Raw genomic sequence first — 176109 nt, 5'->3', positions numbered from 1 at the left:
TCGAGCATCGAAGCCTTACCGGCGATACTGGATGCGGTTGGCAACGACATTGAAGTGCATTTTGACGGAGGCATTCGCACCGGCCAGCAGATTTTAAAAGCCATCGCCTTGGGTGCCAAAAGCACCTACATCGGCCGGGCGTTTTTGTACGGTCTGGGGGCGGCGGGCGAACAGGGTGTGACGGATGTGCTGAACATTCTGCACAAGGAATTGGACATCTCGATGGCGCTGTGTGGCGAGCGGGATATTTTGAACGTCGGCAAACACAATCTGGTGAATCCGGACGTGTTCGATCGTTGAGTGGTTTTCCCTCTCCGGAGCGGAGAGGGAAAAGCGAGATGGATCAGTCCAAACGTTCCTCTAAAAAGGCGGTCAGTGCCTGCCACGAAGCGCGGTCGGCATCGAGGTCATAGTCGCCACTGCCATAGACGGTGAAAGAGTGGCGGGCACCACCGTGAATCTGGGCATTGTGTTCAACGCCAGCGGCCTGTAACGCATCGAGCAAAGCCGCAACGTCGCTCATGCCGGAAACCGGGTCGGCTGAGCCGTGTTGAATCAGAATGGGGGCGGCAACGTCGTTGTAGTCCTGGCCTTCGGGCAAACCCAGTCCGCCATGGAAGGAAACAAACCCTTCTGTTTCGGCCCCGGTGCGCGCCAGTTCCAGCACGCCCGCACCACCGAAGCAGTAACCGATGACGACGACGTTATCAGTGCCGCCGGGAATGTCATCCACGGCATCCAGCGCTGCGGTCAGACGACGCTGAAACGCGGCGCGGTCAGCGTACATTTCGCCAGAGCGCTGCTGGTTTTCCTGCATCGACGTCGGGCGATTGTCGCGGCCATAAACGTCAATGGCGAAGGCGGTGTAACCCAGGCTGGCGAGCATATCAGCGCGGCGTTCTTCGTAGTCGGTCAGACCATCCCAGTCGTGAATGATCAACACCGTGCCCCGGCTTTCGTCCAGGTTGCTGTTGTGGGCGACATAACCCTGATAGGCAGCACCATTGATGGTGTAGTCGTAGTGGCTGCCGGTGACCTCAGCACGGGCGCTGACGACAACGGCCATTGAGAGCGTAAAGACGGCAACGAGTAACTGCAGCGGTTTCATAAACTTCTCCTTGGGATGAAGTGGTCGAAACAATACGTACCATCGCGACGAGTGGATTAGGCTCGGCGCGCACTGCGGCAATCTTTATACTCCCTCATACAGTCTGAATGTTGAAGGTAGACCATGGCACTTTTACCTGCCGTCGAATTGCAAACCCGTCCGGAACCCACCGCCACGGTGATTTGGCTACATGGCCTGGGCGCCGATGGCCACGATTTCGAACCCATCGTACCCGAGCTGCAACTGGACGATCTGGCGGTGCGTTTCATCTTCCCGCACGCGCCGTCCATTCCGGTAACGGTCAACGGTGGCATGCACATGCCCGCCTGGTACGACATCACCGCCATCGATATTGATCGCACCATCGACACTGACCAACTGGAAGCCTCGGCCGATGCGGTCGATGCCTTTATCGCCCGCGAGCGGGAACGGGGCATCGACAGCCGACGCATCATCATCGCGGGTTTTTCTCAGGGCGGAGCGGTGGCTTATGAGGCGGCTTTGCGTCATCCGGAGCCGTTGGGCGGATTGATGACCTTGTCGACCTATTTCGCCACCGCCGAGACCAATCGCAGCAGTGATGCCAATAAAAACATTCCGGTGCTGGCCTGCCACGGCATGCTCGACCCGGTGGTGCCGGAAACCCTCGGCAGCAAGGCCGTTGAGATACTCAAGTCGCGCGGTTATTCGGTGGAGTACCACACCTACCCGATGCAGCACTCGGTCGATATGGCCGAAATTCGTGACATTGCGGCCTGGTTACATCAGCGGCTGACGACGCCGCTGGACTGAACCCTCTCAGCGCTGGCGCTGATACAGCACCATGGTTAACGGGCCGAAGATGGCGGTTAATACAGCGGGCGCCAGCAACGACAGAGCAATGCCGGACCAGCTTGGCTGACCGGCGAGAATGTCGCGCAACGCGGTCACCAGGTGCGCCACTGGATTCACGCCGATTGCGGCCTGCAACCAGTCGGGCATGGTGGCGGGATCGACGAAGATGTTGGACGCAAAGGTGACCGGCATCAGCACCGCCCAGCTCAGAGTCATCACCGCGCCGGGTGTGCGCAGCAGCAAACCGAGGGTGGTGAACACCCAGCCGCTGCCAAAGGCGAAGAGGTTCAGCAACACAATGGCCAGCACCACCGAGAACACCCCACCTTCCGGGCGATAGCCCAGCAACAGGCCGATGGCAAAGACGATCACCGACGAGCCGGTGTAGCGAATCACATCGCCCGCCATGGCGCCGACCAGCGGCGACGCCCGCCAGATCGGCATCGATTTAAACCGGTCGTAGATGCCTTTGCTGATGTCGGTGTTTAAGGTCACGCCGGTGTAGATGGTGGTAAACACCACCGTCTGCGCCAGAATGCCAGGCAGCAAGAACACCAGATATTCCTGCGGTGACCCGGCCAGTGCGCCGCCGAACAGAAAGGTGAACATCACCGTGAACATGATCGGTGTAATCAGCACATCGAACAGCTGTTCCGGGACGTGTTTGATTTTCAGCAAGGCGCGCCAAGCAAAGGTCGACAGGTTCGACAGCGTGCCGGGCAAGGGTGGCGCGCTCTGTTGCATCAGCCGGTGCAGGTCCGGCTGGATGGGACTGTTGGGTGCATCGATGGTGTTTTGATTCAACGACTCGCTCATGCGGACAAATCCTCTGTGGTTTCAGCCTCGGAAGGCTGGCCGGTCAGCGCCAGAAACACCTCATCGAGGCTGGGTTGGCCCAGTCCAAAACTGGCGAGCACAAACCCCTGATCCGTAAGGCCTTGCAGCATCTGGCTGGCCAACGCGGTGTCGGCGCAGGGCACACTCAGTGACGCCGGTTCGGTGTCGAAACTGACACTGGCCTGCAATTGCTGGCTGAGCCACTCGCCAGCGGCCGGGCGTTGGGATGCATCGGCTAAACGCACGCGCAAAATGCCCGAGCCCACGGTTTGTTTCAGTTCACTGCTGGTGCCTTCGGCGATGACCCGGCCGTGGTCGATCACTGCAATGCGTTCGGCTAACTGGTCGGCTTCTTCCAGGTATTGGGTGGTCAGCAACACGGTGGTGCCGGCCTCGGCCAGTGCGCGGACGATGTCCCAGACTTGGTTGCGCGAGCGCGGGTCCAGTCCGGTGGTGGGTTCATCGAGGAACAACAATTCCGGCGGCACGATCAGCGAGGCGGCGATATCGAGTCGGCGACGCATGCCTCCGGAATAGTGCTTCACTTCTTTGTCGGCGGCGTCCAGCAGATCGAAGCTGGCCAGCAATGTATCGGTGCGGGTTCGTCCCGCATCGCCTTTAAAACCCAGCAGACGCGCTAATAAACGCAGGTTTTCACGACCGCTGAGGTCTTCGTCCACCGACGCAAATTGGCCGGTCAGACTGATGCGCTGACGAATGGCCTGACTGTCTTTCAATAGGTCGAGCCCTAATACGCGGGCGTGACCAGCGTCCGGTTGCAGCAAGGTGGCGAGCATGCGCACCGTCGTTGTTTTGCCGGCACCGTTCGGCCCGAGCAGTCCGAAAACGCTGCCTCTTCTCACTTGCAGGTCCAATTCCTGCACCGCCGGGGTATTGCCAAAGTGTTTGCGCAGGCCTTTAACATCGATGGCCCAGTCGTCGGTAAGCATGGTCAGGCTCCTGTTGTTGCCGGTGTGGAACGCCAAGCGCTTACTGTAGGGGGTCGAAGTCGGTATCGCTAGCCTGGGCGTGCACCCAAACGGACAGTCATTGGCCGCATTTCAAAGGTCGCCCCGGGCGGCAGCCTTGCTATACTGGGGTTTTAGTCAGACAGCCTGGATTGTCGCTTACTCATGGATGCCGCTTCATCGGATAACCGTTTAACCCGGTTTCTGACGTTTCAAAAACCCCACCGAGTTTCCAAAGACCATTATTTGGAATTTGTCGCTATTCAGGTGTCGAGTCTGTTCTCGCTGGTCGTGCATCTGCTGTTAATTGGGGTGTATCACTCCTACCAGCTCTGGCCGATGATTGGCTTCAGCGCCATCAGCGCTTTGTTGTGGAGTGCGGCCATTGTCGCCAATGCGCGTGGTGAGCATCTGATGGCCCTGGTGCTGGGCTGTACCGAACTGTGCGGTTACTCCATTGCCGCGGTGTATTTTCTGGGCCTGGAATTCGGTTTTCAGTTTTATCTTTGGCCAACCACCTGTCTGGCCATCGTCAATTCAAGACTGCATGTACTCTGGGCGAGCCTGACGGGGTTTGCCTGCATCGTTCTATTTCTGACGTTGAATCTGGTGTTTCCCGAGCCGCGTTACGTCGGTGGCTTTACCCTCTGGGCACGCTGGTTGTACGGACTCAATGTGTTGCTGGCGGCAGCGCCGCTGATTTTGGCGGTGGTGATGATTCGTCGCCAGTTTGAGCGCCAGCGTCGCGATCTGGTCGAGCTGGCGACGCGGGATGAACTGACGCAACTCTATAACCGTCGTTACTTGCGTGAATTTCTGCATCCCTGGCGCGCTCAAGCACGCCGGACCGGGGCCTGCAGTGTGATTGCACTGGGCGATATCGATAACTTTAAACCGATCAATGATGAGCTGGGCCATGATGTGGGCGATGAGGTGTTGCGCGGTGTGGCGGCCTTTTTACTGGATCAGGTGCGCGAAGAAGATTTGGTATGCCGCTGGGGCGGTGAAGAGTTTGTCATTGTTTTTGCCAGCACCACGCTGGACCAGGCGCAGATGATTTTGCAGCGCCTGCATCAGTCCATGCCGCAGCAGCATTTTATGAAGCAAGACCGATCCGTGACCATCAGTTTTGGGGTGACGGATTTTAAACCGGAAGAAGATTTAAGCGATGCGCTGATGCGGGCGGATCAACTGCTGTATCGGGCCAAGGCGGCCGGCCGCAACCGGATTGAAATAGCGGCGGACGGCACTGCAACTTAAGCCCGATGACGGTTAGCCGGGTTGGCTTATTGCAAGCGGAAGAAGGAAACCGACTGCAATAGATCCTGGCTGAGCGCGTTCAGTGTTTCGGTGGAACCGAGCGAAACGCGGGCGCGTTTGGCGTTGTCTTCACTGATGCGGTTTACGTCGCTGACGGTTTCCGAAATGCCATTTAAGGTGGCCGCCTGCTCTTCGGCAGCGGCCGATGTCTGCAGCGTCCAGTCTTTAATCTGATCCACGGCCCCGACAAATTGCTCAATGATGCGACCGGCTTCGCCGACGGTATCGACCGTGGCCATCGATTTGGCGTGGCTGTCGCCGATCACCGTCACCGCTTCACGACTGCCGGTGCGTAACTCTTCCAGCGTCTGTTGAATTTCCTCGGTCGATTCCTGCGTACGATGCGCCAGTTTGCGCACCTCATCGGCCACCACTGCAAAACCACGACCCTGTTCGCCCGCGCGTGCCGCCTCGATGGCCGCGTTCAATGCCAGCAGGTTGGTCTGTTCGGCAATGGCCTGAATGGAGGTGATGATGGTGGTGATGTTTTCAGCCTGGCCGTCGAGCTTTTCAATCACACTGACCGATTGCTCAATCTCGGTGGCCAATGTCTGAATGGCGCTGATGGTGTGCTGCACCGTCTGAAAGCCACTGTCGGCGGCTTCTTTGGCGTCTTCGGACACCGACATCGATTGACTGGCAGCTTCCGATACCTGACCCGAAGCGGTGTGCAATTCATCAATGGCCGTGGCCAGTTCGTGCATTTTTTGCTGTTGGTTTTCGGCGTCGCGGAACCGGGTTTCGGTATCGGCCATGATGTCGTCGGCGGAGCGTTTCAGGTGTTCCGACAGTTCAATCACAGAACCGACGATGTCCGACAGCTTGGTGTTCATCTGGGACACGGCAAGCATCACTTCATCCACTTCATCGCCATCTTCACGCGCTTCGATGCGCTGGCTGAGATCGCCGCTGGCCAGACGCTGAGTCGCCTGCACGATGGATTTCAGGTCTCGTTTGATCTTGCGCAGGGTCCAGACGGCGGCCACCACCGCAATACCAATCAACACCGCCAAGGCCGCAATGAGCACGCGCACCGTGGCCTGCTGAGAAGCAATCAGTTTGGCCGAACGCAAGTCGACCAACTGGCTGTACTGGCTGGAGATCTGATTAATGACGGCATCGACTGGTGCCAGAGCTTCAGCCATGGCGGCTTTAATGGCGTTGCGCTCGTTCCAGGCGGCCTTGCCAAGCCAGGCGGTGGCGGCATTTTCTGAGGCGACTTCCAATTGATCCAGGCCGCTGTTGAATTGCGTCGCCAAGGCGCCCAGCGACTGGTCGGTCTGGCTCATCATCACCGAATCCCAGCTGCGAATCAGGTCGGGGCTTAATTGCTCAACGCTCTGACGCAACTGGGCTTCGGTGGCGTCCGCCGCATTGATGGCGGCCTGAAGTTCTTCTTCAGTAATGGCACTGGCGAAATACTGAGGCCCCAGTTCGGTGACCGTGTTGTATTGCTGATTCAGGGTCTCCCATCCCTGAGTCAGGTTCTCACTAAGTCGACGCAGCTGAGCATCCTTCTCGCTGTTGGAAATAACGGTATTGAAACTAGAGATGAAGAGAACGGCGAGCACCAGTAAGGCCAGGATGAGGGCCGAAACCAGTGCGCTTATCTTCAACGTCAGGGAGAGTTTTTTCATTCGTATGGGCTCAAAACAGTAGCGGCCGGTGAGTAGGTCATCGGCTTAGGCTGGGAATAGCTTGAATGCGAAAGCCGTGCCGTTGTGAACGGGTCCGTATCAGGAAGCGACACTTAGGCGTTTGGAAGCGACACCGCGAATAATGACTGTACAGCGCCCCATAACAGAGCGCCAGTATGTGAAGTGTGTCACTTATGGTGCAGGGCTGTCTGTGCGGGTTTTGTTAAAAGGCACGAAACTTGGGGTGACGATGAAACAAATGTTTCTCTAATGCAGTGAAATCGATCATTTGTTCACATTGTTAACAAACTGGCCTACCCCTTGCAGTGCATCGATCGCCATAACGACAACCGATGCTAATGAGGGGATCTACCATGAATAAGCGGACTTGGCTCAGCGGCCTGGCCGGCCTGATGGCTGCAGCCGGTGCCAGTGCAACCGACATTGATTTTGCGCTCGACTGGAAATTCGAAGGCCCAGCAGCGCCTTACCTGATGGCCATGGAACGTGGCTATTACGAAGATGAAGGACTCAACGTCAGCATCGATTCCGGCTCCGGCTCCCTGGAAGCCATTCCGCGCGTTGCCTCTGGGACTTACCAGCTGGGTTTCGCCGATGTGAACTCCCTGATTAAATTCCGCGACCAGAACAGCTCTGATGTTCCGGTCAAAGCGATCATGATGACCTACGATGCGCCGCCATTCGCCATCGTTGCGCGTCGCAGCCTGGGTGTGGAAACGCCGCAGGATCTGGAAGGTAAAACGCTGGGTGCTCCGGCCACCGATGGTGCCTATGCTCAGTGGCCGATTTTTGTGCAGGCGAACGATATTGATGCAGACAGTGTCACCATCGATAACGTCGGCTTCCCGGTGCGTGAACCGATGTTGGCGCAGGGCGATGTCGATGCCATCACCGGCTTTTCGTTCTCGTCCTACATTAACCTGAAATCCAAAGGCACACCGGAAGACGACATCGTGGTGATGCTGATGAGCGACTACGGTCTCGACCTGTACGGCAACGCCATCATCGTCAACCCGAGCTTTGCTGAGGAAAACCCGGAAGCGGTAGAAGCCTTTATCCGTGCCACCCTGCGCGGCTGGCGCGACACCATTGCTGATCCGGAAGCGGCGGTTCAGTACGTGCTGCAGCACAACACCGTTGCGCGTGAAGCGGTTGAGCTGGAACGTCTGCAAATGACCATCGCCGATAACATCCTGACCGACTACGTGTTGGAAAACGGCATGGGTGATATCGATGAAGACCGCATGGCCAGTGCCATCGATCAAATCGGTTTGACGTACGAGTACAGCAATAAGCCGAGCGTCGATGACATCTTCACCGACGAATTCCTGCCCGCCATGGAAGAGCGGATGGTTGCGCCCTAAGCGTTACCTCAAACCCCGGCCGCTGTGCCGGGGTTTTTGCTTGCAACACCTCGACAACAATACTCACCGTGTAAACACATAGGCCCATTATGAGTTTTATCGACATTCAATCGCTGCGTTTGGGTTACGGCGGTATGGACGATACCCAACTGGTGCTCGACGGCATCGACCTTAAGGTCGAAGAAGGTGACTTCGCTGCCATCGTCGGACCCAGTGGCTGCGGTAAATCGACCTTTATGAAATTGCTCTCCGGGTTGCTGATTCCCCAGGAAGGCAGTGTGATGCTGGATGGCGAACCCGTTAATGGGCCTCGTGCTCAGGTCGGCATGGCGTTTCAAAATGCCATCATGTTGCCTTGGCGCACCACCCTGGAAAATGTGCTGTTGCCGTTGGAAGTGGCACCGGCGACGAAAAAAGATTTTCGCAAACGCCGTGCGCAATATCGTCGTCGCGGTGAAGAATTACTGGCCGCTGTCGGCCTGAAAGGCATGGGTGACAAATACCCCTGGCAGTTGTCCGGCGGTATGCGTCAGCGGGCGTCGTTGTGTCGCGCGCTGATTCACGAGCCCAAATTGTTGTTACTCGACGAGCCTTTTGGCGCCCTCGATGCCTTTACCCGTGAAGAATTATGGAACGTGCTGCAAGCCTTGTGGCAGCAGCAGAAGTTTACCGTCGTGTTGGTGACGCACGATCTGACCGAAGCGGTTTATCTGTCGAATACCGTCTATGTGATGAGCGCCCGCCCGGGCAAAATCATCGTCAAACGCGATATCGATTTCGAGCGCCCGCGTACGCTGGACAGCCGCTATCAACCGGAATTTGTCAGCGCCGTACATGAGCTGCGTGAACACATTCGCAGCGCCCGCGCCGAAGATGGCAGCAGCAGTATTGGCTCTTTGCAGGAGGCGTCTTCATGAGCAGTGCAACGTCGAAACGATCTTGGGGTCAGCGTCTGTTTGGCTGGCTGGGCCGTGAAGAAGCGATGTCGTTCTGGGTAACGGTTGCCTTCTTCGTACTGTGGGAGCTGATCTGCCGTGTGAGCAACATTCCGGTGTATTTTCTGCCACCGCCTTCGGTGATTGTGCAAACCGGTATCGAGTTTCAGCGTGCCATTGTCGTTAATTCCATTCAGACCTTGTGGACCACCGCCGCAGGTTTCGGCCTGGCGGTGGTGTTCGGTTTGATTCTGGGCATTGCCATTGGTTGGTCGCGGCGTTTGTATCGCGGTTTGTATCCGCTGATGGTGGGCTTTAATTCCGTGCCGAAAGTGGCGCTGGTGCCCATTCTGGTACTCTGGTTTGGGATCGGTACGGTACCGGCCATTTTAACCGCTTTTTTGATTTCGTTTTTCCCCATTGTGGTCAACGTCGCCACTGGTTTAGCCACCACCGAACCGGAAATGGACGACGTCTTACGCGCCTTGGGGGCGTCGAAAATCGACCGCTTGTTAAAAGTCGGTTTGCCCGGCGCCATGCCGCATTTCTTTGGTTCATTGAAGGTGGCGATTACGCTGGCGTTCGTTGGTTCGGTGATTTCCGAAACCGTCGCCGCCAACTCCGGTCTCGGCCATATGATGTTGATGGCGCAGGCCAATTTCGAAGTGCCTTTGGTGTTCGCTGGCTTGCTGGCGCTAGCCTTTGAAGGGGTGGTGATGTACGCCATCTTCGTGCTCATTGAGCAGCGTATGACCGGCTGGGCGTTCCGCTCGCAACAGTAAAGAACCCTTCGGCGGGGGTGCATGCCCAGCCCCCGCCGTCTACACTGAAGCAAAACAGTGTTGACACCTTCTGCTATGAACAAACCTGTCGATTTTCGCGAGTTGGCCTGTCAGGAGTGCCGCTCTGCCGACTTGCTCGGTTTCGATTTTTCCATGGCGTTTCAGCCGATTGTTTGTACCCGCAAGAAAACAGTCTTCGGTTACGAAGCGCTGGTGCGCGGCCTGAACGGTGAATCAGCGGGCAGCATTATTGAGCGTGTCAGCGATGACAACCGCTACCGTTTTGACCAAGCCTGCCGCGTTAAAGCCATCACCTTGGCCGCGCAATTGGGGCTGGATGGCATTCTCAGTATCAATTTCTTACCCAATGCGGTATACCGGCCCGAGCTGTGCATTCGCACCACCTTGGAAGCGGCGCGGGAAAATGATTTCCCGATTGAGCGCATTCTGTTTGAAATAACCGAAGTGGAGCGGGTGGTGGATCAGAATCATCTGGTCAACATTTTGCAGCACTATCAGCACCAGGGTTTTAAAACGGCGCTGGACGATTATGGCGACGGTTATGCGGGCTTGAACTTGCTGGCCAAAGTACAGCCGGATATTGTGAAACTGGACATGGGGTTGGTGCGTGGTATTGAGCTGGATACCAAGCGCCAGATCATAGTGCGTTCCACTCACGCCATGTTGCAGGAACTGGGTTGTCGCACGCTGGCGGAAGGCGTGGAGACCGAAGCCGAATTTAATTTTTTGCGCGATCTGGGTATCGATTTGTTTCAGGGTTATTACTTTGCCCGCCCGGTCTTTGAAGCCTTGCCCGAGGTGGATTTTTCAAAGCTCAGCTGACGTTTTTCAACCCTAAAAAAAGCCCCCATAAAGGGGGCTTTAACGGTTGGAGGTTGGAGAGTCCGATTCTTATGGTTAACTCAATCAGGCGCCGATGACGCCGCCATCTTCGCGGTAAACCGCCACAATCGACGAGCGCGGTACGCCGTCACGGCCGGCATTAGGCCAGGCGTTACCCGGATGCTGAATGCCTACCAGAGCAACACGGTGGTCGTTGGAGAAGCTCAGACCGGTAATTTCACAGCCTTGCGGGCCGACCATAAAGCGGCGGATATGACCAGTGACCGGGTCGCCGCACAGCATCTGGTTATTGCCCTGACCGGCGAAGTCGCCTTCGTTGGAATAGTTGCCGTCGGTCTGAATCCACAGGCGACCGAAGTCGTCGAAACGCAGACCGTCGGGGCTGTTGAACATGTTCTCTTCGGTGATGTTGTCACTGCCGGCGTAGGCGCCGGATTTGACCGCCGGGTTACCGGCTACGGCGTACAGATCCCAGCCAAAACGGTCGGAGGTGTGATCGCGGTTTTCCGGCATCCAGCGCACGATTTGACCATAGTGGTTTTCCGCACGCGGGTTCGGGCCACCGACCGGCTGGTTGTCGTAAACGCCGCGGTTTTTATTGTTGGTCAGGGTGCAGAACACCATCGGTGATGACGGGTGGCAGGCTACCCATTCCGGACGATCCATGGTGGTGGCACCGACCAGGGTCGCCGCTGCACGGGCGCGAACCAGAACGTCGGCCTGATCGGCAAAGCCGTTGGCCTGATTCAGACCATTCACGCTATAACGCAGTTCAATCCATTGGCCGCTGCCGTCTTCGTTGAACTTGGCAACGTACAGATCACCCTCTTCGAGCAAACGCATATTGGCGGCGCGATCGTCGGGGTTGTAAGTGCCGCGTGAGACAAATTTGTAGATGAATTCGCCGCGCTCATCATCGCCCATATAGACCACAGCACGGCCATCGCTGTTGATGGTCATGGCCGCATTTTCGTGTTTGAAACGGCCCATGGCGGTGCGTTTTTTCGGCGTTGAGGTGGGATCGGTCGGATCGATTTCGACGATCCAGCCAAAGCGGTTCGGTTCGTTCGGTTCTTGCGCCAGGTTGAAGCGGCTTTCGTGCTGCCACCAGTTGTAGCCCGAGCCGTTTTCGCTCAGACCATACCGCTTATGGGCATCGCTCAGGTTGGTGCCTTCAGGCGCACCAAAATAACCGTTGAAGTTTTCTTCGCAGGTCATGTAAGTGCCCCAGGGCGTACGACCGGCGCCACAGTTGTTGAAGGTACCGAAGACGCGACGACCGGACGCATCGGCAGAGGTTTTCACATAATCGGTGCCAGCCACGGGACCGGTTAATTCGAATTCGGCATTACCGTGCAGGCGACGGTTGTAGTCGGAACCTTTTTTGTATTCCCAGTTGCCATTGCGCTTGCGCTGCAATTCGACGACGGTCACACCATGGGCGTTCAGGCCTTTCTGTACGTCTTCGGCGGTCTTGGCGGCTTCACCGTGGGTGTAGAAATATTCGTCGTTCAGGTACTCGTTGTTCACGGCGAGAACTGCGCGATCCGGGTCCATATTGCCGTTGCGGTCGGTCAGGTGGAACAGTTCCATGCCGTCGGTGTTGTCACCGAACTGGCCGGCTTGATCGTCAGCGGTGTTGTCGCGAGCGAAGTTCGGAGCGCCTTTCAGTACCGGGTCACCCCAGGACATCAGCACTTCATAACGGTAACCCGGCGGCAGAGAAATATCGTCGGCGGTGCTGGTGGGAATGTTGTCGAAGCTCATCAATGTGGTGGCTTCGGAAACGGCCATGGCCAGGGGCGCAACACCGCCCAGGAAGGCCGTGGCACCAGCAGCACTGCCTGCTTTGATCAGGTTACGGCGGCTGATGGCGTGGTCGATCAGTCGGTCGAATTCGACCGGCTTATTATTTTCATCATGCGGAGTGTGCATTGTCGAAGGTCCTGTATTTTTTTCGTTGGGATGGGCGAAGCGATAGCAATGCCGTAGTTTTGCCAAAGGCTGTGACAGTTGAATGACCAATCGATGACGCTTGTCTGTATGCTGGTCGACACTGATGAATCGAAGGAAAGGGAGCAGTACGTTGGCGAACCAGAAAATCGATGACTGGCCGTTGTTATTGGTAGGACCTCAGGTACGGCGATTGGACGCTCAGCAATTGGTGTTGTGGCTGGTGACCACTCAGCCACCGGTGGGTCGTGCTGAAGTGCACTGTGAGGGTGAGCCGGTTGCGCGGTTTGATTTGACCGATTGTTGCCAGTCGGTGCGGGTGGGTGAACATGCCTGGATCAATCTGATTTCGATGGAACTGGTGCAGGCGTTACCGGTCGATCAACGCTTTGGCTACGACCTCTGGCTGCAACAGGGCGAGGAGGAATACAACCTGGCTCAGTTGATGCCGGATTTGCTGTATGACGGTGAAGAACGGCCAACGGTGGTACGTCGTCCTCGTCTTGATTACTTGCTCCACGGTTCCTGTCGCAAACCGCATTACCCGTCCAAAGATGCACTGGCACGCGCCGATGATGTTCTGGCCGATACGCTGGATACGCCCGAACAACGGCCCGCCTTACTGATGCTGACCGGCGACCAAATATACGCCGACGATGTGGCAGGCCCCATGCTCAATGTGATTCATCAATTAATCGAAGCCTTAGGGTTGGTTGATGAGCATTGGCAAGGCGGATCACTGAGTAACAGTGCCGACTTGCACGGCAACACCGACTTTTATTATCGGCGTGCAGAATTGCTGCCGCGCGATAAAGACAATCGCAAATTATTGGAAGCGTTTTTTACCGGTGTGCGCAAACCGATTTTTACCGATGCCTCAGCGCGCAATCATCTGGTGAGCCTGGCGGAAATTCTCGCCATGTATGTATTGGTCTGGTCGCCACTAGCCTGGTCGAAACTGTCGTTGGAGGCCCCGGCAATCGACGATGAATTTGCGCAGGATTATCAGCGTGAGCGCGAGGCATTGGACGAATTCGTCGAGACGCTACCCGCCGTGCAACGGGCCTTGGCGCATCTGCCAACCTATATGATTTTTGACGATCATGACGTCACCGATGACTGGAACCTGACCCAGGCCTGGGAGGAAGCCGCTTACGGTCATCCGTTTGCGCGGCGCATTATTGGCAACGCCATCATTGGTTATCTGTTGTGCCAGGGGTGGGGTAACGCACCGCAGCGGATGGCGCCGTTGTTCGATGAGGCTGTGCCGGAATGCTTTGCCAATGGCGTGAGCATTGAACAGCGCGATCAGGCGCATAACACCTTGATTGACCGACTGTTGCAGTGGGAGCACTGGCATTACTGTCTGGATACCGAACCCAAGCTGGTGGTGCTCGATACCCGAACGCATCGCTGGCCTTCGGAAAAACGTCCGAGCCGGCCATCGGGCTTGCTCGACTGGGAAGCGTTGAGCGAATTGCAGCAGGAATTGATGAATCATGACTCGGTGGTGATGGTATCCGCCGCGCCGGTGTATGGCGTGAAGTTGATCGAAACCGTGCAGCGGGTGTTCACCTATTTTGGACAGGCGTTGATGGTGGATGCGGAAAACTGGATGGCGCATCGCGGGGCCGCCAACATTATGCTGAACATCTTTCGCCACCGTAAAACGCCGGGCCACTTTATGATTCTCAGTGGCGATGTGCATTATTCCTTTGTTTACGACGTGGTGTTACGTCGGCGCAAGCACAAACCGGTGATTACCCAGATCACCTGCAGCGGTCTGAAGAACGAGTTTCCCCATTCTCTGCTGCCCGGGTTTGACCGATTAAACCGCTGGCTCTATGGCCGGAAATCACCGCTGAACTGGCTGACCAAGCGGCGGCGTATGTCGATCCGCACGCGCTTGCCACAAGGGCAAAACGGCCGTGCTCTGGTCAATTGTTCCGCGCTGGGTCAGCTGTGGCTGGACGAGCAGGGCGCGGCGCGTGAGGTAAGCATTTTGTGCGCCGATGGCAGCACCGTGACGTTCGCGCCAACCTCCGATTAACTGTTTGTTTTTTAACGGTTTTCAAAAGGGGGGTGTGCAGCGGGGCTGAGCTCAGTTCTCCCGAGGTTGTGCACAGCCTTGTCCACGGCTTCTGTGGGTAACTTTGTGGTCTTTTCGCGCTCAAAAAAAAGCCCCGTTTTAACGGGGCTTTTCGTGTTGAACGTGACACTCAGCGGCGATAGTACATCAGCATTTCTGTGTCGAGACCGGCATCGTAGAGGCAGTAGAAACCGTCTTCACTCATGCCGAGGATGGTGCATTGGTAATCTTCTACTTCAACGGACGATAACGACTGGCCACAGCGATCCCGGCTTTGTCCGGATTCGCTGTCTTGCAGCAGCTGATTGCCGTTCTGGCGCCATTGGTAATCCAGCGTGTAGAGCTCGCATTGTTGCTGCTCATCGATTTGCACATAATGACCGCTGCCATCGGCGGATAAGGTTTCGGTGCCGTCGGGATACCACTGGCAGTCGCCGCCGAGGACAGAGGTTTGGTACTGACCGGGTTCGATTTGATAGTCCTCACTGGCGACTTTTTCAATCTTCCCGTTCATCACGGCTTCCCAGCCACGTTCGGTATAGGTTTCTCGATAGGTGTATTCGACCGGTAAATCGCTGAAGGCCAGCATCGACAAATAGCTGGCTTCACAGTCACCTTGAATGGGCAGTTCAAAGTACGGCATGGCATCGATCATGGCGTCGCCGAAACGCGGCATGTTGATCGCACCGGCGAGGGTGCCATTCCGATTCAGGGGTTCATCGGTGAGATCGTCGGCGGCTTGTGCGGCCGCTTCACCGGTGTAAGCCACCAGATGCGAACCTTTGATCGCCAGATAAATCGGTTGCGGCCAGAACGGCATCGGCACCGCCACCGGGTCACCATTGGTGGGGATTTGCGGAATGGGGTAGAACGCTGCGGCACTGGCGCGCAGGGTGTTCGCCAAGTTAACCGGATCGTCTGCGCTGGCACTGACCAGAGCAGAGCCGCTGAGGCCCGTCGGAGATTGAGGGTCGGGCTCGAGATTGAAAGCAGCCATACCCAGACCTTTAAAGCCAGGCAACACCCCGTTGATCATGCCGGCAAAGGACGGATTCAAGCCGTTGCGCAGTGCGGTCTGCATTTCCACCAGTTCCGGGCAGGTAAAACGGGCGTTGGAGAACTCGGTCCACAAGGCGGTAATGACGGGTGATAAGGCATTCAGGTCGATACCCGCGGCCACGGCAAAAATTTTGTCGCTGGCATCGGCGCTGTAGGCCGGCAGTGACCCGGGCAGTTTGGCCAGTTCGGTGGTCACGTTCTGGTTATTCATTTCCAGGATAAAGCGCAGGCTTTGCACGATGCGGTCGGCGCTGACATCCACGTCTTCAATGCCATACACCAGACGCGGAACGCTCTGCGCCAGGCCTTGCCATTCATCGGCGCAGTTGGCGCTGATTGAGGCATTCAGGTCAGCCATTTGGCTTGGCATCAGCGCTTGCAGGTCGCGGCCCATGAGGCTGGTGTGGGGGTGCAACAGCGCTTTGGACACTTCAGCCAGACTGACATAACCGCGCATCAGAGTATCGAAGTCATACTCTTTACCCAGAGAGTCCCAGGTGTCGCTATCGAGCAGCGATTCGTCCGCGTTGGCACGGCCGAACCGTTGCGCCAGACGCTCGTCGCTGTCGAACTCGTTGATCAGGGTGAGGGTAGCGATATCACCATCGAGACTTAACGCCAGGTTGATCTGGTTGTCGTCCTGAACCGGTGTCAAACGCCATTGCTGTACAGTAAGGCCAGCAATCTGGCGGGTTTTGGCGGTGGCTTCGAGGTCATTTGCTGCCTCTTCCCAGCGTTGCACAAAGGTTTGGGGGTCACTGACGACCATGCGCACGACCGGCATCAGACCATCGAGATAAAAGGCGTAGTAGTCGCCCACTTCAATGCCGTAATAGCTGGGTAAATCGACCTGGGTACTCATTTGAACCATAAAGTCTTCGTACATCCGGACCAACAGGGACATCCCCGGTGAGCCTTCCGCCAACCCATACAGCTCTTCCAACGGACCCTGATTGGCATTAAAAGGAGTGCCTTGATAAAGGGGATCGCCTTGCACGAAACGGTAGCTGTCCAGATCGGAATGGCCGGCGGTAAACCAAGCGGTTTCCGCAGGCGCACTGGCGAGCAACCGTTCCAAATCGGCATCGTCCGAGCCGAACAGACCAAAGAAATCAAACGACCAGGCCGGGGCGGCCGCCAACAAGATGCTTGCCATCAACAGACAGCGACGTATTCCTTTCATCCAAACAAACTCCGATAGCGGGGGGAGACGTCCCCTCCCAGTGGGTGAAGACTGCCGAGTGTAGCAGGATGACCTATGAAGGGTACTGCCGCGGCGGACAGGTACACGCCCCACGGTTGTGGTTATGATTTGATGGCTTTCGGCGGTACTCGCGCCGAACATGATTGAGATTTCTCGTGGCTGTTGCGTGAAGTGCCTGTGTCGATTCGCTCACCTATTGATTGGACGTAGCGACTGCGGCAAACTGCGCCGAGCGGTCGCGCTGCGGCCAGTTCCCACGTCAAAGAGGAGGCGTTTTTCATGAACCTGAACCTTGTAGAGCTTGCCCCAGTGGCAGGTTGAGGCTGAGCGCACTCCTTCTTCCTGTGGAGCCTTCGCTCCAGTTTTACCTGCCCTGAATCGGATCGGATGGATCCGGGCGACTGCGCCTGGGTTGTAACCTGTTCATGCCAGTTTGATGCTGGCACCGTGAAGGGAAACCCTCATGAATTCTGAGTTATTAACGCTGACCGATCTCGGCTGGCGACCGGTATTTCAACAACAACTGACCCTCGATGAACTGTCCAGTGGCCGACCGGCGCGAGTGACGGCCGTGCATCGTGATCGTCTGGAATGGCTCGATGAAACGGGCGCGCACAGCTGGATGATCAGCGGTGCCTTTCGGCACGCGGAGGCCGAAGATCGGCCGACCCTGGGTGACTGGCTCTGGCTCGATGCCGACACGGGTCAGCCGCTACGATTGCTGGAACGGCAGACGCTGCTGCGCCGCACGGCTTCGGGGACTGAGCCAAAGCCTCAGTTAATTGCGGCTAACCTTGATACTTTGTTGATCGTTGCCTCCTGCAACGCCGACTTTAATTTGTCGCGCCTGGAACGGTACCTGGCGTTAGCGCTGGATGCTGGCGTCGACCCGGTGATCGTGTTGACCAAGGCGGATTTGAGCCATGACGCCGACGCCTTGCGAGATCAGGCGCAATCGCTGCGCTCGGATTTGCCGGTGGTGTGCCTTGATGCCCGTCAGGACTGGGCGTCGGATGCCTTGTCTCCCTGGCTGATGCGCGGTCAGAGTCTGGCGCTGGTAGGCTCGTCCGGTGTTGGCAAAACGACGCTGACCAACAGCCTGATTGGTGAGGCCCGTTTTGCCACCGCCGCCATTCGCGAAGACGATGCTAAAGGCCGCCACACCACGACCCATCGGCAGATGGAACGCACGCCACTGGGCGCCTGGATCATGGATACGCCGGGCATGCGTGAATTGCGCCTGGGTGAAGCGAGTGACGGCGTCAGTGCGGTGTTCGATGACATCGAAGCGTTGGCGCAGCAATGTCGCTTCGGCGATTGCGCGCATCACGGCGACGCCGGCTGCGCGATCGAAGCCGCTGTGGCCTCGGGGGAACTGGATGCCAGACGCTTGCGTTCTTATCACAAACTGCAGCGCGAAACGGCGCAGGCCAGTGAAACCAACTGGCAACAGCGACGGCGTCATAAGGCCTTCAGCAAGATGGCTAAACGGGTGCAAAACGAGCAGCGAGCGAAAAAATCGGACTGACGGTGACGCCGGTTTTCGCCTGTCATTAGAAATTCACGCCCGGTCCTCATGCTGCTGTTGGGCCGGGCGCGATTCGGGGATTGGTGAAAAAACGAGCAATATCAGATAGTTGTCGAACAACGCTCAGAAAGCAGGTGAGAACGGCGCTGTTACGCGACTTTGGCCGCTTTTCGAAGCGCCAAAAAGTACTTTACATCCGATTCGGCTTCGCTAAAGTGAGCTTTGTAAAAGATTGTCGCAATACTTATAAGCAAGACCCGGTGAGACTTTGTAGTTCTCTGGAGAAGTTCCCTGAACAGGTTGCGCGTAAGTAAGACGTTATCTTTACCGGCAGCGACTTTCTGGAATTGCTCTGGCTCGAGCGCTGTCCGAAATACATCGCATCCTCTTTCCAGGAGAAAGCAATGTCTGTACAGACTGGCAAAGTAAAATGGTTTAACGAAACCAAAGGCTTCGGCTTTATTGAAGTGGAAGGCGGCAAAGACGTTTTCGTTCACTTCAGCGCCATCAAGGGTGACGGTTTCCGCACTCTGGCTGAAGGCCAAGCCGTTCAGTTCACCATCACTGAAGGTCAGAAAGGTCCTCAGGCCTCTGACGTCGAAGTCATCTAAACCGATTACCGGTTTACCCAATTTCATAAAAGGTCGCCATGGCGGCCTTTTTTTGTGGCTGCGTTTTTTGCATACACCGCTATGACTGGCATCACCTTACGCGCCAGACGCGCTTCACTGTGTGCTGAGTGGCCGGACCGGTCGCCGTAGTGTTAATGGCCGGTGCTGAGCGGACGTATATCACGCGAGGCGCTGTTGGAACCGCTGTCTGAATCCAGATCCAGGTGTTTTTCGATCCAGTTTTCCAAGCGTCGCAGCGCGCCCTGTTGTTGCTGAAAGAACAGATAGGCGCGCTGGCCATAGGTGTCGCGTAAATCCTGGCTTTGCAGCAAACCTAGCAGACGCTGGGTCAGTTCATGCGTTTGCTCGACCGTCACCAGGCTGTGTTCTTTGAGCATGGCATCGACGATGGATTGGAAGTTAAAAAAGCTCGGACCCAGCAGAATCGGTTTGGCCAACGCCGCCGGTTCAATAGGGTTGTGACCGCCGCCTTCGTTGAAGGTGTTGCCGATCACCGAGACGTGCGCCACGCCATAAAACAGCAGTAATTCCCCTAAGGTATCGCCCAGAAAAACAGCGTCATTTTTGCGCGGTTGCTCCGTGCGTGAGCGTCGGCTGTAGCGCCAGCGGTCGCGGTCGAGCAGGTCGGCGACGGCGTTAAAACGGTCGGGATGGCGGGGCACCAGAATCAGCAAAGCGTCGGGCAATTTGGCGCGGATATCGCGATGGACTTTCAGAAGCACTTCTTCTTCACCGCCATGCGTGCTGGCGGCCACCCAGACCGGCCGGCCCGACAGTTGCTGACGATAGGTGTCGATGCGGCTGTGCAATTCAGGGGTCAGCGGTAAATCGAATTTGATGGAACCGGTCACTTCAATGCGCTTGCTGTCGATGCCCAGTTCGCCAAAGCGTTCGGCGTCCGGTGCGTATTGAGCCGCCACACCATCGAGCTGACGCATCATGGGGCCGATCAGGGCGTTCAGGCGTTGATAACCCCGCAAGGAGCGTTGCGATAGCCGACCATTGGCCAACAGCACAGGGACGTTGGCTTGTTTACAGGCGTGCAGCAGATTGGGCCACAACTCGGTTTCGATGATCACCAAAGCTCGGGGTTGCAGGCGTTTGAGCAGGCGTCGTTGTACGTGGGGCAAATCCCAGGGTAAATAGGCGTGATGAACACGGTCGCCAAATTGCGCTTTCACGGTTTCTGAGCCGGTTGGTGTCATAGTTGTGACCAGAACCGGCATGTCCGGATGGCGTTCCAGCCAGCGTTCGATCAGGGGTTTGGCGGCAATGGTTTCGCCGACGCTGACCGAATGCACCCACAGCGCACCCGCAGGCACCTTGGGCCAGTGACCAAAGCGCTCGCCCAGACGTTTGCGGTAAGCCGGTAAGGTGCGGCCGCGCAACCAGACACGAACCAGCAACGCCGGTGTCACTAGATAGAACAGCAACGAATAGAGGTGGCGCGCTAACGTGCTCATGCCAGCCACTCGGCAAGAATGTTGTTCAAGTATAGAAAACCTTGGGGTGTAGTACGCAAGCGTCCGGCCTCGATGGTCAATAAATTTTGCTGCTGCAATTGGCTCAGGGTGGGTTCCAGTGTAGCGCGATCGAGCCCAGTGGCGACCTCAAAATGTGCCAATGGCATGCCCTCGACCAATCGCAGGCTGTTGATGAAATAATCGAATGGCCGGTCTTCAGCGCTGACCTTTTCTTCCTGGCGCAGCAGCAGTCGCGTCGGGTCCAGATAATCTTTCGGCAGTCGGGTTTTGCGCGTGCGGCGAATCTCGAACGGATCGGTCTGCGTGATTTTCCCGTGGGCACCGGGCCCCAAGCCTAAATAATCACCATAACCCCAGTAATTCAGATTGTGTTGGCAGGTTTTGCCATCGCGGGCGTAGGCGGAAACTTCATACTGAACGAAACCGGCGTCGCGCAGTCGTTGTTGGCCCGCTTCCTGGATGGCCCAGAGCGTATCGTCCACCGGCAGCTCGGGTGGGCGGCGGTAGAACTCGGTGTTGGGTTCGATGGTCAGTTGGTACCAGCTCAGATGCGTCGGTTTCAAAGCAATGGCGCGATCCAGGTCTGCCAGTGCCTCGGCTTCGCTTTGCTCGGGTAAGCCGTGCATCAGGTCGATATTGACGTTATCGAAGCCGGCCTGATGCGCACGTTCGATGGCGCGCACCGCCTGATCGGGATCGTGGATTCGGCCCAGCCGTTCCAGCTGATGCGCCTGAAAACTCTGCACACCGATCGACAGCCGGTTCACGCCCGCAGCGCGCAATCCGATAAAGCGGCTCTCATCAATGGTGCCGGGGTTGGCTTCCAGGGTGATTTCACAATCGTCAGCCAGACCGAGTTTTTGGCTCAGTGCCTCAAGAATCGCGCCGATGGTATCAGCGCTGAGCAGGCTTGGCGTGCCGCCGCCAAAGAACACCGAATGCACTGGGCGGCCCTGAGCCAAGGGTGCGTCCTGTTCCAGATCTTCAATCAGGCGCGCTAAATAGTCGGCTTCGGGAATGGCGCTTGGGTCCAGTGCGTGGGAATTAAAATCGCAGTAGGGGCATTTGCGCACGCACCAGGGCACGTGCACATAGACCGACAGTGGCGGCAAGGTCGCAGCCTGGGTCATAGACCAAAGCGTTCGCGCAGTAACGGCAACAAGGCATCGAGCGCCTGGCCGCGATGCGAGCGTTGGTTCTTGGTGGATTTGTCGAGTTCGGCGGCGGTCTTGCCCAGCTCGGGCACATAAAACACCGGATCGTAACCGAAACCGTCGCTGCCCGATGGCGTTTCCAGAATGCGGCCTTCCCAGCTGCGCTGCACGATCAGCGGGGTTGGGTCCGTCGCGTGGCGCATGACCGCCAGCACGCATTGAAAGCGAGCGGTGCGGTGTTCGGTAGCGACGCCGTCGAGTTCGCGCAACAGCCGTTCGATGTTGGCAGCGTCGCTTTTCTCGCCACCGGCGCGCAACGCATAACGCGCTGAATAAATGCCCGGCTTGCCGTTTAACGCATCCACTTCCAGGCCGGAATCGTCGGCGAGCGCGGGTCGACCGGTCGCAGCGGCCGCATGGCGGGCTTTAAGAATGGCGTTTTCGATAAAGCTCAGGCCGGTTTCGTCGGCGTCGGTGACACCCAGTTCGCCTTGCGGTTGGATGTCGATCGACAGAGGTTCCAGTAACTGACGGAATTCACGCAGCTTGCCCGCGTTACCCGAAGCCAGTACCCAGGCGCTCATGCGTCTTCCTCCCACATTTCTTTGCTGAAGCTGAATTCGTAGTCGCGCTCGCCCGGTATTTCGACAGTGATGTCGAACCAGAGCATTTCACGGTCGAGCAAGCGCACAATGCCCAGGTGATAGATGGCGTTTTGCTCACGCACCACATCCAGCTCAATGGTGCGTTGCTGGCCGAGCAGGTCGCGCACGTTCAGGCTGACCGTCGCTTCGACCGGCAAAGCCACACCGTCGTCCTGCTGCTGTAAGACCGACAGGTTAACGATGGCGCTGCGACCGGCGCGAGGCAGGTTGTATTGGCGTGCGATCTCCGGCTGCAGCATCGTTGAATTGAAGACGATGTAATGCAGTTCGTAGTCGCCATTGAAGACAACTTTTTGCTCCGCCGCAGCCGTGACCGCGAGCAGGCTGAGCAGGGCAGTGAAAAAAAGTGAGCGAATCATAGTGATCACCGGCTGATGTGGTAGAGCGCAATTTCACCGAGCAAGTTTGGCAGCATACGCATTTTCCAGTTGGCCTGGTGATTGCGATCCACCACCGCTCGGGTGCGAATTTTTATGCCGCGTTCACGGCACAGCACTTCGAAATCGCGAAAGGTAAAGAAGTGAATGTTGGGTGTTTCGTACCAGGCGTAAGGCAAGGATTCCGACACCGGCATACGGCCGCGAAAACCCAGATACGCCCGCGTTGTCCAATGACCAAAGTTCGGAAAGGTCACCACCGCCTGGCGGCCAATGCGCAGCATCTCTTCGACGATGCGATCGGGGGCGGTCGTTTGTTGCAACGACTGCGTCATGATGACGGTATCGAAACTCTGGTCGTCGAAATTGTCGAGGCCCGCATCAAGGTCCTGATGAATGACATCGACGCCACGCGCGACGCATTCGACAATGTTATCGGTATCGATTTCCAGGCCGTAACCGCGCACATTTTTATTGTCACGCAGCATCGCCAGCAAACCGCCATCACCACAACCCAGATCGAGCACCCGGCTGTTGGGTTCGATCCAGGGTTCGATAAAATCAAAATCGGGCCGTTCTATTTGACTCATGCCGGCGCTCCTTCGGTACTCAGTGAGGCCAGAAAACCGCTCAGCAATTTCACGTATTCGGGGATCGGGAACAGAAACGAATCGTGGCCCTGGTCGGCTTCGATTTCCAGATAACTGACGGGCTTTTTCGCGCGCACCAAGGCACGCACAATTTCTTCGCTGCGCGCGGGTGTGAAGCGCCAGTCGCTGCTGAAGGAGGTAACCAAAAAGCGACACTGGCTTTGTGACAGACAGCGCGCCAGATCGCCATCGTGGTCACCCGCCGGATCGTAATAATCGAGCGCCTTGGTCATCAGCAAATAGGTATTGGCATCGAAATTGTCGGAAAAATTCTCGCCTTGATAACGCAGATAGGATTCAACTTCGAAATCGACGTCGTAGCTGAAATGCAATTTCCCCTGGCGCAATTCGCGGCCGAATTTTTCACGCATGCCGCTTTCTGACAAATAAGTAATATGACCGAGCATCCGTGCCAGCATCAGTCCGCGTCGCGGTGAGGTATCGTGCTGGTAATAATGACCGTCGTGGAAATCCGGATCGCTGGTAATGGCCTGACGCGCTACTTCATTAAAGGCAATGTTCTGCGCCGATAATTTGGGTGCCGAAGCAATGACCGCACAGCCGCGCATCCGTTCGGGGTAGTCGATGGACCAACGCATCGCCTGCATGCCACCCAGGCTGCCGCCGATGACCGCCAGCCATTGCTGAATGCCCAGACGGTCGGCCAAACGCGCCTGACTTTTTACCCAATCGCGCACTGCCATAATCGGAAAGTCCGGGCCGTAACGGCGACCGGTTTCCGGGTCAATATCCGTGGGGCCGGTTGAGCCGTGGCAACCGCCCAGGTTATTCAGCGACACCACAAAATAACGATTGGTATCGATGGCTTTGCCCGGCCCGATGCACGCATCCCACCAGCCGGGTTTGCGGTCGTCCCGACTGTGAAAACCGGCGGCATGGTGATGACCCGACAGCGCATGGCAGATCAGAATGGCATTGGAACGTTCCGCATTGAGCGTGCCGTAGGTTTCATAAACCAGTTGGTAAGACGCCAAAGAACGACCGGAGCGCAGCGGCAACGGTTCGTCAAAAAAGGCGGTCTGGGGTTCGACCAGGCCGACACTGTCGGCCGGTATTTCTGTGGGCATGAAGCGATGTCCTGTTGGGCTCATTCGAGCCCGTTATTCAATCAATCGGCGCGGTCGGCGCACGGGCATGTCGTGATGATTTACAGGCCAATCACTGGCATGAAACCGCCGGTGGCATAAGCGATGCCATCTTTGCTGAGAATACCCGTCATCTGAAGGATTAAGCGGCCGAGAATAAAGTCACGCAGAACGATCAACACCAGGAAGGCGATGATGTACGACAAATCGAGCATGCCGATCTGCAGGTTCAAACGACGGAACGGGCCGACAAAAGGCTCCACCAGTTCCTGCAAGAAACTGAGCATTGGATTCTGCTGGCCCATGCTGATCCAGCTGCCAATGGCCACGATGATCATGCTCCATTGCAGAACCGTCATCAGTAGGCCGGCTAAGGCTAACAGAGCAAGCACAGCCATTGAGGTGATGTGCGGTACCGGGTTATTGCCATTGACCAGAATAATCAGCATCGCCAGCGCCAGCTGACCCAGCCAGACACACACCAGGGCGGCGATATCGAGACCGGCAAAACCGGGAATGATACGGCGCACTGGCAGCAAAAAGGGGTTGGTGATCTTCAGTACGGTCTGCGCCAGCGGATTGTAGGTATTGGCGCGGGCGACTTGCGCCAGAAAGCGGGCGATCAGGGCAATTAAAACAATACTGAAGGCGGTCTTCAGAATCAGCACAGCGATTTCGGATAGCACGGTGTCGGGCTCCTTTTATTCGGTCGTTGGCAACGAGTAAGGCTCAGTCTGCCAGTTCTTCGGATAATTCGATTGAGCGCACACGACAAGCTTGCATGGCTCGCTCCACCATCGCATCAAGGTCGTCAGCCTCAAAACTGCGGATGGCGCGTTCGGTGGTGCCATTGGGTGAGCACACTTTACGGCGCAGTTCGGCAGGCATTTCACCGGTTTCCTGCACCAGCTTGGCGGCTCCCAAGGCGGTCTGAACGATCAGTGCGCGGGCGCTGTCGGCGTCCAGACCTTGGTGTTCGGCGGCTTTTTGCATGGCTTCCATAAAGCGGAAAAAGTAAGCCGGAGCGCTGCCACTGGTGGCGGTCACGGCGTGTAATTCGTCTTCGTTATCGACCCATAGTGTCGCGCCAATACCATCGAAAATGTGTTGCACGGCAGTACGTTCATCGGCGCTGACTCGATCATTGGCGAACAGACCGGTGGCACCGGTCATCACCAGTGACGGTGTATTGGGCATGGTGCGCACGATGGCGAAATCTCCGCCCAGCCAGCGATTGATGCTGTGTTCGGTCACGCCAGCCGCAACGCTGACGACTAACGGACGACGCGCCTGAAACGCTGAAGCTAACGGCTCAATAACGGCTTTCAATGCCTGTGGCTTGACTGCCAGCACGAGGATGTCGCACGCGGCGACCAGCTCGGCCGGGTCGGCGGTGGCGATGAGACCTTTGCGTTCAAAATCGGCGCGCTTGGGTTCGTTGCGGTCGCAAATCTGAATGCGTTCGGCGGCAAAACCGCTGGCGAGCATGCCGTTAATGATGGCGCCTGCCATATTGCCTGCACCGAGAAAGCCGATGGTGGCTGATTGCATTCTGGTCTCCTTCATTGTGTTTGCGGCCGTGACGCGGATTGATGATCGATCCAGCGCCTTAGTGATCGTGGCTGTTACTCAGCATAGTGGCGTTGGCCAAAAATCGCGCTGCCGACCCGGACATGCGTGGCGCCACACTCGATGGCGACCTCGAAATCAGCGCTCATACCCATGGACAAAACGGTCGCATCGGGATGCTGTTGAATAAGGGTATCGCTGAGGCTTTTCAATTCTTTGAATTGGCGGCGCAGCTCGCTCTCGTTCAGATCCGCCGCGGTGATGGCCATGATGCCACCCAGACGCAGCCGAGGCAGTGCGCGGATCTGGTCGGCAAAGCTCGGCAGCGCTTCGGCAGCGATGCCCGCTTTGGCAGGATCCTGGCTGATGTTGATCTGAATGCAGACATTCAGCGGTGGCAAATGGTCCGGGCGCTGGTCGGCAAGACGCTGAGCGATTTTCAGGCGGTCGATGCTGTGTACCCAATCAAAGTGCTCCGCCACCGGCCGTGTTTTGTTTGACTGCAACGGGCCAATAAAATGCCAGACCGGCGCCGGACCTTGCCATTGCTGCACTTTGTCGACCGCTTCCTGAACGTAGTTTTCGCCCAGGTCGGTCACACCGGCGGCGACCGCAGCTTGCAGGTCGGTCAACGGCCAGGTTTTGCTGACCGCCACCAAGGTAACGTCGTCCGGTGATCGGCCGACCCGGTCACAGGCGGCCTGAATGCGTTTGTTGACGTTGGCCAAACGGTCGTTCAACGGGCTTTGCTCAGGGCTCAAGGTCGCACTCCGACAAGCAGGAACGGTGCTCGCAAAACATCGTTCTTCGGTTACACTGGCGTCGTTATCCGTTAGGGCTGGCAGCGCTTGCCACCGGCCTTGCAAAGCGCAACAGCATACCGGTTTTCGACTCGCCTGAGTATGATCTCTTGGTCCATCCGTTACTTTTGAAGGAAGCCAATACGCCCATGGATATGACTGAACTTCTGGCCTTCAGCGCCCAACAGAATGCATCCGACCTGCACTTGTCGGCGGGCCTGCCACCGATGATTCGGGTGGATGGGGAAATGCGTCGGGTGAATGGACCTGCGTTGTCGAATGCTGAAGTTCAGGCGCTGGTGCACAGCATTATGAAAGAGCAGCAGCGGGCAGAGTTTGAGCAGCGACTGGAAACTGATTTTTCGTTTGAAGTGCCGGGCGTGGCGCGTTTTCGGGTCAATGCGTTTAATCAGAACCGCGGCTGTGGCGCAGTGTTTCGGACCATTCCGTCTCGGGTTTTAAGCATGGCCGAGCTGGGTTTGGGGCCGGTATTTGAAAGCATTGCCAAGGTGCCGCGTGGCCTGGTGCTGGTCACCGGGCCGACCGGTTCGGGGAAGTCCACCACACTGGCAGCGTTGCTCGATTACATCAACGAGCACAAACACGATCACATTCTGACCATTGAAGATCCCATCGAGTTTGTTCACGAAGCCAAAAAATGCCTGGTGAACCAGCGCGAAGTGCACCGCGATACCCACAGCTTTTCCGATGCATTGCGTTCGGCGTTGCGTGAAGATCCTGACATTATTCTGGTCGGTGAGCTGCGCGATTTAGAAACCATTCGCTTAGCGCTGACGGCGGCCGAAACCGGCCATTTAGTGTTCGCCACCTTGCACACCACTTCGGCGGCCAAGAGCATCGACCGGGTGGTGGATGTGTTTCCCGGCGAAGAAAAGGCGATGGTGCGGTCAATGCTGTCGGAGTCGTTGCAGGCGGTGGTCTCTCAGACCTTATTGAAGAAAGTGGGCGGTGGCCGGGTGGCGGCGCATGAAATCATGATTGGTACGCCCGCCATTCGGAACTTGATTCGTGAAGATAAGGTGGCGCAGATGTACTCCGCCATTCAGACCGGATCACAGCAAGGTATGCAGACGCTGGATCAAAGCCTGACGCAATTGCTGCAAAGTGGTGTGATTGAGCGCGATGCGGCGATTGAGAAAGCCAAGCATCCAGAGAATTTTTAGGCGTCAGAGAAAGCTCAGTGCTGAGTGGCGGACGCGCGCATCTGTTTGAGATCGCGATAGTTGCGCAAACCGCCATACATCAATGTTTGGAATTTTTGCGCGGTCAGTTCGGTTTTTTCTTTGTAGTCGTTGATGTCGTAATCGCGGACCACTTCGCTTTCTGGCGCATAACCCGGTTGGCCGGTGCGCAGAATCAGACGGATCAGATGATTGCCGACTTCCTCGCGGATGGCTTTCACCAAATCCAGACCCGCATGTTCGGATTCCATCACCACATCAATTAACGCCATGGCCAGGTCGTCACCGAGCTGGCGCACAATATCGAGCGCTTCTTCGGCGCTGGCAGCGGTGTGAACAGTGAGCGGCTTATCTTCAAAGCGAAAACGGCGTAATGCCAGTCGAGTGACAGCATGCACTTCGGGTTCGTCATCGACGACAAGAACTTGCCAACTCTCGGAGGCTGGCGAGGTGTCTTCTTCATTTTCGTCGGCCAGCCAATCCACGGGCGTCATCAGCGTCACTCCTGTTCGCCGCGCTGGAACCACCTCCAGCGAGTACCGTGCCACTAAGATAGTCAAAAGCCGGTCGTTTGCAATTCTGAAACCGTTCTCATAGGCGCATATCTGTCCGCTATCGTGAAATTGTCGCTAAAAGCGGTGAATTGGCTGCGATTGGTGGTTAGGAATCGGCAACTGAAGCGGCTTGTGCACAGCGTGCGCAGAGCCCATGCACTTCCAGCTGCTGGCTGCCCATTTGGAAGCCAACCTGGCTGGCACTGGCTTTGAGTTCGGTCATCAGGGCGCGCTGCATACCCACTTCTTCGACCGCCTGGCATTGATCGCAAATCAGGAATTGGGGGATTTCGTGGTCGTGCTCACAGCTGATGTGCGAACAGGCGAGGAACTGGTTGGTGGTGGCCAGCTTGTGTGCCAGGCCCGCATCGACCAGGAAGTTCAACATCCGGTACACCGACATGGCGGCCGGGGCTTCGCCATAAGCGGCCTGATGATCGCTGATCAGGTCGTAAGCCGATTTGGGCCCGTCTGCCGCCAGTAAAAGGTCGAGCAGTCGCTCGCGCTTCGGCGTCAAACGTTCGCCCAGTTGTTGGCAGTGTGCACTGGCTTTATCCAGGATTGCCTGTTTTTGGTCAGTCATGGCACTCGGTCATCACGATGAGTGGCCTATGGTAACCAGTCGCGCCTGGGAAGCGAAGCGCAGGCTTAACCAGCCAGCCGGTTGGCCAGCAGTTCGCCAATGGCGTCGGCCTGGCGCTGGTTCAGCATGCCGACACGCAGCCGTCGATTCAGCACGTCCTCAGCGCGGCAGGCGCCTTCATAGTCCAAAGCCCAGCTGAGTTCGGCGTCAATGTAGGGCGCATCGTCCAGCAGGCGTTGCGCAGAACCCTGTGCAAGCACGGCAGCTGCGCGATCACCGTAAGCCTGCCAAAGGTGATCGGCGATGTCGGCGGGCAGTTCTTTTAACGCCTGCTCGGTGGCGGCTCGGTCGCCATTGGCGCCGGCTAAGTGCAGCGATTGGGTGCGGCATGGGCCAGCATTCAGGCCGCTTTCTTTCACGACGGCATCCATGCAGTCTTCTGCCATGCGGCGCCAGGTGGTCCACTTGCCACCGGTCAAGCTGGTCAGTCCTTGCTCGGTCACAATGACGTGATCGCGCGACAAGCCAGAGGTGCCGGCCGCGTCCGGATCACTGACCAGCGGACGCAGGCCAGAGAAGGTCGCACTGATATCGGATTCGCTGATGGTGTCATTCAGCAAGCCATTGAGGTGGCGCAGCAGGTAATCGATTTCGGCCTGGCTGGCTTGTGGACGATCACTGAGTTCGGCCGGATCATCGGTGGTGCCAACCAGGGTCTTACCCAGCCAAGGCAGCAGAAACAGCACCCGGCCATCTTCGGTTTCGGGAATCAGAATGCCGCGTCCATCAGGCAGCAGTTCACGGTCGATTAACAGGTGAATGCCGCTGGAGACCGTCATCATGGGTTTGGCATCGGGGTTGACCATTTGACGCAATTGGTCGGTCCAGGGGCCGGTGCAGTTCACCACCGCGCGTGCGCGCAGTTCGAAGTCATCACCACTGAGCTGGTCGCGGCAGCGGGCACCGGTGACGCGGTTATCGTCCAGAATCAGGTCGTCGACAGCGCAGTAATTCAGTGCCAGACCGCCTTGCTCGAGGGCTGTGCGGATCATGGCGATGCCAAACCGGGCATCATCAAACTGACCATCCTGGTAACTGACGCCGCCTTTGAGTGAGCTCGCGTCAATGGCCGGGCAGGCGCGTTTCAGTTCGTTTTTGCTTTCGATGCGTGAGCGACCGAGTCGTTGTGAACCGGCGAGCAGATCGTAAAGCCCAAGACCTGTGCGGTAGTAGGGCAATCCAATCCAGGATGTTACCGGGGTGATCAGGGTCAGCGGCCAGGCCAGATGTGGCGCCATGGCAAGCATGCGCTTACGCTCGGCCAGCGCTTCACGAACCAGCTGATATTTGCCGATGTCGAGCGTTTTGAAGGCCTGTTCCAGATACCGCACGCCACCGTGAATCAGCTTGGTGGAGCGACTGGATGTACCGGCCATGAAGTCCTGACGCTCAATCAGGGCGGCTTTCAGGCCGCGACTTTGGGCATCCAGCAACACCCCCGCCCCGCTGGCGCCGCCACCGATGATCAGTACATCGAGGTCGGCGTCGATCATGGCCTGCCGCTGTGCCTGGCGGTCCCAGGGTTGGTCCGCTTGGAGTGGGCGATGCATGGGCGCTCCTGTCATCAAAAGAGAGTGATGGCATAGTAGCGCTGATGTTCGTTATTAGTAAATAAATATTCGTTATTTTTCGTTTAGTGCGATATCGATCATTCCCGTCGGACGTGTGAGTGACTCAGCAGCACAGAAAAGACCGGAAAGGTACGGGTTTAAGGGGGCTTTGGGTGGGGAGACAGTCGGGATAACGCAGGCCTTATCCCGACTGTCCGCTTAGCGAAACAGACCACGGATAAACGACGTGATCTGTCGCTTAATGCCGCGCTTGGTACTGTTGACCTGACGGTTGATGCTGCGGCTGACTTCGCTCTTGGCCGCATCGGCCATCTCGCTGGCAAAACGGCTGGCGGCATTGCCACGCTTTTCCGGTTGCTCTGCGCTGGTGGCTGTGTTTTGCCCGGTGTTGATCGCTGTCTGAACCGGATCAGCCGGTTGTTGACTGTGGTTGTCGTTGCCTCCGTTGGGCGTGTTCTTGGGTTCCATAACTACTCCTCGATGACTGCTTGATTGAACACCATCGGCGTTCGTTGTCGATGTGGCATCAGTGCAAATGTGCCTTTGCCGCTTTACTGTGATTGCCGTTCGGATAGTGCTCCAGATAGGCGCTGGCCAGGGTGGTATCGCCACTTTCCTGGATCAGTACCTCGCACACTTCCCAGATGTTGTCGTCGTTGGCGGACGTCGGGTGTTCGGCGGCCAGTTGGTAGTGGTAGAGCGCGCGCTGGTATTCACCTTTAAAGAAATAGGCTGCGCCGATCTGGTCCTGGTAAAGCGCTGCGTCTTCCGTCGATGGGTTTTGATTGAGCTGTTGCTGATAGTGGACGATCACCTCGTCGTAGCGCTCTTGCACCATCAACTGACCACCGACGCGGAAGACATCATCACTGCCAGCCGGGTTTTCGCGGCCGACCAGGTTCTGGAACACGCGGGCGTAGTCCAGATCCTGGGTTTCACTGAACCAGTTGGTGTTGCCCGGGTTGGCTTCAATCTGAATGCCGATTTCTTCGGCCATTGTCTGCATCAGATCAAACCGCTTAGCGAGCACTGGGGCGCGTTCCAGATCGAGGCGATCGAAATCGCTGCCCGGTTCCAGCCGAGCTTCGTACTCCATCCATTCGCGCATGATTTTGAAGCCGATTTTGCTGCCGTATTTATCGTTGTAATGACGCATCCATGAATCTTCGGAATCGCGCAGCGGTACCATCACATAGAGCGGGAATTCACGGCCGTCGTAGTCGATGGTTTTGCCCAATTGTTCCGTCTTATACAACACATAAGGCGCTTCAGCGTCAGTGACTGGCACGGTGACAGACAAACCGTCTTCAGTGAAAAAAGCGTCGTTGTTAATCAGCATCTGGATAAAGGTCAGCATGTGTTTGATGACCTCCGGATTGCCGTCTGACGAGCAGATGCACAGTTCAAAAAGGAAGGGATCTGGCATCGCACGGTGTACCCGGTACAGCACCCGAGACAGATTGACGGTAACAAACCGTGTGTAGTTGAAACGGTGGTCCGGGGCAAACTGGACAATCTGTAATTCCGCTTCCTGCTTATTCTCGATGTCACTGATCGGTACATCGATGATGGGTATGGCCAGGCTGGGGTCGCCGATGGACTTCATCGATTGAATCGGATCGTCGGTCCATAACGGAGGGTGTAAATCAGTCAGCAGTGCGATCAGCTCGTCTGCGTCACACAGGTCGAGCTTGTCACGCCACGTCTCCAGCCGCTCATAGAGGTCTTCGTCCAGTTCGGTGTCTTTGCCATCGATTACCTCGTTCATGACCGAGATGCAGCGAATCAGGTCGTCACCAGGGGCAAGTTTGAGGCGGTGGAGAACGTTGTTTATCACCTCACTGGCGCCGAGCAGCTGTTTTGCTTGCGGCTCAGAAATACCGCCCAGTGGTAGGTAAAAGGCTTTAGCCGCGTGGTGAGTGGCTTTGGTCAGATAGTTATCGGACAGGGCTTCCTGGGCTTTGGCCAGGTGTTTGGGCGCGGCCTGTCGCTGATACCAGACCGCTGTTATGCCAATCGCCAGCAGGGCGAAACAGAGGTAAAAGAACCACATCATAATGACTTCATCTTTTCGTAGCGTTGGACTGAATCCCTGCAGTGAATCGGTGTTGGCACGGCAGGATAGTCGGCAGGGTTGCCTGATCTGACTTAGATTATCACTAAATGGATACTAAATAATAATTACAGATTTTGTGGTATTAAAATAATAACCTTTATATGGGAAGGGTGATTCGCACTTCGAAAAATAGGTTTATGCATCCGGTCGGTGTGCCAAGGTCGTCTTACTCAGGGAACAACGACACGATCTTGACCACTAAAGGAGTAAGTCCATGAAAAAACTGATGACCACCACTGTATTGGTAAGCTTGCTGGCACTGACGGCTAACGTTCTGGCCGAAAACCTGCCGGACAATGTCCCCGTTGATACTCACGACAGCACTCAAGGCTCCGTGCTGACCGATGACGACGGCATGACGCTCTACATCTTCACCCGTGATGACGCCAGCAAATCCAATTGCTACGGTGGTTGCGCCCAAAGCTGGCCGCCGTTTGAAGCCGGTCGTCGTGCCAAAGACAGCGGCATGTTCACGGTAATCGAACGGGATGACGATAGCCGCCAGTGGGCTTATGATGGTCAGCCCCTGTATTACTGGGTGAACGATGAAAGACCGGGAGACGTGACCGGACATGAAGTCGGTGGTTCCTGGTTCGTTGTCCAGATGGGCCGGTAAGTAAGGAAAGTCAGGTAAACAGCGTGAACACTCTGGTTTGCGTTCAAGGAGCAGCCCGGTCAATTCGCCGGGCTGAATTTTATCACCCATGGCCAACACAAAACGTCAGTGGGCGTTTGGCCGAAACAATCGAGATTGTTGTCGTGTCCGTATCTTCGTCCCTGGAGCAAACCGCCCCTAATGCCTCTGATTCGGCTTGGATGATGCGTGTGATGAACCGCGTCGCTCACCAGGATTATGCCGCCTTAAAGTCACTCTACGATGCAACGTCCAGTCGTTTGATGGGGGTGGCGAACCGGATTCTGAAAAACGAGCAGGAAGCGTGCGACGTGTTACAGGACGTCTACCTGAAAATCTGGCAACAGGCGGGCGATTACAGCGGCCGCGGCTCGGTGATGGGGTGGTTGACGGTGATGACCCGCAACGCAGCGCTGGATCGGTTGAAGAGTAATAAACGCAAACGCGAAGATTTATCGGAAGACCCGGGTGCCGACATTCTGGTCGAAATGCCGGCTTCGGAAAGCCACGATCTGGGGGTGCATCAATGCCTGGATCAACTGAACGAAAACGCGCGCGAAGCCATCGTTCTGTCCTATATCTATGGCTACAGCCATCAGGAATTACACGAGCGCTTGGCGCGACCTCTGGGCACCATTAAAGCCTGGATTCGTCGGGGTTTGCAGGAGCTGAAAAAATGTCTGGAAGCATGAAACGCGCTGCCCGTTACGATAACCCGGAATTGTGCGATCAACTGGCAGCGCAATACGTTGCTGGCGACATGACGCCGCGGGTTCGGCGCCGCACCGAACAACTGATGCGTCGCCATACGGCGTTGCGAACCGCCGTCGATTTCTGGTGTGCCAATCTCGAACCGTTACAGCAGTCCTATCCCGGGCAGGCTGTTCCTGCCGAGCTTTGGACGCGTATTGAACGTCGGGTCAAAGCCGATGTGAAACAGCAGCAAGGGCAATCATCGACATCGTTCTGGTCGCGCTTAACGGCCCAGTGGGACATCTGGCGCACCAGTGCGATCGGTGGCATGGCCACGGCTCTGGCGCTGGTGGTGACCTTAACGTTGGTGTTGGGGCAGCCGACGGAATTGCGCGCTGCCGACTATATGGCGCCGCTGAGCTGGCAGGGTGATGTAGCACTGGTGGTCAGTGGTTACAAAGGCCAGGACGGTGATGCACCCTGGATTTCAACCCAGTGGTCTGAACGCCTGGGTGCCCGGCCGGAAGGTGAGTTGCATCTTTGGGCCGATGGCGGTGTGGATCAGTCCTGGGTGTATCTGGGCAAGGTCACACCGGAGAACCGGCGTTGGCAACTCGATTCCGATGCCTGGCAGGCGGTAGCGAACAGCCGTAACCTGGCGGTCAGCACCTCAGCTGACAGCGTCAGTCTGGAAACAGCGGCGCTCGATGGTCCCTGCGTACAACTGACTAACTGGTAAGTACAAAAAAGGCCGGCAATTGCCGGCCTTTTGATTTAACAGCGACGTCTAATCCAGTCGCGGATTCAGGCGACTTTGGCTTTCTCGTCTTTGTGTTCCAGAGTATTGGAACCGCTGTTAATGGCGATGCTCTTCGGCTTCATAGCCTCCGGCACTTCTTTGACCAAGCTGACGGTCAGCAAGCCATTGCGCAATTCAGCACCTTTGACTTCCACGTGGTCCGCCAGGTTGAACTTACGCTCGAAGGAGCGGTAAGCAATGCCTTGGTGCAGGAAGCGACGCTGGTCGTTGCCTTCACTGCCGGCTTTCTTGCCGCGTACGCTCAGCACGCCGTTTTCCACCTGAATGTCCAACTCAGACTCTTCGAAACCCGCCACGGCCAAAGTGATGCCGTATTGGTTTTCGCCAGTCACTTCGATGTTGTACGGCGGGTAGCCGCCACCGCTGGACTGTTCGCCGCGCAGGGCAGAGTCGAGCAAAGACGCCATGCGGTCAAAGCCGATGGTGCTGCGGTACAGGGGGGTGAGATCGATCGTGGTCATGGTGTATATCCTCCATTGAGAAGCAATATAAATAAGTTGGCCCTTGTGGCCGTTGCCGGTGGACTCTCATCGAGACATCCGCTGGCAAAGCAGTAAATAGGGACAGTCCAACTCAGTGCAAAGGGGGATTGTTTGTAAAGATTTTGTTAGCGCGATTCGAGCAGTTGGGCGTAAGCGAGGGCCGCGGCGTCAGCTTGCGGATTGTGCGCCTGACGCTGCTGCTGGCGCGCGTGCTTAAGTAATTTGCCGAGATGACGACGATGCTCGGCATCGTCCGGGTTCCAAAACAGGGCCGGGTTAGCAATCGTTTTGGGCGCGCCGGAACGCACCCACAACCATTCATAAAGACGACCGTTCTCAGCGATCACGCCTTCATCCAAAACCCCAAGTATTGGCTGCAAAAACTGCCGCACCTGAAACAGGTTATTGGCCGGAGAAATCAGCCAATCGATATGGGCATCGGTGGTTTGAGCGTGCAGTTGTTGCACGATGCGGACGGTCACTTCATCGCCGACCCCGGCCAACACCAACAGATGTTTGCCGCTTGCCGGCAAAGCAACGTGTTCGGCTGGACAACAATGTAACTGGTAATTGCGCGCGCCATAGTGCTCTAAGCGCGCTGCCAGGTCGGTCATAATGCTGTCGATGCAATCGACGAAATGCACTTGCGGTGTGCGTTCGGTTTCCAGCAGTGCCATGCCGAGCCGGCCGTGATCGCAACACAGATCCCAAACGCTGTCGTAGTCATCGGCAATGACGTTGAACAGCGCCGTTAGGCGTTTACCCAGTCGGGTTTTCATCGTTGTGCGACTCTCTCAACGGCGCGTACTTCGGCTTCCAATTCGGCGACCCATTGGCGGCGGGCGGGTAACAGTTTCACCGCCAAGTAGTACAACGCCATGGCCAGTAACACCAGAGCACCGGTTACCCACCAGGCGTTGTGGCCGAGCAGCTCCAGCATTAAACCACCCAGGGCGGGCGCCAGCGAAAATCCAAAACTGCTGATGGCATTGGCACCAAAATAACTGCCGCGTAGATGATGCGGCGCCATGACATCGATCTGAATATTCAGGGTCGGAAACAGCACTGATTCACCCACGCTCATGATCAACGTGGCCAGTATCCAGGCGATGGCAAGCGGTTGCGGTAACCAGGCGTAAGCACTGAAACCAAGCGCGAATAACGCCAGGCTAAAATAGATGCGGTTGTGCAGTTGGACATTACGTAACAAAGCCAGCATCGGAAATTGAAAGATCAGAATGGTCGCGGCATTGACCATGACCAAGGTCGCATACAAACCCACCGCATCGCCTGGCCGCACCAAACCCAGGTACTGAACCAGAGTGGCTTCGAACTGGCCATAGCAGGTCATAATCAGGGTGTTGGCGATCACCAATAACTGAAACGCCTTGTCTTTTTTCAGCACAATCCAGGCTTTCGCCAAGCCCGCTGCGGCTTTTTGATCGTCACTGATGCGAGGCTGATGACGGCTGAAATAAGCCAATGCAAAACCGTATAAAACATAGGTCGTCATCACCAAACTGAACGTCGATTGTTGGGCGGTCAGGCCAAAATAAACCCCGCTTAACGGCCCGGCGGCGGCACCAATATTGAGAAAATAATAACGCAGATTAAAAGCCAGACCGCGAGTTTCCGGGTCACTGATTTCATCGGAAATCATCGCTTTCGACGGCGGCTCCAACAACGAGTAACCGGCACCGACCAACAGGATGCAGACAATATACACCGGTAACTGATGAGCCCACGCCAGGCTGCCGAACGCGAAGGCTGATGTCAGTGTGCCGGAAATCATCACCACCCGGCGGCCGAAGCGGTCGGACAAATTACCTACGACAAAACTCAATGAACTGCCGATGAAAGCCGCGCCACTCAAAATCAGCCCGATGACGAACACGGATAAGTCGAACTGGTCTTTGAGCAAGATGGCCATAAAGGGCCAGACCATGAAATAGGTCAGGCGGGTCAGAAAGGTGCCTCCGATCACCGTCCAGATCAGCGGTGAAAATTGCGATAAGCGATGGAACATCGGCAGGCCCATACTGCGACTGGGAAGGGGGCCGGATTATAGGGACGGAGAGTCAGGGTGTCACGGCGGTGGAGAAAGCCAAGGCGGTTCGTCGAGTGGGAATCGATCGATACCCGGTGCGAAAAGTGCTTCCGTTTCGGTTCGACAAAAGACACCGTTAAATCAATAACAAAATCAAACACTTAATGAAAACGGTACAAAATGTCTCAAAAATGTTTTGACAGCCCCAAAATTGTGCAATTACTATCCATTCATGAAATTTATTTCTTTTAACTGAAATATATTTCAAATCAAGGCGTAATCGACTACCTGTGCTGTTCAACGCCTGACGAATCTCAATGCACCTATAAAAATAAGGAGAGTGCTGATGAGTAAGTTGTCCATCCTCAAACGGGGTCTGTGTGGCCTGTCACTGACCCTCGCTGCCAGCCTGACGCTGGCTGAAGAAGCGCCCAGCTCGGGCCACGATCACGGACCCTTCCGCTGCGACCCGGGTGAAACCTTTTACATGAACGTCATGGTTTCCGGCGTCGAGTACTGGTTTCCGGTCTATGAAATGATGAAGCAAGCCGCCGAACAAATGGGTTGCGATACCGTTTACACCGGCACACCGGAATACGACGTCAACAAACAGCTGGCGTCGTTCGAGCAGATTCTGGCGCGCGATCCGGCCGGTATCTTGTTGCACCCGATGAACCCCGACCCCTTTATTGAACCGATCAACCGAGCGGCTGAAATGGGCATTCCGGTGGTGACCTTCGCGGCCGACTCACCGAACAGTGACCGGGTGTCGTTTATCACCTCCGACAACTATCAGGAAGGTCGCTACGCGGCGGACACCATTGCCGAAGCCATGGGTGGCGAAGGTGAGTACGCGGTGCTGGAAAACCCCGGTCAGGACAATCACGACCGTCGCATCTCGGCCTTTGTTGAACGCATGGAATCGAACTGGCCGAACATGGAACTGGTGGCTCGCGCGGCCAGTAACCAGGATCCGACCCGCGCCTACAATGCGGTGCTGACCATGGCACAAGCCAACCCGAATCTGGGTGCGGTCTTTATGCCCGAAGCCAACTCGGCACTCGGTGCGGCTCAGGCGGCGAAAGAACTGGACAGCGGCATCAAGGTGTTCAACGCCGACGTCAACGCCAAGATTCTGGACATGATCAAAGCGGGTGAAATCTTCGGTGCGGTCAACCCCAACCAGGGTATCCAGGGTTATATGGGCATGATGATGCTCTACCTGGCGGCGCATCCGGAACAGATCGATCCGATGAACGACTATCTGCGCAGCGGCTTCAACCCCATGGGTGTGCCCTTCGTCGATAACGGCTTCTCCATCGTCACCGCCGACAACGCCGACGACTTCTATTGGGGTGATTACCTCGAACGTCGTGGCACTCGCGGCATTAACGAGTAATGGGCGGAGGGGTCGGTCACTATGAAGGCCGATCCCGCAAGGATACATAGCACCGCAGGGACGCTGTTTTGAACAGAGGGGAGGATCGGTTTTGACACGCTTTGATGAAACCGTCTTGGAATTGATCGGCATCGAAAAAGCCTTTGGCGCTACCCGTGCACTGCGCGGTGTTAACTTCAGTTTGCGCAAAGGTGAAATTCATGCGCTGGCTGGCGAAAACGGCGCGGGTAAATCGACCTTGATGAAGATCATCGACGGCATTCACCAACCCGACGCCGGCGAGATTCGCGTGCACGGAAAAGCAACCCAAATTGCCGATCCATTAGCCGCCCAAAAAATGGGCATCGGTCTGGTGCATCAGGAAATTGCACTTTGCCCGGATGTGTCGGTCGCGGAAAATATTTCCATGCCGATGCTGAACGCCAGCAAACGCTGGTTTGTGAACTTTCGGGAAATACGACGCATCGCCCGTGACGCCATCAAACCCTTGGCGGATATCGACCCCGATGCACGCTTACACGAACTGAGTATTTCCAATCAGCAGTTGGTGGAAATTGCCAAAGCCTTAACCCTTAACTGCGACATTTTAATTTTCGATGAGCCGACCGCCGCGCTCACCGAAAGCGAAACCCAGGCGCTGTTCCGCATCATGCAGCAGCTGAAAGCCGAGGGCATCAGCATCATCTATATCAGCCATCGCATGGCGGAAATATTTGAGCAGTGCGATCGCATCACCGTACTGCGCGACGGCCAATACGTGTGCACCGAAAACATCGCCGATACCTCGCCCGACGCCATCGTCGGCAAGATGGTCGGCCGGGAACTGGGTGAACTCTACCCGCCGAAATTAAGCACGCTGCCAGAGTCCGGTGAGGTCCTGCTCGACGTGCAGAATTATTCCGATGATCGCCGCTTTAATGACGTCAGTTTCCGGGTGCATCGCGGAGAGATCTTTGGCATTGCTGGATTAATCGGCGCGGGTCGCAGCGAGGTGGTCAAGGCCATCTGCGGACTGCACAAACGCACCAGCGGCGAACTGACGTTTTTAGGGCGGCCTGCCGAGATTCGCAATTACCAGGACAGTGTCGCATTAGGCATTGTTTATCTGTCGGAAGACCGTAAGGAAAACGGCGTTTTTCTCGACTTGCCCATCGCCGGAAACATTGCCGCGCTCGATCTGGAGCAGGTGTCAAATTACGGCTTTATTAACCGTCGTCTGGAGCGCGAACAAGCGACCGAACTGGCGCAACGACTGAACCTGAAATACGGACGGCTTGAGCATCCGGTGTCGTCATTGAGTGGTGGTAACCAACAAAAAGTCGCCATTGCCAAAATGCTCTCAGTCAAACCACGGTTGGTGATTATGGACGAACCAACGCGCGGCATCGATGTCGGCGCCAAGTCCGAAATCCATCGGCTGACGCGTGAGCTTGCCAGTCAGGGCGTTGGCGTCATTGTGATTTCGTCGGAATTGCCTGAGATCGTCGGTCTGTGTGACCGCGTGATGGTGATGTGCGAAGGCCGCAATAACGGCATCGTCAGTGGGGATGCAATCAACGAAGACCGACTGATCCGATTGGCGTCTGGTATGGGACAAAACATCGAAAACAGCCCTGCAGAAACAACGACACAATTTCGTGTGCAACCGGCAACCTAACGCCGTGCAAAACAATAATAACCGGCAACACAGGAGCGTGGTTTTATGACCGCTAACACACCGAGTTTTTCACCCGATCCAACCAAGCGAGGATTGTTTGGCAACATCCGAAAAATGCGCGAACTGACCTTGATTCTGATCATCGTCGGCCTGTTCATCGTGATGAGTTTTGCTTCGCCCTATTTTCTGACCTGGGCCAATATGAAGGCGATGCTGCTGTCGTTTTCGACGGAAGGCATCGTCGTGGTCGGTATGACCATGTTACTGATTGTTGGCGGTATTGATTTATCGGTCGGCGCAGTGATGTGTCTGGCCATGGTGATGGCGGCCAAGCTGTTTGTGCTGGGTATGAATCCCTGGCTGGCAAGCCTGTCATCCATCGGCATTTGCAGCATCATCGGTCTGATCATGGGTAACTGTGTGACGCGCATCGGCATGCATCACTTTATTGTGACGCTGGCCTTTATGGGCATTGCCCGGGGCGCTTCGATGGTAATCACCCAAGGCACGCCGATCTCATTGTTTTCGCTGCCACCGGAATTCAAATTCGTTGGGCAGGGCACGCTTTGGGGTGTTCCGTTTTCAATCATTATTTTCTTTGTGGTGGTGATCATCGCCGATTATCTGCTGCGCAATGCCACGGCGTTCCGAAAAATATTTTACACCGGCAGTAACGAACGGGCGGCGGAATTCTCTGGCATTCGGACCAAGCGCATTAAAATAGGCGTGACCGTTTTAAGCTCAACGCTGTGCGGTTTGGCTGGCATTATTTATATGTCCAAATTTGGCGCGGCCACACCCAACTTCGGTGTCGGGCTGGAGCTGAATATCATCGCCGCAGCGGTGATTGGCGGCGCTTCTTTAAAGGGCGGTGAAGGCACGGTGTTCGGCGCCATTCTCGGCATCGCTTTGCTGTCGGTGGTTTCGAGCTCGCTCATTTTGCTGAACGTTTCGGTGTATTGGCAGGACCTGATCAAAGGTCTGATTCTGCTCGCCGCGGTGGCAATCGACCACATTCTGCACAACCGTTCGGTGCAACAAGGTTAAGGCGAAGGAGATGAAGGTGGATTACGACAAGGCGCGACTGTTCAGCCGGATATTGACGATGCACTTTATTGAGCAGCGCAATCAATCCGACATCTCAAAGTTGCTGGGGCTGTCGACCGCCAAGGTCAATCGCATCATTCGTCAGGCGCGCGATGAGGGTTATCTGGAAATCAGCATCAAGACGCCGTACCAGTCGTTGTTTGAACTGGAAAAAGCGCTCACCGATGCCAGTGGCATTCCCGAAGCGTTGGTCAGCCCGACCTATTCGGACGACCCGGATACTGTCGCTCGTACCGTCGGTGGTGCCGCCGCCGATTACCTGCTGCAACATCTGCGCGATGGCGATGTGTTGTGCATCAGTGGCGGTAAACAGATTACTGAAATTGTTCACGCGTTGAATCCGCAACGCCACTATGACGTCACCGTCGTGCCAGCGACCGGCGGTGTTCAGGGCAAGCATTACACCGATGTGAATCATCTGGCGATGGAGTTAGCCGAGCGTCTTGGCGGTCGCGCTTTGCAATTGCATGCGCCGTTGTTCGCCGACAGCGCAGCAGAACGCAACATGTTAATGGACATGCGCCAGACGCGCGAAGTGCTCGATAAAGCGCGCCATGCGGACATCGCCTTGCTCGGTATCGGTTCCATCGTGCCGCAGGATTCGAGCTACTTCGATCTGCGCTCGATGAGTCGCGCCGACCGCGATGCCTTGATTAAAGAAGGCGCGACGGGCGATTTATTCGCTCACTTATTCGACGTTGAAGGCCAATTGGTGGGCCATCAACACAATGAAAAACTGGTTGCGCTGACGCTCGCTGAGCTGCGCGATATTCCACTGTCGGTTGGGGTGGCTGCATCCGCCAGCAAGGTGAATCCGATTGTCGGGGCTTTGCGCGGTCGTTTTTTCAAAACGCTGATCAGCGACGAAGTCACCACCAAGGCCGTGCTTAAACGTTTGGAGAAAGGAGCCTGAATATGAAGATGAGAACGCTCGGAAGCACAGACATTCAAGCCTCAGTTGTCGGACTCGGCACCTGGGCGATGGGTGGCTGGATGTGGGGTGGTCATGACGATGACAACTCCATCGCCGCCATCCATGAATCGCTCGATCGCGGCATTAATCTGATCGACACCGCTCCCGCTTATGGCTTGGGTCGTTCCGAAGAACTGGTCGGTCGCGCCATTGAAGGCCGGCGCGATGAGGTGATCCTGGCGACCAAATGCGGTATGACCTGGCACGATGACAGCAAAGGCAATTTCTTCGTCGAGGAAGATGGACAGCCGATCAATCGTTACCTCGGTCCGGAATCGATTGAATACGAGCTGGAGCAAAGCTTGAAACGGCTGCGTACCGATTACATCGATTTATACATCACACACTGGCAAGACCCGACCACGCCGATCGAAGCAACCATGACCAAGTTGCTGGAGCTGAAAGCGGCCGGGAAAATTCGCGCCATCGGTATCAGTAACGCCAGCGAATCCGATCTCAATGAATACCTGAAATACGGTCCGGTCGATGCGATTCAGGAGTGTTACTCCGCCATCGATCGCGGCATTGAAACCACCTTGTTGCCGATCTGTAAAACGAACAACGTTTCCTGTTTAAGTTATTCCTCCATGGCGCTGGGATTGCTGAGCGGACGAATGACGCCAACGCGTCAGTTTGAAGGCGACGATCAGCGTAAAAGTAACCCCCGCTTCAGTGTTGAGAATCGTAAAAAGGTCGCCGACTTTTTTGCCGAGATCGAACCTCTGTGCAGTCAGTATCACACCACGCCCGGTCAGTTGATCATTGCCTGGACGTTGCAGCAGCCAGGCATCACCTACGCCTTGTGCGGAGCACGTAACCCATCGCAGGCATCGGAAAACGCTCGCGCGGGTGACGTTGAATTAAGCGCCGCCGACTGCGAGCACATCGACGCGGCCCGAGCCAGATACTTGTCGGATATCGACGGCTAGGACTCACGCCAATGGGCGCGGTGGCGCGCGCCCAATCGACCAAATGCAGATGAGATTAAGGTTATGAACGAGCATAGCAGGGCCGCGCTTTGGCAAAAATTAGCAGCCAGGGAAATGGCTGACGTCGTCGTTATTGGCGCCGGCATTAACGGCATCAGTGTGTATCGCGAACTGGCGTTACAGGGTGTTGATGTGGTGTTAATCGATCAGGGTGATTTTTGTGGCGCCGCCAGCGCTGCACCGTCGCGCATGATTCACGGCGGGTTGCGGTACCTGGAAACCGGCGAGACGGCGCTGGTGCGTGAATCCCTGGCCGAACGCAATGCCCTGCTGCATAACGCGCCACATTATGTGCGACCGCTGCCAACGACGATTCCGATTTTCTACTGGCTCGCCGGTGTCGGTTCGGCGCTTAGCCGTCTGTTCGGTCGCGAACCCGGACCGTCACGTCGCGGTGCTTTTATCATCAAAGCCGGGCTTTGGTTGTATGACTTCTATACCCGTCGCCGGCAAATTCTGCCGCGTCATAAATTCCGTTCGCGCTCGGCAACTTTGCAACGCTGGCCGGCGTTAAATAATCAGTTGGTGTGCAGCGCGACCTATTACGATGCCTGGATCAGTTATCCCGAACGTCTGGCGCTGGAAATGGTGCTCGATACCCAAGCCAGTGAGACGAATTCGCTGGCGATGAATTACGTTGCCTTGGCAAAAACCGAAGGCGATCAATTAACCCTGATCGACAAAATCAGTGGTGCACAAACCACGCTTAAACCGAAGGTGGTTATTAACGCCAGCGGCGCCTGGATTGATCACACCAACGAGGCGATGAACAGCGCCAGCGAATTTATCGGTGGCACCAAGGGCTCACATCTGATCGTTGCCAACGACGAACTGCGCGCGGCGACGGGCGACCATATGATTTTTTACGAAACCCCGGACGGTCGTGTCTGTATTTTATTTCCCTTTATGGATCAGGTGTTGGTGGGTTCCACCGACTTGCCGGTGGACTCGCCGGATGAGCCGTATTGCACGCCGGATGAAGAAAAATACATTCTCGAATCGTTGGCTTATGTGTTCCCCAACATTCGCATTGAGCCGCAACAAATTCTCTATCGCTTCAGTGGCATTCGCCCTTTACCGCGCAGCGATGCGGCGGTGACGGGACAGATCAGCCGCAATCATCAATGCCGAGAAAGTGCAGCAACCGAGCAAAGACCTTTTCCGATTTTGTCGATGGTCGGCGGCAAGTGGACCACCTTTCGCGCTTTCGGTGAACAGGTGGCTGACCGGGTTTTGCAGCACCTGAAACATGAGCGAACCGTCACCACCGACGAACTGGCCATTGGTGGTGGCCAGCGGTACCCGGGCGACAATCGGACCCGTCAAAATCTACTCAATGACTGGCAGGAACGTTACAACGAATCACCAGCGCGGCTGGCGCAATTGTTTGACCGTTATGGCACCCGCGCCGAAGCGGTGCTCGATTATCTTGCTGCGGGCAGCGATCAAGCGTTACGGGCATTGGATAATTACAGCGAGCGTGAGATTGGTTTTCTGATCGAATTTGAAGCCACGCAAACCTTGTTGGATCTGGTCTTGCGACGCACCGGTATTGGCATTGGTGGTCGCATTACGCCGGAGTTACTCGTCGAATTGCAGGCGTTATTAAACCGGCATTTGTCTCTGACTGAAGCCGAGGGCAACGCCATGCTGCAACACACCCGCGACCAGCTTCGCCGCCTGCATGGGCTGGCCGACTGGCAACTGAACCCCGCTGAGCGCAACTCGCGTTCGGCCTGACGCATCATAAGGAGTGCATCATGTTTAATACTCATAAGGTTCGGATGAACCGCTTACTGAATAACGGTAAATGCCTGGACGTCGCCATTGATCATGGCGTCTGCAATGAGCCGAGTTTTCTCAATGGTCTGAGTGATATGGCCGGTGTCGTCGATCAGTTAGTGGCGGCGAATCCCGATGCGATCCAGATGAATTATGGCCAGGCGGATTTGTTGCAAAACCGCAATGGCAAAGACAAACCCGCCTTGGTTTTACGCACCGATATGGGCAACCCTTACAACCCGGAACGTCACCGCAGCATGTGGGCGGTACTGCAAAACGAAGACGACCCGATCAACACAGCGCTGCAAATGGACGCGGCCTGTGTGGTGGTGAATCTCTTTATGCTGCCGGACGAGCCGGATCTGTTTCGTCAGTGTGTGAAGAACATTGGTAAGGTGCGCAATGCCTGTGACCGTGTCGGTATGCCGTTGATGATCGAGCCGTTGGTGATGCAGCCGCACGATGGACGGGGCGGCTATATGGTTGATGGCGATCGCGAGAAAATTGTCACCCTGGTGCGGCTGGCGCGTGAGATGGGCGCTGACATTATTAAAGCCGACCCGACCACTGAAGCTGAAGATTTTCATGAAGTGGTTGAAGCGGCGCGCTGCCCGGTGTTGGTTCGTGGCGGTGGTAAGGAAGACCTGGCGGCTGTTTTTGGCAAGGCTGAGCAACTGCTGAAGCAGGGCGCGCACGGCATGGTCTATGGTCGTAATATCTATCAGCATCCGGATCCGAGCCGGGTGGTGAAAGCTTTGATGGCGATGATTCATGACGGTGTAAGTGCGGATGTGGCTATGGGAGTTTATCAGCAGGGTTGAGTTCTCTGGCTATGGCCCGCCGCCGCTTTGAACAGGCCGGTTGGCGGCACGCCGTTAACCCATCCATGGGGGCTCGACCCTGGCCGTCCATGGCCAGGGACGTCCACCAACCGGCCTGTCCAAACCGACGGCTACCAGTTGTGGTTAAGTTGGTAAGATCGTAAAAAACAACAACAAGAAAGCGAGCACGTTATGGCAACCCAGACGCCTTTATTACTGGGCATCGATTGCGGCAATACCGTGGTAAAAGCCGCGCTGTTTGATTTGAACGGTCGTGAAATTGCGGTGCATGCGCAAAGCGTCGGCACCCAAAAACCGGCACCCGGTTTTACCGAAACCGATATGGACGAACATTGGCAACATTGTGTGAGTGCCATCGCCGGTGCCTTGGCGAAAGCCGGTGTCGGTGGTGGTGCCATTGCCGCCATCGGTGTCAGTGGTCACGGCAACGGCGTGTATCTGCTCGACCGTGACGGCCAGCCGCTCAAAGCCATTCAGTCGATGGATACGCGCGCCGAAGCCCTGGTTGCCAGTGGTGCTCTGGATGAAGCGGCGATTCTGCCGCTGAACCATCAAGGCATTTGGGCGGCGCAGACGCCGGTGTTGTTGCGCTGGTTGTGCCAGCATCAACCCGAACTCTATCAACGCATCGGCACTGCTTTTCTGTGCAAAGACTCCGTCGTGCATCGGCTCACCGGCGCGCGCTCCAGCGACTTCAGCGATATGAGCGGCTGCGGCCTGATCGATTTTGGCCGGGGCGGTTATTCCGACGAATTGCTCGCCGCCTATGGTCTGGACGACGCTCATGATTGGTTGCCACCGTTGCATCAATCGACCGAGGTGGTTGGTGAAGTCACCGCCGCCAGCGCTGAACTCACTGGCTTGGCTGCGGGCACGCCGGTCGTGGCTGGTTTGTTTGATGTGGTTGCCAGCGCGTTGGGCAGCGGTGTTGAACGCACCGGTCAGGCGTCGTTGATTGCCGGTACCTGGAGCATCAATCAGGTGATCGTCGAACAGCCGCCCAAACCCGGATCGGTGTTTATGGCCAGCACCTTCGATGCGACGCGTTTTTTAGCGATTGAATCCAGTGCCACCTCGACCGCCAATCTGGAGTGGTTTATCCGCGAATTCTGCGCCGACGAATGCCAACGCGCTCGCGATCGTGACGCCTCGGTTTATCAGATCATCGCCGAAGAACTCACCGACGTATCACTGCCCGCCGATCTGCCTCTGTTTCATCCTTATCTCTATGGCGCCGGCCAGGCGTTGCACGCGCGGGGTGGTTTTTACGGTGTGACCGGCTGGCACGATCGCAGCGCCATGCTCTATGCGTTGTTCGAAGGCGTGGTGTTCGGTCATCGCCAGCATCTCGATCGCCTGCGTGCCGCCGGTGTGTCGTTTGATTCGGTGCGTTTAACCGGCGGCGGTGCCCGCAGCGATTATTGGGCCCAGTTGTTTGCCGATGTGCTCGATGTCGAAATCGACACCGCCGACGGCAGCGAAACCGGCGCACTGGGCGCGGCCATCGCCGCAGGCGTCGGCGCCGGTTGCTTTGCCGACTACGCCGACGGCACGGCGCAGATGACACGACTGAGTGCTCACTATCAACCCTGCACTGATAAGCGCGAGTTTTTCGAGCGTCGTTATCAGTTCTTTTGCCAGTTACGTCGTGCCATGGAACCGCTGTGGCAGCAGATGGCGGAGTTTAATCAGGGTCTGAACTCCCCCGACTAATCCCTGACTACCCATGCTGAACCAGCCTGGAGCGTTGGTTCGGCTCAGTGCGGCCTGACATTTAAATTTGTAAAAACGATACAAAAAGTCTCAATATAAAATATATTAGCGATTAACAGTGAGAGCGGTGCAGAGCCGCCGAAACGATGCCGGTTCGCCGGTGGCAAGGAGGGTCAGATCATGACGCACAGAATTGTATTACCCCGACTGATGGAAACCGGCGCTGGTGCGGTGCAACAGGTACCGGCCTTGTTGCAGACGCTGGGCTGCAAAAAACCGCTGCTGATCACCGATCCGATCATGGTGCAGCTCGGCCACGCGGCGCGGCTGCAAGATATTCTGGCAACGGCCAACATCGCCAGCGATGTGTTTGCCGACACCATGGCTGAGCCGACCGAGGATTCTTTACTGCCTGCGGTCGAGCAAGTGAAAGCCGGAGATTTCGATGCGCTGATTGCACTCGGTGGCGGCTCCGCCATCGACAGCGCCAAGGCCATTGCCATTCTCGGCAAGCACGGCGGCCAGATGGCCGACTACAAAGTGCCACGCATCGTCGACGACGCCGGCCTGCCGGTGATCGCTATTCCAACCACCGCCGGTACCGGTTCGGAAGCAACGCGCGTCACCATCATTACCGATGCCAAAACCGATGAAAAAATGCTCTGCATGGGCCTGGGTTTTATGCCGGTCGCGGCGGTGATCGATTACGAACTGTCGATGACGGCGCCAGCACGAGTAACGGCCGATACCGGCATCGATGCGCTGACGCACGGCATTGAAGCTTACGTCAGTCAGAAGGCGAATCCGTTCAGCGATCAGCAGGCGCTCGCCGCCATTGAGTTGATCGCGCCGAACCTGCGTCGCGTTTATCACAACCCCGACGATAAGCCCGCACGCGAAGCCATGATGCTTGGCGCAACACTCGCCGGTGTCGCTTTTTCCAATGCCTCGGTCGCGCTGGTGCACGGCATGAGTCGGCCGATCGGCGCGCACTTTCACGTGCCGCACGGTTTGAGCAACGCCATGTTGTTACCGGCCATTACCGAGTGGTCCATTCCGGCGGCCGAGGCGCGCTACGCCACCTGTGCGCGCACCATGGGCATCGCCACAGCAAGCGACAGCGATGCCGCCGCCAACGCCCAATTATTGGTCGAATTAAAAGCGCTGAACGACGAATTAAAAGTGCCGACGCCAGCCGGTTTTGGCATTGAGGAGAGCGACTTTTTCGGCAAGTTGGAACTGATGGCCGGGCAGGCGCTGGCGTCCGGTTCGCCGGGCAACAATCCGCGCGTACCGACGGCCGACGAAATCGTCACGCTCTATCAAACAGTTTGGAATCAGTCTTAAGGAATTGTCATGAAAACCATCGAACACTTTATTAATAATCAGGGCGTCAGTGGCACCAGCGAACGCTACGCGGATGTGTACGACCCGGCCACAGGGCAGGTACAAGCCAGAGTGCAACTGGCCTCGGCTGACGATACTCGCCAGGCCATCGCGGCGGCCGACGCGGCTTTCCCCGCCTGGTCGACGGCGGCGGCGTTAACCCGCGCGCGGGTGCTGTTTCGCTTTAAAGCCTTGCTTGAAGAACACGAAGACGAACTGGCCGAACTGATCAGTCGCGAGCACGGCAAGGTGTTGTCGGATGCACGCGGTGAATTAACGCGCGGCAAGGAAGTGGTCGAGTTCGCCAGCGGTATGCCGCATGCCCAGAAAGGCGAATACAGCCGCAACGTCGGCACCGGTGTGGATACACACAGTCAGATGATGCCACTCGGTGTTTGCGTCGGTATTTCGCCGTTCAACTTCCCGGCCATGGTGCCAATGTGGATGTTCCCCATCGCGCTCGCCGCCGGTAATACCTTTGTGCTGAAACCCTCGGAGAAAGATCCGTCGGTTGCCTTGCGGCTGGCCGAATTGTTGCGCGAAGCCGGTTTGCCGGATGGCGTCTTCAATGTGGTCAATGGCGATAAAGAAGCTGTTGATACATTGCTGACTGATGAACGCGTTCAGGCGGTCAGCTTTGTCGGTTCCACGCCCATTGCCGAATACATTTATGAAACCGCGAGCCGTCATGGCAAACGTGCCCAGGCATTGGGCGGTGCGAAAAACCATCTGGTGGTGATGCCCGATGCCGATCTCGATGGCGCGGTCAGCGCGCTGATGGGCGCGGCTTATGGCGCGGCCGGTGAACGCTGCATGGCGATTTCCGTTGCCGTGGCGGTGACCGATGCTGTGGGTGATGCCTTGGTCGAAAAACTCAAACCACGCGTTGAGTCGCTGAAAGTCGGCGCCGGTTACGGCGTGAAAGACGAAAACGATATGGGCCCGCTGATCACCCGCGAGCATCGCGACAAGGTGCGTTCTTACGTCGACAACGGCGCCGAGCAGGGTGCGGCTTTGGTCGTCGATGGCCGCGATTTAACAGTCGCCGGACACGAAGACGGTTTCTTTATTGGCGGCTGTCTGTTCGACCACGTTCAACCGAACATGACCATCTACCGCGAAGAAATTTTCGGCCCGGTTTTGTGCGTGGTACGCGTGCCCGATTTTGACAGCGCGGTGCAACTGATCAACGCCCACGAATACGGTAATGGCACCGCGATTTTCACCCGCGATGGACAAGCCGCGCGCCGTTTCGGCGAGGAAGTGCAGGTCGGCATGATTGGCGTGAACGTGCCCATTCCGGTGCCCATGGCCTACCACTGCTTTGGCGGCTGGAAGCGTTCTCTGTTTGGTCCATTACACATGCACGGCCCGGATGGCGTACGTTTCTTCACGCGCATGAAAACCATCACCACACGCTGGCCCGACAGCGACGTCGCGGCACCGGCCGAGTTTGTGATGCCGACGATGAAGTAATTATTTTCGAGTGCGACGCAAGACGGCTTCGGCCAATGACTGCCTGTCTGAAAACCGCCTTTAGAGCGGAGCAGGGATGAGGTTTGGGCGCAGGGATGCGCCTTTATTTTTAATCTGAAAGGAGTTTTCTATGCCTGTAGTGACGGTTGCTCAATCGCCAGGCCGTACGCTGGAACAACGGCGTGAATTGGTTAAAAAAATCACCGATGCTTTCGTTACCAGCTATGGCATTGCACCGGAAGCGGTGACGATTTTTCTGCAAGATTATGACGACAGCCACTGGGGTAAAGCGGGGCAGTTGCATGTTGACACAAAAAATAACTGAACCAGGGTCGAGCTGACCGAAACCACGACGCCGCGTGTTATAGTGTCGGCTTCGAATTTACCGGCACGGAGCCCACCCCACCCATGACGCAACGCCGCGAAAAAGGCTCTTCCATCCTGCGTGTGCTCGACATCCTGAAAACCGTCAGCCTGGCCGAACGCGGTGCCTCGTTGCCGAGCCTGATCGACGAACTCGATATCCCCAAAGCCACGGTCCACCGTCTGGTGCAGCAGATGGAAGAAGCGGGCTTTTTGCAGATCAACCTCAAAGGCAATGTCGTGCCTGGACCGGCGATGCAGGAAGTGGCGCTCGGTGTGCTCAGCAGTAATGAGGTGAAAATTCAGCGCCAGGCCATCTTGCAGGGGCTGGCACGGGAGGTGGACGAAACCTGCGGTATTTCCATCCCCAACGGCACCGACATGTTGTATTACGACCGCGTGCAAGCCAACTGGCCGTTGCAGGTGCATTTGCCGGTGGGCAGCGAAGTGCCGATCGGGTGTACCGCCAGCGGTAAGCTGTATTTGTCACTGCTGCCAAAGGCCGCGCGTGAGCGGGTGATTCGCAATCTGCCGTTGGATAAGCGGGCGCGCAATACCATCACCGATCCGGCGGAACTGGCAACGGAACTCGAACGCATCCGGGCGCAAGGCTTCGGTACCGATAACGAAGAATTCATCGATGGCATGGTGGCGGTGTCGGTGCCGGTGCGTACCGGCGACGGTGAGCTGGTGGCCTGTTTGTTCGCTCACGGCCCGGTTATTCGCTGCTCGCTGGACGAATTAAAAAGCCACATTCCGGCCATGCAACGTGCGGCCAATGAGCTCGGTCAGGTGCTGGATGGCGTGAAAAACTGAAATATATTTCAATAATGAGATTATCTGTCTCATTATTTTGACTTTAGTGCAGGCTCCCGCTAGGTTGGTCGAAAAAACAACAACCTAGCGGAGCCTGCTTAATGACCTTCGCCCAACCGCTCGACCAACACCTTTCAGATGCCCCGCGCTGTGTGCTGCCGTGCGCCGATGTGATCGGCGAAAGCCCGATCTGGTGCGCCGAATCCGCCACTCTGGTGTGGGCTGATATCGAAAGCGATCGCATTCATCGTTTCCATCCCGGGAACGGCCAGCACAGCGTGCATCAGGTCGATATCGGCATCACCGCTCTGGTGCCGACCGATGCCGGTGGCTGGATCGCCGCCAGCCGCAGCGGCCTCTATCGGCTCGATGCCGATTTCAAAACCACCGCCTTTCTGCTCGATCCCTGCGCCAGCCAAACCGATGTTCGCCTCAACGATGCCGTTGCCGACCGTGCTGGTCGGTTGTGGACCGGCAGTCTGTGCGAGACCGATTTAGCCAGCGCCAAAGGCGCGCTGTATCGAGTGGATGCCGACCTGACTTGCACCACCGTCGATAAGGGTTTTGCTGTGGCTAACGGCATCGCCACCAGCCCGGATGGCACACGCCTCTATGCCGTCGATATGTTTCACCGCCAGGTGCGCTGCTACGACCTCAACCCGGTCAGCGGCGAACCCGGCCCGGCGCGCATCTTCGCCACCCTCGCCGAAGACGAAGGCAAACCCGACGGCCTGTGCTGCGACGATCAGGGCGGGCTTTGGGTGTGTCACTGGGGCGGTGGCTGTGTCAGCCGCTTTGAACCCGACGGCACGCTCAGCACGCGCATTCATGTGCCGGTTTCCCAGGTCACCCGCTGCACCTTCGGCGGGCCGGACTTGCGTGATCTGTTTCTGTGCACCGCCCACTTCGAACTCAGCGACGCCCAGCGCGCCCGCGAGCCCGACGCCGGCGGTCTGTTCCACATCCGGGTGCCCTGGAGCGGGCTGCCCGAATCTCTTTGTAGCGTCAGCGACGGGCAGGAGCCCGGCGCGGTTAAGGAGGTTGCCCGATTCTGAAGCCCAGCACGTTGTGACCGGACTGACCTCATAAAAAAACTCAGCCGGTTGACCGCTCATCACAGTGCGATCGGACGAACCGTGCGTCGTTCGATCGGTAAGGAGATCGCAATGAAAACAATAAGAAGGATGCTGTCGGCTGCGCTGTTGTCGCTGGCCGTCGTGCCGTTTGCCTTTGCTCTGAACGGGCCGGGGCTGGGCAATCTCAACTACAACGCGAACGAGTTGTACCAGCGCATTTCACTGGTCGATGGTTCGCTCGGTATTCCCGATAATTCCAACGACCCGGCGGCCGTGTTCGGTCTGAATCTGGGTTATATGTACAACGGTTATTTCATCGGCATGTTTGCGCCCGATCACGGCCATTCGTCCGGTGGCTGGCTGGTGCTGGATGTATCCGATCCGCGTAACCCGACGCAGGTGGCGCGCAAATACGATTCCACCTACAGCTTCGGCAACGCCTACAACGGCTACAGCAACGGCCAGCAGGATCCGCATTTTCTCGGTGAAACCGGTGACTTCCGCGAAAACCACGGCACCGGTTTTTCCATTCAAAACGGTCGTTATTACGTGGCCATTCCCACCGGCTATGGCGTGGAAATCTGGGATTTCACCGACATCGGTCCGGGCATCCCACCGACGCGCGTCACCGCCTTCGACATTCCTAACATTGCCGCTGGCGACTACACCAACACCTCCTGGCAACTGACCTGGCAGGCGCCGTATTTGTACGTCGCCAATGCCAATCAGGGCATTACGGTGATCGACACCAGCGACATCAACAATCTGGAAATCGTCAGCCGCACACCGATTTCGCTGCTCGGCGGTTTCCGCATCGGGCCGATTTTTGCGATGGGCAACCACATGGTGGTGTCGAGCATGGACACCAACGGCCGCGTTGCCAGCATCGACATCAGCGATCCGGGCCAGCCGCAATTGCTGGCGACCTACGCGCCCGGTCAGCGCTTCTACGCCGTCTGCTTTAACGGCTCACAGGTAATGTTCACCAACCGGGGTACACCCGCGTATATGCAGGTGGTCGATATCAGCGACCCGACGCAATTTGTCGAACTGAGCAAAAACGAACTGCGCATCGACGAAGCGCTGTATTGCGCCACTCAGGGCGACCGGTATTTCTCCGGTAACCAGGAAGACGTCAGCGTCATCGATATGAGCACCCCGGTCGACCCGATTTCGCTCGGCGCCGGGTCACTGAACGTCGGCGGTGGCAGCGACCACGGACAGGTATCGGTGTTCGGGAATCTGGTCTACGTCGGTAACGACCACGGTGGCGGCAATGGTTTTATCGTCCATCAGACGGCGGCCGATTCGACCGGCCCCAATGTCACTCAGGTGAGCCCGCGCGATGGCGCCACCAATCAGGGTTTAAAAAGCCGTATTGGTCTGGCGCTGGCTGACAATGCGTTGGTCAGCTCGCTCGATAACACGACCTTTATTGTGCGCGAGCAGGGCAGTACCGTGCCGCTGGCCGGTCAGTACAGCGGCCAGGGTGACATTGTGAACTTCACGCCCGATGCCGCCTTACAGGCCAACACCACCTATGAAGTCGTGGTGCCGGTCGGTGGCATTACCGACTGGTCCGGCAATACCACCGACGTGGCGTTCAGTTCCACCTTCACCACCGGCGACGGTTCCGGCTCAGCCGATTGCAGCGAGAACTGCCCGATTGGCGGCGGCACCGCCAGCGCCAGCACGACGCAAGCTGGTCACCCGGCCAGCGACGGTAACGACGGCGATTACAGCACGCGCTGGACCGCCAGCGATGGTTCGGTGCCGCAATGGTTCCAGGTCGATTACGGCACGCCGCACGAATTTTCCGGCGCGCAACTGACCTTCGAATTTGGCGGCGAGCAATACAACTACACCATCGACGTGTCCAGCGATGGCAGCAGTTGGACGCAGGTCGCCGACCGCACCAATAACCCGGAAACCACCATCCAGCAGACGCTGACCTTCACGCCGGTCACGGCGCAATACATGCGCGTGAATTTCACCTCGCTGCCGCCGGGTTCCTGGGCGGCGCTGTATGAATTCACGGCGCTGCAACCGGTGCAGGGCTGTAACGCGGTGGGCAATGAAGTCTGCTTTGTGAAGCTGATTGCCGATTCGGAAGTGAACGGCGAAGCCTGGACCTCGGTTGCCGAACTGACGGTGTTGGACAGTAATCTCAACGCCCTCTCGGTCGCCGATCTGGACCTGCACGATGTCGACAGCGAAGAGCTGGCGGGTGAAGACGGTTCGGCGTTCAACGCCATCGACAACAACCCGGCCACGTTCTGGCACACCGAGTGGCAGGCGGCCGAGCCGGTGCATCCGCATCACATTACTCTGAAATTAGCTGAAGGTCGGGAACTCGGTGGCATCGATTATCTGCCGCGTCAGGATTCTACTTCCAATGGACGCATCGCCAACTACCGCGTTGAAGTCAGCGCCGATGGCAACAGCTGGGCGCAGGTATCGAGTGGTACCTTCATCGACTCCGCCACTGAACAACGCGCCCTGTTCGATGAACTGATTCTGCCGTTGAGTGTCGAATTGCCCGCGCCCGGTGCGGTTGAAGCCGGTCAGCCGGTGCAGTTTTCAGCCAGCGGCGAAGGCGGCGACGGCACGCTGGAATACGCCTACGACTTTGGCGATGGCAACAGCCGCGGTTTCTCCACCGATGCCAACGCCAGCCACAGTTATGCCAACGCCGGTCACTATCCGGTGATCGTCACGGTGCGCGATGCAAGCAACGACACCGCCAACGCCAACCGTTTGCAGACCGTGCATCGCACCCTGACCGCGAACGCGCCAACACGGGCATCCAGCATTCAGCAGGCCAATGGCCGGATATATACCGCCAATACCGATGCCGGAACCGTGACGGCCATTAACGCCACAACTTTGCAGGTGGATTGGGAAACCAGCGTCGGTGAAAAACCGCGGACGTTGGCCATCGCCAATAACGGCGATGTCTGGGTAACCAACCAGGGCAGCGACAGCCTGAGCGTGCTCGATGGCAGCAGTGGCGCCGAGGTGAACACCGTCGACTTGCCGCGCGGTTCGCAGCCCTATGGTGTGGTGTTTAATCCGGCGGGTTCTGCGCTGTACGTCAGCCTGGAAGCCAGCGGCGAACTGCTGTCGCTCGATACCGGCACCGGCGCGCAACTCGACAGCCTGGATGTGGGCGCAACGCCGCGCGGTCTGGCGGTGTCGGCCGATGGTCAGAACATCTACGTGACGCGCTTTATATCGCCGGTGCAGCCGCAAGGCGAAGTGCGGCGGGTCAGTGCCTCTGGGTTGAATCTGGCCGAAGTGATCGTGTTGCAGAACGACACCACGACCGTCGATGGCGAAGACCGCTCTCAGGGTTATCCGAACTATCTGGCGTCGGTCACCCTCTCGCCCGATGGCGAACGCGCCTGGATCCCATCGCAGAAAGTGAATACCGGTCGCGGCACTTTCTTAAGCGGTGAAGCCCTGACGTTTGAGAGCACGGTGCGCACCATCGTCTCGCAAATCGATCTGGCGACGCACGACGAAGACTTCGCCGCCCAGTTCGATTTCAACGACGCCAACCTGGCGACCGACGCGGTGTTCACGCCGCTCGGTGACTATGTGTTCGTCGCGCTCCAGGCCAACAACAAGGTCGAGCTGCTCGACGCCTACGCCGGTTCCAGCCTGGGTCAGCTGATCACCGATCGCGCCCCAAAAGGTCTGGCGATCAGTGACGATGGCCGCCGACTCTACGTGCACAACTTTATGGGCCGCAGCGTGGAAGTGTTCGACACCGGGGGTCTGATCGACGGCACCAACTTCCTGGCGCCGTCGCTGGCGCTGGTCGATACCGTCGGCACCGAAGCGCTGTCGGCTCAAGTGCTCAACGGCAAGCGCATCTTCTACAACGCCGACGACACCCGCATGGCGCTCGATGGCTACATGACCTGCGCGTCCTGCCACATCGATGGCGATTCCGACGGCCGCGTCTGGGACTTCACCAATCGCGGTGAAGGCCTGCGCAATACTCGCAGCCTGATCGGCGCCGCTGGCACGCGCGATGGCAATGTGCACTGGACGGCGAACTTCGACGAAATCCACGATTTCGAAAACGATATTCGCAACGAGTTCGGCGGCAGCGGCTTCTTGTCGGCGGCCGACTTTGCCGCCACCTCCGATCCACTCGGTGCGGCCAAAGCCGGACTGAATGCAGACCTGGATGACCTGGCGGCTTACGTCACCTCGCTCGCAGAAACACCCGCGAGCCCGTACCGCAACAGCGATGGCAGTTTGACGGCCGACGGTGTGGCCGGCGAGGCGCTGTTCAACAGTTTGAATTGCGCCTCCTGCCACAGCGGTGACTACTTCACCGACGGCCAGCGCCACGATGTCGGCACCATCCAGACCAACTCCGGTCAGGGCAGCGGTCAGTCGTTGGCCGGTGTCGGTTTCGATACACCGTCACTGCTCGGTCTCTGGTTCAAAGCGCCGTACCTGCACAACGGTCAGGCCGCCACCTTGGAAGACGTGCTCGATTCCAGCAGCCACGGTGGCACGGCAACCCTGACCGCTCAGCAGCGTCAGCAATTGGCCTCATACCTTCTGCAACTGGAAGGCCCGGAGGCGTTGCTGACCGGTACCGGTCGGTTGCAATCGAAATCCAGCGGTCGCTGCGCCGATGTGGAAAGCGCCGGCAGTGCTGACGGGGATGATGTCTTGCTCTGGGGATGTCATGGCAATGCCAACCAACGCTGGCAAGCCACGCCAACCAGCGCGGGTTATCTGACGCTGACCGCCGAGCATTCCGGTAAATGTCTGGATGTGGATGGCAACTCCACCAGTGCAGGCGCCAACGTGCATCAGTGGACCTGCAACGGTGGCGATAACCAGCAGTGGTTGCCGGTCGATACCGGTGATGGCTACTTCCAGTTGCAGTCGCGTCGCAGCGGGCATTGCCTGGGCTTGCTGAACGATGGCACCGCCAATGGCGTGTCGCTGGAGCAGCAAGTCTGCTCGGCCAGTGATGGCCAGCGCTGGCGGCAAAACTGAGGCGAGCTGAGCCCGGTCAGTGTGTGGCCGGGCTCAGCCGTTCCACCGGTTCACGCTGCGCCACCAGTAACGGCCAGTCCGCTTCCGGATGTGCCAGTTGATGAGTGCGCAGCGCGAACGCCTCGGCGACATTCGCCGGGGTCAGACAGTCCTGCACCGGGCCGACCACCAGCGGTCGGCCCGCCTTCATGAGTAACACCCGATCGGCGTACTGCGCGGCTAAATTGATGTCGTGCACGATGGCCAACACACCGATTTTTTGCGCCGTTAATTGTTGCACCAATTGAAACACCTGATGCTGATGCGCCGGGTCCAGACTCGAGGTGCATTCATCCAAAAATAAGTAGCGATGTTCGGCCGTGGACGACAACAACTGGTGCAGCACGCGCGCCAGATGCACGCGCTGCATTTCGCCGCCGGACAGCGTCGGAAAGGAACGCTCAGCCAGATGTTCGGTGCCGGTCAGACGCAGTCGTTCCAGCGCCAGATGTTTTTCCACCGCCTTGCGTTTGCGGCCATAAGGCGTGCGCCCGAGCGCCACCACTTCCCAGGCCCGAAACGGAAAATGCAACGGACTCGACTGCGGCATCACAGCGCGCACCTTGGCCAGCTCGGCGCGGGAAAACTCGCTCAGCGGATGACCATCGAGTTCGATAGCACCGTCTTGCAACGGCCACTGCCCACTGAGGATTTTCAGCAAGGACGATTTACCCGCGCCGTTGGCGCCGAGCACAGCGAGCAACTCGCCCGGTTGCAGTTGCAGATCGATGCCGTCAACCAGAGTGCGCTTACCGACGCGCCAGGTTAATTGCCGGGCATTAATCATGGCTTTTTATTCATGGTTCAGTGCCCCGTCGTTCTGTCGCAGCAATAAATAAAGGAAAAAAGGCCCGCCGATCAGCGCGGTGATGATGCCAATGGGCAACTCCGCCGGTGCTACCACGAGGCGGGCCAGGATGTCGGCCCAGACAAGCAGGGCGGCACCGACGATACCGGACAGGGGAATCAATGCCCGGTGGTCGGGCCCAATGGAGAGCCGCACCAGGTGCGGCACCACCAAACCGACAAAGCCGATCATGCCGGCGACAGAGACGCCAGCGCCCACGGCCAGGGCAGTGAACACAAACACCAACCGGCGAATGCGATGCGGATCGATGCCCAGGTGTTCACACACCGATTCACCCATCAGCAACACATTCAGCGCCGGTGCCAGTAAGGGAAAGGCGATCAGCGATACCACTATCCAGGGCGCTGAGACCGCCAGATCGCGCCAGGTAACCGACGCCAGCGAGCCCATACTCCAGAAGGTGAAGGAGCGCAGCGCCGCGTCGTTGGCGAGAAAGGTCAGGATGCCCGACACCGCCCCGGCGAAAGCGGTGATGGCAACACCGGCGAGTATCAGGGTGGTGATCTGACCGCCGCCGGGCGTGCGCTTGGCGATCCAGTAAATGATCCAGGTAACCGCTAAGGCACCGCCGAACGCCGCCAGCGGCAACGCCAGAAAACCGAAGCTGGTCATCCAGCCGGCGAGCAGCGTATTGCCGAGCACAATCACCGCCAGCGCCGCCAGGGCCGCGCCGCTGGAAACACCGATCAAGCCCGGATCAGCCAGCGGGTTGCGAAACAGGCCCTGAATGGCGGCGCCGGCCATGGCCAGAGAGGCGCCGATCAGCATACCCATCAGCAAACGCGGCATACGGATATCGCTGAGCACAATCTGCACATGACGCGGCAATTCAATGGCGCTGCCCGGCCACCACTGCAAAGTCCATAAGCCCAATTGGTCCAGCGATACCGGCACCGCGCCAATGGCCAGCGCCATGACTACAGCCAGTGCCAGCAGGGCGCACATGGCCAGCGAAAACGGCGTGGTGTTCATGAAGCGTCGGCCATGCGCTCCGCGAGTTGTTGCAGTGACCAGCCCAAACGCGGGCCAAAGGTCAGCAGATCGATGTCATCCACGCTGTAGATATGGCCGTTTTCCGCCGCAGCGGTCAGACGCAGGGCCGGGTTGGCGGCCAGCGTCGCCAGATCGTTCTGGCTGTGAAACACCAGAATGGCATCCGGATTGGCTTCAATGGCGGCTTCCGGCGTCAGCGGCTTGTAGCCTCGAATATCGGCAAAGACATTGTTAAAGCCGGCAATCTGTAGCGCACCGTTGGCGAGCGTGCCAATACCGGCAACCTGGAAACCGCGCGAACCGCCATCCATAACAAACATAACGTTCAGTTCGCCGACGCGTTCGGCCAGCTGTTGCTGGGCACTGTGCACTTCATCCTCGACCTGATCGGCCAATTCAGCGCCAGCGTCACTGAGCCCCAGCGCAGTGCCGGTGGCGCGGATTTTATAAGTCAGGCCATCGAGTGTGGGTTCGTTTTCCAGGATGTCGATCTGCACGCCAGCGGCGATCAATTGCTCCAGCGTATCCGGCGGACCGGCATCTTCGGTGGTGATGATGCGCTCGGGTGCCAGCGATAAAATGCCCTCGGCCGACAGCGTGCGCATATAGCCGACGTCCGGCAGTTCAGTCGCTGCTTCAGGATAAATAGACGTGGTGTCGACGCCGACCAGGCGGTCTTCAGCGCCCAATGCATAAACGATTTCGGTGATCGAACCATCGATGGTGACCAAACGTTCGGCCTGCGCCAGGCCGGTCAAAGTGATGGCCGACAGGGCAAAAAGGGCGGTCTTCAAAGTCATGCAGTTACCTCAGTAGCGGTCAGTTCATCCAGCAGCGCGCGCCAGTCGGCACGTTCGGCATTACCTTCGTGGCGCTCGCCAAAGAACTGCACGATGGAGTTGCCCTGGGCATCGAAGGCTTCCAGTGACGTCACCTGACCATCGCTGGTCGGGCGGCGGATCACCCAGGCTGAATCGATCGCTTCGGTGCCCAGATGCAGGTTGAAACCCGGATCGAGAATGTTGAACCAGGGGCCGGTGCGCAGCAGTTTCTGCGGTACGGCGGTATGAATCTGCACAGCACCGGCGTTGCTGACAAAGGTCATCAGCGGAATGGCGCGGTCGCGGCAGGCGCTGATAACGGTTTCGCAAGCGCTGACATCGACGCGTTCGGCAAGCTCAGTACCGGCGGCTTCGAGTGCGCTCAGACGATCAGTTTCATGACGTTTCAGCAGGCCATGAAACTGGTGTACATCGGTAATCGCCAGCCACTCGGTACGGAATTTAGCGACGTCTTTTACCGCGCGACGTTCCAGGCTGGCAGCCGGTTCCAGCGCCGGGACATCGCTCAGTTGCGCACTGTATTCCGCGATCAGAGCGTTCCAGGCGTCGAGGTTGCTGGTGTCTTTGCGATAGATCTTGATCACCGCCGTACCGCTGGCATCGAACACCTGCAAGCTGTGGCGTTCATCTTCTTCAACCGCCACCACAAAGGCCCATTTGGAGAAGAACAAACGCTGGTCCTGTGCGCCGAGAAACAGCCCGGTCTGCTCGCCACCTTTCAGTTCGCCAAAGGCGCCGGTGGTTTCGTGCACGGCGTTATCGTTACGCACCAGCGCCATGACCGTGCCCAGCTTGGGCAGGTTGCTGGCCAGTTGGTGACCGCTGACTTCGAGCCAGGTCACGCCGTCGCCCAGACGGGTCAACAACAAATCAAGTTCGCTGACACCGAGCAGCTCGGCGGCATTGCGAATGCGCAGTTTGGGGTTGTCAGCCCTGAGCTTGGCCCAGGCCTGAGCCAGTTCAGCGTGAATCATGGTGTGCCTCTGACGGTTTGATGGTTAAGCCTTCCGTGAGAACAGCGATGCTTGTCATAATTTAAATAAAAACCATTCTCATTTAAAGGGATAAAGGAAATATGCTCGGTCAACACCAAGCGAGATAGCGTTAGCGCGCCATCGACTTCCTGGCCAAAGCGACCCAAGGTGGGTTTGGCATCAGCAGCCAGGCGAATGAGGGATGACCGGATTGGGACCGTTTAAGGGCCGCTGAAAAATGGGACGTTGCAGCGCCCCGGATCCGTAAAATTGAGTCGCTGGCCGAAGCTGCAGTGGCCGGCCAGATTCGGCCAAAACATTGAAAATGCAACTAATTCGCAATACCATCGCCTTCCTGCACATTCTCGATGCTCTGACTTTTTAAGAGAGCCCCATGACTGCGAATTCCACCTCGAACAACGCCAGCCGTTTGCACGGCGAATCCCTGACTGTGGGTTATGACGACGCCAACATTCTCGATGGCGTCGATTTCCAGGTGCCCGATGGCGAAGTGACCATTCTGGTCGGGCCGAACGGCAGCGGTAAGTCTACGCTGCTGAAAACGCTGGCGCGTATTCTGTCGCCGCGTTCCGGGCAGGTGATTCTCGATGGTGACGACATTCACCGCAGCAAAACACGTGAAGTCGCCAAGAAGCTCGGCCTGTTGCCGCAAGGGCCAATTGCGCCGGAAGGGCTGACGGTCCGCGAGTTGGTCGGTCAGGGCCGGTTTCCGCATCAGAGCTTGTTGCGTCAGTGGTCGAGCGACGACGAGCGCGCGGTGAACAGCGCCATGGAAACCGCGCGGGTGATGGAGTTTGCCGACCGGCCGGTCGATGGTTTGTCCGGTGGTCAGCGCCAGCGTTGCTGGATTGCCATGGTGCTGGCGCAGGAAACCGATCTGATTCTGCTCGATGAACCGACCACTTTTCTCGACCTGAAAGTCCAGGTCGATCTGATGGATATGCTGGTCCGCCTGGCGCACGACACCGGCCGCACGCTGGTGGTGGTGTTGCACGAACTGAATCTGGCGGCGGCTTATGCCGACCGGTTAGTCATGCTGCGCAGTGGCCGAATTGAGCAATCCGGTACGCCGGAAGCCATCTTTAACAGCGCCAATCTGAAGGCGGTGTTTGATCTCGACGCGCACGTGATTCGCGACCCGCATTCGCAACGCCTGCTCTGCGTGCCATCGTCTCTGGGCAGCATTGCTTCGACCGTTGAAGTTGGAGCCCGCATCGCATGACGGCCGCTGCCGTCGCTCCCACCGGATCGCGCCAACATCTGTGGCTGGGCTTGTCGGCCCTGCCGCTGTGCGTGTTGGCGGTTACCGTGCTGTTTGGCTGGCACGTTGCCGTGGGCGCTCGTTCGGTGCCGTTGGGCACGGTTTTTCAGGCGTTGCTGCATTTCGACCCCAGTCAGTTCGATCACATCATCGTGCGTCAGTTGCGCTTGCCGCGCGCCGTTATTGCGGTTCTGGTCGGCGCCAGTCTGGCGGTTGCCGGGGCCTTGTTGCAGGGCGTAACGCGCAACCCGCTGGCTGAGCCGCACATTCTGGGTTTGATGGCCGGTGCGTCGTTTGCCGTGGTTATGGTCATTGGCGTCTTTAACTGGCTGGGTGGTTTCTGGTTACCCTGGGTCGCCGCTGCCGGAGCTTTAATGGCAGCGCTGGTGGTGTGGCTGATTGCTCAATGGGCGCCCGGTGGCGCGACGCCGCTCACTTTGACGCTCGCGGGTGCGGCCATGACCGCCTTTCTCACCGCGCTGATTTCCGTGGCGCATCTGCTGAATCAGGATTCCTTTGAGCAACTGCGCGTCTGGCTGGTCGGCTCGCTGGCCGGTTCTGGCCGGGAACTGGTGTGGGTGGCGTTGCCGTGGCTGGGTTTTGCGCTGGCGCTGGCCATGTTACTGGCCAACAAGGTGACCATTCTGGCGATGGGCGACGAGGTTGCGCTGGGTCTGGGGGTGCGCACCGGCTGGTTAAAAATACAGGCGCTGGTTTGCGTGGTCGCGCTGACTGCAGGTTCGGTTGCCTTAGCGGGCCCGCTGGCCTTTGTTGGTTTGGTCATTCCCCACGCCGTGCGGCTGTTTTTTGGTTCGGATTACCGCTGGATCGTGCCGTATTCGGCGTTGATCGGCGCGGGTTATTTGCTGGGTGTCGACATCATCGCCCGGCTGATTCTGCGCCCGCAGGAAATCGCAACCGGCATTGTCACCGCCTTGGTCGGTGCGCCGCTGTTTATTCATCTGGTTCGGCAGCGAGCGCGCTGATGGCAAAAACGTCTCCCACGGCTTATTGGACGGTGCGTCTGGCGAATGAACGTCTGGCGCTGCGCTTACCGCGCCAACCGGTGCTGGCATCCGTCGGCCTGTTGCTGGCATTGCTGGCGTTACTGGCGCTGAGCCTGATGCTGGGCAGCTATTCCATGTCGCCAGCCGAAGTGTGGCAGGTACTCAAGGGGCTGCACGCCGAATCGGACCGCGCCATTGTGGTCTGGGAATTCCGCTTTCCGCGCACATTGGTGGCGGCGCTGGTGGGTGCCATGCTCGCCATGTCGGGTGCGGCGTTGCAAAACGTCACGCGCAATGGCCTGGCCGACCCGGCGTTAGTGGGCATTTCCCAGGGCGCGGGTCTGGCGGTGGTGACGTTGACCATTGTCTGGCCGCAACTGCCCGGCGCCTGGTACCCGTGGGCGGCCTTTTGCGGGTCGCTGATCGTTGCCGCGTTAATTCAGGGCTTAAGCTGGAACCGGCAGGGCGGCAGTTCCATTCGCTTTATTCTGATGGGCATTGGCATGGCGGCCTTTATTACCGCCATTACCTCGGCCTTGCTGACCTACGGCGATGTTCAGCGTGCGTTATCGGCGTTGGCCTGGCTCAGCGGCAGCTTGCACACCGCAGGCTGGCCGGATGTGCAGATGCTCGCCGTTTGGCTGGTGGTTTTGATGCCGCTGGCACTGGGGTTATCGCGCGCCATGGCCGCGTTGCAAATGGGCGAAGACACCGCTGTTGGTCTGGGCGTATCGGCCCGGCGCGTGCGTTATGCGCTGATCAGTGTGGCCGTGGCGCTTGCCGCCATTGCCACCGCCGTGGTGGGCCCGCTGGGGTTTGTCGGCTTAATTGCGCCGCACGCCGCGCGTCGTCTTGCCCGCTCTGGTGTGGGTTTGCATCTGTTGCTCACGGCGACGCTGGGTGCGTTTCTGGTTATGCTCGCTGACCTCCTTGGTCGTGTGCTGTTCGCCCCCATACAGATACCCGCGGGCTTGGTAACCGCCATTATTGGCGTGCCCTTCTTTGTGGTGTTGCTGCACCGGGCTCAGGCCAAAACGACCTTTTAGTCACCGCTTCAGGTGCAACGAATAACAGAGGTGTGCAGGTAGGAGTCATGACCGAATTTTGCGCGCAATACAGCCGTGATGTCGGTGAACCGCTGGCCGGAACGGCCACTCACGCCCAGTCGAACCTGTTGCTGAGCTGGCCCATCGGTCATTGGACGCGCACCTATCATCAGGCCAAAACGATGACGCCTGAGGTCTCGCAAGCGGTGCGCGAATTGGTTGAAAGTGGCCGCCGCATTAACCTCATTCACCGCGCCGACCAACCGCGCGGCGTGCATCGCGCCTACCGCATGCCCGAGTGCGAAGCCTTCGATATTCCCACCGACGAACTGCACGACTTCTTAACAGCACTGCAACAAGGCCGGCCATTGGATTCCTGGTATGCAGGCTCCGTTGAACAGCGAATCGTGCTGTGCTGCACCCACGGCGTTAAAGACAAATGCTGCGCCAAATTCGGCAACGCCAGCTTCAAAGCGCTCGACGAAGCCTCGCAAGACTACACCGGTGAATTTGAAATTTGGCAGAGCACGCATCTGGGCGGTTGCCGACTGGCCTCGGCCGCGCTGGTGTTTCCGGCGCTGCGCAAATACGGCCGCATTGAACCGGAACAGGCCATGGCGTTGCTCGATGCCGAGCGCCGCAATCAGCCATATTTACCCTGCTATCGCGGTGATGCAGCGCTGAGCCCGGCCCAGCAGATGGCCGATATTGAAGCGCGCAACCAATTGCAGCGTGTTGGCATTGAACCCACCCGGGTGAGCATTATTACCGAGCAGAGCCGCGATAACGGCGACCAGCATTTCGAGATGCAGTGGCAAACCAGCGACGCATCGGGAAACCTGAGCATAGAACTGAACCCCATCACCAGCGTTCGCTACGCCACCTGCGCCGACATCGACGCCGGCGAACCCCCCGTCGAACACCCCACCTGGCAACCGCAGGTTGTTGATCCTTCTCGCTGAGTGTTCGCACAGCGCACAGCGCCAAATCGGGCGTTCTGCCCATTCTTGAACATCGTTCATTTCCTAAAAGCGGACACATCCGCGCCACCTAATCTTGAACTCCATCACATTTAGCGTTAACCGTAGATCCGCTGCAGATTTCGCGTTACGACAAGTAAAACCCTTGGTGTGCCCTGTAACCGGCCCGGCGGTAGCGTGGTTATTGTGAAGAGTCTATTGGTGAAGACGTTCTTGGTTGCGGATAGGCGTTATCGCAAGCAGGATACGCGTTCTGAAAGGATTAACGTAGTTATCTTGATGCCCTATTAACGGTACAAAGCACCGTTGTTGCGACGTATATCCAGGTATAAACCGGGATATACGTATTGGGAGCGCTGATACACGGAATAGGCGTCCATTAGGACGGTTTCTCTGGAATTGATATGAGCAATATTAAGCTTTCAACCACTCCGGGATATGAGATTTCCACAGGAATGGAGCAAAACGATGTGGCAGCGTGAAGCCAAGTTTGCGCCTGAATAAGAGGCGTAAATGACAATGAATAAGCTGTTATGTGAAAGGAGAGTATGAGTGATTAAAAAGATTGCGATCGCCAATATTAAAGGGGTTGGTGATGGCACGAGAAACGGGCTATACGAATTTGATATTCTCAAAAATAAGCCTAGTATTTTGGTCGCGCCAAATGGATTCGGTAAAAGCTCCCTAGCTACTGCTTTTAAATCTCTTAAAAGTACAAAAATAGAACTTCATAAAGATGATTTTCATCGAGGCAGAGATGATTTAGATCCGAAAATAGAAATCTCATATTCAGATGATGATGGGAATGTAGTAGTAATTTCCGCTGATAATTCCAGCAACGAAATTAGCAATGCCTTTGACTATTTTGTCATTAATAGCCAAGTTTTCGCTAAAGCCAGAAAGAATAGAATTGGAGGCCATGTCATTGCCTCTGCTTCATTAGAGATACCCCCAATTATATTATCAGGCAGCATACCAGAAAAAACCTATTTCAATTACTCGGTAAGGAATCATAAGAAAAGAATTGGGCGGAATGGAAAAGTTCTACCCAATATCCAGGGAGTTTATAAGAATGGAAAATTTATAGCTGAACTAAACAATAATCTAATTTATCTTGATAGGGCTTCAGGCCAACGCGTCCAAGAAAGAGTAGATTCATTCATCCAAAGATTGAATGGCCAAACCGGATCTCGAGAAGATCTATTAGATTGGATTGATCAAAATGAGTTGCAATTCCTAGAGGGAACAAGAAACCTTTCAAATATCGCCGATGTATGCGATTCATTTGATTTGGGTTTCACAACTTCTGCCGAGAACTATTTGGCAGCGATTCAGATGGCGTCCGACTTCAATGAGAATTCAGATGTATTTAAGAAGGCAGTAAAAAGAACCATATATGATTTTGAAAAGTCCGCCTATGAAAGGTTGTTTGATGATTTTAACTCCAGCTGGATTGATTTTAAGCCAAAAGAAAAAGATGAAAAATTGGTTGTAGAATTGCCAAAGGTTCACCAGGTTTCAAATGGCCAGAGGGATGTGATGTGCTTTATAGCACTTCTTAAAAAAGCTGAGCTTAAGCTAACTAAAAAAAGAAGCATTCTGATAGTAGATGAGGTTTTCGATTATCTTGATGATGCCAACCTTATAGCTGTTCAATATTATGTTACTCAGCTGATAGCGAAGTTTAAGGAGGATGGAAAAATGCTTTACCCCATTATCCTTACACATCTAGACCCTGCATTCTTCCGAAACTATACATTCAGCAATCAAAAGGTTTTTTATCTTGAAAGGCGAGACGCAAAGATAAACCCCAATTTGAGGAAGTTGCTTTTAAATAGAGATGATCCTGCAATTAAGGATGATGTCTCCAAATATCATTTGCATTACGAGCCAGAGCCAATAGATATTCGGCCAGCATTTGAGGCTTTAGGCTTAAAGCCAACATGGGGAGATTCATCCATTTTTGAGCAGTATGTTTTTTCTGAGTTTGATAAATATGCCGCCGATGATACTGCTTACGACCCATTTGCCGTTTGTTGCGCATTACGCAAGAAGGTTGAGAAATACGCCTATGAAAAATTGAATAGTGATGAATTAAGGTCAGAATTTCTTGCCACACATAAAACACCAAATAAGTTAAGGCTTGCTGAGAGCAAAGGTGTTGTGGTTCCAGAGTCATTCTACTTGTTGGGTATAATTTATAACGATGGAATGCATTGGAAAAACAATGAGTCAGCTATATCTGGGAAGTTGGAAAATATTATCCTTAAAAAAATGATAAAGGAACTTCTGTGACCAATTCTATAGCCTCCGTATCACATAACAAGGCGTTGCTGTCGGACAAATTTTCCGCTGCGCTCCAAATTTGCCGCAGAGCGCGGCGTTATGTGCAGCCCATCCTGGTACATTGAAGGGATATTGAATGGAAGAGTCACTTAGAGTATTGGAAGTTGCTGGCTACTTAATCGCGACTGTAGCGCTTGTTTGGCTAATAAAAATAGTAATTACCCTAAAGTCTGCAATTGAATCTCAGAAATCAGTTATTGATTCATTAACGACACACGCTGATTATGTTGGTGGTTTACAGAGCACCGTTTCAAAGCTTTATGATCCAACAGAAATAGAAAAAATAATCGACGTAAAGGTACAGTCAGAAATTTTGGAGAGAGAAGCTTCATTCAATCGATCTGAGAAAAATTCGATAGATAGTTTTAATACCTTGCTATCATACGTATCTATTTCCACAGTGTATTTATCTGATATTTCTCTAGAGGCTATTTTAAAAGGGCTAAAGGGAAAATATGATGCAGACTTTCTAGCAAAATATGCTAGGCATTGCCGTCAAGAGGTTTTGAAGGTCAGGCACGAAGAACTAGAAAAATATGAAAAAACACATAACAAGTAAAGGCAGCATCGCCCTTCGGGCTGGACACGCTAACGCGCGCCGCTGCTTTAGGCGTTAGACTTCATTGGAGAACTCCGTGGCTAATGAAATGCTTGAGGCACTAACAGGAGGGATTGGAGCAGAGGTCGGAAAGCCTGTGAGGATGTCGTTTTTTGAGAAGGAAAGATTCATAAAACAGAATGAGGCATTTCAGCAATGTGCGGCTTGGCGCAAGCAGTTAATCCTCGATGCGGCCGCGCTTTCGATATTTAATCAGTTAGTAATTCTCCCATATCACGGTGCTACAAATTTTTATACTGACTCGAAGAAGTCAGGCATAAGTCGTATACGTATGGGAACTCAACACCTTGATCGTGAATTTGTTTTAACAGCTTCAAAAGTTACACGTCAATTCTTTGCAATAACACAGGAATTTCAGATCCACGTCGAAAACTTGCATATCTCAAATATCGCTGAGTTTGTTGAATTTTGGATAGAGCGTTCTAAAGAATATGGCTAAGTCACCCTACAAAGACAGAACGCTACTGCTTAAGGAAATTTCTTCCTTTACCACTCGGAACGGCAGTTTTTTTAAGCAAAATGCCAAGCGAATGAGCGATCTTTTTGAGATGTCGGTATATAACGATGCAGTGAAATTTTATCGACGAAAAAAGTATGCAATCCGTGCGAAAAATATTATGCGAGACGGCACTTTCAAATATAAACTGTCAACTTCCGGCCTGAATGAAAACTTTTCTTACTTTATTGCTGAGAAAATAAAATCTGGAAATATGGTTGATTGTGTTGAAATTCATCATAATATAAAAGTTCAATCCAGCCACGATCCACACATATATTTTTCAGCTGACGTATCTATTGCGAAAAAAGACGGCACCTCAACCGAAAAGCAGAAAAACAATAGATCACATAGTTATATTCCAAGCAAAAAATTGATTACATTTTTCGAAGTAAAGAATATGAACCCTTTTCCAGAGGTTCTTTTTAGCTTTTCCGGGATTATCTACGAGATTAAGCCCGAATTTCTTCTTGATCCAAGTGCTTTAGGCATCGATCTTGGAAGAAAACATCTTACTCCATGTTTGGTTTTTTCTGGAGCTGGTGGTCAGCACGTGGAATCAGTCTGCGAAAAACTTGGTGAAAGATACGGTTGCAATATAATTCGTGGTCTATATGCCAACAAAGGAAAAATATACTCATATGATAAGCTCAGAACATATGATGGTTAACAAGATCAGGCACGGCGACGTCTATTACATTGCTCCATTTCGTGGCCGCGCATGCTGGCGGCGTTAGCTTCTCTTGAGGCAGGTTCATGATTCTATACAAGTACATGTCCTTCGGTGCTGCTCGAAAGGTGATTGAAACCCTGTCACTAGGATTTTCATGTCTTGAAGATTTGAACGACCCTTTTGAATGCACAGCCTTTGGTTTTGAAGATAGCGATGAGTCTATAATCGCGAAAACCGCCACGGATGCTTGTAGAACCCGTTTCTCGAGGAAATACGGTGTTTTATCGTTGACTCGTCAGCCGTTAAACGCGCTTATGTGGTCGCATTATGGAGACTCTCATCAAGGAGTAGTTCTTGGGTTCGATTGCGATTTGACGGGCTTTTCAGACCCGCAAAGCAATGTGATTCCAAGCCAGTACGGAGAGATGATCTACTCGGCTACGAAGCCGCACAACGATCTCCCCATGATTGGCGAAGATGAGCTACTGAATATTGGTGGTAGGCTCCGCTTTGACTCGAGTGCCTTCAACCTAATGAAGAGAGCTTTTCTGTATAAGTCTCTCGAGTGGGCATACGAAGATGAAGTCCGTGTTGTAAAGAATATAGAGGATATCCCCTTCGGTTATCACACTGGTGGCGGTCGCTATCGTGAATGGAATAAGGTGACTGTCTCTGGTCGACCTCTATATTGCTTTGATGTGCCGGAGAACTCACTTAAGGAAATGTACTTGGGGCGGCATTTATATCGAAATGTTACCAAAGACGGCTCTGTTACTGATGAAGAGTTGAAAGGTGTGCTCCAGTCTTGGGGGAGAAAAGATATAAAGATAATGCAATGTGAACCTGATGTTCACTCATGGAAGCTCGTTGCAAAACCATTTATAAACAAAAGCTAACCAATGGCTGTTGGCGGACGCACCTACGCTGACTCTCCAGCACGCCGCAAAGCCAGGGCGTTATGTGTAAGAGGTAGGCAATGGACGGACCGTGGTCAGAAGGACCAAAAGAATTACTTCAGCACGCTGTAGATCATATTGCACATGACGATGATTTTGACAGACGGATCGCCATGATCAGCGTTGACAATGCGGTCGAACTCATGATCAAAACGTATCTCGGTCTACCTCGACGTAAAGGCAAAGGAGGTAAACCCTCTCGGAAGCAGCTTGAAGAGGCGAGCAACTCATTTCCTATTCTTCTAGATTTACTTGAAGAATTCGCAGGTGAAAAGCTTACCGGTGTTAGTCTTGATGAAATCGAGTGGTATCACAGAATTCGGAATCAGCTCTATCACTCTGGTAATGGAATAACTGTAGAAATTGCTAGGGTGCAAACCTATTTATCTTTGGCCAAAACGTTATTTCAAAACCTTTTTAACGTTGAGCTATCTCTGATTTCAGAGAGCCAGATCCAAAAGAAACTGGGTATATTTTTGGGTAAGTGGGGCATCTTCGAGCATGAGCTTATTGGTCGAGCTAAATCTTTGAATTTACCTGATCATAGGCCCGGGGCACTGATTTTCTATAAAGCCGAGCAACCTATCAAAGAACTCTGGCAGGAAACGAAGAATTTTAGAAATATTGCGGTCCATAAGCTGGAAGCCCTTGAGGCCAAGGACTTTGACCAACCAATTGCGAATATAGATAAGCTGCGAGAGATTGCCACGAACTATGTATAACAAGGCAATGAAATTCACTCCGGCCCTTTGGGCCTGCACCAGTTAACAGGACACCCATCATAGGAAATCGTTAAGATGGTGCTCTGTTAGTTCGACAAGGTCCCTAATAAATAATGGGCGTAAGTGATAATTAATAAGTCGTTCGAATAATAAGTGTCCCAAAAAATGGAGTAATGTGATTGTCTGAGATCGAGAAATATTCAGGGTATAAAGTTTGCCATGAATTTAAAGCCAATATTAAGTGCTTTCGCCTTCATGAATATAACGATGGAGACTTCAATGAACTTTTTCATGAGCATATTCCTAAGCACAGAATTAATAGCGGCAATGCAGCTGAGTTTATGAGGGCATTGGTCATTCGTCATTCTGCACTTGGAGATCCGGAGATACTTCGTACTTACCTTAATAAACGCGGACAAAATCCAAGTGCCATTGACTTCGGAAAGGCAGTTATTGAATACCCACAGCCAGGATTAATTAGAAAGTACTTCACAAGCGGTGGGATTACTGCATGGTATGATGAGGTCATTTCTAAATCAGCCTTTAGGCCGTCGGGTAGTTAAGGTAATGCTGACATGGCCCGGTACCCTCGTGCACATAGTGCATTGGACCGTGCTATACATGGTCGGTGTTGGCGGTGTTAGGCATACAACAAAGTACGATGTATGGACGAAATAGGGAAAGTCATAAGCCGATATGATGAAGGCTACGTAGGGCAAAGCTTGCGATCTCTCGATGACCTAAATAGGTTTACCGGAACTTTTGTCAGGGATGTGGCAGAGATTTACGACTGCATTACTAGGATGCGAAACATCGACCGTAATCCTACGGGATTCAACTTGGACGATGCTCCAATCTTGGGGTTACTAACCAGAATATGGAAGTTATTAAAAGAAATAGTAATCTATTACGAACAAGACAACGCGGAAATTATAAGTATATTGGAAAGGCCATTAATCGAAGCGGCGGTCACGGCGGAATATTTGTTAATTAGTGATTTAGTCGTAATTGAGGATTACAGAAAATGCTCCTACAAAGACCGATTGAGGATACTTCGTGAACTTACGGAAGGCTCTAATTTTTTTGAGACAAAGGCAGGTAAACGACTGCTTGCGTCTATACAGGAAAAAATGGATTTAGAGGGTTTTTCAGAAGAGGATTTCAAGGAACAAAAGAGAAATAACTGGAAGCTTCAGGGAAAGTCATTTTTCGATATATTCAAGGAAATTACCAACGAGAATTTGTACAAGTACACATATGGGATGATGTCAGAGTCTATACACGGATCATGGAACGAATCTATGGATTGGTGTCTCCAAAAGAATGACGACTCTACATTCTCTGTATATCCGTTCTATCATAAGGCTGATGTGAGATACATATGTCCCACACTCAAGTTTTGCAATGAGTCCTACAGACTCTGGCTAGAGAGAATTGATTGTTTGGATGACAATATGACGGTCGTCCTCGATTGGATCGAAAGAGTTAACACTAGGATATTTATAATATTTGATCAGAAATATGATGGTCCAAATGGCTAACAAAGCCAGTCATAGGTACCAAGAGAACAGCCAAATTAATAAGTTAACGGGACACCCACCGTAGCGGCTAACAAGGCGCTTGTGTAGAAAGGTAAAGGTGGGTGTCCAGTTAATTCAGCATTCAAAAACATAAAAAAGCATTGTAGTTTTTTCCGGGCATTCGGCCCTCCACCGGGCAGCCTTAACTGCGCTTCGCTCTATCAAGGCTTCCGCTGAATTCAGCGTTAGACACAGGGGATTTTCATGGAACAACAAACGCTCTGGATTATATCCGCAATTGGCGCCGGTACCCTTATAGGCGTTTTTCACAAAATGAAGGGAGGCTTCGGCCCTGTAAATCTGCGTGCAGTAGGTATAGTGCTCATAGCATTACTGGCCTCCATCATTTCCCTTGCTAAAGCTAACGATTTAAATGCGGCTCTTGGAATACTTGGTACTATTGCCGGTTATTTATTTGGTGCCAATAGCACTACTGAAAAGAGTGCGAACGGCACCGGGTCTAGCTTGGATGCTAGCGGCTCAGAATTTGGTGACAATGCTAAGTTAGCTGGTAGAGATATTAACGAAACGGTCAATAATATCCAAAGCAAAATAGATGATATAACTAAGATAATAGGCGAAGAAAATAGCAAGATTGATAGACTGGTGGAAAGTCACTCTTCGCCATCAGTCTACTATGAGTATCTTTTGAATACTGTATTTGAGAGGGGCACCAATAAGGTCTATGTCGTTATATCTAGAGTTTTAAAAAAGTGGTCTGTTGAGGGATGGTCCTTGGTTGGGATGACGAATTTATATGATCAATCAGATGCATTGGTCTTAGTTTTTCGTCGTGAAACTGACATTAAAAATGCGGGCGAAGTACAATATTTTGGAAGTTCAGAAAGTAAACCAGAATAGAGATTTCTAGCCCGTAGCTGTTGTTGGAAGCACCGCTTTTTCGCCGCAAGATATTAGCGTTAACGGGAAACCTATGATTGGAATATTGGCTGATATAAAGGCCAAGATACCGAATTTTCTCACGATATCGATACCCTGAGACAGTTAATTAACTAGACATCCACCGCAGCGAAAACAAGTCTTAAGCGACGACCTTGCAAAGCGTTTCGTCGTGAAATGAACGGTTAGTTCGCTCGGTGCTAACCTTAAGTATTTGGTTAGCGTCATTGTCAAACTATTGGCGTGGCAAATAACTGAAGAAGTGTTAGCTAGATAGCTATTTCAATAGATGGTCACTGCAAAATCAGTTAAATGAAATTCTTGTTATCCAAAGTGCCAAAAAAGCAGTTTCGACAGCCTTCTTTAGGAGCAAATGGTGATGGATGAAGATTTAGAAAAATCAGCTTATTCAGCAAAGTCGCTCTCAGAGCGTTTTGAAAAGAAAACTCGAGAAAAACTGCAACAGCAAGCAGCTGATCAAAGAAATACTGATATTTCATTAGAGCAAGTAGCATTACAAAAGAAGTCTAATGACATCGCTAATAATGCTTACCTAGAGGCACAGAAAGCGAATGCAGGTAGCATTAAAGCTTCCCGTAAAGCGACATGGTCCAATATTATTTCGTTTTTCTCTTTAATTGTTGCTATAGCGGCATTGGTTTATACCGTTTACATAAGCCAGTAAATATCAGTTGATTAGTTAGCGAGACGACCATCTCAATAGGTACCCACTAAAACAAGTGGCTAAGATGAGTGTCCGATTGACTTTCTCGGGTAGCTTTATAGTGCAAATTTTTTCTATTAATCGAACAACGCCATCCTAAAAAGGAGTGTCAATGGAAAACAGAGTTTATTATGGAGAATACTCCCTAAAACACTGGATCACACTTGTACTAAGAAGAAACATAATACTTCCAAAGTATCAACGATATTTTGTTTGGAATGAAAATAAAGTGAAGAACTTAATTGATGCATTTAGGAGCCAACAGTTTATACCGCCAGTTACAATTGGCGCATTTAACTCCAATGGTGAAAATAAAAACCTAATTCTAGATGGACAACAAAGAGTCACAAGCATTGTATTAGCACATTTAGATTTATTTCCTGATGTTCAAACCTACAGAAAAGCCGTCGAAAAGTTTGCCAATGATAATGACGACGATGACAACGACCCTTGCGATGATGATCAACTTGACAATATCCTAGAATGGAATGTTAGTCGTTTAACTGATAGGGGGAAGAGCAAAGAGGAAATATTAAATAATATTCCAAAGAATAACTATAAATATACCACCTTAAGTTTGAGTGATGAGTTTCTTGAGAACAACTTTTTAGGATTTTCATACCTTGTACCTAAAACGTCAGACGAGAACGAACAACAACGATATTACTCTTCAGTATTCAGGAACATAAATGTTCACGGCGAACCACTACTTCCCCAGGAAAGTAGGGCTTCATTATATTTCCTAGATCAAGATCTTGTTCAGCTGTTTTCCCCCGAATTCTCAAAAAAACTATTACTAAAATCATTCAACCACGAGACAAAATCCGATTTTTTGAGGTATTTATCGTTATTATCGCAGTACCATAAAAACGGAGATGAGAAAAAGGTGGCAAGAAGTTATAAACAACGAATGGAAAGTTACTACGAAGAGTACATTTACACTGCAATAAACAATGATGACTCAGCCATTTTTGGAAGGTTTACCGACATATTCAAAGATAAAGCTTATGAAGAAAAGCTAGCCCGCCTTGAGCAGGCCTTGAACGACTTAGGGTATTTTAAAACATATAATTCTATAATTGAGATCGATACATATCTCTTTGGGTTGATTTATTACATATTATTTTTAGGCAAAACTATAAGAGTCGACAGTCCAAATGAGATAATAGAAAAACTAGACATGAAAGTAGAGGATTTCAAAAACACAACATCCCATCAGAAGAACCCTAACAACCTGGGTCACCTTAGGAATCGAATTAAAGATTCAATATCAATTTATAGGTACTTGATAACCAATGAAAAAGAATAACTTCATCTTAACTCCAATCTCGGCCATGCTTGATGACGTAGCCTCGGCCACAATAGGCACAAGCAGCGGTATTGAGACGTTTCCTCTGTGCGATTATGTTATGCAATCAGTTTTTTTGAAGATGACGGGAGCACTAGAACAAAAGATGAAGGCTATTAGCTGGGAGATGGCGACCAATGACTATGAATACCGGTACGACAGGTACTATAAACATCCTCTAGGTGAATGTTCTAGTTATCAAGAAAAGAAGGAAATATACAAAGATCTAGTCGAACAAATTTGCAGGGTGAAAAACAAATATTACGATCCAACCTCAATTGATAAATTGCTAGTTTTAGAAAATACCACTAAGAAAATAGAAGGTTTATTTTCAGGTTCAAGCTTGATGATTTGGGCCCAGCGAAGCTTTAATGAGTATCGAGATATATGGGCGACTATAACCGAAAAGCACTTTATTCATGACGCATATAACTTGCTTACTAATGGTAGTAATTTGCCCAATCAAACGGATTCAGGAAAGTCGCTTGTCGACATATACAATAAGCATCTATATCGGCATAGAAATAGGGTTGCCCACAACACATTTTCTTACCAACAAAACTTACCTACATTAGATACTTTAGTGAACATAGACCATAAGTATGATAACTACTTTATCTATTTTTCCATGCTAATGTTAATGGATGAAGTTTTTATTAAACTATTTGATGAATACCTATATTCACTTGAGTATCATTAATACCTGATTCATCCAATAGGTCAGGAATACTAGGACAGCCACTATAATGAACTGCTAAAATACACACCCCGTAAGCCAGATACTTAACAAAAATAGTACAGCCTATGTGGCCGTCCAGATTAAGAATAGATGCTACGCAAATTACCCAGACACCCACCCTAAAAAATCATTAAGATAGGTGCCCAAGTCATCCCCCCTCCTGCCTCTCACCCCCACTAATAAATAAACACCGCCCCTGTAGCTACCTGGCTATTATCCTCCGGGTCGCCATCAAAACCGGTGGCGTTGCTGTCTTCTCGGTTCATGCCTACCGTCAAGGCATTGCTCTCACCTGCGAGTTCAACCGCGTTGTAACCAAATAAGTCACTACTTGATTGGCGGGCGCTGGGTTTTACAAAAGCGAGCAAGCGCCAGTCGGTTTCGCTGAACCGTTTATACACATACACCGCACCGGCATCATCAAGTGCATTGTCGTCCGCCGGTATTTCGTGGCTGCGTTTCAGGCCGATGGTACCGCCTTGCTCGCTAGTTCCCGCCACTGCCAATAAGTCGCCGTTGTTATTCAGGCTCACGGCCTGCCCAAAGCCGTCTCCCTCATCGGCGTTGCTGGCTTTCAGGAAGGCGGTTTGTTGCCAGTCTGTTGCGCCTTTCTCAAAAACATAGACCGCACCGCTGCTTGGTAACGAGTTGCTGTGTTGGTCGTCGTTGGGGGCGCTGCTCTCATTCTGGGCACCGACTACCAATCGATCACCCGCCTGGTTCAGGCTGACGGAATTTCCAAACCGATCTACCGCGTTTGTGTTGCTGGCTTTCAGGTAGTGGCTTTGTTGCCAGGTGGTGTTTGTCAGCTCAAAGAGATAAACCGCGCCGGCCATTGGCGCACCGTTATTGGTTGGGTCGGGCTCGGTATCGGTGTTGCGGGCATTGCTGGCTTCGACTGGGGCAGCCACTGCCAATATGTTGCCCGGGCCGTTCAGGCTGATGGAGGAACCGAAGAAATCACCGGCGTCGGTGTTGCTGGCTTTCAGGTAGGCGGTTTGGAGCCAGGCTTCACCCTGGCGGTCGAAGATGTACACGGCGCCAGCTTGCGGGGCGTCGTTATTGGTTGGGTCCTGTTGTGGGTCGGTATTGCGGCTGTTGCTGCCTTCATTGTCGGCACTTACCGCCACGCGGTTGCCTGCATCGTTCAGGCGTACTCGAACGCCGAACCTGTCACCAATTTCTGCGTTGCTGGCCACCACTTCTGCTTGCTGACGCCACTGGCCGTTTTCACGCACAAAGAAGTAAACCCTGCCTGGTGAGTTTATATCACCGTAATAAGGTGCTGCCCCCACGGCCAATACATCCCCCGCCGCGTTGAAGCTCACGGACTGACCAAACCCCTCGTTTGCGGCCGCATTGTTGGCTTTAATGTACGCCTCTTGCACCCAGCGTCCGTTGACGCGGTTAAACACATACACCGCGCCCGAATAAAGCAGGCTGTTGTCGTGTTCATCGGGCTTGCTGGTTTGAATGGGCACAAAGCGTCCGTGTTCTCCGGTGGCGCCCACCACCAGGCGGTTACCGGCATCGTTTAGGCTGACGGAGCCGCCAAACTGACCCGCACCCTCAGTTACGTACCCTGACGCTTTCAACGCTTTTAAGGGTTTCAGGTAGCCAATGCCCTCGGCCAGGTGGCCGGTCACGGGCAGGGGGGCCGAGTCGGTGCAGCCGGCTGCGTTGCAGCTTTGTACGATGTAATTGGCGTTCAGGCGCAGGTGCAAGGGAACATCCAGCCGGTGGGTGTAGTGGCCAAATGGCGGTGCGTTGGTTGGGGTGTCGTTCTGAAGGGGTGGCTCAGGCCGCGTCAGTTCGGCAACGGGGGTGTAGCCCGCCTCGCCATCGGGGTTTTCCAGCAGGCGGTAATGGGTGGCCCCGGGCACGCCTTGCCACCGGAACTGGAAGCTGGGGCCAGCCACGGGGGTGAGTTGAGCGGTAGTGACGGCCGCTGGCGGTTCGTGCTGGCAGGCAGTGAGCACCGCGCTGGCGGTCAGTAATACCAGGGTGGCGCGCAGGGGTGGGGTTATCCGTTTCATCGTTGTTCTCCTTTTTTTTGCACGCATCAATACAGGTACACGGCGCCGGAAAGGGCGCCAAACCATTCAATAGTATGAGGGTCTGCCATCACGCCGGCAGCGCGGCTGGGGTCTCTTGGCGTGCCTATCGCCACGCGTTGCCCACTGGCATCCAGAGCGACGCTCATGCCGAAATAGCTGAGGATGTAGGGGTTGCTGGCCTTTAATTGGCTGCTCAGGCGCCATTGGCCATGTTGGCGGGTGTACCAATAGGCGCTGCCGGCGTGTGGCGCGCGGCTGTCCAGCTCAGCGCCGGGCGTGTGAATGCCCAGGCGATAACTGCTTTCCCCTGGGTCACCCACCACCAGTTGGGTGCCTGCCGCGTTCAGTTGCAGCGAGGTACCAAAGGCGGAGTTGTCCGTTGGGGCGGTAATGGGCGGTTGTGGCGCCCAGTGGTCACCCAGCCGGTTGAAAACATGCACGGCTTGGCTTGCATCACCGGGTTTGAATGAACCCAAAAAACCGCTTTCCTGCCGAACACTTCCATTGGCCCCAATTGCCACCACCGTGCCCCGTTGGTTGATGCTGATGGCCGTGCCAAAGAATGCTTCGGCCTGCGGCGCATCCGCTTTTAAATAGGCCTGTTGCTGCCATTCGTTGTTGGCTTCGGTCCATATATAAACGGCCCCGGCGTTTTCGGCGTCGTTGTTCGTTGGGGTGTTTTTAATGCGGCTGCGTTCACCCGGTGCGCCAATGGCGAGTACGTCACCAACGTCGTTCCAGGCCAGGGCGGCGCCAAAGCGGTCGCCCGTCTCAGCGTTACTGGCTTTCAGACGTTGTTGGTGTTGCCACAGGCCCTGGGGGTTTTCGGTGAATACATAAACGGCCCCGGCGTTGGGGGCGGTGTCGTCGTCGGGCGTGTTTGCTGTGGGGCTGGCTTCGCCGGGGGCGCCCACCGCCAGGCGGTTGCCGGCATCGTTCAGTTGCAGGGCGTAACCGAAATGGTCGTTGGTGCCCGGGTTGTCGGCTTTTATAAAGGTGTGCTGGCGAACGTCGCCGTTGTTATTGCGGAACAGGTACACCGCGCCCGACTTCCCTGCATCGTTATTTTCCTGGTCGACCGGGTTGGCATTTATGGTGGCGTTGCTGCCTTCGTAGCGGGCGCCCACCGCTAATACGGAGCCGTCGGCGTTCAGGCTGAGGGCAAAGCCAAATTCATCGCTATATCCGGTATTGCTGGCCTTGATATAAGCCTCTTGTTGCCACCCCGTTGGCCGGTGTTTGAACAGATAGACAGCCCCGGCGTTGCTACTGGCATCGTTGTTATCCGTTTGGTCGGGTGAATTATCGGTACCGCGTGCGCGGCTGCTTTCACCGGGGGCACCGACGGCCAGCCATTGGCCATCGGCACTGAGGCTGAGGGCAAAGCCGAAATAATTCAGGATGTAAGGGTTGCTCGCCTTCACATAGCCCACGGCTTCTGCCAGGTGGGTATTCACCGCCGCGGCGGCGCTGTCGCGGCAGCCGCTGTGGTTGCAACTTTGGACGATGTATTGGGCGTTCAGGCGTTGGTGCAGTGGTACTTCCAGGGTGACGCTGTGGCGGATTGGGTCTGCCTCGGTGCGCGAAACGCGGGCGGGAATGTTGTCGCGAAGCAGCGTAAAACCCGATTGGCCATCGGGGTTTTCCAGCAGGCGGTAGTAGTTGGCGCCCAATGCGCCTTGCCACTCCACGCGCAGCTGTTTAATGGGTTCGAAGGTCAATTCAATGTCGTTCGCGGCCATCGGCGGGCCGCCGCCACAGGCGGAGATTAACCCGGCAAGGGTTAACGGCAGCAGCAGTTGTAGCAGGGGTTTTAAGGTGGGTTTTTGAGAGCGAACAAGAAAGGGCAGATAACCCAACGGGTGAGCCATGGCGGCACTCCTTTGCAGCCGGGTCGTTTGGCTGACACTCCTTGTGTACAGCCTGCCGAAAGAACAAGACGACCCGCAGTAAACGGCATGGGGGTTATGGTAATGGCAGGCACGCCATCGGCGGCGTTTGAAGAACCGTTGTATTTTCCCTGCAAAACGATGACTGGTTCTCAGCTTTGAGAAAAGGTTGGGGTTTGGGGGAAAACTGGACGCCCTATAGCGAAATCACGTTCAAATCCGATGGGCCTGGTGTAAGTTTTAATGGCTACCTGAACAGTTATTTTGTTCGATGCTGATTATGAGTGCCTTCGCAGTGTTCTTCTGGAATATCAGATGGGGGAATCACTGAAGAAGATCAGTTGGTATGTTCTGGGTCGGTTTTTGAGTCAAAGTACTGAGGCCCTACGCCATAGACAAGCATATAGGACACTTACCTTAAACCACTACTCGCAATAATGGGTGTACAAGCAGCGCCATTGCGTTACTAGCCATAGGTGCGGGCGTTAGGATCAGATAGAGGGAACTTAAATGCGACCCAATGACGAACAAAAATTAGAGATTCTTAAAGTTGAAATGAGCCTTATCCAGGGTGTATTCGACAAGTATGATGATCTCATATTTAGGAATAGAAATTGGTTTATAACGATATGGGCTGGCGCAATAGGATTGGCATTTACCGTTAAAGATCCTCGAATCACATATTTGGCTGTGCTGGCTGCCGGGCTTTACTGGAGCCTTGAGGGAATGATGCGTCATCAATATTGGTATAAATATGTTATTCGCTATCGATCTATACGAGAGTGGCTTAACAACTCTGAAGAAGAAGAGATTTCTATTTACGATTTAACTAATCACTATGGAAAACGAGCTGAAAAATGGGAGCGTTTCCATAACTCTTTCTTTAAGCTTGAGCCAACATTACTTGGGATTATCATGGTAGCTAGCGCGTTAATAGCTCTAAAATTTGTGCCAGTGGATGGTTAGTTGGACATTAACTAAAGTGGTAGTAGTTAGCTGGACACCCATCGTAGCGAAACACATCTAACACGATTGCGTTGCAAAGCATTTCAGCCGCGATATGAACGGTCAATTCGTTCGGTGTTAATTTCAAATAGTTAGGCAGCACCGTTGCCAATTCTCAGGCATGGCCATCCACTGAAGAAGGTCAATCGGTGGGTGTTTCGAGGGAGGTTTTTATTGAGCCAAAAGCACTGAGGCCGAACCGATCTTGAACTGAACCCTCTCTCCCGCGTTCGCTTTGCCACCAACGACGCACACAATCTGACAAGCCGTGGACCCTCACCGTCGTGGACCCTCACCCCGAACGGCGCTGACCTTTCTAACCGATTTGTCCTAACACTGGTTGTGCGGTGGATTTGGCGTTAAAGTTAATGAGAATATGTATCATTAATATTTACGCATCGCGCCACCAAAGGACATTCCCATGACCCGACGTCTTATCTGGCTGCTTGGCATGACAGCGCTGAGCCTGAGCCCCATCGCTTTCGCAGACACCGACTATCCGTTAACTCTGAACAGCAAATTCGGCACCACCGTGATTCCCGCCCAACCGCAGCGCGTCGCCTCGCTCGATTACGCCGGTGGCGATAATCTGCTGGCGCTGGGTTATCAGCCGCTGACCGTTCGAGGCTGGTTTGGCGAGTACGACAACACCTACTGGCCCTGGGCACAGCCGCTGGTGACTACCGAGCCACAGGTATTGCGGGGTGATCTGAACTTCGAGCAAATCGCCGCCACCGAACCGGACGTCATCATGGCCATCCGCTCGGGCATCACCGATCAGGAATTCGAGCAACTGAGCAAGATTGCGCCGGTCGTGGCCGTGCCGCCGGGTGAAGGCGATTACTCCCTGACCTGGGACGAACGCGCCCGCCTGGTTGGCCGGGTGCTGAATCAGTCGGACGAGGTGGAGCGCCGCATCGCTCAGGTGCGCGCCAAGCTCGACACCGTCGTCAGCGAACACCCGGATTGGCAAGGCAAGACGTTCGCCATGGGTACCTATTGGAACAACAGCGTCGGCATCTATTCGGGCGACGACACCAGCGTTGCCTTTATTGCTGCCATGGGGCTGACCGTGGCACCGGAAGTCGACGCCATGACCGAGCCGGGTGAGTTCTACATCACCCTGTCGGAGGAAGAACTGCCGCGCGTCGATGCCGATGTTCTGTTCTGGTACACCTCGCCGGAATCGCGTGCTGAGATCGAGCAATTGCCATTGCGGCCACAACTGCGCGCCTATCAGGAAGGCCGCGAAGTGTTCCTGCCCGATACCTCCGAGCATAACGGCGCGCTGTCGTACGGCACGCTGTTGAGTCTGTCGCGTGCGGTCGACCTGCTGGTGCCGCTGATCGAAGCCGCCATCGATGGCGACCCGAATACTGTTGTCCCGGAAGTGGAGTAAACCTATGCAAGTTCGAGCTGTAGCCGCGTTAATCGCGCTGGCCTTTTTGAGTGCAACACCAACCTGGGCCGAAGCCATGCGCCCCTTTATTGATGACGCCGGTCGGGAAGTCAGCATTCCCGTGCAAGCCCGGCGCGTTGTTTCCCAGAACGACAACCGCCTGACCTTGCCGTTACTGGAACTGGGCACACCATTGGTCGGCAGCGCCGGTCGTTTGGACGCTGAGGGCCAGCCTTACCTGCGTGCCGTGCCCGATTTACTGGGCATCACCTTCGCGAACAGTGGCATCGACTTTGTCGGCACCTATAACGAACTGGATTACGAACGCATCGCCAGCCTGCAACCGGATCTGATCATTACCATGATCGAAACACAGGCCGAACCGCTGTCGCGCATCGCGCCCACGGTTGTTATCGACCCGAACCAGTATCCGGTGAAAGAGGGCATGCAACGGCTGGCGGAAATTACCGGTCGACAGAATCAATACCAAAGCCTGCTGGCGCGCTATGAACAAAAACTGGCGCTGACGCAGCACTATTTCGACACCATGGAGCAACGTCCCGGCGTGACCGTCACCTTCTCGTTCCCGGCCGGTAATGCGCTTTATGTTTACCGCGACCTCGGCGCGTTGACCGTCGCCCTCGACGATCTCGACTTGGCTTTGCCCGATTGGATCGCGCAAATGGACGCCCGCCAACTGTCGCTCAGCCCGGAGCGTTTGCAGGACATCGACAACGACTTTCTGATTAACTTTTACGGCACCGTTCCCGAAGCCGGCCCCATGCAAGTACGCGCCGGGTTAGAAGGTTTCTTCCCCGGCTGGTGCGACCTGTTATTCGCCTGCCGCCAGGACCAGGTGTTGTTCTTCCCCTACGCCAGCTTTGGCTACGCCTTCAGTGCGTTGGAACTGAATCTGGATTTGTTGACCACGCACATTGCCGGGCGGGATTGGCAGGCCAAGCCTTGAGGGTGAGTTGACGTTTTCAGTGACATAAAAAAAGCCGGGCAATGCCCGGCTTTTTTATTGCTCAGACAATCAAGCCGTCGCAGGCTCCACCGTTTTCAGCGTTACCACCGACAACACCACCGCAATGGTCGCGCAGGTTGCAATGCCCGCGACCAGTACGACCGGCGTGCCGTTAAACAGCGCACTGAGAATGGCGATGGCAACCGCGCCTAAGACCATCTGCAAGGTGCCACCCAGCGAGGCTGCCGTACCGGCGATGGGGCCGTGTTCTTCCAGCGCCAGGACCATGGAGGTGGGGATCACCAGGCCGAGGAAGGCGAAGGTGATGGCCAGCATGGCGACCAGCAGCGGGAACGCATCCCAACCGATCAGTACAAAGGTCAGCAACAGCAGCGCTGACACGCCATAGCCAGCAACCGCCCATTTGACGACCGGGATTGAGCCATAGCGGTTACCCAGGTTGGCGGCTATCTGGCTGGTGCTGAAAAAGCCGAGCGCGTTCACCGCGAAGAACAGGCTGAACTGGAAAGGTGACAGCCCATAGTAGTCGGTGTAGAGGAACGAGGCGGTGGCCAGAAACGAGAAGAAGCTGGCCATGCCCATGCCGCCGATCAGCGTGAGGCCCATAAAGCTGGGGTCACGGAACAGGGTTTTGAACGCGCGCATCATGTTGCTGAATTTGAAGGGCGCGCGATCGGCCGGTGCCAGGGTTTCGGGCAAACCGAACACGGCGGCGCTGACGCTGACAATGGTCACCAGGGCACAGGCAACAAAGACGGCGCGCCAGCCGAACGGAATGATCACGGCACTGCCGATTAACGGAGCCAGCATCGGCGCGACGGCGATAACCAGCATGACGGTCGACATCAACCGGGTGGCGGCTGCGCCGGTGTAACGGTCACGGATAACAGCACGCGGAATCGACATGACCGCGGCGGCACCCACGCCCTGGAAGAAGCGCAGCGCGATCAGCCACTCAATGGTCGGCGCCAGCGCACAACCAATGGATGCAACAGCGAACAGGCCCAGGCCGAAATACAGCGGCGGCTTGCGACCGAACACGTCCGACGCCGGGCCATAACCCAGCTGAGACAAACCAAAGGCCACGAAGAACGACATCAGCGTGCCTTGGGTGGCCGAGGTGGTGGTGGCCAGATCCGCCGTGATGGTGGGCATGGCGGGGAGATACATATCGATGGCGAACGGACCAAGAGCGCCCATCAACCCGAGGATCAGGGCTGTTTTGAACAAATCGGTATTCACGGAAGATTCCTTTGAAGGTTCATGCCCCGGCAAGACAACCGGGACTACTGCGGACATTGAAAGAGCATAACGGTTTACAGCCAGTGGCGAATGTCCCGAAGGTCATGCTTTAGAGAACTATTTCGCTGCCTGTTGATGAAACGTTGTCGCTTGGCGGGGCAGGATATCGACAGTCGGTGATGAATTAATGACGCCGGCGATACAGCAGGTAAATAAAGAAGGGGGCGCCAACGGCGGAAACGAAGATGCCGGCGGGTAAATCCTGAGGCAGGAAGAGGGTGCGGCCGATCAAGTCGGCAATCAGTACCAGCGCCGCGCCGGTACAGGCTGAGCCGATCAGTCGGCCGACCATGGTCTGGCCGGTCAAACCGCGCGCCAGGTGCGGTGCCAGCAGACCCACAAAACCGATGCCACCCGCGAACGCGACCGCCGAACCGGCCAGGCCAACACTGCACACCAGCAGCAATAAGCGGTAGCGGGCAACGGCCAGCCCCAGACCCAGTGCATGGCTGTCGGTCATGCCCATTAATCCCAGTTGGCGAGCGAACAGTAAGGTGAGCGGCAGTAACGTCAGTGACCAGGGCAATAAGCCCCCAACATCCTGCCATTGAGCGCCGTACAGACTGCCGGTTAACCAAACGTAGGCGCGCACGGTGGTCGACAGCGGGCTCATCACCAACACCAGGGTGGTGATGGCCTTGAGTGCGGCCGCCAACGCAATGCCCACCAGCACCAGTCGAATGGGCAGCACACCGCCACGCCAGGCCAGACCGTAGATTAACGCGGAGCTGACCAGCGCACCGGCGATGGCCAGCGGCGGTAACCAGTCCAGACTCAACGCGCTGCCCCAGGCCAAAAACAACACCGCCGCAACGGCGGCGCCATCGGTCACGCCAACGATGTCGGGCGATGCCAGCGGGTTGCGCACCAGCTGCTGCAACACCGCTCCGGAGACACCGAGGCCTGCACCCACCAGAACCGCCAGCAAGGCGCGCGGCAGACGCAGTGTATGGACCACAAACCGGTGATCGCTGTCGGCCTGAAATGCAGCGCTGAATACCTCCGTTGGCGTCAGCACACTCGAACCCAGACAGAGGCTCAATAACAGCAAACCGCTCAGCGCCAGCAATGCCAGCGCACAGCCGATCAGCGTGCGTCGATGAAACGCCAGCGCCAGACTTTGGGAACGGTTGCGCAGCAGAACATGGCTCATAAGGCGGGGCTCCGCTTACGCGCCACGATGATAAAGAAGGGCGTACCGACCAGCGCGGTCAACGCCCCGACCGGGATTTCCTGCGGCGGCACAATAAAGCGCGACAGCGTATCGGCGCCGAGCATCAGGCTGGCGCCGAGCAGGGCACTCGCCGGTAAGACCCAGCGATGATCGCGACCAAAGAGTCCGCGCGCCAGATGCGGAATGATCAGGCCAATAAAACCGATCATCCCGGCCAGCGCCACCGAACCCCCGGCCAGCACCACCACGATCGCGCCCAGCGCCAGCCGCGTCGCCAGCACGCGTTGCCCCAGACTGCGGGCGACGGCTTCATCGAGCATCATCAGGTTGATTTGCCGCACCAGCAGCGCGGTGGCAAACAGTGCGATAAGAAAGAAAGGCACAAAGGGTTTCATGGTGTCGAAGGAAGTGCCCGCCACCGATCCGCCGAGCCAATACAGAATGCCTTCGAGGCTTTCCTGATTGAGGATCAGCAAGCCCTGGGTGAAGGCGACAAACAAGGCCGTCATCGCCGCACCGGCCAGCACAATGCGCACCGGCGATAAGCCCGCTGGCCCGCTCATGCCCAGCACATACACCAGCACGCCTGCCACGGCCGCGCCTAAATAGGCGAACCAGATAAACTGACTGACCGAGGTCAGCGATAAAAAGGTAAACGCCAGCGCCACAAAAAACAGCGCCCCGGCGTTGATGCCAAACAGGCTCGGCGAGGCCAATGCATTGCGCGTTAACGCCTGCATCAAGGCACCGGACACCGCCAGGCTGGAGCCGACCAGCACCGCCAGCACCGCCCGGTTCAGTCGGTTGGCGCGCACGATGATGTGGTTGACCACACTGTCGTCGTAGGCAAACAGCGCCTGCCAGACGGTGTCGAGTGACATTGCCGTCTGGCCCAGCGCGATGCTGGCGAAACCGGTGACCAGCGTGAGCAGCAGACAGCCGCTCAGCGCCAGACTTTTAGTGAAGGGTGTGTGCAGCAAGAAAGGGATCGTCCGGGCGGGTTACTCCAGACCGTAATGCTCGAACACGCTGTCGACCATACGCTGCGCTGCAATCGGACCGCCGCCCATGTTCCAGTCCACCTGATCAACGCGATAAACCTGCTCATTGCGCACCGCATCAAGGGTGTTCCACAGCGGATGGCTGGTCCAGTCCTGATAGTTTTCCATGACGGTGGCGTCGGTCTCGGTCATAAAGATAAAGAACACATCGGCGTTCATGGACGGAATGCTTTCTTTCGAGGTCAGCTTCACACCCCAGACATCTTCGCGATGCGCTTGCGGCCGTTCAAATCCCAGTTCGTTGAGAATGTTGCCGGCAAAGCTGGAGTAATAAATGCGCGCGTGGTCGTTGCGGAAATTCAGCAGCGCGACCTGTTGCGGCCAGTCGATGTTATCCAGCTCAGCCACCTGTTGTTGGAAGTCGGCGATGCGCGCGTCCCAATTCTGATGCCACTGCTCGGCGGCGTCAGTGCGACCGGTGGCGGCGGCGACCAGATCGAGCGTTTCTTTAAACTGGAAGACGGTTTCGTGAGCGATGGTTGGCGCAATTTGATTGAGCTGATCGTAAACCGCTTCGTGACGCATTTTGGCCGCAATGATCACATCGGGGTTCAGCGCCGCGATTTCTTCCAGGTTTGGCTGGGTTTCCAAGCCGACGTGGGCCACGTCGGCCAGCTCATCGCGCAGATACTGATACATGGGTTTTTCCACCCACGAATCGACGACACCCACCGGGGTAATACCCAGTGCCACTGCGGCGTCGGTAGCGCCCTGATACAGCGTCACCACACGCACGGCCGGTGCATCGAGTTCGGTGCGGCCCATGGCGTGGTCGATGGTGAGGGTGTCGGCCTGAGCAAGGCCGCAGATGGCCAGTAATGGCAAGGCGAATTTGAGTTTGAACATGACGTCCCCTGAGTCGTATCGGCGGGATTTGAACGCGTGTCGCGACCCGGATAGGGCCAGCGCGAAGACTCGACATAGTATTGATAGGAGTTCTCATTTTCAATATTATTCAGGGCACTACCTTTCACCGGATGGCGGCCTGTTACCGCTCTGCGCTGCCTCATTTTTTGGAGTCTCAACGTGTCTTCATTGTTGCGTATCTGTACGGTTTTATTATTGACGCTGGCCGGTGCGGCTCAGGCTGAATCGGCTTTCCCGGTCACGCTTGACCATAAATACGGCTCGACCACCATTGACGCTGAACCGCTGCGAGTGGTTTCTGTCGGCTTCAGCGATCAGGACGACATTCTGGCCTTGGGCGTTCAGCCGGTTGCCATTCGCGAATGGTACGGCGAGATGCCTTACGCCACCTGGCCGTGGGCGCAAGATGAGCTGGGTGATGCGCAGCCGGTCGTGCTCGGTCGTGGCAACCTCGATTATGAAACCATTGCTGAGCTGGAGCCGGATCTGATCATCGGTATTTCCTCGGGCATGAGTAACCGCGAATACAAGCGCTTGAGCCGCATCGCGCCGACCTTGCCGCAATCGGGTGATTACATCGATTACGGTGTGCCCTGGGATGTTCGCGCCCGCACCATTGGCCGCGCTCTGGGTAAATACGAGCAAGCCGACGCCATGGTCAGTCGTCTGGAAGCGCGCATTGACGCGGTGGCCGAAAACCACCCTGAGTTCGAAGGTCAGCAAGCGGCCATTGCCTTTTATTACAACGGTGACGTGGGCGCCTACAGCACCAACGATCTGCGCAGCCGGTTAATGGAATCCTTTGGCTTTGACATTCCAGACGTCTACGACGAAGAAGCGGGCAATTCTTTCTACGCGTCGTTCAGTGAAGAGCGGATCGATTTGCTCGATGTCGATGTGCTGGTCTGGCTGGCGGGTAACGATGCGTTGGAAGCGGTTGATGGCTTGTCATTGCGTCCGATGCTGACCGCCTATCAGGAAGGCCGTGAAGTCTTCGTCGGTGAATTACTCGGCGGTGCCTTTTCCTTTATGAGCCCGTTGAGCATGGATTACCTGCTCGATGAGTTGGTGCCGGAACTGGCGTTGGCGGTTGATGGTGATCCAGAGACCGTCGTGCCGTCGTCGGTGGAGTAAACGCGGATGACGTCAGCAGCACGCGTTCACCGGGTACCGACGCTGGCCGAGTCGCTGGGCCGGATGGCGGCCGTGTCGCACCACCTGGCTTCCGAGGTTGGGCCTGCGGAAGGCGAGTGGGTGCCGTTCAGCGAATTACTGCAAGAGCAGTCACCGCTGCGCGATCGGTTGCTGGCTCAAGAAGCCGAACGCTGCCCGGGCCTGGACGTTAAAGGTCAGGTGGCGTTTTTGCTCGGTGGCGCCATGCACTATCTGATGGTGGTGGTGGCACCGCTGCTGTTGATGGGCCGTCAGGTGCCATTGCTGGATCCGGAGCGTTTGGCGTTTCGCACCCGCCAGGTGCCTTGGCAACATGGCAAAGAATCCGGCACCTATCAGGCCATCGACTGGCGCTTTGCTGAGGATGCGTTCTGGACTGACCAAAGCGGCGATTTGCCCGCTGGCGGCATCGCCGTAAGCTCGGCTGAAGCGCTCTATGCACAGCTGAACGCTCAATTGGCCACGGTGTTTGAACCCTTAATTGAACGCTTTAAAGTGATCAGTCGGTTAAGTCGTGGTGCGCAATGGCGCCAGGCGGCGGATGCGTTGGCCGGGGCTTTTCTCACCACCGGCCAGACGCTGCATATGGAACCGGCCGCTCGCGCGGTAGCGGACACCTTGATTGGTGACTCCCGCTCGCCGCTCCACAATTCCAAAACCGGCTTTGTGGAGATTGTCGTCGATCACCCGGCCAAGCCCGACCAAACGATCCGTCAAACTTACCGCGCCCGCGGTGGCTGTTGCCGTTACTACACCGCTGACAGCGGCCATTTGTGCAGCACCTGCGTACTGGTGAAACCAGAGGAGCGCGATGAACGCCTGCGCAACCATCTCCTGAACCACCACCACGACTGATTTCGCGCCGGTTTCCGGCAGCCCACCCAGTTGCAATGCAACGTTGTGAAATCCGTCACAATTATTGTTTGCAAATGATAATAGTTATCGTTAGTATTTATTTCGAAGGTCGATTCAGTACCCACCTCGATGGTTAGGAGCACGGTCCGCAACCATCGAACATGGACGACCTCCGCACCGTTTTCCGATTACTCTCCCTCTGTCGTGATCGGGTCTGGCTGGAAGCGGAACAGGACGTATGGGTACTGAATGGTTGCCGGCCGGGATGGGTGGGCGAACATGCATCCCGGCCGGTGTTTTTTTACCGGTCGTCTTTCAGTGTCAAGCCAAGGAACTGCGTGATGGATATCAAGATCAAAGTTGTCTCATTGCTGCTGGTCAGCGCACTCTTCACCGCCTCGGTCGCCCTGGCCCAGGTTTGGCCGCAGCTGGTCAACGCCCTCTGATCAGTCGGCTTTGTTGTCCAGCCGATAGAACCCTTCCGGCGCCAATTGCCGGGTGAGCCACGGCAGGCAACGCTGCAACTGTTCCGCCAGCAGATACGGCGGATTCAGCACGAACATCCCCGAGCCCGTCATACCATAGCCGCTGCTGTCTTCACTGACGTTCAACTCAGCCTGCAGCCAGTTTTTACTCAGTTTCTTCAGTTTGCGTACCAGAGTGTCGCTGCGTTCGCGTTGCACGATGGGATACCAGACCAACGCACACACCGGTTGGAATTTCCGCGTCACTGTTGCCAGCGTATCGGCCACCTGATCGTAATCGGACTTCTGCTCGTAAGGCGGGTCGATCAATACCAGCGCGCGTCGTTCTTTTGGCGGCATTGCCGACAATAAGCCTTCAAAGCCATCGCGCTGATAGCAACGCACCCGGCGGTCACCGTGGAAATGGCGCTCCAGTGCCGGGAAATCGTTGGGGTGCAGTTCGAACAATTGCAGGCGATGGTCGGGACTGAGTTGGCTGGCAGCAATGGTCGGCGAGCCCGGGTAGAGTTCGTTCAAATCCAGACCTGTGCCCGTGAGCACATCCAGAAACCCTTGCACTTCGACGGGAACCCGGTCGGCTTTCAGCAGTCGGGCAATGCCGGTTTCGAACTCTTTGGTCTTTTGCGCCTGGGCAGCGCTGAGTCGATAAGCGCCAGCACCGGCATGAGTGTCGACATAAACCAGCGGTTTGTCTTTGCGCGTTAAATAGTCGGCGCACAGGCTCAGCACCAGGTGTTTGAGCATGTCGGCGTGGTTGCCGGCGTGAAAGGCGTGGCGGTAACTGAGCATGAAAGCGGCTTCGGTATCAATGAAGCCGGGATACTAAGCGCAAGGGCCGCTGGCGGCCAGCGTTGCGGACAATTAATGCAAGGTTTGCGGCGGTCGGCAGCAGCGGCTCATCATCGCCACTTCGAAATACAGGTCACGCACTTCGCGTTTTTCCGCACTGTTTTGCGCCAGTTGTTCCAATCGTTGCAGTGGCTGGTAAATCGATTCCAGACAGCGGCAACGCCAGTCTTCTGGGACGAACTCATCGCTGATGGTTTCGCGCAGCAATTGATATTGCAGACGGTAGTAGTGACGTTGCGACGCCTGGCTTTGCAAGCGATGCGGGACGGGCGCATCGAGCCAGTGGCGCAACAGCTCGGGGTTATCGGGTTCCGAGGCAAAGCGGATTTTTCTTGCCAGCAACGCTGAAGGGGCGATGGCAGCCTGGGTCATGATGCCTTCCTTGTAATGATAACTATTATCATTAAGTTAAGTGGCGGATGACGGGCTGTCAAGCAATAACCCCAGGCTTTGTGTGCAAAAAAAACCGGCCACTCAGGGCCGGTAAAGCAAGCAGAGTAGGACGCCTTACAATCAGTTCATTGCGATCACACGATCCATCCGTTCCAGGTCGTTCAGCACCTGCCATTCACCGCCGCCGTCCTGAACGCGTTCCTGCCAGGCATCGAGCCGGTGCTGATAATCGCGCGGGTCAATGTTGTCCTGGTTCAGTTTGGTGACGTTCAGCGCCACCACCTGAATACCGGCAACATCGATCGGAAAGTCGCGGATGTGGCCTTCGGGCAGTTCTTCGGCCAGGTCGGAAAACACCAGCAGGTATTTTTCGCCAGCTTCGGTTTCGTTCAGATAATCGACCGCCTGAATGACGCCGCCGGTGACATCGGTGTAGGCGCTGCCACCGTTCACGCTGGCGATAAAGTCGTGCATCTGTTTTTGAAACGCGCGCTTTTGCTCGTTGGCGGCACTGGGGCGCGGATCGAATGTCGCCTGAACGATGATGTCTTCTTCGTTAAAGCTGGCGCTGTCGATGCGTGCCAGCGCCAGGGAATCGCCGGTGTTCAGCGTGGCCAGCAGGTAGTTCATGATTTTCTCAGCTTTATCCAGCTGCTGGGTGTAGGTGCCGGAAATGTCCATCAACATATAGACGGCCCGGCTTTGTACCGGCGGTTCGCCGCAGCCAGCCAGCAGCACGGTGACGGCCAGGCTGGCGGCGGCCAGACGGCCGCGTTTTGTCAGGGAGTGCAGTGTGTTCAGCAGTCGCATGGTCATTCTCCTCAAACGTCTGCGGTGGATTGGTTGCGGATGCGCTTGCTTTCGATCAGCGCGGGTTCGTCGTCCCAGTCGTCTTCCGGGCGATGTTCCGCTCGGCGGGCTTTGATCAGACGCTCCACGCCCAGCGGCACCATGATGACGAGGTCGTACAGGTTGATGACGATCTGGCAGGCGTAGCGACCGAGGCTGCCAATCAGGCGAAGAGCCACGCGCAGCGTGCGCAGCAAGCCGACCATCACCATGCCCATTACGGTGCGCAGCGAATGGATAAAGGACTCCAGTGGAATGGCCACGAACGCGAGAGCGAATGGCAGGATGAAACCCATTACCATCTGGCCGATGGACGGAATCCAGCGGAACTGGGCTTCCACCACCGCAACGCCGGACAGCGATTGCTGCAGCGCAGAACGGTCGAGCGCCAGCAGGTCGCGCATGTAGGCGAGAGACGCTTCGATGGTGGCGAGAATGGTCAGAATGGTCAGCGTAATGATGATCATGCGGCGGCGCAGCCGGTCGTCCATGGAGTGAATCACCGGGAATAAATGGGTAATGCGCAGCGATTCGAGCAAAAACAGCCCCATGGCGATTTCCACCAGAATGATCACCAGAGCGGCAATATCGGAGGTGCGCATGGCACCGATGGTGGAGGTGGCGCCGACCATTTCGGACATCGGCAGAGCGATCAGCTGGAAGTTGATCAAACCGCCGAGGGTCGCGATGACCAGTACCAGACCGGCGATTAAAAACTGGGTGATGGACGAGGACGTCAGCGCATTCACCGAAGCGTCTTCACCTTTGCGAATGGATTCGTAGCGCTGCATCTGACCATCGATGGTGCGGGTGCGTTCTTCCAGGCCATCCAGCGTCTTCTTCACGTTGTCCATTGAACTTTGCAACGTGCGCCATTGCGGTTGCATGGTGCTCAAGTGGCGATGACGCTCCAGCGTCGCCTTCTGATACGCCTTCAGCGTTTGCTGGTGCGATTCTTCGATGGCGTCTTTGATGTTGTTGAGCACCTTATTCATCGCCGGGTCGCCGTTGGTCGGCAATGCGGCAATGGTTTCCACCACTTCTGACCAGGCCGGTGGCAGTGGCGCGGCCTGGGTGGACGCCTGATAATCGGCTTCAATTTTTTCGATCGCATCGGCGATTTTGCGATGCAGTTTCGGGTAGGCGCCCAGGTCACGCTCGACCAACGTGCTGACGCGATTGAATTCGCGCTCAATGGTTTTTTCCGCCTGCGCCCGGCCTTGGGCGATCAGCACATCGCGGTTGCGGGTGATCAGGCGATTCTCCAACCCACGCACCGAAAAGGCCGCCAGACGCATGGCGCTATAAACAGCGCGGCCCAAGGTGGTAAACAGTTGATGAGCCTGCTGGCGGCCCAGATACAAAACAGTCACCAGCAATACCAGCCAGATGGCCGCTGAAATAGCGACCGAATCGGACCAGACGGTTAATAGTTGTTCGAACATGGCGTCTTTCCTCTTGTTGGGTTAGAGGGAGCCTCTGAATAACTCCCCCAGGGCTCTGCGCGAGCTAAAACGTTCTGCCACTAGGCGCACTTCGCAGCGCAATGGCCGTAGCCCTTGTCAAGAAGTGCAACACCGGGGCAGGACGTTTTAGCCGCGCCCTCCGGGGCTTTCCGAGGAGCACTGCCACCGCGTTAAACTCATTTGAAAGGTCTAGACATTCCTGCATGAGTTTGCCTTGTGGCAGCGTCCCTCGGACAAGCCAGAGCCTCGGGAGAGTTATTCAGAGGCTCCCTGGTACGACGCGGAGTGTGGGGGAGGCTGGTGAAAAATTTGTGAGTAGGGGAGGCGGGAGACGCTGGACGGGAGACGGAAGACGCTTATTACGCAACCAGCGAAGCTGGTTGACCACTAACCGGCGTCCAGCGTCTCCCGTTAAGCGTCTCCCGTCCGTTAACTCCTTCACGCCAGAGCCGTCTTTACAATGCTAGACTGACGCCAACCGTCATCGCAGTAGCTCAATCATGACCAGCATTTTGTGGGTGGAAGACCAAAGTCACTGGATAGAACGCTTCAAGCCTGTGCTTGAGGCGACGGACTTCGGTGGCGAGCCAACCGAAGTCACCACCTTTAAGTTCGCCGAAGCCGCTTGCCAGCACATTCGCAGCGCTAGGCAAGCGCCGGATGTCGCCTTGCTCGATGCCCATATGGGCGGCAACAGCATGGCGGGATTGCAGGTTTCGCGAGCGCTGCACAAACGCTGGCCCGGGTTGCCGGTGCTGTATTTGTCGGAGCATTCGGGTACGGATATTGAGCAGGAAGCCTTCGAGCAGAGCGGCACCATGGATTTTATTGCCAAGCATCAGCGCAATGTTGAAGCCGTTTTATGCTGGCGCATTCGCGCGGTTTTGCGCCAACGGCAACATCAGAGCATTACCGGTACAGCGGCCAATGACGACACCATTCGCAGCGGCTCACTGAGTATCGATACCCGCACCTGGGAAGTGTTCTGGCACGGCACCCGGCTGATGAACCCGACCAATGCGCGCCGACCGCTGGCGCCCACACCGCGCAAAATTCTGCGCTATCTGGTAGAAGCGGCGCCCAGTCCCTTGTCGACGCTGCAAATTGCCGACAAGCTCGATGCCGATCCAGAGCGCTTTTCCTACGCCAATTATCGTCAGCACATTCGTACCTTAAGACGCGCTTTCGATCAGGCTGAAGCTCAGCCCAATGCCTTCAGCGAACGCTGTCGACAGGGGCAGGGGATTGTCACCTTCGGCGATGAAGAATCCTACTGTTGGAGGCCGGATGTCTAAGCAAACCGCCAATAACGACCAGCCATATCAAGCCAAACTGAAGATTCATTTCAGTTGGCCCAGCAGTTTCGCAGCGCTGGCTTTGGTGACCTATTTATTCATGGCGACCGAACCGAACATCGCCGGTTACTACGGTTTATCCGATGCGGTTTTTGACTGGCCGTACAAAGTGTGCGCCATGGCTCTTTTCGCGCTTTTGCTGTGGTGGGATGCGCACCGTTACGGCCGCGATAAAATCAAACATCGCCGTGAACGCGAGCGACTGCGTGATGAAATGAATCAGCTGTGGGACAGCCGCAAACAGTTGCAGCGCAAGGCCCATACCCATGCCGGCCAGGCGGATAAGCTGAAATTATTTATCAGCGATAAGCTGCTGGAATACATCGAATACGACGAAAAATTCCTGCACTTTAAAAGCATCGCCGCTGAAGTGCGTCATAACGGCGTGATCAGTTTCGATAAAGTGCAGGGCGCATTAGAGGCCGCCTACGCTGGCTTGCCCGAAGGCGATTTTGCCCGCCGTATGACCAGCGATGCCTTGGAGCAATTGCGCTATTTATGGGACCTGCTCGACTTGGCGACGGCCGACAACATTGCGCTGCACATTGCCAATCAGTTGTGCGAATTTGAAGAGCAGTATTACCAGCGTGAACTGAACGCCGAAGCCACCTCGACCTGGGCATTGCAGCCGGATTTTTCACCGCAACGCGCGCTGGAGAGAGCCTTGATGCCGATGCTTGAAAACCCCGGTGATTTTATGGAACGGCTGCAACAAGACCTGCCACTGCAGTGGAGTGACGACAGTCAGTTCCACCTTGAAATAGAACCGTGCGGTACCTTATTGGGCAACGAAAACCACTGGGTTTTAATGTTGGAAAACCTGCTGAAAAACGCCCAGTTTTTCAGTGGCAAACGACCCTATCGCCATAAGTATCGGCGCATTGCCGTGAAGCTCAGCGAACACCAGGGACGTGCGCATCTCAGTGTGTTTAATGGCGGCCCACCGATCAGTGAAGAGGACCAGCAACGCGTCTTCCAGCTGGGTTACTCAACCCGTCGTGTTCAGGAACATCACGGCAAAGGATTGGGCTTATTTTTTGTCGGCGAAATCGTCAAGGGTTATGAAGGCCAGGTGCGGATTCGCAATACCGTGAACGAAGCCAGCCGGTTGTCACTGCGGGTGACGTTAAAAGACGGTCGAGTCATAACGGATATGATTGAAACGGTGCTGGAAAATGAATTGCCGTTGGTTGTGTTGGCCGATGGTGCCACCGATAAAGAACGCCACTGGCAATTCGACCATCGCGCTGTCGAAATTGAAATGGCCGTTCAAGGACGCCGTGAACCGCAGCGCTTAACACTCGATGACAGCAGCGGCAAAACCCTCTGGCTTGATCCTGATAACCCCGGTCGTCCGGCCTGGGTGATTCAGCTGCACAATCGTCGACGCGAATCGCAGTTGGTGTTCACTCCGCTGGATGTGCGCGGTGTGGCTTTCGAAGTTGCACTGCCGCTGGCGCAGACGCGTCTGGAAGACGACAGCATTGACGCTGATCTGGAGCCGGATTTCGAACAGTTAAACGAGCCCTTCCGTGCGCTGGAAGACTTTCGCGACACCGGCACGGAACCTTTCTCCAAACGCTGAGTCGTAGCTTGACCCGGGCACCCATGGTGGCTGGGTCAACTCATTGCCAATGGAGAATAACGATCATGAGTCAATTCAAACTGCTGAGTCTGCCTGTTGTTGCTTTTATTGCTGTTCTGGGAATCGCGGGTTGTTCCAGCATGGGATCGGACGATCACATGATGGACGACGATATGAAAGACAGCGAGATGATGAAAGACGATATGATGAAAGACGACGACATGTGAGTCGTCCGGCCGAATAACGAAACCGCTCGTTATTCGGCCATTTTTTTATGGTGCCTCTTCCCCGATAAGCTGGATGAGTCCATCGATGATGCCACCACGCCAGCACAGCCAGTCATGCCCCCCCGCGTAGTGTCTTGAGTGAACTTCATAGCCACAATCCACTAATGCCTGGGTGTGACTGTCGAGCAAATCGACCATGCTGGCTTCGCCCGTTCCGACTTCCATAAAGATGCGACCGGTCGATGGTTGTAGCCGCGTTTGTTCGGTCAGCCAACCGGTGGCGCCCGCTTGGCGACGACGCGGTTCGCCAAAATCGGGCGCGACCCAATCACGGTCAGGCCACCACAACGACGGCGACTGAGCAAGCGCAGCACCAAAGCGTTCGGGCCAGCGCAGGTTGGCATAAAGCGCGGACAACCCACCTAAGCTCTGACCACAAACAACCGTTCGTTCCGGCCGCGATGTGAATGAATAATCGGCTTGGATTTTTGGCAGTAATTCTTCCTGAATAGCCAGCCAGAATGCCTCGCTGCAACCGAGATCGTTTTGGCGTTGTTCAAGGTCGATGGAGTCGATTAACACATAGAGAGCGGCGGGTATTTTCCCCACTGCAGTTGCCGATGACAGCGCTGAATAAACAGGGAAATGGTTGGCCCAGTGCTGTCCGTCCAGTAACAGCACTAACGGACGCTCCTCATTGCCACCGGTATCGTAAATCCAGATGGATCGTTCGTTCCCCAGGCGTTGGCTGTGCCAGCGTTGTTGTTGCCACTGCGACTCGGCCGGGGTGACAGCCTGAGCGCAATCGAATGCCTGCCAGTCCGGTTGTGGCAGTGCCTTTGGCATGTGCAGCGCGGAGTGCTGAACGCCCCAGCTACTGAGGTGGCTGGGCCAGTGATTGAGTGGGTCGGCCCGACCGGTACGGGTGATTTTATCGAGCCACCAGCGGCGATGTTGCAGGCGTTTTTCGTGGCGGCTGCCTTGATAATCGGGAACCGTCAGGTCACTGCGGTGAGGCGCAAAGACATAGCTGCCGCGCCAGTCGAGCGGTAAGACCGTTTGCCAGACCCAGACATCGGTTGCCTGATAACGCCGCATGACGGCGGGCTCGACACTGTGATGGTCGGTGACCGCATTGACGTCAATCAGCACCGTTCGCGTGCTCGAACGCTCCGGACCACCTTCGGGATCGCGCCAAAAAAAGCTCACTTTCGCATCGGTTGCGGACAGCTTTTCCACCCAGGGTGTGCCGACTTCCTCCAGCAAAGCCCACCACTGGGGGCTTCCCCAGTCATCGGGCAGGGCGGTTTCGGTTTCAGGGCCTACGACAGACATCTGGTTATTTCCTGGTGATTTCGATCTGCACTTAACCATAAGGGGCAGACTTTGTGTTGATATTGTAAATGAAAATAATTATCGTTCGAAACCGCATTTGGCTGGTCGTGGTACGAACGTGCAGTTATTGACTTCGATTGGCCGGCATCTAAACGGAAAATGATGATATAGGAGTCTTCAATGACGTTCGACCGACCGATCACCGCACTCAGTAGCCTGGCGGTGGCCATTGCCATGCTCAGCCAAGCGGCAACCGCCGAAACCACCCCAGCCCAAACACTTGCCCCCGTGATTATCACCGGTGAGAAAATTGAGCGCACCCAGGCAGAAAGCACCACTGCGGTGACCGCGCTGAGCGATGAGGAGGTCGATAACGGCCAGTTTGAGTCGGTCATGGACCTGACCAGTTTGGTACCGAACGCCATTGAAGGCGCTGAAGGCGTGCCTAACGTGCGTGGTGTCAGCGGCTCTGGCGGTACGGCCGGTGGCGTGACATTGACCAGCGGTGCCAAGCCACGTATCAGCACCAGTATTGATGGTATGAGTGACGCCTACTTCGGTGAAGGCTATAACCTGGATTCGCTGTGGGATGTTGAGCAAGTCGAATTCTTGCGTGGTCCACAATCTACCTTGCAAGGCCGCAGTGCCAGTGCGGGTGCTGTTGTCGTCAAAACTAAAGATCCGTCATTCGATTGGGAAGCCGCGGTTCGTGCCGGTTATGAAACGGCAGATGAAGAAACATTGCTTGCCGGTATGGTGTCTGGTCCATTAATTGAAGATCAGCTGGCCTTCCGCCTGTCAGCACAAGGCTCATTGGCAGACAGTTATATTGACTACAAACTCGATGACGGTTGGCCATGGGATCCGGCTGAAACAACTCGAACGGATGTGCGCGCCAAATTGCTATGGATGCCAGAGTTCTTACCGGATTTCTCCAGCCAGTTGACGTTTAATCAGCGTACTCAGGAAGGTGAGTACATGCGTCGGGTGACTGAGCCGTATGATGATTACGTGCTCGATGGTGACTTGGCCGATATTAATCACCGCGTTACCGATTCAACGTCTCAGGCACTGGTCTGGGATATGGATTACATCCTGTCGAACGACTTAACCGCCTATGTGACTTACACCCATGGCAATGTTGATTCGTCTTTTGAAATGGCAGGTAATGGTTCATCAAATATCGGAATGTCGATGGACGTGACCGAGGTGAGCAACACCCTGGATAGTCGCTTGGTTTACGACCCCAGCGCCGGTCGTTTGCAGGCGGTAGTGGGCACCAACTTCTATCAGCGCACCCAAGATATCGTTGTGGTTCGTGGTTCAGGCATCGATGGCGATGGTTCTGTTTTAACCGGATCCGTCTACGGTGACAGCACCTTTGCTTTAACCGACAGCCTCAACCTGATCGCCGGTGGGCGACTGGAAGCGGAAAATCAAAAACGGGATGTCAGCGCTTACGGCAATCCGTTGGATTCCGATGTGGATACGTTGGTATTACTGCCAAAGGTTGGTGCAAGCTATGAATTCCTGCCGCAGAACACCGTTACTGCCACCGTACGCAAAGGTTATACGCCCGGCGGCGGCGCTGTTGCCTTTGACGGTAGCTATGACTATTACGAATTTGATCGTGAAGAAGTCATCACCTACGAATTGCTGAGTCACTTGAGCATGTTGGAAGGTGGCTTGGTGGTTGATACGGCCCTGTTCTATAACGATTACAGCGATTTCCAAAATTTCTCTGGTGGCAAAATCGTGAACGTTGAATCCGGCCGTAACTTTGGTGCTGAATTAAGTGCCAGCCTGCAAGCAACGGCAGGGCTGTCGCTGACGGCCTCCATGGGTGTTCTGAGCACGGAAGTAACTGAGGCGTCGGGTGCTGTTGCCGATTTGGAAGGTAATGAGTTCGCTAATGCGCCGGCATTCAATGCCAGTCTGGGTGCAAAACAAAATTGGAACTCGGGTGTGTTCTTAAATGGCAGCGCAAACTACGTTGGCGAATACTACTCGGATGGTACCAATAACGAAGACCACAAGGCGGGTGATTACTACGTCCTCAACAGCGCTGTTGGCTACGAAAATGATGATTTCACCGTGCGTCTTTATGGCCGAAACCTGACCAATGAAACCGTCATTCTGAGTCAGTCTACTCGGACAGTAAAAGAAGCTCGTGTCGCCACCCCCCGTACCTTTGGCTTAACCGTCGACTATCGTTTCTGATAACCGACACTTAATCAGGCATAAAAAAAACCCGGCCAATGCCGGGTTTTTTCGTTTTACGGAACCAACATCTCAGTCCCAGAATTCCACCGTGGCATCCACCACCACCTTGCAGCTGCACGCCAGAATATCGTTGGCACCACAGAAGGCGATGGGGTCGCCTACCTCTTCGATGCGACCGCTGATTAACGTCATGCGGCAGGCGCCGCAGTAGCCTTCGCGGCACTGATAGGGAATCTGAAACCCCTGATCTTCCAGTTGCTGCAGCACCGTTTTGTCACGCTGTGGGAACAACGTGACTTTACGAGTGCTGCGGTTATCTGAGCGTTGCTGACTCACAACTCGAAGTCACCCAGGGCATCGGCGTCGACATCCGAGTGAATGGCGCCCACCAGGTAGGTGGTGATTTCGGTTTCCTGAGGGGCAACCTGTACCGAGTCACTTTGCAACCAGGCGTCCATCCACGGCAGCGGGTTTTTCGGCGCGCCGAATAACGGTTGCTGACCGAGTGCCGCTAAGCGTTGGTCGGTGATGTGTTCGACGTACTGACCCAGAATGTCGGCGTTCAGACCGATCATCGAACCGTCTTTAAACAGGTACTTGGCCCATTCGCGTTCCTGCTCGGCGGCCTCTTTGAATATCTGCACCAGGGTGCCTTGTTCTTCGGCGGCAATTTCACCCATTTCCGGATCGTCCTGACCTTTGGCCATCAGGTTCAGCATGTGCTGGGTGCCGGTTAAATGCAGCGCTTCGTCGCGGGCAATAAAGCGAATGATCTTGGCGTTACCTTCCATCTTGGAACGTTCGGCAAAGGCAAAACTGCAGGCGAAGCTGACGTAAAAACGAATCGCTTCGAGCACGTTGACCGACACCATGGTGAGGTACAGAGCGCGCTTTAATTCACGCAGTGCTTTTTTGCCTTCGGGGCCGGAGCACCATTCGTCAGAAGCGGTTTGATAACGCTGAGTCTGAGCGATCAGTTCGTCGTAATAACGCGTCACCGAGGTCGCACGGGCAACGATGGCCGGGTTGGCAACGATGTCGTCGAAGACTTTGCCCGGTTCGGTCAGAACGTTACGCATGATGTGCGTATAAGAGCGCGAGTGAATGGTTTCACTGAACGCCCAGGTTTCGATCCAGGTTTCCAGTTCCGGCAGCGAAACGATCGGCAGCAATGCGACGTTGGGTGAGCGACCCTGAACACTGTCGAGCAGTGTCTGGTATTTGAGGTTGCTCAAAAAGATATGCTGCTCGTGTTCGGGCAGAGCGATGAAGTCTTTGCGGTCACCGCTGAGGTCGACTTCTTCCGGGCGCCAGAAAAACGACAACTGCTTTTCAATCAGCCGTTCGAAGATGCTGTATTTTTGCTGGTCGTAACGCGCCACGTTGACCGTTTCACCGAAAAACATCGGTTGACTGAAGGGATTAAAATCGGCCTGGTTGAATGTTTTGTAACTCATGAAATGTCCTTGTCAGCCGCAGCTGAAATTCTTACAAATCGAACCGGTCAATGAATTCGGCCCCACCCTAAGGTGAGGCCGTTTGGGCGTTAGATTTTGCATGCACCGGATGCGCAATCATCGTCCTCGAGTTCGGCACCGGCGCCGTCTCGGGTGTTGTGGTAATAGAGCGTTTTGACGCCCAGTTTGTAGGCGGTGAGCAGATCGCTGATCAGTTTCTGCATCGGCACCTTGCCACCTTCGAAGCGGGCTGGGTCGTAGTTGGTGTTGGCGGAAATTGACTGGTCGACGAATTTCTGCATGACACCCACCAGGTTCAGATACCCTTCGTTGCTGCCTTGTTGCCACAACAATTCGTACTGGTCTTTGAGGTTGGCGATGTCCGGGACCACCTGCTTCATAACACCGTCTTTGGAGGTTTTGACAGAAACCAGACCACGCGGCGGTTCAATACCGTTGGTGGCGTTGGCGATCTGTGAAGACGTCTCGGACGGCATCAGCGCAGTCAGCGTTGAGTTACGCAGACCGTCGCGTTTGATGTCGGCGCGCAGACCTTCCCAATCCAGTTTCAACTCGGTGTTGCACACCTTGTCGAGGTCTTTCTTGTAGGTGTCGATCGGCAGTTTGCCCGCCGCGTATTGAGTTTCGCTGAAACCGGAGCAGGCACCGAATTCGCCCGCCAGTTTGTTGGATGCCTTGAGCAGATAATATTGAATCGCTTCGAAGGTATCGTGGGTCAGATCCAGCGCAGAACCGTCGGAATATTTCTTGCCGTTCTTGGCCAGGTAGTAGGCGTAGTTGATGACGCCGATGCCCAGCGTACGACGCTTCATGGAACCGATTTCGGCGGCTTTAACCGGGTAGTCCTGATAGTCGAGCAGGCTGTCGAGGGCACGCACGATCAGTTCGGACAACTCTTCCAACTCGTCCAGTGATTCCAGCGCGCCGAGGTTGAACGCGGCCAGAGTACACAGAGCGATTTCACCGTTCTCATCGTTGATGTCGTTGAGCGGTTTGGTCGGCAGGGTGATTTCCATGCACAGGTTGCTTTGACGCACCGGTGCCTGTTTCGGATCAAACGCGCCGTGAGTGTTGCAGTGGTCGACGTTCTGAATGTAGATACGACCGGTCGACGCACGCTCCTGCAGCAAAGTGGAAAACAGTTCCACCGCCGGAATGGTTTTCTTGCGAATGTCTTCGCGCTGTTCGTATTCGGCGTACAGACGTTCGAACTCTTCCTGGTCTTCGAAGAAGGCGTCGTACAGACCCGGAACATCGCCTGGGCTGAACAGGGTGATGTGCTGGTTTTTAATCAGACGGGTGTAGAGCAGACGGTTGATCTGCACACCGTAGTCGAGCTGACGCACGCGGTTTTCTTCAACGCCGCGGTTGTTTTTCAGGACCAGCAGGCTTTCCACTTCCAGGTGCCACAGCGGGTAGAACAGCGTTGCCGCGCCACCACGAACGCCGCCTTGTGAGCAGCATTTAACGGCGGTTTGGAAATGTTTGTAGAACGGAATGCAGCCGGTGTGGAACGCCGCGCCGCTGCGAATCGGTGAACCGATGGCGCGAATGCGACCGGCGTTGATGCCGATACCGGCACGCTGGCTGACGTAACGCACGATGGCAGCCGAAGTCGCGTTGATGGAATCGAGGCTGTCGTCCGATTCGATCAGTACGCAGGAACTGAACTGACGCGTCGGTGTACGTACGCCAGACATCAGCGGCGTCGGCAACGACAGTTTGAAGGTGGAGGCGGCTTCATAGAAACGCTGGATGATGTCCAGACGTTGCTCTTTCGGGTACGACGAAAACAGGCTGGCGGCAATCAGTACATACAAAAACTGGGGCGATTCATAGACATCGCCAGTCACCCGGTTTTGCACCAGGTATTTGCCTTCGAGTTGCTTAACGGCAGCGTAGGAGAAGTTCAGGTCGCGCTCGTGACGCAGGAAGCTTTCCATCGCTTCGTAGTCGGCTTCGGAGTAGTCGGTGAACAGGTGTGAATCGTAGCGGCCAGCTTCGACCATGGCTTCTACGTGGTCGCGCAGTTTGGGCGGCTGGAACTGACCATAGGCGCGTTTGCGCAAATGGAAGATCGCCAGGCGCGCCGCCAAATATTGGTAATCGGGGTTTTCCGCACTGATCAGATCGGCCGCGGCCTTGATCAGCGTTTCATGAATGTCACTGGTGGTGATGCCATCGTGAAACTGCAACTGGGCTTTCAGTTCCACCTGGGAAACTGACACATCGTCGAGGCCTTCGGCCGCCCAATTGAGGACTTTGTGGATTTTGTCGAGGTCCAGTGGTTCTGAATGCCCGTCGCGCTTGGCCACTGTGATTTGAGAAGTGTTCACCTGCGTCTCCTGTTTTGTCTTCTGGTGGTGACGCGTCGAACGGTGCAAACCATCCTGGCTTGCTGCCGTTGTGCCGCAGGTCACCTCCGCCTGCTGCGTGTCAAAAAGGAACGCCCTGAGGGGTACTGAAAGCAGGGCGTTTCGCTGTGCATTTGGTCACCTCGACCGGCAGGATTACGACGGCGGATCCTGCTTTTTGCTCCCCCGGTACAACGGTTTTTCAACACTCGGGGCGGGCTGTTATGGCGTTTTCCAGGCCTTGGCTGACGTTCAGGGCACTGGTGGGACTGAATGGCCAAAATGCCTAGATATGGTGGTCTCTAACAAAGATGCTGTCAATATATAGTTTTCAGGTGAGTGTTCGCTTGCCTGCAATTGGCCGCATAAAGGGGGGCTGAATCTGGCTGGTTGATTTTTGTGCGCGAACGCGTTGGGATAGATTCAAACGGACGCCGTTCGTCAACCCCAAACGACCGTCCATTGAAACCTAAATTCTCAGGTGTTCATCATGGCCATCGTCCAATTGCAAACCTGTACCTTGACGCAGCAATGGGTATCGCACTCGCACGATCACCATCAGCTGATTCTGGCAACGTCGGGGAACACAGAGCTGAGCATTGAAGGTCGGGGCAATCGCATCACTGGCGATATGGGGTGTTTGATCCCGTCGGGCTATCACCACGATTATCTGGGCGACGGTCGCAACACCACTCTGGTGATGGATCTGCCGGTCGCGGCGCTGGGCAAACTCACGCGCAGTGACGACGCTCAGCGCCTGTTTGAACAACCCACCTTTTATCGCGTGCCCGGCGCGCTGAAACAGATGGGCGCTACTCTGGCGCAGCAAGCCAGCGTCACGCCAGGGCTGCACGATGAAATTTCGGCGCTGATTCTGCGCACGCTTTATTTGGGGCTTTACGATCAATCGCTGCCGACCCGTCGGCCTGCTGCGGTAGAAGCGCCCTCGGTGCACAGTCGATTGTCGACGTCGAGCATGAACCAGTTGGTGGCTTACGTTGAAGCGCATCTGGCCAATGACATTAAAGTCGATGACCTGGCGGCCTTGTGCTGTCTCAGCCCTGGCTATTTTCATCAGGCGTTTCGCGCCCAGACCGGTCAGACACCTATGGCGTTTGTTCAACAGCGTCGCCTGCAACGGGCGCGTTGGTTGCTTCGTGAAACCGACTGGCCGATCGGCACCATAGCCGCCGAAGTGGGTTTTCGAGACCAGGGCAGTTTCAGCCGAGCCTGCCGGCGTCGTTTCGGTTGCGCGCCTTCTGAATTGCGTACCTGAGTTTCGGGCAAATTTGCCTGAGCCTCGGGCAAGCACCTCACACCGCTCTCCCTTAGAGTCGAATTAACGCGATCACAGCGGCTCCATAAACCAAACAAAAAATAATCGCTTAAAAAAGGGAGAGACCCATGATCAGCAAGCAGACAACGGCGCTGGCGATAACCGCCGGCCTGGCGTTCGGCGTTGCCGAAGCCGCGGAATACGAAATGGCCATTGCCACCTTGATTCCGGAAAACCTGAACAACAACGCCATCTACCCGGCCTTGGTGCATTTTAAGAACCAGGTCGAAACCCGCACCGAAGGTGAGGTCGAAGTCGTCATCTTCGGCGGCGGCCAGCTGGGTTCGGAAGTGGAAACCGGTTCGCAGGTGCAGGCCGGTGGCCGGGCGTTGCAATCGACCATTTTGACGTCCGGTGCGATGTCGTCGTTTTATCCAAAATATCAGGCGGTCACCACGCCCTTTATGTTTGAAGACTGGCGTCAGGCCTGGGCGTTTTTCGACGGTGAATGGTTTGCCGACTTTATGAGCGGCGCCATCGACGACGCCGATATGCGTTACCTCGGTACCTTCGATGACGGCGGCGGCTTTGTGGCCTTTACCAACAACGAACGCCTGATTCGCACCGTCGATGATTTGGAAGGCCTCAACATTCGCGTTGAAGAAAACCCCGCCCACGTTGCGATGATGAATGCGCTCGGCGCCTCGGCGACACCGCTGCCCTGGGGCGAATTGATCACCGCGTTGGAAACCGGTCTGGCCGATGGTCAGTTCAACGCACCGGTGCTCAACACCACCTTTAACTTCAACGAAGTGACCGACTACACCACGCTGACCGGCCATGTGTATAACAGCGCCAGTTGGGTGGTCAGCGAAAGCTGGTATCAGGAACTGCCGCAAGACTATCAGCAGGTGATCATTGAAGCCGCGCGTGAAGCGGTGACTTTGAGCCATGGTGCATCCGGTGCCTTTGCCACCGCCAGCTGGGAAAAATCCTGCGAGGTATTTGAAGAGTGCTACCTGATGCCGACCAGCGAACGCCAGCGCATGGCCGAGATTGCGCGTCCGGCCTGGAAGGACTGGATCGTTAACGACTTTGGTCTGGACGAAAGCCTGATCGACGATCTGTGGGCTGAAGTCGAACGCATCGGCAGCGAACTGGAAGCGCAAGACTACGCCCGCTACGGCAACTGAAACTGACCGTTGACCGACGCTCAAGAACCGCGTCGGTCAACTTCTGGAGTCTGTGATGAAGCGCTTTCTAACAGGAGCGCGGGCGTTGAGCGATGGCGTTAATACCGCCGCCATCGCGGTGTGCATTTTCTGTGTGCTGGCGATGCTCGCCATATCCTTTACCGGTTTTCTCTACACCCTGTTCACGGGCGGCGCGCTGAGCTGGACCTATTCATTGGCGCGATTGTTTTTGCCCTGGATCGGTTTGCTGTCGTCCACCGTGGCGCTGCATTCGGGTGAGCACGTTGCCATGACGCTGTTGATGCGCGTGTTGCCCGACTGGGGCGTGCGCATTGCTGCGGGTTTATCGATGGCGATTCTGGCGTTGTTTGGCCTGGCGCTTGTTGTGTATGGCTGGGACTTTTTCAGTAGCGCCCGGCAGATTTATATGGTCTCCGACAGCATTCAGGTGTCGTACAAATTCACCACCATCGCCGTGCCGATTACCGGTGTGATCATCCTCTTGCATCTGGCGCAGGGCTTTTCGCTGCTCGAGCATTATCTCGATGAAGACGAACTGATTGATTCTGCGTTGGATGATGCCGAACAGGAGGGCGTGTGATGGCGGTCGCGCTGATAGTTTTTGTGTTGATTTTATTAATCGGTGCACCGGTGGCGATTGTGATGGCCGTCTCCGGTATGGCCGGTTCGTTTATGCTCGGTGGCGAACGCATGATTGGCATTGTCGCCGATCGGATGTTTTCCGGCGTGTCCGGTTACATGCTGATTGCGGTGCCATATTTTATTTTCACCGCCGAGTTAATGAACCAGGGCGGTTTGACGCGCAAACTCATTGCCTTCAATAACGCCTTGCTCGGTCGCGTGCGTGGTGCGTTATCGCACGTCAATGTGACGGTTTCCTTATTCTTTGCCGGGCTTACCGGTGCGGCGATTACCGATACCGTGGCCATTGGCAAGATCATGATTCCGGAGATGAAAAAGCAGGGTTATGACGCCGATTACGCGGCGGCCATTACCGCCTGTTCATCCATCATCGGACCGATCATTCCACCCAGCGTGGTGATGGTGGTGTACGCCTCCATGCTGCGCGATATTTCCGTTATCGATTTGTTTGCCGGCGGCATTATTCCCGGCGTGTTGATGGCGGCGGTTTTGCTCGGCACCAGTCTGGTGTTGTCCTTTAAACGCGGTTATCCGCGGCAGCCGGGGCAGTCGATTAAGGTAGCGTTGATTGCGTTTTTGACCGCGCTGCCCGCCTTATTTGTGCCGGTGATTATTCTCGGCGGTATTTTGACGGGCGCTACGACCATTACCGAAGCGTCCGGTTTTGCCACCGTCTATGCCTTGGCGATTGGTTTTCTGCTGTACCGCAATCTGACCTGGCGCAAGGTGCTGGAATCTTTGGTGACCACGGTGCGTTTATCCGGCGTGGTGTTTTTCCTGTTGGCGACTTCGGCCGTGCTCAGTTGGTTTGTAACCCGTTCGGGTATTGCGCGCGACGCCGCCGAAATTATCACCGCCATTTCTGATGTGGCCATCATTCAGATTTTGCTGGTCTGTGTGTTATTGATTTTGCTGGGCACGGTGATGGATGTGTTGCCTGCTCTGGTGGTGGTTGCACCGGTCATTGTACCGGCCATGGTACGGCTGGGGTTTGATCCGCTGCATTTTGCCATCGTCATGATTGTTACTCTGAACGTTGCCAATGCGACGCCGCCGGTGGGCATGACATTAATGACGGCAGCGCGCATCGCCAAGGTGCCGTACGAGCGCGCTATTGTGGCCAGCTGGCCGTTTTATCTGGCGTTTCTGGTGGTCATCGTGTTGCTGGCGCAGTTTCCGTTGTTGTCGACCTGGATACCGTCCCTGCTGGATTAATGGAGTCTAAGATGCAGTGCTTTTATTCCCCGCGCCAGGCGGACCACTCGCCCGATACCTTTTTATTGCGTGGCGAACCGGCGCCGTCGCCCGAGCAAAGTACACGCGCCGATGTGTTACTGGCCGCACTCGACGACGCCGGCCTTGCGGTTGAGCAACTCGATGGTCAAGGGTCGGCGGCATTGGCGCAACGTTTGGCCTTGGTGCATCAGCCGCGTTATCTGACGTTTTTGAAAACCATCCAGCAGCGTTGGGGTGAACTGCCCGGCGCGCCACAGCGTGTGGCTCCGAACGTTCATCCGACGTCTTCTGCTCAGCATTACCCGAGCCATCCGGTCGGCCAGGCCGGTTGGCATCTGCACGATATGGCGTGTCCGTTAGGGCCGACCAGCTATGACGGCATTGTCGCCAGCGCCGCGACGGCTGAACGCGCCGCTGAGGCCGTGTTGCTGGATGCATCCCAACGCAGCTATGCCTTGTGTCGTCCGCCGGGTCATCATGCCGGGCCGGAACGTGCCGGTGGTTTCTGTTTTTTAAACAATGCCGCGCTGGCAGCATCGGTGTTGCGTGAACGCTTTGCGCGTGTGGCGATTGTCGATGTCGATCTGCATCACGGTAACGGCACGCAGGACATTTTTTATGCGCGCAACGATGTCTGGACCGGTTCGGTTCACGCCGACCCGGATGGCTTTTATCCGTTTTTCTGGGGCACCGCCGCTGAAACCGGTGAAGGCGCGGGTGAAGGTTTTAATCGGAATGTGCCATTGCCGGTTGGTGCCGACGGCGATGCCTTTATGGCTGGACTGGAAACCCTGCTCGACGGCTTCGGAAAATTTAATGCCGAAGCGGTGGTTATCGCGCTGGGACTGGACGCCCATCAGGATGATCCGTTGGCGGGCATGAGCTTAACCACGGCAGACTTTACCCGCGTCGGCAAACGCCTGGCGCAACTGACACAGCCGATGGTGGTGGTTCAGGAGGGCGGCTATCCGACGCCCGCACTGGGCGCCAACCTGAGTGCTTTTTTAACCGGCCTGAATGGCTGACTTTTTTAATGTAACGATCCATAAGGAAACACCATGAGCATTCAATATCACAAGCCGGGCGCCCGCATGTGCCAAGTCACAGTCCACAACGGCACCCTCTATCTGGCCGGGCAGGTCGCTGCCGATTCGAGCGCTGACACCGCCGGGCAAACACAGCAGATTCTGGAGCAAATTGACGCCCTTCTGGCCGAAGCCGGTTCGGATAAATCGCACCTGTTAGCGGCCACCATCTGGGTCACCGATATGGCCAATTTCGACGCCATGAACGCCGCCTGGGATGCCTGGGTGGCGCCGGGTCGTCCGCCGGTTCGCGCCTGCGTAGAAGCTAAATTGGCCAAGCCTGAATGGCTGGTCGAAATCATGGTGACCGCTGCCGCTAAGGAGTAAGGCATGGATATTCTGTCGTCGCAGGCCGTGGCGACGGCTTTGCCCTGGGCGGCGTTGGTGGACCGGTTGGACACCACCTTTCGTCAGGGCATTGAAGCGCCACCGCGTCATCACCACGCCATCGACCGCCCCGACGGTGAGGCGACCATGTTGCTGATGCCCGCCTGGGAGCCGGATGGGTATATCGGCATGAAAATGGTGAATGTTTTTCCCCAAAATTCCGATCGCGGTCTGCCAGCCATTTCCGGTTTGTATCTGCTGTGCGATGGCGACACCGGTCAGCCATTGGCCTGTATGGACGGCAGCGAACTGACGCGTCGTCGTACCGCAGCAGCTTCGGCGTTGGCCGCGCGTTATCTGGCGCGCGAGTCGGCTGACAGTCTGGTGGTGGTAGGCACCGGCCGATTAGCGCCGATGCTGATTGAAGCCCACGCGGCGGTGCGCCCGATTCGGCGCGTGCGCATCTGGGGGCGCAATGTTGATAAGGCCAACGCCCTGGCCGATGAATACCGTCATTACCGCGGTGGCTTACAGGCGTTTGAGTCGGTTGAAGCAACCGAGAATCTGGCGAGCGCCGTGAGTGAGGCATCGCTGGTCAGTTGCGCCACCTTGTCGACCGAACCGCTGGTGCATGGCGATTGGCTGCAAGCGGGTACTCACCTTGATCTGGTCGGTGCGTTTCGTCAGTCGATGCGTGAAACCGATGCCGCCTGCATTGCTGGCCGCGAGGTCTTTGTCGATACCTACGCCGGTGCGCAGGGTGAGGCGGGCGACTTGCATTTTGCGCAACGCGAAAGTGATTTTGTGTTTGCCGATGTCCGCGCCGACTTGGCGGAACTCACACGCGAGCAGCATCCGGGACGCGGCCATGACGAGGCCATTACGGTCTTTAAATCGGTGGGCGCTTCGCTGGAAGATTTGGCCGCCGCGATCGAAGTCTGGCAGCAGGTTAAAGCGGCCAATTGAACAGGCATTAAGATGAAGGTAGTTGTGATTGGCGCCGGAGTTACCGGCGTAACCCTGGCCTGGGAACTGTGTCAGCGTGGCCACGACGTCACCGTGATTGAAGCCCTGAGTGAATCCGGTTTGGAAACCAGCCGTGCGAACGCCGCCCAGCGTTCTTACGGGGCGGTTTATCCCTGGGCCTCACCGGCACTGATGACGCTGGCGCTGCGCACGTTATTCAGCAAGCGCGGTGCGTTCAAACTGGCGTTGCCGCCGAGCCCGGAAACCATCGCCTTTTTGTTGCGGACCCTCAAAAATGCCGTGACGCCCGGTCGCTTCGATGCCAATCGTGAGGCGATGTTGCGGTTGGCTGAAGACAGCCGGTTACGGTTTCTGGAATTGCAGGATCAGCTGGGTGAGGCCTTAGTGTTCGATGGCGAGCACGAAGGGGTGCTGGAGTTGGCGAGCACACACCAGGAACGTGAGCGCCTCGGTGGCGATACCGCCATGCTGACGCGGTTGGGCATTGAGCACGAACTGCTCGACGCCGAAGGTGTGCGACGTTATGAACCGGCGCTGGCGAATGACGCGCCGCTGGCGGGTGGCCTGCGTCTTTCCACTGACGGCACGGGCGATTGTCATCAATTCACTCAGTCGCTGGCCGCTGCGGCCGCCGCGGCCGGTGTGACCTTCCGATACAACCAGGCGGTGACGGAGCTGGGCGTTGAGAACAACCGGGTGACGTCGGTGCTGCTCGACTCCAACGAACGGCTGTCCACCGATGCGGTGGCACTGTGTGCTGGTTTTGCCAGCCGGGTGCTGGCGCGGTCGGTGGGCCTGGCCGCGCCGATCTATCCGGTTAAGGGGTATTCCATGACACTGCCCCTGATTGACGCTCAGCACGGGCCGCGCTCGACAGTGCTCGATGATCGTTACAAGGTGGTCTGCACCCGCCTGGGTGATCGCGTTCGCGTCAGTGGCTTTGTGGAATTGGCGGGTCTTGATCGGCACTTGCCGCCCGCGCGGTTTGAGGTGCTGCAACAGGCGCTGCACAGTCGTTTTCCCGGCGCCACCGCGGGCCAGGTAGAGCAAGCCTGGGCCGGTTTCCGACCCATGACACCCGACGGACCGCCGCTGCTCGGCGCCAGCCCAGACGGTCGTCTACCCAATCTTTTCTTTAATACCGGACACGGCACCTTCGGCTGGACCTTGTCCGCCGGGTCCGCCCAATGGGTGGCCCGGCTGATGGACGGCGATGCCTTGCCCGACTATGTGAAGGGCTTTCAGGTGGGTCGTTAATCGGTCGCTGGGTTGTGCTGATTGGTATATCTAAGAAATACCAATTGGGTTTTATTCAAAATAAATGACGGTTAAGTCGCGAATTAATCGACATTTTGGTAACAGACTGAACAGCGGCACTTGCTTTTAAGGTAGCTTAATGGTGTCCTTTCGCGCTTTGAAATTGCCTAAACGTATACGGTGATTGTGTGCCCGCTGTTCAGCTCTCCCTGGTTGTGCCCACTTATAACGAAGTTGAGAACGTCCCGGTCTTGGTGCAGCGCTTGCGCCAGACGCTGTCCGAGTACCGCTGGGAAGTCATCTTTGTCGATGACGACTCACCCGATGGCACGCTGGCGGCGATTCAGGAACTGGCAGAGCGTGATGAGCGCATTCGCTACATCAGTCGGCAAGGGCAGCGTGGCCTGAATTCTGCCTGTAAAGAAGGCGTGATGGCGGCGCGCGGCGAGTGCGTGGCGATCATGGACGCCGACTTGCAGCACGACGAACGCATTCTGCCGGACTTGTTGGCGCAAGCCGCGCAGCACGATGTGGTGGTCGCCAGTCGATACAGTGGTACCGGGGGTGTTTCGAATTGGTCCCGGCTGCGTTTGCTGGTCAGCCGGTCAGCCACCTTTATCAGCCGACTCTTTATTCGTCATTCATTGAGTGATCCGATGAGCGGCTTTTTCCTCATGCGCGGAGAATTTGCGCGTCGGCACATTGAGCAAGTCGGCAGTGACGGTTTTAAAATTCTGCTCGAACTGGTGGCCAGAGCGCCGCGACACACTCGTATTGCCGAAGTGCCTTACGTGTTTCGTTCCCGGGTTGCGGGCGAGAGCAAACTCGACAGTCGTGTGGCGCTCCAGTTACTCGAATTTTTGTTCAAGCATCGCTTTGGCGAACGCTTTCCTTTTGCCATCTGTCTCTATGCTCTTGTCGGCGCCATGGGTGTGGCCGTACACCTGAGTGTGTTGTGGTTGCTGTTCCAGGTATTGGCTATGGATTTCCGATTGTCTCAGGCTGTTGCGATTGTTATCGCGATGCTCGGCAATTTTCACCTCAATGATTGGCTGACGTTCGCGAATCATCCGCGTCGGCATCGGCGTTATGTCAAAGCGCTGTTGTCTTATGGCCTGGTCTGCTCCATGGGGGCCGGTCTGAGTTATCTGGTGTCGGTGTTTCTGTTTTCGCATGATGCCCAATGGTGGCTGGCCAGTTTCTCTGGCATTATTGCGGGCTTTTTTTGGAACTATCAGGCGTCGAGATTATGGGTTTGGTGTCGCGTATAACATCAAAGTTGGGCCAGCAGGTATGGCCTGGCAGTGACCTGGGAATTGCGCTGCTGTTGTTCATGGCAAGCAATGTACTGGTCTATTCTGTTGTGTTGATTGGCTCGGGTTTTCTGCCCATTGAACTGCCCAGTTTTTCCGGTTTCTGTCTGTCAGATTGTCTGTGGTATGCCGATCTTGCCTCGGGCGGCTACGCCGACGGCAGCACCGATACCAACTTGCTCCGCTACGCAAACTGGGCGTTTTTTCCGTTGTTGCCGATGCTGGCGCGCGGCTTGGTAACTGTGCTGCCGATCAGTGCTGAAACGGCGCTGATACTGTTGGGTAAGTTGTTTCTGCTGGGAAATATTTACGCCTTTATCAAACTGCTTAGGCACTATCATCCCGATGTACAGCCGCAGTGGGCTGGCGCCTTGGTTGCGCTGAATCCTTTCGTTATTTATATGCACGCCGGCTATACCGAGTCGTTGTATTTTCTGCTGTTGACGCTGTCATTTATTGCCTTGCAGCGCGGTTACTGGTGGTCGGGTGCAATAGGGGCCTTACTGTCAGCCACTCGGGTGGTGGGGGTGTTTTTTGCGTTGCCCTATTTGTTGCTGGCTTGGCAGCGTCGGGATAAGCAACAGTGGTTGAGTCGCCGCAATCTGAACTGGCTGCTGGGACTGATGTTGATACCCTTGGGACTGGCGCTATTTATGATGTTTCTGGATCAACAGATTGGTGATCCGCTGGCCTTTAAGTCGGTACAGATATTCTGGAGACGCACGCTGCAAAATCCGTTCAGCGTTCTTATTGATGGCTTTCGCGGTTTTGAATCCGGTTATTACTCGCTGACGGCGGTGCTGGGAATGATCTCAATTATGGTGCTGATTTATTGTCGGCAATACGCTCTGGCACTGTTTATGATTCCGGCCCTTTTTTTGCCATTGATGACCGGCCTGACGTCGATGCCGCGTTTTGTTTTTTGGCAGCCGCCGTTTCTGGTGGCGCTCTATTTTGTCTTTTATCGTCTACACCGCCTCTGGCCGATATACTTTGCGGCCAGCGGCTTGTGGATCGCGATCTTAGCTCTAGCGTGGTTTGTGCCTAGTGCGGTATTTAGATACTAATTTTTTGCGCTGTATGGCCGTTGTCATATTGGCGACTTTTTATCTGTGGCTGGGTTGGCGCATCCTCGTGGCGACGCCGGACCCTGTCTATCAGGCATGGGTGGAAAACGAGGTAGAGCAGGTTCGGAAGGAACGCCTTGCCGCCAGAACTCGATCGGAATGACCCGGTTGAGTTCTGGCGGCTGCCGCTGTCAGAACGACACCAGCGTCCACACCCCAAAGCCGATAAAGAGCGCACAGGCGAACAGATGAGCGGCGCGTACCGGTAGCCGTTGCATTACCCAGTTACCCGCAAAAATTACCGGTAAGTTGGCGGCCAGCATGCCGGCGGTGGTGCCCAGTGTGACCCAGAAAATGGACTGATATTGCGCCGCCAGAATAACGGTCGCGATCTGTGTCTTGTCGCCGATTTCGGCCAGGAAAAATAACACCAGGGTTGCCAGGAAAGGTCCCCAGCGTTCGACGCTGCCGGTATCGGTGTCGTCTTTATCGGGAATCAGAATCCACAGGCCGACAGCGATAAAACTCAGTCCGATCAGCCAAGGCCCCCAGTCGGCCGGAATCCAGCCAACCAGCCAGTCGCCAAGCCAGGCCGAGATGCCATGGTTGATCAGGGTGGCGACCAGAATGCCCAGGGTAATAGCGCTACGCGCGCGAAAACGCGTGATCAACAGCAGTGTCAGCAGTTGGGTTTTGTCGCCGATTTCGGCAAGGGTAACGACCAGGGTTGAGCTCAGTAGTGCGTCCAAGAACGGTCCTTAGGGGCGGGATGAAAACCGATAAGGCAAACCAGGCAGTCCCGCCCGGTTCCGCCTCGTTTGCCTTAGGTCTCATCAAGCCAGCCGGGAGGCTGGTTGCGACGACCATGAGCTGTGGCTCAATTATGTTGACCGCCGCGCCGGTGGGGATGGAACAATACCGGCCGATTACTCCCCCAAGACGGCGAGCAGTTTAGTGACTCGATTGACGCGAGGCAAGACTCAGTTCATGCCCAGATGATCCGCCAGCGTGGACCCACTGTAGTCGCTGCGGAACAGGCCGCGCTCGACCAGCGCTGGCACCACCTGATCGAGAAAACGGTTCAACGATTCGTTGCTGCCGCCGGGCAGGGCGATGATGCCGTCCGCTGCGCCGGCTTCGAAACGCTCAACGATTTCCGTTACCGCATCGTCCGGGGTTCCCACCACCAGCCAGTGTGCCGACCCCATCACTTCAGGGCGGCGAATCAGCTCATCCAGCGTTGGCGATTCGCGCTCAATCAATCGATAAACCAGTTCGGTGTGTGTCCGGCTGCGCACCCTGTGTGGCGGTGTCGGCAGCATGGCCAGGGTGATGGGTTGGTCGTCTGCCAGGCCGCTCAATTCCATGTCCAGTAGCCCTTCGGCTTTGGCGAGCAGGCGGGCGCGTTCGGTGTCGGCGTGGGTGGCCTGAAACAGCTCACGCGCCTGGTCACGGGTGTCGGCCAGATAGCAGCTAAAACCGGGCATGACGCGCACCGAATCGGCTGACCGTCCCTGCGCCAGGGCGCGGGCGCGCAGGTCGTTACGCAACTCAATACCCGCGTCGATGTCGGGTGTGGCGGCGAAGGTGGCGTCGGCGATGCGCGCTGCGAACTGGCGGCCAATGTCCGACGCGCCGGCCTGAAACAGCGGGATAGAAGCACCGGCGGCCGGAGTATTTAACGGCCCTTCGACCTGACAATAGTCGCCGTGATGATTGATCGGCTGTATGCGCTGGCGGTCGGCAAACTGGCCGCTGGCACGATCAAACCGCAGCGCTTCGGCCGGATAGCTGTTCCAGAGTTGACGCACTACCGCAGTAAACTCTTCGGCCTGAGCGTAGCGTTGCTCGGCGGGCGGCATGTCGTTGAGCCCGAAATTGCGTTGGCCGTCGAGGGAGGTCACTACGTTCCAACCGATGCGACCGCCGCTGAGCCAGTTCAGAGACTGCAGTTGGCGCGCCACCACGTAAGGCGGATAAAAGGTGGTGGAAGCGGTCGTCACCAGCCCAATACGCTGCGTTTCGCGCGCCAGGCTGGCAATCAGAATGCTCGGGTCGAGGCTGCTGAAACCCGGGCCGGTTGCGGTCATTGCCGGGTCGAGGAAGAGGGTGTCGGGACGGAACAAAAAATCCAGTTTGGCGGCTTCGGCGCGCCGGGCCACATCGATATAGAAGTCGCTGCCAAACAGCCCTTCAACCTGACTGTCGGCGCGTCGCCAGGCGCTGCCGCTGAGCCAGGTGGCGGCAAGGGACAAACCGACATGCAGGTGTCGGGTGGTGGTCATCGGGAAGCTCCTGTGCTGGCTGAGTCGTTGGAACGCTGCTGTCGAAAAGCGTCAATTGATAAACGGAAATGTTATCATTTAAATTCGCATTCCAGGTTGCGCCGTGTCAGTCGCACGGTGGATCGGTCCGTTTCAGGTCATTTTTTCGACAAGGTTGTTTTATGAACATGATTGCCCGCTTGTGTGTGTTATTCGGTGCGCTGGCGCCTCTCGTTGGCCAGGCCGATACGGCAGGATGGCCGCGTGAATTTATCAATGCCGATGGCTCCACGACGGTCATTGCCCAAGCGCCTGAGCGCATTCTGTCGACCTCGGTCACCATCAGCGGCACCTTACTGGCGATCGATGCGCCGATGATCGCCAGCGCCACGACACCCAACGGTGATTTTTTCGGTCAGTGGGCCGACGTGGCCGAAGAACGCCACCTGCAAGCGTTGTGGCCGGCGGGTCGTTTGGATCTGGAAGCGGCTTATGCGGTAGCGCCGGATTTGATTGTGGTGTCGCGTAATGGCGGTGATTCCGCGCTGGAAAACAAAGCACAACTGGAGGCGATTGCGCCGGTGATCGTGCTCGATTACGGCGATCAAACCTGGCAAAGCCTGGCGCGCCGTCTGGGCGAAGCAACCGGTCTGGAGGCTCAAGTCGAACAACGAATAGACGGTTTCGATGCCTATGTGGCGCGCAGCCGTGAACAGATGAACTTGCCAGCCACGACCGCCAATCTCATCAGCTATAACGGCCCGGGCATGTCCAATCCCATTGCCACGGTTGAGGCACCTCAGGCGCGGTTGTTACACGCCTTGGGGTTTGAAATTGAAGCACCGGATCCCGACTGGCACAGCCGCAGCAATCGGGACAGTAACGATTTTGTCTGGGCGCAGTACGAGCACTTAACACAACTGACCGCACCGGCGAGCTTTTTGATTCGCGCCGAAGCGGACCGCGCCGAAGATTTTTTGAACGATCCGGTGCTGGCCAATCTGCCATCGGTTCAGGCCGGTCAGGTCTATGGTCTGGGCATTCATTCGTTTCGCATCGATTATTACAGCGCCCGCAAAGTGGTGGACGGTCTGGTTGAGCAGTTTGGCCAGGCTGAGCGTTGATGTCGGTTGGCGCGTCGACCGTCACCCTTGAGCGATCGCCCCGGCGACTGTGGGGTTTGGTGGCTCTGGTGTTACTCACTGCACTGGCGGCGCTGGCCAGCCTGTTTATCGGCAGCCGGCCGATCCCGGTGGCGGTGACGCTGGATGCGTTGCTCGCTTACGACCCCTCCAACAGCGCTCATTTGTTAGTGCATCATCTGCGCGTGCCGCGCACTTTGTTGGCGTTGGTGGTCGGTGCTGCTCTGGGTGTCGCCGGTGCGTTGATGCAGGGGCTGACGCGTAACCCACTGGCCGACCCGGGTCTGTTCGGCGTCAATGCCGGTGCCACCACGGCCATCGTGGCTGCGATTGCTTTTTTCGGAGTTGATTCGGTGTCGGCCTACACCAGCTTTGGTTTGATCGGCGCCGCGCTGGCCGCGCTGGCGGTCTATCGCCTGGGTGGCGTTGGCGGTGGTTTGAATCCGGTGCGGGTGGTGCTGGCGGGCGCGGCCATCACCGTGGTGCTGTTGGCGATTACCCATTTGATCACTCTTAATTCCGACGTCCAGGTGTTCGACCGTTTCCGGCACTGGGCGGTCGGCTCACTGCAAGGGCGTGGGCAATCGGTGTTGCTGCCGATCACGCTGCTGGTGGTGCTGGGTTTGGCGCTGTCGCTGACGCTGGCGCGGGCACTCGATACGGTGGCGCTGGGCGAAGACCTGGGGCGCTCACTGGGCGTGCACCCGGTGCTGGTGCGTTCGCTGGCCGCGCTGGCGATTGTGGTGCTGGCCGGTGCGGCAACCGCCGCCGCCGGGCCGATCAGCTTTATCGGGCTGACGGCGCCACATCTGGCGCGTTTTATCGTCGGCCCGGAGCATCGTTGGTTGTTGCCTTATGCTCTGGTCATCGCGGCCCTCTTGGTGGTGATGGCCGATGTGCTTGGCCGCGTCATTGGCTATCCCGGTGAAATTGGCGTTGGCATTATGGTGGCGCTGCTCGGCGGGCCCTTCTTTGTCGTTTTGGTGCGCCGTTGGCGGTTGGTGCAGCTATGAAACCGATCGCTGATTTACCGGAACTGCCGTTCGCTACCCGTTTGTGGCGCTGGCGGCACTGGTCGTTGCGGGTGTCGTTGCCCGCGCTGGTGGTCGCCGTGGCGTTATCGCTGGTGTTGATGCTGGCGATGTTGGCAAGCCTGGTGATGGGCACGCTGGATATTGGTCTGGCTGAGCTGTTGGCCATTCTCGGTGGTCGCGCTGAGAATCCGCTGTATCACCACATCGTGCTGAACATTCGACTGCCGCGCGCGGTGACCGCACTTTTTGTGGGCGCTGCGTTGGGGGCGTCCGGTGCTGTCTTTCAATCGATTTCCCGTAACGCCTTGGGTTCGCCCGATGTGATCGGTTTTACCACCGGTTCGGCGACCGGCGCCATTGCGCAGATTGTTTTGTTTGGTGGCGGTGCTCTGTCGGTGGCTGTTGCGGCAGTGGCCGGTGGTGTGCTGACGGCGATAGTGGTGTACGGCTTATCGGTCCGCGGAGGGCAGGCCGGTGGTTACCGCTTGATTCTGACCGGCATCGGCGTTGGCGCGGTGCTGGCGGCGTTGAACAACCTGATGCTGGTGAAAGGCGATCTCGACGATGCCGTCGCGGCCAACCTGTGGCTGGCCGGCTCGCTCGACGCCCGTACCTGGCAACAGGCAATTCCTGTGGCGCTCGGGGTGGTGGTGTTGGTGCCGCTGTGCATCGTCGGCGCGCGGGCTTTGGCGCTGATGGAAATGGGCGATGATGCAGCTGCTCAGCTGGGTGTCAGTGTTGAGCGCCAGCGCCGGGCGCTGTTGTTCTACGCCGTGGTGCTGGCGGCATTGGCCACCGGCGCGGCAGGGCCGATTGCCTTTGTTGCGCTGGCCGCGCCGCAATTGGTGCGTCGTCTGGTGCCGTACACTGGCCTGGCGGTGATGAATTCAGCCTTGATGGGCGCCACCTTAATGCTGGTGGGTGATGTGCTGACCCGACTGTTGCCCTTTAATCTGACGCTGCCGATTGGACGGGTAACCGGCATTGTCGGTGGCGTTTATCTGATTGTGTTGCTGGCGCGAGCGCGTCGGCTGTAATTGCCAAGGAGTTGTTGTGACGATTACTCAATCGACGCAGGCGCAAGGTCGCTTGCAAGCCCAAAACGTCACCCTGGGTTATGACGGTCGCCAGGTCAGTGAACAGTTGAACCTGACCGTGCCGGATGGACGGTTCAGCGTCATCGTCGGACCCAACGGCTGTGGCAAATCGACCTTGTTGCGCAGTCTGGGCCGATTGCTGAAACCGCAGCAAGGCCAGGTGTTGCTCGATGGCGCTGATATGAATCGCTTGCCCACCAAGGCACTGGCGCGCGAGCTGGGTTTATTGCCGCAAGGCGCTCAGGCGCCGGACGGCTTGCGCGTGGTCGATCTGGTAGCTCGTGGACGCTATCCGCATCAGCAACTGTTGCGTCAGTGGAGCGCACAGGATCACGCAGCCGTGGCCGAAGCCATGCGCTTAACCGATGTGCTGGAGTTGGCCGATCGCGAAGTCGACCAGCTGTCGGGCGGGCAACGTCAGCGCGTCTGGATTGCCATGGTGTTGGCGCAACAAACACCGTTGTTGTTGCTCGACGAACCGACCACCTATCTGGACCTGGCGCATCAATTGGAAGTGCTGGATTTATTGCGCGAATTGAATCGCCTTAACGGCCATACCCTGGTGGCGGTGTTGCACGATCTGAATCAGGCCTGTCGTTATGCCGACCATCTGATCGCCATGCGTGAGGGTCGCATCGTCGCCGAAGGCGCACCGCGTGAGTTGATGACCGAACAACTCGTGGCCGAGGTGTTCGGTCTGGATTGCCTGATCATCGACGACCCGGTCAGCGGTACACCCATGGTCATACCGCGTGGCCGGGCCGGCTAGTCGTTAAAGATTGGTCACTAAAGACGGCAGCCAGATAACGATGCTCGGGAACGCCAGTAACACGGCGATGGTAATGACATCGGCCACGAAAAATGGTGTCACGCCACGGAACACGTCCTGAACGCTGATGTCTTTGCGCACCCCGGCCACCACGAAGCAGTTCAGACCAATCGGCGGCGTGATCAGACACAGCTCCGCCATCTTCACCACGATGATGCCGAACCAGACCGCGCAGGCGGTGCCCGAAAGCCCAAAGGCGGAGTCGGCGGCGGCCACATCCGCACCGCCGTTCAGTGCCATGACCGCCGGGAAGACCACGGGCAAGGTGAGCAATAACATGCCGATGGCGTCCATAAACATGCCCAGCACCGCGTAGGCGCAAAGAATCATGATCAGCGTCAGCATCGGGCTGTGTTCCAAACTGGAAATCCAGTCGGCAAAGGCATCGGGCAGGCTGGCAAAACCGAGAAAGCGCACGTAAATCAGCACGCCCCAGATGATGGTAAAAATCATCACCGTGAGCTTGGCGGATTCAACCAGGGCACTGCCCAGTTCGCGCGCTTTCATGCCGCGCCAGAGCGCGAACAACAGCACCACAAAGGCACCCAGTGAACCGGCTTCGGTCGGCGTACCGACGCCACCGTAGATGCAGAAAATAATGATGAAGACGACGAAGAAAATCGGAAACGCGCCAGGCAGGCTTTCCAGTCTTTCCTTCACACTGTAACGCCGGGTCGGTGGACCAAAGTTCGGCCGGGTCAGCGCCAGAAAAATCACCAGCGCGCCATAGATGACCGCCGAGACCGCACCAGGAATAAAGCCCGCCATCAGCAGCGTGCCCACGTCCTGTTCGACGATGATGGCGTAGATCACCAGAATTGCCGACGGCGGAATCAAGGACGCCAGCGTACCACCGGCGGCAACCACGCCTGCGGCAAAGCGTTTGTCGTAACCTTCTTTGAGCATCTCGGGGATGGCGATGCGCGCAAATACCGCGGAGGTCGCTACCGAGGCACCGGAGACCGCCGCAAAACCGGCCGTGGCGAAGACCGTTGCCACACCCAGTCCGCCGGGCAGCCAGCCCACCCAGCGCTTGGCCGCTTCAAATAAGGTGCGCGTCATACCGGCGTGATACGCCAGATAACCGATCAGAATAAAAGCCGGAATCAACGACAACGACAACGTCGTCGCCTTGGCGTGAGGAATGGTACCGGCCATTTGCAATGCGACCAGAAAGCCGCGCTCGAACCCCATGCGTGCGGAGAAAATCCACAGCAAACCGAGAAAACCGGCAATGGCCGCAGCAAAGGCAACACGTACGCCGATGATGACCATCAACAGTAAAAAGCCGGACACATAAAGCCCGATGGACAGAGAGTCTTGGCTGGTAAAGAAATCAGCGATCATCGTCGTTCTCCTTAACCAGACCTTCCAAGGATTCGGCTTCACGCTGCGCGACCGTCGCGGCGTCTTCGATCAGCGGCACGGCCACGGGTTTGTCACTGCCGGTGCGCAAAGCGCGGGCATAACCCCAAAGTTGCAACAGCAACCGCAGTGACAGCAACGTCAGCATGACCGGCACCACCAACTTGGCAGGCCAGGTAGGCAGACCGATGTCGATGGACGAATCGCCGTTGGTGTAGGCGCGCAGAAAATGCAGATAACTGCCGTAAGCCAGGATGATGGAGATGGCCAACATCAGCAGCACCGAGGTGAATTCGGCCAGCCACAGGCGACGACCTTTGAGCGCGCCGATGACCAAATCCATGCGGATGTGACCGCCCAGACGCTGGCAATAGGCAATGCCGAAAAAGGCGAACACCGCCATCAGCTGCTCGACCCAATCGATGTAACCGCGCAGCGGCATATTAAACAGCCAGCGGCCGAGCACGTTGGCGACGGCCACAAACACCAGCGCCAGAATGACGGCGCCGCCGACCAGCGTCAGCGCCGTCTCCAGACGGTAAAACAGCCGATCCATCCGGCTGAGCAAAGACGCATCGGTCAAGACGGTTGAGGAACCGGCCATGCGAATCTCCTAACGAATAAGGCGGGGCCGGATGGCCCCGGGATAACGAAGTGACTAAGCCGTGGCTCAGTTTTCGAGAGTGTCGATCACCAGTTGATACAGCTCTTCCGCCGGCAGACCACGACCGTTCATTTCCTCGATCCAGGCATCGGCAGCCGGGCCTGCAACCTGTTCGCGGAAGTTGTTCAGGGCCGCATCGGAGAAGGTGACTTGCTCAATGTCGTACTCTTCGAGTGTCGGCCACCAGCGCGACATCGTCTGTTCATTGTAGAACCCGATGTAGTAATCCAGCGCTTCATCGACGCTGCTGAGCAGCGCATCGCGGTTGGCCTCGCTGAGACTGTTCAGGGCGTCGGTGTTGACGACGACCGGGCAGTTCACGGTGCCGGGGTTCAGGTTGGTGGTCCACCAGTCAGCGGCGGCAACGGTGCCAAATGACATATGAGCGTGTGGCGCGAACGACGCTGCGGAAATCACCCCTGAATCCATCGCCTGGCGCACTTCGGTGGCCGACATTGACGTCGGCACTGCACCGACGGCCTCCATGGCGGCCCCGATGCCACCAGTGGCGCGTACGCGCAGGCCGTCAAAGTCGTCGAGGCTCGATGGCGCGTTACCTTCACCGACGATGTTGTACTGCGGCAGCGGCGACGGCATCAGCAAGGTCGCGTTCCAACGCGCCAGGTCAGCCTGCACTGCGGGGTGGTTGTAAACCGCCATGGATACTTCGACTTCCTGTTCCAGCGAATTCACGCCGAGAAATGGCAGTTCCAGCACGGTGATGGATGGGTTTTTGTCCGGATGATAGCCGGCGCAGAATTGCGCCATCTGGAAGGCACCAAAGGAAATACCGTCCAGGTTTTCGCGGTTGTTGGACAGACCGCCGTAAGACAGGTTCAGGGTGAAATCGCCATTGGTCTTGGCCTCGACCAGCTCGGCGATTTTTTCCACGTGCTCGGTGAACGCACGGCGCTGACCCCAGAGTGAGACATCCCACTGGGTGGCGGCTTGGGCGGTACCGGCGACGATGGAAACTGAAAGGGCAGCGGCGAGCGCTGACCGACGCGTTGCGAGAGACATAGTGTGCTCCTGTTTTTTTGTTGTTGTAGACAGCGGTTAATCGCTGTCCGGGCTGAGCCAGAACCACTAGAGCAAGGGGTGTGCCATGGAGGGTGTGCGCGTTATACAGGCGTTAGCGGGCGGTCGGGGCGCAAGATGCGCAAAAATCCGCCGATGGGGGTGGCGCTCATCGGCGGATTTTTGCTGATCAGTCCGCGGCTTTGGCGCTGTCGACAAAGTCGTCGCGTTTCAGACCGTATTTCTGCATCTTTTGGTTCAGCGTACGCCGGGGCAGGTCGAGCACATCCATCACCGTTTTGATGTTGCCCTTGTGATGACTCAACTCCGCGCTGATCAGCGCTTTTTCCACCTGTTCCAGGCGTTCACTCAGCGAGCCTTCAGCGCGCCAGGTATCGGCCCGGTTGGAAGAGCCCAGTTGCAGCAGTTCCTGCACCGACACCTGATTAAAGGCGCGCGTCAGCAAGAAGCGTTCGGCGGTGTGTTTGAGTTCGCGCACGTTGCCGGGCCAGTCGTGCAATTCAAGAGCGACCAGGTCGTCGTAATCAAGGGTCGGTTCGTCCAGATGGTTTGCCGTCGCAGCCTGATGCAGAAAATGCCCAAACAACAGCGGAATATCGGCGCGGCGTTCGCGCAGCGGTGGTAGTTGAATGTCGGCCACCATCAAGCGGTAGTAGAGGTCTTCGCGAAAGCGTCCGTCGTTGGCGGCCAGGCGTAAGTCTTCCTTGGTCGCAGACAATACGCGGATGTTCAACGGCTTGGCTTTGCGCGCGCCCACGGGCGTGACTTCGCGTTCCTGCAGCACCCGCAGCAATTTAATTTGAAACGCCATGGGCATGCTTTCAATTTCATCGAGGAACAGCGTGCCTTCGTTGGCCGCTTCGAAAATGCCGGGGCGTTTTTGCGTCGCGCCGGTAAAAGCGCCGGCTTCGTGACCGAAGAGTTCGCTTTCCAACAGATTCTCCGGCACCGCTGCCACGTTGACGGCAATAAACGGCTGGTCACGGCGCGCGCTGAGTTGATGCAGGCTGCGCGCCACCAGTTCTTTGCCGGTGCCGGTTTCGCCGCTGATGATGATGTCGGCATTGACCTGCGCCAGGGCGGTGATCTGGCGGCGCAGTGTGACGATGCTGTCGGACTGGCCGATCAGGGTGTGAGTCAGGGCGTTGTCGTCGGCCGGCGTTTGTTGTGGCCGAGTGGCCAGCGTTACACGGCGTTGTTCGCCTGCGCGCTCGACTAAATCGACCAGTCGCTCCGGTTTATAGGGCTTTTCCAGAAAGTCGTAAGCGCCAAGTTTCATCGCTTCCACCGCCTGGGCCACGCCGCCGTGACCGGTGATCAGAATCACCGGAATGGTCGGATCGACCGCCTTGAGCAGACTCATGCCATCCATGCCCGGCATCTTGATGTCGCTGACCACCACACCGTCGAAATCGGCGCTCAGCAGCGGCAGTGCCTCGCGGGCGTCGCTGAAAGTATCGACCTGGATATTGGCCAGCGATAACCACTGCTCCAGCGATTCGAGCACCGCCGGATCGTCATCGATAATGACAGTGCGTAAGGTTTCGCTCATGACAGGTGCTCCGGGTCGATCAGGCTGGTGGCAGGAAAGGCGAGCACAAAACGGGTGCCGACACCCAGTTCACTGTGCACGCTCAGGTCGGCGCCCAGATCCTGCGCCAGACTGTAGCTGATGGCCAAACCCAGGCCGAGACCATCGCCGCTGTCTTTGGTGGAGTAGAACGGTTCGAAGACCCGGCCCTGGCTGTCATTATCGAGCCCTGGGCCGTTGTCCTGAATGCTCAGTTGCAAGGGCCAGTCGTGGTTGTCGGTGTGCTGCAGTTGAATGTGAACGCGGCCGTCGTTGTGGTCGCGCAAGGCATCGAGGGCGTTGGCCAGGAGGTTAACCAGAATCTGCTCCAGCGCCATGGCGTTTGCCTGAACGCGCCACTGAGGATCGATGTCCAGCTCACAATGGACGGCGCTGTCGTCAAACCGTGCGGCCAGCACATCCAGCGCATAGAGCACCGGTGCCTGGATGGAGACCGGTGCGCTGCCGCTGTTACGCTTACCGGCGAAGACACGCAGCTGACGCGACAAGCGCGACAAGCGGTCGACCAGGCCTTCAATGCGCCCCAGATTGCCATCAACATCCTCATGGCGGCCGCGCTGTAACAGCAACCGGCTGGAGGCGGTGTAATTGCCCAGCGCGGTAATGGGCTGGTTGATTTCGTGTGCAATGGCCGCCGACATCCGTCCCAGCGCCGCCAGTTTTTGATTCTGTGCCAGCGCTGCCTGGGCTTGTTGCAGATCGTGAGTGCGCGCCTCGACGCGGGCTTCCAGTTCGGCGTTGGCGTCCTGCAAGGCTTGCTGGGCGGCGGTGAGCTCGGTGATGTCCTGCACCGTCAGAATGTATTCGTCGTGCTGTTCAAAGCGAATCGGATTGAGGGTGTAGAGCAGCGGAAAACGGCTGCCATCGCGGCGAATCCCTTCAGCGCGACACGGGCCATGGCCAGCCATCTCGGGTTGCCAGGGCTGGATCAGTTGCTCTGGTCGCAGCGCGGATTCGTCATCGTCTAAGTGAAAAAACTGGCGTGCGGGTTCGTTGACGAACAGAACTTCGAAGCGAGTGTCGAGGTTGAGCAGGCCAGCGTCACTGTTTTGGATGATGGCGCGTTGGTGATGTTCGCGTTCAGCGGTCAGGCGTACCAGCGCTTGCTGAGCAGCGGAGCGGCGATGGCGTTCGCGGTAATAGAGCGCACCACCGGCGGCAGCGGCGCATAACAGCAACGCCAGAAACTGTTTCAGCCGGACTTGATGTTGAATGCTGGCCAGCGGCAGACGCAGGTGCATTTGCCAGGGAAAGTTGGCCAGATCGGCGGCGAAGGCAACTTGACGCCCGGCATCGGCCAGGTCGAACACCGCCCAGCTGGCCAGGCTGGTATCTTCCACTTCGGTCAGGGGTTGAACGGGTTCGGTGCCGTATTGCCGGGTTTGTGCCAGACGGATGCGATGCTCGTCAGACAGCGGGCGCGTCGCTCGGTAATGCCAGCGCGGTGATGACGACAGAAAAATAATGCCTTCACGGTCGGTCACCCAGACGGCGTCGCCCGATTCTGCCCACGACTGTTCCAGCGGTTCCAGGTCGATCTTGACCACCACAACGCCCACCAACTGATCGCCGGAATCGGACACCGGCGCTGACAAAAACAAACCGGGTTTGCCGGAGGTGGCGCCGACAGCAAAATAGAAACCGGTCTGGCCGCTGATGGCTTGGCGGAAGTAAGGGCGATAACCGTAGTTATTGCCGACAAAACTGGTGGGTGTGCGGTGGTTGCTGGACCAGTGAGTCAGGCCCTGGGTGTCCATCAGATAAATCTGATCCGATCCGGCCTGGCGGTTGATCTCGGCGAGCAGGTCGGAGGTTTGCAAGTGTTCATCCAGCGGGTCGGCCAATGGCTGGTTGCGCAACGCCCGCACAATACGGGGGTCCGAGGCGAGAATGCGCGGCAGATAGAGGTGTCGGTCGATGGTTGCCTGCAGCGACGTTCGGTATGCACCGAGGCGTTGCAGGGCGTCGTCGGCGCTTTGTTGCAGCTGCTGACGCATCAGCCAGCGGTCGCTGAGCAACAGCAGCAGCATCGCCAGAATAAAGGCGCTGGCGAGCCAGAACGGCAGGCGAGGCAGCGTCAGATGACGGGATAAACGCTCGGAGGAAGAAGCCGGCAGAGTCATTGTTGTTGTTCTTTATGGGTTTTATTCAGGGGGCAGTTTGATCTGCCGAGCACCGATGGTACCCGATTCACCCCGGCCACGGACAGTTTGGAACGGCCATAAAAAAAACCGGCCCTGGGGCCGGTTTTTTGCACTGACTGCGAACTTACTCGTCGAGGAAGGAACGCAGATGGTCGCTGCGCGTCGGATGACGCAGCTTGCGCAGTGCCTTGGCTTCGATCTGACGAATCCGCTCACGGGTGACATCGAACTGCTTACCGACTTCCTCGAGAGTGTGGTCGGTATTCATGTCGATGCCGAAACGCATGCGCAGCACCTTGGCTTCGCGCGCGGTCAGGCCGGACAGCACTTCACGCGTGGCTTCGCGCAGGCCTGTGACGGTGGCCGAGTCGATCGGCATTTCCATGGTGTTGTCTTCGATAAAGTCGCCCAGTGAGCTGTCTTCATCGTCGCCAATCGGTGTTTCCAGAGAGATCGGCTCTTTGGAAATTTTCAGCACCTTGCGGATCTTGTCTTCCGGCATTTCCATGCGTTCCGCCAATTCATCCGGCGTCGGCTCGCGACCCATTTCCTGCAACATCTGGCGGGAAATGCGGTTCAGCTTATTGATGGTCTCGATCATGTGCACCGGAATACGGATGGTGCGCGCCTGGTCCGCAATGGAGCGGGTAATGGCCTGGCGAATCCACCAGGTGGCGTAGGTCGAGAACTTGTAGCCGCGACGGTATTCGAACTTGTCGACGGCTTTCATCAGGCCGATGTTGCCTTCCTGGATCAGGTCGAGGAACTGCAAACCGCGGTTGGTGTACTTCTTGGCGATGGAAATCACCAGACGCAGGTTGGCTTCCACCATTTCTTTCTTGGCCCGGCGCGCACGCGCTTCGCCAATGGAAATACGACGGTGGATGTCCTTGATTTCAGCCAGGGTGATGCCGCTCTGCTTTTGGACATTGCGCAGCTTGCGCTGAGCACGACGCAGTTCGACTTCGTATTTGAAAGCTTCTTCGGCGAAACGGCTGTCTTCGAGCAGGTTGTTGAGCCACTGTTCGTCGGTTTCGTTGCCCACGAAGGTAGTGACAAACTCTTTGCGCGGCATCTTCAATTGACGCACACAGATTTGCAGCAGCTTACGTTCCTGAACGCGAATGGTGTCGACCACGTCTTTGATCTTATCCAGCGATTCATCGAACTGACGCGGCGCCAGTTTGAAGCAGGAGAAGGTCATGCCCATGGCGCTCAGCGCGTCGTTGGCTTCCTGGCTGTAGCGGCCATGCTTGTCGATCGCCTTGGTGGCGTCTTTCAGCTGTTCCGCCAGCAGGGTGAAACGCTCACGCGCCAGTTCCGGATCCGGACCGCCTTCGTTTTCGTCGTCATCACTGTCGGAATCGTCGTCGTCATCGTTGTCATCGTCGCTGCTGTCATCTTTGACGTCAGCTGGAGCGATGGCGTCCGGTGAGTCGGCCGCCGGTTCCGGGTCGGAATCGTCCGGGTCCTGGAAGGAGGTGAGGAAGTCGGACAGACGGCCACCTTCTTCGGTCTGGCTGTCTTCGTAGGTCTGCAGAATGTCTTCGATGACACCCGGATAGAAAGCCATGGCCTGCATGACTTCACGGGTGCCTTCTTCGATGCGCTTGGCGATGACAATTTCGCCCTCGCGCGTCAGCAGTTCAACGGTGCCCATTTCACGCATGTACATGCGCACCGGGTCGGTGGTGCGACCGGTGTCGGTTTCCACCGCAGCCAGAGCGGCAGCGGCTTCTTCGGTGGCGTCATCGTCGTCGGTACTGCTTTCATCGTTCATCAGCAGTTGTTCGGCGTCGGGCGCCGATTCAAATACACTGATGCCGATGTCATTGATCATGGCAATGATGTCTTCCACCTGGTCCGGGGAATTAATTTCCTCCGGCAGGTGATCGTTGACTTCCGCGTAAGTCAGGTAGCCCTGTTCCTTACCGCGGGCGATAAGTTCTTTGAGGCGTGACTGTTGCTGAGATTTTTCAGCCATAGAAACCCTGTCAGTTCAGTAGTGGATCAGGCGGGCGCAAAACAGCCCTACATTTTACCGTAATTCAGGGTGTTAGCCAATTTTTGACCAACACTTTCAGGGTCGAGAACGGCCAGGCCCGGTAGCAGCCAAGTCGTTTCGGTGATGAGGCCTGTCAGTCCGCCCTGGCCGAAGTCAGTTGTGGTCGGTCTTGAGTGCTCATCACAGCTTGCGTTGCTTTTGCAGCTCTAGGAAGCGCTGCTTCTCAGCCTTCGTCAGTGAAGGATCCAGATTGTTGATGCGCTGTTTCAGCGCCTCATACTCCGCGTGCGGAGCCCTCTTTTTAAGGGCGACCAGCAGTTTTTCAAGTTCTGTCCTTGCCAACGCGTTGGCATCGGTATTCTCACCTTCCAGCACTCGATGCTCCAGCCAGAGGTAATCCGACGCGGCAATGGGCGCCAATGTCTCGCGCAATCCATGCTGACAAAGATAGTCAAAGGCATGGTAGAGATCGTTGCCGGGCGCTTCTTGCAAAAGCCCGACCACTTGCGTCAGCAAACTTTTGCCTTCCTGTTCCGGCAGCGTTTCCAGCGCTGCGAGGTCCAGCTCGTGGGCCATTTCCGGGTGCCGGATCAGCCAGGCCAGGCAACGGTGTACCAGCGAAAAACGCACACCCATGCCACTTCGCAGGGCCTGAGCGGGCGATCCTGCTTCGTGGTAGGGCGGCGCTTCGTCGTAAGCCGCATACTCATCCGGCGGCGGCCCGTCATAAGCCGGTGCCGGCTCGGGTTCGGCGGTGGCCGGTTTGATCGGTTTGTAGCTGCTGAGGATCTGCTCAACGGGTAAGCCGACCAGGTTCGACAATTGTTGCAGCAGTAACTGATGCAGCACGCCTTCGGGTACCTGATCGATCCAGCCACGGGCGATGCTCGCCAACCGCGCTTTGCCGTCCAATGTTGAGGTATCGGCCTGAGACTGCAGATGTTGAAACAGAAAATCCGGCAGGCTTTGTGCCTGGCGGGCGCGATGCATAAAGCCATCGTAGCCTTCTTTGCGCACCAGACTGTCCGGGTCTTCGCCGTCGGGCAGGAACAGGAAACGCGCCTGTTGGCCGTCGCGAATCTCCGGCAGTGTGTTTTCCAGCGCGCGCAGCGCAGCGCGTCGACCGGCGGCGTCGCCATCGAAACAGAAAACAATTTCCGGTGTCAGTTTAAATAACCGCGATACGTGTGTTTGGCTGGTCGCCGTACCCAGCGTCGCCACGGCGTTCTTCACGCCAAACTGCGCCAGCGCCACCACGTCCATATAGCCTTCGACGATGATGATGTTGTCGAAATTGCGCAGCGCCTGGCGCGCTTCATAAAGGCCGTAGAGTTCCTGGCCTTTATGGAAAATCGGCGTTTCCGGGCTGTTCAGGTATTTGGGTTTGCCATCGGGTGACAACACCCGGCCACCGAAGGCGATGGTACGGCCGCGCAAATCGCGGATCGGAAACATCAGTCGTTCGCGGAAGCGGTCGTATTCGCGACCATTATCGTTGCGAATGGTCATGCCGGTGGCCAGCAACTGGCTGCGGTTTTCGTCGTTGTCGCCAAAATGCTGAATCAGGTTCTGCCAGCCCGCGGGCGCGAAACCGATCTGGTACCGCTGCACCACCTCTTCGCTGAGGCCGCGGTTGAGAACGTATTGCTGCACGTCGTTGGCTTTGGGGTGGTGATAGAGCTGATGCGCGAAGTAGTCGCCGCAGCTGCTCATTAAGTCGTAGAGGCTGCGCTGGCGTTTTTGCCGCTCACGTTGTTGCGGTGTTTGCTCTTCGCGCGGGACGTCGACACCGGCCAGACGCGCCAGTTCTTCCACGGCTTCGGGAAAGGGCAGGCGTTCGTATTCCTGCAGGAATCTCAGTGCCGTGCCGGAAGCGCCGCAGCCGAAGCAGTAGTAGAACTGTTTAACGGGATTGACCGAGAACGAAGGCGATTTTTCGTTGTGGAACGGGCAGCACGCCCAGTGATCCTTGCCTTTGCGTTTGAGCGGTACGCGCTGACCGATGACTTCGACGATGTCGGTGCGTTCGAGCAGATCGTCAATAAAGTCGTTGGGAATCAGGCCGGCCATGCGTTCCTCAGTTACTTCTCAGTATTTTCCAGTCGCTTTCTTAGTCACTTTTTAAGTCACTACAGCGTTCTTGAATGGGCACTCAACCGAGTGATGGGTCGGTGGGTGCTGGCTTCGGGGCATCTGCAGCATGGATGCTGCAGTTGAGTCTACAGGGATGTATTTACGACGTCCCCGAAGGTTGCGCGCATCGGCTCATCACGAACCCGATGCAATGCGCTCAAATCGACGGCTTAGCATACCGCAAGCTCAAGGGCTTACCAGTGAGTAGATTTAGAGAATTTAAGGGATGTGGCTAAGCGGAGAAACACTCAACCCAGGCGGGCTTTGATGGTCTTGCTGACCGCGCCCATGTCGGCTCGGCCTTGCAACTGGGGTTTCAACACACCCATGACCTTGCCCATATCCTGCATGCCGCTGGCGCCGGTCTGGCTGATGGCCTGATCGACCAGGGCGTTGATTTCGTCTTCACTAAGTGCCGCAGGCAGAAAAGTGGCAATCACCTCCATTTCTTCCCGCTCAACTGCGGCCAGATCGTCTCGATTCGCAGCTTCAAACTGCGCGATGGAATCGCGACGCTGCTTATTCATTTTGTCCAGGACGGCCAACACTCGGGCGTCGTCCAGCTCGATTCGTTCGTCAACCTCGATGCGTTTGAGCTCAGCAAGGATCAGTCGAATAGTACCCAAGCGTGCCTTATCTTTGGCACGCATGGCGTCTTTCATGGCTTCGGTGATCGTTTGCTTGAGCTCAGACATCGTCGGTTAACCCACTAGAAACCGGCTTTTAAAAGGTATTGATCAGTAGAGACGGACCAGACGTTTTTGCTCACGCTGCAATTTCTTGGCGTGACGCTTAACGGCGGCAGCGGCTTTGCGCTGACGAACCCAGGTGGGCTTCTCATAGTGTTCGCGACGACGAACTTCAGACAGCACACCGGCTTTTTCGCAAGAACGCTTGAAACGACGCAGTGCTACGTCGAACGGCTCGTTTTCTCTGACTTTTACGCTTGGCATTCAATCAACCTTTGTTTGTGGGTTTGGCCTCAAACCGGGAAATACGGGCATTTCACAGCCCCCCGAATTTGAGGCGCGCAATTTTACGTCGACCACTGCCGGGTGTAAAGCCTGGGTTCCTTTATCATCGGTGCTTCATTACACTGCGCAGCCTGTTCCGACCGGAACCATGACCTCTAACTAATGATCCCTGAGTCACTGACTGTGGAGCCCCGATGCGCGTTCTCGGTATCGAAACTTCCTGCGATGAAACCGGTGTTGCCCTCTACGATTCGCAACGCGGGCTCTTGTCTCATGCGCTGTTCAGCCAGGTGGCCATGCACGCCGAGTTCGGCGGTGTGGTGCCGGAGTTGGCCTCGCGCGATCACATTCGCAAGCTGGTACCGCTGATTCGACAGGCGTTCAAAGACGCCGATCTGCCCTTTGGCGAGGTCGATGCGGTGGCCTATACCGCCGGTCCCGGTCTGGTCGGCGCGCTGATGGTGGGGGCTTCGTTGGCGCGTTCGCTGGCCTGGACCTGGGACGTGCCCGCACTGGGTGTGCACCATATGGAAGGCCATCTGCTGGCGCCAATGCTTGAAGACAATCCGCCGCCTTTTCCGTTCGTTGCTTTATTAGTCAGTGGCGGTCATACCCAGCTGGTCGATGTGCGCGGTGTGGGTGAATACCAGCTACTCGGCGAAAGCCTTGACGACGCCGCCGGTGAAGCCTTCGATAAAACCGCCAAGATGATGGGGTTGCCCTATCCCGGTGGTCCGCTGCTGTCGAAACTCGCCGACAGCGGCACACCGGGCGTGTTTGAATTTCCCCGCCCGATGGTTGATCGGCCCGGCATGGATTTCAGTTTCTCCGGTTTAAAAACGGCGGTGCGCCTGACGGTAGCCGAGCATGCCGTCGACGAAAGCGTGCCTGAAAACGTCATGGCCGATATTGCCTGTGGCTTTCAGGAGGCGGTGGTCGATACGCTGGTCATTAAATGTCGGCGTGCGTTAAAAGCCACCGGGCATCGTGCGCTGGTGATCGCCGGTGGTGTCAGCGCCAATCGCCGGTTGCGGGAAAAGTTGCAGGCCATGGCCGATGATCAACGCTCGAAGTTGTACTACCCGCGTCTGGAATTCTGCACCGATAACGGCGCCATGATCGCTTACGCCGGGGCCCAGCGATTGCTGGCTGGCCAGCAGTCGGATTTGTCGATCGATATTAAAGCGCGCTGGCCGCTCGATAGCCTGGACCCAATAAAGGCAGCTTTGTGATGACCGACCGTGTGTTTCTCGAAGGGTTAAAGGTTGAAACGCTGATCGGTGTTTACGATTGGGAACGCGAGATTCGCCAGAACCTGTGGCTGGATTTGTCGCTGGCTTACGACTGCGCACCGGCCGCTGTCGATGACGACATTCATAAGGCACTCGATTACGACGCCCTGTCGCGTCACATTCGCAGCTGGGCGGCCGAGCAAGCGTTCGAATTGATCGAAACCTTCGGCGAGCGGCTGTGTCAGGAGATTCATCGTTTTGCCGGTATTACCGACATTGAATTACGCATTAATAAAGCTGGCGCTGTGGCTGATTGCCAGGCCGTCGGCATCCGCATAAGGCGAACCTTCCCTTGATGGATAAAGCTGTGAGCAATGCTGCTGGTGTCGATGTGGCGCTGAGTCTGGGCAGCAACATCGATCGTTACCGCCACATCACGGGTGCGCTGGATGCGTTGGCCGATGCCTTTGGCGATCTGGTGTGTTCGCCGGTGTATGAAAGTGAATCGGTCGGTTTTGATGGCAGTCCGTTCTTGAATTCGGTGGTGCTGATCCGTACTGATCGGGCGCTGGTTGACATTGTACGTCTGCTCAAGCGCATCGAGGACGATCATGGCCGGAATCGCAGCGGTCCGAAATTCAGCCCGCGAACGCTGGACATCGACGTCCTGACTTACGGTGAGGTGGTGGGTGAGCGCGATGGCATCGAACTGCCGCGCGCTGAGACTGCCGAGAATGCCTTTGTGCTCAAACCCATGGCGGATATTTTGCCCGACGCGCGTTTGCCCGGCAGCGAGAAAAGCTACGCGGAACTCTGGGCAGACTACCCCAAAGATCGCCAGAAACTCTGGCCGGTCCCATTTCAATGGCGCGATCAGGCGCTGTAAGTTCTCTTCTTTTTTAGCTTATCCAAAGAACCGTTCACCGGCGGCAACGTCACGTCGCACCACGGTGTTGGCGGCGATGATGACGTCATCGCCAATGCTGACGCCGGGTAAAACCTTGGCGCCGCCGCCAATCCAAACCCGGTTGCCGATGCGTATGGATCGGGCGAAACAGTCGCCGCTTGATCGTGCCGCTGCGTCTCTGGGGTGGTCGATGGTGTAGAGGTGAACGCCGGGGCCGAGCAGCACGTCATCACCGATCACAATGTCGGCGGCGTCGAGTAAGACGCAGTGGAAATTGATGTAGCAATTCCGGCCCAAATGAATCTGGCTGCCATAATCACACTGGAAGCCCGGCTCGATGACAACCTGATCGTGAGCGGCAAACAGTCGAGTGATGTGACGCAGATTGCCCTTGCTCGGATGCGCATTAAACCGCGCGCACGCCAGGCGGGCGGTTTCGCGGCGCTGGCGCAGGTCGGCGTCTTTGGCATTAAAAGGCAGGCCCTGCCGCATGCGGTCGAATTCAGTCATGACGTTGCCCGGTGCGTTGTAATCTTTCTGTCAAGATGACAACTCGCCCAGGGCAGCAGCGATCAGTGGCCATACATTGTCCAAAACCTGGGGCTGAGCTGCGGCGGTTGGATGCAAACCATCGTCCTGCATTAAAGCATCGGTCAGTGCCACGCCTTCGAGCAGGAAGGGCAGATAGCGCAGCTCGAACTGGTCCGCCAGTTCAGCGTATTGCTGGAAAAACGGTTCGGTGTAACGGGTGCCGAAATTGGGTGGCAACTGAATCCCCAACAGAATGACCTCAGCGCCGGCGCGCTGACTCAGTTCAATCATACGGCTGAGATTGGTGGTGATGCGCGGTACCGGATAGCCGCGCAGGCCATCGTTGGCGCCGAGTTCGAGCAACACTAAATCCGGTTGGTGTTGTTCCAGCAAGGCAGGCAGACGATCGAGTCCGCCGCGAGAAGTTTCACCGCTGATGCTGGCATTGATGACCTGATGTGAGGCGCCTTGTTCGTCGAGCCGCTGCGCCAGCAAATTGACCCAGCCATCTTGTGGGTCGATGCCATAGCCGGCACTGAGGCTGTCGCCCATCACCAGAAGGGTGGCGGCGCGGGTTGGCAGAATGGCAAGAATCAAGACTGTGGCCAGCAGGCTGCGGACAATCCATTTGCTCTGTAGAGAAGTGACGCTCATGACAACGGAATCCAACGCGATGATCGAGACCCGGCAGCTTAAACAGGAAGTGCCCAGTCGGGAAGGGCGCTTAGTCATCCTTAAAGGCATCGACATGCGCATCGAACGCGGTGAATCGGTCGCCATTGTCGGTGCCTCCGGTTCGGGCAAATCGACGCTGCTGGGCATGCTGGCGGGTTTGGACCGGCCGTCGAGTGGCGAAGTCTGGTTGGGCGGTCGCGAGATCACCGCTTTGGATGAAGAGCAACGCGCGCTGTTGCGTGGCGAGTTGGTGGGTTTTGTGTTCCAGAATTTTCAGCTGTTGCCGTCTTTGACCGCGCTGGAAAATGTCATGCTGCCGTTAGAAGTGAAAGGTGCGAGCGATGCAGAAAAGCGCGCGAGAGAGTGGTTGCAGCGCGTCGGTCTCGACGGTCGCGAAACGCATTATCCGTTGCAACTGTCGGGTGGTGAGCAGCAACGCGTTGCCGTTGCTCGCGCCTTTGCCAGCGACGCGCCGATCCTCTTTGCCGACGAACCGACCGGCAACCTCGATACCCGCACCGGCGAAACCATTGCTGATCTGTTGTTCGATTTAAACCGCGCCAGTGAAACCACGCTCGTCTTGGTAACACACGACCCCAAACTGGCCGCCCGATGCTCGCGACAACTGGAAATGAAAGCCGGTGAACTGACGGACGTTACAGAGGGGCAGCCAGCGTGAATTTGTCGTTAAAACTGCTGTGGCGCGATTGGCGCGGCGGCGAACTCAATGTGCTGATTGCAGCCTTATTGGTGGCGGTGACCACGGTGACCAGCATCGGTTTGTTCACCGACCGCATCCGCAATTCCATCCTCGATGAAGCCGGCAGTTTGCTCGCGGCCGATGCGCAGATTCGCGCGGGTTCGCGTCAGACCATTGATGACGACGTGCGTGAACTGGCTCAGGCGGCCGGTCTGCAAACCGCCGATATGGTGACCTTTCAGGCCATGGCCTTTGGTGCCGACGGCAACTTGCAACTGGGTTCGGTCAAGGCCGTCTCCAGCGCCTATCCGCTTAAAGGCGAAGTGCTGTTGGCAGACACGCCCTTTGGCGTTGGCGAACCGGTCACCCAAGGTCCGGTGTCGGGCGAAGCCTGGCTGACCTCGCGCTTGTTTCCGGCGCTCGGTATCGAGGTCGGTGACACCATCGGTCTGGGCAATGCGGATCTCACCGTCACCGCGGCTTTGATCAGCGAACCCGACAGCGCCGGTTCCTTTTTTGGCGTCGGTCCACGGGTGTTGATTAATGCCGCCGACATTGACGCCACCGGTGCCGTGCAACCGGGCAGCCGCGTGCGTTACCGCTTATTGCTCGGCGGCGATGTCGCCCAGTTCCGTGATCAGTTTGAGCAACAGTTCAGCGACGCCGATGATCGCTCCTATCGCTGGGTTGAACCCAGTGAATCCAACGACGGCATCACCTCGGCGCTGGAGCGCGCCGAAAGCTTTTTAATGCTCGCCGGGTCACTCGGCGTGATGTTGGCAGGCGTTGCCTTGGCGCTGGCCTCGCGACGCTACGCCGACCGTCAGTTGGGGCACGTTGCACTGTTGAAAACCTTAGGCCTGACGCCGCGCCGCATCGCCGGGCTGTATGCCGGTAACTTAATGGTGCTGGGTGTGTTGGTGGTGTTTGCCGGTTTGGCGCTGGGCTGGTTTTTGCACTGGGGATTTCTGGAGTTAGCGGGCGATTTGCTGCCACGTGAATTAGAGCCAGCGGGCATCCGGCCATTGCTGATCGGCTTCTTAACCGGCCTGATTTGTTTGCTGGCGTTCGCGTTTCCGCCGGTCTGGGTGTTGCGCCAAACGCCGCCGGCCCGCGTGCTGCGGTCGGAACTCGAAGGCGGCACTCTGGGTCGCCGTATAACACTGGCGTTAGGCGCAACCGCCGTGGTCGCCCTGGTGTGGCTGTACAGCGGTGATCTGTGGCTGACGGCCGCCTTGCTTGGTGGCGGTTTGATCGCCGTGCTGGGAGTGTCGGTACTGGCCGTTATGTTGATTGCCGTGGTGCGCCGATACGGCAGCCGTCTGGGCACGACCTGGCGCTTGGGGTTGGCCAGTTTGCAGCGTCACAGTCGTCAGAATGCGTTTCAGATCATGGTGTTTTCCATCGCATTGATGCTGCTGTTTGTGCTCACGCTGTTGCGCTCATCCTTGATTGGCGAATGGCAAAATCAATTGCCCGAAGGCGCGCCGAATCATTTCGCGTTTAATCTGTTCGAAGATGAGCGATCGGGTTTTGAGGCCGTGCTCGATCGTGCTGATGTCGATCGCGAACCCTTCTATCCGATGATTCGCGGCCGACTGACTGCCGTTGACGGCGAAACCATGGACGATCGGTTGGCGCGACTGCAAACCGATGACGACGATTTCCGCCGCGAACTGAACCTTACCTGGAGCGACACGCTGGCCGACGACAACGACATTGTCGCCGGTGACTGGTGGCAGGGCGAAAGCGATGGCCAAACGCGGGTGTCGGTTGAAGAAGATTTTGCGCAAGAACTCGACATTGAGGTGGGCGATGAACTGAGCTTCGACATTGGTGGTCAGTCGGTGACGGCGGAAGTTACCAGTCTGCGCTCGGTGCAATGGGATTCAATGGCGCCGAATTTCTTCATCATCTTCAATGGCCCGATTCTCGATGGCGCAGGTGCCGCCTACCTGACCAGTTTTTACCTTTCGCCCGAACAGAAACCCATGCTGGCGGATTTGATGCGCCAGTATCCGACCGTCACGCTGATCGAAGTGGACGCCATCATCAGCCAGATTCAATCCATCGTCGGCCAGGTTACCGTGGCCGTGGAGTTTATTCTGGCGCTGGTGTTATTGGCCGGTTTTATTGTTCTGCTCGCCAGCGTTCAGGCAACGCTCGATGTACGCTTAATGGAAAGCGCCATCCTGCGAACGCTGGGCGCGAAAGCGGCGCTGGTTCGCGGCGGTTTATGGATTGAGTTTGCCGCCTTGGGCGCTCTGGCTGGGTTGCTCGGTGCGCTCGGCGCTGAAGCCGCGCTGGCGTATTTCCAGGTGGAAATGCTGAATCTGGAATGGACGCCGCATTACCGGCTTTGGCTGGCCGGCCCAGTCATCGGCGCGCTGGTGATTGGCGCTATTGGTGTGGTATCCACGCGTCGCGTCATCAAGGCGCCGCCCATGGTGGTGCTGAAGTCGGTCTGAAACGGCAAATTGGACCGGTGCTTGAAGGCGCCGGTTCAAACCCCCATCCTGTATGGCGCAACCAGCTGATCGATTGACTCAGGCAAAGAGGGTGATAGCTAATTGCTATAGCCTTTATAGCGGTCCATGTCATGAGTTGTCATGACAAACACCGTATTCTAACGCTGCATCAATCCTCGGTGATGCCCCAATTTTTAACCCTAAACACACCTTTATTGGATACGACAGGAGTCTCGTATGAGCGTATTGCTTGGACGTAAAGCCCCCGAATTTGTAGCCCCTGCGGTACTGGGCGATGGCCAGATTGTTGATGAATTTAACTTCGCTGAAACCATCAAGGGCAAATACGCCCTGGTGTTTTTCTATCCGCTGGACTTCACCTTTGTTTGCCCGTCTGAGCTGATCGCTCTGGACAAGCGTGTCGACAAACTGAAAGAACTGGGTGTCGAAGTGATCTCCGTTTCTGTTGACTCACACTTCACTCATAACGCCTGGCGCAACACGCCGATCAACGAAGGTGGCATCGGCAAAGTGAAATACACCATGGTTGGCGACATGAACCATGACATCTCCAAAGCCTATGGCGTTGAGTCTATTGGTGGCGACAGCTACTACCCGGCCGGCGTTGCCTTCCGCGCCTCTTTCGTGATCGACAAGCAAGGCGTTGTTCGCGCTCAGCACATGAACGACGAGCCGATCGGCCGTAACATCGACGAACTGGTCCGCGTTGTTGAAGCGCTGCAATTCTTCGAAGAAAACGGCCATGTCTGCCCGGCAGGCTGGAACAAAGGCGACGCGGGTATGGTTAATACGCCGGACGGTGTTGCTGAATATCTGGGTAGCAACTCAGACAAGCTGTAATCGACGAAGCGTTTTAAAAAGCCCGGCTCTTGCCGGGTTTTTTTTGTTTATCCCAATTGTCTGTGCCGTTAAATAAGGTGTTATTCAGCGAATATTTCCTACCTTTGCTTCGCTGCAACGATGGTCATTGTCGATAGCTACCTTTAGTATCCAGCCCGACCCCAGTGCCAAACTGAATGAATTTCCGGCGAAGGAGTGAAGGGTTTGTTGTGGTATTTCTTGAGTAAATTGAATCGTAACGATGGCCGTGCGCCCCTTCATCACGCATTGATTGCGTTATGTGCCACACCCGTCCTTTCCTGGGCAGCGCAACCTCCCAGCCAGGAAACGCTGGATCGCAGCGAGCAAGAATCACTCGAACAGTTTCGTCGGTTTGAAGGTTGGCAGGATGAACTGAACGAACGCTTCTTAAACGAACCCGATATTTTTCTCGATACCCCGCAAATCCCTTTAGCCGAAGAACCCGAAGAGGACGCCGGTCCCTGCTTTCCAATTACCGAAGTGCGACTGGTGTCGGATGAATATGACCGTTTTCAGTGGTTGGAAAAAAATCTGAATGACGCTTTGCCGCCGGATAACTGCATCGGCGCTGACGGTATCAACCGAATGATGACCGAAGCCCAGAATGAAGTCATCGGAGCGGGGTTTGTGACCAGCCGGGTGGTTGCCGAAGCCCAGGATATGAATTCCGGGGTGTTAAGCCTGACGTTATTGCCCGGTTACGTTGAAGACGTTCGTTTTGTCGACGGAGTACCAAGGCGCGCAACCTATTGGAATGCACTAACCATGCGCCCCGGCGATTTGTTAAACCTGCGTCATATTGAACAGGCGCTGGAGAATTTTAAACGCGTGCCGTCGGTGGACGTGAACATCGACATCGAGCCGGGTGAAGAGCCCGGTTACAGCGACCTGGTGATTCAATGGAGTCAGGGCGACCCGCTGCGCGTGACCGAGACGCTGGACAACAGCGGCAGTGAATCGAACGGTATTTATCAGGCCGGTGTCACCATTAATTACGATCCGTACTGGGCATTCAACGACCTGTTCTATTTGAGCTATACCCAATCGATTGTCTTTGATCATGATGACCGCGGCTCGCAAGGCGTTAACGGTCACTACTCCATTCCGTACGGCTATTGGTTGTTGAGCTTTAACGGCGGCATCAGTGAAAACTTCCAGATGATCGACGGCGCCATTGAGGCCTATAAATACGGTGGGGTTAACTCCAATCAGAGCGTGAAACTTGAACGAACGCTCTTTCGCAATGACCGCAATAAACTCTCCGGGCACCTGAGTGTCCAGGCGCGTCAGTCGTCTAATTACATCAATGATGTCGAGATCGAAGTACAGCGTCGGCGCAGCAGCTCACTGGAAGCCGCTGTAAATCACCAGTTGTTTATGGGCCCGGCAACAGTGAGTTCCGGCCTGACATATAAGCTGGGTTTAATGGCGTTTGGTGCCATCGAAGATCCGGAAGTTGCGCGCGGCGATGGTGTGGAAAACCCGCAATGGGTAACGATGAATACCGGTTATCGCCGACCTTTTCAGTGGCTGAACCAAAACTGGAATATTGATTCACAAATAAAAGCACAAGCTAATATAACCCAACTGATACCACGCGATCAGTTTTCCATTGGCAGCGCCTATTCCGTGCGCGGGTTTAACGGTGGGTTCAGTGGCGAATCCGGGTTTTATTGGCGCAACGATCTTGCCTGGGTTGTACCGGCGTGGCCGTATTTGCCGGGTCGTGGTCATCAACTGACGTTAGGCCTCGATGCCGGAACCATCTTTGCTGAAGAGCAGTATTTAGCCGGCAGCAGCTTGGCCCTGAAAGGTCAGTTGTGGGGCCTGTCGTACGAAAACAGCCTCAGCTTTCCATTGCTCTCGCCGGAATCATTAGAGACCGAAGGTGCGATAGTTCGCTTTCAAATATCAAAGTCTTTTTGAGGGCGCCGGCTTTTTGGCGCTCGAAAATTCAGGCGCTAATAATGGTCAAAAAAATAACGTTTTGATGTGCGGCTTTTAGTTTTTTGACGAAAAAAGGGCGCACATCTGTCCGCTATGTTGACACCCTATTTTTAATTCCCTATATCCCTTTTTTGTGACCGCCTTCACCCTATCCCCCTGGCTGTGAACCCGGTCCGTGACCCTGACTGTTCTGGTGTTCATAGAGAGGGAACTCCCCAATGAATAAGCGTTGCTTTCGCGTAATTTTTAATGCCGCGCGCGGCCAATTGATGGTGGCCGGTGAGCTGGCCGGTTCCGGTGATCGTGCTGCTAACGGGGCATCGGTACCGCGGTTGCAATCGTCCCCCTTACGGTTATTCGGTCTGCTGACCCGGGCGGTGGGCAAAGGCTTGGTGGTGCTCGTCGGGGGGCTGGCCATGGTGCAGGCCGATACCCAGATCACCGCCGACAGCAACGCCAGCAATGCCCATCAGGCCACGGTCACGGAATCCGCCAGCGGCGTTACTCAGGTGAACATCACCAAGCCGAGTGCCGGTGGGGTGTCGCGCAACGTCTACAGCCAATTCGACGTCGACTCTGATGGCGCCATTCTCAACAACAGCAAAAATTCGGTGCAAACCGAACTGGCCGGTTGGGTGGAAGGCAACGCCAATCTGAACCAGGGCACGGCCAGCATTATTCTCAACGAAATCAACAGCGACGATCCGTCGTACCTGCAAGGCTATATCGAAATTGCCGGTCGCCGAGCGGAGCTGATCATCGCCAACCCGTCGGGCATTCAGGTCGATGGCGCGGGGTTCATTAACGCCTCCAGCGCGACGCTGACCACCGGTCGCCCGGTCATGCTCGGCGGCCATCTCGATCACTATCGGGTCACCGGCGGCACCATTGGCATTAACGGCGAGGGTCTGGACGGCCAACAAACCGATTACACCCGTCTAATCGCACGCGCGGTGGATGTGAACGCCGGCATCTGGGCGAAGGATGTGTCGGTCGTCGCGGGTGCGAATGAGGTGAACGCGAGCACGCTGGACGCCACGCAATTAACCCTGGAAGACGACACCGAAGCGCCGGTCGGCGCGTCCATCGATGTTGCCTCTCTGGGCGGCATGTACGCCGGTAAAATCTTTTTGGTCGGCACCGAAGACGGCGTCGGCATTCACAACCACGGCACCCTGGCAGCGACCAGTGGCAACGTCGTCATCACCGAAGACGGCCAACTGCTGAACGCCGGCACCATTCAGGCCGAGCAGGGCGATGTCGACGTCACCGCCGAGACGCTCACCAACAGCGGCGACATCACCGCTGAAGAGGCCTTGATTGCCCGCACCGACACGCTCGACAACCGCGACGGCAACCTGCAAACCAACCGCTTCGATATTGAAACCGACACCCTGATCAACGCCAACGGCACCCTCCAGCAACTGGGCAGCCGTGAACTGGATCTGGAATTGGCCGAACTCGACAACCGCAACGGCTGGCTCGGCCAACTGGAACAAGACAGCGACGACGACGTTGATCTTGAGGTGCCGGACGAGGTCGACGCCCCGACCGACGGCACCAGCGGCGAACCCACCGCCCCCACCGACAGCGCCGATGACACGCCCGCCGAAGCACCGCTGGCCGGTCGCATCCAGGTCAATACACTCGCCGACAACCAAGACGGCACCCTTTCCAGCGCCGGCTTAATGAACCTCGCCGCCGAATCGATCAACAACCAAAACGGCGAACTCCAGCTCAACAGCCTGAGCATGGACGGCAGCTCACTGAATAACAGCGACGGCCTGATCGACACCCGCAGCGCCGACCTGACGCTCGAAAACTGGAACAACAGCAACGGCCAACTCAGCGCCGGCAGCCTGATCGCTCAGCTGGATGCGCTGAACAACAGCGACGGCGACATCCAGGGCGAAGACGACCTGACCTTCACCTTCACCAGCAGCTTCAGCAACAACGGCACCATCAACGCCGCCCGAACTGAACTGACCGTCGCCAACACCCTAACCAACCGCGGCCTGATCGACGGCGACCAGACGTACATCGACGCCGGCACCCTGACCAACATTGGCAGCGGCCGCATCTACGGCGACCACATCGGCCTGCAAGCCGACCAACTCAACAACTTCGCCGACGGCGGTCAAACCGGCACCATCGCCGCGCGCGAATGGCTCGACATTGGCGCGACGAATGTTGATAACGCCGATGGCTCGACCTTGATGAGTCTGGGTGGGTTATCGATCGGCGGCAGTTTAACGGATGGGTACCGAGCGACCGGTTCGGCGGAATACGTGTTGAACCGCAGTGCGACCATTGAGAGTTATGGGGATATGTTCCTCACAGCGGATCGGCTGGTAAACCGCGACGATCATTTGGAGTATAAGATCGTTGTGGTGGATACCGACCACGAACACATTGAACTCAACAGTACTGATTATCGTGACTACACGATTAAAGTTTACGGTGCTGAAGTAACCTCTGAAAGCCAGGGTGTGATTCGCAGTGGCGGTGATATCAATATCACCAGTAATGACGCTCGAAATATCGATAGTCATATTATTGCGGGTGAAACCTTAGATGTTGACGGTACTACTCTTCAAAATAAACAAACACGAGTTGATGTAACAACGACTCACAATGGCACTTATCGCTATAAAGAGCGTTATTGGCATTATTACGGACCATGGGACTCACTCCGTAAAAGAAAGACACGCTATGTAACCGAAACCTATACCAAGACCATTGATCGCACCGTTGGCTTGACAGCCGTTCAAGAGGCGCAAAATACAGCAGTCGATCTTACCTCGTCGGTTGATGCCAGAACTCGGGCGGAAGGGTTGGGGGATGCGCCTTCGCTGACGCAACTCACGACTAGCGGCCTGTTCCAAATTATGCCGAACACTTCGTCCGGCTACTTAATTCAAACTGACCCAGCTTTTGCTAGCTACAACGATTGGTTGAACTCGGACTTTATGCTCACCGCTCTGGGCTTTGTTGGTGATAAAGCACCGGTTCGTTTGGGCGATGGTTTCTACGAACAGCAACTGATCAAAGAACAAATTATTGCGCAAACCGGCCAGCGGTATTTAGGCGATAACACCGACGATAATACTCAATATCAAAACCTGATGACCGCCGGTGTGACCTTCGCGCAAGAGCAAGAGTTGCGCCCAGGTATTGCTCTTACCGCAGCGCAGGTTGAAGCGCTGACCACCGACATCGTCTGGTTGGTGGAACAGGAAGTCACACTGGACGATGGTCAAGTGACAACCGCTTTAGTTCCCAAGGTTTATACCATTGTTCGTGATGGTGACTTGGACGCCAGCGGCGCCTTGTTAGCAGGTCGTAACATTAATATCGATGTCGACGGTGACTTCACGAACAACGGTACCGTGCAGGCTACCGATACCGCCAAGATAGACGCCGAGAACATCAACCACGAAGGCGGTGCCATTACCGGTGGACAGGTTCAACTCTCTGCCGACGAAGACATTAATGTTATTGGTGCCAGTGTGCAGGCTGAAGATTTGCTGGCTCTGGATGCGGGCAAAGACCTGAATGTAACCACTACTACGACACAAAGCCGTGGTGTTTATGAACGGTCATATTCGAATAATCGTAACTGGTATGCACAGGGACAAAGCAACACATCAGGTAATCAGTTTGGTGAGACCAGCAGTCAAGTCATTGACCAATATGCCAGTTTGTCGGTAACCAACGGAACCGGCAAAATAATTGCTACAGCTGGCAACGATATTAATTTGACCGGTGCACAAGTCGATAGTGCAGGTGATGTGTATCTGGATGCAGAAAATGACCTTAATTTGAATACGGTTGTTGAATCAGCCTCCAGCAGAGTCGGATCTAGTCGCAATTATACTAAGTCGGAAGAGCGCCATGATGTTGGTACGCAAATTACCGGGGGCGGTTCAGTAGCTCTGAATGCCGGAGATGATGTCAATGCTACGGCGGCAAGTGTGGAAGCTGGCGAGCAGTTGCGTGTCAGTGCAGACGGTGACGTTAATATTCTGGCAGGAGAGAGTTACTCGACATCAACCACCGCTAAAAGTTCACGCAGAAGCGGCTGGTTCAGTAGCTCACGCAAAACAACAGTCACTACCACTGAAAATACCGATGTCATTGCCAGTAATTTCAGTGGCGATATTGTTCAGATTCAATCTGGCAGCGATGTCACTATCCAAGGCTCAAATGTAACGGGTGAAAATGGTGTCTCGCTGAGTGCTGATGGCGACATCGATATTTTAGCTGCCTATGAGTCTGCCAGTCGCTCAACAAGCAGTACGAGAACACGTTGGAACGCAGTCAGCAAAAAATCGACTACCCGTACCAGCGAACAAAGTTCGAATACGGCTGTTGGCTCTAGTATCAATGCGGGCAACGGTAATTTAGTCATTCAATCGGGTGATGAAGTTACCATCCAGGCATCTGATCTGAATACCGCTGAAACTCTGCAAATTGTTGCAGAAGACATCAGCATTCTCGCTGGTATTGATCAGCAGTACGACCGTGAGACCTACGAACGTACGACAGATTTCAAGAAGAAAACCCGAGACGAAGGCTCCATTGAACAAACCGCCGCCAGCAGCTCACTGACTGGCAACAACATCCAACTGCAGGCGGACAACACCGTTCACATCACCGCCTCCGACCTGGACGCCGAAAACAACCTGATGATCGGCAACCTGGAAGTGGAGCAGAATGACGACGGCAGCTTCAGCGCCGTAAATGGCGAAGGCACGCCCGACCAGTTGATCATCGATTCGTTGGCACTGACCAATGAAGACTGGAAACATGAGACGGAAGAGTGGCGGGGCATAGCCAAGGTTGCTGTTGCAGCGGCAGGCGTTGTTGGTGGTTATTTTGACGACGATTTTGAAGTCACCCTGTCTGAATCCAGCAGTGAAGAAAACACATCAACCACTCAGCATGGCAGTGACCTGGAAGCTGGTGGCAATATGATCCTGGCTGCAGAAGAGCAAGTCGACATCATTGCCAGTGATATTACGACAGAAGGAACAGCCATTGTTTCTGCCGACAACGTTAATGTTGTCTCTGCGGAAGAAACCTCAGAAGCGAAAACATCGGAGAGTGAAACAACGCTATCCTCGGATGGCATGTCATACGATGACGAGACCTCTGAATTCACGCTCGGAAGTGTAGAGCTAAAATCCGAAACCGTTACCAATACCCAAACATCGACCACTCATAAAGGCAGCACCATCAACGCCGGTAATCTCATCATGCTGGCGGATGAAGACATCAACATCCTGGCCAGCAATATTGATGTAACCAACCAGGCCGTGCTGCAGGCTGAGGAAGATGTTGTTGTGGGTGGTCATCAGGCGACTACGACCCAGGAAACCGATACCGAAACTGAAACGACGACCATCAGTGTGGGCGTCCGAAATACTTATGCTGATACCTATCACAGTGCTGAAGCGCTGAAAGAAGCAACAGAAGGCGTCGGTGAGGCTCATCGCGCGCTTGAGCGAGCCGAAGAGCGAGTTAGAAATGGTGAGTTGGCGGAATCTGCACTCGAAGATTATAAGCTGAATCATGCGGCCGCTGTCGCTGCAGCCGCCAAAGCTCAGTTAGCCTTTGCCGCCTCGGTCGCAGCCAGCGCTACAGCAGCGACGGCAACCGGAGGCACTGGCTTCTACCTCAGCGGCAGCGCTGAAGTCACTAGATCCTCTAGCCACAGCGAAAGCACGCAAAATACTTGGCAAGGGTCCAGTATCAGTGCGGGTAGTCTGACGGTCAGTGGTGAGAATGCGACCTTCCAAGGCAGCGACATCACCGCGGGCCTTGCCAGCCTAAACAGCACGAATACCTTGATCACCGCCGGTGTTAATTCCAGCTCCAGTTCCAGCGAGAGCAACAGTACAACAGTTGGTGGCAATTTCACCATGAAAGCTGAGTCACTGGGTGGACTCACTGGCGGCGGCAGTCTGGGTGTGAACGCTTCGGAAAGTGAAAGCACCAGCACGCAGTACGTTAACAGCCGTTTTAACGTGGGCACATTAACCAGTGACAGTGAAAACTTCACACTGCGTGGCGCAGAAGTGACCGCGCAAACGGCGCAATTGGATGTTGGCAACCTGACCATTGAGAGTTTGCAAGACACTCACAACAGCACGAATTCCAGTGCGGGCATGAATGCGAGCTTCAGCAAAGATAACCCATTGAGCAGTCTGGGCGGCAATGTGGGTGACGGTGAAGATCGGGGTAAGCAGGTTAATAATCAGACTCGACTGCTAGTCACTGATGGTGAGAACAGTCAGATTACCGCGGACAGCACCACCTTAGTCGGTGGGATGATTGCAAACGCCAGCGTTAACGAAGACGGCGTACTGGAAGATCACGGCAACCTGAACTTGGTTACGGGCGAACTGAATGTCTCCAATTTGGAAGACAGTAGCTATAGCAACCAAAGCGGTTTCGGCGTGACGATGAACTTTAGCAACGGCTCGGCAGAGGATGAAGGTGCTGGCGGACCGACCACGGAAGATTCCGACAGTGAGGGCTGGAAACCCAGCAGCGCGACAGTCACAGCCAGCCGTTCCGGCCATGAAATGGAAGGCAGCACCCAGGCAACATTAGGCGGTGGCAACATACAGGTCGGTGGTGTGGCCTTAAATGACAGCAATGCACCGGAAGGATTGAATCGTGATATCGCCGATGCACAGATTACGACTCTGGATGTTGATACCGGGGGCTTGAATACCAGCTTCACAGTGGATGGTCAGTTCCTGACTAAGGATGGCCGTAATACCATTCTGGAGAATCATAAAAACCTCCTGTCGAATTCTTTTAAAATGACCGGCGGTATTGTTGCCGATATATCAGCGGCTGGCGCGGTCGCAGGCAGCGGCTGGGACGTCGTGACTCAATTGGATGTTGGCCAGGCAGCCAATGCTTTCAACACCACCATTGCCGCAAAAGATGTGGCCTATAGGGATGGTGGTGCGCTGGCAGGCTATGTCGAGGCCATGCGCGATGGTGATATTGAAGATGCCCAGGTAATGCAGGATACCGTTAACTTGCTGGATGCAGCATTGAACGGCGAAGAACTTGGAACCACGGACCGGGCCAAAGTCACCGAAGATGCCGTCGATGCAGATGGCAATGCGGTCTACGGTGCCGCTCATGAAGAAACCAACACCATGTATATCGACACAGGCGAAGGTAAAACGGGAAGCGTGGTCAACACGGTTGCGCATGAAAGCATGCATCTAGATGGGGCCGGTGAAATCAGCGCCCATACGACCGGTTTCTTTGCTGATATGTCGTATCGACTCAATGCAGCAATCAATAGTGACAATATTAACCAATACCGCCCGGCCCCGATTGCTGTTCAGAATCCGTCGGCGAATGCTGCGTTGTTGGCGAGTAATAATGCAGAGTTTAGTGATTTGGCAGAGCGGGAGGAACTGGACTATAGGCCGTTGTATGACTTTGAGCATGAGTGGGCTTTGGCCAATGCTACCCCTGAGATGACTTATGAAATGCTAGTTACCAATATGCGTGAGATGGACAATAGCGCTCTAGGTGAAAGTGCATCTCAAAATCGAGTTATTGTTCTAAATGAAGATCTGACTGGTGAAGAGTTCACTGAACAAACTCGTGGTGATTTTGAAAATGGTGCAAACTGGCAAACATACCCTGGTGCAAATGAAGGTGAATACATCTTGGTTCAATTGCCAGGTGATTATGATCCTGAAGTGGCTGAGTATATTGCTGGAATTGAGGGCTCGCCGTACGTTATTACTTCAGGATATAGAGAAGCAGATGAGCCCGACGCTGTGGAAAGCAATGATGCTATCCATGAGCGACGTGTGACAGTTGAAGCTGATGAACCAACACCAAATGCAATTCAGATTATTGGAGAGCAACTCCCAGAATGGGCGACTAGTAGTGAAACAGAAGACCTTCGAGATGGATTAGGATTGGTATGGGAGTATACGGGTGGTGCTCCAATAAAATATTGGAAGTATGCACATGATATTCAAGATTATTCTGAAATAGTGGGGGCACTATATAATGGTGATATAGAAGGCGCAGCAACTTCCTTTGGTGGCTTGTTAATCGGTGATGCTTTTAGCCGTCATCTAAATCAAGCAGGCTCAAAAAATGATATGATAAATGATGCATTGGGAACGTTTGTTGGGAACAGAGCTGAGGATATTGTGATTGATAGTAAGGGAGATACAGATGATTATCCTGAGTAATAAAGATAAAAAGGAGTCCATTATGGTCTGGCATTGCCTTAAGTTGATTTGTAATGTTGGCTGTAGTGTAGGTATTAACTTCGAGAGGCAACGACCTGTATGAGTGATTTTCCGGTGCTCGGTTGGATAGGATATCCGCTTTAGTGCTTTTTATTGAGCACTGTTATTATTGTTTATTTGTGAGTAAAAAAGGCTAATTTTGAGTTGTTGATTATTTTAGGGCGAGCAGAGATTTTTAGAGGGCAGACATGATAAACCTCAGAAGGGAATCAGTTTGGTATGCCAGAGTGTAGAAAATTTGTTCACTCATAAGAGATGAGACAATGCGTCGCAGTTTTCATTAAAATAAAAAAATTCCCTACATGCATTGATCATCAAATGTGGTGAGTCAATTATGCTTTAAAATAAGCTTTAAATGTAAGTTGGGCTTTAAAACTATTTAATATAGAAAATTATATTGTTGCCCCGACTCAGTAGAAGCGAATCACTGATATAATGACACTTTACTCTACGAATTTTTTTGGCGCGATCTAAAGTCATAGTCAACCTTTCCATTCCCCCCCCCCCCCCTAACACCCTCTATATGCTAATGTACTGTCACTGCTTCCCCGACAAACGGGTGATCACTCATGAAAGGCTGGTTCCTGGCTGTTTGTGTCACATGTATCGCTTCTTCTGCTAACGCTTTAGAGATTGCTCCCCGAGTGATAGGCGGTGACCCGGTGGTTTCGGGTTATGACTTTTATGCGGCGTTGTTAGTAGAAAGCACGTTAAGTGGGGCTTCGTCGGATGAGTTTTAGTTTCATTTTTGTGGTGGCAGTTATTTAGGCGATGGCACAGTGCTGACGGCTGCACACTGTGTGTCGAATCTGAAGCATGGAGCGCGTTTCGCTGTTCTGTTGGGCAATCATTCCAATACCTATGGTTACGTCCATTGTCCTTCGAGTGGCCCTTGCCGTCGCGAAGGCAGCATCACTCCACCGGCCGGTTATGAATTCTCAGGTCTTATTGCGTTGGATGCTTTGCCGTCGTCGGGTTTTACTTTAGCTCGCAGTACGCAAACTGTGGCAGTGCACCCGGGTTATAACGCGGCAACCGTTCGCAATGATGTAGCGTTGATCCGGCTGCCCATCAATGCGGTTCATGATTCCATTGCGTTGACCAGTCGGGCGCAGTCTACCTTTCTGGGCGACGCTACGGTGATTGGTCATGGCGATACGCGTGAGCGCACGTCGGGTGAATCGGATGATATTACTCCAGAGCCCGATATCGCGTTGCAAACGGTTGATTTGCCAACGGTCTCCGACGCCACCTGTTCGGCGGAGTATGGGATAAAACTGGGTGATTCGAATGTGATTCACGGCGCTTCAATGCTGTGTGCGGGGTTTGCCGATGGGGTGGACCCGCTGGATGGTGATCAGCAGAAAGATTCCTGCCAGGGCGATAGCGGAGGGCCTTTGGTTTATGGTTCTGGGTCGTCAGGTTCGGACCTGGAGCAAATCGGTATTGTTAGCTGGGGTTTCGATTGTGCTAAAACTTATGGCGTTTATACCGATATCAAAGAATTGAGGTCATGGATTGTGAATAAGATGAATGAAAACCCTTGGCGTTCCAGTGGTGGTGGTGCAGTTGGGCTTTGGGCGTTGTTGCTAAGTCTGCCGCTGGCGATGGCTCGTTGTCGTCGATTCGGTGTGTCTTTCGCAACGCTGGTCGCGGCGTTGACGCTGGCGGGTTGCTCCAGCCTGCCTCAGGGCGCGGGTGAGCCTGAGGTGTTGTTCAATCCGGAAGTGAAGGCGGAAGGCTTGGAGTTCTCGGTGGTGTCGCATGGCTGTACCGAAGACGGTCACTTGTTTTTGCGGGTTGAAGGCAACCGCTTAACCTTGTTGCGTACGCAGAAAGATATGTGTCGTACCGCGCCGCAGTTGTTGCGTTTTGTGATGCCGTTGCCGGTGTCCGACAACGTCTGGCAGATTGAAAACCCGGTGCGCTATTCCAATCGTGTGGGTTTGGGTGGTGCTCAGCCGCAGTAATTTGTTTTGTTGCGGTGCCTCATTCTGAGTCAGTGGACAGATGCGACACCTGGGTTTATGGCGGGTATTGCAAGCCCTTCTCAATGCCGTAAGATTCTCGATAGGTCGCTTTGAGTCGTAGCGACACTGTAGGGATGGTCCTCCGTGGTAAAACGAATTCTGTTCGCATTGCTCGTTCTGAGCAGTGCTTCTGCCCAGGCTGAACGCAGCGATATCTTGATTGCGATGGGTATTGGTGTCGGCCCCACTGACGCGAATTTTTACGCGATGGAGGGCGATGTTTATACCTATGAACGTCCTACGTCGGTCGCGTCCTTTAAGCTGGGCGGTATGTTCTCCCCTCAGCACGCCATTTATTATCAATATCGACTCGGTATTCTGCGCATGTATCGTTCCGATTGGGACGATAACGGCTGGGGTTTATCGTCGTTTTCCGGCCTGGGTTACACCTACTATTTCAAACCGACCGTTGGTTCACCCTATGTTGAAACCGCTTTTGGGGTGAAGGGCGTGAAGCTGTACGAGCATTTTCCGGTGGGCGTTTCCGAAGGCTATGGCGCTCTGATTGGCGCCGGTAATGAATTTAATGAGCATCTGCAGATGGGTGCTGTGCTGGAATTCAGTGATTCGGTGAACCGGGTGAATCGTGAAAGCCTGCGGCTGATGACGGCTGCCTTCCAGCTGGAGTTTAAATTTTGAACCCGCACCGGTTTTGCGCTGCCGTGGATGACGCGTCGATGTTGAAGAAAATTGTTTTGATTCTGGTGGTCGCTTTTTGGGCCGGCCAGGCCCACGCGGAACGCAATGATTTTGTGTTCAACGTTGGGGTGGGTTATGGCCTCAATAACCAGAGTGTTTCCAGCTGGGAAGTGGAGAGCCGGCCAGCGTCGTCCAGCGATGGTTTGGTTGGACGGGTCAAGGTGGGTTTTATGCCCACGCCTGTGGATGCCATGTTCGGGTTTGGTCAGGTCAGCGAGCTAAACTACAGCAGTCAACAGTCGAATATTGAGTCGGCAACCCTGACGCTGACCGGCGTTGGTTTTTCCCATTATCTGAATGCGGATGTCGGGTCGCCTTATTTCACGGTGGCCGTTGCGCTCGGTAAATATCGTTCGAACGGTGGCAGTGAAGCATTGGATAATCGCGGCCATGCGTTTTTGCTCGAAACCGGCTATGAAGTGTTTAAACACCTGCAGGTGAGTTCGACCTTTATGATGGCGCGCATGGCGGACGCCAGTTTTTATTATTCGGACGACTATCTGGACGTTTCCACCACCTCGATGACCGTCAATATCGAGTTCAAGCTTTAACCTTGAATCAGCGCGGCTCTTCGCGCATCGACACTTCATCCAACGAATCCCGGATGGCCAGAAAACTCTCGTAACGTCGTTGCGAGAGCGTGCCTTCTTCCACGGCCTGGCACACCGCGCAACCGGGTTCGCTCTTGTGTTTGCAGTCGCGGAATTTGCATTGATCGGCCGAGTTGGCGAGTTCCGGAAAACCGGCGAGCAGGCTGTCGGCGTCGACGTGCCAGAGGCCGAATTCGCGAATGCCGGGGCTGTCGATTAAATCGCCACCGCCGGGAATGTGGTACAGCTTGGCGGTGGTGGTGGTGTGTCGGCCTTTGCCCGTGGCTTCGGAAATCTCACCCACTTTAATCATTTCTTCCGGTAATAACGTCGCAATGATGGACGATTTGCCGACGCCGGATTGCCCGACAAACACCGAATTGCCACTGGCAACCAGCTGCCGGATTTCTGCCATCCCGGCTTCGGTCTGTGCCGACAGCGCGTGAGTTTCGTAGCCCAGTGTTTGGTATTCCGCGAGTTCATCGCGCATCTCTGGTGCCTGATCCAGGCAGTCGATTTTGTTCAGCACGATGATAGGGTGAATGTCGTGGTGAGCCGCCGCCACCAGATAACGATCAATCAGATTCGCCGGTGTTCTTGGGCTGGGTGCGGCAACAATGATGATGCGATCAACATTGGCAGCCACTGGGCGCATCTGACCGCGGCTGTCCGGGCGACCGAGTTCGCTGCGGCGCGGTTGGCAGGCGGTGATGACGCCGCTGTTATTATCGTCCGGTTGCCACAACACCACATCGCCAGTCACCAATGCAGGCAGGTTGGTGCGTTTGTGGCAGCGGGTGCGTTCGCCGTCGTCGCTTTCTACGTCGGTGGTAACGCCATAGTGGCTGACCACCAGACCCGGCCGGGCGTCACCGAGCGCGCTTTCATCGATGACGGCTTCTTTCTTTTGCGCGCGCGCTAAGCGTTCATCCTGAACTTTGCGAATGCGGAATTGTTGCTGACGGGACAGTTTGCGTTTGCTCATGAATCGACGTGAAGGCTCAGGCGCTATACTCTGCGTCTATTCTACACGTCCACCGGAACAAAGGTTGAATGCATGGATAAACAAACGAATCTGATTTGGGTTGATCTGGAGATGACCGGCCTGGATCCGGACACCGATCGCATCCTGGAAATCGCCACGGTGGTGACCGACAAAGATCTCAATGTGTTGGCCGAAGGGCCCACCTTGGTGGTGCATCAGAGCGATGCGCTGCTCGATGGTATGGACGAATGGTGCACCACGCACCATGGTCAATCCGGGCTGACGCAGCGCGTGAAAGACAGCTCGCTCAGCGAAGCCGAGGTGGAACAACAAACGCTCGATTTTCTCAGCGACTGGGTGGAGCCCGGCGCCTCACCTCTGTGTGGCAATTCCATCTGGCAGGATCGCCGGTTTTTGATTCGCTATATGCCCAAGCTCGACAGCTACTGCCATTACCGCAACATCGATGTATCAACGCTGAAAGAACTGGCGCGTCGCTGGCGGCCGGAAGTGTTGGGCGGGGTTCATAAGAAGGGCAGTCATCGTGCACTCGACGACATTCTCGATTCCATCAACGAACTGCGCCATTACCGCGAGACTTTCCTGAAGCTTTAACGTTTGAAGCGTTAAAGCACGCTGTACAGTCGGCCGATGTGGTTTTGGAAGTGGTCGAGGAACAACCGGGTTTTCAGCGGCAGTTCCCGGCTGCGATAAATCACCGTTAACTGTTGGGCGACCGGCTGGCCTTCCAGTTTCACTTCCAACAGCGCGCCGCGGCGTACATAGGGTTCGGCCTGGTAGCGTGCCAGCCGGGCCAGGCCCAATCCGCGTATGGCCGCCTGCAATTGCATGTCCGGGCTGTTCAAAACCAGTCGGCCCGACACCGCGACGGTTTCAACGCGCTGTCCTACACGAAACGACCACTGCGTTTCTCCCGCTTGCAAAATACAGCGACACCGCGCCAAGTCACTCATGCGGCTGGGTTGCTGGTCGCTGCAGTGACGCGCCAGAAACAACCCCTGGGGAATGCTCATTAAGGTCCGGGCGATCCATTCACTGGGTGGCAGCGGATTGTCGTGCAGCACGAATTGCAGGTCGTAGTCCGGTGACGGCGCCGGGAACAGACCGCTGTATTGCGTGCAGCTGAGGCTGATGTCCGGATAACGCTGCAGGAATTCGCTGATCAGTTCGCCCATCTGGGTGGTGAACAGTTCCTGCGGCATCTGAATGGCCAACCGACCTTTGGGTTGGCGCTGGTAGGCGCGTACCGACTCCTGAATGTCGTCGAGTTCTTCGATGTACGGCGTGGCGCTGTCGAACAGCATTTGTCCGGCTTCGGTGAGGTCGAGCCGGCGCGTGGAACGCTCCAGCAGTTTCACCCCGAGCTGTTCTTCAAACTGACGCAGATGGCGGCTGAGCGTTGACTTGGGTACGCCGCGCTTGTCGGCGGCACGGGTGATACTGCCGGCTTTAACGGTATCGATGAACAGGGACAGGCCGTCGAGATCCATAAAAGGCTGCTCCGAATGATTGTGCCAAATATGGCACAAAGAAGCTCAAAATTCATGACTAGTATCAAATGAGATCAGACTTATCATGTGTCTTGTCAAAGTTAGTCATTCAAGGAAACAACGCTATGTCTGCTGTAACCATGCTGAACGCTGAACAATTCGCCCAGTCTGTCGAAGGCGGTGAAGGCCTGACTTTGGTCGATTTCTACGCCGACTGGTGCGGCCCGTGCAAAATGATTGCTCCGGTACTGGAAGATCTGGCCGGTGAGTACGATGGCAAAGTCACCATCGTTAAACTCGACGCTGACGCTCACCCGGACGTACTGGCCAAGTACGGCGTTCGTGGTCTGCCGACGCTGATGATGTTTGAAAACGGTAAACCCGTGGGTACCCGCGTTGGCGCTCAGCCAGCCAGCGCTTTGAAAACCTTTATTGGTGAGCACGCTTCCTGATTCCCCTTTTACCCAGGGAGCAGCGGGCTTTTTCCCGGCCCGCTCATTTCTAGCCCGGCAATCGCCGGGCATTTTTTTGTCTGCCATTTTTGTTTTCAATAAGACGCTTGTTGGGCGTTTTTTATTGCGCTGAAGTCAACAACCATCAAAAAAATCTCCTAGTATTGGCATCTGAGCGCGTAAATCGATACGTTTTCAAACAGTTGTTTGGTTTACTGTGCCAAGGGAGTTCTGCACGAGCTATTCGGCAACTTCCAAGAATTTTTCTAACCGGGAGATCCTTATGAACCATCTGTTGGTGTTGATCCTCGCTGTTGTGGTGATGCTGGCCGTGCTGCGCCGCGAACCGGGCGCGCTGGTGTCGGTCATCACGTTGGCAGTGTTGACGGTGGTCGCATTCGTTTTGCGCAGTCCTTTGCTGGGGCTGTTGCTCGCCGTTATCGCCGCGGGTGTGGCCTTTGCCGGTCTGCCGCAATTGCGTCGCAGCTGGCTGACGCCGAAGTTGTTTGCGTTTTTTAAACAGGTCGCGCCGCGCGTATCGCAAACCGAACGCACGGCTCTGGAAGCCGGTACGGTATTTTGGGATGGCCAGTTATTTTCCGGCCAACCGCGTTGGCAGCAATTGCTGGGACAGCGCAATCCGGGTTTGTCGGAGCGTGAACAGGCGTTTATCGACAATCAGTGCGATCACGTCACCGGCTTGGTGAATGCCTGGGAAGTGGCCGTTGAGCAAGCCGATTTACCCGAAGCGGTGTGGGATTATCTGAAGAAAGAAAAATTCTTCGGCATGATCATCCCCGAAGAATACGGCGGCCTGGGCTTCTCAGCCAAGGCGCAATCGGCGGTGCTGCAAAAGCTGTCGTTAAACGAAACGCTGATGGTCGTTGTTGGCGTACCGAACTCACTCGGCCCGGGTGAACTGCTGCTGAAATACGGCACCGATGAACAGAAAAACCATTATTTGCCACGTCTGGCCGACGGGCGCGAAGTGCCTTGTTTTGGTCTGACCGGTCCGCGTGCCGGTTCCGATGCGACTTCCATTCCCGATACCGGCATCGTCTGCAAAGGCATGCACAACGGTAAAGAAGTCTTGGGTGTTCGGCTGAATTTCGAGAAGCGCTGGATCACGCTGGCGCCGGTCGCCACCGTTGTCGGTTTGGCGTTCCGCATGTTCGACCCGGACAAACTTCTGGGTGATGTTGAAGACATCGGCATCAGCTGCGCCTTGATTCCGCGGGACACGGACGGCATGGAAATCGGTCGTCGTCACTGCCCGATTGGCAGCCCGTTTATGAATGGCCCGATCAAAGGCAAAGATGTCTTTATCCCAATGGAATACCTGATCGGTGGTGCCGACATGGCCGGCCAGGGCTGGCGCATGTTGGTGGAATGTTTGTCGGTGGGGCGCTGCATTACCTTGCCGTCGGGTGCCTCCGGTACCGGTCGTTATATGGCCGGTCTGGCGGGTGGTTTCACTCGTATTCGCCGTCAGTTCAATACGCCGGTGGCGGAGATGGAAGGCGTTAAGGTGCCGCTGGCGCGTATTGCCGCCATGGGTTACATCGCGCGGGCAACGGTGGCGCATACCGCCAATATGATCGATAACGGTCAAAAACCGGCGGTGCCGTCGACCATACTGAAAAGCCAGCTGACGGAATTCCAACGCCAGATGGTGACCGATGCCATGGACGTTCATGGTGGTAAAACGGTCACCTTGGGTCCGCGTAACTATTTGGGGATTGGTTATTCGGCAACGGCGGTGTCGATTACCGTTGAAGGCGCGAACATCATGACCCGCAGTCTGATGGTGTTTGGTCAGGGTGCCATTCGGTGCCATCCCTATGTGCTCGACGAGCTGGCGGCCAAAGACGCCGACGACGTGAAAGCCTTCGACAAAGCCATTTTCGGCCATCTAGGCATGGTGGCTGGTAACGTGGCGCGGTCGTTCTCAGCGGCTTTGGGTGTGCCGACCGGCAGCAATCCGTTCAATGGCGAAGCGGCGCGTTATGCGCGCGCGGTGAATCGCTTCAGTGCGTCCTTCAGTCTGATGGCCGACGTAGCCATGGGCACCCTGGGCGGGTCCTTGAAATTGCGTGAAATGCTGTCGGCGCGTCTGGGTGATGTGCTGTCGAATCTGTACATGACGTCAATGGTGCTTAAGCAATGGCAGGAAGGCCGCAAGGTGCCTGGTGAAGAAGCGCTGATGCGTTATTCCTGTGAGTTCCTGCTGCACCGCGCTGAGCTGGCGCTGGATGAAGTGCTGCACAACCTGCCCAACCGTTGGGTGGCGCGCGCGGTGCGTCCGGTGGTGTTACCGCTGGGTCGTCGCTGGCACATGCCGGCCGATCGGCTGACGTCTGAGATCGCTCACGACGTATCCACCGATTCCAAGTTGCGCGCGTATCTGCTTGAAGACACCTGGCAGACGCACAGCAAAGGTCAGTACAGCAACCCGGTAGCGCGTTACAACGCCTTGCTGAAAGACAACGAGCGAGCGACCGATCTGTACCGCACCATCGACAAAGCGTACGCCAAAGGTCATTTGCCGATGACCGCGTTGCACCCGGAGCAGCGTTTTGAGGCCGCTCTGAAAGCAGACGTCATCAGCCAGGACGATCGCGACTTTATGGTGGCGTACGAAGCTGAGGTGCTCGATCTGCTGACCGTGGACGATTTCGCGTTCGATGAATTGGCACGCGATCCGTCCAAGGTGGTCTGGCATAACGGCAAGCCAAAGTCAGCGGCGAAGGCACCGGCGAAAGCCAAAGCCAAGTCGGCGCCGAAGGCTAAAGCTAAGGCGAAGTCCAAAGCCAAGTCCGATGCCAGCGCCACAACAACGGCGCGCAGTACCACTGAGAAGCGCTCGGACAGTTCGTCGTCGGACGAGTCTAACTAAACTTTTCCAGACCAGCCCCGCTTGTCCCGGCGGCAGCGTTGCCAGAACGGCACGCTGCCGCCACTTCCCTTAACTGCGTTTTTTCTCCTATGCTGGCAGCATTGTTGGTCGGACCAGGAAGCATTGTCATGGTGATGGATATTGTCGCGGTGGTGTTGGCTACAGCGGTAGGGATGGGCGTTGGTGCCCTGTGGTATGGCCCTTTGCTGGGCGAGGAATGGCGTCAGGCGTCCGGTGTGACGTTGGAGCAGTTCAAACAGTCCAACTTTAAGCTGATGATGGGCGCGACGGTTTTGCTCGAACTGGTCATGGCGATTTTCTTTGAGCTGGCCGCGCGCGATGACACCGTCATGCACGGCGTGCAACTGGGCTGCTTAACGGCGTTGTTTTTTGCGCTGGCGCTGGCGGTGCACTATCTGTTCGAGCACCGGCCGATGCGGTTGTATCTGATCAACGTCGGTCACACCAGTCTGGTGTTTATTCTGATGGGCGCGATCTGCGGTTTTTTACGGTAAGAAGGCGCGGAAAAGCCGCCGATCAGTCTTTGGCCAGACGCTCAGTTACCGCGTTTTTCTTGTCGGCGAAGGTCTGGTCTTTATCGGTGCGTGTGCCGACTTTAATGGTCGAACTCAGCCGGGTGACGCCGGCTTCATGAAGTTCCGCGTGGCAGGCTTTGATGGCGGCGAAGACCTCGTCCCAGTCGCCATACAAGGTGGTGCCGTAGGCGTGCAGTTCGGTGTCGATGTCAAAGCACGCCAGAATGCGCTGGCACTGAGCGATTTCATCGGCCACCGACACGCCCTGGCCGATGGGAATGACGCACAGATCGGCCATGCATTTCATGAACCGTGCTCCTGATCCAGGGCATCCATCGCATCTTCCATCGTCGCCGGTTCGTCAAACAGCGGCCAGCCGCCGAGTTTCTTCCAACGATTGACCATTTCACAAAACAGCTCGGCGGTTTTGCGGGTATCGTATTCGGCGCTGTGCGCTTCGCGGTCGTTAAAATCGATGCCGGCGGTGGTACAGGCTTTTTTCAGCACCGTCTGACCAAAGACAAGCCCGGCCAGTGCGGAGGTATCGAAGGTGGAAAACGGGTGAAAAGGGTTGCGCTTCAGACTGGCGCGATTGGCCGCTGCCATCATGAACGAATGATCGAAGGTGGCGTTGTGACCGACCAAAATAGCGCGTTTGCACTCGGTTTCCTTAATGCCGCGACGCACCATTTTAAAAATACTGGTCAGCGCTGTGCTTTCATCCACCGCTTCGCGCAGCGGGTTATCCGGATCGATGCCAGTGAACTCCAGCGCCGCGGGTTCGAGGTTGGCACCGGCAAAGGGTTCGACGTTAAAGAACTGGATCTCGTCCGGTAGCAGCCAGCCTTCGTTGTCCATGCGCAGCGTCATGGCGGCGACTTCCAGTAAGGCGTCGGTTTGCGCATTGAAGCCAGCGGTTTCAACGTCGATAACAACAGGGTAGTAGCCACGAAAACGCTGCGACAGCAGCCAGTGGGCATCGGGGTGCGACACGCGCGCTCCACGTCAGGGGTTTGTCGGTCATCTTAATGAAGTAGCAAGCCAGCGCAAGAAAACCGCACCCCCGGCCGATAACCTGATCAGATTAAAGCCAAGACTGGCAAAGGCTTTGCTATAGCCAATACGACTCACGACAGAACGACCGTAAGACGAGGAAAATTCATGACAGGACGGCAACGATTGGCCCGATGGCGGCGTGCAGCGGCGAGAACTCGCCGTTTCGGCGCGTGGCTGATGCTGGCCAGCCTGACGTTGACCAGCCAGGCGGTCACCTTTGGTACCGGTATGACCGATACCAATTGGTTGTCCGAAGGCAACGAGTTCTACTGCAAATTTATGCAGCCAATTCCCAATTACGGCATGGCGGTTTTTTTCCAGGAAGCCGGTCGGGAACTGGAGTTCTATCTGGAAGTGTCGCGCAATCTGATGGCTGAAGGTGAGGCGGCCATCACCATCGAGGCGCCGGAGTGGCGTTCCAGCGCGCTGACCTCGGCACTGGGCTATACCCGGGTGCGAGAACGGCTGATTCCGTTGCGCGTAGAACCGGACCGGGCCCGACGCATGATGGCCGAGCTGGGCAACGGCATGTCACCCACCTTAACGCGTCAGGCAAAGTATCGCTCCGAGCCGGTTCGGGTGCGGGTATCGCCGGTCGATTTTAAACAGTTTTATCCGCAGTACCTGGCGTGTTCGGCCGGGCTGTTACCGGTGAATTTCGCTCAGATTGAGCGCACCACGGTGTTGTATCCGCCGGGGCAGGATTATTTAACGCCGCAAGGCGAAGCCATCCTCGATGACATGATTACCTACATCGAGGCCGATCCTTTTATTTTGTCGCTGTCGGTCGTTGGCCACAGCGATAACCGAGGCACCCGCTATGAAAACCGGCGGCTGTCGGAGCGTCGCGCTAATCTGGTGACCGATTATCTGGTCGAACACGGCATCGAACCGGGCATGATCGAAACCGATTACCAGGGTGACCGCTATCCGGTGGCCAGCAACGATACCGTTGCCGGTCGTAATGCCAACCGCCGCACCACCATTCTGGTTCGACGGCTGGAAGACCAACCGGACGATCCACTCGATGGCCTGCCGGATTTTGAAGCACGCTGAACGATTGCAGTAATGGAGAAGAAGACCCGATGACAACCCCTGCCGTGGAACTGAACAAAGACCGTCTGGTGTATCGACGCGGCCAGCAAGCCAAGACCGAGCTGGATATGGCGGATCTGGAAGAAGTCGCTGTGATGGCCAATAACGACCTGTGCTACTGGCATCTGCGCACCCGCACCCGTGGTGAAGCACTGGTGCCGGTCGGCATTCCCGGCGAAGCCCAGATTCGCCAGTACCTGTCGCACTGGCGTGGCTTCGATTACGACGCTCTGGTGCGTTTTGTCAGCGAACCGCCGGCGCGCGGCAGCCTGCGCTTGTGGCCGTTAATCTGATCGTTTTACCGGGCTTGCGTTAACGGAAGCCCGGTCCTTGGAACAACAGCGGTGGTCGGCCGGTGTATTGGCCGAAATACAGCGTCGAAGCGGGCCCATTCTGAGCGGTACCGCTGTTTCCATCCCAATCCCAGCCTAACCAGTCCGGTACCTGAGCACGCACGCCAACGATGCCGATGGCGCCATTGCCATTGACGCTGAAATAACCCTGACCGCCGGTTAATCCGGTGAGGTTGCCTGCTGCACTGGCGGCGATGCTGGTGCAATCAGTCAGGCTGTTATCCAGATTGCACAAGCCCTCGTGGGTTAAGCCTGTTAACTCGCTGTTACTCGTATGGCCATCGGCGGTCAGCGGGGCGAACGTGAACGGCTCCGCGGCCGTGTTATCAACCTTTGTCAGAGTTTCTACCCAAACCGGCAGAATGACCTGGGCACTGGTGCCGCTGGCACTTTCATCGGCATTGAGGCGGCCATAGTGCAACCAGGGATCCGATAACAAGATATCGAGGGGGGCACAGTTGCCATCTGCATCAGGTTGGTAACAGCGGCCGTCACTGTCGGTCAGTGCTGCAGCGGTCAGACGCAGCGTGCTGATCTGCTGCGATTCATCGCTGGCCGTGGGTGTGTCAGGGCGTGGCCAGGTGAGCGGGTAGTTTGGCAACGTCAACTGCGCCTGGGCATCGTATTCATCATTGTTGTCCTGGCGTTGCCAGCTTGGCGTTGTGCCGGTGATTAAGGTCTGGTCGTCTGATCGGGTGACGTCACCTGAGAACAGTCCACCGTATTTGAACAGCGCTCCTTCATAATTGGCCAGCGCCGTTGTGCCATCGTAATGCATGGCAACGACGTTCAACCTCAGGCCGCTCAAGTTCTGAGCCTGGCCTTGGTAGAGATAGCCATTGCTCCCCCAGTCGGCCAACCCAGTTTGGGTGAAGTTCAGCCACGCTGGCACAAAACGGCCCAGCCGACGTTGGTTGATGGCGACGCTGACATCATTCGCGCCGCTGACTGCCAGGTAACTGTCGATCTGGCCGCTGAGCCCGGTGATCCCGACTTCGGAATAGCGGATGTCCGATTGCAGCTGGTTACCGTTGCCGTTAGTACGCCATTGATTGGCTGAACTGGTTGCAGGGGCGATAGAGCCAGGAACGGCGCCAGCTTCAGTCGGAGCGAGGAGGGTGGATGACCAGGTCACATCGGGTAGAGAGGACGTACGGCCGAAGCTGGCAGTCGGGTTACCGTCACTGTCGAGCCCGGCCAGAGTTACCGTGAAGGGGGCACCCGCGATCTCAAAATAGTTTGCGGCCAACAATTCCGCCACGGTTTCAGCGATGCCCGGCGTTCGCCCTGAACCTTCTACATCAGCGATTTGTAGTGACGCTGGCCGCACGCGCAGATCAATCTGATCGCTGATCACGGTAATGGCTGACGGGTCGCTCGCGGTGTCTTCTATCTCAAACGCCAGCAGCAGCGGCTGTATGCCGACGTCCGGGGCCATCACGTTGAACGTGGCCGTTGACTCGGCGTTGAAGGTTAGATCGACCTGGGTGCGCTCTGAGCTCCCGTCCCGGTCTTCCGGGTTGGGCAAGTCAGTACCGTTGAGCACCACACGTTCATTGGGCAGACAGGTGGTTGGATCCGTGCATTGGCTGCCGACGCTGAATTCGAGAGTATCGTCATCGTTAAAAACCCCTTCGCAGATGCCGGTTTCTGGATTGGACTCGACCGCCTGAACGCTGATGCTCCGTGAGTCACCCGCCACGAGGTCGATCAGTGTTAAGGCGTCCTGACGGCTGTCGCCGGGATTGAAGAAAACCAGACCGGTGTCATTCATGGTGACGGTACAGCTGGTCTCTACAGTGTTGTAGAAGCAGACAGGGCTGTTATTTGCGCTTGGCGTACTGCTGGCAACCGAGAGCGTATAGTTGCCTGCGTCACTGAGCCACAGCTTCAGGCTGTCATCGCTGTTACCACTGGTGATGTTGTTTCCGGACACGCGTCGGTTTGTGGGACCACTGGCGTTCAACTGGATATCAAATGGCTGGCTGTATTGCGTGGTGCAGGCTGCATCGAGGCAGGCGCGTACCGTCACCGCCAGGGCTTCGCAGGTGAGCCCGGTGCTGCGGTTTCGAACTAACTCAAAGTGGTCAATGTCCGGTTCATAAGGCGTGGCATTGCTGGAGCAGACTTCCAGGTTATCGATTTCGTGATTGGCGCTGTTGCCGCCGGTCGAACCGGTCAGGGTGACCAGTAGCTCCGCCGGTATATTGCTTTGGCCGGGGTGGTTGAGTGCGTCAAACGGGCCGACCAGACGCTCAAAGATACCGTCGTTGTTGGCGTCCCGCTCGACGGTAACCAGCGCCTGAGTGCCATTGCTGTGATCGACCGTTAACCGGTAACGCTGGCTGGTGTTGCGACCGGTGAGTAAGGACGGCGACAGATTGGCCGCAGTACCACCCAGATACGCATACCCCGCCGTGTCTTCACCAGAACCCCGGACGCTCACTGCGTTGGGGCGCTGACCGACGCCTCCCTGGCGGCCTTCCGTGGCGTTGGCGTAGTTGCCATACACGTCCAAACCAATACCCAGCCAACCGCCGTTAAAGCCGTCTTCACCGGCGTTTGTGTTTTGGGCGTAGCCCAGCGAGCCGCCGTAGCCGCCAGGGGTGGGTGAGCGGTTGGCATCGGAGAGCACCAGCGCGACTCCATCGGCCGCATCGTCGTTACCGTTATTGGTGAAGGCGTAAAAATCGAATTCGACCTGAATGCGATTGCCGGCGCCCGGGAACGGCTGTGTGAGAGTCGCAGCGGTTGATCGGTTGGACTTATCATCGGTCAGACGCAAGCGGTTGGCACGGGTTCGGGGGACGAAACCTGTACCGCTGACCTGCCATTGGCTGGTATCGAGCGAGCCCTGGAAGTTATCGGTGATGCAAAATTGTTGGTTGCCGCCGCACTGGCTGAGATCGCGGTCACTGCCATCGAGGTTCTTGCCCTGACGTTGCAGGTCGTACAGCAGTTGGACATCGCCGTTGCTGAATAACTGCTCGAACACCATGACTTCGTCGAGCTGGCCTTGGAAATACACCGGCCCGCCGTTGGTATTTTCCACCCGGCCGAGGCTTTCAAAATAGGTCCCGATGAGGCCGCTTGCCTGACGCCCGGCGTGATCCAGTTTGCCATCGATGTAGATGCGATAGCTGCCGTTGCTGGCATCTCGAATCATAACGATGTGGTGGAAATCGCCATCGTTAATCGCCTGTCGTGATCGGCCACTGTCGTCGTTGCCAACAGCCAGACCAATGTGCCCGCCGCTGTCGAGCCAGCCCCAGAAAATATCATCGGTACCGCCGCTTTGTTCGACACCGGTAATGCCCGGTGCCAGATACGGCGTGTCGTTCCCCGAAGCCGTGGTGCGTATCCAGAAACTCAGCGTCGCGTTGCCGCGTAAGGCGTTGTAGAGCGAGGGCGCGCGGATAAAGTCATCCACGCCGTCGAATTCACCGCCACGGCATAAAAAGCCGGAGACGGTGCTGATGTTGCCGCCGCCGGTGCCGGTGTTGTTATTGCCGCTGCTGTCGGAAACTTCGCCGGTGCTGCCGCTCCAGCGCGATTCGTCCATACGCCATTCCAATCGTGGTGTTGGCAGCAGCGAATTGCAGTGCACCAGAAACTGGGAAGGAATGGCGGTGAAATTGGTATTCCCATCGTCGGTGATGTCCCACAGCAATTCGATGCGGGCACTGCCAGACGCCTCGTAGTATTCCAGTTCCAGCGCGTAGTACCGGTCGGCCTCCAGGTTCAGTTCGGCGGTGTCCAGAGTGGCGCTGTGGTTGGTCCAGTTATTAATGATCAAAAATTCATCGACACTCAGGCGTACGCCGTCGTCGCTGCGCACGGCGATGTCGAAGGGTTGATCCGTGGGGGCGCGTAAATAACCGTTCCAGCGAATGGAAAATTCGTCAAAACCGAGTGATCCCAGGTCGGGTGAACCGAGATAGCCCCAGTTAAAGTCAACCTGACTGTCGATCCGGCTGAAAGCGCTCGGCGCGGTCAGGGTGGTGTTGTCGAAATACTCACCTTCCAGCCCGGTGGCAACCGGGCAGTTGACCGGCGGACGATTGATGCAGCCGGGGCTCAATGGTGTACAGGTGCCGAAGACCTGGCTGTCGTCGGAAACGTCGATGGTTGACCAGCTAGGCGCCGTCAGATCGCCATAAACCACCGAGCTATCAATCAATTCAATGGCGCCGTTATAAGAGTTGGCATTCACCACTCCGGTGGTACCGCCGAGACTGGAATCGGTAATGCGGATGGTGCCAGCACGGAGATTACCGGCGGTCATGGTGACCTGGTCGAGATACATCCGGTTGCTGGTGGAGCGGAAATCGCCGGTCATCGTGCCGCCAGTGATGCGGATATCGCCATTGGACTCCGCGCCACCGAGTAAATCCGAGCCGTTGGCGGTAATGCTGTTGGAAGTACTGGTGACCTGACCCACCACCTCGCTGTTGGTCAGCACAATATTGCCGAGCGCTGTGATGGTTCCTTGTAAGAGGGTCCCATCGGCGGTGACGCCGTGGCTGGAACTGGAGACATCGCCACTGACCAAACCGCCGGTCACATCAATCACCCCACCGGTAATCAGGTCGCCATTGACGGCGGTATTGATGAGTGTGATGTCACCGCTGCTGGCTTGCACATCGCCAAACAGGGTGGCGCCGTTGGCATCGATGGTGCCATAGCTAGACTCGATATCGATCGGGTTGGCCGCACTGCCGACCGTGCCATTGCGCAGGTTAAAACCGTTATTCGCAATCAGCGTGGCGGCACTGTTGGCCAACACAACATCGCCGTTGCCCAACGAGATACGACCATTGCTGACGCACTGGTAGGTCGAACCCGAAACGTTCCAGCTGGTGGAGCAATAAGGGCGCTGACCGAGAGACAAATTATAAGTCGCCGCGTGTAACGTGCCGATGCAACCCAGAAGCAGCATCAGGCCGAAAACGCGAGCACTAAAATTCCAGCGTTGCATTCTGCTCCGTCCATACGTAGTCCGCGTTGCCGATCTGGCCGTATTCGGCGCGGGCGGTTAAATCAAACAGGCGAGTGCTGCCATATTGGCGCTGTACGCAGCTTAGGCTCACAGTGACATTAGCGTAAGCCGGCACCGGTAGCGCGTTTGTTTGCAAACTGCCGTTGCACGTATTGGTTCGATTGCCAGGGTTGCTGGCGATGACCAATTGCTGTGTGCCCCATTCCAGCCCAGCCAAAGCGGCATAGCGGGCCCGGCTTTGCAGCAGATTCTGGGTAAACTGACCACTGCTCTGGCTCGACAGTGTTGCCATCAACGTCAGCGCACCGCCGAGTACGACGATCAGAAAAATCACCGCAACCAGCGTAAAACCTTGTTGGTGTTTGGGCGATGTCATGGTGCACCTGCCAACACAATGGTGTCGATCAACTGAATGCTTTCACTTGCATTACCGACAGTAAGCTGCACCGTCAGACTGGGCGGTTGAAAGGTCGTGCCAGGCTGCCAACTGAACTGACAGCCTTGTACCGCATCGATCACCCGAGCGCTGGTGGGGTCGCTGCCCAAGCGAACGCTGAGCGTGTTGTTGCTGGTGACATCGGTGTAACTGCTGTGACGCAACAGATAACCGCCACTGCACTGATACGCCACCGGGCCATCGGTGAGGTAGGCGCGCCGGAACGGCGACTGTGCGGGGAAGGTGTGCGCTGAGTTGACCAGTGTCAGAGTCGTCACTGGGGGAGTGCCGGTCACGGTTAAATTGTTGACCGCCGCAACGCCGCCGGCGGAATTGCCGCTTTGCCAGTTGCTCATGATCTGAGAGGCGTTATTGCCCGCAATGCTGATACTGATCGGTAAGGTCAGGCCAGTTAGGTCGGTCAAGACGTCAAGGGTTTTCGGCGTGCCTGAGGGTACCGCGGCTGGCAGGTTCTGATAACGCAGTCGCGGTGCAATCCCACTTTGACTGAAACCCAGAAACTCAACCGCCGGAGCGTTGCTGGCGGTCGTTGGAATGCGCACCGAATTGGGCACCGACTGGCTTAAATCCTGACGCAGATGAAAGAAGGCGTATTCGGCTTGCTGAACCCAGAACGCGCGATTGCTGGATTGCACCACACTGCTGTAGCCACGCCCAATTAACGGCCCGACCACCACCGCCAGAATGCCGGTGATGACGATGACGATGATCAATTCGACCAGGGTAAAACCACGCGAGAGTCTCATCATCATCAGCAACCTGCCCGAGGGTCGTCGAAATAGCTGGCGCGGTAGGCGTCGAGCGTGAGCGGCTGGCCGCGCGGGTCGGTCACCGTGACGGTGATGCGCGCCAGTTGTGGGATGCAGCCGGCAATATTGCTTAAACCGGTGCCCAGCGTTAGGCCGACGCTGGTATTCACCGACACTTGCACCCGATAAGCCGCGAGCTGTGTGATCGGTGTGCCATTACGAGTGCGTGGCCCGGTCGAATTCCCGGTGGCAACGGCATCGGAATCGTAGCCAGTGTAGTCGCAGACATTGTCCCAGGAATTCCGGTTGTAACTGGACAGCGTTTCCGGAGTGGGGCAGATGTTGACGGTGGAAAGGTCGATGCCGGGATTCAGGGTTGGGTCAACACTGGCGTCGAAAAACGCCTGGGTCTGAACCTCGTTAATCATGGACTCGGCCAGCAACCGGCTTTGGCTGCGCAGCATCGGGTCGACATTGCGCACTACCAGCACCCCGAGGCTTTGCAGCACAGCCACAGCAGCGATGCCGAGCACGACGATGGCGATGATCAGTTCAATCAGCGTCAGCCCGGCCTGATCTCTGGCGCGCCTACTGTAAGTTGGCATAACCGGTGATTCCATCGAGACGCAAGCTGAGGCTGTTGGCGAGGGGGATGCTTGTGTCCACGCCGGGAAGGGTGTTGGCGTCGAGTGTATTGCCACACGGCGAGGTGAGCCGATGGACCTGGCCGCGTGGCGTGAAGATCAAACGCACTTCCGAAGAACCCGCTGGCAGAGAGAGCGTGCCGGTTAAAGGGTTGCCGTTGTCATCCAGGAAAGCAAAACCGGGCGCGTCTGAGCTGGTGTCGCAAGCCGGTGCGGGTGAATTAAAGCCGTTGTTAGAAATGCAGGTGGTGGTGCTGGTGTGATCGTTAGCAACCAGATGATCGTGATCGCGCCAGGCACTCCAGCCGTTGGTGTTGATGCGTACTTCAAAGGCGCACTGAGCGGTCACCGCCCGGTTACGCACCAGATTCAGCGCCGACTGAAAGGCGGTACGTTCGTTGGCCGATTCAAAGGTATCGGGATTAAAAAAACGCGGCATGCCGACGGCGGCCAGAATGCCGATGATGGCAATGACTAGGACCAGTTCGACGAGGGTGAAGCCGTTGGGTGTGAGGCGTTTCGGCATGGCGCACCGCGCTGCTTCAGGTGGTCATAAAGTGAATTAGCAAAACCAAAACGCCCCAACAATGGCAATAGCTGTGTTGGGGCGTAGGGCATTTCCCACAATCAGTATGGGAACATTATTTATATTAACCGCAGGTTTCGGCACCCGCGTTTGCTGTGTTGCCAACCGAACTGAAGGTAATAGTAGGCGCGCCACCCGCTGCTGCTGCAATATATGAAACACAAGGATCATTGGCGGCAAAAGTCGCATTGCGAGTGAAAAATATGCCAGCTGTAGTTCCAGCAGCGCTTAAAACATCTGTAGAAGTATGAAGAGTAAAGTTGCCTAGATTCGCTGCTTCTGCAATACCAGTTGCATCAGCGCTCGGATAGCCATTGGTCATGGTAACGGCTACTCCGTCCATAGTGACATTCGCGTTTGCACCTGTAGCACCGCAGTTGCCATTTGCCAAACAAGATGCGTGTGCAATAGCAGCGCTGGATCTTATCGACCCTTCGGCTCCTTCCACGGCAGCCGTAGAAGCATTACCACTAAAATCCACAAAACGCGGCAGCGCAAAGGCCGACAGAATGCCCAGCACCACGATCACCATGATCAGTTCGATAAGTGTAAAACCTTGCTGTTTTTTCATTACTTCGTGTATCCGTATCGGTCAATTTTGAAAAGGGGGGCCGGGGTGTGGGGGGAGTTGTTCGGTATGAACGGGCTGCCGACTCCACACTGGCTGCCTAAAGAGTGTAGTCGATTTTAGATTGTTAACACGGTGATTCAAACGAAAATTGAAATTTTTTGAAAATAAGGGGTGTACCGCCAGGCCAGATGGAGTCTGGGCTAGCGGAATATTAGCAAGGAGTGATGTTGATTATTGGGCTTGGTTGTCGCGGAAACGTTTGATTAATACGGCGGTCGAGGAATCGTAGCCGTCGGTGTTGCCGCTGCTGAGCGCCTCGAAAACGCTGTTGCCCAGCACTTTGCCCAGCTCAACGCCCCACTGATCGAACGAATTCACACCCCAGATCACGCCCTGCACGAAGACTTTGTGTTCATAGAGCGCAATCAGCGCACCGAGAATTTCCGGCGTCAGCTTCTCAAAAGTGAGGGTATTACAGGGACGGTTACCGGCAATCACCTTGTGCGGTGCCACGTCGCGTGCTTCGGCCTCGCTCATGCCTTTGGCGGTCAGTTCGGCCATCACTTCGGCGTCGGTTTTGCCTTCGAGCATGGCCTGTTGCTGGCCGAGGAAGTTGGCGAACAGCCATTGATGATGATCGTCGACCGGGTTGTGGCTGGTCAGCGGCATGATGAAGTCAGCCGGAATCAGTCGCGTGCCCTGGTGCAACAACTGGTGATAAGCGTGCTGACCGTTGGTGCCGGTGCCGCCCCAGATCACCGGGCCGGTGGACCAGCCGACCGGCTGACCATCCTGAGTCACGCTCTTGCCGTTGGATTCCATATCCACCTGTTGCAGATGGTTGGGGAGGTCTTTCAGCGTTTCATCGTAGGTCAGCACCGCCTGTGTCTCGGCACCGAAAAAGTTGTGATACCACACCCCCAGCATGCCCATGATGACCGGCAGGTTGTGCTCTAGGCCCGTGGTGCGGAAATGCTCGTCCATGCTGTGCGCGCCACTGAGTAACTGTTCGAACACATCGAAGCCGAGCACGATGGACTGCGCCAAGCCGATGGCCGACCACAGCGAATAACGACCACCCACCCAGTCCCACATCGGGAACATATTGGCGGCGTCGATGCCGAATTCGGTGGCGGCTTTGACGTTGGTGGAAACAGCGACGAAGTGGTGTTTTACATCGTCGGGCTTGCCGCCCTGACGGAAAAACCAATCGCGTGCGGCCTGGGCGTTTTTCAGGGTTTCCAGTGTGCCGAAGCTTTTTGAGGCGACCACAAACAGGGTGGTCTCCGGGTCCAGGTCACGGCAGGTTTCGGTGACGTCGGTACCATCAATATTGGCGATGTAGAGCAGTTCGTATCCATCTTGCCAGTAAGGTTTGAGCGCGTCGGAAACGACTTTGGGGCCAAGGAAGGAGCCGCCGATGCCGATGTTTACAATGGTGCGCAGTTTCTTACCGGTGTAGCCCGCAAACTCGCCGCTGTGCACAGACTCAGCAAAAGCGCGCATGCGCTTTAAGGTGTCGTTGACGGTGGCGGTGATGTCTTCATCGCCGACGGTGATGGGGTGGTTGCTGCGGTTGCGCAATGCAATGTGCAGTGCCGGACGGTTTTCCGAACGGTTGATGACCTCGCCGTTGAACATGCCTTCGATGGCTTTGGGCAAACCGGCCTCGCGTGCCAGCGCCATCAGTTCGTCCAGGGTTTCATCGGTGATGCGGTTTTTTGAGTAATCCAGGTCCAGACCGGCGGCGGTGGCGCTGAAGCGCGGTCCGCGTTGCGGGTCGTTGGCGAACAGGTCGCGCAGGTGCAGCGGGGCAACGCTTTTTTTATGTTCCTGCAGTTTCTGCCAGGTGCTCAGTTGCGTCGGGTCGTAGGACATGGCTTGGCTCACTTTGATCAAGGCGGTGACTGTGAAATGACGTCGCTCAGCCGCGCTTCAAGGTGGCCAAACGGGCTGTCATTTAATGACAAAATGAGGGTCAAAACCACCGTGCTGTGAAAGAAAACTACATTTTGGGGTGGGAGACGCTGCTGAACGGGAGACGGGAGACGCTGAAAAGCAATGGCCGCCCTTGGCGGCCATCAAACAAAAGTCAGGCGAACTGGACGGGGATGGCGTTGCTGGTGTGGCTGACGCTGTTGTCGGCGTTCATGTACAGCATGCTCGGTTTGAACGTCGCCAGTTCGGCTTCGTCCAGAGCGGCATAGGCGCAGATGATGATGACATCACCGACCGAGGCCTTGTGCGCCGCCGCACCATTGACCGAGATGATGCCGGAACCGTCTTCGCCGCGAATGGCGTAGGTGGTGAACCGCTCGCCATTGGTGACGTTGTAAATCTGGATCTGTTCGTATTCATGAATGCCGGCCATATCGAGCAGGTCTCCGCCGATGGCGCAGGAACCTTCGTAGTCGGGAACCGCGTGGGTCACACGGGCCTGATGCAGCTTGGCTTTAAGCAGGGTCAGTTGCATGGATGAATCTCCACTTTGGGAACGCCGTCAGCGCGATCGTAAGATCAGCGATCGAGCTGGATGTTGTCGATCAGTCGCGCCTTGCCGAGAAACGCAGCGGCGAGGATGACCAGTTCGCGGTCATCGTCACCGGCCGGCTCCAGGTCCAGACGGCGGCTGATGTTGAAGTAATCCGGCGTAAAGCCGGCTTCGGTCAGGCGTTCCTTAGCCTGGCGGGTCAGTTGCGCGAAGTGGCTGTCGCCGGCTTCGATGGCTGCCGCCGTATCCCTGAGGATCTGGTACAGCGCCGGGGCGCGCTCGCGCTCGTCCGACGTTAAATAGTTGTTGCGTGAACTGTGGGCCAGGCCGTCGTCGGCGCGGCCGGTGTCCACACCGATCATACGAATGGGCAGGAAGAGGTTTTCCACCATCATCTTCAGCACGGTGAACTGCTGGTAATCCTTCAGTCCAAAGACGGCCACATCCGGCTGCACCTGGTTAAACAGCTTCAATACGATGGTGGCAACGCCGACAAAATGGCCCGGACGGCTGGCGCCGCAGTGCAGGGTGGTGATGTGTTTGACGTCAACGCGCGTCAGGTCTGGCTGCGGATACATGTCGGCCGTGGACGGCGTATAGAGCAGCTGGCAGCCTTCGGCGATCAGCCGTTTTTTGTCGTCTTCCAGCGTACGCGGGTAACCGGACAGGTCTTCGTTTTCGCCGAACTGAGTCGGGTTCACAAAGATGGAGGCAACCACGATGTCGGCGTTTTGGCGCGCCTCGGTTACCAGTCGCATATGGCCTTCGTGCAAGTTCCCCATGGTGGGAACGAAGGCTACGGTTTTGCCGCCCTGACGCAGTTCGGCCAGGCTGGCGCGCAGATCGGCCAGGTTATCGACGGTTTTCATCGCAGAATCTCTCTCGCGCCGAAGGCGTTATTCAAAGCTGTGTTCCGGGCCGGGAAAGGCACCGCTGGTGACATCGCGAATATAAGCGGTGACGGCCGCTTCAATGCTGTCGTTGTCCGCCATGTAGTTCTTAACGAACTTGGCCATCCGGTTCGGGTTGAAGCCGAGCAGGTCGTAGCTGACCAGCACCTGAGCGTCAGTATCGGGGCCTGCGCCGATGCCGATCACCGGCACTGAAACCGCGTCGGTAATGGCTTTGCCCAGCGCTGACGGCACGCATTCGAGCAGCAGCATGTCGGCGCCGGCATCGACCGCCGCCAGGGCGTCGTTGATCATCGCCTGAGCCGCTGCTTCGTCGCGGCCCTGAACTTTAAAGCCGCCCAGTTTGTTGACGGC

The 176109-nt window shown here is 56.1% G+C and carries 151 protein-coding genes and 2 pseudogenes (1 of these 153 only partly in view); 85 read left to right on the top strand and 68 right to left on the bottom strand.

Going from position 1 to position 176109, the window contains the following annotated elements; all coding sequences use genetic code 11:
• Positions 1 to 300, top strand: a 300-nt coding sequence (locus tag BGP77_RS02535) for an alpha-hydroxy-acid oxidizing protein (RefSeq protein WP_199224174.1), incomplete at its 5' end; no start/stop codon positions are given.
• A gap of 43 nt (positions 301 to 343) precedes the next feature.
• Here the strand turns inward: BGP77_RS02535 and BGP77_RS02530 are convergent.
• Positions 344 to 1108, bottom strand: a complete 765-nt coding sequence (locus BGP77_RS02530) for a dienelactone hydrolase family protein (RefSeq protein WP_108163168.1) — start codon at positions 1106 to 1108, stop codon at positions 344 to 346.
• Positions 1109 to 1231: 123 nt separating this feature from the next.
• On the opposite strand from BGP77_RS02530, the gene BGP77_RS02525 reads away from it, so the two are divergent.
• Positions 1232 to 1900 carry an alpha/beta hydrolase gene (locus BGP77_RS02525; RefSeq protein WP_108163167.1) on the top strand — a complete coding sequence of 223 codons (669 nt, stop codon included), beginning with the start codon at positions 1232 to 1234 and terminating at the stop codon, positions 1898 to 1900.
• A 6-nt stretch (positions 1901 to 1906) separates the two neighbouring features.
• Here the strand turns inward: BGP77_RS02525 and BGP77_RS02520 are convergent, their stop codons facing one another.
• The gene (locus BGP77_RS02520; protein ID WP_199224173.1) at positions 1907 to 2758 is read right to left on the bottom strand and encodes an ABC transporter permease; all 852 of its coding nucleotides are present in this window, start codon (positions 2756 to 2758) and stop codon (positions 1907 to 1909) included.
• Positions 2755 to 3729 carry an ATP-binding cassette domain-containing protein gene (locus BGP77_RS02515; protein WP_108163166.1) on the bottom strand — a complete coding sequence of 325 codons (975 nt, stop codon included), beginning with the start codon at positions 3727 to 3729 and terminating at the stop codon, positions 2755 to 2757. The genes BGP77_RS02520 and BGP77_RS02515 overlap by 4 nt, the downstream gene beginning before the upstream one ends.
• Positions 3730 to 3912: 183 nt before the next feature.
• On the opposite strand from BGP77_RS02515, the gene BGP77_RS02510 reads away from it, so the two are divergent.
• Positions 3913 to 5007: a GGDEF domain-containing protein gene (locus BGP77_RS02510; protein ID WP_108163165.1), complete on the top strand. Its 1095-nt coding sequence runs from the start codon at positions 3913 to 3915 to the stop codon at positions 5005 to 5007.
• Between the two features lie 26 nt (positions 5008 to 5033).
• On the opposite strand, the gene BGP77_RS02505 is transcribed toward BGP77_RS02510, so the two are convergent.
• Positions 5034 to 6704 carry a methyl-accepting chemotaxis protein gene (locus BGP77_RS02505; protein ID WP_108163164.1) on the bottom strand — a complete coding sequence of 557 codons (1671 nt, stop codon included), beginning with the start codon at positions 6702 to 6704 and terminating at the stop codon, positions 5034 to 5036.
• A gap of 374 nt (positions 6705 to 7078) precedes the next feature.
• Between BGP77_RS02505 and BGP77_RS02500 the strand changes: the two genes are divergently transcribed.
• From BGP77_RS02500 to BGP77_RS02485, 4 genes are all read left to right on the top strand, one after another.
• A complete protein-coding gene (locus tag BGP77_RS02500) occupies positions 7079 to 8089 on the top strand; it encodes an ABC transporter substrate-binding protein (protein WP_108163163.1) in 1011 nt (336 codons plus the stop codon).
• 89 nt (positions 8090 to 8178) lie between these two features.
• A complete protein-coding gene (locus BGP77_RS02495) occupies positions 8179 to 9006 on the top strand; it encodes an ABC transporter ATP-binding protein (RefSeq protein ID WP_108163162.1) in 828 nt (275 codons plus the stop codon).
• Positions 9003 to 9806, top strand: a complete 804-nt coding sequence (locus BGP77_RS02490) for an ABC transporter permease (RefSeq protein ID WP_108163161.1) — start codon at positions 9003 to 9005, stop codon at positions 9804 to 9806. Before BGP77_RS02495 ends, BGP77_RS02490 begins: the two co-directional genes overlap by 4 nt.
• A gap of 75 nt (positions 9807 to 9881) precedes the next feature.
• Positions 9882 to 10649: an EAL domain-containing protein gene (locus tag BGP77_RS02485; protein WP_108163160.1), complete on the top strand. Its 768-nt coding sequence runs from the start codon at positions 9882 to 9884 to the stop codon at positions 10647 to 10649.
• Positions 10650 to 10733: 84 nt separating this feature from the next.
• Here the strand turns inward: BGP77_RS02485 and BGP77_RS02480 are convergent, their stop codons facing one another.
• Positions 10734 to 12605 (bottom strand): PhoX family phosphatase, encoded by a 1872-nt coding sequence (locus tag BGP77_RS02480; RefSeq protein WP_108163159.1) that lies wholly within the window; start codon positions 12603 to 12605, stop codon positions 10734 to 10736.
• A 151-nt stretch (positions 12606 to 12756) separates the two neighbouring features.
• Here BGP77_RS02480 and BGP77_RS02475 point away from each other — a divergent pair, with 151 nt between their 5' ends.
• Positions 12757 to 14673 carry an alkaline phosphatase family protein gene (locus BGP77_RS02475; protein ID WP_233252280.1) on the top strand — a complete coding sequence of 639 codons (1917 nt, stop codon included), beginning with the start codon at positions 12757 to 12759 and terminating at the stop codon, positions 14671 to 14673.
• A gap of 169 nt (positions 14674 to 14842) precedes the next feature.
• Here the strand turns inward: BGP77_RS02475 and BGP77_RS02470 are convergent, their stop codons facing one another.
• Positions 14843 to 16954 carry a hypothetical protein gene (locus tag BGP77_RS02470; protein ID WP_146171165.1) on the bottom strand — a complete coding sequence of 704 codons (2112 nt, stop codon included), beginning with the start codon at positions 16952 to 16954 and terminating at the stop codon, positions 14843 to 14845.
• A 484-nt stretch (positions 16955 to 17438) separates the two neighbouring features.
• Here BGP77_RS02470 and rsgA (BGP77_RS02465) point away from each other — a divergent pair, with 484 nt between their 5' ends.
• Together rsgA (BGP77_RS02465) and BGP77_RS02460 are read left to right on the top strand one after the other, a co-directional pair.
• On the top strand, positions 17439 to 18503 hold the full coding sequence (gene rsgA, locus BGP77_RS02465; protein ID WP_108163156.1) for a ribosome small subunit-dependent GTPase A: 1065 nt from the start codon (positions 17439 to 17441) through the stop codon (positions 18501 to 18503).
• Between the two features lie 404 nt (positions 18504 to 18907).
• On the top strand, positions 18908 to 19114 hold the full coding sequence (locus BGP77_RS02460) for a cold-shock protein (protein ID WP_108126131.1): 207 nt from the start codon (positions 18908 to 18910) through the stop codon (positions 19112 to 19114).
• Positions 19115 to 19266: 152 nt separating this feature from the next.
• On the opposite strand, the gene waaA is transcribed toward BGP77_RS02460, so the two are convergent.
• From waaA to BGP77_RS02415, 9 genes are all read right to left on the bottom strand, one after another.
• The gene (gene waaA / locus BGP77_RS02455) at positions 19267 to 20598 is read right to left on the bottom strand and encodes a lipid IV(A) 3-deoxy-D-manno-octulosonic acid transferase (protein WP_108163155.1); all 1332 of its coding nucleotides are present in this window, start codon (positions 20596 to 20598) and stop codon (positions 19267 to 19269) included.
• Positions 20595 to 21749 (bottom strand): radical SAM family heme chaperone HemW, encoded by a 1155-nt coding sequence (gene hemW, locus BGP77_RS02450; RefSeq protein ID WP_108163154.1) that lies wholly within the window; start codon positions 21747 to 21749, stop codon positions 20595 to 20597. Before hemW ends, waaA begins: the two co-directional genes overlap by 4 nt.
• Entirely contained in the window at positions 21746 to 22357 is a 612-nt protein-coding gene (rdgB, locus tag BGP77_RS02445; protein WP_108163153.1) for an RdgB/HAM1 family non-canonical purine NTP pyrophosphatase, read from the bottom strand. Before rdgB ends, hemW begins: the two co-directional genes overlap by 4 nt.
• Positions 22354 to 22797: a DUF4426 domain-containing protein gene (locus BGP77_RS02440; RefSeq protein ID WP_108163152.1), complete on the bottom strand. Its 444-nt coding sequence runs from the start codon at positions 22795 to 22797 to the stop codon at positions 22354 to 22356. The genes rdgB and BGP77_RS02440 overlap by 4 nt, the downstream gene beginning before the upstream one ends.
• A 5-nt stretch (positions 22798 to 22802) precedes the next feature.
• Positions 22803 to 23405 carry a methionine biosynthesis protein MetW gene (gene metW / locus BGP77_RS02435; RefSeq protein ID WP_108163151.1) on the bottom strand — a complete coding sequence of 201 codons (603 nt, stop codon included), beginning with the start codon at positions 23403 to 23405 and terminating at the stop codon, positions 22803 to 22805.
• Positions 23402 to 24553 (bottom strand): homoserine O-acetyltransferase, encoded by a 1152-nt coding sequence (locus BGP77_RS02430; RefSeq protein WP_108163150.1) that lies wholly within the window; start codon positions 24551 to 24553, stop codon positions 23402 to 23404. Before BGP77_RS02430 ends, metW begins: the two co-directional genes overlap by 4 nt.
• 80 nt (positions 24554 to 24633) lie before the next feature.
• A complete protein-coding gene (locus tag BGP77_RS02425; RefSeq protein ID WP_108163149.1) occupies positions 24634 to 25257 on the bottom strand; it encodes a YggT family protein in 624 nt (207 codons plus the stop codon).
• Between the two features lie 43 nt (positions 25258 to 25300).
• Complete coding sequence (gene proC, locus BGP77_RS02420; RefSeq protein WP_108163148.1) at positions 25301 to 26122, bottom strand: pyrroline-5-carboxylate reductase; 822 nt, start codon at positions 26120 to 26122, stop codon at positions 25301 to 25303.
• A 74-nt stretch (positions 26123 to 26196) separates the two neighbouring features.
• Positions 26197 to 26901: a YggS family pyridoxal phosphate-dependent enzyme gene (locus BGP77_RS02415; protein ID WP_233252279.1), complete on the bottom strand. Its 705-nt coding sequence runs from the start codon at positions 26899 to 26901 to the stop codon at positions 26197 to 26199.
• A 188-nt stretch (positions 26902 to 27089) separates the two neighbouring features.
• Here BGP77_RS02415 and BGP77_RS02410 point away from each other — a divergent pair, with 188 nt between their 5' ends.
• Positions 27090 to 28124 carry a type IV pilus twitching motility protein PilT gene (locus tag BGP77_RS02410; protein ID WP_108163147.1) on the top strand — a complete coding sequence of 345 codons (1035 nt, stop codon included), beginning with the start codon at positions 27090 to 27092 and terminating at the stop codon, positions 28122 to 28124.
• Between the two features lie 14 nt (positions 28125 to 28138).
• Here the strand turns inward: BGP77_RS02410 and BGP77_RS02405 are convergent, their stop codons facing one another.
• The 5 genes from BGP77_RS02405 to BGP77_RS02385 all read right to left on the bottom strand — a co-directional run bounded on the left by BGP77_RS02405 (position 28139) and on the right by BGP77_RS02385 (position 32966).
• Positions 28139 to 28636, bottom strand: coding sequence for a response regulator (locus BGP77_RS02405; RefSeq protein WP_108163146.1), 498 nt, complete (start codon positions 28634 to 28636; stop codon positions 28139 to 28141).
• 166 nt (positions 28637 to 28802) lie between these two features.
• Positions 28803 to 29279 carry a transcriptional repressor gene (locus BGP77_RS02400; RefSeq protein WP_108163145.1) on the bottom strand — a complete coding sequence of 159 codons (477 nt, stop codon included), beginning with the start codon at positions 29277 to 29279 and terminating at the stop codon, positions 28803 to 28805.
• Between the two features lie 65 nt (positions 29280 to 29344).
• The gene (locus BGP77_RS02395; protein ID WP_158269248.1) at positions 29345 to 30889 is read right to left on the bottom strand and encodes a glycerol-3-phosphate dehydrogenase/oxidase; all 1545 of its coding nucleotides are present in this window, start codon (positions 30887 to 30889) and stop codon (positions 29345 to 29347) included.
• 219 nt (positions 30890 to 31108) lie between these two features.
• A complete protein-coding gene (locus tag BGP77_RS02390; RefSeq protein WP_108163143.1) occupies positions 31109 to 31378 on the bottom strand; it encodes a hypothetical protein in 270 nt (89 codons plus the stop codon).
• A gap of 58 nt (positions 31379 to 31436) precedes the next feature.
• Positions 31437 to 32966, bottom strand: a complete 1530-nt coding sequence (locus BGP77_RS02385; RefSeq protein WP_108163142.1) for a tol-pal system YbgF family protein — start codon at positions 32964 to 32966, stop codon at positions 31437 to 31439.
• Between the two features lie 274 nt (positions 32967 to 33240).
• Here BGP77_RS02385 and BGP77_RS02380 point away from each other — a divergent pair, with 274 nt between their 5' ends.
• From BGP77_RS02380 to BGP77_RS02370, 3 genes are all read left to right on the top strand, one after another.
• Positions 33241 to 33642, top strand: coding sequence for a hypothetical protein (locus tag BGP77_RS02380; RefSeq protein WP_233252278.1), 402 nt, complete (start codon positions 33241 to 33243; stop codon positions 33640 to 33642).
• Between the two features lie 143 nt (positions 33643 to 33785).
• Positions 33786 to 34352: an RNA polymerase sigma factor gene (locus BGP77_RS02375; protein ID WP_233252277.1), complete on the top strand. Its 567-nt coding sequence runs from the start codon at positions 33786 to 33788 to the stop codon at positions 34350 to 34352.
• A complete protein-coding gene (locus BGP77_RS02370) occupies positions 34337 to 35092 on the top strand; it encodes a hypothetical protein (RefSeq protein WP_146171164.1) in 756 nt (251 codons plus the stop codon). The genes BGP77_RS02375 and BGP77_RS02370 overlap by 16 nt, the downstream gene beginning before the upstream one ends.
• A gap of 65 nt (positions 35093 to 35157) precedes the next feature.
• Here the strand turns inward: BGP77_RS02370 and BGP77_RS02365 are convergent, their stop codons facing one another.
• The 3 genes from BGP77_RS02365 to BGP77_RS02355 all read right to left on the bottom strand — a co-directional run bounded on the left by BGP77_RS02365 (position 35158) and on the right by BGP77_RS02355 (position 37681).
• The gene (locus BGP77_RS02365) at positions 35158 to 35634 is read right to left on the bottom strand and encodes an Hsp20 family protein (RefSeq protein WP_108163139.1); all 477 of its coding nucleotides are present in this window, start codon (positions 35632 to 35634) and stop codon (positions 35158 to 35160) included.
• A gap of 146 nt (positions 35635 to 35780) precedes the next feature.
• Positions 35781 to 36434 carry an SAM-dependent methyltransferase gene (locus tag BGP77_RS02360; protein ID WP_108163138.1) on the bottom strand — a complete coding sequence of 218 codons (654 nt, stop codon included), beginning with the start codon at positions 36432 to 36434 and terminating at the stop codon, positions 35781 to 35783.
• Complete coding sequence (locus BGP77_RS02355; RefSeq protein ID WP_158269247.1) at positions 36431 to 37681, bottom strand: MFS transporter; 1251 nt, start codon at positions 37679 to 37681, stop codon at positions 36431 to 36433. Before BGP77_RS02355 ends, BGP77_RS02360 begins: the two co-directional genes overlap by 4 nt.
• A 367-nt stretch (positions 37682 to 38048) precedes the next feature.
• Here BGP77_RS02355 and BGP77_RS02350 point away from each other — a divergent pair, with 367 nt between their 5' ends.
• From BGP77_RS02350 to BGP77_RS02285, 14 genes are all read left to right on the top strand, one after another.
• Positions 38049 to 39101: a substrate-binding domain-containing protein gene (locus tag BGP77_RS02350; protein WP_108163136.1), complete on the top strand. Its 1053-nt coding sequence runs from the start codon at positions 38049 to 38051 to the stop codon at positions 39099 to 39101.
• A 91-nt stretch (positions 39102 to 39192) separates the two neighbouring features.
• Complete coding sequence (locus BGP77_RS02345; RefSeq protein WP_108163135.1) at positions 39193 to 40758, top strand: sugar ABC transporter ATP-binding protein; 1566 nt, start codon at positions 39193 to 39195, stop codon at positions 40756 to 40758.
• Between the two features lie 45 nt (positions 40759 to 40803).
• A complete protein-coding gene (locus BGP77_RS02340) occupies positions 40804 to 41805 on the top strand; it encodes an ABC transporter permease (RefSeq protein ID WP_108163134.1) in 1002 nt (333 codons plus the stop codon).
• 16 nt (positions 41806 to 41821) lie between these two features.
• A complete protein-coding gene (locus BGP77_RS02335; RefSeq protein WP_233252276.1) occupies positions 41822 to 42778 on the top strand; it encodes a sugar-binding transcriptional regulator in 957 nt (318 codons plus the stop codon).
• Positions 42779 to 42780: 2 nt separating this feature from the next.
• Positions 42781 to 43767, top strand: coding sequence for an aldo/keto reductase (locus BGP77_RS02330; protein WP_108163132.1), 987 nt, complete (start codon positions 42781 to 42783; stop codon positions 43765 to 43767).
• 114 nt (positions 43768 to 43881) lie between these two features.
• On the top strand, positions 43882 to 45567 hold the full coding sequence (locus BGP77_RS02325; RefSeq protein ID WP_158269246.1) for a glycerol-3-phosphate dehydrogenase/oxidase: 1686 nt from the start codon (positions 43882 to 43884) through the stop codon (positions 45565 to 45567).
• A gap of 20 nt (positions 45568 to 45587) precedes the next feature.
• Positions 45588 to 46430 (top strand): class I fructose-bisphosphate aldolase, encoded by an 843-nt coding sequence (locus tag BGP77_RS02320; protein ID WP_108163130.1) that lies wholly within the window; start codon positions 45588 to 45590, stop codon positions 46428 to 46430.
• Between the two features lie 192 nt (positions 46431 to 46622).
• A complete protein-coding gene (locus tag BGP77_RS02315; protein WP_108163129.1) occupies positions 46623 to 48164 on the top strand; it encodes an FGGY-family carbohydrate kinase in 1542 nt (513 codons plus the stop codon).
• A gap of 180 nt (positions 48165 to 48344) precedes the next feature.
• Positions 48345 to 49511, top strand: coding sequence for an iron-containing alcohol dehydrogenase (locus BGP77_RS02310; RefSeq protein ID WP_108163128.1), 1167 nt, complete (start codon positions 48345 to 48347; stop codon positions 49509 to 49511).
• Between the two features lie 9 nt (positions 49512 to 49520).
• The gene (locus BGP77_RS02305; RefSeq protein WP_108163127.1) at positions 49521 to 51026 is read left to right on the top strand and encodes a CoA-acylating methylmalonate-semialdehyde dehydrogenase; all 1506 of its coding nucleotides are present in this window, start codon (positions 49521 to 49523) and stop codon (positions 51024 to 51026) included.
• Between the two features lie 130 nt (positions 51027 to 51156).
• Positions 51157 to 51351 carry a tautomerase family protein gene (locus BGP77_RS02300; protein WP_108163126.1) on the top strand — a complete coding sequence of 65 codons (195 nt, stop codon included), beginning with the start codon at positions 51157 to 51159 and terminating at the stop codon, positions 51349 to 51351.
• A gap of 83 nt (positions 51352 to 51434) precedes the next feature.
• Entirely contained in the window at positions 51435 to 52205 is a 771-nt protein-coding gene (locus BGP77_RS02295) for an IclR family transcriptional regulator (protein ID WP_108163125.1), read from the top strand.
• Positions 52206 to 52306: 101 nt separating this feature from the next.
• Entirely contained in the window at positions 52307 to 53260 is a 954-nt protein-coding gene (locus BGP77_RS02290; protein ID WP_108163124.1) for an SMP-30/gluconolactonase/LRE family protein, read from the top strand.
• A gap of 111 nt (positions 53261 to 53371) precedes the next feature.
• Positions 53372 to 58309: an RICIN domain-containing protein gene (locus BGP77_RS02285; protein ID WP_108163123.1), complete on the top strand. Its 4938-nt coding sequence runs from the start codon at positions 53372 to 53374 to the stop codon at positions 58307 to 58309.
• 16 nt (positions 58310 to 58325) lie between these two features.
• Here the strand turns inward: BGP77_RS02285 and BGP77_RS02280 are convergent, their stop codons facing one another.
• From BGP77_RS02280 to BGP77_RS02265, 4 genes are read right to left on the bottom strand one after another with little or no spacing between them, the layout of a single operon-like run.
• Positions 58326 to 59135: a heme ABC transporter ATP-binding protein gene (locus BGP77_RS02280; RefSeq protein WP_108163122.1), complete on the bottom strand. Its 810-nt coding sequence runs from the start codon at positions 59133 to 59135 to the stop codon at positions 58326 to 58328.
• A 6-nt stretch (positions 59136 to 59141) separates the two neighbouring features.
• Positions 59142 to 60188 (bottom strand): iron ABC transporter permease, encoded by a 1047-nt coding sequence (locus tag BGP77_RS02275; RefSeq protein WP_108163121.1) that lies wholly within the window; start codon positions 60186 to 60188, stop codon positions 59142 to 59144.
• A complete protein-coding gene (locus BGP77_RS02270; protein WP_108163120.1) occupies positions 60185 to 61009 on the bottom strand; it encodes a hemin ABC transporter substrate-binding protein in 825 nt (274 codons plus the stop codon). Before BGP77_RS02270 ends, BGP77_RS02275 begins: the two co-directional genes overlap by 4 nt.
• A complete protein-coding gene (locus BGP77_RS02265) occupies positions 61006 to 62025 on the bottom strand; it encodes a hemin-degrading factor (RefSeq protein ID WP_108163119.1) in 1020 nt (339 codons plus the stop codon). The genes BGP77_RS02270 and BGP77_RS02265 overlap by 4 nt, the downstream gene beginning before the upstream one ends.
• 394 nt (positions 62026 to 62419) lie before the next feature.
• Between BGP77_RS02265 and BGP77_RS02260 the strand changes: the two genes are divergently transcribed.
• The 16 genes from BGP77_RS02260 (at position 62420) to BGP77_RS02190 (ending at position 77404) form a co-directional block, all read left to right on the top strand.
• Positions 62420 to 63268: an ABC transporter ATP-binding protein gene (locus BGP77_RS02260; protein WP_108163118.1), complete on the top strand. Its 849-nt coding sequence runs from the start codon at positions 62420 to 62422 to the stop codon at positions 63266 to 63268.
• Positions 63265 to 64293: an iron ABC transporter permease gene (locus BGP77_RS02255; protein ID WP_108163117.1), complete on the top strand. Its 1029-nt coding sequence runs from the start codon at positions 63265 to 63267 to the stop codon at positions 64291 to 64293. The genes BGP77_RS02260 and BGP77_RS02255 overlap by 4 nt, the downstream gene beginning before the upstream one ends.
• Positions 64293 to 65360 (top strand): iron ABC transporter permease, encoded by a 1068-nt coding sequence (locus BGP77_RS02250; protein WP_108163116.1) that lies wholly within the window; start codon positions 64293 to 64295, stop codon positions 65358 to 65360. Before BGP77_RS02255 ends, BGP77_RS02250 begins: the two co-directional genes overlap by 1 nt.
• A 47-nt stretch (positions 65361 to 65407) precedes the next feature.
• Positions 65408 to 66322 carry a sucrase ferredoxin gene (locus BGP77_RS02245; RefSeq protein ID WP_108163115.1) on the top strand — a complete coding sequence of 305 codons (915 nt, stop codon included), beginning with the start codon at positions 65408 to 65410 and terminating at the stop codon, positions 66320 to 66322.
• Positions 66323 to 66892: 570 nt separating this feature from the next.
• The gene (locus BGP77_RS02240; protein ID WP_108163114.1) at positions 66893 to 68635 is read left to right on the top strand and encodes an ABC transporter ATP-binding protein; all 1743 of its coding nucleotides are present in this window, start codon (positions 66893 to 66895) and stop codon (positions 68633 to 68635) included.
• Between the two features lie 127 nt (positions 68636 to 68762).
• Positions 68763 to 69245 (top strand): hypothetical protein, encoded by a 483-nt coding sequence (locus tag BGP77_RS02235; RefSeq protein WP_108163113.1) that lies wholly within the window; start codon positions 68763 to 68765, stop codon positions 69243 to 69245.
• Positions 69246 to 69321: 76 nt separating this feature from the next.
• Positions 69322 to 69744: a hypothetical protein gene (locus tag BGP77_RS02230; protein ID WP_108163112.1), complete on the top strand. Its 423-nt coding sequence runs from the start codon at positions 69322 to 69324 to the stop codon at positions 69742 to 69744.
• Positions 69737 to 70471: a hypothetical protein gene (locus tag BGP77_RS02225; protein ID WP_108163111.1), complete on the top strand. Its 735-nt coding sequence runs from the start codon at positions 69737 to 69739 to the stop codon at positions 70469 to 70471. The genes BGP77_RS02230 and BGP77_RS02225 overlap by 8 nt, the downstream gene beginning before the upstream one ends.
• 86 nt (positions 70472 to 70557) lie before the next feature.
• Complete coding sequence (locus BGP77_RS02220) at positions 70558 to 71370, top strand: DUF2971 domain-containing protein (RefSeq protein WP_108163110.1); 813 nt, start codon at positions 70558 to 70560, stop codon at positions 71368 to 71370.
• Between the two features lie 80 nt (positions 71371 to 71450).
• Positions 71451 to 72152 carry a hypothetical protein gene (locus BGP77_RS02215; protein ID WP_108163109.1) on the top strand — a complete coding sequence of 234 codons (702 nt, stop codon included), beginning with the start codon at positions 71451 to 71453 and terminating at the stop codon, positions 72150 to 72152.
• A gap of 179 nt (positions 72153 to 72331) precedes the next feature.
• The gene (locus BGP77_RS17870; RefSeq protein WP_146171163.1) at positions 72332 to 72715 is read left to right on the top strand and encodes a hypothetical protein; all 384 of its coding nucleotides are present in this window, start codon (positions 72332 to 72334) and stop codon (positions 72713 to 72715) included.
• A 102-nt stretch (positions 72716 to 72817) separates the two neighbouring features.
• Complete coding sequence (locus BGP77_RS02210) at positions 72818 to 73693, top strand: DUF5677 domain-containing protein (protein WP_108163108.1); 876 nt, start codon at positions 72818 to 72820, stop codon at positions 73691 to 73693.
• Positions 73694 to 73936: 243 nt separating this feature from the next.
• Positions 73937 to 74593: a hypothetical protein gene (locus tag BGP77_RS02205; protein ID WP_108163107.1), complete on the top strand. Its 657-nt coding sequence runs from the start codon at positions 73937 to 73939 to the stop codon at positions 74591 to 74593.
• 418 nt (positions 74594 to 75011) lie between these two features.
• Positions 75012 to 75317, top strand: a complete 306-nt coding sequence (locus BGP77_RS02200) for a hypothetical protein (protein WP_108163106.1) — start codon at positions 75012 to 75014, stop codon at positions 75315 to 75317.
• A gap of 151 nt (positions 75318 to 75468) precedes the next feature.
• Positions 75469 to 76665, top strand: coding sequence for a DUF262 domain-containing protein (locus BGP77_RS02195; protein WP_108163105.1), 1197 nt, complete (start codon positions 75469 to 75471; stop codon positions 76663 to 76665).
• Positions 76652 to 77404 carry a hypothetical protein gene (locus tag BGP77_RS02190; protein WP_108163104.1) on the top strand — a complete coding sequence of 251 codons (753 nt, stop codon included), beginning with the start codon at positions 76652 to 76654 and terminating at the stop codon, positions 77402 to 77404. Before BGP77_RS02195 ends, BGP77_RS02190 begins: the two co-directional genes overlap by 14 nt.
• A gap of 215 nt (positions 77405 to 77619) precedes the next feature.
• On the opposite strand, the gene BGP77_RS02185 is transcribed toward BGP77_RS02190, so the two are convergent.
• Entirely contained in the window at positions 77620 to 79479 is a 1860-nt protein-coding gene (locus BGP77_RS02185; protein WP_158269245.1) for a hypothetical protein, read from the bottom strand.
• Positions 79480 to 79505: 26 nt separating this feature from the next.
• On the bottom strand, positions 79506 to 81371 hold the full coding sequence (locus BGP77_RS02180; protein WP_108163102.1) for an FG-GAP repeat protein: 1866 nt from the start codon (positions 81369 to 81371) through the stop codon (positions 79506 to 79508).
• A 528-nt stretch (positions 81372 to 81899) separates the two neighbouring features.
• Here BGP77_RS02180 and BGP77_RS02175 point away from each other — a divergent pair.
• The 3 genes from BGP77_RS02175 (at position 81900) to BGP77_RS02165 (ending at position 84760) form a co-directional block, all read left to right on the top strand.
• Entirely contained in the window at positions 81900 to 82355 is a 456-nt protein-coding gene (locus tag BGP77_RS02175; RefSeq protein ID WP_108163101.1) for a hypothetical protein, read from the top strand.
• A gap of 460 nt (positions 82356 to 82815) precedes the next feature.
• The gene (locus BGP77_RS02170; protein WP_108163100.1) at positions 82816 to 83793 is read left to right on the top strand and encodes an iron-siderophore ABC transporter substrate-binding protein; all 978 of its coding nucleotides are present in this window, start codon (positions 82816 to 82818) and stop codon (positions 83791 to 83793) included.
• Between the two features lie 4 nt (positions 83794 to 83797).
• A complete protein-coding gene (locus BGP77_RS02165; RefSeq protein ID WP_158269244.1) occupies positions 83798 to 84760 on the top strand; it encodes an ABC transporter substrate-binding protein in 963 nt (320 codons plus the stop codon).
• A 69-nt stretch (positions 84761 to 84829) separates the two neighbouring features.
• On the opposite strand, the gene BGP77_RS02160 is transcribed toward BGP77_RS02165, so the two are convergent.
• The 4 genes from BGP77_RS02160 to BGP77_RS02145 form a co-directional block, all read right to left on the bottom strand.
• Positions 84830 to 86023, bottom strand: coding sequence for a multidrug effflux MFS transporter (locus tag BGP77_RS02160; RefSeq protein WP_199224172.1), 1194 nt, complete (start codon positions 86021 to 86023; stop codon positions 84830 to 84832).
• 184 nt (positions 86024 to 86207) lie between these two features.
• Complete coding sequence (locus tag BGP77_RS02155) at positions 86208 to 87236, bottom strand: iron ABC transporter permease (protein WP_108163097.1); 1029 nt, start codon at positions 87234 to 87236, stop codon at positions 86208 to 86210.
• Positions 87233 to 88237, bottom strand: a complete 1005-nt coding sequence (locus BGP77_RS02150; protein WP_108163096.1) for an iron ABC transporter permease — start codon at positions 88235 to 88237, stop codon at positions 87233 to 87235. The genes BGP77_RS02155 and BGP77_RS02150 overlap by 4 nt, the downstream gene beginning before the upstream one ends.
• A 21-nt stretch (positions 88238 to 88258) precedes the next feature.
• Positions 88259 to 89164, bottom strand: coding sequence for an ABC transporter substrate-binding protein (locus BGP77_RS02145; RefSeq protein WP_108163095.1), 906 nt, complete (start codon positions 89162 to 89164; stop codon positions 88259 to 88261).
• A gap of 180 nt (positions 89165 to 89344) precedes the next feature.
• On the opposite strand from BGP77_RS02145, the gene BGP77_RS02140 reads away from it, so the two are divergent.
• Together BGP77_RS02140 and BGP77_RS02135 are read left to right on the top strand one after the other, a co-directional pair.
• Positions 89345 to 90319, top strand: coding sequence for an iron-siderophore ABC transporter substrate-binding protein (locus BGP77_RS02140; protein ID WP_108163094.1), 975 nt, complete (start codon positions 89345 to 89347; stop codon positions 90317 to 90319).
• A 6-nt stretch (positions 90320 to 90325) separates the two neighbouring features.
• A complete protein-coding gene (locus BGP77_RS02135; RefSeq protein WP_108163093.1) occupies positions 90326 to 91213 on the top strand; it encodes a (2Fe-2S)-binding protein in 888 nt (295 codons plus the stop codon).
• A 446-nt stretch (positions 91214 to 91659) separates the two neighbouring features.
• On the opposite strand, the gene BGP77_RS02130 is transcribed toward BGP77_RS02135, so the two are convergent.
• From BGP77_RS02130 to BGP77_RS02115, 4 genes are all read right to left on the bottom strand, one after another.
• The gene (locus tag BGP77_RS02130; RefSeq protein WP_108163092.1) at positions 91660 to 92487 is read right to left on the bottom strand and encodes a 23S rRNA (adenine(2030)-N(6))-methyltransferase RlmJ; all 828 of its coding nucleotides are present in this window, start codon (positions 92485 to 92487) and stop codon (positions 91660 to 91662) included.
• A 72-nt stretch (positions 92488 to 92559) separates the two neighbouring features.
• A complete protein-coding gene (locus BGP77_RS02125; RefSeq protein WP_108163091.1) occupies positions 92560 to 92919 on the bottom strand; it encodes a hypothetical protein in 360 nt (119 codons plus the stop codon).
• A 141-nt stretch (positions 92920 to 93060) separates the two neighbouring features.
• Positions 93061 to 93750 (bottom strand): VWA domain-containing protein, encoded by a 690-nt coding sequence (locus BGP77_RS02120; protein WP_199224171.1) that lies wholly within the window; start codon positions 93748 to 93750, stop codon positions 93061 to 93063.
• Between the two features lie 11 nt (positions 93751 to 93761).
• The gene (locus BGP77_RS02115; RefSeq protein WP_199224170.1) at positions 93762 to 95234 is read right to left on the bottom strand and encodes a hypothetical protein; all 1473 of its coding nucleotides are present in this window, start codon (positions 95232 to 95234) and stop codon (positions 93762 to 93764) included.
• A gap of 521 nt (positions 95235 to 95755) precedes the next feature.
• Here BGP77_RS02115 and BGP77_RS02110 point away from each other — a divergent pair.
• From BGP77_RS02110 to BGP77_RS18000, 3 genes are all read left to right on the top strand, one after another.
• Positions 95756 to 96550 carry a response regulator transcription factor gene (locus tag BGP77_RS02110; protein WP_108163089.1) on the top strand — a complete coding sequence of 265 codons (795 nt, stop codon included), beginning with the start codon at positions 95756 to 95758 and terminating at the stop codon, positions 96548 to 96550.
• Positions 96543 to 98195, top strand: coding sequence for an ATP-binding protein (locus BGP77_RS02105; RefSeq protein WP_158269243.1), 1653 nt, complete (start codon positions 96543 to 96545; stop codon positions 98193 to 98195). Before BGP77_RS02110 ends, BGP77_RS02105 begins: the two co-directional genes overlap by 8 nt.
• A 65-nt stretch (positions 98196 to 98260) precedes the next feature.
• Entirely contained in the window at positions 98261 to 98422 is a 162-nt protein-coding gene (locus BGP77_RS18000; protein ID WP_158269242.1) for a hypothetical protein, read from the top strand.
• A 45-nt stretch (positions 98423 to 98467) separates the two neighbouring features.
• Here BGP77_RS18000 and fes read toward each other — a convergent pair whose 3' ends face one another.
• Complete coding sequence (fes, locus tag BGP77_RS02100; RefSeq protein ID WP_158269241.1) at positions 98468 to 99757, bottom strand: enterochelin esterase; 1290 nt, start codon at positions 99755 to 99757, stop codon at positions 98468 to 98470.
• A 180-nt stretch (positions 99758 to 99937) separates the two neighbouring features.
• On the opposite strand from fes, the gene BGP77_RS02095 reads away from it, so the two are divergent.
• Positions 99938 to 101977, top strand: coding sequence for a TonB-dependent receptor (locus tag BGP77_RS02095; protein ID WP_108163086.1), 2040 nt, complete (start codon positions 99938 to 99940; stop codon positions 101975 to 101977).
• 72 nt (positions 101978 to 102049) lie between these two features.
• Here BGP77_RS02095 and yfaE read toward each other — a convergent pair whose 3' ends face one another.
• The 3 genes from yfaE to nrdA all read right to left on the bottom strand — a co-directional run bounded on the left by yfaE (position 102050) and on the right by nrdA (position 105794).
• Complete coding sequence (gene yfaE, locus BGP77_RS02090; protein ID WP_108163085.1) at positions 102050 to 102316, bottom strand: class I ribonucleotide reductase maintenance protein YfaE; 267 nt, start codon at positions 102314 to 102316, stop codon at positions 102050 to 102052.
• On the bottom strand, positions 102313 to 103437 hold the full coding sequence (gene nrdB, locus BGP77_RS02085) for a class Ia ribonucleoside-diphosphate reductase subunit beta (RefSeq protein ID WP_108163084.1): 1125 nt from the start codon (positions 103435 to 103437) through the stop codon (positions 102313 to 102315). The genes yfaE and nrdB overlap by 4 nt, the downstream gene beginning before the upstream one ends.
• Before the next feature lie 89 nt (positions 103438 to 103526).
• Positions 103527 to 105794: a class 1a ribonucleoside-diphosphate reductase subunit alpha gene (nrdA, locus tag BGP77_RS02080; protein ID WP_108163083.1), complete on the bottom strand. Its 2268-nt coding sequence runs from the start codon at positions 105792 to 105794 to the stop codon at positions 103527 to 103529.
• A 508-nt stretch (positions 105795 to 106302) separates the two neighbouring features.
• On the opposite strand from nrdA, the gene BGP77_RS02075 reads away from it, so the two are divergent.
• The 10 genes from BGP77_RS02075 to BGP77_RS02030 all read left to right on the top strand — a co-directional run bounded on the left by BGP77_RS02075 (position 106303) and on the right by BGP77_RS02030 (position 116216).
• Positions 106303 to 107088 (top strand): AraC family transcriptional regulator, encoded by a 786-nt coding sequence (locus tag BGP77_RS02075; RefSeq protein ID WP_108163082.1) that lies wholly within the window; start codon positions 106303 to 106305, stop codon positions 107086 to 107088.
• 128 nt (positions 107089 to 107216) lie between these two features.
• Positions 107217 to 108281: a TRAP transporter substrate-binding protein DctP gene (dctP, locus tag BGP77_RS02070; RefSeq protein WP_108163081.1), complete on the top strand. Its 1065-nt coding sequence runs from the start codon at positions 107217 to 107219 to the stop codon at positions 108279 to 108281.
• 55 nt (positions 108282 to 108336) lie between these two features.
• Positions 108337 to 108882, top strand: a complete 546-nt coding sequence (locus BGP77_RS02065; RefSeq protein ID WP_233252275.1) for a TRAP transporter small permease — start codon at positions 108337 to 108339, stop codon at positions 108880 to 108882.
• The gene (locus BGP77_RS02060) at positions 108882 to 110159 is read left to right on the top strand and encodes a TRAP transporter large permease (protein ID WP_108163080.1); all 1278 of its coding nucleotides are present in this window, start codon (positions 108882 to 108884) and stop codon (positions 110157 to 110159) included. The genes BGP77_RS02065 and BGP77_RS02060 overlap by 1 nt, the downstream gene beginning before the upstream one ends.
• Before the next feature lie 11 nt (positions 110160 to 110170).
• Positions 110171 to 111205, top strand: a complete 1035-nt coding sequence (locus BGP77_RS02055) for a histone deacetylase family protein (RefSeq protein ID WP_108163079.1) — start codon at positions 110171 to 110173, stop codon at positions 111203 to 111205.
• Between the two features lie 33 nt (positions 111206 to 111238).
• A complete protein-coding gene (locus BGP77_RS02050) occupies positions 111239 to 111592 on the top strand; it encodes a RidA family protein (protein ID WP_108163078.1) in 354 nt (117 codons plus the stop codon).
• 3 nt (positions 111593 to 111595) lie between these two features.
• Positions 111596 to 112558, top strand: coding sequence for an ornithine cyclodeaminase family protein (locus tag BGP77_RS02045; RefSeq protein ID WP_108163077.1), 963 nt, complete (start codon positions 111596 to 111598; stop codon positions 112556 to 112558).
• Positions 112559 to 112570: 12 nt separating this feature from the next.
• Positions 112571 to 113836 carry a D-amino acid dehydrogenase gene (locus tag BGP77_RS02040; RefSeq protein ID WP_108163076.1) on the top strand — a complete coding sequence of 422 codons (1266 nt, stop codon included), beginning with the start codon at positions 112571 to 112573 and terminating at the stop codon, positions 113834 to 113836.
• A gap of 188 nt (positions 113837 to 114024) precedes the next feature.
• A complete protein-coding gene (locus tag BGP77_RS02035) occupies positions 114025 to 115107 on the top strand; it encodes a glycosyltransferase family 2 protein (RefSeq protein WP_108163075.1) in 1083 nt (360 codons plus the stop codon).
• Complete coding sequence (locus BGP77_RS02030) at positions 115086 to 116216, top strand: hypothetical protein (RefSeq protein ID WP_108163074.1); 1131 nt, start codon at positions 115086 to 115088, stop codon at positions 116214 to 116216. The genes BGP77_RS02035 and BGP77_RS02030 overlap by 22 nt, the downstream gene beginning before the upstream one ends.
• A gap of 191 nt (positions 116217 to 116407) precedes the next feature.
• Here BGP77_RS02030 and BGP77_RS02025 read toward each other — a convergent pair whose 3' ends face one another.
• Both BGP77_RS02025 and BGP77_RS02020 read right to left on the bottom strand, forming a co-directional pair.
• Complete coding sequence (locus tag BGP77_RS02025; RefSeq protein ID WP_108163073.1) at positions 116408 to 116965, bottom strand: TMEM165/GDT1 family protein; 558 nt, start codon at positions 116963 to 116965, stop codon at positions 116408 to 116410.
• 231 nt (positions 116966 to 117196) lie between these two features.
• Positions 117197 to 118501 carry an NtaA/DmoA family FMN-dependent monooxygenase gene (locus tag BGP77_RS02020; RefSeq protein WP_108163072.1) on the bottom strand — a complete coding sequence of 435 codons (1305 nt, stop codon included), beginning with the start codon at positions 118499 to 118501 and terminating at the stop codon, positions 117197 to 117199.
• Between the two features lie 161 nt (positions 118502 to 118662).
• Between BGP77_RS02020 and fepB the strand changes: the two genes are divergently transcribed.
• From fepB to BGP77_RS02000, 4 genes are read left to right on the top strand one after another with little or no spacing between them, the layout of a single operon-like run.
• A complete protein-coding gene (fepB, locus tag BGP77_RS02015; RefSeq protein ID WP_108163174.1) occupies positions 118663 to 119604 on the top strand; it encodes a Fe2+-enterobactin ABC transporter substrate-binding protein in 942 nt (313 codons plus the stop codon).
• Positions 119604 to 120635: an iron ABC transporter permease gene (locus tag BGP77_RS02010; protein ID WP_108163071.1), complete on the top strand. Its 1032-nt coding sequence runs from the start codon at positions 119604 to 119606 to the stop codon at positions 120633 to 120635. The genes fepB and BGP77_RS02010 overlap by 1 nt, the downstream gene beginning before the upstream one ends.
• On the top strand, positions 120632 to 121693 hold the full coding sequence (locus BGP77_RS02005) for an iron chelate uptake ABC transporter family permease subunit (protein WP_108163070.1): 1062 nt from the start codon (positions 120632 to 120634) through the stop codon (positions 121691 to 121693). Before BGP77_RS02010 ends, BGP77_RS02005 begins: the two co-directional genes overlap by 4 nt.
• Positions 121694 to 121709: 16 nt before the next feature.
• Complete coding sequence (locus BGP77_RS02000; protein WP_199224169.1) at positions 121710 to 122522, top strand: ABC transporter ATP-binding protein; 813 nt, start codon at positions 121710 to 121712, stop codon at positions 122520 to 122522.
• Between the two features lie 3 nt (positions 122523 to 122525).
• Here the strand turns inward: BGP77_RS02000 and BGP77_RS01995 are convergent, their stop codons facing one another.
• The 9 genes from BGP77_RS01995 to rpsU all read right to left on the bottom strand — a co-directional run bounded on the left by BGP77_RS01995 (position 122526) and on the right by rpsU (position 134475).
• Positions 122526 to 123929 carry a TRAP transporter large permease gene (locus tag BGP77_RS01995; RefSeq protein ID WP_108163069.1) on the bottom strand — a complete coding sequence of 468 codons (1404 nt, stop codon included), beginning with the start codon at positions 123927 to 123929 and terminating at the stop codon, positions 122526 to 122528.
• A complete protein-coding gene (locus tag BGP77_RS01990; RefSeq protein WP_108163068.1) occupies positions 123919 to 124551 on the bottom strand; it encodes a TRAP transporter small permease subunit in 633 nt (210 codons plus the stop codon). Before BGP77_RS01990 ends, BGP77_RS01995 begins: the two co-directional genes overlap by 11 nt.
• Before the next feature lie 66 nt (positions 124552 to 124617).
• Positions 124618 to 125631, bottom strand: a complete 1014-nt coding sequence (locus BGP77_RS01985) for a C4-dicarboxylate TRAP transporter substrate-binding protein (protein ID WP_108163067.1) — start codon at positions 125629 to 125631, stop codon at positions 124618 to 124620.
• Positions 125632 to 125818: 187 nt separating this feature from the next.
• A complete protein-coding gene (locus BGP77_RS01980; RefSeq protein ID WP_108163066.1) occupies positions 125819 to 127201 on the bottom strand; it encodes a sigma-54 dependent transcriptional regulator in 1383 nt (460 codons plus the stop codon).
• The gene (locus BGP77_RS01975) at positions 127198 to 129363 is read right to left on the bottom strand and encodes an ATP-binding protein (RefSeq protein WP_108163065.1); all 2166 of its coding nucleotides are present in this window, start codon (positions 129361 to 129363) and stop codon (positions 127198 to 127200) included. The genes BGP77_RS01980 and BGP77_RS01975 overlap by 4 nt, the downstream gene beginning before the upstream one ends.
• 145 nt (positions 129364 to 129508) lie before the next feature.
• Positions 129509 to 131368: an RNA polymerase sigma factor RpoD gene (gene rpoD, locus BGP77_RS01970; RefSeq protein ID WP_108163064.1), complete on the bottom strand. Its 1860-nt coding sequence runs from the start codon at positions 131366 to 131368 to the stop codon at positions 129509 to 129511.
• Positions 131369 to 131569: 201 nt separating this feature from the next.
• Entirely contained in the window at positions 131570 to 133459 is a 1890-nt protein-coding gene (dnaG, locus tag BGP77_RS01965) for a DNA primase (RefSeq protein ID WP_108163063.1), read from the bottom strand.
• 311 nt (positions 133460 to 133770) lie between these two features.
• A complete protein-coding gene (locus BGP77_RS01960) occupies positions 133771 to 134217 on the bottom strand; it encodes a GatB/YqeY domain-containing protein (protein ID WP_108163062.1) in 447 nt (148 codons plus the stop codon).
• 42 nt (positions 134218 to 134259) lie between these two features.
• Positions 134260 to 134475: a 30S ribosomal protein S21 gene (gene rpsU / locus BGP77_RS01955; protein WP_108126214.1), complete on the bottom strand. Its 216-nt coding sequence runs from the start codon at positions 134473 to 134475 to the stop codon at positions 134260 to 134262.
• Positions 134476 to 134690: 215 nt separating this feature from the next.
• On the opposite strand from rpsU, the gene tsaD reads away from it, so the two are divergent.
• From tsaD to folK, 3 genes are read left to right on the top strand one after another with little or no spacing between them, the layout of a single operon-like run.
• On the top strand, positions 134691 to 135728 hold the full coding sequence (gene tsaD / locus BGP77_RS01950; protein WP_108163061.1) for a tRNA (adenosine(37)-N6)-threonylcarbamoyltransferase complex transferase subunit TsaD: 1038 nt from the start codon (positions 134691 to 134693) through the stop codon (positions 135726 to 135728).
• Complete coding sequence (gene folB / locus BGP77_RS01945; RefSeq protein ID WP_108163060.1) at positions 135728 to 136084, top strand: dihydroneopterin aldolase; 357 nt, start codon at positions 135728 to 135730, stop codon at positions 136082 to 136084. The genes tsaD and folB overlap by 1 nt, the downstream gene beginning before the upstream one ends.
• An 11-nt stretch (positions 136085 to 136095) precedes the next feature.
• A complete protein-coding gene (gene folK / locus BGP77_RS01940) occupies positions 136096 to 136614 on the top strand; it encodes a 2-amino-4-hydroxy-6-hydroxymethyldihydropteridine diphosphokinase (protein WP_233252274.1) in 519 nt (172 codons plus the stop codon).
• Positions 136615 to 136632: 18 nt separating this feature from the next.
• Here folK and BGP77_RS01935 read toward each other — a convergent pair whose 3' ends face one another.
• Entirely contained in the window at positions 136633 to 137145 is a 513-nt protein-coding gene (locus BGP77_RS01935; RefSeq protein ID WP_108163058.1) for a sugar O-acetyltransferase, read from the bottom strand.
• Between the two features lie 30 nt (positions 137146 to 137175).
• Positions 137176 to 137820 carry an arylesterase gene (locus BGP77_RS01930; RefSeq protein ID WP_108163057.1) on the bottom strand — a complete coding sequence of 215 codons (645 nt, stop codon included), beginning with the start codon at positions 137818 to 137820 and terminating at the stop codon, positions 137176 to 137178.
• Here BGP77_RS01930 and BGP77_RS01925 point away from each other — a divergent pair.
• The 9 genes and pseudogenes from BGP77_RS01925 (at position 137819) to BGP77_RS01890 (ending at position 155424) form a co-directional block, all read left to right on the top strand.
• Positions 137819 to 138520, top strand: a complete 702-nt coding sequence (locus BGP77_RS01925) for an ABC transporter ATP-binding protein (protein ID WP_199224168.1) — start codon at positions 137819 to 137821, stop codon at positions 138518 to 138520. The genes BGP77_RS01930 and BGP77_RS01925 overlap by 2 nt on opposite strands.
• A complete protein-coding gene (locus tag BGP77_RS01920; RefSeq protein ID WP_108163055.1) occupies positions 138517 to 141009 on the top strand; it encodes an ABC transporter permease in 2493 nt (830 codons plus the stop codon). Before BGP77_RS01925 ends, BGP77_RS01920 begins: the two co-directional genes overlap by 4 nt.
• 237 nt (positions 141010 to 141246) lie before the next feature.
• The gene (locus tag BGP77_RS01915) at positions 141247 to 141870 is read left to right on the top strand and encodes a peroxiredoxin (RefSeq protein WP_108163054.1); all 624 of its coding nucleotides are present in this window, start codon (positions 141247 to 141249) and stop codon (positions 141868 to 141870) included.
• A 204-nt stretch (positions 141871 to 142074) separates the two neighbouring features.
• Positions 142075 to 143817 carry a ShlB/FhaC/HecB family hemolysin secretion/activation protein gene (locus BGP77_RS01910; protein WP_146171162.1) on the top strand — a complete coding sequence of 581 codons (1743 nt, stop codon included), beginning with the start codon at positions 142075 to 142077 and terminating at the stop codon, positions 143815 to 143817.
• A 239-nt stretch (positions 143818 to 144056) separates the two neighbouring features.
• Positions 144057 to 144191, top strand: a pseudogene (locus tag BGP77_RS18340) (ESPR-type extended signal peptide-containing protein); the annotation flags it as partial.
• A gap of 24 nt (positions 144192 to 144215) precedes the next feature.
• Entirely contained in the window at positions 144216 to 152084 is a 7869-nt protein-coding gene (locus BGP77_RS01905; protein WP_233252273.1) for a hemagglutinin repeat-containing protein, read from the top strand.
• Between the two features lie 815 nt (positions 152085 to 152899).
• A pseudogene (locus BGP77_RS01900) lies at positions 152900 to 154114 on the top strand (serine protease); the annotation flags it as partial.
• A gap of 144 nt (positions 154115 to 154258) precedes the next feature.
• Positions 154259 to 154813 carry a hypothetical protein gene (locus BGP77_RS01895; protein WP_108163050.1) on the top strand — a complete coding sequence of 185 codons (555 nt, stop codon included), beginning with the start codon at positions 154259 to 154261 and terminating at the stop codon, positions 154811 to 154813.
• Positions 154814 to 154851: 38 nt separating this feature from the next.
• Positions 154852 to 155424: a hypothetical protein gene (locus BGP77_RS01890; RefSeq protein ID WP_146171161.1), complete on the top strand. Its 573-nt coding sequence runs from the start codon at positions 154852 to 154854 to the stop codon at positions 155422 to 155424.
• A 7-nt stretch (positions 155425 to 155431) separates the two neighbouring features.
• Here the strand turns inward: BGP77_RS01890 and rsgA (BGP77_RS01885) are convergent, their stop codons facing one another.
• Positions 155432 to 156448, bottom strand: coding sequence for a small ribosomal subunit biogenesis GTPase RsgA (gene rsgA / locus BGP77_RS01885; protein WP_108163048.1), 1017 nt, complete (start codon positions 156446 to 156448; stop codon positions 155432 to 155434).
• A 72-nt stretch (positions 156449 to 156520) separates the two neighbouring features.
• Here rsgA (BGP77_RS01885) and orn point away from each other — a divergent pair, with 72 nt between their 5' ends.
• A complete protein-coding gene (gene orn / locus BGP77_RS01880; protein WP_108163047.1) occupies positions 156521 to 157063 on the top strand; it encodes an oligoribonuclease in 543 nt (180 codons plus the stop codon).
• A gap of 11 nt (positions 157064 to 157074) precedes the next feature.
• Here the strand turns inward: orn and BGP77_RS01875 are convergent, their stop codons facing one another.
• Entirely contained in the window at positions 157075 to 157959 is an 885-nt protein-coding gene (locus BGP77_RS01875; protein WP_108163046.1) for a LysR family transcriptional regulator, read from the bottom strand.
• A 125-nt stretch (positions 157960 to 158084) separates the two neighbouring features.
• On the opposite strand from BGP77_RS01875, the gene trxA reads away from it, so the two are divergent.
• The 3 genes from trxA to BGP77_RS01860 all read left to right on the top strand — a co-directional run bounded on the left by trxA (position 158085) and on the right by BGP77_RS01860 (position 161822).
• On the top strand, positions 158085 to 158411 hold the full coding sequence (gene trxA, locus BGP77_RS01870) for a thioredoxin (RefSeq protein ID WP_108163045.1): 327 nt from the start codon (positions 158085 to 158087) through the stop codon (positions 158409 to 158411).
• A 283-nt stretch (positions 158412 to 158694) separates the two neighbouring features.
• Complete coding sequence (locus BGP77_RS01865; protein ID WP_108163044.1) at positions 158695 to 161307, top strand: acyl-CoA dehydrogenase; 2613 nt, start codon at positions 158695 to 158697, stop codon at positions 161305 to 161307.
• A 128-nt stretch (positions 161308 to 161435) separates the two neighbouring features.
• Positions 161436 to 161822 (top strand): DUF1761 domain-containing protein, encoded by a 387-nt coding sequence (locus tag BGP77_RS01860; protein ID WP_158269240.1) that lies wholly within the window; start codon positions 161436 to 161438, stop codon positions 161820 to 161822.
• A 22-nt stretch (positions 161823 to 161844) separates the two neighbouring features.
• On the opposite strand, the gene BGP77_RS01855 is transcribed toward BGP77_RS01860, so the two are convergent.
• Complete coding sequence (locus BGP77_RS01855; RefSeq protein ID WP_108163042.1) at positions 161845 to 162150, bottom strand: MTH1187 family thiamine-binding protein; 306 nt, start codon at positions 162148 to 162150, stop codon at positions 161845 to 161847.
• Positions 162147 to 162836 carry a ribonuclease T gene (gene rnt, locus BGP77_RS01850; RefSeq protein WP_233252272.1) on the bottom strand — a complete coding sequence of 230 codons (690 nt, stop codon included), beginning with the start codon at positions 162834 to 162836 and terminating at the stop codon, positions 162147 to 162149. The genes BGP77_RS01855 and rnt overlap by 4 nt, the downstream gene beginning before the upstream one ends.
• Before the next feature lie 168 nt (positions 162837 to 163004).
• Here rnt and BGP77_RS01845 point away from each other — a divergent pair, with 168 nt between their 5' ends.
• Both BGP77_RS01845 and BGP77_RS01840 read left to right on the top strand, forming a co-directional pair.
• Positions 163005 to 163955, top strand: a complete 951-nt coding sequence (locus tag BGP77_RS01845) for an OmpA family protein (RefSeq protein WP_233252271.1) — start codon at positions 163005 to 163007, stop codon at positions 163953 to 163955.
• Between the two features lie 29 nt (positions 163956 to 163984).
• Positions 163985 to 164287, top strand: a complete 303-nt coding sequence (locus tag BGP77_RS01840) for a hypothetical protein (protein WP_108163040.1) — start codon at positions 163985 to 163987, stop codon at positions 164285 to 164287.
• 19 nt (positions 164288 to 164306) lie between these two features.
• On the opposite strand, the gene BGP77_RS01835 is transcribed toward BGP77_RS01840, so the two are convergent.
• The 10 genes from BGP77_RS01835 to panB form a co-directional block, all read right to left on the bottom strand.
• Positions 164307 to 169325 (bottom strand): DUF6701 domain-containing protein, encoded by a 5019-nt coding sequence (locus tag BGP77_RS01835; RefSeq protein WP_108163039.1) that lies wholly within the window; start codon positions 169323 to 169325, stop codon positions 164307 to 164309.
• A complete protein-coding gene (locus BGP77_RS01830; RefSeq protein WP_108163038.1) occupies positions 169306 to 169722 on the bottom strand; it encodes a hypothetical protein in 417 nt (138 codons plus the stop codon). The genes BGP77_RS01835 and BGP77_RS01830 overlap by 20 nt, the downstream gene beginning before the upstream one ends.
• Positions 169719 to 170555: a prepilin-type N-terminal cleavage/methylation domain-containing protein gene (locus BGP77_RS01825; RefSeq protein WP_108163037.1), complete on the bottom strand. Its 837-nt coding sequence runs from the start codon at positions 170553 to 170555 to the stop codon at positions 169719 to 169721. Before BGP77_RS01825 ends, BGP77_RS01830 begins: the two co-directional genes overlap by 4 nt.
• The gene (locus BGP77_RS01820) at positions 170555 to 171157 is read right to left on the bottom strand and encodes a prepilin-type N-terminal cleavage/methylation domain-containing protein (RefSeq protein WP_158269239.1); all 603 of its coding nucleotides are present in this window, start codon (positions 171155 to 171157) and stop codon (positions 170555 to 170557) included. The genes BGP77_RS01825 and BGP77_RS01820 overlap by 1 nt, the downstream gene beginning before the upstream one ends.
• On the bottom strand, positions 171141 to 171722 hold the full coding sequence (locus tag BGP77_RS18305) for a type II secretion system protein (RefSeq protein WP_108163035.1): 582 nt from the start codon (positions 171720 to 171722) through the stop codon (positions 171141 to 171143). Before BGP77_RS18305 ends, BGP77_RS01820 begins: the two co-directional genes overlap by 17 nt.
• A 124-nt stretch (positions 171723 to 171846) precedes the next feature.
• Positions 171847 to 172353, bottom strand: a complete 507-nt coding sequence (locus BGP77_RS18300; RefSeq protein ID WP_108163034.1) for a prepilin-type N-terminal cleavage/methylation domain-containing protein — start codon at positions 172351 to 172353, stop codon at positions 171847 to 171849.
• Between the two features lie 231 nt (positions 172354 to 172584).
• On the bottom strand, positions 172585 to 174231 hold the full coding sequence (gene pgi, locus BGP77_RS01805) for a glucose-6-phosphate isomerase (protein WP_108163033.1): 1647 nt from the start codon (positions 174229 to 174231) through the stop codon (positions 172585 to 172587).
• Between the two features lie 214 nt (positions 174232 to 174445).
• Complete coding sequence (gene panD, locus BGP77_RS01800) at positions 174446 to 174826, bottom strand: aspartate 1-decarboxylase (RefSeq protein WP_108163032.1); 381 nt, start codon at positions 174824 to 174826, stop codon at positions 174446 to 174448.
• Between the two features lie 44 nt (positions 174827 to 174870).
• Positions 174871 to 175713 carry a pantoate--beta-alanine ligase gene (gene panC, locus BGP77_RS01795; protein WP_108163031.1) on the bottom strand — a complete coding sequence of 281 codons (843 nt, stop codon included), beginning with the start codon at positions 175711 to 175713 and terminating at the stop codon, positions 174871 to 174873.
• 27 nt (positions 175714 to 175740) lie between these two features.
• Positions 175741 to 176109, bottom strand: partial view of a 3-methyl-2-oxobutanoate hydroxymethyltransferase gene (gene panB, locus BGP77_RS01790; RefSeq protein ID WP_108163030.1) — the 3' portion only. 429 nt of this gene lie beyond the right edge of the window; the window shows 369 of its 798 coding nt (coding positions 430-798); the start codon falls outside the window, past its right edge — the gene reads right to left on this strand; the stop codon is at positions 175741 to 175743.

Origin of the sequence: Saccharospirillum sp. MSK14-1 (genome assembly GCF_003054965.1) — a bacterium.
Classification (GTDB): Bacteria; Pseudomonadota; Gammaproteobacteria; order Pseudomonadales; family Natronospirillaceae; genus Saccharospirillum.
This window is presented reverse-complemented; position numbering and strand designations above follow the sequence as displayed.

Excerpts from the sequence above, each read along its gene's own strand:
- BGP77_RS02135 (WP_108163093.1), top strand. The coding sequence starts at position 90,326 with ATGACGTCAGCAGCACGCGTTCACCGGGTACCGACGCTGGCCGAGTCG.
- BGP77_RS02430 (WP_108163150.1), bottom strand. The coding sequence starts at position 24,553 with ATGCCCACAGAAATACCGGCCGACAGTGTCGGCCTGGTCGAACCCCAG.
- BGP77_RS02065 (WP_233252275.1), top strand. The coding sequence starts at position 108,337 with ATGAAGCGCTTTCTAACAGGAGCGCGGGCGTTGAGCGATGGCGTTAAT.
- BGP77_RS01915 (WP_108163054.1), top strand. The coding sequence starts at position 141,247 with ATGAGCGTATTGCTTGGACGTAAAGCCCCCGAATTTGTAGCCCCTGCG.
- trxA (WP_108163045.1), top strand. The coding sequence starts at position 158,085 with ATGTCTGCTGTAACCATGCTGAACGCTGAACAATTCGCCCAGTCTGTC.
- BGP77_RS02130 (WP_108163092.1), bottom strand. The coding sequence starts at position 92,487 with ATGCTCAGTTACCGCCACGCCTTTCACGCCGGCAACCACGCCGACATG.
- BGP77_RS02405 (WP_108163146.1), bottom strand. The coding sequence starts at position 28,636 with ATGACGCCCGTGGATTGGCTGGCCGACGAAAATGAAGAAGACACCTCG.
- BGP77_RS18000 (WP_158269242.1), top strand. The coding sequence starts at position 98,261 with ATGAGTCAATTCAAACTGCTGAGTCTGCCTGTTGTTGCTTTTATTGCT.
- BGP77_RS02210 (WP_108163108.1), top strand. The coding sequence starts at position 72,818 with ATGGACGAAATAGGGAAAGTCATAAGCCGATATGATGAAGGCTACGTA.
- BGP77_RS02325 (WP_158269246.1), top strand. The coding sequence starts at position 43,882 with ATGGCTGACGTCGTCGTTATTGGCGCCGGCATTAACGGCATCAGTGTG.
- rdgB (WP_108163153.1), bottom strand. The coding sequence starts at position 22,357 with ATGAGCGCCTGGGTACTGGCTTCGGGTAACGCGGGCAAGCTGCGTGAA.
- proC (WP_108163148.1), bottom strand. The coding sequence starts at position 26,122 with ATGCAATCAGCCACCATCGGCTTTCTCGGTGCAGGCAATATGGCAGGC.
- BGP77_RS02400 (WP_108163145.1), bottom strand. The coding sequence starts at position 29,279 with ATGACTGACCAAAAACAGGCAATCCTGGATAAAGCCAGTGCACACTGC.
- rpoD (WP_108163064.1), bottom strand. The coding sequence starts at position 131,368 with ATGGCTGAAAAATCTCAGCAACAGTCACGCCTCAAAGAACTTATCGCC.
- BGP77_RS02120 (WP_199224171.1), bottom strand. The coding sequence starts at position 93,750 with ATGCGACTGCTGAACACACTGCACTCCCTGACAAAACGCGGCCGTCTG.
- BGP77_RS02500 (WP_108163163.1), top strand. The coding sequence starts at position 7,079 with ATGAATAAGCGGACTTGGCTCAGCGGCCTGGCCGGCCTGATGGCTGCA.
- BGP77_RS02395 (WP_158269248.1), bottom strand. The coding sequence starts at position 30,889 with ATGCATCGCCCACTCCAAGCGGACCAACCCTGGGACCGCCAGGCACAG.
- BGP77_RS01835 (WP_108163039.1), bottom strand. The coding sequence starts at position 169,325 with ATGCAACGCTGGAATTTTAGTGCTCGCGTTTTCGGCCTGATGCTGCTT.
- BGP77_RS02440 (WP_108163152.1), bottom strand. The coding sequence starts at position 22,797 with ATGATTCGCTCACTTTTTTTCACTGCCCTGCTCAGCCTGCTCGCGGTC.
- BGP77_RS01845 (WP_233252271.1), top strand. The coding sequence starts at position 163,005 with ATGACAGGACGGCAACGATTGGCCCGATGGCGGCGTGCAGCGGCGAGA.
- BGP77_RS02315 (WP_108163129.1), top strand. The coding sequence starts at position 46,623 with ATGGCAACCCAGACGCCTTTATTACTGGGCATCGATTGCGGCAATACC.
- BGP77_RS01975 (WP_108163065.1), bottom strand. The coding sequence starts at position 129,363 with ATGACTCTGCCGGCTTCTTCCTCCGAGCGTTTATCCCGTCATCTGACG.
- BGP77_RS02245 (WP_108163115.1), top strand. The coding sequence starts at position 65,408 with ATGACCGAATTTTGCGCGCAATACAGCCGTGATGTCGGTGAACCGCTG.
- BGP77_RS02045 (WP_108163077.1), top strand. The coding sequence starts at position 111,596 with ATGGATATTCTGTCGTCGCAGGCCGTGGCGACGGCTTTGCCCTGGGCG.
- BGP77_RS02155 (WP_108163097.1), bottom strand. The coding sequence starts at position 87,236 with ATGAGCCATGTTCTGCTGCGCAACCGTTCCCAAAGTCTGGCGCTGGCG.
- pgi (WP_108163033.1), bottom strand. The coding sequence starts at position 174,231 with ATGTCCTACGACCCGACGCAACTGAGCACCTGGCAGAAACTGCAGGAA.
- BGP77_RS02380 (WP_233252278.1), top strand. The coding sequence starts at position 33,241 with ATGAAAAAACTGATGACCACCACTGTATTGGTAAGCTTGCTGGCACTG.
- BGP77_RS18305 (WP_108163035.1), bottom strand. The coding sequence starts at position 171,722 with ATGCCGAAACGCCTCACACCCAACGGCTTCACCCTCGTCGAACTGGTC.
- BGP77_RS01860 (WP_158269240.1), top strand. The coding sequence starts at position 161,436 with ATGGTGATGGATATTGTCGCGGTGGTGTTGGCTACAGCGGTAGGGATG.
- fepB (WP_108163174.1), top strand. The coding sequence starts at position 118,663 with ATGAACATGATTGCCCGCTTGTGTGTGTTATTCGGTGCGCTGGCGCCT.
- BGP77_RS01985 (WP_108163067.1), bottom strand. The coding sequence starts at position 125,631 with ATGTCTCTCGCAACGCGTCGGTCAGCGCTCGCCGCTGCCCTTTCAGTT.
- BGP77_RS02330 (WP_108163132.1), top strand. The coding sequence starts at position 42,781 with ATGAAGATGAGAACGCTCGGAAGCACAGACATTCAAGCCTCAGTTGTC.
- BGP77_RS02185 (WP_158269245.1), bottom strand. The coding sequence starts at position 79,479 with ATGAAACGGATAACCCCACCCCTGCGCGCCACCCTGGTATTACTGACC.
- BGP77_RS02190 (WP_108163104.1), top strand. The coding sequence starts at position 76,652 with ATGAAAAAGAATAACTTCATCTTAACTCCAATCTCGGCCATGCTTGAT.
- BGP77_RS02170 (WP_108163100.1), top strand. The coding sequence starts at position 82,816 with ATGACCCGACGTCTTATCTGGCTGCTTGGCATGACAGCGCTGAGCCTG.
- BGP77_RS02265 (WP_108163119.1), bottom strand. The coding sequence starts at position 62,025 with ATGATTCACGCTGAACTGGCTCAGGCCTGGGCCAAGCTCAGGGCTGAC.
- BGP77_RS02360 (WP_108163138.1), bottom strand. The coding sequence starts at position 36,434 with ATGAAAACCCGACTGGGTAAACGCCTAACGGCGCTGTTCAACGTCATT.
- BGP77_RS02050 (WP_108163078.1), top strand. The coding sequence starts at position 111,239 with ATGAGCATTCAATATCACAAGCCGGGCGCCCGCATGTGCCAAGTCACA.
- BGP77_RS02410 (WP_108163147.1), top strand. The coding sequence starts at position 27,090 with ATGGATATGACTGAACTTCTGGCCTTCAGCGCCCAACAGAATGCATCC.
- BGP77_RS02305 (WP_108163127.1), top strand. The coding sequence starts at position 49,521 with ATGAAAACCATCGAACACTTTATTAATAATCAGGGCGTCAGTGGCACC.
- BGP77_RS02145 (WP_108163095.1), bottom strand. The coding sequence starts at position 89,164 with ATGTTCAAACTCAAATTCGCCTTGCCATTACTGGCCATCTGCGGCCTT.
- panD (WP_108163032.1), bottom strand. The coding sequence starts at position 174,826 with ATGCAACTGACCCTGCTTAAAGCCAAGCTGCATCAGGCCCGTGTGACC.
- BGP77_RS02095 (WP_108163086.1), top strand. The coding sequence starts at position 99,938 with ATGACGTTCGACCGACCGATCACCGCACTCAGTAGCCTGGCGGTGGCC.
- BGP77_RS01830 (WP_108163038.1), bottom strand. The coding sequence starts at position 169,722 with ATGACATCGCCCAAACACCAACAAGGTTTTACGCTGGTTGCGGTGATT.
- rsgA (WP_108163156.1), top strand. The coding sequence starts at position 17,439 with ATGAATTCTGAGTTATTAACGCTGACCGATCTCGGCTGGCGACCGGTA.
- BGP77_RS02200 (WP_108163106.1), top strand. The coding sequence starts at position 75,012 with ATGGATGAAGATTTAGAAAAATCAGCTTATTCAGCAAAGTCGCTCTCA.
- BGP77_RS01990 (WP_108163068.1), bottom strand. The coding sequence starts at position 124,551 with ATGGCCGGTTCCTCAACCGTCTTGACCGATGCGTCTTTGCTCAGCCGG.
- BGP77_RS02175 (WP_108163101.1), top strand. The coding sequence starts at position 81,900 with ATGCGACCCAATGACGAACAAAAATTAGAGATTCTTAAAGTTGAAATG.
- panC (WP_108163031.1), bottom strand. The coding sequence starts at position 175,713 with ATGAAAACCGTCGATAACCTGGCCGATCTGCGCGCCAGCCTGGCCGAA.
- metW (WP_108163151.1), bottom strand. The coding sequence starts at position 23,405 with ATGAGTCAAATAGAACGGCCCGATTTTGATTTTATCGAACCCTGGATC.
- dnaG (WP_108163063.1), bottom strand. The coding sequence starts at position 133,459 with ATGGCCGGCCTGATTCCCAACGACTTTATTGACGATCTGCTCGAACGC.
- BGP77_RS01825 (WP_108163037.1), bottom strand. The coding sequence starts at position 170,555 with ATGATGATGAGACTCTCGCGTGGTTTTACCCTGGTCGAATTGATCATC.
- BGP77_RS02290 (WP_108163124.1), top strand. The coding sequence starts at position 52,307 with ATGACCTTCGCCCAACCGCTCGACCAACACCTTTCAGATGCCCCGCGC.
- BGP77_RS02275 (WP_108163121.1), bottom strand. The coding sequence starts at position 60,188 with ATGAACACCACGCCGTTTTCGCTGGCCATGTGCGCCCTGCTGGCACTG.
- BGP77_RS02010 (WP_108163071.1), top strand. The coding sequence starts at position 119,604 with ATGTCGGTTGGCGCGTCGACCGTCACCCTTGAGCGATCGCCCCGGCGA.
- BGP77_RS02530 (WP_108163168.1), bottom strand. The coding sequence starts at position 1,108 with ATGAAACCGCTGCAGTTACTCGTTGCCGTCTTTACGCTCTCAATGGCC.
- BGP77_RS02195 (WP_108163105.1), top strand. The coding sequence starts at position 75,469 with ATGGAAAACAGAGTTTATTATGGAGAATACTCCCTAAAACACTGGATC.
- BGP77_RS02125 (WP_108163091.1), bottom strand. The coding sequence starts at position 92,919 with ATGACCCAGGCTGCCATCGCCCCTTCAGCGTTGCTGGCAAGAAAAATC.
- BGP77_RS02250 (WP_108163116.1), top strand. The coding sequence starts at position 64,293 with ATGGCAAAAACGTCTCCCACGGCTTATTGGACGGTGCGTCTGGCGAAT.
- BGP77_RS02490 (WP_108163161.1), top strand. The coding sequence starts at position 9,003 with ATGAGCAGTGCAACGTCGAAACGATCTTGGGGTCAGCGTCTGTTTGGC.
- rsgA (WP_108163048.1), bottom strand. The coding sequence starts at position 156,448 with ATGAGCAAACGCAAACTGTCCCGTCAGCAACAATTCCGCATTCGCAAA.
- BGP77_RS02255 (WP_108163117.1), top strand. The coding sequence starts at position 63,265 with ATGACGGCCGCTGCCGTCGCTCCCACCGGATCGCGCCAACATCTGTGG.
- BGP77_RS02495 (WP_108163162.1), top strand. The coding sequence starts at position 8,179 with ATGAGTTTTATCGACATTCAATCGCTGCGTTTGGGTTACGGCGGTATG.
- BGP77_RS02040 (WP_108163076.1), top strand. The coding sequence starts at position 112,571 with ATGAAGGTAGTTGTGATTGGCGCCGGAGTTACCGGCGTAACCCTGGCC.
- BGP77_RS02505 (WP_108163164.1), bottom strand. The coding sequence starts at position 6,704 with ATGAAAAAACTCTCCCTGACGTTGAAGATAAGCGCACTGGTTTCGGCC.
- BGP77_RS02480 (WP_108163159.1), bottom strand. The coding sequence starts at position 12,605 with ATGCACACTCCGCATGATGAAAATAATAAGCCGGTCGAATTCGACCGA.
- BGP77_RS02295 (WP_108163125.1), top strand. The coding sequence starts at position 51,435 with ATGACGCAACGCCGCGAAAAAGGCTCTTCCATCCTGCGTGTGCTCGAC.
- BGP77_RS02030 (WP_108163074.1), top strand. The coding sequence starts at position 115,086 with ATGGGTTTGGTGTCGCGTATAACATCAAAGTTGGGCCAGCAGGTATGG.
- BGP77_RS01925 (WP_199224168.1), top strand. The coding sequence starts at position 137,819 with ATGACAACGGAATCCAACGCGATGATCGAGACCCGGCAGCTTAAACAG.
- BGP77_RS02225 (WP_108163111.1), top strand. The coding sequence starts at position 69,737 with ATGGCTAAGTCACCCTACAAAGACAGAACGCTACTGCTTAAGGAAATT.
- nrdB (WP_108163084.1), bottom strand. The coding sequence starts at position 103,437 with ATGAGTTACAAAACATTCAACCAGGCCGATTTTAATCCCTTCAGTCAA.
- BGP77_RS02310 (WP_108163128.1), top strand. The coding sequence starts at position 48,345 with ATGACGCACAGAATTGTATTACCCCGACTGATGGAAACCGGCGCTGGT.
- BGP77_RS02470 (WP_146171165.1), bottom strand. The coding sequence starts at position 16,954 with ATGAAAGGAATACGTCGCTGTCTGTTGATGGCAAGCATCTTGTTGGCG.
- BGP77_RS02235 (WP_108163113.1), top strand. The coding sequence starts at position 68,763 with ATGGAAGAGTCACTTAGAGTATTGGAAGTTGCTGGCTACTTAATCGCG.
- BGP77_RS02270 (WP_108163120.1), bottom strand. The coding sequence starts at position 61,009 with ATGACTTTGAAGACCGCCCTTTTTGCCCTGTCGGCCATCACTTTGACC.
- BGP77_RS02280 (WP_108163122.1), bottom strand. The coding sequence starts at position 59,135 with ATGATTAATGCCCGGCAATTAACCTGGCGCGTCGGTAAGCGCACTCTG.
- BGP77_RS02350 (WP_108163136.1), top strand. The coding sequence starts at position 38,049 with ATGAGTAAGTTGTCCATCCTCAAACGGGGTCTGTGTGGCCTGTCACTG.
- BGP77_RS02320 (WP_108163130.1), top strand. The coding sequence starts at position 45,588 with ATGTTTAATACTCATAAGGTTCGGATGAACCGCTTACTGAATAACGGT.
- BGP77_RS02515 (WP_108163166.1), bottom strand. The coding sequence starts at position 3,729 with ATGCTTACCGACGACTGGGCCATCGATGTTAAAGGCCTGCGCAAACAC.
- BGP77_RS02355 (WP_158269247.1), bottom strand. The coding sequence starts at position 37,681 with ATGTTCCATCGCTTATCGCAATTTTCACCGCTGATCTGGACGGTGATC.
- BGP77_RS02205 (WP_108163107.1), top strand. The coding sequence starts at position 73,937 with ATGGAACAACAAACGCTCTGGATTATATCCGCAATTGGCGCCGGTACC.
- BGP77_RS02365 (WP_108163139.1), bottom strand. The coding sequence starts at position 35,634 with ATGACCACGATCGATCTCACCCCCCTGTACCGCAGCACCATCGGCTTT.
- BGP77_RS01890 (WP_146171161.1), top strand. The coding sequence starts at position 154,852 with ATGTTGAAGAAAATTGTTTTGATTCTGGTGGTCGCTTTTTGGGCCGGC.
- BGP77_RS01930 (WP_108163057.1), bottom strand. The coding sequence starts at position 137,820 with ATGAGCGTCACTTCTCTACAGAGCAAATGGATTGTCCGCAGCCTGCTG.
- BGP77_RS02385 (WP_108163142.1), bottom strand. The coding sequence starts at position 32,966 with ATGATGTGGTTCTTTTACCTCTGTTTCGCCCTGCTGGCGATTGGCATA.
- fes (WP_158269241.1), bottom strand. The coding sequence starts at position 99,757 with ATGTCTGTCGTAGGCCCTGAAACCGAAACCGCCCTGCCCGATGACTGG.
- BGP77_RS01865 (WP_108163044.1), top strand. The coding sequence starts at position 158,695 with ATGAACCATCTGTTGGTGTTGATCCTCGCTGTTGTGGTGATGCTGGCC.
- BGP77_RS02510 (WP_108163165.1), top strand. The coding sequence starts at position 3,913 with ATGGATGCCGCTTCATCGGATAACCGTTTAACCCGGTTTCTGACGTTT.
- hemW (WP_108163154.1), bottom strand. The coding sequence starts at position 21,749 with ATGACCCAGGCTGCGACCTTGCCGCCACTGTCGGTCTATGTGCACGTG.
- rpsU (WP_108126214.1), bottom strand. The coding sequence starts at position 134,475 with ATGCCAAGCGTAAAAGTCAGAGAAAACGAGCCGTTCGACGTAGCACTG.
- BGP77_RS02300 (WP_108163126.1), top strand. The coding sequence starts at position 51,157 with ATGCCTGTAGTGACGGTTGCTCAATCGCCAGGCCGTACGCTGGAACAA.
- BGP77_RS01855 (WP_108163042.1), bottom strand. The coding sequence starts at position 162,150 with ATGAAATGCATGGCCGATCTGTGCGTCATTCCCATCGGCCAGGGCGTG.
- BGP77_RS02060 (WP_108163080.1), top strand. The coding sequence starts at position 108,882 with ATGGCGGTCGCGCTGATAGTTTTTGTGTTGATTTTATTAATCGGTGCA.
- BGP77_RS02020 (WP_108163072.1), bottom strand. The coding sequence starts at position 118,501 with ATGACCACCACCCGACACCTGCATGTCGGTTTGTCCCTTGCCGCCACC.
- BGP77_RS02520 (WP_199224173.1), bottom strand. The coding sequence starts at position 2,758 with ATGAGCGAGTCGTTGAATCAAAACACCATCGATGCACCCAACAGTCCC.
- BGP77_RS02460 (WP_108126131.1), top strand. The coding sequence starts at position 18,908 with ATGTCTGTACAGACTGGCAAAGTAAAATGGTTTAACGAAACCAAAGGC.
- BGP77_RS02340 (WP_108163134.1), top strand. The coding sequence starts at position 40,804 with ATGACCGCTAACACACCGAGTTTTTCACCCGATCCAACCAAGCGAGGA.
- BGP77_RS02370 (WP_146171164.1), top strand. The coding sequence starts at position 34,337 with ATGTCTGGAAGCATGAAACGCGCTGCCCGTTACGATAACCCGGAATTG.
- BGP77_RS02285 (WP_108163123.1), top strand. The coding sequence starts at position 53,372 with ATGAAAACAATAAGAAGGATGCTGTCGGCTGCGCTGTTGTCGCTGGCC.
- BGP77_RS02260 (WP_108163118.1), top strand. The coding sequence starts at position 62,420 with ATGACTGCGAATTCCACCTCGAACAACGCCAGCCGTTTGCACGGCGAA.
- BGP77_RS02005 (WP_108163070.1), top strand. The coding sequence starts at position 120,632 with ATGAAACCGATCGCTGATTTACCGGAACTGCCGTTCGCTACCCGTTTG.
- dctP (WP_108163081.1), top strand. The coding sequence starts at position 107,217 with ATGATCAGCAAGCAGACAACGGCGCTGGCGATAACCGCCGGCCTGGCG.
- BGP77_RS02215 (WP_108163109.1), top strand. The coding sequence starts at position 71,451 with ATGGACGGACCGTGGTCAGAAGGACCAAAAGAATTACTTCAGCACGCT.
- BGP77_RS02075 (WP_108163082.1), top strand. The coding sequence starts at position 106,303 with ATGGCCATCGTCCAATTGCAAACCTGTACCTTGACGCAGCAATGGGTA.
- BGP77_RS02055 (WP_108163079.1), top strand. The coding sequence starts at position 110,171 with ATGCAGTGCTTTTATTCCCCGCGCCAGGCGGACCACTCGCCCGATACC.
- BGP77_RS02105 (WP_158269243.1), top strand. The coding sequence starts at position 96,543 with ATGTCTAAGCAAACCGCCAATAACGACCAGCCATATCAAGCCAAACTG.
- BGP77_RS02115 (WP_199224170.1), bottom strand. The coding sequence starts at position 95,234 with ATGTTCGAACAACTATTAACCGTCTGGTCCGATTCGGTCGCTATTTCA.
- BGP77_RS01820 (WP_158269239.1), bottom strand. The coding sequence starts at position 171,157 with ATGCCAACTTACAGTAGGCGCGCCAGAGATCAGGCCGGGCTGACGCTG.
- BGP77_RS02180 (WP_108163102.1), bottom strand. The coding sequence starts at position 81,371 with ATGGCTCACCCGTTGGGTTATCTGCCCTTTCTTGTTCGCTCTCAAAAA.
- BGP77_RS01875 (WP_108163046.1), bottom strand. The coding sequence starts at position 157,959 with ATGGATCTCGACGGCCTGTCCCTGTTCATCGATACCGTTAAAGCCGGC.
- BGP77_RS02220 (WP_108163110.1), top strand. The coding sequence starts at position 70,558 with ATGATTCTATACAAGTACATGTCCTTCGGTGCTGCTCGAAAGGTGATT.
- BGP77_RS02390 (WP_108163143.1), bottom strand. The coding sequence starts at position 31,378 with ATGGAACCCAAGAACACGCCCAACGGAGGCAACGACAACCACAGTCAA.
- BGP77_RS02165 (WP_158269244.1), top strand. The coding sequence starts at position 83,798 with ATGCAAGTTCGAGCTGTAGCCGCGTTAATCGCGCTGGCCTTTTTGAGT.
- orn (WP_108163047.1), top strand. The coding sequence starts at position 156,521 with ATGGATAAACAAACGAATCTGATTTGGGTTGATCTGGAGATGACCGGC.
- BGP77_RS01840 (WP_108163040.1), top strand. The coding sequence starts at position 163,985 with ATGACAACCCCTGCCGTGGAACTGAACAAAGACCGTCTGGTGTATCGA.
- waaA (WP_108163155.1), bottom strand. The coding sequence starts at position 20,598 with ATGAGCACGTTAGCGCGCCACCTCTATTCGTTGCTGTTCTATCTAGTG.
- BGP77_RS02525 (WP_108163167.1), top strand. The coding sequence starts at position 1,232 with ATGGCACTTTTACCTGCCGTCGAATTGCAAACCCGTCCGGAACCCACC.
- BGP77_RS18300 (WP_108163034.1), bottom strand. The coding sequence starts at position 172,353 with ATGAAAAAACAGCAAGGTTTTACACTTATCGAACTGATCATGGTGATC.
- BGP77_RS02485 (WP_108163160.1), top strand. The coding sequence starts at position 9,882 with ATGAACAAACCTGTCGATTTTCGCGAGTTGGCCTGTCAGGAGTGCCGC.
- BGP77_RS02110 (WP_108163089.1), top strand. The coding sequence starts at position 95,756 with ATGACCAGCATTTTGTGGGTGGAAGACCAAAGTCACTGGATAGAACGC.
- folB (WP_108163060.1), top strand. The coding sequence starts at position 135,728 with ATGACCGACCGTGTGTTTCTCGAAGGGTTAAAGGTTGAAACGCTGATC.
- BGP77_RS01960 (WP_108163062.1), bottom strand. The coding sequence starts at position 134,217 with ATGTCTGAGCTCAAGCAAACGATCACCGAAGCCATGAAAGACGCCATG.
- BGP77_RS01995 (WP_108163069.1), bottom strand. The coding sequence starts at position 123,929 with ATGATCGCTGATTTCTTTACCAGCCAAGACTCTCTGTCCATCGGGCTT.
- BGP77_RS01980 (WP_108163066.1), bottom strand. The coding sequence starts at position 127,201 with ATGAGCGAAACCTTACGCACTGTCATTATCGATGACGATCCGGCGGTG.
- BGP77_RS01935 (WP_108163058.1), bottom strand. The coding sequence starts at position 137,145 with ATGACTGAATTCGACCGCATGCGGCAGGGCCTGCCTTTTAATGCCAAA.
- tsaD (WP_108163061.1), top strand. The coding sequence starts at position 134,691 with ATGCGCGTTCTCGGTATCGAAACTTCCTGCGATGAAACCGGTGTTGCC.